This window comes from Arcobacter rhizosphaerae (assembly GCF_049472155.1).
GTDB lineage: Bacteria > Campylobacterota > Campylobacteria > Campylobacterales > Arcobacteraceae > Arcobacter_B.
Map to the genome: position 1 here is coordinate 57,672 of NZ_JBMOVW010000005.1, position 196,634 is coordinate 254,305.

General features: G+C 27.9%; 184 protein-coding genes and 1 pseudogene (1 of these 185 only partly in view). 122 read left to right on the forward strand and 63 right to left on the reverse strand.

Going from position 1 to position 196,634, the window contains the following annotated elements; all coding sequences use genetic code 11:
* The 5 genes from ACH5BH_RS09250 to tkt all read left to right on the forward strand — a co-directional run.
* Nucleotides 1-686, forward strand: the 3' portion of a protein-coding gene (locus tag ACH5BH_RS09250) for an HlyD family type I secretion periplasmic adaptor subunit (protein ID WP_404308072.1). Its footprint begins 865 nt before the window's first position; only the last 686 of its 1,551 coding nucleotides appear in the window; the start codon falls outside the window, past its left edge; it ends in the stop codon at nt 684-686.
* A gap of 105 nt (nt 687-791) precedes the next feature.
* Complete coding sequence (locus ACH5BH_RS09255) at nt 792-977, forward strand: hypothetical protein (protein ID WP_404308070.1); 186 nt, start codon at nt 792-794, stop codon at nt 975-977.
* Between the two features lie 29 nt (nt 978-1,006).
* The gene (locus ACH5BH_RS09260) at nt 1,007-11,761 is read left to right on the forward strand and encodes an Ig-like domain-containing protein (RefSeq protein ID WP_423298142.1); all 10,755 of its coding nucleotides are present in this window, start codon (nt 1,007-1,009) and stop codon (nt 11,759-11,761) included.
* Nucleotides 11,762-11,820: 59 nt separating this feature from the next.
* Nucleotides 11,821-12,621, forward strand: coding sequence for a sensor histidine kinase (locus ACH5BH_RS09265; RefSeq protein ID WP_423298143.1), 801 nt, complete (start codon nt 11,821-11,823; stop codon nt 12,619-12,621).
* An 84-nt stretch (nt 12,622-12,705) separates the two neighbouring features.
* Nucleotides 12,706-14,622 (forward strand): transketolase, encoded by a 1,917-nt coding sequence (gene tkt, locus ACH5BH_RS09270; RefSeq protein ID WP_423298144.1) that lies wholly within the window; start codon nt 12,706-12,708, stop codon nt 14,620-14,622.
* A gap of 32 nt (nt 14,623-14,654) precedes the next feature.
* On the opposite strand, the gene ACH5BH_RS09275 is transcribed toward tkt, so the two are convergent.
* Entirely contained in the window at nt 14,655-14,804 is a 150-nt protein-coding gene (locus ACH5BH_RS09275) for a hypothetical protein (protein WP_423298145.1), read from the reverse strand.
* 239 nt (nt 14,805-15,043) lie between these two features.
* Between ACH5BH_RS09275 and ACH5BH_RS09280 the strand changes: the two genes are divergently transcribed.
* Nucleotides 15,044-15,895 (forward strand): NAD(P)-dependent oxidoreductase, encoded by an 852-nt coding sequence (locus ACH5BH_RS09280; protein ID WP_423298146.1) that lies wholly within the window; start codon nt 15,044-15,046, stop codon nt 15,893-15,895.
* 19 nt (nt 15,896-15,914) lie between these two features.
* Here the strand turns inward: ACH5BH_RS09280 and ACH5BH_RS09285 are convergent, their stop codons facing one another.
* A complete protein-coding gene (locus ACH5BH_RS09285) occupies nt 15,915-16,523 on the reverse strand; it encodes a helix-turn-helix transcriptional regulator (protein WP_423298147.1) in 609 nt (202 codons plus the stop codon).
* Nucleotides 16,524-16,630: 107 nt separating this feature from the next.
* On the opposite strand from ACH5BH_RS09285, the gene ACH5BH_RS09290 reads away from it, so the two are divergent.
* From ACH5BH_RS09290 to ACH5BH_RS09300, 3 genes are read left to right on the forward strand one after another with little or no spacing between them, the layout of a single operon-like run.
* On the forward strand, nt 16,631-16,981 hold the full coding sequence (locus tag ACH5BH_RS09290) for a CidA/LrgA family protein (protein ID WP_423298149.1): 351 nt from the start codon (nt 16,631-16,633) through the stop codon (nt 16,979-16,981).
* On the forward strand, nt 16,978-17,694 hold the full coding sequence (locus ACH5BH_RS09295) for an LrgB family protein (protein ID WP_423298150.1): 717 nt from the start codon (nt 16,978-16,980) through the stop codon (nt 17,692-17,694). The genes ACH5BH_RS09290 and ACH5BH_RS09295 overlap by 4 nt, the downstream gene beginning before the upstream one ends.
* A 3-nt stretch (nt 17,695-17,697) precedes the next feature.
* A complete protein-coding gene (locus tag ACH5BH_RS09300) occupies nt 17,698-18,384 on the forward strand; it encodes an MOSC domain-containing protein (protein ID WP_423298151.1) in 687 nt (228 codons plus the stop codon).
* Nucleotide 18,385: 1 nt separating this feature from the next.
* Here ACH5BH_RS09300 and ACH5BH_RS09305 read toward each other — a convergent pair whose 3' ends face one another.
* Nucleotides 18,386-20,851 (reverse strand): transporter substrate-binding domain-containing diguanylate cyclase, encoded by a 2,466-nt coding sequence (locus ACH5BH_RS09305; RefSeq protein WP_423298152.1) that lies wholly within the window; start codon nt 20,849-20,851, stop codon nt 18,386-18,388.
* Nucleotides 20,852-20,964: 113 nt separating this feature from the next.
* On the opposite strand from ACH5BH_RS09305, the gene ACH5BH_RS09310 reads away from it, so the two are divergent.
* The 9 genes from ACH5BH_RS09310 (at nt 20,965) to ACH5BH_RS09350 (ending at nt 30,590) form a co-directional block, all read left to right on the forward strand.
* Nucleotides 20,965-21,270 carry an ArsR/SmtB family transcription factor gene (locus ACH5BH_RS09310; RefSeq protein ID WP_423298153.1) on the forward strand — a complete coding sequence of 102 codons (306 nt, stop codon included), beginning with the start codon at nt 20,965-20,967 and terminating at the stop codon, nt 21,268-21,270.
* Nucleotides 21,270-21,620, forward strand: a complete 351-nt coding sequence (locus tag ACH5BH_RS09315) for a gamma-glutamylcyclotransferase family protein (RefSeq protein WP_423298154.1) — start codon at nt 21,270-21,272, stop codon at nt 21,618-21,620. The genes ACH5BH_RS09310 and ACH5BH_RS09315 overlap by 1 nt, the downstream gene beginning before the upstream one ends.
* A gap of 78 nt (nt 21,621-21,698) precedes the next feature.
* Complete coding sequence (locus tag ACH5BH_RS09320; protein ID WP_423298155.1) at nt 21,699-22,967, forward strand: arsenic transporter; 1,269 nt, start codon at nt 21,699-21,701, stop codon at nt 22,965-22,967.
* A gap of 27 nt (nt 22,968-22,994) precedes the next feature.
* Nucleotides 22,995-23,396: an arsenate reductase ArsC gene (locus ACH5BH_RS09325; protein ID WP_423298156.1), complete on the forward strand. Its 402-nt coding sequence runs from the start codon at nt 22,995-22,997 to the stop codon at nt 23,394-23,396.
* Nucleotides 23,396-23,719 (forward strand): arsenite efflux transporter metallochaperone ArsD, encoded by a 324-nt coding sequence (gene arsD / locus ACH5BH_RS09330; protein WP_423298157.1) that lies wholly within the window; start codon nt 23,396-23,398, stop codon nt 23,717-23,719. Before ACH5BH_RS09325 ends, arsD begins: the two co-directional genes overlap by 1 nt.
* A gap of 11 nt (nt 23,720-23,730) precedes the next feature.
* A complete protein-coding gene (arsA, locus tag ACH5BH_RS09335) occupies nt 23,731-25,509 on the forward strand; it encodes an arsenical pump-driving ATPase (protein ID WP_423298158.1) in 1,779 nt (592 codons plus the stop codon).
* 94 nt (nt 25,510-25,603) lie between these two features.
* Nucleotides 25,604-26,242, forward strand: coding sequence for a MerR family transcriptional regulator (locus ACH5BH_RS09340; protein ID WP_423298159.1), 639 nt, complete (start codon nt 25,604-25,606; stop codon nt 26,240-26,242).
* Entirely contained in the window at nt 26,242-29,742 is a 3,501-nt protein-coding gene (locus tag ACH5BH_RS09345; protein ID WP_423298160.1) for an acyl-[ACP]--phospholipid O-acyltransferase, read from the forward strand. The genes ACH5BH_RS09340 and ACH5BH_RS09345 overlap by 1 nt, the downstream gene beginning before the upstream one ends.
* Nucleotides 29,743-29,909: 167 nt before the next feature.
* Entirely contained in the window at nt 29,910-30,590 is a 681-nt protein-coding gene (locus ACH5BH_RS09350; protein WP_423298161.1) for a hypothetical protein, read from the forward strand.
* Nucleotides 30,591-30,604: 14 nt separating this feature from the next.
* On the opposite strand, the gene ACH5BH_RS09355 is transcribed toward ACH5BH_RS09350, so the two are convergent.
* Together ACH5BH_RS09355 and ACH5BH_RS09360 are read right to left on the reverse strand one after the other, a co-directional pair.
* Entirely contained in the window at nt 30,605-33,139 is a 2,535-nt protein-coding gene (locus tag ACH5BH_RS09355; protein WP_423298162.1) for a [protein-PII] uridylyltransferase family protein, read from the reverse strand.
* Nucleotides 33,136-33,888 (reverse strand): Fis family transcriptional regulator, encoded by a 753-nt coding sequence (locus ACH5BH_RS09360; RefSeq protein WP_404306878.1) that lies wholly within the window; start codon nt 33,886-33,888, stop codon nt 33,136-33,138. The genes ACH5BH_RS09355 and ACH5BH_RS09360 overlap by 4 nt, the downstream gene beginning before the upstream one ends.
* A gap of 182 nt (nt 33,889-34,070) precedes the next feature.
* Here ACH5BH_RS09360 and ACH5BH_RS09365 point away from each other — a divergent pair, with 182 nt between their 5' ends.
* Nucleotides 34,071-35,864 (forward strand): sensor histidine kinase, encoded by a 1,794-nt coding sequence (locus ACH5BH_RS09365; protein WP_423298164.1) that lies wholly within the window; start codon nt 34,071-34,073, stop codon nt 35,862-35,864.
* Nucleotides 35,865-35,866: 2 nt separating this feature from the next.
* On the opposite strand, the gene ACH5BH_RS09370 is transcribed toward ACH5BH_RS09365, so the two are convergent.
* Nucleotides 35,867-36,730, reverse strand: coding sequence for a hypothetical protein (locus ACH5BH_RS09370; RefSeq protein ID WP_404306874.1), 864 nt, complete (start codon nt 36,728-36,730; stop codon nt 35,867-35,869).
* Between the two features lie 229 nt (nt 36,731-36,959).
* On the opposite strand from ACH5BH_RS09370, the gene ACH5BH_RS09375 reads away from it, so the two are divergent.
* The 6 genes from ACH5BH_RS09375 to pyrC all read left to right on the forward strand — a co-directional run bounded on the left by ACH5BH_RS09375 (nt 36,960) and on the right by pyrC (nt 42,771).
* A complete protein-coding gene (locus ACH5BH_RS09375; RefSeq protein ID WP_404306872.1) occupies nt 36,960-38,147 on the forward strand; it encodes an EAL domain-containing protein in 1,188 nt (395 codons plus the stop codon).
* A 117-nt stretch (nt 38,148-38,264) separates the two neighbouring features.
* The gene (locus ACH5BH_RS09380) at nt 38,265-39,479 is read left to right on the forward strand and encodes an ammonium transporter family protein (RefSeq protein ID WP_423298165.1); all 1,215 of its coding nucleotides are present in this window, start codon (nt 38,265-38,267) and stop codon (nt 39,477-39,479) included.
* A gap of 12 nt (nt 39,480-39,491) precedes the next feature.
* Nucleotides 39,492-39,830: a P-II family nitrogen regulator gene (locus tag ACH5BH_RS09385; RefSeq protein WP_404306868.1), complete on the forward strand. Its 339-nt coding sequence runs from the start codon at nt 39,492-39,494 to the stop codon at nt 39,828-39,830.
* Nucleotides 39,831-39,959: 129 nt separating this feature from the next.
* The gene (locus ACH5BH_RS09390; RefSeq protein WP_423298166.1) at nt 39,960-41,144 is read left to right on the forward strand and encodes an ammonium transporter family protein; all 1,185 of its coding nucleotides are present in this window, start codon (nt 39,960-39,962) and stop codon (nt 41,142-41,144) included.
* Nucleotides 41,145-41,407: 263 nt separating this feature from the next.
* Nucleotides 41,408-41,746, forward strand: coding sequence for a P-II family nitrogen regulator (locus tag ACH5BH_RS09395; protein WP_254576450.1), 339 nt, complete (start codon nt 41,408-41,410; stop codon nt 41,744-41,746).
* A complete protein-coding gene (gene pyrC / locus ACH5BH_RS09400; protein WP_423298167.1) occupies nt 41,746-42,771 on the forward strand; it encodes a dihydroorotase in 1,026 nt (341 codons plus the stop codon). Before ACH5BH_RS09395 ends, pyrC begins: the two co-directional genes overlap by 1 nt.
* 20 nt (nt 42,772-42,791) lie before the next feature.
* On the opposite strand, the gene fliM is transcribed toward pyrC, so the two are convergent.
* Nucleotides 42,792-43,910 (reverse strand): flagellar motor switch protein FliM, encoded by a 1,119-nt coding sequence (gene fliM / locus ACH5BH_RS09405; RefSeq protein ID WP_404306862.1) that lies wholly within the window; start codon nt 43,908-43,910, stop codon nt 42,792-42,794.
* 1 nt (nt 43,911) lies between these two features.
* A complete protein-coding gene (locus ACH5BH_RS09410; RefSeq protein ID WP_404306860.1) occupies nt 43,912-44,970 on the reverse strand; it encodes a flagellar basal body P-ring protein FlgI in 1,059 nt (352 codons plus the stop codon).
* Between the two features lie 90 nt (nt 44,971-45,060).
* On the opposite strand from ACH5BH_RS09410, the gene ACH5BH_RS09415 reads away from it, so the two are divergent.
* From ACH5BH_RS09415 to ACH5BH_RS09465, 11 genes are all read left to right on the forward strand, one after another.
* Entirely contained in the window at nt 45,061-46,188 is a 1,128-nt protein-coding gene (locus tag ACH5BH_RS09415; RefSeq protein ID WP_423298169.1) for a hypothetical protein, read from the forward strand.
* A gap of 2 nt (nt 46,189-46,190) precedes the next feature.
* Entirely contained in the window at nt 46,191-46,451 is a 261-nt protein-coding gene (locus tag ACH5BH_RS09420; RefSeq protein WP_404306856.1) for a flagellar biosynthetic protein FliQ, read from the forward strand.
* Nucleotides 46,452-46,454: 3 nt separating this feature from the next.
* Nucleotides 46,455-46,859, forward strand: coding sequence for a hypothetical protein (locus tag ACH5BH_RS09425; RefSeq protein ID WP_423298170.1), 405 nt, complete (start codon nt 46,455-46,457; stop codon nt 46,857-46,859).
* A gap of 10 nt (nt 46,860-46,869) precedes the next feature.
* Nucleotides 46,870-47,364 carry a MotE family protein gene (locus tag ACH5BH_RS09430; protein WP_404306852.1) on the forward strand — a complete coding sequence of 165 codons (495 nt, stop codon included), beginning with the start codon at nt 46,870-46,872 and terminating at the stop codon, nt 47,362-47,364.
* On the forward strand, nt 47,364-47,903 hold the full coding sequence (locus ACH5BH_RS09435; protein WP_404306850.1) for a flagellar basal body-associated FliL family protein: 540 nt from the start codon (nt 47,364-47,366) through the stop codon (nt 47,901-47,903). Before ACH5BH_RS09430 ends, ACH5BH_RS09435 begins: the two co-directional genes overlap by 1 nt.
* Before the next feature lie 9 nt (nt 47,904-47,912).
* Complete coding sequence (locus tag ACH5BH_RS09440; RefSeq protein ID WP_404306848.1) at nt 47,913-48,338, forward strand: hypothetical protein; 426 nt, start codon at nt 47,913-47,915, stop codon at nt 48,336-48,338.
* Entirely contained in the window at nt 48,331-49,035 is a 705-nt protein-coding gene (locus ACH5BH_RS09445) for a flagellar basal body L-ring protein FlgH (protein ID WP_423298171.1), read from the forward strand. Before ACH5BH_RS09440 ends, ACH5BH_RS09445 begins: the two co-directional genes overlap by 8 nt.
* A 56-nt stretch (nt 49,036-49,091) precedes the next feature.
* On the forward strand, nt 49,092-51,002 hold the full coding sequence (locus tag ACH5BH_RS09450; protein WP_423298172.1) for a flagellar hook-associated protein FlgK: 1,911 nt from the start codon (nt 49,092-49,094) through the stop codon (nt 51,000-51,002).
* Nucleotides 51,003-51,015: 13 nt separating this feature from the next.
* Nucleotides 51,016-52,377 (forward strand): flagellar filament capping protein FliD, encoded by a 1,362-nt coding sequence (gene fliD, locus ACH5BH_RS09455; protein WP_404306842.1) that lies wholly within the window; start codon nt 51,016-51,018, stop codon nt 52,375-52,377.
* A 90-nt stretch (nt 52,378-52,467) separates the two neighbouring features.
* Nucleotides 52,468-52,824, forward strand: a complete 357-nt coding sequence (fliS, locus tag ACH5BH_RS09460; RefSeq protein ID WP_404306840.1) for a flagellar export chaperone FliS — start codon at nt 52,468-52,470, stop codon at nt 52,822-52,824.
* On the forward strand, nt 52,800-53,069 hold the full coding sequence (locus ACH5BH_RS09465) for a hypothetical protein (RefSeq protein ID WP_404306838.1): 270 nt from the start codon (nt 52,800-52,802) through the stop codon (nt 53,067-53,069). The genes fliS and ACH5BH_RS09465 overlap by 25 nt, the downstream gene beginning before the upstream one ends.
* Here ACH5BH_RS09465 and tilS read toward each other — a convergent pair.
* From tilS to ACH5BH_RS09495, 6 genes are all read right to left on the reverse strand, one after another.
* Nucleotides 53,058-54,041 (reverse strand): tRNA lysidine(34) synthetase TilS, encoded by a 984-nt coding sequence (gene tilS, locus ACH5BH_RS09470; RefSeq protein WP_423298267.1) that lies wholly within the window; start codon nt 54,039-54,041, stop codon nt 53,058-53,060. The genes ACH5BH_RS09465 and tilS overlap by 12 nt on opposite strands.
* The gene (locus tag ACH5BH_RS09475; RefSeq protein ID WP_423298173.1) at nt 54,041-56,083 is read right to left on the reverse strand and encodes a bifunctional diguanylate cyclase/phosphodiesterase; all 2,043 of its coding nucleotides are present in this window, start codon (nt 56,081-56,083) and stop codon (nt 54,041-54,043) included. The genes tilS and ACH5BH_RS09475 overlap by 1 nt, the downstream gene beginning before the upstream one ends.
* Nucleotides 56,084-56,104: 21 nt before the next feature.
* On the reverse strand, nt 56,105-57,457 hold the full coding sequence (gene rimO, locus ACH5BH_RS09480) for a 30S ribosomal protein S12 methylthiotransferase RimO (protein WP_423298174.1): 1,353 nt from the start codon (nt 57,455-57,457) through the stop codon (nt 56,105-56,107).
* Between the two features lie 89 nt (nt 57,458-57,546).
* Nucleotides 57,547-58,119, reverse strand: coding sequence for a YceI family protein (locus tag ACH5BH_RS09485; RefSeq protein WP_423298175.1), 573 nt, complete (start codon nt 58,117-58,119; stop codon nt 57,547-57,549).
* A 73-nt stretch (nt 58,120-58,192) separates the two neighbouring features.
* Complete coding sequence (panC, locus tag ACH5BH_RS09490; protein ID WP_423298177.1) at nt 58,193-59,011, reverse strand: pantoate--beta-alanine ligase; 819 nt, start codon at nt 59,009-59,011, stop codon at nt 58,193-58,195.
* Nucleotides 59,012-59,034: 23 nt separating this feature from the next.
* Nucleotides 59,035-59,994, reverse strand: coding sequence for an ABC transporter permease (locus ACH5BH_RS09495; protein ID WP_423298268.1), 960 nt, complete (start codon nt 59,992-59,994; stop codon nt 59,035-59,037).
* 28 nt (nt 59,995-60,022) lie between these two features.
* Between ACH5BH_RS09495 and acpS the strand changes: the two genes are divergently transcribed.
* Nucleotides 60,023-60,373, forward strand: coding sequence for a holo-ACP synthase (gene acpS / locus ACH5BH_RS09500; protein WP_423274016.1), 351 nt, complete (start codon nt 60,023-60,025; stop codon nt 60,371-60,373).
* A gap of 35 nt (nt 60,374-60,408) precedes the next feature.
* On the opposite strand, the gene ruvX is transcribed toward acpS, so the two are convergent.
* Nucleotides 60,409-60,789 (reverse strand): Holliday junction resolvase RuvX, encoded by a 381-nt coding sequence (gene ruvX / locus ACH5BH_RS09505; protein WP_423274015.1) that lies wholly within the window; start codon nt 60,787-60,789, stop codon nt 60,409-60,411.
* 65 nt (nt 60,790-60,854) lie between these two features.
* Here ruvX and serB point away from each other — a divergent pair, with 65 nt between their 5' ends.
* The 3 genes from serB (at nt 60,855) to ACH5BH_RS09520 (ending at nt 63,990) form a co-directional block, all read left to right on the forward strand.
* Nucleotides 60,855-61,475, forward strand: coding sequence for a phosphoserine phosphatase SerB (gene serB, locus ACH5BH_RS09510; RefSeq protein ID WP_404306825.1), 621 nt, complete (start codon nt 60,855-60,857; stop codon nt 61,473-61,475).
* A gap of 11 nt (nt 61,476-61,486) precedes the next feature.
* The gene (locus ACH5BH_RS09515; protein WP_404306823.1) at nt 61,487-62,479 is read left to right on the forward strand and encodes a transaldolase; all 993 of its coding nucleotides are present in this window, start codon (nt 61,487-61,489) and stop codon (nt 62,477-62,479) included.
* A gap of 146 nt (nt 62,480-62,625) precedes the next feature.
* Nucleotides 62,626-63,990: a class II 3-deoxy-7-phosphoheptulonate synthase gene (locus ACH5BH_RS09520; protein WP_404306821.1), complete on the forward strand. Its 1,365-nt coding sequence runs from the start codon at nt 62,626-62,628 to the stop codon at nt 63,988-63,990.
* 59 nt (nt 63,991-64,049) lie between these two features.
* On the opposite strand, the pseudogene ACH5BH_RS09525 reads toward ACH5BH_RS09520, so the two are convergent.
* Both ACH5BH_RS09525 and gatC read right to left on the reverse strand, forming a co-directional pair.
* Nucleotides 64,050-64,346: pseudogene (locus ACH5BH_RS09525) on the reverse strand (arsenate reductase family protein); the annotation flags it as partial.
* Nucleotides 64,347-64,408: 62 nt separating this feature from the next.
* On the reverse strand, nt 64,409-64,699 hold the full coding sequence (gene gatC, locus ACH5BH_RS09530) for an Asp-tRNA(Asn)/Glu-tRNA(Gln) amidotransferase subunit GatC (RefSeq protein ID WP_404306819.1): 291 nt from the start codon (nt 64,697-64,699) through the stop codon (nt 64,409-64,411).
* 129 nt (nt 64,700-64,828) lie between these two features.
* Here gatC and ACH5BH_RS09535 point away from each other — a divergent pair, with 129 nt between their 5' ends.
* Together ACH5BH_RS09535 and ACH5BH_RS09540 are read left to right on the forward strand one after the other, a co-directional pair.
* A complete protein-coding gene (locus ACH5BH_RS09535; RefSeq protein WP_404306817.1) occupies nt 64,829-65,017 on the forward strand; it encodes a hypothetical protein in 189 nt (62 codons plus the stop codon).
* A gap of 12 nt (nt 65,018-65,029) precedes the next feature.
* The gene (locus ACH5BH_RS09540) at nt 65,030-65,440 is read left to right on the forward strand and encodes a prepilin peptidase (RefSeq protein ID WP_423298181.1); all 411 of its coding nucleotides are present in this window, start codon (nt 65,030-65,032) and stop codon (nt 65,438-65,440) included.
* A 9-nt stretch (nt 65,441-65,449) separates the two neighbouring features.
* Here the strand turns inward: ACH5BH_RS09540 and tgt are convergent, their stop codons facing one another.
* Together tgt and ACH5BH_RS09550 are read right to left on the reverse strand one after the other, a co-directional pair.
* The gene (tgt, locus tag ACH5BH_RS09545) at nt 65,450-66,568 is read right to left on the reverse strand and encodes a tRNA guanosine(34) transglycosylase Tgt (protein WP_404306813.1); all 1,119 of its coding nucleotides are present in this window, start codon (nt 66,566-66,568) and stop codon (nt 65,450-65,452) included.
* 43 nt (nt 66,569-66,611) lie between these two features.
* A complete protein-coding gene (locus ACH5BH_RS09550) occupies nt 66,612-67,094 on the reverse strand; it encodes a response regulator (RefSeq protein ID WP_404306811.1) in 483 nt (160 codons plus the stop codon).
* Between the two features lie 122 nt (nt 67,095-67,216).
* On the opposite strand from ACH5BH_RS09550, the gene ACH5BH_RS09555 reads away from it, so the two are divergent.
* The 7 genes from ACH5BH_RS09555 (at nt 67,217) to nhaA (ending at nt 75,971) form a co-directional block, all read left to right on the forward strand.
* Nucleotides 67,217-68,578: a TolC family protein gene (locus ACH5BH_RS09555; RefSeq protein WP_423298182.1), complete on the forward strand. Its 1,362-nt coding sequence runs from the start codon at nt 67,217-67,219 to the stop codon at nt 68,576-68,578.
* A gap of 1 nt (nt 68,579) precedes the next feature.
* Nucleotides 68,580-70,202, forward strand: coding sequence for an ATP-binding protein (locus ACH5BH_RS09560; protein ID WP_423298184.1), 1,623 nt, complete (start codon nt 68,580-68,582; stop codon nt 70,200-70,202).
* 36 nt (nt 70,203-70,238) lie between these two features.
* Nucleotides 70,239-71,672 (forward strand): COG3400 family protein, encoded by a 1,434-nt coding sequence (locus ACH5BH_RS09565; RefSeq protein ID WP_404306805.1) that lies wholly within the window; start codon nt 70,239-70,241, stop codon nt 71,670-71,672.
* 19 nt (nt 71,673-71,691) lie between these two features.
* Nucleotides 71,692-72,828 (forward strand): succinyldiaminopimelate transaminase, encoded by a 1,137-nt coding sequence (locus ACH5BH_RS09570; RefSeq protein ID WP_423298185.1) that lies wholly within the window; start codon nt 71,692-71,694, stop codon nt 72,826-72,828.
* Nucleotides 72,815-73,396 carry a hypothetical protein gene (locus tag ACH5BH_RS09575; RefSeq protein WP_423298187.1) on the forward strand — a complete coding sequence of 194 codons (582 nt, stop codon included), beginning with the start codon at nt 72,815-72,817 and terminating at the stop codon, nt 73,394-73,396. Before ACH5BH_RS09570 ends, ACH5BH_RS09575 begins: the two co-directional genes overlap by 14 nt.
* A complete protein-coding gene (gene murC / locus ACH5BH_RS09580) occupies nt 73,397-74,701 on the forward strand; it encodes a UDP-N-acetylmuramate--L-alanine ligase (protein WP_423298189.1) in 1,305 nt (434 codons plus the stop codon).
* 79 nt (nt 74,702-74,780) lie between these two features.
* The gene (nhaA, locus tag ACH5BH_RS09585) at nt 74,781-75,971 is read left to right on the forward strand and encodes a Na+/H+ antiporter NhaA (protein WP_404306798.1); all 1,191 of its coding nucleotides are present in this window, start codon (nt 74,781-74,783) and stop codon (nt 75,969-75,971) included.
* 22 nt (nt 75,972-75,993) lie between these two features.
* On the opposite strand, the gene ACH5BH_RS09590 is transcribed toward nhaA, so the two are convergent.
* Both ACH5BH_RS09590 and ACH5BH_RS09595 read right to left on the reverse strand, forming a co-directional pair.
* Nucleotides 75,994-76,560 carry a GNAT family N-acetyltransferase gene (locus tag ACH5BH_RS09590; RefSeq protein WP_423298191.1) on the reverse strand — a complete coding sequence of 189 codons (567 nt, stop codon included), beginning with the start codon at nt 76,558-76,560 and terminating at the stop codon, nt 75,994-75,996.
* Nucleotides 76,561-76,633: 73 nt separating this feature from the next.
* The gene (locus ACH5BH_RS09595; RefSeq protein WP_423298193.1) at nt 76,634-77,410 is read right to left on the reverse strand and encodes a DNA-processing protein DprA; all 777 of its coding nucleotides are present in this window, start codon (nt 77,408-77,410) and stop codon (nt 76,634-76,636) included.
* Nucleotides 77,411-77,550: 140 nt separating this feature from the next.
* Here ACH5BH_RS09595 and ACH5BH_RS09600 point away from each other — a divergent pair, with 140 nt between their 5' ends.
* The gene (locus tag ACH5BH_RS09600; protein WP_423298195.1) at nt 77,551-78,294 is read left to right on the forward strand and encodes a GNAT family N-acetyltransferase; all 744 of its coding nucleotides are present in this window, start codon (nt 77,551-77,553) and stop codon (nt 78,292-78,294) included.
* Nucleotides 78,291-78,917, forward strand: a complete 627-nt coding sequence (locus ACH5BH_RS09605; protein WP_423298197.1) for an NAD(P)H-dependent oxidoreductase — start codon at nt 78,291-78,293, stop codon at nt 78,915-78,917. Before ACH5BH_RS09600 ends, ACH5BH_RS09605 begins: the two co-directional genes overlap by 4 nt.
* A gap of 5 nt (nt 78,918-78,922) precedes the next feature.
* On the opposite strand, the gene ACH5BH_RS09610 is transcribed toward ACH5BH_RS09605, so the two are convergent.
* Together ACH5BH_RS09610 and ilvC are read right to left on the reverse strand one after the other, a co-directional pair.
* Nucleotides 78,923-80,017 carry a divergent polysaccharide deacetylase family protein gene (locus ACH5BH_RS09610; protein WP_423298198.1) on the reverse strand — a complete coding sequence of 365 codons (1,095 nt, stop codon included), beginning with the start codon at nt 80,015-80,017 and terminating at the stop codon, nt 78,923-78,925.
* A gap of 41 nt (nt 80,018-80,058) precedes the next feature.
* Nucleotides 80,059-81,081 (reverse strand): ketol-acid reductoisomerase, encoded by a 1,023-nt coding sequence (gene ilvC, locus ACH5BH_RS09615; protein WP_404306786.1) that lies wholly within the window; start codon nt 81,079-81,081, stop codon nt 80,059-80,061.
* Nucleotides 81,082-81,269: 188 nt separating this feature from the next.
* On the opposite strand from ilvC, the gene ACH5BH_RS09620 reads away from it, so the two are divergent.
* Complete coding sequence (locus ACH5BH_RS09620) at nt 81,270-83,120, forward strand: RNB domain-containing ribonuclease (protein ID WP_423298200.1); 1,851 nt, start codon at nt 81,270-81,272, stop codon at nt 83,118-83,120.
* Between the two features lie 4 nt (nt 83,121-83,124).
* On the opposite strand, the gene fliW is transcribed toward ACH5BH_RS09620, so the two are convergent.
* Nucleotides 83,125-83,490 carry a flagellar assembly protein FliW gene (fliW, locus tag ACH5BH_RS09625; protein ID WP_404306782.1) on the reverse strand — a complete coding sequence of 122 codons (366 nt, stop codon included), beginning with the start codon at nt 83,488-83,490 and terminating at the stop codon, nt 83,125-83,127.
* Nucleotides 83,491-83,552: 62 nt separating this feature from the next.
* Here fliW and holA point away from each other — a divergent pair, with 62 nt between their 5' ends.
* From holA to ACH5BH_RS09650, 5 genes are all read left to right on the forward strand, one after another.
* Nucleotides 83,553-84,533, forward strand: coding sequence for a DNA polymerase III subunit delta (holA, locus tag ACH5BH_RS09630; RefSeq protein ID WP_423298203.1), 981 nt, complete (start codon nt 83,553-83,555; stop codon nt 84,531-84,533).
* Between the two features lie 82 nt (nt 84,534-84,615).
* Nucleotides 84,616-84,969, forward strand: coding sequence for a 30S ribosomal protein S6 (gene rpsF, locus ACH5BH_RS09635; RefSeq protein ID WP_404306778.1), 354 nt, complete (start codon nt 84,616-84,618; stop codon nt 84,967-84,969).
* A 23-nt stretch (nt 84,970-84,992) separates the two neighbouring features.
* The gene (locus ACH5BH_RS09640) at nt 84,993-85,529 is read left to right on the forward strand and encodes a single-stranded DNA-binding protein (RefSeq protein ID WP_404306776.1); all 537 of its coding nucleotides are present in this window, start codon (nt 84,993-84,995) and stop codon (nt 85,527-85,529) included.
* Nucleotides 85,530-85,546: 17 nt separating this feature from the next.
* A complete protein-coding gene (gene rpsR, locus ACH5BH_RS09645) occupies nt 85,547-85,804 on the forward strand; it encodes a 30S ribosomal protein S18 (RefSeq protein ID WP_404306774.1) in 258 nt (85 codons plus the stop codon).
* Between the two features lie 65 nt (nt 85,805-85,869).
* Nucleotides 85,870-86,058, forward strand: a complete 189-nt coding sequence (locus tag ACH5BH_RS09650; protein WP_404306772.1) for a hypothetical protein — start codon at nt 85,870-85,872, stop codon at nt 86,056-86,058.
* Nucleotides 86,059-86,082: 24 nt separating this feature from the next.
* Here ACH5BH_RS09650 and ACH5BH_RS09655 read toward each other — a convergent pair whose 3' ends face one another.
* The 3 genes from ACH5BH_RS09655 to nusA all read right to left on the reverse strand — a co-directional run bounded on the left by ACH5BH_RS09655 (nt 86,083) and on the right by nusA (nt 90,753).
* The gene (locus ACH5BH_RS09655) at nt 86,083-88,062 is read right to left on the reverse strand and encodes a BCCT family transporter (RefSeq protein ID WP_423298204.1); all 1,980 of its coding nucleotides are present in this window, start codon (nt 88,060-88,062) and stop codon (nt 86,083-86,085) included.
* Nucleotides 88,063-88,175: 113 nt separating this feature from the next.
* Nucleotides 88,176-89,579 (reverse strand): cysteine--tRNA ligase, encoded by a 1,404-nt coding sequence (cysS, locus tag ACH5BH_RS09660; protein WP_423298205.1) that lies wholly within the window; start codon nt 89,577-89,579, stop codon nt 88,176-88,178.
* A 1-nt stretch (nt 89,580) separates the two neighbouring features.
* Complete coding sequence (gene nusA / locus ACH5BH_RS09665) at nt 89,581-90,753, reverse strand: transcription termination factor NusA (RefSeq protein WP_404306766.1); 1,173 nt, start codon at nt 90,751-90,753, stop codon at nt 89,581-89,583.
* 150 nt (nt 90,754-90,903) lie between these two features.
* Here nusA and ACH5BH_RS09670 point away from each other — a divergent pair, with 150 nt between their 5' ends.
* From ACH5BH_RS09670 to ACH5BH_RS09685, 4 genes are read left to right on the forward strand one after another with little or no spacing between them, the layout of a single operon-like run.
* Nucleotides 90,904-91,146 (forward strand): HP0268 family nuclease, encoded by a 243-nt coding sequence (locus ACH5BH_RS09670; protein WP_404306764.1) that lies wholly within the window; start codon nt 90,904-90,906, stop codon nt 91,144-91,146.
* A 19-nt stretch (nt 91,147-91,165) separates the two neighbouring features.
* Complete coding sequence (gene miaB, locus ACH5BH_RS09675; protein ID WP_404306762.1) at nt 91,166-92,476, forward strand: tRNA (N6-isopentenyl adenosine(37)-C2)-methylthiotransferase MiaB; 1,311 nt, start codon at nt 91,166-91,168, stop codon at nt 92,474-92,476.
* A 2-nt stretch (nt 92,477-92,478) separates the two neighbouring features.
* Nucleotides 92,479-93,105: a lysophospholipid acyltransferase family protein gene (locus ACH5BH_RS09680; RefSeq protein WP_423298206.1), complete on the forward strand. Its 627-nt coding sequence runs from the start codon at nt 92,479-92,481 to the stop codon at nt 93,103-93,105.
* A gap of 16 nt (nt 93,106-93,121) precedes the next feature.
* Nucleotides 93,122-94,687 (forward strand): DUF8569 domain-containing protein, encoded by a 1,566-nt coding sequence (locus ACH5BH_RS09685; RefSeq protein WP_423298207.1) that lies wholly within the window; start codon nt 93,122-93,124, stop codon nt 94,685-94,687.
* 27 nt (nt 94,688-94,714) lie between these two features.
* Here ACH5BH_RS09685 and mqnE read toward each other — a convergent pair whose 3' ends face one another.
* Genes mqnE through ACH5BH_RS09710 form a run of 5 tightly spaced genes read right to left on the reverse strand, consistent with a single transcriptional unit; the run spans nt 94,715 to nt 98,100 of the window.
* Nucleotides 94,715-95,779, reverse strand: coding sequence for an aminofutalosine synthase MqnE (mqnE, locus tag ACH5BH_RS09690; RefSeq protein ID WP_423298208.1), 1,065 nt, complete (start codon nt 95,777-95,779; stop codon nt 94,715-94,717).
* 7 nt (nt 95,780-95,786) lie between these two features.
* Complete coding sequence (locus ACH5BH_RS09695; RefSeq protein WP_423298209.1) at nt 95,787-96,107, reverse strand: hypothetical protein; 321 nt, start codon at nt 96,105-96,107, stop codon at nt 95,787-95,789.
* Between the two features lie 6 nt (nt 96,108-96,113).
* Nucleotides 96,114-96,770 carry a carbonic anhydrase gene (locus tag ACH5BH_RS09700; protein WP_404306752.1) on the reverse strand — a complete coding sequence of 219 codons (657 nt, stop codon included), beginning with the start codon at nt 96,768-96,770 and terminating at the stop codon, nt 96,114-96,116.
* Nucleotides 96,767-97,009: a hypothetical protein gene (locus ACH5BH_RS09705; RefSeq protein WP_404306750.1), complete on the reverse strand. Its 243-nt coding sequence runs from the start codon at nt 97,007-97,009 to the stop codon at nt 96,767-96,769. Before ACH5BH_RS09705 ends, ACH5BH_RS09700 begins: the two co-directional genes overlap by 4 nt.
* A complete protein-coding gene (locus ACH5BH_RS09710) occupies nt 97,006-98,100 on the reverse strand; it encodes an aminotransferase class I/II-fold pyridoxal phosphate-dependent enzyme (RefSeq protein ID WP_423298210.1) in 1,095 nt (364 codons plus the stop codon). Before ACH5BH_RS09710 ends, ACH5BH_RS09705 begins: the two co-directional genes overlap by 4 nt.
* A gap of 231 nt (nt 98,101-98,331) precedes the next feature.
* Between ACH5BH_RS09710 and ACH5BH_RS09715 the strand changes: the two genes are divergently transcribed.
* Together ACH5BH_RS09715 and ACH5BH_RS09720 are read left to right on the forward strand one after the other, a co-directional pair.
* Nucleotides 98,332-99,144 carry an AraC family transcriptional regulator gene (locus ACH5BH_RS09715; RefSeq protein WP_423298211.1) on the forward strand — a complete coding sequence of 271 codons (813 nt, stop codon included), beginning with the start codon at nt 98,332-98,334 and terminating at the stop codon, nt 99,142-99,144.
* Nucleotides 99,134-100,315, forward strand: a complete 1,182-nt coding sequence (locus ACH5BH_RS09720; protein WP_423298212.1) for a YbfB/YjiJ family MFS transporter — start codon at nt 99,134-99,136, stop codon at nt 100,313-100,315. Before ACH5BH_RS09715 ends, ACH5BH_RS09720 begins: the two co-directional genes overlap by 11 nt.
* A 20-nt stretch (nt 100,316-100,335) precedes the next feature.
* Here ACH5BH_RS09720 and ACH5BH_RS09725 read toward each other — a convergent pair whose 3' ends face one another.
* The 7 genes from ACH5BH_RS09725 to ACH5BH_RS09755 form a co-directional block, all read right to left on the reverse strand.
* Nucleotides 100,336-101,931: a cation:proton antiporter domain-containing protein gene (locus ACH5BH_RS09725; RefSeq protein ID WP_423298213.1), complete on the reverse strand. Its 1,596-nt coding sequence runs from the start codon at nt 101,929-101,931 to the stop codon at nt 100,336-100,338.
* A 55-nt stretch (nt 101,932-101,986) separates the two neighbouring features.
* A complete protein-coding gene (locus ACH5BH_RS09730) occupies nt 101,987-102,319 on the reverse strand; it encodes a YraN family protein (RefSeq protein ID WP_404306740.1) in 333 nt (110 codons plus the stop codon).
* A 6-nt stretch (nt 102,320-102,325) separates the two neighbouring features.
* A complete protein-coding gene (thiS, locus tag ACH5BH_RS09735) occupies nt 102,326-102,526 on the reverse strand; it encodes a sulfur carrier protein ThiS (RefSeq protein ID WP_404306737.1) in 201 nt (66 codons plus the stop codon).
* Between the two features lie 2 nt (nt 102,527-102,528).
* Nucleotides 102,529-103,194, reverse strand: coding sequence for a response regulator transcription factor (locus ACH5BH_RS09740; protein WP_423298214.1), 666 nt, complete (start codon nt 103,192-103,194; stop codon nt 102,529-102,531).
* Entirely contained in the window at nt 103,191-105,098 is a 1,908-nt protein-coding gene (locus ACH5BH_RS09745) for an FIST N-terminal domain-containing protein (protein WP_423298215.1), read from the reverse strand. The genes ACH5BH_RS09740 and ACH5BH_RS09745 overlap by 4 nt, the downstream gene beginning before the upstream one ends.
* A gap of 103 nt (nt 105,099-105,201) precedes the next feature.
* Complete coding sequence (locus ACH5BH_RS09750; protein ID WP_423298216.1) at nt 105,202-106,209, reverse strand: SAM-dependent methyltransferase; 1,008 nt, start codon at nt 106,207-106,209, stop codon at nt 105,202-105,204.
* A gap of 62 nt (nt 106,210-106,271) precedes the next feature.
* Nucleotides 106,272-107,000: an OmpA family protein gene (locus tag ACH5BH_RS09755; RefSeq protein ID WP_404306729.1), complete on the reverse strand. Its 729-nt coding sequence runs from the start codon at nt 106,998-107,000 to the stop codon at nt 106,272-106,274.
* 124 nt (nt 107,001-107,124) lie between these two features.
* Between ACH5BH_RS09755 and pyk the strand changes: the two genes are divergently transcribed.
* Nucleotides 107,125-108,567: a pyruvate kinase gene (pyk, locus tag ACH5BH_RS09760; protein WP_423298217.1), complete on the forward strand. Its 1,443-nt coding sequence runs from the start codon at nt 107,125-107,127 to the stop codon at nt 108,565-108,567.
* Between the two features lie 22 nt (nt 108,568-108,589).
* Here pyk and ACH5BH_RS09765 read toward each other — a convergent pair whose 3' ends face one another.
* From ACH5BH_RS09765 to ACH5BH_RS09775, 3 genes are read right to left on the reverse strand one after another with little or no spacing between them, the layout of a single operon-like run.
* Complete coding sequence (locus ACH5BH_RS09765; protein WP_423298218.1) at nt 108,590-110,548, reverse strand: sensor histidine kinase; 1,959 nt, start codon at nt 110,546-110,548, stop codon at nt 108,590-108,592.
* Between the two features lie 18 nt (nt 110,549-110,566).
* Nucleotides 110,567-111,757, reverse strand: coding sequence for a TolC family protein (locus ACH5BH_RS09770; protein ID WP_423298219.1), 1,191 nt, complete (start codon nt 111,755-111,757; stop codon nt 110,567-110,569).
* Entirely contained in the window at nt 111,735-112,919 is a 1,185-nt protein-coding gene (locus ACH5BH_RS09775) for an aspartate aminotransferase family protein (RefSeq protein ID WP_423298220.1), read from the reverse strand. Before ACH5BH_RS09775 ends, ACH5BH_RS09770 begins: the two co-directional genes overlap by 23 nt.
* 140 nt (nt 112,920-113,059) lie before the next feature.
* Here ACH5BH_RS09775 and ACH5BH_RS09780 point away from each other — a divergent pair, with 140 nt between their 5' ends.
* The 3 genes from ACH5BH_RS09780 (at nt 113,060) to ACH5BH_RS09790 (ending at nt 116,007) form a co-directional block, all read left to right on the forward strand.
* A complete protein-coding gene (locus tag ACH5BH_RS09780) occupies nt 113,060-113,938 on the forward strand; it encodes an aspartate carbamoyltransferase catalytic subunit (RefSeq protein ID WP_404306719.1) in 879 nt (292 codons plus the stop codon).
* An 11-nt stretch (nt 113,939-113,949) separates the two neighbouring features.
* On the forward strand, nt 113,950-114,915 hold the full coding sequence (locus tag ACH5BH_RS09785) for an aminodeoxychorismate synthase component I (RefSeq protein WP_423298221.1): 966 nt from the start codon (nt 113,950-113,952) through the stop codon (nt 114,913-114,915).
* A gap of 66 nt (nt 114,916-114,981) precedes the next feature.
* Nucleotides 114,982-116,007 carry a Cj0069 family protein gene (locus ACH5BH_RS09790; protein WP_404306715.1) on the forward strand — a complete coding sequence of 342 codons (1,026 nt, stop codon included), beginning with the start codon at nt 114,982-114,984 and terminating at the stop codon, nt 116,005-116,007.
* A gap of 9 nt (nt 116,008-116,016) precedes the next feature.
* On the opposite strand, the gene ACH5BH_RS09795 is transcribed toward ACH5BH_RS09790, so the two are convergent.
* The gene (locus tag ACH5BH_RS09795) at nt 116,017-116,793 is read right to left on the reverse strand and encodes a hypothetical protein (RefSeq protein ID WP_423298222.1); all 777 of its coding nucleotides are present in this window, start codon (nt 116,791-116,793) and stop codon (nt 116,017-116,019) included.
* Between the two features lie 68 nt (nt 116,794-116,861).
* Between ACH5BH_RS09795 and ACH5BH_RS09800 the strand changes: the two genes are divergently transcribed.
* On the forward strand, nt 116,862-117,422 hold the full coding sequence (locus tag ACH5BH_RS09800; RefSeq protein WP_423298223.1) for an aminotransferase class IV family protein: 561 nt from the start codon (nt 116,862-116,864) through the stop codon (nt 117,420-117,422).
* Here ACH5BH_RS09800 and ACH5BH_RS09805 read toward each other — a convergent pair.
* Complete coding sequence (locus tag ACH5BH_RS09805; protein WP_423298224.1) at nt 117,404-118,045, reverse strand: transglutaminase-like cysteine peptidase; 642 nt, start codon at nt 118,043-118,045, stop codon at nt 117,404-117,406. The two genes, ACH5BH_RS09800 and ACH5BH_RS09805, sit on opposite strands and share 19 nt — an antisense overlap.
* Before the next feature lie 42 nt (nt 118,046-118,087).
* Here ACH5BH_RS09805 and ACH5BH_RS09810 point away from each other — a divergent pair, with 42 nt between their 5' ends.
* Genes ACH5BH_RS09810 through ACH5BH_RS09820 form a run of 3 tightly spaced genes read left to right on the forward strand, consistent with a single transcriptional unit; the run spans nt 118,088 to nt 119,538 of the window.
* Nucleotides 118,088-118,525 (forward strand): hypothetical protein, encoded by a 438-nt coding sequence (locus ACH5BH_RS09810; protein WP_423298225.1) that lies wholly within the window; start codon nt 118,088-118,090, stop codon nt 118,523-118,525.
* 12 nt (nt 118,526-118,537) lie between these two features.
* Nucleotides 118,538-119,221, forward strand: a complete 684-nt coding sequence (locus tag ACH5BH_RS09815; protein ID WP_404306706.1) for an AzlC family ABC transporter permease — start codon at nt 118,538-118,540, stop codon at nt 119,219-119,221.
* Nucleotides 119,218-119,538, forward strand: a complete 321-nt coding sequence (locus ACH5BH_RS09820; protein ID WP_404306704.1) for a branched-chain amino acid transporter permease — start codon at nt 119,218-119,220, stop codon at nt 119,536-119,538. The genes ACH5BH_RS09815 and ACH5BH_RS09820 overlap by 4 nt, the downstream gene beginning before the upstream one ends.
* A gap of 72 nt (nt 119,539-119,610) precedes the next feature.
* Here the strand turns inward: ACH5BH_RS09820 and ACH5BH_RS09825 are convergent, their stop codons facing one another.
* From ACH5BH_RS09825 to ACH5BH_RS09850, 6 genes are all read right to left on the reverse strand, one after another.
* The gene (locus ACH5BH_RS09825; RefSeq protein WP_423298226.1) at nt 119,611-120,609 is read right to left on the reverse strand and encodes a beta-ketoacyl-ACP synthase III; all 999 of its coding nucleotides are present in this window, start codon (nt 120,607-120,609) and stop codon (nt 119,611-119,613) included.
* A gap of 39 nt (nt 120,610-120,648) precedes the next feature.
* Nucleotides 120,649-121,641 (reverse strand): phosphate acyltransferase PlsX, encoded by a 993-nt coding sequence (gene plsX / locus ACH5BH_RS09830; protein ID WP_404306700.1) that lies wholly within the window; start codon nt 121,639-121,641, stop codon nt 120,649-120,651.
* The gene (rpmF, locus tag ACH5BH_RS09835; RefSeq protein WP_404306698.1) at nt 121,641-121,793 is read right to left on the reverse strand and encodes a 50S ribosomal protein L32; all 153 of its coding nucleotides are present in this window, start codon (nt 121,791-121,793) and stop codon (nt 121,641-121,643) included. The genes plsX and rpmF overlap by 1 nt, the downstream gene beginning before the upstream one ends.
* Before the next feature lie 10 nt (nt 121,794-121,803).
* Entirely contained in the window at nt 121,804-122,184 is a 381-nt protein-coding gene (locus ACH5BH_RS09840) for a hypothetical protein (protein WP_404306696.1), read from the reverse strand.
* 26 nt (nt 122,185-122,210) lie between these two features.
* A complete protein-coding gene (gene ndk / locus ACH5BH_RS09845) occupies nt 122,211-122,624 on the reverse strand; it encodes a nucleoside-diphosphate kinase (RefSeq protein WP_404306694.1) in 414 nt (137 codons plus the stop codon).
* A 120-nt stretch (nt 122,625-122,744) separates the two neighbouring features.
* Nucleotides 122,745-123,020: an NADH-quinone oxidoreductase subunit I gene (locus tag ACH5BH_RS09850; RefSeq protein ID WP_404306692.1), complete on the reverse strand. Its 276-nt coding sequence runs from the start codon at nt 123,018-123,020 to the stop codon at nt 122,745-122,747.
* A 309-nt stretch (nt 123,021-123,329) separates the two neighbouring features.
* Here ACH5BH_RS09850 and ACH5BH_RS09855 point away from each other — a divergent pair, with 309 nt between their 5' ends.
* The 5 genes from ACH5BH_RS09855 (at nt 123,330) to ACH5BH_RS09875 (ending at nt 128,008) form a co-directional block, all read left to right on the forward strand.
* Nucleotides 123,330-123,926, forward strand: a complete 597-nt coding sequence (locus tag ACH5BH_RS09855) for a peroxiredoxin (protein ID WP_404306690.1) — start codon at nt 123,330-123,332, stop codon at nt 123,924-123,926.
* A gap of 176 nt (nt 123,927-124,102) precedes the next feature.
* Nucleotides 124,103-125,425 (forward strand): transcription termination factor Rho, encoded by a 1,323-nt coding sequence (gene rho, locus ACH5BH_RS09860; protein ID WP_254576334.1) that lies wholly within the window; start codon nt 124,103-124,105, stop codon nt 125,423-125,425.
* Nucleotides 125,426-125,589: 164 nt separating this feature from the next.
* Nucleotides 125,590-126,546 carry a methionine ABC transporter ATP-binding protein gene (locus ACH5BH_RS09865; RefSeq protein WP_404306688.1) on the forward strand — a complete coding sequence of 319 codons (957 nt, stop codon included), beginning with the start codon at nt 125,590-125,592 and terminating at the stop codon, nt 126,544-126,546.
* Nucleotides 126,546-127,184 carry a methionine ABC transporter permease gene (locus ACH5BH_RS09870; protein WP_404306686.1) on the forward strand — a complete coding sequence of 213 codons (639 nt, stop codon included), beginning with the start codon at nt 126,546-126,548 and terminating at the stop codon, nt 127,182-127,184. The genes ACH5BH_RS09865 and ACH5BH_RS09870 overlap by 1 nt, the downstream gene beginning before the upstream one ends.
* 14 nt (nt 127,185-127,198) lie before the next feature.
* Entirely contained in the window at nt 127,199-128,008 is an 810-nt protein-coding gene (locus ACH5BH_RS09875; RefSeq protein ID WP_404306684.1) for a MetQ/NlpA family ABC transporter substrate-binding protein, read from the forward strand.
* A gap of 50 nt (nt 128,009-128,058) precedes the next feature.
* Here the strand turns inward: ACH5BH_RS09875 and ACH5BH_RS09880 are convergent, their stop codons facing one another.
* Complete coding sequence (locus ACH5BH_RS09880) at nt 128,059-128,724, reverse strand: uracil-DNA glycosylase family protein (protein WP_423298227.1); 666 nt, start codon at nt 128,722-128,724, stop codon at nt 128,059-128,061.
* 137 nt (nt 128,725-128,861) lie between these two features.
* On the opposite strand from ACH5BH_RS09880, the gene murI reads away from it, so the two are divergent.
* From murI to ACH5BH_RS09920, 8 genes are all read left to right on the forward strand, one after another.
* Nucleotides 128,862-129,659 (forward strand): glutamate racemase, encoded by a 798-nt coding sequence (murI, locus tag ACH5BH_RS09885; protein WP_423298228.1) that lies wholly within the window; start codon nt 128,862-128,864, stop codon nt 129,657-129,659.
* Complete coding sequence (locus ACH5BH_RS09890; protein WP_423298229.1) at nt 129,656-131,980, forward strand: DNA polymerase III subunit gamma/tau; 2,325 nt, start codon at nt 129,656-129,658, stop codon at nt 131,978-131,980. The genes murI and ACH5BH_RS09890 overlap by 4 nt, the downstream gene beginning before the upstream one ends.
* 9 nt (nt 131,981-131,989) lie before the next feature.
* On the forward strand, nt 131,990-132,829 hold the full coding sequence (locus ACH5BH_RS09895; RefSeq protein WP_404306676.1) for a DsbA family protein: 840 nt from the start codon (nt 131,990-131,992) through the stop codon (nt 132,827-132,829).
* Between the two features lie 2 nt (nt 132,830-132,831).
* Nucleotides 132,832-133,773: a hydroxymethylbilane synthase gene (gene hemC / locus ACH5BH_RS09900; RefSeq protein WP_423298230.1), complete on the forward strand. Its 942-nt coding sequence runs from the start codon at nt 132,832-132,834 to the stop codon at nt 133,771-133,773.
* Nucleotides 133,774-133,802: 29 nt separating this feature from the next.
* Nucleotides 133,803-134,150 (forward strand): zinc ribbon domain-containing protein YjdM, encoded by a 348-nt coding sequence (locus ACH5BH_RS09905; RefSeq protein WP_404306672.1) that lies wholly within the window; start codon nt 133,803-133,805, stop codon nt 134,148-134,150.
* A gap of 132 nt (nt 134,151-134,282) precedes the next feature.
* On the forward strand, nt 134,283-134,825 hold the full coding sequence (locus ACH5BH_RS09910; protein ID WP_404306670.1) for a hydrolase: 543 nt from the start codon (nt 134,283-134,285) through the stop codon (nt 134,823-134,825).
* Nucleotides 134,826-134,903: 78 nt separating this feature from the next.
* Nucleotides 134,904-136,004: a substrate-binding domain-containing protein gene (locus ACH5BH_RS09915; protein WP_423298231.1), complete on the forward strand. Its 1,101-nt coding sequence runs from the start codon at nt 134,904-134,906 to the stop codon at nt 136,002-136,004.
* Entirely contained in the window at nt 135,994-138,126 is a 2,133-nt protein-coding gene (locus ACH5BH_RS09920; protein WP_423298232.1) for a LuxQ periplasmic sensor domain-containing protein, read from the forward strand. Before ACH5BH_RS09915 ends, ACH5BH_RS09920 begins: the two co-directional genes overlap by 11 nt.
* A 77-nt stretch (nt 138,127-138,203) precedes the next feature.
* Here the strand turns inward: ACH5BH_RS09920 and prpF are convergent, their stop codons facing one another.
* The 4 genes from prpF to prpB form a co-directional block, all read right to left on the reverse strand.
* On the reverse strand, nt 138,204-139,382 hold the full coding sequence (gene prpF, locus ACH5BH_RS09925; protein WP_423298233.1) for a 2-methylaconitate cis-trans isomerase PrpF: 1,179 nt from the start codon (nt 139,380-139,382) through the stop codon (nt 138,204-138,206).
* Between the two features lie 117 nt (nt 139,383-139,499).
* A complete protein-coding gene (gene acnD / locus ACH5BH_RS09930) occupies nt 139,500-142,097 on the reverse strand; it encodes a Fe/S-dependent 2-methylisocitrate dehydratase AcnD (RefSeq protein ID WP_423298234.1) in 2,598 nt (865 codons plus the stop codon).
* A gap of 191 nt (nt 142,098-142,288) precedes the next feature.
* Nucleotides 142,289-143,398: a citrate/2-methylcitrate synthase gene (locus ACH5BH_RS09935; RefSeq protein WP_423298235.1), complete on the reverse strand. Its 1,110-nt coding sequence runs from the start codon at nt 143,396-143,398 to the stop codon at nt 142,289-142,291.
* Nucleotides 143,399-143,463: 65 nt separating this feature from the next.
* Nucleotides 143,464-144,348 (reverse strand): methylisocitrate lyase, encoded by an 885-nt coding sequence (prpB, locus tag ACH5BH_RS09940; RefSeq protein WP_404306658.1) that lies wholly within the window; start codon nt 144,346-144,348, stop codon nt 143,464-143,466.
* Between the two features lie 175 nt (nt 144,349-144,523).
* On the opposite strand from prpB, the gene ACH5BH_RS09945 reads away from it, so the two are divergent.
* The 26 genes from ACH5BH_RS09945 to ACH5BH_RS10070 all read left to right on the forward strand — a co-directional run bounded on the left by ACH5BH_RS09945 (nt 144,524) and on the right by ACH5BH_RS10070 (nt 177,353).
* Entirely contained in the window at nt 144,524-145,501 is a 978-nt protein-coding gene (locus ACH5BH_RS09945; protein ID WP_404306656.1) for a hypothetical protein, read from the forward strand.
* Between the two features lie 12 nt (nt 145,502-145,513).
* Nucleotides 145,514-146,083, forward strand: coding sequence for a TetR/AcrR family transcriptional regulator (locus tag ACH5BH_RS09950; protein ID WP_404306654.1), 570 nt, complete (start codon nt 145,514-145,516; stop codon nt 146,081-146,083).
* A 123-nt stretch (nt 146,084-146,206) separates the two neighbouring features.
* Nucleotides 146,207-150,061 carry an RCC1 domain-containing protein gene (locus tag ACH5BH_RS09955; protein WP_423298236.1) on the forward strand — a complete coding sequence of 1,285 codons (3,855 nt, stop codon included), beginning with the start codon at nt 146,207-146,209 and terminating at the stop codon, nt 150,059-150,061.
* Nucleotides 150,062-150,137: 76 nt separating this feature from the next.
* Nucleotides 150,138-151,004: a DMT family transporter gene (locus ACH5BH_RS09960; RefSeq protein WP_423298237.1), complete on the forward strand. Its 867-nt coding sequence runs from the start codon at nt 150,138-150,140 to the stop codon at nt 151,002-151,004.
* 29 nt (nt 151,005-151,033) lie between these two features.
* The gene (gene recQ / locus ACH5BH_RS09965) at nt 151,034-153,142 is read left to right on the forward strand and encodes a DNA helicase RecQ (protein WP_423298238.1); all 2,109 of its coding nucleotides are present in this window, start codon (nt 151,034-151,036) and stop codon (nt 153,140-153,142) included.
* Nucleotides 153,139-154,002: a thymidylate synthase gene (locus tag ACH5BH_RS09970; RefSeq protein ID WP_404306648.1), complete on the forward strand. Its 864-nt coding sequence runs from the start codon at nt 153,139-153,141 to the stop codon at nt 154,000-154,002. Before recQ ends, ACH5BH_RS09970 begins: the two co-directional genes overlap by 4 nt.
* Before the next feature lie 14 nt (nt 154,003-154,016).
* Entirely contained in the window at nt 154,017-154,523 is a 507-nt protein-coding gene (locus ACH5BH_RS09975) for a dihydrofolate reductase (protein ID WP_423298239.1), read from the forward strand.
* Nucleotides 154,524-154,619: 96 nt separating this feature from the next.
* Complete coding sequence (locus ACH5BH_RS09980; protein ID WP_423298240.1) at nt 154,620-155,546, forward strand: D-2-hydroxyacid dehydrogenase; 927 nt, start codon at nt 154,620-154,622, stop codon at nt 155,544-155,546.
* Nucleotides 155,543-156,331, forward strand: a complete 789-nt coding sequence (locus ACH5BH_RS09985) for a class I SAM-dependent methyltransferase (protein WP_423298241.1) — start codon at nt 155,543-155,545, stop codon at nt 156,329-156,331. The genes ACH5BH_RS09980 and ACH5BH_RS09985 overlap by 4 nt, the downstream gene beginning before the upstream one ends.
* Nucleotides 156,332-156,536: 205 nt before the next feature.
* Entirely contained in the window at nt 156,537-158,318 is a 1,782-nt protein-coding gene (locus ACH5BH_RS09990) for a sensor histidine kinase (protein WP_423298269.1), read from the forward strand.
* Between the two features lie 17 nt (nt 158,319-158,335).
* Nucleotides 158,336-158,995, forward strand: a complete 660-nt coding sequence (locus tag ACH5BH_RS09995) for a response regulator transcription factor (RefSeq protein ID WP_423298242.1) — start codon at nt 158,336-158,338, stop codon at nt 158,993-158,995.
* 70 nt (nt 158,996-159,065) lie between these two features.
* Nucleotides 159,066-160,241 carry a linear amide C-N hydrolase gene (locus ACH5BH_RS10000; RefSeq protein ID WP_423298243.1) on the forward strand — a complete coding sequence of 392 codons (1,176 nt, stop codon included), beginning with the start codon at nt 159,066-159,068 and terminating at the stop codon, nt 160,239-160,241.
* 13 nt (nt 160,242-160,254) lie between these two features.
* Entirely contained in the window at nt 160,255-161,169 is a 915-nt protein-coding gene (locus tag ACH5BH_RS10005; RefSeq protein WP_404306634.1) for a phytanoyl-CoA dioxygenase family protein, read from the forward strand.
* Nucleotides 161,170-161,214: 45 nt separating this feature from the next.
* Nucleotides 161,215-161,832 carry a phytanoyl-CoA dioxygenase family protein gene (locus ACH5BH_RS10010; protein ID WP_423298244.1) on the forward strand — a complete coding sequence of 206 codons (618 nt, stop codon included), beginning with the start codon at nt 161,215-161,217 and terminating at the stop codon, nt 161,830-161,832.
* A gap of 104 nt (nt 161,833-161,936) precedes the next feature.
* Nucleotides 161,937-162,647 carry an aspartyl/asparaginyl beta-hydroxylase domain-containing protein gene (locus ACH5BH_RS10015; protein WP_423298245.1) on the forward strand — a complete coding sequence of 237 codons (711 nt, stop codon included), beginning with the start codon at nt 161,937-161,939 and terminating at the stop codon, nt 162,645-162,647.
* A gap of 39 nt (nt 162,648-162,686) precedes the next feature.
* A complete protein-coding gene (locus tag ACH5BH_RS10020) occupies nt 162,687-163,190 on the forward strand; it encodes a hypothetical protein (protein ID WP_423298246.1) in 504 nt (167 codons plus the stop codon).
* Nucleotides 163,187-163,708, forward strand: a complete 522-nt coding sequence (locus ACH5BH_RS10025) for a GNAT family N-acetyltransferase (RefSeq protein WP_423298247.1) — start codon at nt 163,187-163,189, stop codon at nt 163,706-163,708. The genes ACH5BH_RS10020 and ACH5BH_RS10025 overlap by 4 nt, the downstream gene beginning before the upstream one ends.
* A gap of 70 nt (nt 163,709-163,778) precedes the next feature.
* Nucleotides 163,779-164,090 (forward strand): H-type lectin domain-containing protein, encoded by a 312-nt coding sequence (locus ACH5BH_RS10030; protein WP_423298248.1) that lies wholly within the window; start codon nt 163,779-163,781, stop codon nt 164,088-164,090.
* A 3-nt stretch (nt 164,091-164,093) separates the two neighbouring features.
* Nucleotides 164,094-164,636: a phage tail protein gene (locus ACH5BH_RS10035; protein WP_423298249.1), complete on the forward strand. Its 543-nt coding sequence runs from the start codon at nt 164,094-164,096 to the stop codon at nt 164,634-164,636.
* A 12-nt stretch (nt 164,637-164,648) separates the two neighbouring features.
* The gene (locus ACH5BH_RS10040) at nt 164,649-165,194 is read left to right on the forward strand and encodes a phage tail protein (RefSeq protein ID WP_423298250.1); all 546 of its coding nucleotides are present in this window, start codon (nt 164,649-164,651) and stop codon (nt 165,192-165,194) included.
* 12 nt (nt 165,195-165,206) lie between these two features.
* Complete coding sequence (locus ACH5BH_RS10045) at nt 165,207-165,722, forward strand: phage tail protein (protein ID WP_423298251.1); 516 nt, start codon at nt 165,207-165,209, stop codon at nt 165,720-165,722.
* A 24-nt stretch (nt 165,723-165,746) separates the two neighbouring features.
* Nucleotides 165,747-167,237 (forward strand): tetratricopeptide repeat protein, encoded by a 1,491-nt coding sequence (locus ACH5BH_RS10050; RefSeq protein WP_423298270.1) that lies wholly within the window; start codon nt 165,747-165,749, stop codon nt 167,235-167,237.
* A 1-nt stretch (nt 167,238) separates the two neighbouring features.
* Nucleotides 167,239-168,312, forward strand: a complete 1,074-nt coding sequence (locus ACH5BH_RS10055; protein WP_423298252.1) for a S8 family peptidase — start codon at nt 167,239-167,241, stop codon at nt 168,310-168,312.
* 13 nt (nt 168,313-168,325) lie between these two features.
* Nucleotides 168,326-176,461, forward strand: coding sequence for an immunoglobulin-like domain-containing protein (locus tag ACH5BH_RS10060; protein WP_423298253.1), 8,136 nt, complete (start codon nt 168,326-168,328; stop codon nt 176,459-176,461).
* A 10-nt stretch (nt 176,462-176,471) separates the two neighbouring features.
* On the forward strand, nt 176,472-176,765 hold the full coding sequence (locus tag ACH5BH_RS10065; RefSeq protein WP_423298254.1) for a hypothetical protein: 294 nt from the start codon (nt 176,472-176,474) through the stop codon (nt 176,763-176,765).
* Between the two features lie 9 nt (nt 176,766-176,774).
* Nucleotides 176,775-177,353 (forward strand): outer membrane protein, encoded by a 579-nt coding sequence (locus tag ACH5BH_RS10070; protein ID WP_423298255.1) that lies wholly within the window; start codon nt 176,775-176,777, stop codon nt 177,351-177,353.
* A gap of 39 nt (nt 177,354-177,392) precedes the next feature.
* On the opposite strand, the gene ACH5BH_RS10075 is transcribed toward ACH5BH_RS10070, so the two are convergent.
* Complete coding sequence (locus ACH5BH_RS10075; RefSeq protein WP_404306617.1) at nt 177,393-178,505, reverse strand: glycosyltransferase; 1,113 nt, start codon at nt 178,503-178,505, stop codon at nt 177,393-177,395.
* A gap of 68 nt (nt 178,506-178,573) precedes the next feature.
* On the reverse strand, nt 178,574-179,455 hold the full coding sequence (locus ACH5BH_RS10080) for a DMT family transporter (protein WP_423298256.1): 882 nt from the start codon (nt 179,453-179,455) through the stop codon (nt 178,574-178,576).
* A 163-nt stretch (nt 179,456-179,618) separates the two neighbouring features.
* On the opposite strand from ACH5BH_RS10080, the gene ACH5BH_RS10085 reads away from it, so the two are divergent.
* The 9 genes from ACH5BH_RS10085 to ACH5BH_RS10125 all read left to right on the forward strand — a co-directional run bounded on the left by ACH5BH_RS10085 (nt 179,619) and on the right by ACH5BH_RS10125 (nt 186,254).
* Entirely contained in the window at nt 179,619-180,347 is a 729-nt protein-coding gene (locus tag ACH5BH_RS10085; protein ID WP_404306915.1) for an amino acid ABC transporter ATP-binding protein, read from the forward strand.
* A gap of 38 nt (nt 180,348-180,385) precedes the next feature.
* Entirely contained in the window at nt 180,386-181,204 is an 819-nt protein-coding gene (locus tag ACH5BH_RS10090) for a transporter substrate-binding domain-containing protein (protein WP_404306613.1), read from the forward strand.
* Between the two features lie 29 nt (nt 181,205-181,233).
* Complete coding sequence (locus ACH5BH_RS10095) at nt 181,234-182,067, forward strand: transporter substrate-binding domain-containing protein (protein ID WP_404306610.1); 834 nt, start codon at nt 181,234-181,236, stop codon at nt 182,065-182,067.
* A gap of 3 nt (nt 182,068-182,070) precedes the next feature.
* Nucleotides 182,071-183,036 (forward strand): amino acid ABC transporter permease, encoded by a 966-nt coding sequence (locus ACH5BH_RS10100; RefSeq protein ID WP_404306608.1) that lies wholly within the window; start codon nt 182,071-182,073, stop codon nt 183,034-183,036.
* The gene (locus ACH5BH_RS10105; protein WP_404306606.1) at nt 183,037-183,672 is read left to right on the forward strand and encodes a MarC family protein; all 636 of its coding nucleotides are present in this window, start codon (nt 183,037-183,039) and stop codon (nt 183,670-183,672) included.
* Nucleotides 183,665-184,279, forward strand: a complete 615-nt coding sequence (locus ACH5BH_RS10110) for a LysE/ArgO family amino acid transporter (RefSeq protein ID WP_423298257.1) — start codon at nt 183,665-183,667, stop codon at nt 184,277-184,279. The genes ACH5BH_RS10105 and ACH5BH_RS10110 overlap by 8 nt, the downstream gene beginning before the upstream one ends.
* Before the next feature lie 30 nt (nt 184,280-184,309).
* Nucleotides 184,310-185,083, forward strand: coding sequence for an NUDIX hydrolase (locus ACH5BH_RS10115; protein WP_404306602.1), 774 nt, complete (start codon nt 184,310-184,312; stop codon nt 185,081-185,083).
* 39 nt (nt 185,084-185,122) lie between these two features.
* On the forward strand, nt 185,123-185,506 hold the full coding sequence (locus ACH5BH_RS10120; RefSeq protein WP_404306600.1) for a RidA family protein: 384 nt from the start codon (nt 185,123-185,125) through the stop codon (nt 185,504-185,506).
* Between the two features lie 145 nt (nt 185,507-185,651).
* Nucleotides 185,652-186,254 carry a hypothetical protein gene (locus tag ACH5BH_RS10125; protein ID WP_423298258.1) on the forward strand — a complete coding sequence of 201 codons (603 nt, stop codon included), beginning with the start codon at nt 185,652-185,654 and terminating at the stop codon, nt 186,252-186,254.
* A 38-nt stretch (nt 186,255-186,292) separates the two neighbouring features.
* Here the strand turns inward: ACH5BH_RS10125 and ACH5BH_RS10130 are convergent, their stop codons facing one another.
* Both ACH5BH_RS10130 and ACH5BH_RS10135 read right to left on the reverse strand, forming a co-directional pair.
* The gene (locus tag ACH5BH_RS10130) at nt 186,293-188,404 is read right to left on the reverse strand and encodes a Tex-like N-terminal domain-containing protein (RefSeq protein WP_423298259.1); all 2,112 of its coding nucleotides are present in this window, start codon (nt 188,402-188,404) and stop codon (nt 186,293-186,295) included.
* The gene (locus ACH5BH_RS10135) at nt 188,397-189,131 is read right to left on the reverse strand and encodes a phytanoyl-CoA dioxygenase family protein (protein ID WP_423298260.1); all 735 of its coding nucleotides are present in this window, start codon (nt 189,129-189,131) and stop codon (nt 188,397-188,399) included. Before ACH5BH_RS10135 ends, ACH5BH_RS10130 begins: the two co-directional genes overlap by 8 nt.
* Before the next feature lie 186 nt (nt 189,132-189,317).
* Here ACH5BH_RS10135 and ACH5BH_RS10140 point away from each other — a divergent pair, with 186 nt between their 5' ends.
* Both ACH5BH_RS10140 and gshB read left to right on the forward strand, forming a co-directional pair.
* The gene (locus ACH5BH_RS10140) at nt 189,318-189,743 is read left to right on the forward strand and encodes a DsrE family protein (RefSeq protein ID WP_423298261.1); all 426 of its coding nucleotides are present in this window, start codon (nt 189,318-189,320) and stop codon (nt 189,741-189,743) included.
* Between the two features lie 104 nt (nt 189,744-189,847).
* Complete coding sequence (gshB, locus tag ACH5BH_RS10145; protein ID WP_404306590.1) at nt 189,848-190,879, forward strand: glutathione synthase; 1,032 nt, start codon at nt 189,848-189,850, stop codon at nt 190,877-190,879.
* Between the two features lie 7 nt (nt 190,880-190,886).
* Here gshB and ACH5BH_RS10150 read toward each other — a convergent pair whose 3' ends face one another.
* Genes ACH5BH_RS10150 through ACH5BH_RS10160 form a run of 3 tightly spaced genes read right to left on the reverse strand, consistent with a single transcriptional unit; the run spans nt 190,887 to nt 192,099 of the window.
* Nucleotides 190,887-191,093 (reverse strand): hypothetical protein, encoded by a 207-nt coding sequence (locus ACH5BH_RS10150; protein WP_423298262.1) that lies wholly within the window; start codon nt 191,091-191,093, stop codon nt 190,887-190,889.
* Nucleotides 191,094-191,103: 10 nt separating this feature from the next.
* Nucleotides 191,104-191,859, reverse strand: a complete 756-nt coding sequence (locus tag ACH5BH_RS10155) for a 2OG-Fe(II) oxygenase (protein WP_423298263.1) — start codon at nt 191,857-191,859, stop codon at nt 191,104-191,106.
* A 9-nt stretch (nt 191,860-191,868) separates the two neighbouring features.
* The gene (locus ACH5BH_RS10160; RefSeq protein ID WP_404306585.1) at nt 191,869-192,099 is read right to left on the reverse strand and encodes a hypothetical protein; all 231 of its coding nucleotides are present in this window, start codon (nt 192,097-192,099) and stop codon (nt 191,869-191,871) included.
* Between the two features lie 377 nt (nt 192,100-192,476).
* Here ACH5BH_RS10160 and ACH5BH_RS10165 point away from each other — a divergent pair, with 377 nt between their 5' ends.
* The gene (locus ACH5BH_RS10165; RefSeq protein WP_423298264.1) at nt 192,477-194,051 is read left to right on the forward strand and encodes a nitrite/sulfite reductase; all 1,575 of its coding nucleotides are present in this window, start codon (nt 192,477-192,479) and stop codon (nt 194,049-194,051) included.
* A gap of 73 nt (nt 194,052-194,124) precedes the next feature.
* Here ACH5BH_RS10165 and ACH5BH_RS10170 read toward each other — a convergent pair.
* The coding region (locus ACH5BH_RS10170) for a T6SS phospholipase effector Tle1-like catalytic domain-containing protein (RefSeq protein WP_423298265.1) at nt 194,125-196,634 on the reverse strand (2,510 nt) is incomplete at its 5' end.

Below are 196,634 nucleotides of genomic sequence, written 5' to 3' on the forward strand. Positions count from 1 at the left end.
TACTAGATATTGAAAAAGAATATAATCAAACAAAAGGTGATTTAGAAACAGCAAAATTATCAATTTCAAGATCAAGATATGCTATTTCTGAAGCAAGAAATAGAATTTTAGAAAAAATTGATACTTTTAAAGCTGCTTCTTCAAAAGGTTTACAAGAGGTTATAAGTAAAGTAAATAGATTTGAAGCAAAACTAGTTGGAGATAAAGATAAGGTTGAAAAAACAATAATATCTTCACCTGTAGATGGTATTATAAAACAATTAAATTTAAACACAATAGGTGGAGTAATTCAATCTGGTATGGATTTAGTTGAAATTGTACCTTTAAGTGATGCTTTAGTTGTTGAAGCAAAAATTGATCCTAAAGATATAGCATTTATAAACCCTAGTCAAAAGGCAATCATAAAGATTACAGCTTATGACTTTTCAATTTATGGTGGACTGGAAGGTAAAATTGTAGAAATATCAGCTGATACTATTCAAGATAAAGACTCAAAAGATGATAAAAGTTACTATAGAGTATTAGTAAAAACTGATAAAAACTATTTAGAAAGAAAAGGTAAGAAATTACCTATTATCCCCGGAATGGTAGCTTCTGTTGATATTATAACAGGAAAGAAAACTATTCTGGACTTTATTTTAAAACCTATTTTAAAAGTTAAACAAGACTCACTTCATGAGAGATAATTTTATCTCTCATTTATTAAAACATTAAAAAATAGCAAAAAAAACTTTTTAGAGACTTTTTTTATATAGTATATATAATATGAATATATTATAAAAGGGTCTAAGATGAATTATGACTTATATTTAGAAGACATTTTAATTTCTGATGAGAATACTGAAAACATTAATACTGAGTGGATTCAAGAGAATACTCAAACTGTAGATAGTAATACATATAATGTTTATCAAGGAACAGGACAAAACTCATTAGTTAAATTATATATTAATGAAGAAATAATAGTTGATTTATAAGATTTTGAAGAAATAAAGAAGGATTGAAAATGAAACTTACAATAAAAACTGGAACACAATTAAAAGAGATAGATTTAAATAAAGATTTATCTTTTAATGTCAATAAAGGCGAACAATACGTATTTTCTAATGGATTTACTAATTATGTATTAAACTTTAAAGATGATCAAGAATCAATTATTTTAGTATTTAATATTAGTGGTAAAAATATTCAAGTTGAACTAAATGGTATTGTTCCATTATTACAAAATAATACTAATACAGATAATCCTACATCTATTATTATTAATAAAAATGTTGATAATAATAAAATTGAAGAAGCATTAGAAGAATCAGCATTTAATGGAAGTGAAATCTTAGATAAATTAGAACAATTAGCTTCTTTAGGTGTAAATACTGAACCTTCTGATAATTTAGCATTAATTTCTGATTTTCAAACATTAATTGGAGCACTTGATGCAGCAGCTGCTGGTCCAGAAGCAGGGGAGCCTACATCAGACGGTTCTACATTTAATTCAATTCTTAATCCTACAGATGATTCTTTACCTGGAATTGCTGAAACTGATAGATGGGAAAACTTATCAGAATCTATTTCTTCTACAGCTGTTTCTACTGCTGAGGATGTTTTTATTCCTGAAGTTTCAGTTTCAGATGTTACAGTTAATGAAAATGATGGTGAAATAGTATTTAATATTACGTTAAGTGCCCCTACAACAGCATTAGTAAGTGTTGATTTCTCAACTTCTGATGGTACAGCAGAAGAAATTAAAGACTATCTTAATTCTATAGGGACTTTAAGATTTTTCCCTGGAGAAACAGTACAAGAAGTTAGAATCCCAATAATTAATGATAATATTTATGAAGCAAGTGAAAATTTCTTTTTAAATATTACGAATGCAATAAATGCAACAATTGCAGATGCACAAGGTGAAGGTACTATTTTAGATAATGGTATACCAACTTTAAGTATTACAGGTAGCGAAGTAGTTGAAGGTGAATATGCTAATTTTGATATAAGTTTAAGTGGCTCAAGCTATGAAGACATTACTTTTTCTTTACAAACTAAAGAAGATACAGCAACACAAAATGACTATAGCCAAAAAATAGAAGTTTTTGTAAATGGTCAATGGGTTGAATCAACAACAGCTACAATTCCAGCAGGTGAAGATTCAATAAAAATAAGAGTAAAAACTATTGATGATGTATATAAAGAACCTACAGAATCTTTTTCTTTAGAAGCTACAATAATTTCAGGAACAACTACAAATACAACTGCTTCAGGTAAATCTTTTATAACAGATGATACAACACCAACAAACCCACCAAGTGCAGAAGATACAGTATACGCGCAGATAAGTGTAGATAAATCAAGTGTAGAAGAAGGTGGAGAGTTAACATATACAGTTAAATTAGTAGATAAAGATGGAAATGAAGTAAATGTACCAGCAGGTGAGAGCGTAAATGTACAATTAACATGGAGCGGAGCAGCAGCAGGTGGAGCAGATACAAGTACATTACCATCAAACATTGATGTAACAGGTGGAAGTACAGCAACATTTAAAGTAGACGCAAAAGATGATTACTTAAATGAAGGAACAGAAGCCTTAGTAGTAACAGTAACAGGTGTAACAGATACAGATTCTAACTTTGAAAATGTAGAAGCATCATCAACAAACAATGTAGCAACAAGTGCAATAACAGATACAGATACTTTATCATTTAATATTGACAATGGTTTAGTAGATGAAGATGGATTACTAGGAACATCAGATCAAGACAATTATGATCCAGATGAAAAAGAAATAACAGGTTCTTTAGGTTTAAATGCACAAGATATAAATGATGCTATTTATGAATTTAATAGTTATGGTCAAACTACGTCTATTACATCTAAGGGTGAAAATATCAATTTAATTTTATCTAATGGTAATAAGATGATTAAAGGTATGGCTGGAACTAGAGAAGTTTTTGAAATAGAATTAAATAATGATGGAACATATAGATTTAAATTACTTGATGTTGTTGATCATCCAGACTTTACAAGTGAAGATTTAATTTCTAGTTTAAGTTTTAATGTTAAAGCTTTCCATGAGGGAGAGGTTGCTTATTCTCAAATCAAAATTGATATTGCAGATGATATTCCTACTGCAAATAATGTTATTATTGATGCAGATTCACAATATAAAGATACAACTACGAATATTGTAATAGCTATTGATAATTCAGGAAGTATGGGAAGTGGTCCTGGAAGTAAAATGGAGCTTGCAAAAGAAGCTGCAATAAAATTAATTGAAAGATATGAGCAAATGGGAGATGTTAATGTTAAGATTGTTTCTTTTAATGCTCAAGCGAATGCTTCTCAATGGTATACAAGTTCAACATCAGCTAAAAATGCTATTGCTGCACTAACAGCAGGTGGAGCAACTAATTATGAAGATACATTAAGAGATACAATGGATACTTATGATACTGCATCTGATCCTACACCATCTTCTGATCAAGATATATTCTATATGCTTTCAGATGGTAATGCAACAGCAGGTGATGCAAATGGTTCAGATAATGTATCTGGTTTAATTCCTGAATGGAAAACTTTTGCCGAAGCAAACTTTGATGATGTATACTCAATTGGTATTGGAACAAATGTTGATTTAGATGGAAATGATAGAGGAAGTTTAGATCAAATTGCAGATGTTAGTAATGGACATGATACTTTTGTTATTGAAAATGTTAATGATTTAACAGATGAAATGTTAGCAACTATTGTAAATATCAATGGTATATTAGTTATTAATAGTGGTGGAAATGAACTTGACTTTAGTTTTGGTGCAGATGGGCCAGCTGATGGAAGTGGTCCGAAACTTGATGGTGGGAAAATTTCATTTTCTTGGGGAGATGGTGATTTAAGTGATGGAGTTGGTATTATTGTCAATAATAATGATGGAACAGGTCCAAACTTACAATGGAATGTATATAATAATGGAAAAGTTCTTTTAGGAAAAGATGCAAATACAGGTGAGATTTTAGTTAAATTAGAGGCTAACAATGTAAATAGTGCTAATCCTACGTACGAAGTAACACAGTTTGTACCTAATAGTGGAATTACGAAACTTGAAGTTCCTTTCCATGTTGTTGATGGTGATGGAGATGGTGCTACAGGTGGATTAAGTATCGATATTGATTCAGATTTTAGTGCTTATGTAAAATTAACAGGTGATTCATCAGTTACAGAAGCAACAGGAGCTCAATTAGTACATAATTTAGAATTAGTAGATCAAAATGGAGATCCAATTGAGTTAAGAGCAGGTCAAAAAGTTACGGTTGAATTAGAATATACAAATGATTCTACTGAAGCAGAAGACTTCTCAAATACAAAACCAATATTTGTTGAAATTGTAGGAACAGTATCAGGAAATAATCAAGCTCAAATAGTAAATACTATTTTAGATGATTTAGATAAAGAGGGTAATGAAGGTTATACTTTATCTATTAAAAATATTACTACAAATGTAAATGGACTTGGAACAGTTAAAGCACATGAAACAAATGGAGTAAAAGATAGTGTTACTGGAACTATTCTTGATGATTCTGATGTTGTAACAGCTTCTATTTCAGGTAATTCATCAGTTATAGAAGGAAATAAATCTTCTTATACTATTGAGTTAAAAGATGAAAGTGATAATCCTGTAGTAGCTAAAGAGGACATGGTTGTAACTTTAGAATATACGTATGTTGATACTGCAACTAATCAAGATATTTCAGAAGTTGTAACTGTTACAATTCCTGCAAATTCAAATAAAGTAGACTTCGATATACAAACTATTTCAGATACATTATTTGAAGGTAATGAAACATTTAAAGTAAGTATTTTATCTATTACAAATACAGAAAGTTTTGAGCAATTTAATATTAATAATACACCTATTAGCACTGAAATTATTGATGATGATTCATTTACTATGTCAGTTGATAGAGCTTTAGTAGATGAAGATGCTTTAGTAGGTACAACTGATAATGATGCTTACAATACTGTAAAAGTATTTACAGGTTCATATAGTTTTAATACTAATTTAGATGTTGATGTATCATTTAAAGAGGGACAAACAACTTCTTTAACTTCAAAAGGTGAAAATATAGTACTTCAAGTTTCAGCTGATAAAAATACCTTAATTGGAATGGCAGGAACTAGAGAAATATTTGAAATTACTTTAGATGAAGTTAATAATGAATATACAGTTACTTTAAAAGATGTAATTGATCATAGTGATACAACAAGTGAAGATTTAGAAACATTGGCTATTCAACTTGAAGGTTCAACAGTAATTGGAAATGTTGAAACAACATTAAATGTTGATATTGCCGATGATATTGTAACAATTGACAATACGAATTCAGAAGAAGTTACTTTAGATAATTCTCAATTTACAAATATGATTATAAATGGAAGTTTTGAGAATGTTACTGGATTTAAAACTTCAGGAAGTGATGCTTTTGTAGAAAATAAAGATTTAGCTTCAAATGAATGGATTGGGCTTCAATCTATGGAAGGTTGGGAGTTAATGAGTAGTACTTCAATGAGAATGGAACCTCATGATCAAGACCATGCTTCTTTAGGTGCTGATGATGGTGAAAACTATATGGATCTTGGAGAAACTAATTATAGAGATTCTGATATTGAAAATACTCACATAGGACAAATTATAAGTGGTGCAAAAGATGGTGTAACTTATGATTTAAGTTTTGCATTTAAAGATAAAGCCTTTACTCAAGCAAATGAAGCAGAGTCAGGAAAAATGCAAGTTATTTGGAATGGTGAAGTAATTGCTACAATAGATGGAGATAATAGTTCTTGGGAAACTATGAATCTTCAAGTTGAAGGTGGTTCTGGAGATGGATCTAATAGATTAGAATTTAAAGAAATTGGTGAGGGTAATGATAATTGGGGTATGGCAATAGATGATATTCAAATGACTGCTTCTTCTATTACTCATACAGGTAGTTTATCTGATAATTCAGGTTTAGATATAAACTTTGGTGCAGATGGTAAAGGTTCGTATGAACTAGGTTCTAAATCAGGGTGGACATTAAATGCTACTAAAGATACTCTTATAAAAGATGATAGTTCGGTTAGTATTTCAATTGATAAATCAACTGGTGAATATACAATAACTCAAACAGGTTCACTACCTACTGGAGGTATCAATATACCAGTTGTTGTGACTGATGGAGATGGAGATAGTGCAACTACTGATATTACATTAAATGTTGAAACTCAAACACCTTCATTACCTGATTCAATTACAGTTAAAATAATTGATAGTGATACTGTATTAGAAGGTGAATATTTAGCTCATAGAGTAAAATTATATGATGATAATGGAAATGAAGTAGCAGTTCCTGAGGGTGAATATGTAGAAGTAACTTTACAATATACTCCAGCTACAACAAATGGTGCAATTGAAGGTACAGATTACTCTTCTCAAAATACTGTTAGAATTTATGGTGGAACAAGTGGTACTTACGTATTTAATAAAGCATTAGAAGACAATGTTTTTGAAGGTAGTGAGTCTTATACTGTTTCTGTATCTAATGTTACAGCATCTAATACAACTTTAGAAAATAAATTAACAGTAAGTAGTGATTCTGTTACAGGAACAATTCAAGAGTCAAACACACCACCAGAAGCTCAAGATAGACATATTGAGCTAGATTTTACTCCTAAAGTAGTTAGTGAAACTGAATTATTAAAAGAATCATTTGAAACACAAGCTGGACCAGGTGATAATAATCAATCTGGTTGGTTTGTTGATTATGGTACAAATGGAGATGGAATTTATATAGGTGATAATGGTACAGAGTGGACATTAGAAGATACAGGTTTAGAAATACATACAGATGATAGATATAATTCTAGTGCATCATCTGGACAACATTATGCAGAGTTAGATGCTTTTGAAAATGTTTCAATGAAAACAACGGTTGATTTAGGAGTAAATAATACTTTTGTATTAACATTTGATTATAAACCAAGACCAGGAGCAGAAGACTCAAGTGATGCAAAAATATCATTTGGAGGAATTGATTTATTAGTTGAAACTGATGAAAATGGTAATGTAACATTTACTGGTGATGATAATGTTTCTTATACTGTATCTAAGAACTCAGAAGATTGGTATGAAGTGGAAGCTACTTTTACTAATTTATCAGGAACAGAAGCAGAACTATCATTTGTTGGACAAGGTACTTCTGATGCAAGGGGAGCTTATTTAGATAATATTACGCTAGTAGGTCAAGAAGTAGAATCAAATTTAATAAGTGATGGTAAAGAGTTTACATTAAAAGATTTTGTAAGTGATATAGAAGATGATTCAACTTCAACAATAGTAAAAGTAAAAATAACTTCATTACCAGAGGATGGAGTATTAACAGTAAATGGAAATCCTGTACAAGTTGGTGATATATATGATGAAACAGCAGTAATTACTTATACTCCTGATGTTAGCAAAATAGATACATTATATGGTTCAAAAAATGACGTTGGTACATTATCTGAATGGGGAACTCTTAATAATGGTGTTCTTACTACAGAAGATGGAAAAGCGACAATAAAAGCTTTTGTATCTGATAGAGAGGTAGAGTTCTCATCTACAAATGGTTTAGGAGTTGATAGTGGAGAACAAAATGGACCACAAGATCCAAGTCAAATTGATAAGTTAAATAATGAAAGAATAGTAATTGATTTTGAAACAACAGTTTCAAGCGCTGAATTTGGTTTAGCTGATTTAGGTAATTATTTTAGTTCTTCATCAATTGATGCAAAAGCACAGTGGGTAGCAAAAGATGCAGATGGGAATATCGTAGATTCAGGTTTTGTACAACAAAGTACTGATGGTACAGACCCTTATAAAAATTCATTTACAGTTGAATCTGAATTTAAATTAATAGAATTTTTCTCAACAACATCAAATGATATAAATGCAAACTATTCAATTGAATATATGGATGTTAATTATAAAGTTGATGATTCATTTAATTATGTAGCAATTGATTCAAACAATGCTGAATCTAGTGAGGCAACGGTTACATTTGATATAAATACTATTGGTTTATCAAACACACCACCAGAATCACAAGATAGACATATTGAATTAGATTGTGAAGATAAAACTTATGTTGGTGGTTTAGAGTCAGAGTATTATGGAGTTGATACTCAAATCAATAGTTTAACACAGTTTAAATCTATAGTAGCAAGTAGTAATCCAGATGCAACATTTACAGCTACAAATATTGATTATGGTTACGGAAATGATAATGGTGTTAGTACAGGAAATAGTTTACAAGAATTCTTAAAAGGTGATGCTTCATCATTAAATACTGATCCAGCAGATACTTCTGATGGTGGAATTTTAATGAAAGGAAAAGTATATTTAGAAGCAGGAACTTACAACTTTAAAGTTTATGCAGATGATGGATATGAGGTTATAATTGATGGACAAAGTGTAGCTTCTTATGAATCTAATCAAGGACCAACATCAAGAGAACATAATGAATTTACGATTAGTGAATCGGGATATCATGATATTCAAATGCTTTGGTGGGATCAAGGTGGTGCTTATGTATTTAAACCTGAGATATCATCAGATTCAGGAGCAACATATAAAGTTCTTGATTCTACTATGTTGTTTACAGAGCAAGATACTACTCCTATTCATGAAATAGTAGAGTTTACATTAGAAGATTTTGTAAGTGATGTGGAGGATGACTCAAGCTCAACAATAGTAAAAGTAAAAATAACTTCATTACCAGAGGATGGAGTATTAACAGTAAATGGAAATCCTGTACAAGTTGGTGATATATATGATGAAACAACGACTATTAAATATACACCAAATGCAAATCAAGCAGATACACTATATGGAACAACTGCTGATACAGGTACAATAGATGAGTGGGGAACTATGGATAATGGAGTTCTTACAACAGATGATGGAAATGCAGTAATTAAAGCATATAGTAATGATGTTTTAGGTGAAGTAGGCTTTGCAAGTGAAAATAACAATAATCATCATGATGGATTAGGACTAGGTGTTGTAGGTTCAACAGATGATGATCAAATAGAATTAGATGGAAATGAAAAATTAGTAGTAGAGTTTAAAGAAGTAGTAACAAATGCAGAATTTGGATTAGCTTCTTTAGGTAGTCATTTTACACCAGGTGCATCACAAGATGCTTATGCTCATTGGGAAGCATATAAAGATGGAGTGTTAGTTGCACAAGGGGATGTAAAACAAAGTACAGATGATTCAAATGCTACAACAAACTCATTTGAAGTAAATGTTGAGTTTGATTCAATTGAATTTACAACAACAGCAAATGTAAATTCTAATTTCTCAGTTCAATATATGAATGTGGATTATAAAGTTGACGATTCATTTGATTATATAGCAATTGATTCAAATAATGCAGAATCTAATGAGTCAACAGTTTCATTTGATATGAATACAAAATCTTGTATTCATAAAAATGATAATCCTGATGCTGTAAATGATAATGTAACAACTAATGAAGACCAAGCAATTGTTATTGGTGTTTTAGCTAATGATACTGACTTAGATGGTGATACTTTAAGTATTAATTCTGTTACACAAGCAGCTCATGGTACAGTTGAAATTAATAGTGATGGTACAGTTACTTATACTCCAAATCAAGATTATAATGGAGCAGATAGCTTTACATATACTATTTCAGATGGAAAAGGTGGATTTGATACAGCAACTGTTACAGTTGATGTAAACTCACAAAATGATAAACCAATTGCAGTAAATGATATAAAAGTGCTAAATGAAGATCAAGAAGTTAACATAAATGTTTTATCAAATGATAGTGATATTGAAACAGCTAGAGCAGATTTAAGAGTTACTTCTGTTACTCAACCAGCACATGGAATGGTTTTAATTAATAATGATGGTACAGTAAAATATACTCCAGCAAAAGATTATACTGGTTCAGATAGTTTTACATATACTATTACAGATGAAGATGGTAGCACAGATACAGCAACGGTTTCATTAACAGTGAATCCTCAAAATGATGACCCTGTTGCAGTGAATGATATAAAAACAGTACAAGAAAATGGTTCAATTAAGATAAATGTATTAACAAATGATAGTGATGTTGATGGTGATGTATTAACGATTCATTCAATAGTTAACCAACCAGATCATGGAACAGTAGTTATTAATCCAGATAAGACTATTACTTATAATCCAACAAGTGGTTATGATGGTAATGATTATTTTGAATATAAAATTAGTGATGGTAATGGTGGTTTTGATACAGCAAGAGTTGATATAACAGTTAATCCAAATGATCCTATTAATGCTACTTTAACTGGTACAAGAGATATTGCAGAAGGTAACAGTGGTTGGTACAATGTACAATTAGATAATGCAGTTACACAAGATACATGGGTTACTGTTCAAGTATATGATGGCTCTGCAAAAAGAGTTGATGCTAATGGTTGGGAACAACAAAATCAAGATATTATGTGGGGTGGATATTATGATATAAGAAATGGATATGGACAAGTTATTGAAATTATCCATGATAAAGTTCCAAATGGAACTTCTGTATCATCAGGAAATAGACCACAAGTTGGACCTGATTATGCAACTTGGGATTATACAGTTGAAAAAGATGGAGTAGTTCAACATGGTGGAGTTGTTTCTGTTTTAATTAAAGCTGGAGAATCTAGTTCTAAGTATTTTGAAGTTCAGACATGGAATGAAAAAATAACAACAGATAATAATCTTCATTCAAGTACAGCAGGTAATGAATATGTTGAAAATTTAAGCATGAGAATTACAAATATTACAGGAAATAATGTAGATGATATAAACTATAATTCAAATTACAATAATGTAAATATTCATGATAGAACTTCTGTATTTAGAGTTTCTCCAATTACCTTAGATTTAACTGGGGATGGAGAAATTGGTGTTACAGGTGAAACTTCATCAATTGATAAAGGAATTAGTAACGAAATTGGAGCAACAGTAGAGTTTGATATTGATGGTGATGGTAAACTTGATAATATTGAATGGTTAGATGGTGCAGGAGATGGTTTATTAGTTGATAATAGAGATGGTAATGCTACAAATGATATGAATGGATCTAGACTATTTGGAGAAGAAGATGGAAAATATGCAAATGGATATGAAAAACTTGCTCTTCTTGATTCAAATAATGATGGTGTATTAACAGGTGAAGAGTTAGATGGTTTAAATGTTTGGGTTGATGATGGAGATGCAAAAGTTGAAGATGGTGAAATGAAAACTCTTAATGAGTTAGAAATTACTTCAATCTCTACACAAATGACTGAGACAACAGGAGCAGATGGTAAAATGCACATGGAATCAGTTGCTACTAAAGCAGATGGTTCTGAAATTATGACTGAGGATGTATGGTTTACAACAACTGATGTTGATTTATCAAAACTTATAAGAAGCGAAGATGGTTCTAATATTATTGATGCAACAAACAATATAGCAGATAAATTAGATATAGATTTAGATGAAGTAATTGATTTAGTTGATGAAGATAATCAATTAATTATTAAAGGTGATAACTCTGATAAAGTGGATTTAGATACAAGTAATGAGTGGACAAATTCAGGAAAAGAAGAGTTAGATGGAGCTAGCTATAATGTTTATACAGGAGTAGGAGCTAACTCTACGGTTAAAATATTAATTGATGATGAAATAGAAATAAATCCTGATATTTAATAAATAAAGATAAATAGGTCTCCTATTTATCTTTAAATCCTAATTGAAGATAGCAATATATGAGACAGACAAAACTTGAAGATTTTTTAGAACTTGAAGAACATAATAAAGAGCTTGAAAAAAGAATTAAAGTTGAACTTGAAAAAAATAGAAAAAAGGATGAATTATTATTTAGACAAGCTAAAATGGCTTCAATGGGAGAAATGTTAGCAAATATTTCTCATCAGTGGAGGCAACCTTTGATGGAGATTACATCTCTTTTTTTACCAATAGAGGCGAAGTTAAAAATGAATTTACCTATAGAAAATGAAGAATTACAAGAGTCAATAACAAAATTAAATGATATTACTAAATATATGTCATCAACTATTGATGACTTTAGAAATTTCTTCTCAAAAGATAAAGAAAAAATGAAGTTTAAAATACTTCAACAGATTAATTCAACAATTAATATTATAAATGGTGGATTAAAAGCACATAATATACACCTTGAAATAATTATCAAAAAAAATCCTACAATTTTAGCATATAAAAATGAATACTCACAAGCTTTAATAAATATAATAAATAATGCAAAAGATATATTAGTCCAAAGAAAAATTGTTGACCCTAAAATTGACATAATAATTGAAGAAAAAGATGGTTTAGTAATTACTTCTATTCTTGATAATGCAGGTGGAATAAAAGTAAAACCTATAGAAAAAGTTTTTGATCCATTTTTTACTTATGAGAAAGTAAATGGCTCAGGAATAGGACTTTTTATGTCAAAACTTATTATAGAAAATAACATGAATGGTAAGCTAGAGGTAAAAAATAAAGAAGATGGTGCATTATTTGTTATAAGTATTCCAAAACTATAAATACCTTGCTTCAAATTTTATTTAAATAAATTTAGATATAATCACGACTTACAAGAAAACTTCATTTTACAAATTAGGATAATTATGTCAAAACAACTATTGCAAAAACAAGCTGATACGATTAGATTTTTAGCTGCTGATATGGTTCAAAAAGCAAATTCAGGACACCCAGGTGCACCAATGGGTCTAGCTGATATTGCTACAGTTTTAAGTAATCATTTAAACTTAAACCCTGCGAATGATAAATGGCTTAACAGAGATAGATTAGTATTCTCAGGTGGTCATGCTACTGGATTAGTATATTCATTATTACATTTATGGGGATTTGATGTTTCTATAAATGATATGAAAAACTTTAGACAAACTCACTCTAAAACACCAGGACATCCAGAATATGGACATACTCATGGTATTGAAATTACAACTGGACCTTTAGGTCAAGGTATTGCCAATTCAGTTGGTTTTGCAATGGCTGCTAAATATGCACAAAATGTATTAGGAAAAGAAGTAATTAATCATAAAGTTTATTGTTTATGTGGAGATGGGGATTTACAAGAAGGTATTTCTTATGAAGCATGTTCAACAGCAGGACACTTAAATTTAGATAACTTAGTTATTATTTACGATTCTAACTCAATTACAATTGAAGGTGATACTTCTATTGCTTGGTCTGAAAATGTTAAAAAGAGATTCCAAGGTATTGATTTTGAAGTAATTGAAATTGATGGACATAATTTTGACCAAATTGATAAAGCTTTAGTAAGTGCAAAAGATGCTACTAAACCTGTGTTAGTTATTGCTAAAACTGCAATTGCTAAGGGATCTGCTACTTTAGAAGGAAGTCATCATTCTCATGGAGCACCATTAGGTGAAGATGATATTGCAGCTTCTAAGAAAAAAGCAGGTTTTAATCCTGATGAAACTTTCCATGTTCCAGCAGAAGTAAAAGGTGCATTTGATAAATTAATCAAAGGTTCTATTGCTGAAAATGAATGGAATGACTCTTTATCTGCTGAAGCAAAAGCTAAAATTGAAGAATTACAAAACCCTAATTTTGATGCAGTAGAATATCCAACATTTGAAGCTGATTCTGATGTTGCAACAAGAGATTCAAATGGTAAAATCTTAAATGCAATCGCAAAAGCTGTTCCAGGATTCTTAGGTGGTTCAGCTGACTTAGGGCCATCAAATAAAACTGAATTAAAAGATATGGGTGATTTCCCATCAGGAAGAAATATTCACTTTGGTATTAGAGAACACGCAATGGCAGCTATCTCAAATGCTATGAATTTATATGGATTATTTAGAGTTTATTCTGCTACATTCTTTGTATTCTCTGACTATTTAAAACCAAGTGCTAGAATTGCAGCATTAGCAGGAATTCCACAACATTTTATTTGGACACATGATTCTATTGGTGTAGGTGAAGATGGACCAACTCATCAACCAATTGAGCATTTATCACAGTTTAGAGCATTACCAAACTTCTATACATTTAGACCAGCTGATGCAACTGAAAATGTAGAAGCATGGAAAACAGCACTTAAAATGTCAGTACCAACTGCATTTGTTTGTTCGAGACAAAAATTAAGAGTATTAAAAGATGAAAAAGCCTTTGGTGAAGTTTCAAATGGTGCTTACTTACTTAAAAAAAGAGATAATGCAAATATTACAATTATGGCTTCTGGTTCTGAGCTTATGTTAGCATTACAAACAGCTTGTCAATTAGAAAAAGAAGGAATTTATGCAAATATTGTTTCTGTTCCTTGTTATGATTTATTTATTGAACAAGATAAAGAATATATTGATCAAGTAATTGATAAAAATACTAAAGTATATGCTGTTGAAGCTGCAAGAGGATTAGAGTACTATAGATTTGCTGATGTTGTATTTGGAATGGATACATTTGGTGCATCAGGACCTGCTGGTGATTTATTCGAAGAGTTTGGATTTACTATTGACAAACTAAAAGCTAATATCGTAGCTGATTTTAAAAACTAATTTTAAAAGATGGGCAGAATGCCCATCTTTACTTAATTTTCAAAAAGTTTAGTTTCTTTTCCATCAAAACTTATTTGATTCTTTTTCTTCATATAAGCTATATGATCTTCTTTTGATGAATTATCATAGAAATCTGTAAGTTCTTTTCTTTGATCTACATAATCATATAAAGGTACACCCATTCCGCATGAGTTATTTACAGCTTCAATAGTTACTTCAAAAACTTGTGTGGCTGCTCTTTGTATTGGAAAATTTGTTGATTTATAAAATCTATATCATATTTATTTAACTTATTTGTAATATTTGCCATGAGTATCCTTTGTAATTTACTATAACATAAAATAAACAGAATACAAAATGTCTATATATTGACAAAAAGTCTCTTGTTGTATATAATCATTGTAAAAAATAAAGGGTAAATATGTCAATAGGATTTATTGGGCTTGGTAATTTAGGAAGAGCAATTGCTACAAGATTAACTGATATGGGCGAAGAACTTGTAGTTTACAATAGAACAAAATCAAAAGTTGAGAACTTAGGTTATGAAGTAGTTGATACTCCAAAAGATTTATTAAAAAAATGTGATGTAGTTTTTTTATGTTTATTTGATTCTCCTGCTGTTGATAATATTTTAAATGGTGAAAATGGACTTTTATGTGATGAAGTAAAAGGTAAAACAATTATTGATTTATCTACAAATCATTATGAAGATGTTCTAAAGTTTCATGAAGATGTGCAAAATGCAGGTGGAAAATATCTTGAAAATCCAGTATTTGGAAGTGTAGCACCAGCACTTGTAGGAGCTTTAACTTTAGTAGCATCTGGAAAAGAAGAAGTGTTTAATGAAGTAAAACCACTTTTAGAAAAGTTTGGAAAAGAGATTTTCTTTTTAGGAAAACCAGCAGCTGCTACAAAAATGAAACTTATAAACAATCTTTGTTTAGGTTCGTTTATGGCAACAATTGCTGAGTGTACATCTTTAGCTCAAGATTGTGATATAGATAAATCAAAAGCTTTAGATATTTTAGGTGTAGGTGGTGGGACATCACTTGTTTTAAATGCCAAAAAACAAAAATTAATAGATGAAGATTTTTCAGCACATTTCTCAAATGATGCAATAAATAAAGATTTACACTTATTACAGGATTTAGCATACTCTATGCAAAAGCCACTTTATAGTGCAGCTATGCCAAAAGAGCTATTTTCAAAAATGAAAATGATGGGTAAAGGTGATGAAGATTTCTCTTCAATCTATCAACTTTTTAAATCATAATAGTAAAGCTTACGCTTTACTATTTATCCTCTTTTAGCCACTTATAAATAGTTGCTCTTGAAATATCTAAAACTTCACATAAATAGCTTACTACATTTCTAATAGAGAAAATACCTTCTTTATTTAGGTATAAAATCAACTCTTTTTTCTCTTTTATTTTTAGATCACTAAGCTCTAAGTTTTGCTGTTTTAAAAATTTGTTGATGGTATTGTGAGTATGTTCTTTCCAGTCTTGGGAGAAAATAGTTTGTGGTTGAGTTTTAGTTTCTTCAATATTTAAAAGCATTTTTAAAGAGTCGTACATTTTTTCAAAAACTTCTACTTTAAAGTTTATACAAATTATACCTATTGGTTTATTATTTGTATCTCTTAGAAGTGTTGAGACACTTTTTAGTTTTGCACCATCAATATTTGTTTTATTATAAGGACCAACTATATCTTCTTTTATAGATTCAAAATCTTTTACATCATTTAGCATCTCATCACCAATTTCTCTTTTTGAAAAAGGGTTTACTATATGCACTAATTTTTGAGTTTCTAAGTCATGAAGTACAACTTCCACATTTGGATAAAAAAGCTTTCCTATTGAGTCACATAAAGGGGTAAATGTTTCTAAAATTTTATTCATAAAATATAATACAATAAAGAGCTTTAAAATACAAAGTGTCTATATGTTAAATAAAATTGACAAAATGTCTATATTGGAGTATACTTTCATTTTTTTAAGGAATTATAATGTTAAAAGGAATTATTACACTTTTAGTTTTTCAGTTTTTAGGTGAATGTATAGTAAAGCTTTTTGATTTACTTATCCCAGGTCCTGTAATAGGAATGGTCTTACTACTTATATTTTTAATGATTAGAAAATCAAGTTTTAAAAGTTTAGATAATGCTGTTTTTATTCACTTAAGATATTTACCAATGCTTTTTATACCAGCTGCTATGGGTATTATAACTCAAATCGATATTATCTCAAAAGAGTTTTGGGCTATTGCTATTGCACTATTTCTAGGAACTATTATAGCACTAGCATTTTGTGCAAAATTAATGGATTATTTAACTATAAGACAAGAGAGTAAAAAATGAATATAGACGCATTAATACAATATATATCAGACTCAACACTTATATGGTTGATTTTAACTCTGGGTTCTTTTAAGATTGGAATAATAATATATGAAAGATTTAATAAGCATACTTTATTACAACCAATTATTATTTCATATTTTATAATCATAACTGTATTATTTATAACAGGAGTTTCTTATGAAGAGTATTTTAAAGGTGTTGAGATAATTCACTTTTTTTTAGGGCCAGCAACAGTTGCACTAGCATTGCCTTTATACAATAATCTTAAACATATAAAGTCTTTGTTTTTACCAATAATGATCACTTTAGTTGTTGCAGGAGTTTTTTCTATTTTAATAGCTGTTTTATTATTATGGGTTTTAGACGCAAATATGCCAACTATTTTATCAATGACAACAAAGTCTATTACTGCTCCTATTGCTATTATTACTAGCGAGCAAATAGGAGCTATTCCTTCGCTTGCAGTAGGTTTTGTACTTATTACAGGAGTAATAGGAGCTCTTTTAGGAACTTTTATTTTTAAAATAATAAAGATAAAACATGATACTTCAAAAGGCTTTGCCTTAGGTGTAGTTTCTCATGGAATAGGAACAGCAAGAGCAGTTGAAATAAGTGAAAAAGCAGCGGCTTTCTCAGCTTTGGCAATGGGTTTAAGTGGTATATTAACAGCAGTATTTTTACCATTAATTATTCAGTTTTTAAAAGGATAGTAATTGTTAAGTTATAAAATAAAAGATATTTATACTGGAAAAGAACAAGAGCATAAAAGAAAAGAAAAAGTATATAAAACTTCTTATCATAAAAAATCAATAAATAAAGCTCAATATGTAAATAAATTGGGTTTAGAAGAAGATAATCAAAGTGATAAAGAAAATCATGGAGGAGTTGATAAAGCTATTTGTATATATACACAAAGAGCATACGATTTTTTTAAAGAAGTGCACGGTATTGAGTTTCCAACTTGTGCCTTGGGAGAGAATATAACTCTACTTGGATGTGAAGATAAAGATTTTTGTATTGGAGATAGATTTTCTTGTGGAGAGGCTATTTTTGAAATAACTCAACCAAGAGAGCCTTGTTGGTTAATCTCAAGTATTTTAGGAATAAAAAAACTAACAGCTTTAATAGTAAAAGAGGGTAAAAGTGGTTTTTATTTACGAGTAATAAAAGAAGGTAAAATCTCAAAAGATGATGAGTTTATCTTGCTAAATAGAACAAATAAAGACATAAATATTGAGTATGTGAATAAGTGTTATTATAATGCAAAAGAACATCAAGAAGATATTAGAAAGATTTTAGAATGTAAGGAATTATCATCTTCTTATAAAGAAGCTTTACAAAGAAGATATAAAAATAAAGAGTTTGGTCTTGAAAGTTTTCAAAAGGATAAAGAAGAATAAATCACTCTTCTTTATAAACTTTTACACAGTTTCTATTAGCTTTTTTTGCTGAATATAAAGCTTTGTCTACATTAGATAAGGCTTTATTTATTGGGATATTTTTAACTTCATATACTCCAAAACTAGCAGTGATTTTTATATTAAGAGTAAAAAGATGATTTTGTATTTTATTTCTTAAATGTTCAGCTTGAATCATTGCTTCTTCTTCATTTGAAAAAGGTATGATTATTAGAAATTCTTCTCCTCCCCATCTTCCAAGAAAATCTGTTTCTCTTATATTTTTTTGTAATATTTGAGAAAATTCAATAAGTATTTTATCTCCAATTAAATGTCCATAAGTATCATTTATCTTTTTAAAATAATCAATATCTGCAAGAATCAAAGAAAGAGGTTTTTTATATCTTTTTTTATTTTTAAATTCCATATCAAGTAGCATATCAAGTTTTGCTCTATTGTAAATAGATGTTAATTTATCTGTTTGAGAAGCTTTTTCTAGCTTTTTGTTTAGAATACTTAGTTTTCTATTTGATCTATAAATAACTAAAATAATAATAATTAACGCAATAGCAGTAATGTAAGAAACAATTTTAATTAAAAGGTCTGTATTGAACTTTTCTTCTTTAATAATTGTCAGCCATCTATTTAATAAAGCTTCTTTTTCATTTGGACTAACAGAATTAATTGCTTTATTCAAAATACTTTGAAGAATCAATTCATCTTTTCTTATAGCAATTTTTGATTTACTTGAAAATTCAATTTTTCCTGATATTTTAATATCATTAATTCTTTCATTTTGAAGATTATATGTAATTGATGGAAAAGAGTCTATAAATGCGTAAATCTCATCGCTTTTAATTTTTTTTAATCCTTCTAAGGTATTATTCATTTCTACTAAATTTAAATTAGGATATCGAGACTTTAATAGCTCTGCTAAATAATGATTTCTAATTACTCCTATTTTTTTATCTTTTATATTTTCTATTGAATCAATAAATATTTCATTTTCTTTTGTGGCAATTACATTTGAAAACTCAAAGTAGCTTTGGGTAAATATAAAGTGTTCTTCTCTATTTTCTGTTTCAACTGTATTAGGAGTTATATCACATAATCCTTTTTGTAGATAATTTAAAGATTCACTCCAAGAAGATGTTTCAATTAAATTAAAATTGATACCACTATTTTTTGATAATTGATTTATAAAATTAGCTATGATACCTATAAAGTTACCTTTTTCATCAATATATTCGTATGGTAAATAATTTGGATCAACACACATATTTATATGTTTTTTTTGATTTAAATAAGAGATTTCTTTTTTAGAAAATAAAAAATTTTTACTTTTTATTTCATTTATTTTTGCTATTTTAAACCATTTTTTCTTTAACTCTTCTAGCTCTTTTTTTGTTATTTGTTTTTGTGCTTTTTCAATAATACTTTTTAAAACTCTATTTTCTTTATTTACAGTAATATAAAAGCTAAGTTTTTTATCATCAATATTTTTCATTGTTTTAAGGTTTGTGAAAAGATGTTTATTTATATTATATTCAAGTACTGTTTTTAGTCCATAAGAAGCATCTGCTTTTTTAGTAGCAACCGCTTCAATCATACTATATGTATTAGTAGTAGGATATATATTTATTTTAGGGTAATCTTTTTCTACTCTAGCATAACTGTGATAGCCTTTTACTAAAGCCATAGTTTCACCTTCAAGTTCTTTAAAAGAATGTACATCTTTATGTTCAATCCTTGTTAGCATAGCTAGTTCTGAACTTGCATAAGGTTTTTGAGTAAAAAGAAATTTTTCTTCTCTTTCTTTTGATTTTAAAACATTAAGCATTAAATCAAGTTCATTATTTTCTAGCATATTTAGAAAATTATCCCAATTTCCTTGAATATATTTAACTTCAATTGCTAGTTTATTTGCTATTAGATTCATGTAATCTATTGAAAAACCTTTAGGTAAACCATTTTCATTAAAATTATATGGTGGAAGATTTGAATCATTTTGGACAAGAAGAATTTTCTTATTTTGTAAGTATTTTAACTCTTCTTTAGTAAAGTGTATATTTTCTTTAAAATATACAATAAGTTCGTATTTTTCTTTGTTTTGTTCATTTTTGATATCTAGTTTGTAAAACTGTTTTGTTTTATTGAAAATATTATTTAAAGAAGTATTTTTTATAAGAATCATTCTTTCATTTTTTTTATATGAACTATATAAATAAGTTTTATCTTTTTTTATTTCAAAAGCAACAATATTTTTATAGTTTTCAAAATAAAGTTTCAATAAGTTTCTAATTTGATTTTCATTTTTTTGATAGTTTGGAGTAAGAAAACTTAATTGATACGCAAGAGTATCGATATTTTTTTTAATATTGTTTTTTAATAAAATGTGAGTTTGTGCATGGGCAATACTAAAAAATAGGCTAATCGCAGTAAATAAAGTTAATAAACTTTTTAGTTTCATTTTTATCCTTAATAATGTATTTTATTAAATACTCACTTAAAATCTTGATATATCAATATATCTTGATATATTAAAAATATTATGTTATACTTTCAAAAATCAAAGGAGAGTGTATGGATATTTTTTTAAAATCAGTTTCAGCTTTAAATGATGAAACAAGAGTAAAACTACTTAAATTTATAAATATTCATGGTTCTTGTTGTGTTTGTGATTTAGAGCACTCTTTTGATATGATTCAATCAAGATTATCTAGGCATTTAAAGATTTTGAAAGAAGCAGGCTTTTTAAGAGTTGATAGACAAGGAAGATGGGCTTATTATAGTGTAAGGACTCCCCTTGATGAATTTAGAAGCCATGCTATTAAAGAGATTATGACTTTAGATATTCAATTACCAAATTTAGTAAAGGCTTGTAGTTAATGAAAGAAACACTTTTTGTTTACGGAACACTTATGCCAAACTGTCCAAATGGACATGTTTTAGAAAATATTGTAGGTAAATTTGTTCCAGCAACTGTAAAAGGAAAACTAATAGATGCAGGTTGGTCAGCTTCTATGGGTTATCCAGGAATTAATTTAGAAGCTGGAAATGATACAGTTCATGGATACTTATTTTACTCTGATAATCTAATCGATAATTGGGATTATTTAGATGAGTTTGAAGGTGATGAGTTTTTAAGAAAAGAAGTTACGGTTGAAAGGTATGATGAGTTAGAAGTAGATACTTTTATCTATACTTTAAAACCAGAAGTTCAAGAAATGGAAGAGTAACCAAGGTGTTACTCTTTTTTTATAGAATTATACATCAATATATCTTGATATATAAAATTAAAATAGTTTAGGATTTATATGTTTTTAGCAAGTAGTATATTTATTATTACACTTATTTTTATAATATGGCAACCAAAAAATCTTCAAATTGGAACAACCGCTGTTATTGGTGCAATAGTTGCACTTTTATTAGGTGTTGTTTCCCTTTCTGATGTTTGGGTTGTAACTGATATAGTTTGGGATGCAACTTTATCTTTTATAGGTATTATTATTTTATCTATGGTTTTAGATGAGATTGGTTTCTTTGAATGGTGTGCATTAAAAATGGCAAAGTTCTCAAATGGTAGTGGAATAAAGATGTTTGTTTATTCTATTTTACTAGGAGCTTTTGTTTCAGCACTTTTTGCAAATGATGGGGCTGCACTTATTTTAACTCCTATTTTATTAGCTAAGATGAGAATTTTACAGTTAAATATGAAATCAATTATTGCATTTTTATTAGCAGGTGGATTTATTTCTGATAGTGCTTCTTTACCTCTTGTTTTCTCAAACCTTACAAATATCGTAACTGCTAACTATTTTGATATAGGTTTTGCTGATTATATAGCAAATATGATTATTCCTTATATTATAAGTGTTATTGCTTCAATTTTATTTTTATGGTTGATTTTAAGAAAAGATATTCCAAAGCAAGTTGATATTTCACTTTTAAAAGAACCTAGTTCTGCTATAAAAGATGAAAGAATGTTTAAACTTTCATGGGTATTTTTAGCACTTCTTTTAGTTGGGTACTTTGTAGGAGATGCTTATGATTTACCAGTAGCTGTTTTTGCTCTTGGTGGGGGAGTTATATTTTTACTTATAGCAACTGCTTTGAAATCAGTAGAGCCAAAACATATTATTAAAGAAGCGCCTTGGCAAGTTGTATGGTTTAGTATAGGTTTATATATTGTTGTTTATGGACTTAAAAATGAAGGTTTAACTGATTATTTAACAGTTCTTCTTCATGATTTTGCTTTAAGAGGAGATACTTTTGCAATTGTAGCAACAGGATTTTTATCAGCGTTTTTAAGTGCTATTATGAACAATATGCCAACAGTTATGATTATGGATATAGCTTTAGATAACATGGGTGAAAACGTTAATCATGCCTTAGCTTATGCAAATATTATTGGTTGTAACTTAGGGCCTAAAATGACACCTTTTGGTTCATTAGCAACTCTTCTTTGGCTTCATGTTTTAGCTAAAAAAGGTGTGAATATCTCGTTTGCTCAATATAGTAAGTTTGGTCTAATCATAACACCACCTGTGTTATTGATAGTATTATTAGCTTTGGCTATTTTTTAAATTTTAATATAAAGGAAGATAAATATTATGGAAAAAAAAGTTTTAATTTTATGTACAGGAAATTCGTGTAGAAGTATTATTGCAGAAGCATTAATAAACGCAAAATTAGATGGTATTAGTTCTGATTCAAGTGGTGTAAGAGCAAGTGGAAGAGTAAACCCAAATGCACAAGAGTTATTAACACAAAAAGGAATTTGGAGAGATGAATACCACTCAAAAACTATTGATAAAGTAATTGACAATGAGTATGATTTAGTAGTAACTGTATGTGACCATGCAAATGAGACTTGTCCAATGTTCCCAAAAGCTACTAAAGTTATTCATGTTGGATTTGAAGATCCAGATGGAAAAGGGTTTGATGCATTTGAAGATACATATGCTGAAATTGAAGAAGTGTTATTACCAAAAGTTGTTGAGGCTTTAAAATAATGAAAACATTAAAAATATACGACCCTGCAATGTGTTGTCCTACAGGAGTTTGTGGTACGGATGTGGATACAAAGTTAGTTCAACTAGCAAATTTTTTAAAATCACTTGATAAATCAAAATTTGATGTGAAAAGATATGGTTTAACAACTGAACCAGCAGAATATGTAAGCAATAAAGAAGTTGCTAGAATTCTAAATGAAGAGGGTGTTGATAAGTTGCCTTTATTTTTTATTGATGATGAATTAGTTTTCAAAGGTGAGTATCCACAAATTCCAGAACTAAGTTCAAAACTAGGCCTTGCTTCTTTTGTAGCAAAATTCTAAGATAGTCAAAAATGGAAAAATTAATAAATAAAATACCAAAATTCCTTTTCTTTACAGGAAAAGGAGGGGTTGGTAAAACTTCAATGTCTTGTACTATTAGTGTTAGTTTAGCTCTTAAGGGAAAAAAAGTACTTTTAATCTCAACTGACCCTGCATCAAATCTTGATGAGGTTTTAGAAACACCTTTAAGCTCAAGTGCTACAAAAGTAAAAAGTATTGAAAATCTTTATGCTATGAACATAAACCCAGTAATTGCTGCAAAAGAGTATAAAGAGAAAATCGTAGGACCTTACAGAGGAATTTTACCTAAAGAAGCAATACAACAAATGGAAGAGCAGTTAAGTGGTGCTTGTACTGTTGAGATTGCAGGTTTTAATGAGTTTTCTAAATATGTTGGAGATGAAAGTATTATAAATGAGTACGACCATATAGTTTTAGATACAGCACCAACAGGACATACTTTAAGACTTTTAGAACTTCCAAGTGCTTGGAATGATTTTATTGAGCATAATAGTAATGGTAGTTCTTGTTTAGGGCCTGTTTCTGGTCTTAGTGATTATAAAGATTTATATGATAGTGTGGTTGAAAATCTAAAAGATGAGAGTAAAACTCTACTTATTTTAGTTTCAAGAGCTGAAAGGTTATCTTTTATTGAAGCTTCAAATGCAAGTGTTGAACTTAAAAATCAAGGTTTAACAAATCAACATCTAATCATAAATGGAGTTTTTACTTCAAATGATAATGATGAGATTGCAAAGGCTTTTGAGGAAAAATCTAAAAAAGCTTTAGAGTTTTTACCAACTAATCTTAAAGATTTAGAAAAAACACAAATAGGTTTTTACCCAAATGGTGTAGTTGGAATACAAAGCTTAAAAGCAATAGGTCAAAATGAAGTAGCAAAAGAGTTTGAAAACTCATCTGAAGAGTTAAATGAACACTTAAAAACAACACTTGATAATACTTTAGAGTTTAATGAGCTTTTAGAAAATATTGAGGCTGATAAAAAAGGTTTAATTATGACCATGGGTAAAGGTGGAGTTGGAAAAACTACAATGGCTTCATTAATAGCTTCTCAACTAGCAAAAAGAGGGCATAAAGTAACTTTATCTACAACAGACCCAGCAGCTCATTTAGAGTATATAAATCAAGAAAATGAGAATCTTCAAATAGAGAGAATTGATCCAAAAGTTGAAATAAAAAGACATGTTGATAATGTAATAGCTAAAAATGAGGGTATTTTAAGCGATGATGATATGGATCTTTTAAAAGAAGAGCTAAGTTCACCTTGTATTGAAGAGATTGCAGTATTTGAAGCCTTTGCAAATACAGTTGATAGGGCAAAAGATAGATTTATTGTTTTAGATACAGCACCTACGGGACATACTTTACTTTTATTAGATGCTTCAAAAGCTTATCACCAAGAAGTACTAAAAAACACAAAAGATGATATGAGTGAAGCTCTTAAAAATCTTCTTCCTAGAATAAAAGACGAAAAGTTTACTAAGATTTTACTAACAAGTTTAGCAGAAGCTACACCAACACATGAAGCACAAGATTTACAAGAGGATTTACATAGAGCTGATATAAAGCCTTATGCTTGGCTTGTAAATAGATGTTTTAGTTTAACAAATAGTTCAAATAATCTTATTTGTCAAAAAGGTTTAAATGAATTAACTTATATAAATAAGATTAAAAATGAACTCTCAAGTAAAACAGTTCTAATTCCTTGGGTTAAAGAGGAAATTACAAGCACACAAGATTTAGAAAATCTTATAAAAATCAAAAAGTAAAGAGTTGTACTCTTGACTTTTTGATTTAATTTATCTATACTTTCAAAATAAAATTAAAAGTACAGAGTTTAACTCTTTACTTTAAGGAATAAAAATGAAAGTTATAGATGATAAAAACTACTATAAAATGAGTGAATTAGTAGAGCAAACAGGTTTGAGTAATCACACAATCTCTTTTTATCACAAAAAGGGTTTACTTCCAAATACTTTAAATACTTCTAAAAATATGAAGTATTATCCAGAAATCACAATTACAGTTTTAAATATGATTAAATATTTCAAAGATAATCTTAGTTTTTCAATAGATTATATAAAAGAGCTATTTGATTACTATAATATAAATTTTGATGATAGAGCAGATTTAATACTTCAATCTATTCAAATGATTTCAAGTGAGATAAAAAATCCAGTTTCACAAAAAGACTTAGAAGAGTTTAGCTTAGAAGAAGCGATAGCTTTAGATTTAGTAGATAAAAAAGATATTTATTTTAAAACAGAAGTTGAAGTAATCAAGACTTTTAATGAGTTAAGAAAATATGATATTTCATCTGAACTTATAAATGAATATGTAACTACAAGCAAAAAACTTGCACTGCTAGAAAGAGAACTTAGTTCTAAGGTTTTAGAGAAAACTGGGTTTTTACCAGAAATTTTGGTTTTGGATATTTTAAATTCATTTAAACCATATATTTTCAATAGATCAACTATTGAAGAGTTTAAAAAGGATATATAATGAGTAGTTTATCAAAAGGTATTAATAATTTGATATTAATAAAATTCGCTTTTTTATTTGTGGTTTTTGGCAATGTAATTGTTGATGTTTCTCACAAAATCTTATTACAAAATATTGCATTTAAGATATTTGATGGAAGTACTCAAGTTGTTTGGATTTCTATTATAAATGCTCTAATTTTAGTGCCATTTTTACTTTTATTTACAGTAAGTGGTTTTATATCTGATAAATATAATAAGAAAAATATTTTAATTTATGGGGCAATTTCTTCTTTTGTTTTATCTGTTCTTATGATATTTTCTTATTTAAGTGGTAATTTTTATTTGGCAATGATAAATTTAGTTTTATTAGCTGCCCAAAGTGCTATTTATTCTCCTGCAAAATTTGGAATTATTATAGATATTTGGGGTAAAAAGAATCTAGCACGTGGAAATTCAGCACTACAAGCTGTATCTATTATAGCTATTTTATTTGCTATTGCTAGTGGATCTTATATATTTGAAAGCTATTATGTAAGTAACTCTTTAGAGACTTTAAAGACAAAAGAAGAGCTTTTAATAGCAACTCAAACTCTGACTTATTTTATAGTTCCCGTAGCTTTTTTAGAAATGATTGTTTCTTTATTTATTTTAAGAAAGGTAAACACTTCCCATAAAAATAATGATTCTTTATCTTTAAATAAACAAGAACTATTTAAAGGTAAACTTTTATCAAAAAATATAAAAGCAATTAGTTCAAATAAAGTGATTTTTTTATCAGTAATTGGATTATCAGTTTTTTGGGGTATTTCTCAGGCTTTAATGGCAGTATTTCCATCTTATGCTAAACAGTATTTAGATGTTACAGATGTATTTGTAATAAATGCAGTTTTAGCAGCTTCAGGAATTGGTATTGCTATAGGTTCTATAATTTATTCAAGAATTTCTAAACACTATATTGAAGTTGGAACTATTCCTTTATCAGCTTTTGGTATGGCTTTTATGATTTATGTTTCAACTATTGTTGAGTCATCTTTTATGCTTAGTATGTCATTTTTAGTATTTGGTATTTTTGGTGGAATGTTTGTAGTTCCTTTAAATGCTTTAATACAATTTAATGCTAAGAAAAGGGTTTTAGGAACAATTCTTGCTGGTAATAATTGGTTTCATTCCCTAGCAATGTTTTTTATGCTTTGTTTAACTACAATTGTATCTTTATATAATTTAGATCCTTTAAATACTATATATCTGATTTTGTTAATTACTATAATAGGAACAGTTTATACAGTAGTTAAACTGCCTCAATCAATGTTACTTTTATTTGTAAAAAGTGTAGTTGGATTAAAATATAAACTTGAAGTAAATGGAGTTAAAAATATTCCTTCAAATGGTGGAGTTTTACTTTTAGGAAACCATGTTTCATGGATTGATTGGGCTGTGATTTTAATGTCTACACCAAGGGAAGTTAGATTTGTTATGCATAAACCAATATATGACAAATGGTATCTAAACTGGTTACTTAAAATATTTAATGCAATACCAATTTCAAATGCTTCTAGTAAATCCACAATGAAAGAAATAGCTAAACAATTAGATGAAGGTCATGTTGTTGTACTATTTCCAGAGGGTTCTATAACAAGAAATGGTCACCTAGGTGAATTTAAAAAAGGCTTTGAAAAAATATTAGAAATGACTCAAAATGATGTAAGTGTTGTATCTTTTTATATTAGAGGTCTTTGGGAATCTATGTTTAGTAGAGCAAGTAAAAAATATAAAAATTCATATAAAACAAATACTGTAACTGTTTCATTTTCAAAGCCTATTAAAAAGCACAAAGCAAATGTTGTAAGCGTAAAAAATGAAGTTATTGCTTTATCAACAAAAGCTTGGAATGAACATATCCAAAATCTTGATACTATTAGTGAAACTATTTTTGATAGATTAAAACAAGTAGGAAGTGATTTTATTTTTGCTGATTCAACTGGTTTAGAATTAAGTGGAAATAAGTTTTTAACTGTTTCTATTTTATTTAAAGATTTACTAAAACCAAGAATTAAGGGTCAAAATATTGGTTTATTATTACCTTCAACAGTAGCAGGTGCGTTTATAAATACATCTATTTTGATGATGGGAAAAACTGCTGTAAACTTAAATTATACAGCTCAAATTGAGTCTTTGAAAAAAGCTATTCAAAAAGCGGAAGTAAAAACTATAGTTGCTTCAAAGAAGTTTGTAGAAAAACTTGAAAGTAAAGGTATAGAAGTAAAAGAGGTTTTAGAATTAGTTGATGTGATTTATGTTGAAGATTTAAAGCCTAAGATTTCAAAATTAAAAGGTTTATTAACGCTTATAAGTGTTAAGTTTTTACCTAGTTTTATTTTAAAAGCTATTCATGTAAAAAAGATAAAAAAAGATGATACTGTAGTGATTTTATTTTCATCGGGAAGTGAAGGTGAACCTAAAGGGATTGAACTTTCAAGTGATAATATTGTAGGTAATTCACAACAAATAGCCTCAATTTTAAATGCAGATAAAGAAGATATTATAGTAGGATCTCTTCCAATTTTCCATGCTTTTGGTATAACAGTTACTACTTTTTTACCTTTAATTGAAGGAATTAAATGTGTAGCTCATCCAGATCCAACAGATGGTCTAGGCATAGGAAAACTTGTATCAAAATATAATGCAACAATTATGACAGGAACATCTACTTTCTTTAGACTATATACTAAAAACCCTAAAGTTCATCCTTTAATGTTTGATAGTTTAAGACTAGTAGTTGCAGGTGCTGAGAAGTTAAGAGCTGATGTTAGAGAGGATTTTAAAAAGAAATTTGGAAAAGATATATTAGAAGGGTATGGAGTTACTGAAACAACACCTGTTGCTGCTTGTAACTTACCAAATTTTTTAGCACCTGATTATAGTGTTCAAGTTGGACAGAAATTAGGAAGTGTAGGTATGCCAATTCCAGGTACTAGTGTTAAAATTGTTGATCCTGATACTTATACTGAGCTTGAAGTTGGAAGTGAAGGAATGATAGTAATCTCAGGTGTTCAAGTAATGAAAGGTTACTTAAAAGATGAACAAAAAACATCAGAAGTCTTAGTAAAAATAGGTAATAGAACATATTATATTACAGGAGATAAGGGAAAACTTGATGAACATGGTTTCTTAACTATTGTAGATAGATACTCAAGGTTTGCAAAGCTTGGTGGTGAGATGGTAAGTATGGGTGCAATAGAAGAGGGTATAGCTTCTATTATTGATTTACCTGAAGATAGTTTAGTTGATTATATTGCAACATCTATTGAAGATGAGAAAAAGGGTGAAAAGATTGTTTTGCTTATCTCAGATGTAGATGAAGAGTTTGTAAATGAACTAAAACAAAAAATAAACAGCTCTTTTGATAATAAACTAATGATTCCAAGTTCAATTTATATAGTAGATGAAATTCCAAAACTAGGAACAGGGAAAAAGGATTTTAAAACAGCAAAGAGTTTAGCAAAAGAAATTAGTATATAATAATTTAATAATTAAAATAAGTATGCATTAGTTATAATTATATTGTTGACTTATATATTCTAAAAGGATTTAAAATGCAAGTAACAAGTAATTCTTATTCTTATAATAGACAGTTATTAAGTTCTCAAAGTAAAACTCAAAAGAGTGAAGAAGTTTAATTTTCTTCAATGTTAGCAAAAGAAGTAAAAAAAAGTGAAGATGATAAAATGACTTTTTTAGAATTTGTGGATCAATATAATATTTTTGATTCACTTTCTTTTGAAGATAAAAAAATATTTAGAGAGATTTTAAAAGATGATAAAATAACTATGAGTGAAATAGATAGTTTATCTTATGAACAAGCTGAAAAGTTTGAAAAATATGCTTTCCCTCCAGCTTGGTTACCTAAAGATGAACTGCTTAAGTCTCCTATTGTATATATGCCAAACCAAGCTATAGCTATGCTGGATGTTACAAAAATGACTAATAACAGAACATTTAACGAATCTTTATATAGAACAGCAAGAGAAATCAATAATGATGATGAACGAATGCTTATTATAGGGGAAGTTCAAATGAATGTGGCACAAGCACACTTTGGTTATGAGTTAATGCCATCTTTTTATGTAGAAGCACAAACAAAAAATCAATGGAAATGGGACTATGATAATATGAATATAGATTTTAATAAATTCTTAAATGATATAATTTCTATGCATGAAAAAGCAATAGCAAATCCTAAAACACATCCCCAAGTGTTACATCAACATCAAGAAATACTTAATGGTTACAATATTATTCAAAAACACTATCATAATATAAAAAATGAAGATATTAATAAACTTAAAATAAATGAAATTTTAGAATAAAGCAGTTTACTGCTTTATTTATCTGTACACATAAGTTCTAAAATTTCATCTTGTTGTGAACAGAAATTTCCATTTTTTTCAATAAGTATTAAATCTCTAGCAAGATTTTTATGGGTGTGAATTTTTGCACTTTCAATATCTATACCAAAGTCATCGAAAATTCTAGCAATATATGCAAAGAGACCTTTTTGATCTTTTTCTTTGATTTGCATAGATGCTAAATAAGCTGTATGATTACAGTTTATTGTAATATTTTCTTTTTTAATAATAGGTGTTAAAAGTTTAGTTGTTCTGTTCATATCAAATGAATCATCGATGATTTTCTCAATATAAGGAATATCTTCATCATCTACTCTCTCACTAAAAGAAATATAAAAAGCTTTTTTATCATCAAATAGTTTAAAAATATTCATAGAAGCTATATTTAAAAACTCTAGTTTACCAAGTAAGTATCCTAAATTTAAAGGAACTTTTCTAATAATTCTAATAGTTAAATGCGTGGGTTTATTTACAATCTTATAAGTATACTTTTGCACATTTAAAGCATGAAGTGCAATATCTAAAATATCTTCTGCTTTTAACCTTAAGAACATTTGATTTGAAGCTATATAGTTTATTTTTTTCTTTTTTATATTTGGAAGATTTTTATATCTTTCAAGTTTTTTAATTGTATTTAGTTTTTCAACTCTTCTAGCCCCTTCATTTAAAAGGTTTTCATCTTCAAAAGCAGGCAAAGACTGTAGATATAACTGTTTTAATAAAGATGAAGTTGAGTTATTAAAAATATTTTTTCCTACAGCTGAAATATCACAGTATGTAACTACATACAACATTTTTAAGGCTACTTCTGTTTTTATCAAACCTGTAAAGTTTAAGATAGTTTTTTCTGAATAAATATCTTCATGGGTTGCGACAAAAGACATCATATTATGGTATCTAACTAATCTAGCTCCTAATTGAGTTAACTTTTCATCAAAACCAAAAACTTGTCCCATTTCTTTGAAGATTCTTTCCCCTAATATATGATGGTCTTGAGTTCTCCCTTTTCCTATATCATGGAAAAGTGCTACAAGTCTTACAATAACTTTTTGGGAAGAATTAAGTGAGTTAAAAATAGATTTTATATACTCATCTTCTATATTTTGAGCAAATTTTAGTGTTTTGAGTGAATGTACATCAGTTGGATGCTGATGATAGCCATCAAATTGGGGTTGATCGATAATAACCTTTGCCCAAGGAATAACTACTTCAAAAAGTCCTGCATTATATAAAAGTTTTATTACAGGATATAAACTAGGTTTAAATAAAACTGATTTGATACTTTTTTTTAACTCTTTTGATTGTGTTTTAGGAAGTTTTGTTTTACTTGCATAATATATATATGATCTATCAAATCTTGTAACTTCATCGGGTAAAGAAATCAACTCTTTTAATAAGCCATTTAAAGTTTTAGGTTTTGCATTAAAAGAAGTATATAAAGTATTTCCTACTATATATAAATTCTTTTTAAATCTTGACTCTTTTAGTTTTACAATATTTTCATTTTTAAAGATAATAGTTCTTGTAAACTTTTTTATCATAGTTGCAGAGAAGCTATGAATTGTATGTAAACTATTTAAAAGTTTTGCCATACATTGTCGCTCTTTTGTATATCTAGATTTATTTAAAAAACCTAATTTTGAACTTAAATCAGGAAGAATATCAAAAGTAACTTGATCTTGTTTTTTTCTTGCTATATTATGTAAAGCATTTCTTACTCTAAATACAAACTCTAAAGCTTGTCTATATTTTCTATACTCTTCTTCTGTATACTCTATTCCTATAAGTTGTTTTGTATTAGTTGCACCATATAAAACATTTGCCATCCAATACATCATATTTGATTCTCTAACTCCACCAAAACCATCTTTTATATTGGGTTGCATTTTTAGTGGATATTTTAAAAGTCTTTGTTTATGTTCTTCTAGTTTTTCTAAAACAAACTCTTTTTGTTTTGTTTTTCTGATTGTTGTTAATACTTTTTCATAAGAAAACCAAAGGTATTTTGAACCATAAATAAGTCTTGATTCAATAATTGAACTTTTAATAGTAATATCTTCTTTTACACTATCTTCAATCTCTGATAACTCATGTACTCTTGAACCTAGTTTTAGTCCACAATCCCATGCAAGAGTTATAAACTCTTCCATAATTTCTCTTAAGTTATAACCTTTTACATCTTCATATAAAATCATGATATCAATATCAGAATAAATACATAACTCTTCTCTACCATAAGAACCCAATGCAATAAGTGAAATAGGTACAGAAGTACTCATAGGTTGATATGAACCAAAGTTTTTTCTTAAGACATATTTATAAAGTTGGATCAAAAATTTATCAGTGTGTTTAGTGTGTTTTATAAAAAAGTCTTTACCACCAGTGCTTTCAAAAGTAGTATCAATTGAATTTACATAGTTTTTAAAATAAGTTTTAAAAACCTTGGAAATTTCAAAATCACTAGCTTCTTTTGATATCAGTTCTTCTATTTGTAAATTCAACTCACTCATAATAACTCTTTATGAATGTCTATTTTTTTTCTTAAAGTAATTCTATTTAAACCTAGATTTTTAGCTACTTGAACTTGTGATTTATATTTTTTTGTTGAAGCTTTTATTAATGGTACTTCAAATAGATATATCAGGTCTTTATAGACATTTTCACCATCTAAGTGCTCACTTAAATATCTTTCTAAAAACATTAAAATCTCTTCTTCTCCAATAGTTTCAAAAAGGTAAGAAAAATAAATAGATTTTCTTAGACTATGGGCATTATTTGAAATATTTATAATAAGTTTTGAGCTTGTTATTGTTTGCATATCTAAAGTTGAACTAGCTTCTTTTGAAAACTTTTGTACTAAAAGTTTTGTATCATTTTCTCTTTTTATAAGGTCAGGTATTTCAAGGTTAATAGAAAAAATATCTTTTAATTTCTGATTTAGTATTTCACTATTAGAAATAGCAATAACCCTAATTGAGTTTTCTTCAAGCCATTTTAAAAGTAAGTTAACATTTGTGATTTCTTGGATCTTATCTATAATAATAGCATCATTTTTTATTGTGATTACTTCATCTATAATATCTTGTTGTAAAGCTTTTGCTTCAAATATTTTAGACTTTGGAAGTATATATTTTGCTAGAGATTTTTTTCCAACACCACTAGAGCCTATAATAAGTGCATTTACATTAACTGCTTGTAGTAGCTTAGCTGAGTTTAGAATTTCTTTTGATATTTCATCTTGGGCGATATATTCTTGCATACAATTTAACCTTATTTTATATAAAGATATTATACATAATTTGTCTATAGAGTTTATTATACTGTATATTTTTACTATAAAACATAGGTGATTGTATATTTATTAATCAGTTTATTAATTAATTGAAATAAATTTACTTTTTTCTTGACAATAGAGTATTTAAAATGTAAAATAATAACTTAATGAGAAAAAATATATATAGAATAACTACAATAATCACATACTTAACTATCTCTGTATTAGCCTTAAGTATTACATCAAACTATATTATAAAAAAAGAAAATAAGCTTCTTGAAAAAAAGTATAATATTATTAGTAATAATTTAAAAGATAAGATTAATTCCTTAATTATTAAAAAGAAAAATGCAACATTAGCTCTTACAATTACTTTAGCAAACAATATTGTAGTAAATGAAATTTTACATACTCCCAATTACAATAAAGATAGTTTAAAAGATTTATCTCTTTTATTAAGAAAAGAGACTGCTTTTAAGAATGTGTGGTTTCAAGTTATAGATAAAAATGGCTATTCTCTTTATCGTTCATGGGATAATAAACGAAATGATAATGTGTCCTTACTAAGAAATGATTTAAAAAAAATGATTCAAAATCCGAAAATAAAAAGTACTATTAGTGTAGGAAAATATGATATTACTTTTAAAGCAATGGTACCTATATATATAAATGGTATTTTTGAAGGTGTCTTAGAATCAATTACTCACTTTAACTCTATTTCAAGAGGCTTAAGAAAAAGTGATTCAATTGAACCAATTATTATAGTTGAAAAAAAATATACACAACAATTAAGAGAAAATGCTTTTACAAAAATATTTATTGATGATTATTATGTAGCAAACTTATCAGTTAAAAAAGATATTTTAGAGTATTTAGAAGAGTCTAAGATAGAAGACTTTTTAAATATTGATAATTATTTAGTGAAAGATGAATATTTGATTATTAATACTCCAATTATTTTTGATGATATAAAATTGGGAAATTTTTTAAGCTTTAAACGACTTGATGAAATAGATACAAAATATATAAATGAATATAAACAAAAAGCTTTTTTATACCTAGGTTTTTTTGTTATTTTACTTGGTTTGGTTTTATATAGTATTAGTCATTATTTATATTCAAGAGAACTCAAGAAACTATATAATCGCCTAAGTGAAAATCAAGATAAATTACACACTTTAAATAGTTCTTTAAAGAAAACTGTCGAAGAAGAAGTATCTAAAAATTATGAAAAAAATAAGATTTTATTTCAACAAAGTAAAATGGCAGCAATGGGTGAAATGATAGGAAATATAGCTCATCAATGGAGACAACCATTATCTGTTATTACAACTGCTGCCACAGGTATAAAAATGAAAAAAGAAGTAGGAATTTTAAGTGATGAAGAGTATAAACAATCTCTTGATATGATTGTGAACTCTGCAAATTATTTATCTACTACTATTGATGATTTTAGAAACTTTTTTTCTCCTCATAAAGATAAAAATAGTGTTAAGGCAAAAGATTTTATTCAAAAAGTATTTAATTTAATAAGTAGTAATTATCAAAGTAAAGATATAGAGATAATCACAAATATTGAAGATATAGAAATATTTATTTATGAAAATGAACTTCTTCAAGTAATGATAAATCTTTTAAATAATGCAAGAGATGAGTTTGAAAAAATTAAAGATTTTGATTCTAAGTTTATTTTTATTGACTTATTTATGGAAGAGAATATGATAATCATAAGTATTAAAGATAGTGCAGGTGGGATAGATAATAATATCATTGATAGAATATTTGAACCATATTTTACTACAAAACATCAATCTCAAGGTACAGGAATAGGACTTTTTATGTGTGAAGAAATTATTTGTAAACACATGCACGGAAAAATAGAAGTTTTAAATGATGAATACACATATAAAAATATGCAATTAAAAGGTGCTAAATTTAAACTAAGTATTCCTATGGACTAGGATTACTTAATTTTTTTATTTGAATAGTTGATAAATACAGTAAGAGAAATAAGTATTAAAGAGATACCAGCTATTAGATAAAAGGCATTTATCATTTTGTCATAATTATTTAAAGCAATTTTAAATACAACAATTAAAGCTTCAATTGATAAAGCAATAATAATAGTACTTAAAAACTTAGTCAATATTTTTGTTTCAACTTTAGAGTTTTTAGAATAAGATTTAAAAAACACTTCTTGTTCCAGTATAGTTTTAGCTAAATCAAAAATAGCAATACCTAAAGTAAGTGCAATTATTGGTTTAAACATAACTTCCAAAGAAATATCTTTTTTTATAAACAAATAGTATAAAAAATCATAAAGAGAAAAAGCAATAGTTATAATGGCTAAAATAATCATAGAAAAACCTGCAAAAATATAAAAACCTTTAGTTAAAGAATGAAAAGGTTTATTTAATTCTAGTAAGTTTAATTTCTCTAAAAGAATATCAATTCTAAAATCTAAAAATATTATTTCATTTCCTTCTTTTACTGTTACCGTAATACAATTACTTCTTGTTGCACTACTTATATAAGGAGTTGAAAATGCCATATTATTATCTTTAAATTGTAACTTAGAAATAATAGATGATCTATCTTTATTTTTTGCACTTAAATCTATTTTATCTTTATATACATTTTCAGAGGTTTGTATTTTTGTTTCTTTATTTGTAATGTACACAAGCTCTAAAGAAGGAAAAAGATTAAATAGTTGTTTGAAATTGTCTTTTTTTAAACTACTTATATGCCCTAAATTGCGGATACTTTCTTGTATAAAGAATTCTATATCTTCTTTATGCTGTTTGTAGGTTTCTATAAACTCTTTCATACTTTTCCTTATATTTTTTATTATTATACATTTTTATAATTAATAATGAAAATATTACTGTATATTTTTTACTCATCTGTTTAGTTTTTGTGAGAAAAACTTTTACTATATGAATAAAAAATATTATAAATTAGAAAATATCTACAACTGTATATTTGCTATACAAAGAGTTTTTTTGATAATAATTTTATTGTGTTATAGTTTAGAACTTAAGTAAAGGAATAAAATTATGATTGATAAAATAATTGAAAATAGTTTAATAGATATTCATTTCCAACCTATAGTTTCAGTTAGTACAAAAACAATTTTTGCATTAGAAGCTCTTACACGATGTGAATACAATAATCAAAATATACCACCTGATTTACTTTTTAAAATGGCTAAACAAAATAATCTTCTTTTAGAACTAGATATTCTTGCTAGAAATAAAGCAATTAAAAAGTTTCTTAAATATTATAAAAAAAATAATGATCTAATTCTTTTTTTGAATTTTGAATCATCATTACTAAATGATTTAGAATCTTTTGAAAAGATAAATAGTTTTTTAGAAACAATTATAGAGTTGAAAATACCTTTTAAAAATTTTGTTTTAGAGATAAAAGAAGATGAGATATCAAATACAGAAGTATTAAATAAATTTTGTAAACAATATAAAAAATTAGGTTTTTATATAGCTTTAGATGACTTTGGTACAGGTAGCTCAACCTTTGATAGAATTAATCTTATTCGACCAGATATTATTAAAATTGATAAGTCTTTATTTACAGACTTTGAAAATCAAATTAATAAAGAAATAGTAAAAGCAATAGCAAAAATGAGTCATAATCTAGGTATAAGAGTTTTAGCAGAAGGTGTAGAGGAAGAACAAATAATATGTGCATCTTTAAAAAGCTTAATAAACTTATATCAAGGTTTTTATTTTTCGAAACCTAAAGCTTATATAGATAATAATGATATGGAAAAAATAGAAGAAAAAATAATATATATAGCTAATATTTTTAAGGAAAAAAATATTAAGACATTAAATGATAAAAGAAAATTTATAACTACTTATGATCAAATGATTACAAAAATAATATCTCAAATTAACTCTTTAGATTCATTTATTTTAAGTTTAAAAAAATCTATATTGATTTATGAAAATGTAGAAGCTATGTATCTAATCGATGCAAAAACATCTAAGCAAGTTTATGACACTTTTATAATAAAAAATATAAATGATAGATTTAAGCCAACGAAAGATGGTTTTGAACACTATTTAAAAGAATATTATTATATAACATTAGAATCAAAAAAAGGAATTTTTTTAAGTCAAAAGTATATTTCTTATGCAACAGGTTCTCTTTGTAAAACTTTTGCAAAAAAGTTTACTGTTTCCAATAAAGAGTATATTTTGTGCATAGATATAGTTTTATAGTTTTTTATACTGTTGAATATATATTTATATAATTGAGTAAAAAATATACAGATATTATGTTTACACTTTTGTTGGTTTGTTTTATAATGACTGTAGATAAATTGACAAAGGAGTCTTATGGAAAATTTTACTGATGTAAAATATATACTAGATGGTTTCCTGTTTGTATTTTCAGGAGTTTTAGTAATGTGGATGGCAGCTGGTTTTGCCATGTTGGAAGCTGGTTTAACAAGAACAAAAAACAATGTAACTGTTTTAACTAAAAATATTGGATTATTCTCAATATCTTGTATTATGTTCTACTTCGTAGGTTATAATGCAATGTATGGTGATGGAAATGCTTTCATTGGTTCTATCTCAATGTTTAGTGGTGAAAATGCATCAGATGCTGCATATCCAGCATTTGCTGACTTCTTCTTCCAAGTTATGTTCGTAGCAACTGCTGCATCTGTAATTTCAGGTACAGTTGCAGAGAGAATGAAATTATGGCCATTCTTAATCTTTGTTGTTGTGTTATCATCTTTAATCTACCCAATTCAAGGTCACTGGACATGGGGAGGAACTGAATTAGGTGGTTTAATTGCTGGTTTCTCTGACTTTGCTGGTTCAACTATTGTTCACTCTGTTGGTGGATGGGCTGCATTAGCTGGTGTATTAATCCTTGGTGCTAGAAAAGGTAAATATGGTAAAAATGGACAAGTAAGACCAATCCCAGGTTCAAACTTAACATTAGCAACATTAGGTACATTTATTTTATGGATGGGATGGTTTGGATTTAACGGTGGTTCTCAATTAGCATTAGGTTCAAAAGCTGATATTGATGGAATTGCTATGGTTGTAGCTGATACAAATATGGCTGCTGCTGCTGGTGCTATTGCAGCTGCACTTTTAACTCAACTGATTTATAAAAAAGTTGATTTAACAATGGTTTTAAATGGTGCTTTAGCTGGTCTTGTTTCTTGTACAGCAGGTCCTGATTTAGGTATGTTAGTTGCATTTGTTGAAGGTATTGTTGGTGGTGCTTTAGTAGTATTTGCTGTTCCTTTCTTTGACAAGTTAAGAATTGATGATCCAGTTGGTGCTTTATCAGTTCACTTAGTAGCAGGTATTTGGGGGACATTAGCTGTTGGTATCTTTAATCCAGATGTTACAATATTAGCACAACTTAAAGGTATTGTTGTGATTGGTATCTTTGTATTTATTTCTTCATTCCTTGTATGGAAAATATTAGATATTACAATGGGACTTAGAGTTGATGAAGAAACAGAAGTTAATGGTCTTGATATTCATGAAACAGGACTTGAAGCTTACCCAGAGTTCAAAAGAGCCTAAGGAGTATTATAAATGAAAAAGATAGATGTAATTATAAAACCGTTTAAATTAGAAGATGTAAAAGATGCTTTAGTAGAAGCTGGAATTACAGGTATGACCGTAACTGATGTGAAAGGTTACGGTAGACAACAAGGTCACTCTGAATTATATAGAGGGGCTGAATATGTGGTAGATTTTTTACCAAAAATCAAAATTGAGATGGTAGTAGCAGAAGATATGGTTGATACAGCTATTAAAGCTATAACGGAATCTGCAAAAACTGGAAAAATTGGTGATGGTAAGATTTTTGTTTCTTCTTTGGAAGATGTAGTAAGAATTAGAACTGATGAAAGAGGCGAAGAAGCCATTTAATTAGTTATTATTTATACAATACAATCCAAGTTATACACTTTTTCTTGGATTGTATAAAAAGTATACAGTAAACTTCTATACAAATATTTTTTATACCTATATAATAAAAGAAAAATTAAGGAATCTTTTATGGGTGTAGAAGTATCTTACGTGATTGACACGCTATATGCAATCTTTGCAATGACTCTTATTATTTTTATGGTACCAGGCTTTGCTATGCTTGAAGCAGGTATTGTTAGAACAAAAAACGTTACGGCAGTATTAACTATTAATACTTTAATTTATGCTATTGCTTCTTTAGCATTTTTACTTATAGGTTATTCAATAGCTTTTGGTGATTTTGGAGCTGATGGAATGAGTAAATGGGCGGCTTTCCTTTTCCAAATGGCATTTGTTGGTAAAGTTGTAAACATCATGTCTGGTGGTGTTAGTGAAAGAGCTAAAGTAATTCCCTTAGCATTATTTACTATTATCATGGCAGCTGTTATATATCCTTTAGTTGTAAATGTAACATGGGGGTCAAACTTTCTTGAAGGTACTACTTTAGCTTTATCTATGTATGACTTAGCTGGTTCAACAGTAATTCATAGTACAGGTGGTTGGGCATTGTTAGCTGCAATTTTGATTATAGGTGCAAGAAAAGGAAGATATACTCCAACAGGAGGAATTAGAGTAATACCAGCTTCTAATATTCCTTTACTTACTTTAGGTGCTTTTCTTTTATGGATTGGTTGGTTTGGATTTAATGGTGGTTCAGTAGGTTCAATTGCTTCAAAAGAAGGAGCAGATGCAGTAGCCTTAACTATTATGAATACAAATACAGCAGGTCTTGCAGGTGCTATTATGGTAGCAGTTATAATGTATATAAAGTATAAGAAACTTGATATTACAATGATTCTAAATGGTGCCTTAGGTGGTTTAGTAGCTATTACAGCAGGACCTGATCTTTATGATATTCACACTCCAATCTTAATTGGTGCAATTGGTGGAGCTTTAGTTGTATTTGGTGTATCTTTCTTTGATAAATTAAAACTAGATGATCCAGTTGGTGCCTTATCAGTTCACTTAGTAAATGGTATTTGGGGAACATTAGCAGTAGGTATCTTTGCTTCAAATGGAGAAGATATTACTTTTTTAGGTCAATTAAAAGGTGTTATAGTTATAGCAATCTTTGCATTTGTAGTTTCTTACGTAATTTTATATCTTATAAATAAAGTAATGCCATTAAGAGCACATAAAGATGAAGAAGTTCAAGGGCTTGATGTTGAAGAGTGTGGGGTTGAGGCGTATCCAGAGTTCAAAAGAGCCTTCTAAAAATTGTAGTTATTGAGCATTTTTTGCTTAATCTCTGCGTTGAAGTATAAGTTTTACTACTCACTTACTTAAAGTAAGCTCCTACGTAAAACTTATACTCCGCCTTGATATTGAACAAAATCTACCAACTCTTTGCCAATTCTTTTTTCAAAGTTTTGTAGAGATTTTGTTTGGTTTTATAATTAAATAGTTATAAAAATGACTAGATAATTTAAATTTAAAAAAATTTTGTTAAAATATACGAACTTAAAAAAGGATTAATAGTGAAAAAAATTGAAGCTGTGATTAAACCGTTTAAATTAGAAGATGTTAAAGATGCTTTAACAGAAGCAGGGATTACTGGTATGACTGTTTCTGATGTGAAAGGTTATGGTAGACAACAAGGTCACTCTGAACTTTATAGAGGTGCTGAGTATGTTGTTGATTTTTTACCAAAAATCAAATTAGAATTAATAGTTTCAGAAGAAGATGTTGATTCGACTATATCAGTTATTACAGAAGCTGCTAAAACTGGAAAAATTGGGGATGGTAAGATATTTGTTTCACCAATTGAAAAGATTGTGAGAATTAGAACTGGCGAAGAAGATGAGGAAGCAATCTAATGAGTAGTGTAACTACTTTTGAGATAAATGAACCTTTAGATATGCACCTTCACTTACGTGATGGTGATATGTTAAAACTAGTAGGTCCACTAACATCAAATACTTTTAGTGGAGCTTTAATTATGCCTAATTTAGTACCACCAGTTACAACTAAAGAAGCATTATTATCTTATAAACAAAGAATTAAAGAAGCATGTGTTGGTGATACTTTTGAGCCTTATTGTACGCTTTTCTTTCAAAATGATTATTCTTATGAATTTTTAGAAGATATTAAAGATGATATTATTGGAATTAAACTTTATCCAGCAGGAATTACTACAAACTCTGAAACAGGTGTTTCATCTATGGATGTTGAGGTATTAAGACCAACATTAGAATCAATGAGTAAACTTGGAATTCCTTTATGTGTTCATGGTGAAACTAATGGTTTTGTTATGGATAGAGAAAAAGAGTTTATGCCAATTTATGAATCAATTGCAAGTGCATTTCCTGATTTAACTATTATTATGGAACATATTACTACAAAAGATGCAGTTGAATTAATGGATAGGTATGATAATTTATATGCAACTGTTACTCTTCATCACTTACTTATAACTCTTGATGATGTTGCAGGTGGAATGTTACAACCACATCTATTCTGTAAGCCAATAGCAAAAAGATATGAAGATAAAAATGCATTATTAGATGCAGCCTTAAAAGCTCATCCAAAACTTATGTTTGGAAGTGATTCTGCACCACATCCAAAACATAAAAAAGAGTGTTGTGGTTGTGCAGCTGGTGTATTTACTTCACCAATTGCACTGCAAGTTTTAACTGAGTTATTTGAAAAGTACCAAGCTTTAGATAATTTAAATGCTTTTGTATCTTTAAATGCTCAAAAAATTTATAACTTCAAACCTTTAACTAAGAAAATTAAATTAGTTAAAAAAGATTTTGAAGTACCTGCAATTTATGAATATAAAAATGAAAATGTAGTACCTATGTATGCGGGGGAAACTTTATCTTGGAGTATAGAAGATTAAAGTTTAAAGATAAGGAGAAATTAGTATTTCCCTTTTCTTTTCTCTTCTTCTTTTTCTTTTAATAATCTTCTAATATTTTCAGAAGTTTCTTTTGCTTTTAAGATTCTTTCTTCTCTCATTTCTCTTAAAGTGTCTAATGTTTCTTGTTTTTCTTTGTCTAAATTAGTTTGAATTTGTACGGCTTTTCTATTGTTTGAAACTCCTGAAACGGTAAGAAACTTCTCTTTTTTATTGATATAAACTTTTGTAGAAGCAGAAGTTGCATTTTTATTAAATACTATTACGTCATTTTCTTTTAGATTTAGTATCTCTTCTGCTGTTAATTCTGTTTCAGCCATAATAGCTTCAATTTTCATTTTAGCACCAGAAATTAAAGTTGTAATATCTCTTTTTCTACTTGATTTTCTATTTTTACCCTCAGAGAAAACTTTTTCAACTACTTTTCCTAATAAAGGTTCAATATAAGAAATAGGGTAACAAATAGATAAGAAACCTGACTCTTCATCAATAGTTACTTCAAGTACTACAAGTAGTACAATTTCATGATCTGAAATAATTTGAATTGCATTTGCATTTGTGTCTTTTGATTCTACTTTAAAATTAAGAGTTGATACATCATCCCAAGTTTTATAAAGATTTTTTATTACTAACTCATAAAAATGATCAAGTATTTCAACTTCAATTTCTGTAAGTTCTCTATCTAAATTATCACTTGTATTTACAGCACCTGAACCTAAAAGTTCAGCAATAATTTTATGGGAAATTCCAGGGTTTGACTCAATTACAATTCTTCCTTCCATAGGTTTAATAGAAAGTGTATTAAGTGATGTAATTTGAGGAATTGATAAAATAAACTCCCCATAAGTCATTTGTTCAATTGAATAAAGTTTAATATCAACAATTTTTCGAAGCATTGCTGATAAATCAGTAATAAAATCTCTTAACATTTTATCATGCATTGTTGAAAAGGCTTTAAATTGTTCTGGAGATATTCTATTTGGTTTCTTAAAATCATAAATAGAGTAATTTTTTTCTTTAGATACTACTTTATCAGCAGGTGTAGCATTATCTATATCCTCACCTTGCTCTGCAATATCTAATAGTGCATCAATTTCATCTTGACTTAAAAATTCTGCCATTTTACCCTCTTATCTCAAATTCAACATCAATTGCACCAAGCTCTTTTATCATTTTTAAGGTATCAATTATTTCTGTCATAGGAAGTTTCATAACTTTCATAGCTCTAACCAAATCAGATACAGTTGGTTGATTTTTTGTATCAATTCTAGCATTATTGATATCTACTACTGGTTTATCAATTATTTTTACATCATCTCCAACATCTACACCTTTGTTTAATTTTTCATCTTTCCATTGGTTATCATTAAGAGGTGATTTTTTGATTCTTAAAGTAAAAGAATCTCTAGCTATTGTTACAGGATCTATAACTATTTCTCCTCCTGTAATAACAGATTGTCTATTCATATCAATAATAATTTTCTTTTTAAAACTTGAATCAAGTTGAATGCCTTCAACAATAGCAATAAATTTAACTATTGACATTTCAGGTGGTTTTATTACATCAATAGTTCTTGTATCAAGAGCTGTTGCTAATTTTCTTCCAAATTGTTTATTAATTTTTGTTTGTATTAAATCTGCATTTTTTGCTGAACTTTTAAGTAAACTTAATCTAATAGAGTCTTCATCTTTTAAATTAAAGTCAATTTCATTTTCAACTGTAGCCCCATCATAAATAAAACCTGTAGTTTCATTTCCTGCATCTGCAACAATAGTTCCTTGGGCAAGGGCATAAACTTTTCCATCTACACCTTTTAATTGTGTGATTAATAATTCACCTTTATCAACTGACTTTGCATCACCAATTGTAGATACTTTTACTTTTATTTTATCCCCTTGTCTGGCAAAAGGAGGCAACTTACCAGTAACCATTACAGCTGCTATATTTTTTGAATTAATTGAACCTGCTGGGATTTTAATATATGAATTTCTAAGAAGGTTTTGTAAACTTTGCATTGTAAATTTTGATTTATCACCAGTTCCTGCAAGTCCTACTACTAAACCATATCCAATAAGTTGGTTTTCTCTAATTCCAATTATGTTTGATATATCTTTTATAGTTTGCGAATATAGCGATGAAATAAATAATAATACTAAAAAAAAATACTTCAAAATAAACACCCTCTAGTTAAGTACAATTATTTTATCAAAAATTTAATAAAAAAAGGTATAATCTATACAATAAAAATGATTGTATTATAGGGTTTTGGTTTGAATGTATATATTTATGGCAATAGCGGATTTAAAAAAGAAATTCATGAGACTTTAGAACACGCTAATATTAAATTTAAACTTGATGATGATAGTGTTATAAAAGACATCAATAGTTTAGATGAATTAAAAAATATAATTAAAAATAACCCTAATGATATATATTTAATTGATGATGAAAAAATCATCAAGAAAAATGGAATTTCAAAGAAAATAAAATTTTTAACTCCTAAAGATGGAATTGAAGAAGAATTTTTATTAGACAATGGAATAGCCGATTTATCAGTAAATTCTTTAAAAGAAATCCCTAAATATATTATTCAAAAACACGAACAACAAAAAAAGATTGAAACAGAAGATATCCAAAATTCTATTGCAAATATAGTTGATGATGCTTATAATAAAGAAGAAGAAAATAATAAAATCAAAGAAGATGAAAACTCAATGGATGATGAGTTTAGCGATGATTTTGAACTAGATCCAGAACTTGCAGCATTACTAGAAAAAGATGAAGATGCACCTATTGAAATTATTGAAGAAGAGACTATTAACAAAGACAATTTTGAATTGAAAACTGATGATGAAAATTTAATGTCTGAAAAAGAATTAGAAAATTTAATGAAATTTGATGAAGATGTTGGTTTAAATAACACATCTTTTGATTATGATGACGAAAAAAGTAAAGAAGATGAAAATGAAAATGATTTAGAAATAGATTCACTCATGAATGATTTAGAAAATGATGATATAATAAATCAATTAGATAACGAAATAGACTTTGAACCCATTGAAAAGAATATTGAAGAAGATCATGAGAACTTAGATGATTTACTTGATGAAGATATGAATACAAATAGTTTTGAAGAATCTATAAAAGGAGAAAAAATGAGTGATGAATTTTCAGAATTAGACTCATTAAATGAAAGTGACATCTTAAGTGCAATTGAAAACTTAGATGATATTAAACCTTTGAATACAAAAAATGAAGAAAGTAAAATATCAAATAATTCTTCTAAAAGTGAGCAAAGTGTTGAAGTTAGTAGCTCAAGTGCACAAGATATTACAGAATTAATAACAAAATTATTGAATAATAAAACATTAGAGATTACAATTAAGATAAAAGATTAATCATGGATTTAATGTCTATTGCTGAAAACACTGTAAAAATTATTCTTATTTTAGGAATGCCATCTTTAATAGTAAGTATGATAATAGGTTTAATAATCTCTGTCTTTCAAGCAGTAACTCAAGTAAGTGATGCTTCTTTAGCTTTTGTACCTAAGATGATTTTTGTATCAGCATTTATTTTAGTTACTTTACCTTGGGTTGGAGACCATATAGCAACATATACTAAGGATTTATGGGATTTAATGTTGATTTTTGGGAATTAAATTATGATAGAAAAACTTTATAATCTAAAACAAACTCAAACAGACCAAAAAATGATGGAAAAAGGTCAATTACAAGCCCAAATTGATACTATAAGTGCTGAAATAATGTTTACTCAAAATAAAATAGACACAGCAACATTACATAAATTTGGGTCAATTTCAGATTTTGCAGTACTAGCAATGCATAAAAACACTATGAGACAACATATTCAAGAACTTGAATTAAAAAAAATAGAACTTGAAAAAGTAATGGAAGTTATTGTTGAAGAAGTAGTAGAATTACAAAAAGAAACAGAACAATATGCTTATATTCTTGAAGAAGAAAAAAGAGAAGCTTTAAAAAAGTTACTTTTAGCAGAACAAGAAGCCTCAGAAGAGTATATACAAAGTAAATATATAAGTGGATAAGGAGAGTTTTTTGTTAAAAAATTTAGTTGTATTATTTTTATTATTTTCTATTTTAAATGCACAACAGACAAATAGTAGTAGTTCTTTAGTTAAACAAAAATTAGAGATTAAAGAGCTAAAAAAAGAGTTAAATATATTTTATGAGCAAAAAGAAAAAGAGTATCAAGAAAGAAAAAAAGAGTTAGAAACAATTTTAGAAAAAATTGCATCAGAAAAAAAACAAATTGAAACTTTATATAATAAAAATACTCAAATTTTAAGTGACATAAATCAGACTGTTGAAAGTAAAACTACTAAAATATTTAATAAAATGAAACCTAAAATTGCTGCAGCAATTTTTGATGAAATGATTGCTGAGGGAAAACTTGAAGATGTTTTTGATATAATCATTAGATTAAAAGAAAAAAATATTACATTATTATTTAAATCATTAAGTGTTCAAAATGCAGCACAATTAACGGAAATGTTAGAAAAATTTAATATAGAAGAAAAAAAGGGAGAATAATGGCAGAAGAAACAGCAGAACAGGCAAAAAGTTCAGGTGGTGGAAAAGGTTTAATGATTGTGCTAATAGCACTAGTTGTTGTCTTACTTTTAGCTGTTGTAGGAGGAGCTTATTTCTTATATTCTCAAGGTGTTCTTTCTCCAAAACCAGAAGGTGAGCAACAAGAGAAAATGGTACAAAAAGAAGAAGCAGGTGATTCAAAAGATACTTATAAAGCAGAAATTAATGACTTAGTTTTAAATATCACAAATTCAAAAGGTAGAGAGAAATTAATGAAACTATCTTTTGCGATTAAAAGTGTAGAACCAAGTATTGCTGCTTTAACAGAAGAGTATAAAGCTGAAATTATAGATGTTGTAATTAGACAAATAAGTGCTAGAAGCTCTGAAGAGTTATTAACTGTTGGTGGAAAAGCTTTGTTAAAAGAAGAATTAATTGAAGAAATAAATTCTGTTTTAAATGATGTAACATCTTCAAATGAAGAAATTAAATCGAATCATATTAAACAAATATTATTTACAACTTTTGTAATTAAGTAAGAAGATAAAATGATAGTTGCTGTAAAAAGAAATAGAAAGCAAAAACTTATTAAGTTTTTGTCTTTATTTGTAGTTACACTTATGTTTGCAGGATATTATTTTCATACAAGTAGTGAATTACAAAAGCAACAAGAAGAACAAATGAAAGCTAAACAAGCAGCTCTTCAAGAAGAAAAAGCAAAGGCTAAAGAAAAGAAAAAAGTTGAAGGTATAATTGTAGATGAAGTTCAAAAAGCAGTGAGCCTAGTTGGACAAGAAAATGTTAGACATGTTAAAATTATCGAAGATAAATTAATTTTAATTTGTGAGTTAGATACTAACCTTGAACCATTAATGGTTAGATATGGCACAATGGCATTAGTTAAAAATACATTAAATGAAATAATTGTTGCTATAGATGTTCAATATATATTAAAAAGTAGATTAAATGCATAAGTTAATAATTCCATTTCTAGTAATCATATTTTTTTCTGCTTGCGCTACAAGTGAACCTGAAATAAAATTTGAAGAACCCAAAGTTCAGATACCAAAACCCCAGCCTAAACCTAAAAAAAATAAAGGTTCTCTTTACTCTATGGAAGGAACATCTCTTTTTGCTGATAAAAAAGATCTTCAAGTTGGAGATATTATACAAATCAATATTAATGAGAATTTATCATCTAATTCTAATAATAAAAGAGAATTGTCAAATGATAGAAGTAGTAGTTTGGGTGGAGGAATTTTAGCAGGTACTGGAACAAATACTCTTGGTGGTACAGCAGCTGGAATAGCAAATAAATTTAATAGAAATTTAGGGATAGATTTTTCTACTAAAAGTTCAAATGCTGATACAGGTGAAGTAAAAACTAAATTTGATGAAAGTTTTTCAACTTCGATTTCTGCAATAATTCAACAAACTTATCAAAATGGTAACTATTATATAAAAGGTTCAAAAGAGTTATTATTAGATGGGCAAAAACAAGTTATAATAATTACAGGAGTAATTAGACCTTATGATATTAGTTCTGAGAATTCTATTAATTCTAATCAAATAGCTAATTTAAAACTAATGTATGATAAAGAAGGAACTGAGGCAGATATAATGGAAACACCATGGGGGATTAAGCTCTTAAGAACTATATGGCCATTTTAATCTAATTTTAAGAAATGTAATGCAATAATTAGACAGTATACTACAAAGGAGTCTCTATGCTTAATACATTAAATGTTTCGCAAACAGGTTTATCAACTGCAAAAATAGCAGTTGAGAATGTTTCTAATAATATAGCAAATCAAAATACTCCTGGGTATAAAAAAAGAGTTGTTGATATGAAGGAACTCGAACAAACTGATACTCGATTTACAGGTCGAGGTGTTGGTTCTGATAATGCTTATAGAATTACTAATCAATATATGTTTGACAGACTCATGACAGAAAATACTAGGCAAGAAGGTTATACAAAGCTTTCAAGTATTTTAGGAAGTGTAGAGACAGCTTTTAAAGAGACAGATACAAGTGGTTTTTCTTCTGATTTAAATAGATATTTTCAAGCAGTGGAAAACTTAAGATCCAATCCAAATTCAGAAGTATACAAAAATGGATTGATAAATGAGGGAAAACTATTAGTAGAATCTTTACAAAATTTATATACAGGAATTGAAAGAGCCCAAGAATTAGAAGAACAAGAATTAAGATCAAATGTTGATAAAGTAAATGATATTCTTCAAGAAATAGGTTCTATAAATGAAAAATTAGGAAAACAATCAGACGCAACAAATGATTTATTAGATAGAAGGGATTATCTTGAAGAAGAGTTATCTGCTTATGTAGATGTTAAAGTAGATAGATCATTTAATGAGTATGAGCTTAGAATCGCAGGTAATGTTGCTGTAAGATATAATACTAATGTTAGAGATATTAGTGTAGAAGAAGAACATAAAGCTCAAATTGATAGATTTGCTAATGAAGATGGTACAGCAAGTAGTATTAAGTTTAAAGATAATACTACAGGTGCTGTAACTAGTATCCCTGAAACAGGTGATAAAATCACCTATAAACTTAATAATGAACAAGAAGTAAGTATTACTATTGGTAGTTCTCAATATACTGATCAAAATGGTAATACTGTAGATATTGATATTGACCAAGATGGTACACCTGATACAGTAGATGCTTCTAATTATGTTAGAGCTTTAGCTTATGCTATCAATGATAATCCTAGTACTAAGGGTTTAATTACTGCATATAATGGTAATTATAGAGTTGATGATGATGGTAATAAAATTGATATCACTGGTGAAGATAAGTTTTTATTAATTGAATCTGATAGTGCAGGTGTTAATGGAAAATTTGAAGGTAGAATTACAGTAACAGAAAGTCATGATGTTGATGGTGATGGAAATGCTGATGAAGTAAGAAATAGTTTTTATAAAGATGAATTACAAAGTTCAGACGCTGTTAGTAGGACTTTTGTAACTATTTATGATAAAGAAGTAGAATTAAAATCAGGTGTATTAAAAGTTCAAACTGATAATTTAAGTTCTGATTCTCCAAATAATAAACTTGAAGTCTATAAAGAAAAACTTGATAAATTTGCTAAAGTTTTAGCTGATGTTACTGATAAATATATAAGAACAGGTGTTGATTCATATAAGTTTGGAGAAAAAGCTTTAGATGAATTAGATAGTACAGTTGGAGAAACTGTAAAAATTGGTTTGTTTTCAGGAAGTAGTGTAAGCACATTAAAATTTAATGAGTCTGCAATTAATGATTTAGATCAAAAAGATTTAGATTATCTTGCTGAACTTCAATGGAAAAAAGACTTGTCTTTTACAGATGGGGCACAAGATCCTACTAATAATGATAGAACTTCTTTCAAAGAGTTTTTTCAAGAGATTAGAGCAATTGTATCAGGAGATAAAGAAAGTACGGATTTTGTTTTAGATACACAAAAAGATATAAAAGCAGCTTTAACATCTTCCTATGATAAACTTGTAAAAGTTGATAAAGATGAGGAAATGCTTAATCTAATTAAGTTTCAAGCAGCCTATACAGCAAATGCAAAACTTGTAACTGTGATTGATGAAATGTTAGAAACTTTATTGGGTCTTAAAAGATAGTAAGGAGTAAACTATGGCTGAAGGAATTTTAGGATTAGGTACAGGGCAATCTGCTTCTTTAAATCAAGAATTAATTGATAAATTAAAAGGTGCAGAAAGAAAAGCAAGAGTTGAGCCTTTAGAAACAAGAATTGAAGATATCACTAAAGAAAGAGAAACATATACTCAAATTGATACAAAAGTAAGTGAATTGTTAGCTGCAATTAAACCTTTTGATCTTTTTGTAAGTGGTGGTACAAATGCTTTTGAAGAAAAATCAGCTACTACATCAGGTGATTCTGTTGTATTTAATGCAACAGATTCATCAAAATTAAATAATGGTATTACAACAGTTGATGTAAAATCATTAGCACAAAAAGATGTATATCAATCAAATACAATAGATGCAGCTTCAAAAGATGCTTTAGGTGATATTGGTACATTAAGTATTGGTGTTGGAAGTGAAACTTTTACTTTTAATACAGCTGATTATTCAACTTATGATGAATTAGCAACAGCTATAAATGATAAAACAGGAATTAATGCATCTTTAGATCAAGTAGGTACAGACTCTTATAGATTGATTTTAAAAAGTGAAGAATCAGGTATTTCAAATGCTTTATCCATTTCAGGAACAGCTAGCCAAGCATTAGGTTATACAACAGATGGAACAACAGTTAATGCTACAAATCATACTTTAACAGCTCAAGATATGAGTGTTGAAATTGATGGGGTTTCTTATAATAGTGCAGAAAATAGTATTACAGTAGATGGTTTAGATATAACTGCAACTAAAACAGGTATATCATCTATTAATATAAAAGATGATACTTCTGTTATAACAAGTCAAGTACAAGAGTTTATTACAAAATATAATGAACTTGTAGAATTAATTGGAACAGAAATTGATAATGCTGATAGTGCAATATCTGATAAATCTTCATTAAGAAGTATTTTATCTGAAATTAAAAATGAGGTATTTGGATCTTATGGTGCATCTGATGATAAATCTTTATTTAATTATGGTTTTGAATTAGATAAGTCTGGTAAATTATCTTTAGATACAACAAAGTTTAATGATGTTCTTACAAATAACCCTGATGAACTAAAAGAATTATTTGTTGGTACTGCTGCAAAAGAAGGTTTTGGAACACAATTAAAAGCAACATTAGATGAAATGAATTTTTCAGGTGGATTACTTGATGCCTATGAAAAGGGTATTGATTCAAGAAATCAAACATTAGAAAAAGAGAAAGAAAAAGCAGTAAAAGACTTAGATGATAAATATAGTCAATTAGCAAATCAATTTGCTGCTTATACTTCTATTATAAGTCAATTTGAGAGTACATTCTCAGGTCTTAAAATGATGATACAACAATCTACATCATCAAACTAATAAAAAGAGAAAATTATTTTTTCTCTTTTTTGTTTAAAATTAAGCTAAGATATAATATACTTATTGCTACAAGAATAACGGAGATACTTTATGGGATTAGATGTATATAATCAACAAAATGCAGTTTCAGACGACCCTTATGTACTGATACTTAAATTATACGAAGGTATAATTAAATATCTTTCATTTGTTAAAAATGCAATGGAAGAGGGTGATGTTGAAGCAAAGTTTACTTATATAAATAAAACTATCGCTATTTTTGATGAACTAAGAAATGTTTTAGATTTTGATGGTGGAGATGTAGCTTATTATCTTGATGGATTATATCTTTATCAAATTGAGACACTTTTTTCTGCTGGTATTGATGATAATGTAAATGCTGTTAATCAAGTAATGAAAGTAGCACAAGGGCTAATCGAAGCATGGAAAGAAGAGACAGGTCTGTAAAGGCCTTAAACGAACTAATAAGAATTGATTCTTTAGATTCTTATGATAAAGCTGATGCTTTAGTTGCATGGTATGAAGAATATATAGGTCAAGATAGTATAGAAAATTTTGACTTAGAACTTCAAGAATTAAAGCAACTTGAAGAACTTTTTTTTAAAAGTATAAACTTTCTAAATAAACAAAAATTAGAAGCTAAAAATGATTTAGAAGAAGCACGAAAGATGAAGAAATTTCTAAATAACTAGATCTTCTATTTCTACTTTTTTTTCATATAAATATGCTCTTATATTTTTAGGTATTTTTTTTACTCTACATTTTTCTTTAAATTTTTTATCCATAGATGTTTTTGAAACAGGACATATAAATATATATTCCGAATTTATACTTACGGCAATCTTATGAGATATTATAATTTCTTTTTGTTTTATAATTTCATCTCTTGAAGCTTTTGATAAAACAAAGCCTCTTTTTTTGATACTTTTATCTATAATTCTAATGTTTAGATTATTATCATTTAGATTTTTATAAATCTCAAGCTCTTCGATTTTTTGTAAAGCAGATATACTTATATTTAAAGAGTTAATATCTTCTTGTAAATATTTAAAAGAATTAATAACTCCGTTTTTAAACTCACTTAAAAACTTATCACTAAAATTATGTCTAAAATAATTTCTTTTATATTTTATATCATTATTTGTTTCATCAATAAAATACTTTAAGCCATTTGTTTTTAAATATTCTTCTAATTCATCTTTTGTAATATTTAAAAGAGGTTTATATATCTTATAATAATCTTTATCTTCCCATGTATTAAAGCCTATAAGCTCACTTAATCCTGCGCCTTTAGATAATTGCATCATAAACCATTCTAATTTATCATTTAATTGGTGAGCAGTAATTAAAGTATTATATTTTTCTTCTTTAATGATCTCTTCAAAAAAGCAATATCTTATATCTCTTGCTTTTTTTTCAAAGTTTGAACCACTTAAAGAGACTTCTTTTAGAAATATTTTTTTATTGTATTTTTTAGCTAGTTCTTTAGCGAATAAAACTTCTTCTTTTGACTGGGCTCTTTCATTATAGTCTACAATTGCTATATCAAAAGAAACATTTTTATCAAGAAGTAGAAAAAATAGTGCACTTGAATCTATTCCTGCTGAAAAGGCTAAAAGATTTTTTGTATTTTTTAATATTTCTAAATTTAGTTTTAATATAATTAATCCTTTTCTTTAAAACTTTTTACAGATTTTGGTTCACCTAGATGATATCCTTGAGAATAATCGATATTAAGTTCTTTTACTTTTTGATGTACAACTTCATTATGTACATATTCAGCAATTGTTTTTATTCCAAGTTTTTTGGCAAAATCAACAACAATTTCAGCAACTGTTTGTGCATTTTTATCGTTGTTTATATTTTTGATTAAAGAACCATCAATTTTAATAAAATCAACATTTAATCTCATTAGATATTCAAAGTTTGAATATCCTGTACCAAAATCATCAATTGCTATTTTACAACCATGTCTTTTCATATTTTCAATAAACGAACTTACTTCATCAAAGTTTTCTATTCCTTCTGATTCAACTATTTCAAGTACAATTCTATTTGCTACTTTGTACTTTAAAATTTTATCAATAAAGTAGTGCATTGTCTCAGGATTTAGTATATCTTCAATAGTTAAATTAATAGAAAATTCATCACTTCTATTTTCAAAAAATTTACAAGCTTTATCTATTACTACTTTTGTAATATTTGAATAAAGTCTTGATTTCTTTGCTACTTCTAAAAAATGATAAGGAGAAACTATTTCCCCATTTGGTTCAATATATCTAATAAGACATTCATATTTTGATGTTTCTTTTGTATTATTTGAAATAATAGGTTGTAAAAAAATATCAAATCTTTCTTCAAAAAAACCTTCTCTTAGTTTTTTAGTCCATAATAAATTAGAATAATGTCTTTCTTTTAGATTTTGACATCTATCATAGTAAACATATTCTATATCATTAGTTTTAGCATATTCAAGTGCTGTTTCAGAGTGTAAATATACATTTGTTGAGTTTGATATGGCACAAGTAAGAGAGATATTAAAACTATACTCTTCTACTTTAAAAGTTTGTTTTTTTATTTTTTTATTAAATTCTTTAATTTTTTCGATAAAAATATCATCACTAAAATGATTTATTTTTAAAATAGCAAATTTATCTGCATTTATTCTAAAAATTTTTGATATATTTTTAAATTCATTTTTAATTATAGTTGATACTTCTATTAATAGTTTATCACCAATACTATAGTCATAACATTCATTTATCTCTTTAAATCTATTTATATCAAATAAACAAAGAGCAGGATTATTTTCATTTTTTAGCTCTTCAAAAAGTTTAAGTCTATTAGGTAGCTTTGTAAGTGGGTCTGTTGTTTGTTGTTGTATTTTTTTCTCTTTATTTATCAAATCAGTTACATTACTTCTAATAGACATAAATTCATTAATCTCATTATTTTCATTTAACATGGGAATAATTGTAGTTGCTACATAATACTCTTCTTTTTCTTTATTTTGATTTTTGATAACGCCTTTCCAAATCTTTTTCTTAAGAATTGTTTTCCACATATCTTTAAAAATTTCTTTAGAATTGTCAGGATGTCTTATTATACTATGAGGACTACCAATAAGTTCATCTTTTGAATATTTTGAGATCTTTATAAACTCATCATTTACATAAGTTATAATACCTTCTTTAGATGTTTTTGAAACAATTGAGCTTTTATCTACGGCTTTTTTATATTCATTTAATAAAGTAACATTTATTAAAAGTTCTTTATTTCTTTGACTAAGAGTTTTATTTAATTTTATTTCTTTTTGTTTATTTTTTGTAATATCTGTTACAAAACCTTCAAGGGCAATTACTTTACCATTTTCTTTTATAGCAAGGCCTTGTTCCCATACCCATTTTATATTTCCATTTTTTGCTGTTATTCTATATTCAACTTTCCATGGAATATTTTCTTGAATAGCTTCATCAACTATCATATCTACTTTTTTTCTATCTTCTAAAACAATTAAGTCCATATAAGATAAAGTAGCATTATTGACTAGGTCTTTCTTTGAAAATCCTGTTAAATCTTCACATCCATCACTAATTACTTCCATGGTCCAAAAATTATCATTTTTACATCTGTATAACATTCCAGGTAAATGATGTATCAATGATAGTAGATATTCTTTTTTTAAAAAATCGAATTCTTGGGCCATGGTAGCACTCCCTTAGGTATTCTAAGCTATTACAGTTGCAAGTAGTTTATCTCCCACAAGTTCTGTTATTTTTACTTTATATATCTTACCAAATTCTAACTTTTTTTGTTCACCTTTTTCATCAAAAAGTTCATTATCATTGATATAAATTTCTCCATCAATATCAGGAGCCCAAATAGTTTTTCTAGCACTTAATAAATATTCATGCTCATCACTTTCTCCATCAACATAAACTTCAAAAGTTTTACCTACTTCTTTTTCAAGTGATTCTTGAGTTGTTTTAGCAATAATTTCACCTAAAATATCTGCTCTTTCATCTATTATTTCTTGTGCAACTTTAGCATCTGATTTTGAAGCAGTTGTTCCCTCTTCATCAGAGTAAGAGAATACATTTGCTCTATCAAATTTATATTCTTCAATATATTTTGCTAAAGCTTCAAAATCTTCTTGTGTTTCACCTGGGTGACCAGCTATAAATGTAGTTCTTACAAAAGAGTTTGGTTTTGATTTCATCTGATTCATAAGCTCGATTAGCTTTTCAACACCTTTTCCTCTTTTCATTATTTTTAACATTGAAGGTGTGATATGTTGAAGTGGCATATCAAAATAGTTTACAAATACTTTAGAGTCAGCTATCTTATCAATAAGTGATAATGTAGTTGTTGATGGGTAAAGATATAAAATTCTAGCAGTTTTAATACCTTCAACTTTCTCAACAGCTTCTACTAATTGTTCTAAACCATCTTTATGTCCTAAGTCTCTTAAAAATGAAGAAGAGTCTTGAGAAACAAAAGAAAAATCTACAAAGCCTTGAGATACTAGTGATTTAACTTCTTTTATAAGTGATTCAAGTGTTCTTGAATGAAGCTTTCCTTTAAAACTAGGAATAGCACAGAATGAACAGGCCTGATTACAACCTTCACTTAATTTTACGTAAGCATGATAGTTTGAACCTGTGATTACTCTATCATTAGTTTCACTTGCTAAAAATACATCATTTGTGAAGTTTGATCTTTTAGCATTTACAAGTTCATCAATTCTATCGTAGTCACCAACCCCTGTAAATACATCAATTTCAGGTAGTTCTTTTTGTAATTCTTCTTTATATCTTTCACTTAAACAACCAGCCATTACCAATACTGATTCTTCTTTTCTTTCATCATGTAAATTTAAAATTGTATTGATACTTTCTTCTTTTGCAGAGTCAATAAAACCACATGTATTAACAATAATAACATCTGCATTTGAAGAGTCATTTGTAAGTGTATAATCTTTTAATTTTCCAAGCATTACTTCTGAATCTACAAGGTTTTTTGTACAGCCAAGTGAAACAAGATGTAATGATTTATCGGGATTTTGAGTTGTAAATTTCATTTATTACCTATTACTTTTTTCGCAATTTTATCATAAATTTAGTAAAAGTTTAAATTTAAATAAAATATAGAAAAAAGTAAAAGATATTTTTAGTTAACTTTTTCTTTTATACCTTGAACATCAATTAGAAGTTTTACATTATTGCTTACTGCAACACCACCCATTTCTAAAGCTTTGTTCCATTTAATACCATAATCTTGTCTATTAATTTTTCCTTCAAGCGAAAAACCTGCTCTTTCATTTCCCCAAGGATCTTTTACTGTAGAAATTTCATTTATATCTAAAGCAATATTTTTTGTGATACCTCTTAATGTGAAATCACCATAAGCTTTACCATTTTCAACTTTAGTAAGTTTAAATTTAATTTCTGGGAACTTTTTAGCTGCAAATAATTCTTCTTCTTTTAAGTGTTCGTCTCTTTCTTTATCTGCTGTGTTAATTGAAGCAACCTTTATTGTTGCATTTAAATTTTTTAGTTTTTTAGTTTTCTCATCATAAATAAATGAACCATCAAAATTATCAAATGAACCTTTTACATTTGAAATCATCATGTGTTTTACTTGAAATCCTACGTTAGTATGGCTTTTATCTACTTTATATGTTCCTGCAAATAAAGACCCTACTAATAAAGCACTTGATAATAATAGTCTATCTAATTTCATATATAATCCTTTTTGATTTTAATTATCAGAATTATAAGTATGATAAGCTTAAATTATCTTGAATGGTATTTTATTATAACCAAATATTATCAAGAAGTCTTGTATTCCCAAATCTAGCAACTACTAGAATTACTGTATTTTTAAGCTCAATAGTTTCTATTTCATTAAACTGCTTATCAACTATTGCTACATACTCTACATCAAGACTTGACATAACCTCATAGATTTTCTTTTCTACTTTTTTTACATCGAGTTCACCTTTTGCTATAAGTGAAGCAGCACTGTAAAGTGACTTTGAAATAAGTAATGCATCTTTTCTTTGAGTTTTATCTAAATATACATTTCTTGAACTCATAGCAAGTCCATCTTTTTCTCTTACGATATCACAAGGTACTATGTTTATTGGTAAGAAAAGGTTTTTAACCATTTGTTCTATAAGCGATAGTTGCTGTGCATCTTTTTTACCAAAGTATGCATTTGTTGGTTGAGTTAACCCAAATAGTTTTAAAACTACTTGTAAAACACCATCAAAATGACCTGGTCTTGTTTTGCCTTCTAACATATAGCTTTTATTTGGAGCTTTTATTAAAATCTCTTCACTTCCATATATAGTAGAAATCTCAGGCATGAAAAGATAGTCAACTTTGCACATCTCACAGATTTTTTTATCTGCTTCATCACGTCTAGGGTATGCGTCTAAATCTTCTCCTGGAAGAAATTGTGTAGGGTTAACAAAGATAGATACTATAACTATTTCATTTTCTTCTCTTGCTTTTTTGATTAAAGAGATATGTCCATCATGTAAAGCCCCCATTGTTGGTACAAAACCAACTGTTGAGTTAATATTTTTTCTAACTTCTTGTAACTGCTCAATAGTTTTTAAAACTTTCAATTATGTTTCCTTAATTAAATTTCTTATTTTCCATCATAGTTTGGGTTTAGTTTTAGTAGAACTAAGTCCGCTAAGATATTTCCAAGAAGTGTTAAAAATGCTCCAATGATTAATATTCCCATAATTACAGGATAGTCATGGGCTAAAGCACTTTGGAAAAATAAAAGTCCCATTCCATCAATAGAAAAAATTGTTTCAAGTATTACTGAACCACCAATAATTCCTGGAAGTGATAATCCAAGTAATGTAATAACTGGTGGATATAGATTTGGTAAGATATAGTATCTTAGAATTTGTTTGTTATTTAAACCTCTTGCTTTTGCAAAGAAAATATAATCAGACTTTAAAATCTCAATAGTCAGGGATCTAATATATAAAGTCAAACTTCCAATTCCACTAAATATTATGATAGAAATAGGAAGTATTAAGTGCCATGCAAAATCTAAATAGTAAGTTAAACTTCCATCATCTGGTACGGAGTGTAAACCTGCTATTGGTAAAACTTCAAAGTTTATAGCAAAAATTAAAACTAAAAGCAAGGCTAAATAAAAAGATGGCATAGAAAAACTAAGAAGTGATAACTGTCCTGTGAATCTATCAAAAAAACTATTTTTATTTAGAGCTGCTTTTATTCCAAGATAAAGTGAAATAAAAAAGATAAAAACCATTGAGATTATATTTATAGTAAGTGTGATTGGAATTCTACTTAATATCTCTTCTTTTACTTGTGAACCACTAGCAAAGGAAATACCAAAATCAAGTTGAACCATAGCTATAAGCCATGAAAAATACTGTACATATAAAGGCTTATCTAGTCCATAAATAGCTTTTAGTTGAGCAATTGACTCTTCTGTAATGTTAGGGTTTAACTGCCCACTTGCAAAAAAAGAGTTTGGCGCTGCATTTATAGCTATAAATGAAATCAAACTAATTATAAAAAGCATGATGATAAGGTATAATAGTTTTTTAGCAAATATTTTCATATTTGAATTATACACAATTAGGACTAAAATGATAGGTATAGATGTAGCTTCTGTTGATAGAATAAAAAGAATGTATGAGAAGTTTGGACGAAAAGCTTATGAGAGATTTTTAGATGATGAAGAGATTGAACTTATAAAAAGACCTGAGAGTGCTGCTGGTTTTTGGGCTGCTAAAGAGGCTGCTTCAAAAGCTTTGGGTACTGGTATTGGTAAAGAGTGTGGATTTCATGATATTAAAATCAAAAAATCAAAGCTTGGTGCTCCAAAAATAAAATACAAAAAAGAAATAAGAAAAAAGTATAAAATCAAAAAGTCTTATTTATCAATAACTCATGACCAAGGTTTAGCAATTGCCGTGGTTCAAAATACTAAAAAATAGATTTATAAGTAAAGAAAAGACAGAGATATTTAGTATTAGTTTTTTGCTAAATATCTCTCTAGTATAATTTTTGCAGCAAGAGAGTCAACTCTTCCATCTCTTTTGTATTTGATTTCACCTTTCATCATATCTTCGGCTTCAATTGAGCTCATATTCTCTTCTTGGAATTCATAAGGTATATCAAGTTCTAGTAGTTTAACAAAGTGATTAATTCTTTTTTGCATATCTTCACTTGCACTAGGAAATCCAACTATTAATTTTTCAATTTCCCACTCTTTTAAAAAAGCATTTACATCGTTTGAGGCTTGATTTCTATTTTTTCGCAGAATTGCTTCTTGTGGTGTTACTATATTTGAACTAAGACAGATTGCAACTCCTATTCTTTTAAGTCCTATATCAATACAAGCTAGTTTCAATCAGTTTCCTTTAGTTAATTTTAGGTATTATTATAACCTTTAAAGAATAAAACTAGGGAAAATTAATGAAATTAGCTGTATTTGATTTTGATTCAACACTTATGGATGGAGAGACTATTGACTTTCTAGCAAAGCCTTTAGGATTAGAGGAAAAAGTTGCAGGAATTACAGAAAAAGCAATGGCTGGAGAGTTAGACTTTTTTGAATCTTTAATTGAAAGAGTATCTTTACTTAAGGGTTTAGAGTATGCAAAAGCTGTAGAGATTTGTAAAGATTTACCTTTAATGCCAGGTGCTTATGAGATTATTCCTGAACTTAAAAAGATGGGCTATAAAGTTGTATGTTTTTCAGGTGGATTTAGAATAGGAACATCACCTGCTAAAGATAAACTTGGACTTGATGCAGACTTTTCAAATGTACTTCATGAAAGAGATGGTATTTTAACTGGACTTGTTGGTGGAGATATGATGTTTGGATATTCAAAAGGTGATATGATTCAAAGATTACAAAATATTTTAGGTGTTTCAAAAGCTGATACTTTAGTTTGTGGTGATGGTGCAAATGACTTATCAATGTTCGCTCATGCTGATACTAGAGTTGCTTTTTGTGCTAAAGAAGTATTAAAGAAAGAAGCTAATATTATAGTTGATACAAAAGATTTAACAAAAATCTTAGATAATTTATAAGGGAAACAAACATGAGTTTAAAAGAAGAAATTAACTACTCTTTATGGTGTGATTTTATTGAAAGAGATTTCTTAGAAAACAGATTTCAAGAGATTATAAAAGATGAAATAATCCAAGGTGCTACTTCAAACCCTGCGATTTTTGCATCTTCTATTACTAATTCTGTTGCATATAAACAACAACTTGATATGTTACAAGCAAATAATGCAAAAACAATCTATGAAGAATTAGCTCTAACAGATATCAAAAGAGCTGCTTGTTTACTTGATGAATTACATAAAAACGATGCTGATGATGGGTTTATCTCTATTGAAGTTGACCCTACACTTTGTGATGATGCCCAAGGGACTATTGAAGAGGGAATTAGATTGCATAATTCAATCGGACTTGATAATGTAATGATTAAAGTTCCTGCAACACAAGCTGGATACATTGCTATGAGAGAATTAACATCAAGAGGTATTCATGTAAATGCAACACTTATTTTTTCAGTTGACCAAGCTATCAAATGTGCGCAGGCTTTAGATGAAGGAATTAAAGAATCAAATAAAGATATTAAAGCTGTAATTTCTGTATTTGTTTCAAGATTTGATAGATTGTGTGATAGTGATTTTGCTTCAAAAGGTTTAGAAACTTCAAAACTTGGAATTGTAAATGCAACAAAATGTTACCATGAAGTGAATAAATTTGAAAATAAAAATATCAGAACATTATTTGCTAGTACAGGTGTAAAAGGTGATGAATTAGCTCCTTCTTATTATGTTGATAACTTAATTTATCCAAATTCTGTAAATACTGCACCTTTAGCAACTATTGAAGATTGGGTACAAGTAGGTTCAAAAGAACAGTCAGAAGTAATGACTGATAAGCAATGTGATGAATATTTTGAATTAATAGCTTCAAAAGGTGTAAAAATGGATGAAATCTATGAAACACTTTTAAGCGATGGATTAGATGCCTTTAAGGTATCTTTTAAAGAGTTACTTTCTAAATTAGTAGCATAATCTTACAGACATATTAGGCTTTCTAATATGTCTTTTTTCTTATAAAAGCCCACTACTGTTACAATTTAGTAACAAAATTAATTTTTCATATTAAGTATAGTTTAGATAAAATCATCCATTATTAAATAAAAGATAAAGGCAATAAAATGAAAAATTGGAATCCAAGTAGCTGGAGAGATTTTCCAATCAAGCAACAACCAACATATAATGACTTAGATAAATTAAAGAAAGTAGAAAATGAACTAGCTTCATATCCACCTTTAATTTTTGCAGGTGAAGCACTAAGTTTAAAAAGTAAGTTAGCTGATGTAGTAAATGGAAAAGCTTTTCTTTTACAAGGAGGAGATTGTGCTGAGTCATTTGCTGCATTTGATGCAAATAATATAAAAGATTTATTTAAAGCAATGATGCAAATGGCTGTAGTCTTAACTTTCTCTGGTGGATGTCCTGTTGTAAAAGTTGGACGAGTAGCAGGTCAATTTGCAAAGCCAAGAAGTGCAGACTTTGAAGAAATAAATGGTATTTCTTTACCTTCATATAGAGGTGATATTGTAAATGATATGGCATTTACTGAAAAAGCTAGAAATCCAAAAGCTAAAAAATTATTAAAAGCTTATAATCAAAGTGCTGCAACTATGAACCTTTTAAGAGCATTTTCAAGAGGTGGAATGGCTGATTTAAATCAGGTTCATTTATGGAATTTAGGATTTTTAAAAGATCATGAATTAGATGAAAGATATCAAGATGTTTCAAATAGAATTTCTGAGGCATTAAACTTTATGAAATCATGTGGAATTACAAGTGAAAATACTGCACAATTAAGTGAAACATCACTTTATACTTCACATGAAGCACTTTTACTTAACTATGAAGAAGCTTTAACTAGAAAAGATTCAATTACAGGTGATTGGTTTAACTGTGCTGCTCACATGTTATGGATTGGAGATAGAACAAGAGACTTAAAAGATGCTCATATTGAATACTTTAGAGGTATTAAGAATCCAGTTGGGTGTAAAGTAGGCCCTTCTATGAAAGAAGATGAATTAATTCAATTAATTGATAAATTAAATCCAGAAAATGAAGCAGGAAGATTAAATCTTATTGTTAGAATGGGTGCAAATAAAATTGAAGATCATTTCCCTAAACTATTAGCAAGAGTTAAAAAAGAGGGTAAAAATGTATTATGGTCATCAGATCCAATGCATGGAAATACTATTAAAACTGATAATGGTTATAAAACAAGAGATTTTGAAGCTATTTTAAGTGAAGTTCGAAAATTCTTCCAAATTCATAGAGCAGAGGGTACTTATGCAGGTGGTATTCATTTAGAAATGACTGGTCAAGATGTAACAGAGTGTACAGGAAGTGCAAGTTCAGCTATTACAAAAGAAGGATTAGCAAGTAGATATCATACTCAATGTGATCCAAGATTAAATGCTGATCAAGCTTTAGAATTAGCATTTATGATTGCAGATACTCTAAAAGAAGCTAGAAAAGATATCATTGTTTAGTTTATATCTTTGATGGCATAAAAAAAGGGAAGAAGTTTTACTTCTTCCCTTTTTTAGTTTTATAAAAATTTTTCTTTATATTCCTCTTCATTGAAACCAACAACAACATCATTGCTCATTTCAACTATTGGTCTTTTTAAAAGCATAGGCTCTTTACATAACCACTCAAACTTACCTTGTTCATCAAGATTAAGCTCTTTTAACTTTAAACTTCTGTACTTAGTTCCTCTACTATTGAAAACTAAATCAATTCCTGCTTTTTCAATCCAAAACTCGATAGAAGTTGAAGTAGGTATTTCTTTTTTTGTATCAAAAAATTCTACTTCTATATTGTTGTCCTTAAAAAACCTTAAGGCTTTTCTAACAGAGTTTCAGGTTTTTATTCCATAAACCTTAAACATTGTTTTCCTTTTATTTATTACTCAATAATCTTTGGAACTATAAAGTATCCATCTTCGCTCTTTGGCGCATTTTCTAAAATATGATTTGATAATTCTAAATCTTGTTTCGCAACATCATCTCTTAAAGGTGTACCACCTTCTACTGTATTAAATGTAGCTTCAATTTTTGATACATCAATTTCATTTAAATTCTCAACGAAGTTGATAATATCAGCTAGCTCAGATTTTAAGTTCTCTTTTCTTGACTCATCAATCTCTAAACTAGAAAGTCTTGATAATTTTTCAATTAGTTTATCATCTACAGTCATAGTTTTCCTTGTTGTTGTATATAAATATGATTATATCTAAAAAGAGTTTGTTATGGCTTTAAAAGATTTAGAATAAATTTATAGTATACTTTTGTATTAATAAATCTAAAAAATTTTAAAGGAAAAAAAATGTTAAATTTTTTAATAAAGAAATTTAAAGATGAAAAAGGAGCTGTTGATAAAATCTTAGTTGCCTTACTTTTGATTATTTTTGCTCTATCAGCAATCGTTATATATAATACTTGGATTATGGATGAAAGTGAAAAATTACAAAAAAAAGCTTTTTCTGAGAGTGTAATTAGTAAAAAGCATACTTAATATAAATTTTAAATGTTTTATATAGTTTTTTATGTTTTTTCTCTTTTTTTAAGTTACCTAGACCTAAAAAAATATATAGTACCAAATATTATGCTTATAACGATGTTTATAATGTTAGTAGTTTTTGGTTTATTAGAAGATAGAATTTTTATAAATTCTATTTACTTGGCTTTTTTAATGTTTGTTTTTTTTATAGTAATATTTTTATTAAATAGGGATTTACTACTAGGAGGAGGTGATATAAAGTATATGCTTTTAGTTACATTACTTTTTGAACCTATAGCTTTTTTTCTATTTGTTCTAATCACTGGAATTATACAAATAATATTTTTAATATATTTTCAAAATATTAGAAAAAAACCTATGACTCCTATGATTCCTAGTATGTTTATGTCTGTTGTTTTGGTACAACTTTTTTATTAAAAGAAGTTTTTAGGCTCTTTTTTCATAAAATTCTGTTCTAAATTCATCCCATCTATTTTCTAAAATCGCTGTTCTTGCTTGTGTCATAAGATTTAAATAGTAGTGAATATTGTGCATAGAAGCTAATCTAAAATATGTCATTTCACCTGCTTTATATAAATGATTTAGATATGCTCTTGTAAAATTTTGACAAGTATAACAAGTACACTCTTCATCAATAGGTTTTGCATCTTCTTTAAATTGGGCTTTTCTGATATTTAATCTCCCAAAAGAAGTAAATAAAGTACCATTTCTTGCATTTCTTGTTGGCATAACACAATCAAACATATCAACACCTCTGTGAATGTTTTCTATTAAATCTTCTGGTAATCCAACACCCATTAGATATCTTGGTTTATCTTCTGGCATAAATTGCGTTGTCCACTCAACTGTATCATACATATCAGCATTTGGTTCACCAACACTTAATCCACCAATAGCATAGCCATCAAAATCAGTTAGAGAACATAATTGTTCAGCACTTAGTTTTCTAAACTCTTTATCTGTACCACCTTGAATAATAGCAAAAATATTTTGATTTACTCCTATTCCTTTTTCTTGTTGGCTTTTATGATATGTAATAGCTTCTTTTGCCCATTTTGTAGTTCTTTGAATAGATTCTTTAATTCTTTCTCTTGTATTTGGTAATGCAACTAAATCATCTAAAATCATCATAATATCACTACCTAAATCATATTGTGTATCAAGTACACTTTGAGGAGTGAAGTAATGTTTACTTCCATCAATATGTGATTTGAACATAATACCATTATCATCAGGTTTAGAGTTATCACTTAGTGAAAAAGCTTGAAAACCTCCACTATCAGTTAGAAAAGAGTTTGGAAATTTAGAAAAGCCATGAAGTCCACCAAATTTTTTTATTATTTCACTTCCTGGTCTAAGATATAAGTGATAAGTATTTCCAAGAATAATTTTTGCACCCATGCTTAGAAGTTCATTTGCATCTAGTGCTTTTACAGTAGCTTGGGTACCTACTGGCATAAATACAGGTGTTTGTATTGTACTATGAGCTGTTTTTATTGTACATGCTCTAGCTTTATTTACAGTTGCGTCTATTTTAAATTGCATATATTTTATTAACCTTGATTAAAATTTCGCAATTATATCTAAATTAAGTTGATACTTTTTCTTCTAGTTGTTCTTTTAAAGCTTGATTTTCTTGTTTTAATGTTTCTATTTCTTTAAGTAATTCTTTTTTTTCATTTACAATCTCAAGTGCTTTAGAAATTGATTTAATAATATTTCTAATATCTATAGGTTTTATAATATATGAAGTAATTCCAAGCTCAATTGCTTTTTTTAAATAACTTATGTCTTGATGTGCTGTAGTTATTAATACTGGGATATCTTTGTTGATTTTTTTAATTTCTTCAATCATTTTTAATCCATCCATATTTGGCATGGATAAATCAGTTAAAACAACATCAATTTCTTCTTGATTTTGTTTATATTTTTCTAAACCTTCTTGCCCATCATTTGCAGAAATAATAGTGGCATTAACTAGTTTTAGAGTAATAATTGTGTTTTGTTGAATAGCTTGATCATCTTCTACATATAAAATAGTAGTATTTTTTAGCATTTGTTCATTTATCATGGGATTTAACCTTATTTGTTGAATTATATTAGCGATTCTTCAATAAAAAAGTTATTAAATTAAACTAAAATAAAAATTATTTATTTTTAGATATAATGAGATAATTTTATATAAGGGTATAAATGAATTACTTTTTCTTACTTGTTTTTAGTGTAAGCTTTCTATTTTCTAAAGAATTAAAATCAATATCCTTAGAAGAAGCAATACAAATAGCTTTAGAAAATAATAAAAGAAATAAAGTATCAAAATTAGCTTTAGAACTAGCAAATGCCCAATACAATAAAGCCCTTAGTGCAAATTATCCAACTATAAATGCAATGCTAATTGGGACAAGAAAAGATGAAAGTCCTATTTATCAGCAAAAAGGGGAGTTTCAACTTCCAAATGATTTATCACTTATGTTAGGAAGAAATTCAATTCCTTCAAATATTAATACAACTAGCTATGGTAGAGACACAGTAAAAGGTTCAATAAACTTACAATATCCAGTTTATACAGGTGGAAAAATCTCAGCTATTATAGAACAGGCAAAGTTAAATAAACATATTGCTTTTAACGCTATGAAAAGAGAAGAACAAAATGTTGTTTTTGATACAAAAAAGTATTTTTATGGCTATGTTTTAACAAATGAACTCTATAAGATTGCTAAAGATTCTTATGAACGAATGCAGTTTATTTCTGATTTAACTAAAAACTTTTATGAAAGTGCAGATTCTTTAATGGTTAAAAAAACTGATTATTTATCAGTTCAAGTAACAGTTACACTAATTGAGTCAATTGTATCTAAACTAGAAGCAAATAGAAATCTTGTAAAATCAGCTCTTATAAACTCTATGGGCTTACCTTGGGATAGTGACATAAAAATCTCATACACAAGTAGATTGGTACCACCTAATTATACTCTTGCTAAGTTAGTAGAAAAAGCTTATTCCTCAAATCAAGATATAAAAGAAATGGATATAGCTTTAAGAATTACAAAAGAGCAAATAAAAGAAAAAAAAGCAGGACATTATCCAACACTAGCTTTTATGGGAGAAGTATCAAAAACATACAACTCTTATAAATATGGGTTTTTAAATGAAGATCAAAGAAACAGATGGAATATTGGTTTTGCAGCAAATTTACCACTTTTTGATGGCTTTAAAACAACAAATGAGATTGAAGAAAAAATGCTGCAAAATAAAAAAATATATTTATTAAGAGATATGTTAAAAGACGCAATTGCCATGCAAATTAAAAATGAGTTAAATAATGCACTTATTGGTTTTAAACAAATAAAAACATTAAAAAAAGCGAAAAAACTTGCTAAAGAGAATAGAGAGTTAAACATAAGAGCTTATCAAATAGAAGCTGTAAAAACAGAAGAGGTAGTTCAAGCTCAGTATATAGAAGCTTATGTGAAAGCTGACTATTTAAAATATGTTCATGATTATTTAGTAGCTTTAGCAAAAATAGATAAATTAATAGGAAAAGAAATAAAATAAAATGTCAGTATATAGCAAAAATAAATTATTTAAAAAAGTATATAGTTTACTATTCTTAGGAATTACTTTTATAACCATTATTTTTGCAGTTATTGGGGTTTCTTTACACAAAAAAGCTGTATTAGAACTTATGCAATCAGAAGCAAAAGGTTTAACTCAATCTATAACTTTTGTAATATCAAAAGCTTTGCTAAAAGGTGATAATTCATCAATTATTGATTTTAATAAACAGTACATAAAAAAGACAGATAAAGTTAAAAGTGTTATTATTTCAAAAGTAAATAAAAATGAATATTTTTTGATAAAAAAAGATTCTTGGAGTCATAAAAAAACTATAGATGAAGTTTTTTTAAATATGCAAAAAGATAAACCTTTTAGTTCTATTTTATACTCAAGTTTTTTAAAAGAAGAAGTTTTTCATTATGTTTATCCTATGAATATATCTGGCAGTACGTGGGGTTGGTTACATATAAGTTTAGATTTAGAAAAATATCATGAGAAACTTGATAGTTTATATACTCAATATTTAGTATTATTTATTTTGTTTACAATTTTATCTTTTATTATTTCTTTTTATATAGCAAAAACTTTTGTAAGACCAATTGTTGAACTTAATAAAATTGTATCAAAAGTTAGTTCTGATAATTTAGATGTTAAAGCCCATAATATAAGTAATGATGAGGTGGGAGAATTAACTAAAGCCTTTAATTCTATGATATCACAATTAAGTACTTCTCAAAAAAATCTTAAAAAATATCAAGCAGATTTAGAAAAAAGAGTACATGAAAGAACAGCTGATTTGGAAAAAGCAAATAAAAGTCTAAATGAAAAATCAGAACAGTTAGAAGAGTTAAACAAAAATCTTGATACAAAAGTAAAAAGAGAAATAGAAAGAAGAAAAGAACAAGAACAAATGCTTTTACAGCAGTCAAGACTTGCTGCAATGGGTGAAATGGTAGGAAATATTGCTCATCAATGGAGACAGCCTTTAAATGCTTTAGGTATTATTATTCAAAATATAGATTTATCATATAGAATTGGAAAACTAAATGAAGAGTTTATGAAAAAATCCATTGATGAATCTTTGGATTTAACTACTATGATGTCTAAAACTATTGATGATTTTAGAAACTTTTTTATTCCAAATAAGAAAAAAGAAAACTTTTTATTACATGAAAGTTTAAATAGTTCTTTAGAATTAATTGGTTCTACTTTTAAAAATTATAATATTAAAGTTGAAAAAAATATTGATAAAGGTTTAGAAGTTTATGGCTTTCCAAATGAATTTGCGCAAGCTTTATTAAATGTATTATCAAATGCAAAAGATGCTTTGATAGAAAAAAAGATATCAAAGCCTATAGTTTTAGTTGCTTTAAAAAAAGAAAATAATATTGGAAAAATTTCTATTAGTGATAATGCTGGGGGAATTGATAACAAGGTAATAATGAAAGTGTTTGAACCTTATTTTACTACAAAAGAACAAGGTAAAGGAACAGGTATTGGTTTATATATGTCAAAGATGATTATCGAACAAAATATGAAGGGAAAAATTTACGCTAAAAATATAGAAAATGGTGTAAGTTTTGTTATTGAAATACCTTTAAAAGAGCAAAAAGAAGATTAAAATCTACTATTAATTTAATTAAGATATAATATCAAAATGAAAAAGATATTAATAATTTTAGATGGTATTGTTGCTAAAAAGCTAATGCATAGAATTGTTGAGGCAAATACTAATGATAACGCTTATGATGTTATATATATGAGTGATTTGATTCTACCTGTACAAAAGCCTTCTAATTTTACTTTTTATAAGTTTGATCCAACTTCAAAATCTAAACTAGCTATGGTTTTAGATAAAAATATTCATACAGAAGTTTTAATAGCACTTAATTCAAAAGATGAAATGATAAGTGTGATTAAAAATATCAGAGAACATAAACAAAATCTTCAAATGAATGTACTTGATTATTGGGGTTTAGAAGTTGATGATCCTTATGTAAATGTTTATAAAGGTATAGAAGTTTTAGCAAATGGTATGGTTGAAAGACTTCCAAATATTCCTGTTGTGGCACAAAATATTGGGCTTAAACAAGGGGAAATTATGGAAATTAGAATTCCTTTTGGTAGCTCTTATGCTTATAGATATATAGGTTCAATTGAACAAAAAAAATGGAAAATCTTTGCTTTATATAGAAATCAACAACTTCTTACTATAAAACCCTCATTAGTTTTAAAACCCAATGATGTGATATTAGTAGTTGGAAAACCTTATGTTTTAATGCAAGTATTTAATGCAATTGGCAAAAATCAAGGGCAATTTCCTATGCCTTTTGGACACAATATATATTTATATTTAGATTTATATTTACAAAGTGAACAGAGTGCTAGAAAAGCTATTATTGAAGCAAAATTTTTGAATCAAAGATTAAAAAATAAGAAATTAATAGTAAGAGTTACTAGACCAACAAGTGTTGGGATAATGAATTTTATAAAAGATGAATTAAGACATTTCCCATCTATTAAACTTTGTATTGATTATGCAAATTCAGGTTTATTTAAAATACTAAGAGAAGATTTTAGAAAATTTGATATTGGAATGATTGTATTAACTCAAGAGATGTTTAAAGACAAGGAAGCTGTATCAAGATTAATTGAGTTTAAAGTTCCTATTTTTAAACTAGGAAATGAAAAGTTAAAATCTGTAAAAAGTACAGTTGTTGTTTTAAATGATACTCCATCTTATGAGCAAATATCTCCTATGGTATTTGATGTAGCAAGTCAAGTTAAAACAAAAACAAGAATATTTGATTTAGATCCAATTGGGGAAGAAGAAGATAAGTCAAACCTTTTAGATCATTTTGAGAATTTAGCAAAAATTTTTAATGAAAAAGTTGAAATTATTTCAAGTACTGAAAATCCAATAAGAAAACTAAAAAAACAAAAAAATATGGTTCAAATTTTGCCACTTAAAAAAGAGATGTTCAAAAAAAGATTTTCATTTAAGTTTTTTTACACAAATACAGACTATATATCTTTTGATATGAATGAATATAATCAACTGCTAATTCCCGTAGTTGAAGAACAAAATTAAATTAAGGATAAATTTTATAATGAATTTTGAAAAATACCCTTTTGAAAGGTTAAATGAGCTATTAGCTGATGTAGTTCCAAATGAAAAGTATGAATTATCAGCATTAACTATAGGTGAGCCAAAATTTGAAACTCCTGGTTTTATTCAAAAAACTTTAAAAGAAACAACTTCTTCTTTGAAAAAATATCCAGCTAGTGCTGGTTTACCAGAACTTAAACAAGCTATGGTTAATTTTGTAAAAGAGAGATTTGATGTAGAAATCAAACAAAGTGAAGTAATACCTACATTTGGTACGAGAGAAGCACTTTTTAATTTTCCTCAGTTTGCATTATTTGATAAGAAAAATCCAGTTATGGCTTTTACAAATCCTTTTTATCAAATCTATGAAGGTGCTGCTATTGCTAGTAGAGCAGAAGTTATTCATATAGATTTAACAAAAGAAAATGACTTCAAAGCAAACTTAAGTGATGAAGAACTTAAAAGATGTGATTTAGTAATTTTGAATTTTCCAAATAATCCAACATCTGCTGAAATGACAAAAGAAGAACTAGGTGTATGGGTTAAAAAGGCTTTAGAGTTTGATTTTATTTTAATCAATGATGAGTGTTATTCAGAGATTTATTTTGATGAAGATGATAAACCAGCATCACTTTTAGAAGCAAGTATTGCTGTTGGAAATACAAGCTTTAAAAATGTACTTGTGATGAACTCAATTTCAAAAAGAAGTTCAGCTCCAGGACTTAGATCTGGTTTTGTGGCAGGAGATGAAGAGATTTTAAAAGCATATATGAAATATAGAACTTATGTAGGATGTGCTTCACCTGTACCTTTACAAATAACAGCAGCAGTTGCTTGGAATAATAAAGAACATGTTGATGAATTTAGAGCTGTATATAAAGAAAATTTCGAATTAGCAAAAGAGATTTTAGGAATAAATCCTCCAAAAGCAACTTTTTATATTTGGCTTGAAGTAAAAGATGAATTAGAGTTTACAAAAGAGCTTTATAGACAAAAACATATAAAAGTTTTACCAGGAAGTTTCTTGGGAAGAAATGGTATTGGTAAAGGTTATGTAAGAATTGCATTAGTTGAAAATGCTCAAAAAACTAAAGAAGTATTAACAAGATTAAAGGATTTTATTGATGGACAAAAATGAGTTAAATGAAGCAAGAACAAACCCCGATTTTCTTAAGTATTTAGAAGAAACTAGGGTTTCATCTATGGAGAATAAAGATATTTCAGCTATGTATGAAACACTTGATTCTATGCTGGTTCTTGGTTTAGATGAAGAAAAAATAAACTCTTTATATGAAGTTATCTTAAAAACTGCATTTGAAAATGTAGAAAAAATAGTAAATGAAAATAAAAAACTTGATCTAGTTGATAAAAATTTACTTTATGTGAGAGCTTTTTATGAGCATGCAATTGAGAAATGGTCTTATGATAATTTTGATGGGGCAAAAGAGTTAGTTTTTGTTTTAGCAAATATCATTAAAGATGAGATCTTAGAACAAGCCTTAAATGTATTACTTATAGTTTTAAGTAAAAAAACACCTCTTGATGACTTTTATGAAACACAAGTTAATTTAGATACAAATAGTTCAAATGAAAAATATGGATATTTCTTAGTTGATTTTAAATTTGATGCAAGTAAATTTTTAGAAGAGAATAAAGAGCTTTTACAAGCAGAATATAAAAATTTACAACCTTTACTGGACGCTTAGATGAAAGTACATTTTATTGGAATAGGTGGAATTGGACTTTCTGCTTTAGCTAGATTTTTAAAACATGATGGTCATGAAGTTTGTGGTTCTGATATGAAAAGTACACCTATTACAAAAGAGTTAGTAAATGAAGGAATAAAAGTTTCATGTCCACAAGATGCTTCAAATATTACTGATGGTTTAGATTTAGTAATTTATTCAGCTGCTGTTACAGATGAAAACCCTGAACTTATTGAATCAAGACTTAAACAAATTAGAACACTTTCAAGAAAAGAAGCTTTACCTATTATTTTAGGAGATAAGAAAAACTATTGTGTTGCAGGAGCTCATGGTAAATCAACTACAACAGCTATCTTAGCTTCAATTTTAGATAGTTCAGCATTAATTGGGGCAATTTCAAAAGATTTTGGTTCAAACTTTAGATATGTAAATGATTTAGTTGCTTTTGAAGCAGATGAGTCTGATGCTTCTTTTTTATTATCAAATCCTCATTGTGCAATTGTAACAAATGCAGAACCTGAACACATGGAATATTATCATTATGATTATGAAAAGTTTTTTCAAGCTTATGAAAAGTTTATTAATTTAGGACAAAAAAATGTACTAAATGGTGAAGATGAATATATCAAAAAACTAAATATTAAAAATCCAAACTTCTTATATCCAAGCTCTGATATTAAAAATTTATGTTTTTTACTAAAAGATGGAGAGCCTTTTACAAAGTTTGATTTAAAAGACTTAGGTTCATTTGAAGTTTGGGGCTTTGGGTATCATATTGCTTTAGATGCTTCCCTTGCTATTCTAGCAGCACTAGAAGAGTTAGATATTGAAATTATTAGAAAAAATCTTTTAAATTACAAAGGTATTAAAAAGAGATTTGATATTGTTCAGAAAAATGATAAGATGGTAATAATTGATGATTATGCTCATCATCCAACTGAGATTGAAGCTACAATGAAATCAGTTGAAGTTTATGATAATCTTACAAATTTAGATAAAAGAATTGTAATCTGGCAACCGCATAAATACTCAAGAACTCATGATAATTTAGAAGGCTTTAAAAAATGCTTTAGAAGATGTGATCAATTAGTTATTTTACCTATTTGGACTATTCCAGGAGAAGTGGTACTTGATATAGACTTCGAAAAAGAGTTTGCTTCTTATAATCCTATTTTTGCAGATAGATTAAAAACAAGCGATGGAAAAATTGAACTTATTAAAGATGATAAAATTATTTCTGTTTTAGATGAAGGAATTATTTTAGGTGTAGGAGCAGGAGATATTACATATCAATTAAGACATTAATTAGTTCTTTTTAATAAATAATAAAGATTTTTGTAATAGAATGATAACTAAATATCAATAATTATAAAAGGTTAATTAAATGAAGGTTTTAGTTAGAAAATTTTTAAAAAAAGAATCAACTTCAGGTATTATCTTAATGTTTGTAACCTGTGTTGCTTTGATATTTAGTAATACATTTTTATCAGACTTTTATAATACCTTTTTACATACCCCAATAGTTTTTAAAATTGGAGATTTTCTTAATATTTCAAAACCCTTAATACTTTGGGTAAATGATGGTTTAATGGCAATTTTCTTTCTTCTAATAGGCTTAGAAATAAAAAGAGAATTGCTTTTAGGTCATTTATCTTCCTTTTCTAAAATAGCATTACCTGCAATAGCTGCAGTTGGTGGGATGTTAGTTCCAGCTTTAGTTTTTTTATTTTTTAATCAAGGAGATGATTTTGCTCTTAGGGGATGGGCTATTCCAACTGCTACAGATATTGCATTTGCTTTAGGAATTTTAGCTTTATTAGGTAAAAGAGTACCAACTTCTTTGAAAATATTTTTGATGGCTTTAGCTATTTTTGATGATTTAGGAGCTATTTTAATTATTGCATTTTTTTATACATCATCATTATCTTTTGAGGCACTATCTTTGGCCTTATTTTCAATAGTTATTTTGTATTTAATGAATAGAATGAGAATACAACTTTTAGGTGCATATATAATAGTGGGACTTTTCCTTTGGGTGTTTATTTTAAAATCAGGTATTCATGCTACTTTAGCTGGTATTATTTTGGCATTTTTTATTCCTTTACGTATGAAAGATGAGTTAAAACAAAAAACAGTCTCACCTATGAAAAACTTGGAGAATCAGATACATTTTTGGGTTGCATTCTTTGTATTACCTATTTTTGCTTTTGTAAATGCCGGAGTAGATTTAAGAGAAATGTCACTGGAAAAAATAACAAATCCTGTATCTTTAGGAATTATATTAGGTTTATTTTTTGGAAAGCAAATAGGGGTGTTTTTATTTACCTTTTTAGCTGTAAAACTTAAACTTGCTAAGTTACCTAAATGTACATCATGGGCTCAAATATATGGAATTTCTATACTTACTGGTATTGGGTTTACAATGAGTTTATTTATTGACTCACTAGCATATAATGATTCAGATGCTTTCTTTTATACTGATAAGTTAGCAATTCTAATAGGATCTGTTTTATCAGGAGTATTTGGGTATTTAGTTTTAAGAGTTGTAAAAGGAAAGAAAAACTGTAGTATCTAAACTACAGTTTTTACTAGTATTTTTATCTTAGAACTCTTTTCCTAGTGTCATATACAAATTCATAATATTCATTATTGTTATATTGAAATTCTTGAATAACTTCAAGTCCAAGTTTTCTTTTATGAGCTTCGTATGATCTAGGGTTTACTTTATTTACAAATGTAACTAAAATATCATATCTTTTTGACATATAATCAAGTGCAAAATCAAAAAGTTTTTCAAGTACACCAGAACCTCTTACACTTTTATCTACACAAACAGGTCCATATTGATATGAGTTATCTACAGTAATTCTTTCACCCTTATAACTAAGATTTGGTAAGTCTTCTATCATAAAAGCAAACATTGGCCATTTTGACCAATATTGCCATGAAGCAGACATTACATAGGCTATAACTTCATTATTATCATTTGTGGCAATAAAAATCCCTTTTTCTTTATTTATTATATCTTCTAATTGCTCTTTACTAAAAGCAGTAGTTACAAATCCATCTTTTTTATCTTTTTCATCAATAGAATCAATTTGATATTTGTTATGTAGTTTTAATATCGAAGCCACATCTTCTTTTTGAGCTACTTTTAAATTCATAGTTTATCCCTAAAACTTTTTATTTATGATAGTGAATTAGAAGTTATGTATATAATAAATTGCTATGAATATTTTATATTAAGAATATTTTTCCATTTTTTATTTCGATTTTTCCCATTAATTCATATTCAAAAACTTTATCACTATATTTATAAACAGCTTCATCATAAAGTGGAGACGTTTCGCAAAAAAGTAAAAACTCATCTTTTTGAATTTCTTTAACTTGTTTAGGAACTAATAAATTTATAAATTCATCAATATCATAAATAGGCTCAATTAACTTTTTTTCTACTAGTTTTTGCGTTCCTAAACTTTCATTTAATCTATGAGGTAAGGTATAGACTTTTTTACCCATTTTAAGTGCGTAATCCACTGAAGTTAAGCTACCAGAGTTTAAGTCTGCTTGTGTGACAATTAACACTTTACCTAAGGCTACAACTATTTCATTTCTTAGTACAAAAGTATAATTTCTAGCTTTTTGTTTTTCTTTATAAGCAGATAAAACAAGACCTTGTTTTTCAATCTCACAAATCATATTTTTATTTACGCTTGGATATCTAATATCTAAACCATTAGCAACAACAGCAATAGTTTGATAATCCTGACAAGCTTTATGTGCTATAGCATCAACACCCATTGCAGCACCACTTACAATGGTAATACCTGCAAGGGAGAGTTTAGAAGAGAGTTTATGTGTAAACTCTTTTGTATATGAATTGGGTTTTCGTGTACCTACTATTGAGACCATAGGTGTTTGTAGAAGCTTATCATTTCCAATATAAAAAAGATTTTTAGGATAACTCTTCATACTTTGAAGTTCAGGAATTTGATAGTTAAAGTTTTTAATCATATTTAGTCTTTATAATAAAATAAATTATTATACTTTAAATATACATATTTTTAGATTAGTTATAAAAATCAACATATGTAAATGACATAAGATTAAATAGAAAGCTATACTACTTTATAAATTTAATTTGAGGTTTAATAATGAATGATGATGAATTAAGAGAAAAAAATATAAATAATTTAAGAAATTTATTTAAACTTATGGGTGCACAAAAGCAAGTATCTAAGAAGAACACAAATTTATATTTTTCAAAGACTTGGCCCAATAGATTTTGGATGCCTTATGATTATGGAATTTCAGATTTAAAGGATTTGATAAAAATAAATAATCATAAGAATAAAATTATTTCTTTATGGGAAACTAATAAAGATATTTTTACAGAGGCAAATAATGAGTTAATATCAAAAGAATACACTGTACTTTTTGAACAAATAGGAATGTATTTAAATATGAGTGAATTAGATATTAATTTAAATAACGATTTAGAAATTAAACAAGTTCATAGTAAGGAAGATATAGAACTTTGGACAAAAATAGCTTCTTTATCTTTTTCTTACAAGATTGATTCTGAGATAATTTATAAAGTCTCAAAAGATTCTAATATAAATTTACTTTTAGCATATAAAGAAAATATACCAGTTGGTACAGCATTGCTTTATAAAAACTCTTCTGTAATGGGAATACATTTAGTTGGAGTTTTACAAAAGTATAGAAAACAAGGAATCGCAGATAATATTATGAAGAGAGCTATTTCTATTAGTAAAGAGAAAAGAATTGATTTTATGGTGCTTCAAGCATCTATGTTAGGTTTAGGAATATATGAAAAATTAGGTTTCAAAAAAAGTTTTGTATTGAAAAATTATCAAAAAAAGGAAATAAAATGAATAAAACATTTGAAGAAGCGATTAACTTCAGGCATGCTTGTAAGAGCTTTGATCCAAATAAAAAAATATCAAAAGAGGATATGTCTTTTATCTTAAACGCAGGGATTAAATCCCCTACATCTTTTGGTTTAGAGTTAACAAAGTTTATAGTTATCGAAAATCAAGAGTTAAAAGATAAAATAAAAAAAGAAAGTATGAATCAAGAACAAGTATCAGAATGTTCACATTTATTGCTTGTTCTTGTTAGAATTAATGATTCTAAAATAGAATCTGGTACTCCTAAAAAAAGATTTGAAAGACTTGGTTTGTCTTCTGATATTTTAGACATTTTTTTAAATATGTATACTGAATTTACAAAAACTCATTTAATTTCATTAAAGGATATTTATAACTGGACATCTAAGCAGGCATATCTTGCTGTAGGAAATATTATGACAGCTGCAGCAGTTAAAGGTATTGATTCTTGTCCTTTAGAAGGATTTGAAAAAGAAAAAATTGAAAAACTTTTAAATTTAGATAAAACAGAGCTTCAACTCGCTTTAGTTTTACCTTTAGGATATAGGACAAAAAGTCCTAGAAAGTCTGTACGATTAAGTTTTGATCAAATGGTTGATTTTATATGAAAATACTATAAATAAGGCAATTCATTTACAAAAATAGGTTCTATTCCTTTAAGTAAATGTTTTGACTCTTTTAAGACTTTAATAGTCATAGAATGAGGGTGTCCAATAGCTATAGCATAACCTCTTTTCTTGGCTATTTTAATTGCTTTTTTTAATTGGTTTTGAATATAAGTATACTCTTTTTTATTATCCATAAAAGTGTTTCTTACTATATACGGCATATTGTATTTTTCAGCCATTTTTTTAGCAACTGATTTAGCTGTTGTTCTACTATCTACAAAGATAAAATTATATTTTTTTAAAGCTCTAAATAATTTATCCATAGCCTCTTCATTTTGAGTAAATACTGAACCTGTATGATTATTTGTAAAAACTGCATTTGGATACCATTTTCTTAAATCTTTAACTCTTTGTTCTATTTGTTCATAAGTATGAGTAATTTTTAGAGTATTTTTTTCAGGACCTTTAAATTTACTAGATGCTTGCATAGGAAAATGAATCATGTGAAAAGGTAAATCCTGAGCAATTTTTGCTGAATTTGGATGACCTTTTGTTGGAGGTAAAAAGGCCATATTTACTTTATATCCAATATCTAAAATAGCTTTTTTTTGTCTACTTGAACTTACATCGTCAATCATAATAACTATTTTTGGTTTACTTTTCCCATCATATTTATATAAGGATTTCTTTAAAAATAGTGAAATATCATTTGTTGTTTTACTAGGAGCTTCTTTTTTTTCTATTTTCTTTTTTTCAAGTTCTTCTTTTTTCTTTTGAATTTCTTGTTTTATTTCTTCAAGAGGTTTATCTATATGATCTTTATTGAACTCTTGAGTATATTCTTCAAAAGCATCTTTTGGATCTTCTTCTAATTTAAAAAACTCATCTAATTTCTTTTCTTGGAATTTTTTTACTTCTTTTTTTTCAATAATAGTCTTATTAGTATTTTCTTTTTCATTTTTCATAATAAAATAGCTTAGTGCAGAAGCTATGAAGGCAAATAAAAATACTAATAAAAATATATTTATTAGTTTTACTTTTGATATAGAACTATTTTTTTTAGTTTTTTTTGATGATTTTTTTCTTGTTTTTTTAGTCATAGAAGAAAGAAATTTAAGGAAGAGAACTTCCTTAAATTATATTAGTTTTTGTCTTGTTGAACGATTTTTTTCTCAGCAATCCATGGCATCATAGATCTTAATTGAGAACCAGTTTGCTCAATTAAAGAAGCTCTGTTGTTCTTTCTTTCAGCATTCATTCTTGGGTATCCAGCTTGACCTTCTAAGATAAAGTCTTTAGCAAATCTACCATCTTGAATCTCAGCTAATAATTCTTTCATAGCAGCTTTAGACTCATCATTGATGATTCTCTTACCAGCAATGTAATCTCCGTACTCAGCAGTATTAGAAATAGAATATCTCATATCTGCAATTCCACCTTCGTACATTAAGTCAACGATTAATTTTAACTCATGTAAACACTCGAAGTATGCCATCATTGGATCATAACCAGCTTCTGTTAATGTTTCAAAACCAGCTTGAACTAATGCAGTTGCTCCACCACAAAGTACAGCTTGCTCACCGAATAAATCAGTTTCAGTTTCGTCTTTGAAAGTAGTTTCAATAATACCAGTTCTTCCTCCACCTACAGCAGAAGCGTAAGACTTAGCTAATTCTAAAGCAGAACCAGATGCATCTTGGTGAATAGCGATAAGATCAGGAATTCCCCCACCCTTAACAAATTCAGATCTTACAGTGTGACCTGGAGCTTTAGGAGCAACCATGATTACATCATTAGTAGCTTCTGGTGCAATTCTTCCATAGTGAATGTTAAACCCGTGTCCAAATGCTAAAGTAGCATCAGCTTTTAAGTTAGGCTTAATTTCGTTAGCGTAAATATCAGCTTGATTTTCATCTGGTAATAAAATCATTACAACATCAGCTTTTGCAGTAGCTTCTGCAACTGTTAATGTTTCAAACCCTTTAGCTTCAGCTTTAGCCCAAGAAGAACCACCTTTTCTTAAACCAACAACAACTTCAACTCCAGAATCTCTTAAGTTTTCTGCGTGTGCGTGTCCTTGTGAACCAAATCCAATCATTGCAACTTTCTTAGATTTGATTAATTCAATATTACAATCTTTGTCGTAGTATACATTTAATGCCATTACTTAACCCTCAGTAAAAAATTTTTTTGAGAGTATAACTAAAAAAAACTAAAAGTTTGAGAAAAACATCAAAAATTGACTAATTAGTCTAAAAAATAACATTTCAATAATACTAAATAACAATAATTCAAATAAATTTAGATAAAATATATATTAAAATTAAATAAAATATATAAGGAAGCTATAAATTGTATAGTTCAATATTTAAAAAAATATTACAAAATGAAAATGATTTTAACACCGATGAAAAAACTATTTTAGACAAGCTTTTAAATGAAGGTATCATTGAAAAAGATGAGAATAAATACTTATTAAATTCAAAATATAAAGTAGGTTTTATAAAGCTTCAAAGTAAAAGAGCTGTTTTAAAAGATTTATTTAATGAATATAAAGATATTACTTTGGACTTTGAGCATTTATATGGGGCTTATGATGGAGATTTTATTTTAGCAAAAAGAGTATTTAATCCAAGAAGTAAAGTAAAAGCAAAAGTTATTAGAGTTTTAGATGGGAAAGATGGAGAAGTACTTCTTTATGTAAACGATAAGAAGTTTTATACAATAAAAGAGAATATAGAACTAGAAAACAAAGGTGCTTCTAAATATGAAGATGGAGATGTTTTACTTGTTGATAATAAGACATTGGATTTAATAAAAAATATTGGAAATATAAAAGATCCAAAAGTAGATGAATTTATTTCTTTACATCTTTATAATGAAACTATTAGACTTGAGAAGCCTTTGGAAGTAAATGCAGTTATGGATGATGAAAAACAAAGAGTTGATTTAAGAGATTTACCATTTTGTACAATAGATCCAAATAGTGCAAAAGACCATGATGATGCAATTTATTATGATGAAAAAAATGAAGTTTTATATGTGGCAATTGCTGATGTTTCCTATTTTGTTAAACAAGGAAGTGCTCTTGATAAACTAGCTTATAAAAAATCAACATCTGTATATCTTCCTGGAAAAGTTTTACCAATGCTTCCAAATGAACTAAGTGAAGATATGTGTTCATTAAAAGAAGGAGTTGATAGATACTCTTATGTTTTTAAAATGTATTTAGATTTAGAAAATAAAGATGTAAAAAAAGCTGAACTTTTTGAAGCGATTATAAACTCTCATAAGAAGTTTTCTTATGGAAGAATTGATAGGGTTTTAGAAGGGCATTTAGATCAGTATAGTAGTGTAGAAAAAGAAATTTTTGATTACTTACTTCCTTTATATGAGGTTACAAAAAGTTTTAGAGCAAAAAGACTTGAAAAGGGTTATGATTTTAGAACAAGTGAATTTAGACTAAAACTTAAAAATGGTGAACTTTTTGGAATAGATGAAGAAGAATCAACAGCCTCTCATCAGTTAATAGAAGAGTGTATGCTTTTAGCAAATATACAAGCTAGTAAAAAAGTAAATAGTGTAGGGATTTTTAGAATCCATGAAGAACCACCTTTTAAAGCAATTTCTCAATTAGTAGATGATGTAAATATTTTAGGTGTTAAAGTTAAACTTAAAAGTGATGTTCATGATACAATTACTCATATTCAAGAAAAAGCCTCTCATAGTGTTTTAAGTGAAGAAATAGATGAACTTATTATTCATGCTCAAACTCAAGCAAAATATAGCTCAAAAAATCTTGGGCACTTTGGTTTAGGATTTAAATCATATTCACATTTCACAAGTCCTATTAGAAGATATTCTGATTTAGTTTTACATAGAATGTTAAAAACAAAAAATACACCTGAAAATATAGATGAAATTTGTGAATATATTTCAACAAGAGAGCGAGAAGTTGATAAACTTGTTTGGGACTTTGAAGATAGAAAATATGCAAGGTGGGCAGCTAAAAATATTGGTGTTGAAATAAAAGTAAAAATTATAGATATTGAAAGAAGTAAAGCTGTTTGTTATGATAAGGCTAAGGGAATGAAAGTAACTTTAGAAAACTATAAAGGACAAAATTTATATACTAAGTTAAGAGTAAAAATTAAAGAAGCTAATATTGTTACAAAGCAGATTATTGCTTCAATAAAATACTAATTTATTATTTTAAATTTGTAAATAAACTAGGAATATTCTCTTTTATAACATATTGTCCTAATAATTTATGCTTTTTATTTATTAAAATAGGTGCTACAAGATTTACTATTGATTTTTCAATAGGGTCTTGAAGTACTACAGAAAAATAAATATCAAAATCTTCTCTTCTTCTAATATGCATTTTTTCTATTATTTCATCTTCAATTTTAAAATCAAAAGCAGCATGCTGTAGGTATTTGATATTGACTACTGTAAAATTAATTAGATTTTTTTCATCAAGCACTAATGTTGAAAAATAATTATCTATTTTTTCAATTTTAATCTTCTTAATATCATCAAAGCCAAGTAAAGGGATTGTAATTTCATACATTTAAAGCCTTTTTTATAGTGACTCAATTTTATTGAAAGTATACTTAGGATATGATATATTTTATGTATAGAAACGAATTTGACAATCATTTAAAACAGAATAAAAAATTTAATGCTTATATGTTTTTTGGCCAATCAACTTTTTTAGTTGAGTATTATGCCTCAAAAGTTGCTAAATTACATGGCAGTAAAGATGATGTTGAAAAACTATATTTTGATGATTATGACTTCAAATATGCAAAAGATAAGCTTTTACAATCCTCACTATTTTCTAACAATAATATACTTTTAATAAAATTAGATAAAAAAAGACCTAAAAAAGAAGTAATAGAATTAATTGAAGCTTGTAATACAAATGAAAATAGTACAGTTATTTTCTCTTGTTTAGGTGATAGTGAATTTAAAACTATGGGAACTTATTTTAGTGATAAAACAAATTCTGTTAGTATTAGAATGTTCTCTCCTGCAAATCATGAGGCTATAAAAATTTTAGAAAATGAAGCTAAAAATTTAGCTATAAAATATGAAATCCCCGCTCTTAACCACTTATACTTTATGCATAAAAATGATTTAGCTTTATGTATGAATGATTTAAAAAAGCTTGCTGTATTAAATGAAACAATAACTTCAAATATTGTAAATAGTCATTGTTTTGGGATTGGTGATGTATCCTTTGAAGATTTTTTAAATGATTTGATTCAAGGAAAAGATATAAGTGAAGATTTACAACTTTTATTAGATGAGGGAGTAAATGAAGTATATCTTTTAACTCAAGTTACATCTTATGTTCAACAATTATTTATGATAAGTGCTTATGCCAGAACTATTGGTGCTCCCAATCCTAAAGAAATATTAGGTTTTATTCCTCCTAAAAATATTTGGGAAAAGAAATCAAAACTTGCTATCAATATTAAACCTGAAGTTTTTGCTGATATGATGGAATATTTGCTTGATATAGAGCTAGATTTTAAAACTTCAAAAATTACTAATCAAAACTTGTATTTACAAGCAACTCTAAGAAAGTTTACAGTTTTATTTAGATAAAATCACGGACTTTACAAAAATTCATCCTTGCTGATATTAGGAAATGTAAAGATACCGGCACACACTATAAGGAGAAAAATAGATGTCAAAATTAAAACATTACGAAACAATGTTTATTGTTAAACCTACTTTAACTGAAGAAGAGACTCAAGCTCAAATTGAAACTGTAAAAGCAAACATTGCTAAAAATGGTGGAGAAGTTGTATCTTGTGATGATATGGGAGCTAAGCAATTAGCTTATGAGATTGAAGGAAACAAAAGAGGTTATTACTATGTAATTTACTTCAAAGGTGAACCATCAAGTATCAAAGAACTTGAAAGAAATTACAAATTTAACGAAAATATCATTAGATTCATTTTCATTAAATATGAAAACAAAAAAGAAATCGCTGCATGGACTAAAATGAGCGATGAGGCAGCTAAAAAAGCTAACTAATAAAATAAAGACAGGAACCACTTATGTATAACAAAGTAATTATGGTTGGAAACCTTACAAGAGATATTGAACTAAGATATTTACCATCAGGTGCAGCTATTGCTAAATCTGCTATTGCAACTTCATATAAATATAAAACATCTACGGGTGAGCAAAAAGATGAAGTTTGTTTTTTAGATTTTAATATCTTTGGTAGATCAGCTGAAGTTGCTAATCAGTACCTAAGAAAAGGTTCTAAAGTTTTATTAGAGGGAAGACTTGTATTTGAACAATGGACTGCTCAGGATGGAACTAATAGAAATAGACACTCTTTAAGAGTTGATACTATGAAAATGTTAGATTCTAAGAGTGATTCAATGAATAATACAGCTGGGGATAACCAAGGTTATAATCCACAAGGTGGATCGTATAATCAACCAGCTTCAAATCAATACAATAATATGAATTCTCAAAATAGTAATATGCAAAACAACTATGGTGGTATGAATAATCAAGCACAACAAATGCCTGAGCAAAAAATACCTGAAATAGATATAGATGAAGACGAAATACCGTTCTAGAAAAAAAGGATTATAAAATGGCTGAAAGAAGAAAATACGGAAAAAAATATTGTAAATATACTGAAATGAAAGTTGATTTCATTGATTACAAAAACACAGATTTATTAAAGATTTCAATGTCTGAAAGAGGTAAAATTATGCCTAGAAGACTTACTGGAAACTCTAAAAACTCTCAAGAAATGGTAGAAAAAGCAATTAAAAGAGCTAGACACATGGCTTTAGTTCCTTACATTGTTGATACTAAAAACGTTACTGACGCAGCTTATGCTAAGTAAGTAGAGATTTTATAAATCAAAAAGGGAAGAGGCTTTTGTCTCTTCCCTTTTTTTATACTTGGAATATGGATAAATTACTAAAAGAAGCTTTACGTCTTAGATTTGAATATTATAATATCTATGAAAGTAAAGAAGAAAAGTGGCATAAAAAATATAAAGATCATAAATTATATGATGTTGTAGTTGAGAGTTTTAAATATGATTTTAAACAAATAGCACAAAAAATGCCAGAGCTATTAAAAAAGAGTTTATAAAAGAGGTGAAACCTCTTTTATATTTTAGTTAATTAAGTGCATAAAATGCATGTGTTTTTCGTATTGATCTACTACATCATTTCTAATTGTGTCTTTACCCCAACCCATGATATCATAGTCTTGACCACCTTCAATTAAGTGAACAATAGCACAAAAGTATAATTCATCTTCTTGTCTATCTTCTTCTTTTTTATCATCATGAACAAAAGCAGGTTTAATTCTTGAAATATTTTTTACTTGATATAAGAAGTTTTTATTTTCACCAAAGTTTGTCTCTTCTCCAAGATTTACAACTAAGGTTACTTTATCTTTTGTTTCACTCATTTTTACTTCTACATCAAACTCATTTTCTCTTAAAACTTTAGCAACATCTTCAAATGCAGGCATAACTACTTTTTCAAGGAATCTTCTAACATTCTTTTTAGTTGGATAATTTACAATATTGTTAAGCCTTTTATCCCAATCATCTGCATTTGTTGTTGATGTTGCAATTGCTGTTGAGTATTGTAAACTCTCTTTTTTTGCTATATCTAATCTAAGAGCTTTTATAAGTCCATAGGTTGCTACAAGTAAAACAATACTAAAAGGTAGGGCACTAGCTATAGTCATAGTTTGAAGTGCTGCTAAACCTCCTGCAAGTATTAAAATTGAAGCAATAACACCTTCTCCTGCTGCCCAATAAACTCTTTGCCAAATTGGAGTGTCATCATTACCATTTGAACAAAGCATATCAATTACCATTGAACCTGAATCCGATGAAGTAACAAAAAATACAATTACCATTACAGTTGCTACAACTGAAGTAAATGAAGCAAATGGAAAGTTTTCTAAGAATGCAAAAAGTGCAACTGTAACATCATTTGATACTGTAGTTCCTAGTTGTGTAATCCCTTCAGCTAAAATTAGATTAATAGCAGAATTTCCGAAAAATGTCATCCACATTAAAGTGAATCCAGTTGGTACTAATAAAACACCAAGTGTAAATTCTCTAATTGTTCTACCTCTTGAAATTCTAGCAATAAATAGACCTACAAATGGTGACCATGAAATCCACCATGCCCAGTATAAAATAGTCCATCCACCAATCCAATCAGTTTTTTCATAAGCAAATAAGTTAAATGTACTACTTAATAGATTTGAAGCATAAGAACCAATATTTTGAACGTAAGCTTGAAGTAAAAATACAGTTGGTCCTACTATTAAAATAAATAATAATAAACCTACAGCTAATAAAAGATTTATTTCTGATAATCTTTTGATACCTTTGTCAAGACCTGTAGTAACAGAAAGTGTAGCTAATGCAGTAACACCTAAGATTAGTATTACTTGCGTTGTTGTACCAACTGGTATGTCCCATAAATAATTTAAACCTGTATTTACTTGAAGAACTCCATACCCAAGTGATGTTGCAACACCAAATAAAGTACCAATTACTGCAAAAATATCAACAGCATGTCCTATTGGACCATAAATTTTATCTCCAATAATTGGATAAAGTGCTGATCTTAATGTAAGAGGAAGATTATGTCTATAACTAAAGAAGGCTAAAATAATAGCAACTATAGCATAAATAGCCCATGCGTGTAATCCCCAGTGAAAGAAGGTAATTCTCATTGCCTGTCTAGCTGCTTCTACGTTACTTCCATCTCCTACTGGAGGATTTAAGAAGTGCATTACAGGTTCTGCAACACCAAAAAACATTAAACCAATACCCATTCCAGCAGAAAATAGCATCGCAAACCACGATAGATTTGTGTAATCAGATGTAGAGTGATCAGGTCCTAGTTTAATGTCTCCATATTTTGAAAAGGCTAAAAAAGCGACTGTAATTAAAATAATAGCTACTGTTAATACATAAAACCAACTACCATTTTCAACTATAACTGCTTGTAAACTTTTAAAAAAACTATCAGCTACTTTTGGAAAAGCAGAAGCAAAAAGTGCTAAAGCTATAATCAAAGCAGAAGATATAAAAAATACTGTTTTATTTAATTTACTGGTCATTTATATTTCCTTTATAAAATTTTAGATTTACATTATATAAAAAAAATATAATAGTAAGGTAATAGATTAATTATTTAGATAAAATATAAAGTAAAGCCTCTTTAATTTAGGCTTTACTGTTTTTCCCAAACAACACCATTTGGTGTGTCCATTAAGTTGATATTCATTGAAGATAGCTTATCTCTTACTTTATCAGCTGTTTCAAAGTCTTTAGCTTTTTTAGCTTCAGTTCTTCGAGAAATTAGCTCTTCAATTTTATTTTTAGTTTGCTCATCAATCCCAAATTGGAAATATTCATAAGCATCATTTCCTCCAATACCTAAAGCATTTTCAATAAATTCTAAAGATGCTACTAGCTCTTTTTTGAAAGCTTTATCTTTTGGATTGTCATTTAGTTTTTCATTTGCATTATTTATAAACTCATCAATAACTGCAAGTGCTTTTGAAGTATTCATATCATCATTTAAAGCCTCAATAATTGCTTCTTTAAATTCTTTATTTACAGTAGATTTTCCACCACCATAAACTCTTTTTTTTACTCTATAAAATTTATCTAGTCTTTTTTTAGAAGCTATTAAATCTTCTTCATTAAAGTTAAAGTTTGCTCTATAGTGAGCTGTAATAAGATAAAATCTTACAACTTCGCCAGAATAAGATTTTAAAATATCTTTTAAGAAAAATGAGTTACCAAGTGATTTACTCATTTTTTCACCATTGATATTTACAAATCCATTGTGCATCCAGTATTTAGCTAAATGTTGTTTTGAATCACATCTAGTTTGTGCAGCTTCATTTTCATGATGAGGGAAAAGTAAGTCAGCTCCACCTCCATGAATATCAATCTGATATTCACTATCTTTATAAGCTAAATGTTCTTTAATCATAGCTGAACATTCAATATGCCATCCTGGACGACCAAGACCAAATGGTGCTTCAAAACTTACATCGTTTTCTTTCGCAAATTTCCATAAAGCAAAGTCTGATGAATTTCTTTTTTCAGTGTTTGTTTCTACTCTTGATTGAGAATTTTCATCACTTGCCATTGATGAAATAGAACCATAAGTTTCATCTTTTGAAGTATCAAAATAAACACCATCACTAGTTTTATAAGCAATATCTTTAGACATTAGGTTATTAATCATATCTTTCATAATTTCTAGATTTTGAGTTGCTTTTGGTTCTAGTGTATTTTCTAATACATTTAAAGCATGCATATCATTTTTATAAGCATTTATATATTCAGTTGTGATATCTTCTAAACTTTTTGATGTTTCATACATTTTTTTTATGATTTTATCATCAATATCAGTGAAGTTTTTTGTCATAGTTACTTCATAGTTATTTAGTTTAAACATTCTATGAAGTAAATCAAAGGCAATAGCGCTTCTTGCATGACCTAAGTGTGAGTCATCATATACTGTTGGCCCACACACATAGATTTTTACTTGATTTTTCTTGATAGCTTCAAATTGAACTTTTTTCTTCTTTACTGAATCAAATATATTTATAGTGTTCATGTTATTTAAATAGTGCCTCTAATGAAGACGTATCTGTAGTCTTCTCTTCACTTTGATTAGTATCCATAGTTGAAGTTGAAGTTCTACCTTCAATTTCAATTAATTCAATATCATATTTTGTAAGCATTGAAGCTAATCTAATATTTAAACCTGATTTACCAATTGCTTTAGATTTTTGATCACTTGGAATAGTAACAGTTGCTTTTCCTTTTTCATTTCCCTCAGGTGCTTTATCTATTTTTACAGATGAAATAATTGCAGGAGATAAAGCTCTTGCTAAAAACATTTCAGGAACTGTTGAGAACTCAACACAATCAATGTTTTCACCATTTAATTGTTGAGAAACTGCACCAATTCTAACACCTTTTACACCTACTACTGAACCAATTGGATCAATTTGTGGATCTGTTGATACTAAAGCAATTTTTGCTCTTGAACCTGGGATTCTAGCACTTGCTTCAATAGAAATTTTTTCATCTTTTAATTCAGGAACTTCAAGTTTTAATAATGACTCTAAGAATTTAGGACTTGTTCTTGAAATTTCAATTATTAAACCATTTGATTTATCTATATTTACAGATTTAACAACTGCTTTAATAGTATCACCAATTCTAAATGATTCGCCTTTAATTCTACTTTTTCTAGGAAGCATACCTTTTACTTCACCGATTTCAATAAAAGTATTTTCACTTCTATCTACTCTTGTAACAGTTCCAGAAATAATTTTTCCAACTTTGCTTTTGTATTTACTAACTAAGTTTTCTTCAATAAATCTTTGAATTTTATATTCAAAATTATTATGAAGAATTGTAGCTGCATTTCTTCCCATATTTTCAAATTCAAGATCGTAATCTACTGTATCTCCAATTTCTAAATCTTGGTCAATTTCTTTTGCTTCACTTAATTCAATGAAGTTTTCAGGATTTAATTTATTTCCCCATTCATCTTCACCTAAACCTAAAGTTCTATTATCTCCATCAGGAACAACTTCAATTTTTTGTGAAAGTTCTAATTTCTTATTTTCTCTATCGATGTTTGCATCAAATACTAATGTCTCATCTACCATTTTTTGGGCAGTTTTGATTAATGCTTCTTTTAAAGCATTTTCAACATCTTCAATTTTTAAGCCTTTTTCATAGGCAATTGAATCTAAAATATCTATTATTTTGTCCATTAATAACCTTTTTTGTGTTGACATTGAAATGATTGTTTTGATTTCCAATGTAATGTAGGCAGTTATTATATCTAAAAGTTCTTTTATACAAATTAAAGCAATTTTAAGATAAAATGTATAGTTACATTAAAAAAGAAAAGGGCTTAATAAATGGAATTATTATTTGCTAGAAATGAGTTAAATGAAAAACCCAAAAAAGTACAATTAGATAAGATAAAAGAAGAATTACAAAAAGAGGGTGAAAAAATTTTCTATTTTGATAGAGATAATTCTCACAAAGATATGATGGCATTAGTTGATGCTTTAGAAGATGAAGGCTTAAATGTATATTTCAGAGAAGTTAAATATGGTTTAGCTGACGATGAATATATGTATGAGGTTCATGCACTTTAATAGAAAGTAGTTTAGCAAAATGAGTTCAAACAAAAAATTATTTATTCAAACATTAGGTTGTCAGATGAATGACACTGATAGCCAACATATTGCAGCTGAATTAGAAAAGCATAAAGATTATACTCAAACTGAAAAAATTGAAGACGCTGATTTAATTATCATTAATACATGTTCTGTAAGAGAAAAGCCTGTACAAAAGCTTTTTTCTGAAATTGGACAGTTTAATGTTAAGAAAAAAGAAGGTGCAAAAATTGGAGTATGTGGTTGTACAGCATCACACCTTGGAAAAGACATCATTAAAAGAGCACCTTACGTTGATTTTGTAGTAGGTGCAAGAAATATCTCTAAAATTAAAGATGTTGTTGATGTTAAAGGTGCAGTTGAAATTTCAATTGATAATGATGAATCTATGTATGAATTTGCTGCTGCAAAAACAAACAAATATAGAGCAAGTGTTAATATCTCAGTAGGTTGTGATAAGAAATGTACTTACTGTATCGTGCCAAATACAAGAGGTGAAGAAATTTCTATTCCTCCTGAAATGATTGTAACACAGGTTCAAAATGCAGTTAATGAGGGTGCAGTTGAAGTAATGCTTTTAGGTCAGAATGTAAATTCTTATGGTAGAAGATTTTCAGATAAAAGACCTAAGTATTCTTTCACAAAACTTTTACAAGATGTTTCTAAGATTGAAGGCTTAAAAAGAATTAGATTTACTTCTCCTCATCCTTTACACATGGATGATGAATTTATTGAGGAATTCGCAAAAAATGAGAAGATTTCAAGATGTATTCACATGCCATTACAAAGTGGTTCAACTTCGATTTTAAGAGCAATGAAAAGAGGTTATACTAAAGAGTGGTTCTTAAATAGAGCAGCTAAAATGAGAGAGCTTGTTCCTAATCTTAGAATTACAACTGATATTATTGTTGCTTTCCCTGGAGAAACTGATGAAGATTATCAAGATACTTTAGATGTAGTAAGAAAAGTTGGATTTGATCAAATCTTTAACTTTAAATATTCACCTAGACCAGAAACACCAGCACTAGAGCTAAAAGATAAAGAAATTCCTGATGAAATAGGAAGTGCTAGATTAACACAGTTAATTGAATTGCATAAAAGACATCTTGAAGAATCTATGCCAAAACTTATTGGTTCAACTGTAAATATTTTAGTTGAGTCATTAAAGCCAAATGGCGAAATTTCTGGATATACAGATAATTATCTTCAAGTATTTGCAAAAGGTAGTGATGAATTACTTGGAAAATTTGTAGATGTAAAAGTTACAGATGTATCAAGAACAGCATTAAAAGGTGAAGTAGTACAATAATTATGAAAAAAAGAATTAAAAACTTTTTATCAACAAAACTTGCACCTTTTATTTTACAATTAATTGTTAGATTTATTTATCTTACAAATAAAAAAGTTTTTCATCATGCTAAAATAGAAGAAAATGAACCTATTTTAATCTCTTTTTGGCATGGTGAACTTCTAATGCAACCTTTTAATTATCAAAAGTTAAGACCAAAATCTTTTGCTAAAGCTATTATTAGTGAGCATAAAGATGGGGAAGCTATTACAAAAACTGTTGAATATTTAGGTATTGGTTCTATTAGAGGTTCATCTTCCAAAGGTGGGGCTAAAGTTTTAATTAGTACAATTAAAGAACTTAAAAATGGAAAAGATATAGCAATTACTCCTGATGGTCCAAGAGGACCTAGATTTTCCGTAGCGGATGGTATTGTAGCTATATCTAAGAAAAGTAAAGCAAGGATATGTGTTTTTAATTGTAAACCAAGTAAATATTGGCAATTAAACTCATGGGATAAATTTATTATTCCTAAACCTTTTGGTACAATAGAGTTTTTTATACAAGAACCTTTTGATATTAGTCACTTGGATATGGAAGAGGCAAAAGCGTTAATTCATGAGAAAATGATGATTAACGCAATTAATTAAATTTAGTAGGAAGCAAATGTTTAGTAAAGAGTCTTTATATATTAATGCTATTAAATATGATACTCAATTAAAACTAGATTATAAAAAACTAGATGATGAACAAATTATTGAGGCTAATAATTCTGTCTTCTTGGTTAAAGATGAAATTTTGTCTCATGAAATTGCTCATAAAATAAATGCATCTCAAAAGCAAACACCTATTACTTACATTTCTACTTTATTAATTAGTGATACAACAAAATTAATACCTAAAAATAATACAAAAAAACCTAATGATTGTGAAATAGCACATTTTAATAGTGATTATGATATTGCTGTTTTAAAAACAACTTTATTTGAAACACAACACTATTTTGAGAAAACAGGAATAGATTATATTTATTCAGCATTTCACATTTTAAATTTACATATAGAACAAAAAGTTTGTAAAAATCAGCTATTGATTTTTTTATTCAATAATAAAGCATTTATTTTAATACTTGATGAAAACTCTAAAATTGTATATAGCAAAACTGTTGAATTACCTACTTTTGAAAGTGTTAAAAAAACACACTTTTACGATGATGATGTAGTAGGACAAAAACTTTTTGATGAAATTTATTATTTAGAATTAAGTGAAATAATTCATAATAATCTAAATGAATTTTATGAAAAAGAATCCCAAACATTTATTGATAAAATTACAATTCTTTATACCTTAAAACAATTAAGTCAAGAACAAATAGATAATTTAAGCAATGAACTTTTATTAACTATAGATTATCAACCTATAAACATTGATGAAGAAATTTTTGAGTTATCAAAAGATAAACATCAAAAGCAAAGTTTTATTAGACCTAGAAAAAAAGAGAAGAAGAATAACTATTTCACTATATTTATAATTTTATTTTTTCTTATATCTTTCTATGGGGTATATTTACTTTTTGATGAAGTAAAAGATAGTAAAGAAACACAAGTAAAAGTAGAAAAAAACGTAAGAAGCCAAGTTAAATTACCTGATCATGTTAATAAGAATGATAAAATAACAAAAAGAATAGAAGCAATATTTGATTCTATTCCTTATGATGTAGTTTTAAATGAAATGGTAGTAGATGGTGATGCCTTACTTTTAAAAGCAAAGTTTTTAAAAGATGATACTTTTATAAAATCATTACAACCTGAATTAGGCTCTTTATATGAAACGATAGAAGTTCAATTGGAATCAAAAGATAAAAAATATTTTGTTGATGGAATTGTAATGGCAAAAGACTTATTAGATTTAGAGGACATAAAATACAAAACATATACTAATAAATATATAGTAGATGAGTTTTTCCCTATATCAAGAGTAACAGAGCAGTTAAAAATTTTGATGCCTGAAAATGCCATTGTCAAATTCCAATCTAGTCAAAACAATAAAATTACTAAGTTTAATTATTTAGTTAATATAGAAGTTTTTTCTCCTAAAGAGTTTTTTGCTTTAATTGATTTAATAAATAATGAATTATATTCTATTAGTATATCATATCCAATAAGCATGATAAAAAATAAAGATGGCAAGATAGAAATAGAGTTTAATGTACAGTTTAGTCAGCCACAATAATATTTAAATAATTATGAGAATTAAAGGTTAATTCCAAACCTTTAATTCATTATAAATAGAATCTCTTTCAACTGGAATAAAACCAGTATTTTGAATAAGTTCAACAAACTCTTTTAACGCAACTCCTCCTGCACTAGAAGCACCTGCTGCACTTTGAATTGATTCTTTCTCAATTGTTCCATCTACGTCATTTGCACCAAATTCTTGAGCAATTAATGCAAGTTTTACTGTTGATGTTGCCCAATATGCTTTGATATTTGAAATATTATCAAGCATAATTCTAGCAATGGCATAAGTTTTTAAAATCTCTTGACCTGTTAAAGGTTCTTTCACTTTTAAATAGTTATTTTCAGTTTGATATACAAGAGGAATAAAAGCATTAAAACCACCTGTTTCATCTTGTAAATCTCTTAATCTAATTATATGATCAATTCTATGTGCTCTTGATTCTACATGTCCAAATAGCATAGTTGCATTACTTTGCATTCCTGCTTTATGCCAAAGTCTATGAATTTGTAACCATTCATCAGATTTTACTTTTCCACCACAGATTTTTTTTCGTACTTTTTCATCAAAAATTTCTGCTCCACCACCAGGCATAGAATCAACACCATGGGCTTTCATCATTTCAATTAAGTTTTCATAAGATACATTATACTCTTTACTTAAAAAGTGTATTTCTGCTGCTGTTAAAGCTTTTACATGAATTGAGGGATAGTTTTCTTTAATTTTTTTAAAAACATCCATATACCATTGTAAACCAGTATTTGGATTATGTGCTGATACAATATGAACTTCTTTTATGTCATTTTTTGAAGAGTTTTTAACAATATCTAAAATCTCTTCATGTGTCATAGTCCATTGATTAGGATTCTTTCTACTAGCACTATAAGCACAGAATTGACAAACATCTTTACAAACATTCGTTGGGTTTATATGTCTATTAATATTAAAGTATGTTTTCTTACCATGCTTTTCTTCTCTAATTTTATTTGCATAATGAGCTAAGGTAAATAAATCTAAATCGAAAAGTTCCACACCATCTTCATAACTTAATCTTTGCCCATTTTCTAATTTTTCAATAATACTCATAATTTTCCTATTTACAGTCTAAATCTTCACTATATTTTTTATCTTTTCCAATATGAATAAAACCAATACAAGTTTTATTTGAATTACCATCAAGAAATCTTACTTTATATACAGTACTTTTATATCTTGTTTTAGTATCTTCTACTCTTAGTTTATTGATAACTTCCATACTACTTACATTTTTATGTCCTAAAGTAGTAAGTATTTCTACCATTTTTTTCTCTTTTAAATCTTTTAGAACTAAAAATACTATTAAAGCAGCTACTATAACTATAGTTATCATAACAATAGTTTTTTTAGGTAATTTTCTTACTTGGGGTTCATTCATATTTTCTTAATCCTCTATTTTCATTTCTTTTAGTGGTTTAAACTTTTTTTCTTCATTATCTAAATAATCTATTTGTCCATTTTGTACATCATAATGCCATCCATGAATTTGTAGTTCACCAGATTCTAATTTTCTTTTTACATCAGGATATGTTAAAAGATTTTTCAGTTGTTGTTTTACTGAATTTCTTTCTGTAACTCTATACATCTCTTCTTCTGTGTTAAATCTTTTATCCGCTAAGGTTTTTTCTTTTGCAGCCATACCAAGTTTTAACCATGTTTTTACATGAACTAAAGAGTCTGTATCTGGAATTTGATCATATTCATATAAGCTTCTACACGCACCACAATGTGTATGTCCACATACAATAATATGTTTTACTCCAAGAACAGCAACAGCATATTCAATAGCTGCAGCACTTCCGTGAAAGTCTTCATCATGTTTAAATGGAGGAATAAAATTACCCACATTTCTTAAAATAAACATATCACCTGGTTTTGTATTTAGCATTAAATCAGGAGTTAATCTACTATCTGAACATCCTACAAATAATACCTCAGGTTTTTGTCCATTTACAACTAATTCATTTAATTCATCTTGCCATTTAGGAACTTTGTTTTCTTGGAACTTTTTATGTCCTTTTATTAATTGTTTTAAAATCATTTTATTTTACTCTTATTTATTATTATTTTTTTGTCATTTACAGTTAAAGCTGTAATTTTTTTAATATTGTCTTTTTCTTCATCATCTTCTAATTTATATTCAATAATATAATCTATTTGATGGCAAGACACTAAAACTGTATACCTAGATAATTGAACCTTTTCACAATTTTTCATCTTTTCAAACTCTGCTGAAAAAGAAAATGTAAAAATCATAAAAAGAAAAAGTACTATTTTCATGATAGTTCCTTTATTAAATCACATACATTTCTTAAATCTTTTTCTTCTATATCAATTTTAGCTATTAGTCTAATAATTGCTATTTTTACGGTTGGTTGTCTAATAGCTCCAACTATAAAACCTTTTTCTTGAACTTGCTTTTGTATTTGTTTAACTTTTTTATTATCAGCAATTTCAATAGGAATTATCAGACTTTTTGAATTAATATTTAAAATCTCTTTTACTATATTTAAATTTTTATTTATGTTTTCTTTTAGTGTTTTTTTATTGTTTACTATAAAATGTAAAGACTCTAAACCCATGGCTATATCAAACAAAGAAGGCGCAGTTGAATAAATAATAGGTTTTGCTCTGTTTTGTAAAAATTCGATTATTTCTTTTGAAGCTAAAATATAAGCTCCATAAGAGCCATAAGCTTTACCTAGTGTTCCCATTTTAATATGAGATTTATCAGGGGCTATTTTATAGTAGTCAAATATTCCTAGTAAGTTTTCACCTAAAACACCAGAACTATGTGCTTCATCTACAATTAGTAAAGCATTATAATTCTTTGAGATATGAAAAATTTCTTCTTTTGCTACATCTCCACCCATTGAATAAACACCTTCAATAGCTACAATTTTTCTTCCCTTTCTTTGGCAAGATTTTAATTTTTCTTCTAAATCTTTTTCATCATTGTGTTTAAATACAATAACTTGTTCATCTTTTAGAAGTTTTGTAGCTAAGATACCACTTGCGTGATAATCTTCATCTATAAATAAAGTGTCATTTTTTCTACATAGAGCTTCAATCATTGAGACATTAGCTAAGAATCCAGAACCTACACAAACAGCAGCTTCAAATTTATTAACTTCACAAAGCTTTTCTTCAAACTCTTTATGAATTGAATTATAACCATTTACAAGCATTGAGGCTTTGGGTGAGTAGTATTTTTGTTTTAATACTCTTTCATAAGCATTTTGAAAAATATTTATATTAGAAGCTAGACCTAAATAGTCATTTGAAGCTAAATCAATCAAACCTTCATCAAATATATCTCTAGTTCTAAATCGATTTGATTTTTTAATTGAAAGTAGTTCTTTTGAATACAAAAAATTCTCCATAAGTGTTTGTTTATATTAACTAATAAATCATAAAAATTAGTTGAATAACTTTACAATAACAATGATGCTAGTTTAATGCTATTTTGTATAGTTATACTTATCTTACTAATTTTATATACGTCCTAAAAAAGATGAATGTACCGCTCATTACATTCATCTTTCTTATATTTAGCAATATTTTCCAAGATTTTTAACAAATAATTTTGTATTATCTTTAATATGAATAATAAAATATTAAAAATAAAAGATTTAGATTATTTAGAATTAAAATATAGTAAACAATTTCATGAGTGTTCACAGAAGCATTATCATAATTTAATTTGCTTTTTAGCTTTAAAAAAAGGTAGTGCAAAAATTGTAATTGAAGATAAAGAAGTTATATTAAATAAAGAGTGTTTGGTAGTTATTAATCCAAATGAAGTACATTTTTCAATATCTAATGAAAAAAGTGAAGACTATTTTGTAATTTATATTGATAGAACATGGTATAAAGATTTACAAAATTTAATTTATAAAAATAACGATATTTTTCTTTTACCAAATAAAATTGATGATAAAAAATTGTTAAAAGAGTTTTTTAGTTTGTTTTCTGTTTTAAATAAAGAAAATGAGAGTATAAAAAAAGAACTTCTTTTATTAGAGTTTTTAAAAGAATTGTTTGTAAATTATACTAAAAAAGATGAATTTATAAAGTTAGATAAGACAACTCAAATAGCAAAAGATTTTAAAGAGTATATTGAAAAGAATATAGCTTCAAAATTAACTCTTTCAAAAATAGCTAAAGAGTTAGGATATAGTCCTTATCATATTATTAGAGTTTGTAATCATGATTTTGGTTTATCTGCAAATGCTTATATTGTAAATAAAAGAGTACATAGAGCAAAAAAACTTATATCACAGGGAGTTGAAATAAGTAAAGTTGCCCTTGAAGTTGGTTTTTATGATCAAAGTCATTTAACAAATGTATTTAAAAAGGTATTTGCCATAACTCCTAAAGCATATCAAAAGGAAATAAGAAATAATGAAAATTAATTTACTTGATAAAAATAGTAATTTCAATATATTACTTGCAGGGATTATAGGATTGTTTATAGGTGTTGGAGTAGCAAGATTTTCATATACTTCATTACTTCCTTCAATGCTTGAAGATGAAGCTTTATCTTTAACTTTTTCAGGAATTTTAGCTTCGGTTAATTATGTAGGTTATTTAAGTGGTGCAATATTTGCCATATTTATAAAAGATATAGATACTAAAGTTAAATATTTTCGTTTAGGTATTGTTTTATGTATTTTAACAACACTTATTTTAGGAATAAGTTCAAATGAAATTTTATGGTTTATCTCAAGAATAATTGCTGGGTTTGCAGCTGCTATGGCTCTGATTGTTGGTGCTGCTATTGTTATGGTAAAACTAGATTTTGAAGATAAAACAAAAGCCATGGGAATATATTTTTCAGGTATTGGTATAGCTTTAGCTAGTTCGGATATTATAAGTAGATATGTTCTTTCTTATTCTACTTGGGAAAACTCATGGGTTGTTTTAGCTCTAATTGCTACTCTTGTTTGTTTTTATCCTTTGTATATTTTATCATTTGATAAAAAAGTTGCTAGTAATAATGAAAAACATCCCTTTAATAAAGCTATTTTTTCACCTTTTGTAGTTGTTTTAATTGCTGCTTATTTTACAGAAGGTGTTGGTTTTGTTGTTCAAGGAACTTTTTTGCCAACTATTTTAAAATCAATTGAAGGTTTAGAAAATATTGCTGCTTTATCTTGGCTTTTAGTTGGACTTGCTGGAATTCCATCTTCTATAATTTGGATGAGACTGGCATATAAATATGGAAGTGTAAATATAATTATTTTGGCTATGAGTTTACAAGTTATTGGTATTTTAATTCCCACACTTACAACTAATATGTATTTAAATCTTTTATGTGGTGTCTTATATGGAGGTACATTTGTAGGGTTAGTTGCTTTATTTATGAATTTAGGTGGTCAGTTAGCTAAGAAAAACCCTGTTATGTTAATGGGTGCTTTAACAACTGCTTATGGAATAGGGCAGGTTGCTGCTCCTTTATATGCCGTAAGTCTTACAAAACTTACAGGAAATTATGATTATACATTATATTTAACAGCTGCAATAGTATCTTTTGGAGTTTTGTTATTGCTTTTTTCTAAAAGAGCAATTGCTTCTAGTAATTAATCTATAAGAGATTTTTTCTCTTATAGACTTTTTTTCACAAGTAGTGAAGCTATTTTATTATGAGCGTGTACAAAATTTACAATGTTTAAATCCTCAAACTCTTTTTTCTCATGAAAATTATTGATTTTTAAAACAATATTTATATCTGGTCTATATTTTAAAATAGAATCACAAATTAGTCTTTTTTTATTTACATTATCTAAGGTAATTATAATACTTGAAGCTTCATCAGCTTTAAGAGATTCTAGTACCTGAACCTTTTCTAAGTGACCAAAATAAGCTTTATGTCCACTTTTTCTTGCATTTAAAACATGTCTTAGGTTATCTGAAATAATTACAAAAGGTATATTATTTGCTTTTAATTTACTAGCTACTCTTTTCCCAAGATTTGAATAACCACAAACTATTGTATGGTTTTTTTCATTAATAGGTGTAATTTTATCAGACTCAAAATATTCTTGTGCAAAAACAGAAGCTATTTTATAAATATTATTCACTATAAAAGGTGTGATTATCATAGATAATACTGTAACTAAAATCAAAAATTTACTTAAATTTTCATCTAAAAGATTATTAGCAGAAGCTAAGGCAAAAACAGCAAAAGAGAACTCACCTATTTGACATAAAGCAAGTGCTGCTTTTACTGAGTCATTTTTATTTGATTTTCTTTTTATTAAAAAATAAATAACTATTGCTTTTAAAAGTAATATTCCTAAAAAAATTAAAATTATATATATAATATTTTCAAAAAGATATATTAAATCAATTTTTGTACCAACAGTAAAAAAGAATGTCCCTAATAATAAATCTTTATATGAAGCAATATCTGATTCAACTTTTATATGGTATTTTGTTTCAGCAATAATCATTCCAGCAATAAAAGCTCCAAGTGAATAAGTAAATCCTAACTCATGTGCTAAGATAGAAGCACCAAAAACAATAGATAAAACAGAACCTATAAAAAGTTCTTCAAGTCTTGCTTTAGTTGAAAATTGTAATAGCCAATTAACTATCTTTTTACCTATTGTAAACATAAAAGTAATAATAACAATAGCTGCAAATGTTGTTTTTATAATTATTTCGTTAATAGCTAAGGTATCATTTGATAAAAAGCTAATTAGCAATAAAATAGGAATAACTGCTAAATCTTGAAAGATTAAAATGGCTGTTGTTTTTTCCCCATAAGGTGTATAAATATCTTTTGATTGTTTAAGATAAGTTAATACAATAGCTGTTGATGATAATGAAAATGCCAAAGAAATTATAACAGCAGAAATAGTTTCAATATTAAATAGAAATTTTGATATTATAAATATTAATAATGCGCTTCCTGCAACTTGAAAAAAGCCATTTACAAAAAGAAGTTCTTTTATTTGTTTAAGCCTATTTATAGACATTTCAAGTCCAATAGTAAACATTAAAAATACAATACCAAATTCAGCTATTAAATTTAAAGCATCTAAATTATGATTTTTAGTTAAATTAAAAATAGAGCTTATTATAATACCTGTAGCAATATATCCAATGATATGTGAAATTTCAAATTTTTTTAAAATAATATTTAATATTGATGATATAGCTAATGATAAAAATAGTATAAATAGTATAGATTCCATGGTTATATTTTATCCAAAAGTATATTTTTTAACAAGAAATAATTGCTTATTTTTTTTACAATGTAATATTTTCTAAATGTTCAAGTTCATCTTCACATACTATTATTGCATCAATACAAAAAATTGGATTAATTTTTTTTGTTTGAATATAATAATCTATACTTCTTTTTAATTTTGATAATTTATTTTTGTGAATATTATTTATAGCAGTTTCATAATCAGGGGCAGATTTTACTTCACAGAAATGATAGACATTATTTTTTTTACAAATAATATCTATCTCTCCTAGTTTCTTAGCATAGAAATTTTGCTCTATTATTTTATAACCCTTATCTTCAAGAAAGCTAAGAGCTTTTTTTTCTGCAAAATCTCCTTTTTGCTTACTCATAAAAAATCATCCACCACCAACAAACTGTAATAGTTCAATTTTATCATCTTCTTTTGGAGTAAATGTATCCCAGTTGTCTTTTTTTACAATTTCCATATTCACAGCAGCAGCCATAACTTTATCTTCAATTTTTAATGATGTGATTATATCTTGTAGTGTTGAATTAGTAGCAAAATTTTTTGTTTCACCATTCACAATTAAATTCATATTTAAACCTTCTCTTTTTTGTATTCAATCATATATCCAAGACCTCTAACATTTGTAATAAAATCTTCTTTTAAAGATTTTTTTACTCTATTAACTTCTGCTCTAATAGTGGCATTATCAATTTCGTCATTCCAAACAAATTCTCTAAACATGTCATAATTTACAACAGAGTTTTTAAATTTTGTTAAAAGTTGAATAATTTGTATTTGTCTCTTTGTTAAACTTTGAACTTCGTTATTATACAAAAGAGTTAAGGTATTTGGGTTAAATGTATAAGAATTTGATAATTTTTTGTCTTTTTGTGGTAACATTTTTGCTTGAGCTATCTTATCAATTCTTAGTGATAACTCTTTTAAATGAAAAGGTTTTTTTAAATAATCATAACAACCAAGTTCAAAAGCTCTTGAAATATCTTCAATATCTATAAGTGCAGATATATAAATAGTAGGAGTTACCTTATTCCTTTCATGCAAAAATTCTAAAACTTCAAAGCCATTTATATCTGGAACATTTATATCTAAAATAAGTAAATCAAAGCTTTCTTCTTCAAGAATTCTAAGGCAATTATTTCCATCTCTTGCTGTTCTAACCTCATATTTTCTACTTTGTAAAAATTCAGTTATTGCTCTGTTTAGCATTACATCATCTTCTAATAGTAAGATTCTCATATTATTTCTCTTTCCTTAAAAAGATATCTAAATGAAGTAAAGTATTCATTAGAATCTATTTTAATATCAATATTTTCTTCGTCACATATTCTTTTGACTAAACTTAGTCCTAATCCAAAACCTTTTTTAGTTGATGTCTCTCTATAATATTCTTTAAATATTTTTTCTGGATATTGAATGTATTGAGAACAACTTGAGATAACTAGGGCATAGTTTTCTTTTTCCTTTTTTAATGAGATATAAATATTTGAATTTTCTTCTGTATATTTAATAGCATTTGTCAAATTATTATCAATAATTCTTTGAAGTTTCGTTTCATTAAATTCAAAATTTAAAGAGTTTTTTTCACTAAAAAATTTAATCTCTGAGCCAATTTGTTTTGCAGATTGGTAGAAAAAATCAATTCTAGAACGAATAAAATCCACTAAATCTATTTTTTTTCTAGGATATAAAACTTGATCTTTTTTTACTAAATAACTTAAATCATCATAAATATTAAAAATATTTTTTAAGGCAACTTCAATTGTTGATAGGTAATTATTTTTACCATATTGCATTTCAAAAAGCTCAATATTACTCATAATTACAGATAAGGGTGTATTTGTTTCATGTACAGCATGTCTTAAAAATATTTTTTGAGATGTTAAAAGCATCTGTGAGTTTATTTTTTCAAGTTCTAATTTTCTTGATTGCTCATCGTGATCTTTTGATGAAGCTTCTATTAAATGAGTTAAAGTTTTAATATTTCTTGTATAAAAATCATCTTGTTTATTTGTATCTTTTAGAGTATTAATCGAAAAATTATTTCGATGAGGGTTTTCACTTAATGAAATAACTGTAAAAGTTTGATTTAAAAGTTTTGCCTTTTCATCTTCATAAAAGAATTCACCATTTGCAAAAAAACCACAAGTATTAGTTATATTTGCGTAAGCTTTGCTTTCTTGAGAGATTAAATGAGGCATATATCTTCTTCTTGCTAAACATGAATATATAAAAAAGCTTTCAGTATTTGTAAAATTTTTTAGATCTTTAATAATTGGTTTTTTTAAAATTACCTCAGCATTCCCAAATCCAAATTTAACTTTGTCTTTATTTTTTATATTTCCAGTGTATTGAAAGCTTCCATCTTTATTTATTTTCATTAAAGCTCTTGCTTTAAATTTTTTATTATCTTTTATTAAAAGAGGAAAAGTAGTTGCACTCTCAGGAAGAGTTTTATGTATATTTGAACCTAAATATTTTCTATAAAAGTCACTTACGTTTAAATTATTTATCTCATATACTTTATTATTAGTTGATTTTGTAACTTCATGCTCAATTCCAATTGAAGACCAATTAAATCTAAAATCATTTTTTACTTCTAAGATATCTGAATTTAAAGATACTCCAACTGCTGAGCTTTTGTATATTTTATCTTCACAAGATACATAAGTGTTTTTATACTTTCCATTATCTGCTGCCATAGCTCCACAAATTATAATATCTTTACTTACACTATTTATACCATTTAAAAAATCTTCAGCATTTATATTTAAAGAGTTTGTAAAAAGTATTAAAAGTTTTGTATTATCAACTATTAGTTTTTTTGCTAATTCTACGCCTTTATTATAAGAGTTCTTATTTGTACTAATAGCAGCTTTAATAAAAGTATTTTCAAAAACAGAAATAGAAACAATAGTTGATTTTGTAAATACTTCTTTTTCATAGATTTCTCCATCAGAAGAACTTCCTATACAAATTGCATTTGGTAATTGTTTTTTTATATAATTAAGAGTTTTTTGAAAGTGTTCTTTATTGTTTCCACAAAAAACTTGTATTAAAACATTTTTATAGTCTTGAAAAAATTTAAAATCAATTTCTTCTTTAGAACATTTATTATCTATTTTGAAGTTATAGGTTCTCATACGAAATTATAACAAATTAAGATTTACAAGATTTAAAATATAATAAAAAAAAACTCAATGAATAAAATTTGTAACTAATTGACATAATAAAGTATAATATAATCTACTTTATTATGTTTAAAACTTTAAATCTATCACCCATTCCTGTTGGTTCAAGTAAAACTTTAACTTTTTGAGTTTCTCTTAAATAGGTATTTTCATCAACATTTACTTTTAATATTTCTAATAAATCTAAAATACCAAATTCTACAAGGAATTTTAATTGAGTATTAAAACTAGCCTTCTTTATATTTTGCTCTTCAAATAAATCTTGCAGGTAATTAAAATGAACATCATAAGTAATATCACTTTTTTTAAAAAGTTGCTTTAAATTTATTTCTTCTTCAAAAATAGGGTAAACATTATGTTTTTCATAAACTCTTGTAGAAAAATCATTTCTTGGATATTTATCTCCGTAGTCAAAAGTTATAAATTCAAAAGATTGTATATTTTTACATAATATTTCAACAAAGTTTTTATAATCTAAACAAACCTCACCTTTTTCAATATTATATTTTTCACAGTGTTCAAGTAGTTTTAAATCTGAACAGTCTTCAAATTTTATTTTGTGATTATCTACTATGGCATTTTGTAAAATACCATCTTTATTTGTATATACTAAATCACAAGCAAAGGCATCAAAAATTTCATTTGCTACTATAAAAGCAGTTTCAAGTTTTACTTCACTTATATCATTATAGTGTTTTAGTTTTATTATATCTCCAAAAGATTCTTGAATATATTTTTTTTGTTGAGTTTGTAAATTTTCAAACCTTTCAACTATCGCAAAGTTTAAAGTATTTAATAATTCAGGCTTTAAGGTATAAATAAATTGAATTATATCAGCAAATAAATATCCATGATGTGCACCAATTTCAACTAAAGTAGTATTCTTGGGAATAATATTTTTTTCAATAGAATCAATTAGTTTTTTTGCTATTGTTCCACCAAAAAAAGAACTTGTAGAAACAGATGTGAAAAAGTCACCTTCTTTTCCTATTTGTTTATAGTTTGAATAATATCCATTTTCCCCATATAGCCAGTCATTAAAGTAGTCATTAAATCTAATCATAAAAGTATTGTATCTAAAAGTTTATTTGAAGATGAAATGATAAATAGAAGTAAAACTTCTATTTATTTACAAGTATCAATTACAGCACTTGCATTAGAATATAAAAATACCTCAACTCTTCTATTTAAAGCCATATTTGTAGAGTTTGTGTTAGGTGCTACAGGTTTTGAAAAAGAACAACCTTTTGAGAAGATTTGGTTTTTAACTCCTGAGTTATAGATAGTATTACCTACATTTGTAGCTCTTTTTTCAGATAATGTTTTATTATATTGATATGTTCCTCTACTATCTGTATGTCCTACAACTTGAACTATTGTATTTGGATATTTTTGTAAAACACTATTTACTTTCGCTATTTTATTTTTAGCACTTTGTGTTGGTATTGAAGAGTTTGTAGCAAACATCATATCATCTCTAAACATGATTTTTACGTAGTTATCTGTATGGGATACTATTAAGTCTTGGCTTGGATCAAGTACTGCATTTGGATTATTATTTACAGTTGTATTTAAACTATCTGCAACTTCTTTTGCTTGTTGATCCATTCTATATCCAATATATCCACCAATAGCAGCCCCTGCAAGAGCACCAACAGTTTTATTTCTACTTTTGCTTCCTCCTCCAATATTGTTACCAAGTGCAATACCAGCTAAGGCACCAATTGTTGTACCTATTATTGCTCTTTGATTGTTGTCTATCGTTTGATTTCCTGTTGAACCTGATGTACATCCACTAAGTAATGCTATAGCTGCAAGAGATGATACAAAAGTTTTTAAATTAAAATATTTCATTTTGAAACCTTTATTTTTGATATTAATATTTTAACATATCAAGTGTGAAATAATTGTGTTATAAAACGTAATTAATATGTAATTAAATTTTGATATAATATTCTTACGAAAAAAAGGAGAAACTGTGGAAAAAAGAACGAGAATTTTGGCAACATTAGGGCCATCAAGCCATAGTATTGAAGTAATTGAAGGTTTAATAAAAGCAGGTGCTAATATGTTTAGATTAAACTTTTCTCATGGAAGTCATGAATACCATAAAGAAACTATTGATAATATTAGAGCAGCAATGAAAAACCTAGATAGAACAGTAGGTATTTTACAAGATATTTCAGGTCCAAAAGTTAGAATCGGAGATTTAAAAGAACCTTTTGAATTACATAGAGGAGATATCATAACTTTTTTAAAAGAAGAGATAGTTGGATATAAAGAAGCTGATAAAAAATATATAGTATCAATAAACTATCCAGATATTTTAGCCAAGGTTAAAGTAGATGAGTATATTTACTTATATGATGGAACTATTAGAGCAAAAGTAATTAGTACAGGTGATGAGGTAAAAGCAAAAATTGAAAATCACGGTATTTTATCTTCAAGAAAAGGGGTTAATTTCCCAAATACTGTAATAGATATTGATGTTATTACTCAAAAAGATGAAAAAGATATTGCTTGGGGTGTTGAGAATCAAGTTGATTATTTTGCTATTTCTTTTGTTCAAAATGCAAAAGATATGAAAAAAGCTAGAAAACTTCTAAAAGGTTATAAAGGTAAATTAATAGCAAAAATTGAAAAATTTGATGCTGTTGAAAATATAGATGAAATTATTGAAGCATCTGATGGATTGATGGTAGCAAGAGGTGATTTAGGAATTGAAGTACCTTATTATGATGTTCCAACTATTCAAAAAATGTTAATCAAAAAAGCAAATAGCGTAGGAATGCCTGTAATTACTGCAACGCAAATGCTTTTATCTATGACTCATAATGAAAGAGCAACAAGAGCAGAAATTTCAGATGTAGCAAATGCAGTATTAGATGGAACAGATGTTGTTATGCTTAGTGAAGAAAGTGCTGTAGGAGAAGATCCTATAAATGTTGTTGATACAATGAGTAATATTATCGCAAGAACAGAAGATATTTATAATTTTGACAAACAATCTAAATTTGATTATTTAGATCATTTTGATGTAATTCAAGCAACTGTTACTAGACTTGCTGATGATTTAGGTGCAAAAGGAATTTTAGCCTTAACAAGTTCTGGTAAATCAGCTATTAAGATGTCAAGATACAGACCTAGAACACCAATTTATGCATTTACACATAAAAGAAAGGTTTTATCATCATTAACAGCAATTTGGGGTGTAAGACCTGTAGATACAATAAAAGAAGGGCAGGCTTCTAAAATGTTCCAAAAAATGTTAAAGGCTTTAGATTCAAAAGGTTTACTTGATAAAAGTGAAACTTATGTAGCAACTGTTGGTTATCCAGTTGGAATGCCAGGAAGTACAAATACTATTAAAATTTTAACTCCATCAGAAATTGAATATTATTTAAATTTTAAAAGTAAGTAAGGTAAAAAGAGTTTATCTCTTTTTACTTATTATCTATTATTATTCTCATTAATGTACCTTTATAGGTCTTATCTTTATATTTAAAATTAATATTTTTAACATCTATTTGTCCTTGTATATGATTTACTATTATAGTTCTTGTCATATATAAGCCTATACCTGTACCTTGTGCTTGAAATTTTGTCGTAAAGTAAGGTTCAAAAATTTTATCAATAATATCTTTTTTTATTCCCCCACCATTATCTAATATTTCAATATAAACCTTTTCATTCTTTATATATGATTTTATTTTTATAATTTTTATATCTAAGTTTTTTTCTACTAAAGCATCTTTTGAATTATTTAGTATATTTAATATAGCTTGGGTTAATTCATTTTCTAAGGCACAAATTTTAATATTTTCTTTTATATCTACTTCAATAATAATCTCTTTATTTTTAAAACTTGCAGACATTAAGTTTATTACTTTTTTTATAATATCTTTTACAAAAAAGCTTTTTTTTACTTTGTCTTTTTTAAAAAAACTTCTAAAGTCTTCTATTGTTTGAGATAAATGCTTAGTATTTGAAACTATGGAGTCTAAATTTTTATAAAGTTTTTCTTTATTTAAAGTGTTTAATTCATCTTCAAATTTTGTTCCAGATGCGATAGTACAAATTGTTGATAAAGGCTGTCTCCATTGATGTGCAATGTTTCCTATCATTTCCCCCATAGAAGCTAGTTTTGATTGTTGATTTAAAATATCATCAGCTCTTCTTATTTCTAATACTTGTTTTTTTACTTTAGATTCTAAAGATTCATTTAGTTTCTTTAACTTTAAATTATTTTTAAGAAGTTCTTTTTCATAAATATTAAATTGTGTATCAATTTTTCTTGAAATAAAAATAAGTATAAGAATAAGGAATAAACTAATAATTGTAGATATAATTATAATCTTATTTTTTGTAACTCTAACTTCTTTTTCTAATTCACTTTTTTTTCTTTCTAACTCTTCTTGAATGGTAAGTGTATATTGACCTGTTCCAAGAATTAAATCAAAATTTGGTACTTTTTTTACAAAAGAAATTTTTTCAGATAAGTTTTTAGAAATATTATGGCTAGTTGGTGTGTAGTTTAAAAATGAACCATTTTTATTAATAGCTTTTTTTAGTACAATATCTACAACTTTTTTTTCTATTTGTGAAAGTTCTTCATATTTTTTCCCTACAAAAGCTTTATTTATATGTGAAAGTGTTGTTCCTTTTGAATTTATGGCAAAAATATATTCATTTTTTTTAAATCTAATGCTATCAATAATACTAAGTATTTGTTTTTTGATTTTTTTATTAATATCTTCTTTATATCTTGCTGTACCTATATATACCCCTAAAGGTTTAAATAGTTTTATATACCCAAGTTTTTCTCCAACTTTATTTGTTTGCGGTTTATGCCAATGCCAAGTAATAAAACCAGATTCTTTTGTTAGGGCAATATTTCTAAACTCTTGTATAAAATATTTACCCTCTACATCTTGAAGTTTAGTAAGAATTTTACCTTCATGTGAAGGTGTTTGAGGTTGCATAATTACTTTATCTTTTAAATCAATTAAAAAATAATAACCACTTAAATTAGCATAAAATCTTTGTTCTCTTAAATTTTTTTTTATTTTTTCTAGGATGAATTCTTTGGGTTTATCTTGATATTGTTTGTATATTTGACTCATTGTTTCATAAGCTATATTTACAATGTTTTTAATATCTTTTTTTTCTTCAATTTTATTTAGTTCAACTTGTGTTTGAATTAAAGTAATAGTTCTATTAATTCGGTTTTTAATTCGGTTTTTAATTTCTTTTATATGCTTTTTTTTAGTATCTTCAATCTCTTCAACTAGTTTTTTATTTTCATAAGAAATAAATTCATAAGTTAAAATAGAAGAAGTTAAAATTACAGCTACAATGGGAAGTATTATAATCCAATAAGTAATATAGTTTAGTTTTTTCATAAACTTCCCTTCTTTTGTTTAGAAAATTTTAGCGTACATATCCAAAAGAATAATTTGTTTATCTATTTTATAAATTTTTTCATCTAAAAATTTAATATCTCTGGAGTTTTTAAGTGTATCATAATCACTTTGTGTTTTAATCTGAGCTTCTTTTTCTTCTTTAATAATCTTTAAAATAGAATTATAAAGATCTAAATCTTCTTTAGTAATTTTTAATCTTTCGTTTAACATATTAAGTTTATCTATTTTTGTTTTAAAAAAACTTTTTTCATCATCAATCTTATTTTTTAGATTTAATTTAGATTTTAAATATTCAATTCTTTTACTTTCTATATCATTGAAAGCTCTTGAGTCAAGTGGCATACTAATTGATAAACCATAAGTTTGTTCATTTGTTTGACCTACTTTTGGCTTTCCATCTGTATAATGTGTTTTAGAATAGTTATAAAAGACATTTACACTTGGTAAATATCTAGCCATAGTCATATATGAATAGTTTTTATTTTTTTCAATAGAGGCTTTTGCTTTATCAAGTTCTATATTCTTTTCTAAGAACTCTTTTTTTGAAATTAGTTCAAAGTTAGGAAGTTTAAATTGTTTATAATCTCCTGCGGCAATATTATTAAAACTATTTATAAGCTCTTGTTTTTGATATTTTAAATCAACTAAAGTGTGTTTTGAACTATTTAAAGTAAGTAGGGCATTATCTAAAAATGAACTATCTAAAAAGCCATTTAAAACCTGTTCTTTTTTTCTAGTTACATCTATTTTTGCATTTGCTAAAGTTAATTTTGTTTTTTGAATATTCAAATCTAGCTTCTTTATTTGGAAAAGTAAATTTAAAGCATCTTTTATTAAAAGCTTTCTTTGTTGTTGTATTTGAAGATTAGAATATTTATATGTTGAGTTAGCATATTTAATTGCTTGATAAATCCCACCACTTTGAAAAATAGGCTGATTGATAGATATTAAAGATGTTTCACCTTTATAATCATCACCTAAATTTTTTTTGTACTGCAAAGTTATGGGATTTATCCAATCTTTTTTTAATTTTGCACTATCTTCTTTTGCTTGTTTTTCATCTAATGTAAAAGTCTTTTTTCTACTGTCTGATAAAATCTCTTCATCAAAACTACTATTTGCTAATAAATTTACACCAATTAAACTACATAAAAGTAGTTTAATTTTATTTGATTTTAGAAAGTGCATTTTCAAGCCTTTTAAATCCTTCATTAATTTCTTCTTTTGAAATAGTTAAAACAGGTAACATTCTTAAAGTATTTTTACCAGCTCTTAAAACTAATAAACCTTCATTAAATGCTTCTTTTATAATAGAAGCTAGAGTATTGGCATCTTTTACTCTAAGTCCTCTCATAAGTCCTAATCCAACACTATGTGTGAAGATATCTTTATTTGCTTCATAAATTTCATTTAATTTATCTTGAAAATAAATGATTGTTTCATCTAATTTACCTGAATCTTTGTAGTTATCTAAAATTTCTAATACTTTCAATGAAGCAGCACAACTTAAATAGTTACCTCCAAAAGTAGAACCATGATCCCCATAAGTAAATAAATCTTTATGTTTTGTTACAACTGCCCCAATTGGAACACCTCCACCTAAACCTTTTGCCATTGTAATAATATCAGGCTCAATTTCATAAAGATTTGTTGCTAAGAATTCTCCTGTTCTATAAGCTCCTGTTTGAACTTCATCAATAATAAGTAAAATTCCTTGCTCTTTTAAAAACTTTGCTAATTCTTGTATCTCTTTTTTATCAAAAGGTTGAACTCCACCTTCCCCTTGAACAAGTTCTATCATAACAGCTACTGTTTCATTATCAATAGAGTTATAAATATCTTCAATCTTATTATTATATAAAAAACCATCTGGATATGGAGAAAAGCTTGGTGTGTGCATAGAGCTTTGACCTGTAGCTTTTACTGTTGTTATTGTTCTTCCATGAAAAGAGTGTTCTAATGTGATAACTTTATATCTTTTGTTATCAAAATTTGTTTCACCATATTTTCTTGCTAATTTAATAGCTCCTTCATTTGCTTCAGCTCCACTGTTTGCAAAAAAAGTTGCTACATCCATCCCTGATAATTTAGCAATTTTTTCACCTAATTTTGCTTGTGGTTCAATAGCAAAAAGGTTTGAAATATGAGTAATATTACTTACTTGTTCATAAATAGCATTTGCTACTTCTTTGTTTCCATGACCTACTGAAACAACACCTATACCTGATGTGAAATCTATATAGTCTTTATCATTTTCATCAAATAAAGTTGCATTTATACCTTTTTTAAAGTTTACATAGTTTCTTGCATAAGTTTGAAGTACATAATCTTTATCTAATTGTTCTATCATTTTTTTTCCTAAATACTTTATAAATTAGAAAAGATTATATCAAAATAATTTAAACGATATGTTAACAATTGCTTTTGAAAAGACTATTTTTTCTTTAAACTCAATTTGGGTAAAATAAAAACTAAAATTAAAGGGAAAAAATGCAGCATTTAATCAGGACTTCTGATTTTTCTAAAGAAGAGATTTTAAGTTTATTTAACGACGCAAGAGAGTTTTTAAAGTTTGAATATAATGAAACTTTAAAAGGAAAACTTATAGTTACTTTGTTTTTTGAGAATTCAACTAGAACTAGGAGTTCTTTTGAAATAGCGGCTAAAAGACTTGGTGCTGAGGTTGTATCTTTAGATGTTGGAACTTCTTCAACTTCAAAAGGTGAAACAATCTTTGATACAGTTGCTAATATTAATGCGATGAAACCAGATGCTTTAATCATAAGACATTCTGAGTGTGGACTTCCTGATAAACTAATTGATTTTGTAGATTGTCCTATTTTAAATGCAGGAGATGGAAAACACGCTCATCCTACACAAGCACTATTAGATATGTTTACAATACATGAACACTTTGAAGGTCAAACTGATGGTAAAAAAATTGCTATCGTTGGTGATGTAAGAACTTCAAGAGTTGCAGGTTCAAATAAAAGATTATTACCAAAATTTGGTATTGATGTTTGTTTTGTATCTCCTGAATGTTTTAGATATGAAGGTAATGATTTTGAAACATATACAAGTTTAGATGATGTAATTGATGATGTAGATATTATTATGAGTTTAAGAACTCAGTTAGAAAGACACAACCAAGTATATTTTGAGTCTTTAAATGAATATGCAAAAGATTTCTGTATTACAAGTGAAGTAATGGGAAATAGAGATATTTTATTATTACATCCAGGTCCTGTAAATAGAAATGTAGATATTTCAGATGAAATGCTAAAAGACCCTAGAAATAAAGTATTAGAACAAGTTACAAATGGTGTTGCTATTAGAATGGCTGCACTTAAAAAACTAGTTTTACAATAAAAAAGTAGAAATTGAATAAAAAACTAATTGAAGAAGAAATAAATAAATATGGCTCATTAAATGAGCCATTTTTTTTTACAATATCTTATGACTTTACAAAATTCTACATAAATAAGATTTCTACCTTACCTAATAGAATAAAGTTTGAAATTAATTCAAAAAGTAAGAATAAAAATAAACATCAAACAAAAGTAGAAAAATATCCAATATCTTTTAAAGAGTATAAAGAAAAATTTGATTTTTTACAAAATCAAATAAGAGAAGGAAATACATATCTTTTAAATCTTACTGCTAAAACAAAAATAAAAACTAATTTTTCTCTTGATGAAATATATGAGAAAGTAGATGCAAAATTTAAGTTAAGATATAAAAATAAAGATGATAACTTTGTTTGTTTTTCTCCTGAAAGATTTGTAAAAATAAAAAAAAATAAAATCTATACCTATCCGATGAAAGGAACTATTGATTCAAGTATATCTAATGCAAAAGCCAAAATCTTAGGTGATGTAAAAGAAATGGCTGAACATACTATGGTAGTTGACTTATTAAGAAATGACTTAGGAGTTGTGGCTTCAAAAGTTAGAGTAGATGAGTTTAGATATATTGATAAGATAAATGCTGGGAATAAAAAACTTTTACAAGTTAGTTCTAAGATATCTGCAAATTTAGAAGAAAATTGGCAAAAAAAACTAGGAACAATAATAACCTCGATGCTTCCTGCTGGATCAATAACAGGAACTCCAAAGAAAAAGACAATTGAACTTTTAAAAGAAATAGAAGGTTATGAAAGAGATTTCTATACAGGTATTTTTGGAGTGTATGATGGTGAAAACTTTGATAGTTCTGTAATGATAAGATTTATACAAGAAGATAAAAATAATAATCAATACTATAAAAGTGGTGGTGGAATAACTTGTGATTCTAATGCCAATTTAGAGTATGAAGAGCTACTTGACAAAATATATTTACCTTTTTAAATTGTAACTTTAATGTAATCAAATAATTTTATAATCTTATTTATATTTTAAATAGGATAGTAATAAATGAAAAAAGCAGATACAGTTTTTATTATTGAGTATCAAAAGGGTAGTGATAAAGGTTTTGATGGTTTTAGACCGGATACTAAACCAATTTTAAGAGCAATAGAAGAAGTTACTTCTTTTAAAACTGAAATTGTATTTTTTAAGCCAAATAAAAAATATCAATTATTAGAGTATTTAAAACAAAATGCTTTTGCTGTAATTTCAAGGATTAATCCTGGTAATTTAAAACAAGTTGATGAATATTTCCAATTTTTAAAAGCTTTAGGGGATAGTGGTGTTGAAATTCATACTCACCCTGATGTTATGATTAATTTAGATTTTAAAGATATCTTAGCAAAATTAAAAGGTAGTGTTTTAGGCGATGATGAATCATATTTTTACCATAACTTTCCTGACTTCGCATCAAAATTTCCAGCTGATTTAAAAAAACATGGAATAAGAGTTTTAAAAACAAATTATGGTTCAACAGGTGAAGGTGTTTATCTTGTACGACAACAAGAAGATGGTTCGATTATTTCCACAGAAGCTGTAAATAATGAAAAATTCTTTTTTGATGATATTCATGAGTTTATCTCAAAATTTGAGAAGAACTTTGAAGATGATAGTGAGTATGCTGAATATTTCCAAGGAAAAGTAGGGTTTGTTGGTTGTAGATATTTAGAAAGAATTAAGGAAGGTGAAATAAGAGTTTTATTAGTAAATGATAAACCAATTTCTGTAGTACATAAGAAACCTCAAGAAGGTCAATTCTCTGCAACACTTTTTTCTGGGGCTAAATATAAATACGAATCGCCAGATGAACCTAAATGGAAAGATGTAATTGATTTAACTAAAGAAGGTTTAGAAGTTTTAAAACCATATCTAAGAGGTCAAAACTATCCATTATTATGGACTATGGATTATATTTTAGATTATAATAAAGATGGGTCTGATAAATATGTATTATCAGAGATTAATTGCTCTTGTGTTGGAATTACTAGTGAACTTCAATACTCAAAAGATGTAGCACAAGTGTTTGTAAAGTAAAAGAAGTCTTTAAGCTTCTTTACTCCAAAGCTTTAAAAAGCTTATAATATCATCTTTTACATAGATATTAGAAATGATATCATGTTTAGTTTGAGGCAGTATTATAACCTTTGCATTTTTATATTTTCTTAGAGCTTTTGTACAGTGCCCTTCCACATCATAATTTTTTGTAGGATTTGCACTATTTGAAAAATATTCATCATGTGTTCCAATAATATTTAAAATAGGTTCATTTTTATTTGCACCTATTTCAAAATTTTTTGAATAGTATGAGTTTTCACAAGAGTATGCAGTTATAATTCTACCTTTAAACTCTCTTCCTTTAAATGAAGCTACGGCTAAACCACCTTCTGAATTACCCATTAAGAATATATTTTTTATATCTATAAAGCTTATATTTTGAAGTTTTTGTAAGTTGTGGTGTATTTCTGCTTGTCTAAACTTATGAACTTTTTCGTAATTTTTAAGTTTTGTAGGTGTTTCATACGTTGGTCTATTTTTTACTTTAAACGAATTAGGACAAAAGAAAATAAAATTTGCTTTTTCAACAATCCATTTTCTATAAATAACACCCTTATTTAATCCAGCAGATCCATGTAAAAATAAAACTGTAGGAATTTTATTTTTTGCTTTAAAGTTTGGATATAGTTTTTTAAAATTTTGAAGTGTACCAAAATAGTGTTCTTTTAAGCCACCAAAACCTTTTGGAATTCCTATAAAAGCATATTTATATGTATTATCAAAATCTTTAAAACTATTAATAATCTTCTGATATTTCTTTTGCATGAGAAGCCTTAAAATAAAGTTTAGCTATTATATCTTTTAAATTTAAATTGATTATAAAAGAAGAAAAAGTGTATTTTGAAACTATTAAGTGTGATGATTTTGAAGTTTTTAACTTAGAGTATCATCAAGAAAGAATTGCTAAAACAGTTGGTTTAAATATAAATTTAAATGAATATATATATCCTTTATCAAATAAACTTTTAAGATGTAAATTAATATATGATGAGTCAGGTGTTTTAGATGTAAACTATTTTGAGTATAAGAAAAAAGATATAAAAACTTTTAAATTAGTTTATGATGAAAATATAGACTACTCAAAAAAATATCTAAATAGAGAAAAACTAGATGAATTATATGCTAAAAAAGATAATTGTGATGAAATAATCATTGTTAAAGATGGATTTATAACAGATACTTCCATTGCTAATATAGCAATTTTTTATGATAATAGATGGATAAGTCCAAAAAAACCTTTACTAAAAGGTACAACAAGAGCAAGACTTATATCACAAGGAAAACTATATGAAAAAGATATAAGTATCCAGATGCTTCAAAAGTGTGAAAAGTTTGCTTTAATGAATGCAATGATAGATTTTGACGAACTTGAGATTTATTCATTTTTTTCATAAACTCTTATAAGGAGTTTTTGCCATTTATTTTCATTTCCCCAATTTATTTTTACTTTTTTAGTAAAACCATCTTTTGTAAATTTATAAGCATCTATTTCATTAAATGCAAATTGGGGAATTAGTTTTTTCCTTTTGTTAAAAGGAATTACTTTAAAACTAAGATTATCTAAAACAAGAGGGCTTTTCTTTTTATCTTCTACATAAAGTAATACCATGTGATAATCTCGTTCACCTTTTACTTTTACAACTGCAAAATAAAGATTTTTCTTTTTAATACCAAGTTCTAGTAGTGTGAAATATTTACTTATAACATAATCTTCACAATCCCCATGACCTTGTATTAGAAACTCTTTAGGAGTTGCCCAATGATCAATTGATGAATTTGCTTTAATATCATGTTTTGGTAGAATTTTATTAAAGAAAGCATTTATATGTGAAAGTTTTCTAATTAAAGTATAATCAACAACTTCCTCTTTTAGAGTCTTGTACTTTTTCAATCTATTCACTATAAAAGATTGTTTTTTTGATTCTTGAATATATTTAATATCATCTTTATTTAGTTTAAACTCATAAGCAAAAGTAATATTATAAAGTATTAAAATAAGCAAAAATATTCGTTTCATAGGTTATAATACCACTAAAATTTTAAAATGGATATTAATAGAATGATAAATAATATAATAGAAGATGTAAATTATAAAAACTTAGTACAAAAACAAGTGTTTGAAACAATAAAGTTTCTTTTAGAAAAAAATCAAGAGTTTTCAATAACAGCAAATATTGAACCAATTGAGTTTAACCCAACTTTACCAAACTCTATAAAAGAACAACTTCAAAAATTTTCACTTTTTATTTTAAGTAATTATACATATACAACAATAGAGTTAACAAATGATTCTATAAGTTTTGAAGCAGGTTTTGGAAGTGAAAATTTTGGTTCAGTTGTTAAGATACCACTTCATAGTGTATTTCAAATAGTTGTTGATGAATCAATTTTATATATTAATTCAGTGGCAACTGTTGATAAGTTTAACAAGGATCCTAAAGAAAAATCAATGAATATTTTTAAAAATAATCCAAATAATAAAAAGTTTGATAAATAGGTGGTATAAGTATTGAAGTATGAAAGAGAGATAAAAACTGCATTTAAAGTATCAATTCCTGTTATGATGGGATATGCAGTTTTAGGCTTTGCATTTGGTTTGCTTCTTGTATCCTTTGATTATCCTTGGTATTTAGCTCCTATAATGTCACTTTTCATTTATGCAGGTGCATTACAATTTGTAGCTATAAACTTTTTTAATTTAAAAGCTGGATATGTAGATATAGCAATAGCAACATGGTTTATAAATATAAGACAATCTTTTTATGGATTATCTTTGCTTAAAAGATTTAAAAAAACAGGAAAATTAAAGCCTTATTTGATTTTTGGTCTAACTGATGAAACCTATGCGCTTTTAACAACAATTAAAGATGATGAACAGTTAAAAAAAAGATGGTATTACTTTTTTTTAACAGCTTTTAATCAATCTTATTGGTTCTTAGGATGTACTTTTGGAGCCATAATTGGTTCAAATATAGAGTTTAATACAGCAGGATTAGAGTTTTCTTTAACAGCACTTTTTGTAGTTTTATGTATTGAACAGTATAAAAGTTTACAAAATATAACTCCTTTTATCGTAGGAGGTATAGCTTCTGTATTTTCACTTATTTTTATACCAAGTGATAAGATGTTAATTGTCTCAATTGTTGTTGCACTTATTTTGATGTTTACTTTTAGAAGAAAGATTGAACAATGAGTGGAATTGAAATATATATAGCAATTGCTATAATGGCAGTAGTAAACTTTTTTACTAGAGTTTTTCCATTTTTATTTTTTAGAAAAAATGAACTTCCTTCTTATGTAGTATTTATTGAGAAGTTTTTCCCTGCTGTAATTATGACAATTTTAATAGTTTATTCCGTGAAAGATGTAGATTTTTCCCTTGCACCTTATGGTTTAAAAGAAATAGGTGGTATTTTATTTACTGCAATTTTGCATATAATTTTTAAGAATTATTTGATTTCTATTTTTGCTGGTACAATTTTTTATATGACTTTAGTCCAGTATTTATAGTATCAAAGTTAGTATTTTTTTGAAATAAATAAGAAAGTATTATAAAATAAATAAAAGGCTTTAGCCTTCTATTTAGTTCTTAGGTGAGAATGGGAAATAAGCACTTCCCCAAGTAAGTCCTGCACCGAAGGCATCAAATAAGATATTATCACCTTTTTTGATTTTTCCTTGCTCATAAGCATAATTCATTGCCATTGGAATTGAAGCTGCTGATGTATTACCATATTTATCTACAGTAACTACAGTTTGTTCATCACTTAATCCTAAAGCTTTTCCTACTGCATTTATAATTCTAAAATTTGCTTGATGCGGAATAAAGTGGTCAATATCATTGTTTTTAATATTGTGTTTTTCCATCATTTTTTCAACATCAGCTGTTAGAGTTTTAACTGCAAGTTTGAAAGTTTCATTTCCTTTCATTCTTATACAAGCCATTTTTTGTTCAACTACTTCTTGTGAACATGGATGTTTACTTCCTCCACCAGGAGTTTTGATTAAATCATCATAGTTCCCATCACTTGAACAATTAACATCTACGATTGCTTCACTTTTGTCATCAGTTGCTGATATTATAGCTGCTCCTGCTCCATCTCCAAAGATAAAACAAGTTCCTCTATCTGTGTAATCTAAAATTGATGTGTAAGTTTCTGCACCGATTATTAGAACATTTTTTTTCATTCCTGATTCAATAAATGCTTTTGCTACAGATACAGCATATACAAAACCTGTACACGCGGCACTAATATCATAAGCTTGAACAGGAGGTAAATCTAATTTTGATGCAATTAAACAAGCCGTTGAAGGCATACATAAATAATCAGGAGTTACAGTTGCACAGATAACCATATCAATGTCTTCTTTTGCAATTCCTGCTCTATCAATAGCAACTTGTGCTGCTTTTGCTCCTAAATCAGATGAAGCTTCGTTTTCTTCAGAAATTCTTCTTTCTTTAATACCAGTTCTTTTAGTAATCCACTCATCACTAGTATCAATAATTTTTTCAAAATCTGCATTTGTCATAATCTTTGGAGGAATATAAGCTCCAATAGATCTAAAAGCTGCATATGTCATTTACATATCCTTAAATAAAAGTATAGTTATTATATCTAATTAATTACTATACTGTGATAATCTCTCTTCAATATGACTATTTAAGTTAGAGCTAGCTGCATTTATAGCTTGGAATATTGCATTTTGTATTGCTTTAGGATTTGATTTCCCATGGGCAATAATAACAGGTGCTTTTACTCCAAGTAATGGAGCTCCACCATATTCTGCATAATCAACTCTTACTTTTAAGTTTTTGAATACCTTTCTCATAAGAACTGCACCAGCAATTGAAATTAGAGATCTTTTTAAATTCTTTTTGATGATTTGTCCGATTGTATCTGCAACACCTTCGGCTGTTTTAAGTAAAATATTACCTACAAAACCATCACAAACAACAACATCAACTGTTCCTTTGAAGATATCACTACCTTCTACATTACCTGCAAAATTTGGAACTTTTGATATAAGTTTATAAGCTTCTTTTGTTACTTCATTTCCTTTGCTTTCTTCTTCCCCATTTGAAAGTAATCCAACAATTGGTTCGTCAAGTTGTAGTACATCTTGTGCATAAACTTGTCCCATTACAGCAAATTCAAATAAATTTTTAGCGTCACTATCAACATTGGCTCCAACATCTAATACTAAAGTATTTTGGTTTTCACTTGTTGGCATAAGTGTTGCTATAGCAGGTCTTGATACACCTTTTATTCTTCCAATTCTAAGTGTTGCTAAAGACATTGAGGCACCTGAGTGTCCAGCAGAAACAACAGCATCAGCTTCTTGGTTTCTTACTAATTCAATAGCTTTATAAATTGTAGAATCTTTTCTTTTAAGTGCATCTGTAGCTGAGTCATGCATACTAATTACATCATCTGTATCTAGTATATCAACTCTTGATAAAAATTGTTTTGGTAATAAAGCTTCAATTTCATCTTTTTTACCAACTGCAATTGCAGTGAAGTTATTATTTTGTTTTAAAGCTGCAACAAGGCCTTGAATAATAGGCTCAGGACCGAAGTCCCCACCCATTGCATCTATTGCGATTTTTAACATTAGCTTTTGTATTCACCAGTGTTTGGGTTAACCGTATGAGGCATTTTCCAAGAACCATCACTATCTTTAACTGGTTTTTTTAAAGTTATTTTATAGTGAGTTCTTCTTTTCGCTGCTCTAGTATGAGATACTCTTCTCTTTGGTACTGCCATTTTTTTCTCCTTAAAATTCTTTTTGAAATTCACTATCGTCATGTGAACAGTTTTCACATAGATAGTAATCACTTTTAATTGATTCTAATTCACTTTGAATTATTTCATCAAAGTCAATTGTATTATTGTCTATTTCGATTACTAAATCTTCTGATTCAGAATCATCTTTATAAATACCATCACTTAATAAAAAATTTGCTTCTTCATTTAAAGTAATAGTATCTGTAATACCACATCTGCAACAATCGATTTGTGTATTACCTTTTAATACAGCATCAATTTTTACTAACGATTGCGATATTTTACAAAAAGTACCTTCAATTTCTACTGAAGCAAGTGAAGCACTGAATTCTTTAGGGCTTTGTGGTACTTTTTTAAATTCTATTTTCATGTTAAATTATAAAAACTTTTAATTTATTAACAAATTTCTCTGTCAGAGAAGAAGAATTTAATTTCATTTGCTGCATTTTCTAATGAATCTGAACCGTGAACTGCATTAGCATCAATTGATTCTGCAAAATCTGCTCTAATTGTTCCAGCTGCTGCTTCTTTAGGATTTGTAGCACCCATTAAGTCTCTATTTTTAGCCATTGCATCTTCACCTTCTAAAACAGTTACAACAACTGGTCCAGAAATCATGAATTCTACTAATTCACCAAAAAATGGTCTTTCAGCGTGTACTGCATAAAATGCTTCTGCATCAGCTTTGCTTAATTGAACTTTTTTAGTTGCTGCAATTCTTAATCCATTTGATTCAAATCTGTCTAAGATTTTACCTACAACATTTTTAGCTACCGCGTCAGGTTTGATGATTGATAGTGTTTGTTCCATATTTGTATATCCCTCAATATTTTTTTAAGTCGCGGATTATACCTAAAAAAATAAAAAAAGGCAAGTAGTTAAAAAAACTACTTACCTTTTATAGTGTTTGGATATAGTTAAAACTAAAAATTAGTCTTCTACTACAGGAGTTCCAGCTTCACCTCTGTCTTCTTTTTCAACAGAACCTGAACCAGCTTCATCCCATACAATACATCCCTCAGTTGGACATGCGTCAGCACATGCTGGCTCATCATTGTGACCTACACACTCAACACATTTGTCAGAGTATACATAATATACATCTTCACCAGTTGGGTTATCATCGTTATCAACAATTGCTTCTACTGGACACTCATCTAAACATGCGTCACAGCTAATACAAATATCAGTAATTTTTACTGCCATAGTAAATCTCCTATAATAAATTTAGTAAAACTTTATCACAGTAAATATAAAATTTACTTTAAAAAATAAAAATTATCAATTGATACTAAAAATGTAGCATTTATGGTAACACTGGCCATTTATTAAACTTAAAATGATAATGATTATTGAGATAAATAAAGCTATATAAATATACTTATATATCAAGGATAAAAATTATCTTAGGATAAATTTTCACAAATTTCAAAATTTAAGGAAAGTTGTAGCTTAATTTGAAAGTTTTTGGTGTATAATTACATCACAAATAAAATATTAATAAAGGAATTAAATATGTTAGTAACTAAAAAAGCTCCAGATTTTACAGCTACAGCTGTACTTGCAGACGGACAAATTGTTGAAGATTTTAATTTATATGAAAACATTGGTGAAAATGGTGCGGTATTATTTTTCTACCCATTAGACTTTACTTTTGTGTGTCCTTCTGAAATTATTGCATTCTCAAAAAGAATTGAAGAATTTTCTTCAAGAGGTATCAATGTAATTGGTGTTTCTGTTGATTCACAATTCTCACACTTTGCATGGAGAGAAACTCCTGTTGAAAATGGTGGAATTGGAAGAATTCAATACCCATTAGTTGCAGACTTATCTAAACAAATTTCTAGAGATTATGATGTATTATTCGGAGATTCAGTTGCTTTAAGAGGTTCTTTCTTAATTGATAAAGATGGAACAGTAAGACATGCTGTAATTAATGACTTACCATTAGGTAGAAACATTGATGAAATGATCAGAATGGTTGATACAATGTTATTTACAAATGAGCATGGTGAAGTTTGTCCTGCTGGATGGAATAAAGGTGATGAAGGTATGAAAGCTTCAACAGAAGGTGTAGCTGAATATTTAGGTAAGCACGAAGGTGACTTATAATATATAATTAAATGTATTTTAAATAAAGGTGCTTTTGCACCTTTATTATCTAGTACAAATCAATTTAATTGACTTTTTTTTAAATTAACACTACAATTACACTATTACTTTATAAACTACAAAAACTACAAAAAAACTACATACTTAATATGTAAAATCAAAGGTTAAGATTACTCATGGAAGAGTCTAAAACTCAAAGTAAAACAAAAAACACTAGGAAAACTAGAACTCATATACCTGTTGAAGGGTATAAAATTGAACAATTAAGAGAACTTCCTTTAGAAGAACTTTTAAATATCGCAAAAGAATTAGATGTAGAAAATCCCCAAGAATTAAAAAGACAAGATTTAATGTTCTCGATTTTAAAAAATCAAATTGATGCAGGTGGATTTATTTTATTCACAGGTATTTTAGAGATTAAAGAGGGTGGATTTGGATTTTTAAGAGCAATTGATGGGAATTTTTCTGACACATCAAATGATTCTTATGTAAGTGCAACTCAAATTAGAAAATTTGCATTAAGAACTGGAGATATTGTAACTGGACAAGTTAGACCTCCAAATAAAGAAAGTGAAAAATATAATGCTTTATTAAAAATTGAAGCAATTAATTATTTACCTATAAAAGCATCAAAAAACAGACCATTATTTGATAACTTAACACCTTTATATTCAACTGATAAGTTTAAGTTTGAATATGAATCTACAAGAATGACAGGAAGAATGCTTGATTTATTTGCTCCAATGGGTAAAGGTCAAAGAGGTCTTATTGTTGCACCTCCAAAAACTGGTAAAACGGAGTTATTAAAAGAGTTAGCTCATGGTATTACAAAAAATCATCCAGAAGTATCTTTAATGGTTCTTTTAATTGATGAAAGACCAGAAGAAGTTACAGATATGCAAAGAAGTGTAAAAGGTGAAGTTTATAGTTCAACTTTTGATTTACCTGCACATAATCATGTAAGAGTTGCTGAAATTGTTATTGAAAAAGCAAAAAGACTTGTAGAGATGAAAAAAGATGTAGTTATTTTACTTGATTCTATTACAAGATTAGCTAGAGCTTATAATACAGTAACACCAAGTTCTGGAAAGGTACTTTCAGGTGGGGTTGATGCAAATGCTTTACATAAACCAAAAAGATTCTTTGGTGCTGCTAGAAATATTGAAGAAGGTGGTTCTTTAACAATTATTTCAACTGCATTAATTGAAACTGGTTCAAAAATGGATGAAGTTATTTTTGAAGAGTTCAAAGGAACAGGTAATAGTGAAGTTGTATTAAGTAGAGACGCAGCTAATAAAAGAGTTTATCCTGCTCTTGATATTACAAAATCTGGTACTAGAAAAGAAGAGTTACTTCTTACTCCTGAAATTTTACAAAAAACATGGATTTTAAGAAATGCAATTGCATCTATGGATGAAGTTGAAGCACTTAAATTCTTATATTCTAAAATGAAAAAAACTAAAGATAATGAAGAGTTTTTTGCAGGAATGAATGAATAAAAGAGATTTTCTCTTTTATTCAAAATATAAACAATACTAAACTAGTCAAATTTAAACTACACAAAATTACAATTAATTTCAAAAAAATGCTACTTTTCTTTTTCATTTAACACATATTTTATTCAAATTTTAATACTATTCCATCACTTAATGAAGGATTTATCATGATAACTATAGAAAACTTAAATAAATACTATGGTGATGTAAAAGTTTTAAATGATATTTCTATAGATATTAAAAAAGGTGAGATGTTTGCCATTGTAGGGCATAGTGGTGCTGGAAAATCTACACTTCTTAGATGTATTAATGGACTTGAAGATTATAGTGAAGGTTCATTAAAGGTCAATAATAAAGAAATAAAATCTTTAAATAAGCAGCAGTTAAGAGAATTTAGAAAGAATATTGGGATGATATTTCAACATTTTTCATTAATTCAAAGAAAAACTGTATTTGAAAATGTAGCACTTCCAATGCAACTTTGGGGTTATAAAAAAGAAGACATTTCAAAAAAAGTTAAAGATTTATTGTCTTTAGTTGGTTTAGAGCAAAAAATGAATGCTTACCCTAGCCAATTAAGTGGAGGGCAAAAGCAAAGAGTTGCCATTGCAAGAGCTTTGACTTTAGATCCAGAAGTATTATTAAGTGATGAAGCAACATCAGCACTTGATCCAAATACAACTACATCTATTTTAAATCTATTAAAAGAGATAAATGAAAAACTAAATATTACTATTGTTTTAGTAACTCACGAAATGGAAGTTGTAAAACAAATAGCTCAAAAAGCTTTACTTTTAGAGCATGGAAATATAATAGGTTTTGATGACACAGAAGAGTTGTTTTTAAAACCTGATGAAAAAATGAAAGACTTTTTAGGAGAAACAGAAGTTGTTCCTAATGATGGTGTAAATATAAAATTATATTTTCCAAAAGATAATGCATATCAGTCATTTATTACAAAAATGGCAAGAGAGTTGGATATGGATTTCAATATCGTATGGGGAAAACTTGAAGAGATTAACTCTCATATTGTTGGAAATATGGTTATAAATATAGACAGTAAAAATAAAGAAATAGTTACAAACTATATTAAAGAACATGATATTGTATGGGAGGTTTTATAATGGTTGATATTTTATTACCTGCACTTGGTGAAACTGTATATATGTCATTTGTATCTACTTTTTTAGCTGTAGTTATTGGATTTCTTTTAGCAATTGTTTTAATTCTAACTTCAAAAGGTGGGTTAAGAGAAAATTTAAAAGTGTATGCTATTTTAGATGTTGTTATAAACACTTTAAGATCATTCCCTTTTATTATTTTAATGATTGTTCTTTTCCCTTTAACAAAATTTTTAATTGGGAAGAGTATTGGAACGACAGCTGCGATTATTCCACTTACAATTGGTGCAGCTCCATTTATTGCAAGATTGATTGAAAGTGCATTTAAAGAAGTTGATAAGGGTGTAATTGAAGCAGCAAAATCCTTTGGTGCAAGTGATTCACAAATTATTTTTAAAGTAATGCTTGTTGAAGCTTTACCAAGTATTATTTCAGCAATTACTTTAACACTAATTACAGTTATTGGTTTTTCTGCTATGGCAGGAGCTGTTGGTGGTGGAGGTTTAGGTGATGTAGCTATTAAGTATGGTTACTATAGATTCCAAACTGATACTATGATTTATACAGTTATTATTCTTATTGCACTTGTTCAAGCTTGTCAGAGTGCAGGGGATTATTTATACAAAATTACAAAAAAATAAAGAAAGGAAAATATATGTTAAAAAATTTATTAAAATTATTACTTACTGTTGCAGTTGCTTTAGGATTAGTAGCTTGTACTGATTCAAAAGAAGAAGAGAAGAAAGTTGAAACTAAAGTTATCAAAGTTGGAGCTACACCAGTTCCTCATTCTGAAATTTTAGAAATAGCTCAGCCTTTATTAAAAGCAAAAGGTTATGATTTACAAATTGTTGAGTTTACAGATTATGTAACTCCAAATATTGCAGTTGATGAGGGTGAGTTAGATGCTAACTTCTTCCAACATGAGCCATACTTAATTGAGTTTAATAAAAGTAAAAACACAAAATTAGTTAAAACTGTAAATGTTCACTTAGAGCCAATGGGATTATATTCAAATAAATTAAAAAACTTAAGTGAATTAGAAGATGGTGCTACTATTGCTGTACCAAATGATCCTACAAATGAGAGTAGAGCCTTAGATATTTTAGAAAAAAAAGGTTTATTAACATTTAATGATGTTCAATTTAAAACAGCTTTAGATATTAAAGATAACCCTAAAAACTTAAAAATCAAAGAGTTAGATGCTCCTCAATTACCAAGAGTTTTAGATGAAGTTGATGGTGCTATTATTAATACTAATTATGCTTTAGCAGCTAACTTAAATCCTTTAAAAGATGCATTAATTATTGAACCAAAAGATTCACCTTATGCAAATATTTTAGTTGTAAAAGAAGGAAATGAAAATAGTGAAGCTATTAAAGCTTTAAATGAGGTATTAAACTCAACTGAGATTAAAAACTTTATTGCTGAAAAATATGAAGGTTCTATTGTAGAAGCTTTCTAATAAAATCTTTATATTGAATAGAAAAGTTTTCTTTTCTATTCAATACTTTCTTAAATTTTATCTTTAAAAACTTTTTTATACTGTTCTACTCTAAAATCAAAAGTAGTGTAACTTTTATTTTCTAATTTTCTTTTTTTATATAAAGCATTTGAACCTATATATCTATTTGCTGCATTTGAAGGAGATGTTAAACTTATAGTATTTATGATTCTATTGTCATAAGTGAAACTATGAACTTTAGGTATGTCTTTACAAACTAAGTTTAATTTTATTTTTTCCTCTTTTAAAATTTGTCTTAAAAAATATTCAGGACCATTTTTACTATTCCCACCTGTAAATATTAGAGTTTCTATATTTTTGTACTTTTTTATATATCTTAGAATATCACGAAGTTTAACATCACTCATTCCTAAATCACTTGCATCAATTTTTTCTCGTTGACAGGACTGGACAATATCACAAATACCTATTTGATTTTTTATTAAAAATTCTTTTCTTTGAGTAATTGCTTCTTTTTTATTTTCATAAAGTAAATTTAAATCAAATATTTTATCAATACATTTCCATAAAAGACCATCTTGGGAACCATAACAAAAATCTACATCTTTACTTTTAAACTCTTTTTTACAAAATCTTGGAGGAGGTAACGTTCCTACTATTACTTTTTTAGTATGCTCATTTAAAAATGGTTCATAAGGATGAAAGTGAAAAAACAAAGTTAGCCTTTATTAAAATATTTTATTTACAAAGATTTATTAGTTTTAACATTTTTATTATAAAAATACCCTAATTGTTTTCATCTACTTTTTTGACCTTTTTAGATATAATCTCATAAATTTATAAAAGGCAAAAGTTGAAAGTAGGTGTATTTGATTCTGGGCTTGGTGGTCTTACTGTTGTAAATGCTATCAAAGATGTTTTTAATGGTGCTGATATTTTTTATATTGCTGATACAGCCTATGCTCCTTATGGAGTAAAAACCCATGAACAAATTCTTCAAAGATGTATTGAACTTACAAACTATTTTATTAAAAAACATGATATAGAAGTTTTAATTGTAGCTTGTAATACTGCAACTTCTGCTGCTATAAAGCATTTAAGAGAAAACTTTCCTTTTTTAATGGTAATAGGAACAGAACCTGGGATTAAACCAGCTATACAAAATAGTAAAAGTTTAAGTGTAGGAGTTTTAGCAACTCCTGCTACATTAAAAGGTGCTAAGTATCAAACTTTAGTTGATTCTCTTGCACGTAATAAAAAAGTAAAACTTTTTGAGCAAGAGTGTCCTGGTTTGGTAGAACAGATTGAAAAAGGAAGAGTTTTAGATAAAGATACAAATGAGATGTTAAAAAAATGGCTTCAACCTATGAAAGAAAATGGTGTTGATACTATTGTTTTAGGATGTACTCATTACCCTTTAGTATCTCAAGCAATTAAAACTATTATGGGTGAGAGTATAAACTTAGTTCAAACAGGTGAAGCAATTGCAAATAGATTATTAAGTCTTAGTAGCCAAAAAGGGCATAATAATCTTGGCGATTTAAAAATATCAATTTGTTATACAGGTGAAATAAATAAAAATATGGTAGATATGATTTTTAGAGAATATAAAAAACAAGATGAAATAATGGTAAGGAAATGTGAAGTATGAGTGAATCAATAGAAAAAAGAGTTTTAGCTTTAAAGTATAGACCGCATAGATTTGAAGATTTAGTAGGGCAAAGTACTGTTTCTCAAACTTTATCATTAGCATTAGACTCAAATAGATTATCTCATGCTTATTTATTCAGTGGGCTTAGAGGAAGTGGAAAAACAAGTACAGCTAGAATTATGGCAAAAGCTCTTTTATGTAGCCAAGGGCCTACTTCAAAACCATGTGAAGTATGTGATAACTGTAAAAGTGCAAATGCTTCAAGACACTTAGATATTATAGAAATGGATGCTGCTTCAAATAGAGGTATTGATGATATTAAAGATTTAATTGAACATACAAAATATAAACCAAGTAGTGCAAGATTTAAAGTATTTATAATCGATGAAGTTCACATGCTTACAACTCAAGCTTTTAATGCTTTACTTAAAACTTTAGAAGAACCTCCTGGTTTTGTAAAGTTTATTTTAGCAACAACTGATCCTTTAAAACTACCTGCAACTATACTTTCAAGAACACAGCATTTTAGATTTAATAAAATATCTAATTCTGATGTTATTCATCATTTATCTCATATTTTAAATGAAGAGGGAATAGATTTTGAAAGTGATGCTTTAGAGATTTTAGCAAGAAGTGGACAAGGTAGTTTAAGGGACACTTTAACTATGCTTGACCAAGCTATTATTTTCTCTAAAGGAAGAGTTTCAACTACAGCAGTTGTTGATATGTTAGGTCTTATTGATCCAGAAGTAATGGATACAATTTTCCAAGTTGTATTAAATAAAGGAGATATTACAGCTATTGTTAAAGAGCTTGAAAACTATGAAGTATCACAAGTTTGTGATGAAATGACTATTTATTTAAAACATAGAATGCTAGAAAAAGATTCAAGATTTGATTTACTTTTATATGATAGATTCTTTAGAATATTAAGTGATGCAAAACATCTTTTAGCTATGAATTCTGATGGAGGATTTGTACTTATTCTAACTTTAATGAAAATGATTGAAGCTGTTGATATTAAAACTATAGATGAAATAATTGATCAAGTTCAAAAAATAAAAGAAAAAGTAGAACCAGTTCAAACAACTCCTAGTGTTCAAAATCCTGAATCTAAACCAAATAAAGTTCAAGAGATAAAACCTCAAACAACTCCTGAAATACAACAACAAGTTACTCAAGAAATGCCAACACCTTCAAAGATACAAGAAGTTCCAACTCAAAATGTTGAAGATGTTGTGCAAAAAGTTGAACAAACAATTCAAGCTCAAATGCAAGAAAATAATACAATAAACAAAAACCCATTTGAATCTGAATCTGAAACAAAAATAGAAGAAGCTACTCCTGAAGATTTAGCTTATGCTAATAGTGTGGGTGATATTGTTGATTTAGGAGTAACAGATGCAATTGAGAGCGTGTCTTATCCAACGCCATTTGATGATTTACCAACAAGTGCACCAATTTCAAATACACAAGAGCAAAAGAAAAATGAAGAGTTTGTAACTAATACTCAAGAACCACAAGTAAATCAAAATATTCAAACTAATATGCCTCAAAACAATGAATTAGTTGTAAATAATATAGATTCTAATCCTTTTGAACAAACAGTACAAGAGAGTATTCAACCATCTCAGTCTAAGCCTTTAACTCAAGAAATAAATAGTTCAAATGAAATTCAAGTAGAAGCAGTAGAACAACAAGTAGCTGTAAATCCAAATATGGAAGTAGAAGCTGTACCTTTTGAAGAACCAATACAAGAACAGCCTAAAACAAATGACTTATATGATAAATTGACTCAAAAAGTATATGATAGGGATTATTCTCTAGGTGAATGTTTTGAACAAAATTTTATCTATAATGGATATGAAGACAATAAGTTATATATTATTTCAAAAGCACAAGGTGATGATAGGAAGTTTTTATATAAACATTTTGGATTGATAAGAACATTTGCTCAAGATGTTTTTGGAAATGAAGTTGAGCTAGATTTTACAAAGGAGCAGGCCCGGGAAGTCTTAGCTAAAACTAAGAGTGAAAAGAAAGCTATAACTGAAGAATCTATAGCTACTACATCTATGGTAAATGATATATCAATAGATGAAGCAAAGAGATTTTTAGAACAAAATAATTCAAATGATACAAGTTCTATGCTTGAAGATGTTGAAGTAGGTTCTGGCTGTGTAGCAGATATGCAAAAAGTAGCAGATCCTAAACCTTCACAAAGGGAATTACAACTAAATGATATTTTAAATTCACCTATGTTAAATAAAGCTAAAGAGCTTTTAGATGTGAAGAAAATTACAGTAAAATCAAGAAGTTAAAGGAGAAATATGAAACAAGCATTAAAATTTTTAAGTTTAACAAGTTTATGTACAACATTACTTTTTGCTAATATTAATGATGAAAATATTATAGAGTTTGAGAAAAAAAGAGTTTCTCAAAATCCTAATGTAGAAGTTTTAGATGTGAGCGTAAGTTTTAAAAAAGAAATGCCTTTAAAAAATTGGTATGGATATATTTTAGATGTTCAAGCGGAAGTAAAAGCTTCAAAAGACTCTACTAAAGTTATAAGCGTAAAAGATATTGTTTTTTCAAATGGTAAGTATGTTTCACTTGATTTACAAGATATTAAAACTGGAAAATCTCTTAAAAGTTTAGTTACTCCAACTCTATCTGATAATTATTATAAAAAAGAGAAATTAATTGCAGGGAATCATAATGCAAAAAATAAAGTTGTAATTTTTTCTGACCCTTTATGTCCTTTTTGTATGGATTATGTACCAGATGTGATTAATTATGTAAATAAAAATAATAGTAATATTGCTTTATATTATTATCATTTTCCTTTACTTAGAATACATCCAGCAGCAGGACCTTTATCTAAAATTATGGAAGTGGCTAAACATAAAAATATTAAAGATTTAGAGTTAAAAGTTTATTCAATTGATTGGGATAAATATTTTGATTCAAAGTCTACTAATATAAATAAAATCTTGGAGGCATTTAATAAAGAACTTAAGACAAATATCACATTAGAACAGCTAAGAAAAGCTAATATTCAAAAAGATATTAATATGGGTGAAAATGTGATGGTTCAAGGTACACCAACTATTTTTGTAAATGGAATAAAAGATACAACAAGAGAAAAATATAAAACATTAGGGAAATAAATATGGAAAAATTAGTAATAGCAACAAGACAAAGTAAATTAGCATTATGGCAAAGTGAATATATAAAAGCAGAACTAAACAAACACTATCCAGATATGAAGATTGAATTAAAAACATTTTCAACAAAAGCAGACAAAATCTTAGATGTACCCTTAGCAAAAATTGGTGGAAAAGGTTTATTTACAAAAGAGTTAGAAATTGCACTTTTAAATAAAGAAGCTGATATTGCAGTACATAGTTTAAAAGATGTACCTGTTGAGTTTGAAGAAGGGTTTGTATTAGCTGCACTTACAAAAAGATTCGACCCAAGAGATGCATTTTTAAGCCAAAAGTATGAAAGCATTGAAGCTTTACCACAAGGTGCTGTAATAGGAACTACAAGTCTTAGAAGAAGAATGGAAATTAAAATGCTAAGACCTGATGTTGAGTTAAAAGACTTAAGAGGAAATATTAATACAAGAATTGCTAAATTAAAAGCAGGTGAATATGATGCAATTATTTTAGCAGCAACTGGTGTACAAAAGCTTCAAATTGAAGATGAAGTAAATTACTTTAATCCAATTTCTACAGATGATATGATTCCATCAATGGGACAAGCAACTTTAGGAATTGAAACACTTGATAATAAAGAACTAATTGAACTTTTATCAGTTTTAAATGATGAAAATGCCCATATTGAAGCAACAATTGAGAGAAGTTTTGTAAGAACATTAGAGGGTGGTTGTCAAGTTCCTATTGGAGCAAAAGCAACAATTTTAGAAGATGGAAAAAATGTAAAGTTCCAAGCAATTGTTGGAATGCCAGATGCAAGTGAAATGATTGAAGAAGAAGTAATTGAGCCAATTGAAAATTATGAAACAATAGGTATTAAAATAGCAAATAAGTTTATTGAAAAAGGTGCTAAAGAACTTCTTAAAAAAGCAGAAGAAATAGCTTTTAAATAAAAAATTAAATCTAATAAGAAAAGGAAAACATGGAAAATTTACCAAATTGCCCAAAATGTGACAGCGAATATACTTATGAGGATATGGATTTATATGTATGTCCTGAATGTGCCCATGAGTGGTCAAAAGATGCTTCTTTAGAAGAAGATGAAGATAAGTTGATTGTAAAAGATGCAAATGGAGCTATTTTAGAAGATGGTGATGATGTTACAGTTATTAAAGATTTAAAAGTAAAGGGTAGCTCATCAGGTATTAAAGTTGGTACTAAAGTAAAAGGTATTAGATTAGTTGATGGTAATGATGGTCATAATATTGACTGTAAAGTTCCAGGTGTTGGAGCTATAAAATTAAAACAAGAGTTTGTTAAAAAAGCTTAAAAAACTACATAAATTGACAAAAGAGTTTCTCTTTTGTCAAGACTTCAGAAAATTTCAAAAAAGCAATATTTTCCAAGAAAATTAAATAATAATTTTAGTATCATATTTCTATAATATATTAAGGAGTGATATATGAGAATAAATGTTGAAGATTCATTATTTTGTTTAGTAGATGTTCAAGAGAGATTATTTCCTCATGTAACAAATAATGAAGAGATTGAAAAAAAATTAATTACATTAATACAAGGTTTAAAAGTTTTAGAAGTTCCTTTTATAGTAAATGAACAATATAAAAAAGGAATAGGTGAGACTATACCTTCTTTAAAAGAACTTGTAAGTGAGTATCCTCATTTTGAAAAAACAACATTTTCTTGTTGTAAAAATGAACCAACGATGGAAGCTATAAAAAGTACTGGTAAAAAAAACGTAATTGTTGCAGGTATTGAAACTCATGTATGTGTATTACAAACTTGTATTGATTTATTAGAAGCAGGACTACAACCAATATTAGTTACTGATTGTGTGACTTCAAGAAAACAAAATGATACTGATGTTGCAATTCAAAGATTAATACAAGCAGGTGTTATTCCTACTACTTATGAATCTATTTTATTTGAGTTAACTTTAAATGCTAAAAATCCAGTATTTAAAGAAATATCAAAACTAGTTAAATAAGTAAAAATATCATCATTAAAAGAATTGGTTTGTTATGGTATAATAATTGTAATTCAACTTTATTACTAGGCTAAAACAATGAAAAAGTACCTTTTCAAATTAATTATTTTAATGTTGGCATTTAGTGTTTGTAATGCCCAAAACTCAAAATATTTTGATATTGACGAATACATTGCATTTACAAATCAAGGAAAAATTAGTAAAGACTTTTTTTCTATAATTCAAAAAGATGCAGTAAAAATAAAACAAAAGAATGAAAAAGTAAAAATTGTTTTAGTTTATCCAGGAAAGCAATTGACTGATTATTGGATGAAAAGTAAAGTTTCATTTGAAAAAAGACTTAATGAGTTAGGAATAAACTACGAACTTGTTCTACACTTTACTAGACCTCATGTTGAGACAAGAGTTCAATCAAAACTACTTTTAAAAGCTATAAAAGATAATACAGATTATTTAGTATTTGTATTAGATGCAAGTAAACATGCTAAATTTATAGAAAGAATAATAAGTAGAGAAAAACCAAAATTAATTTTACAAAATATTACTACACCTCTTAGAAAATGGCAAAAAAGACAACCTTTTTTATATGTAGGGTTTGATCACATGATAGGAAGCCAAATGCTTGCTGATTATTATATAAAGCAAACAAAAGGTGAAGGTAAATATGCTGTGCTTTATACAGCAAATGGTTATGTAAGTTATATGAGGGGTACTAAATTTATTGATTATCTTTCATCAAATTCTAATTTAAAAGTTGTCCATGAATACTTTACTAATACTAGCAAAGAAAAAGCAAAGTTAGCTACACTTGATCTATTAAAAAGAGATAAAGATATAAAGTTTATTTATGCTTGTTCTACTGATATTTCTTTAGGTGTTATAGAAGCACTTAAAGAAAAAAACTTAATAGGAAAAATTTTAGTAAATGGTTGGGGTGGAGGAACTAGTGAACTTGAAGCTATTCAAAAGGGACTAATGGATGTTACTGTTATGAGAATGAATGATGATAATGGTGTAGCAATGGCAGAAGCAATAAAACTTGATTTAGAAGGTAGTATCCATAAAGTACCTACAATTTTTTCTGGAGATTTTGCATTAGTTAAAAAAGGTATTGATAAAAAAGACTTAGAAAAGCTTAAACAAAGAGCATTTAGGTATACAGCGGATAATGAAAAATAAAAAATTATCACTATCAATACTTAATAGTTTATTACTCTTAGTTTTTTTTATAGTATTAAGTACTGCTTTACTTCTTTCTTCATATATTAATACACAAAAAGTTGTTGATAAAAACATTAATGACTATTTTAATCAAACATATAATATTACAAAACTAATTATTAAAAATGAACAGGAAAATTTAAAAGATATTGCTGTTGAAGTATCAAAAGAATTTAAAAGTATAGATAATTTAGATATTCCAAGGAATGTAACTTATAAGTTGGAAACAATGCCTTCTGTAGATACAATTGACTTATTATTTCTAAAAAAAGATGATTATTTTTATGATTATAGCAACTCTTTATTTGATTCAAAATCAATTATAAATAGTATTAAAAAATTACAGCCTTCAATCAATAATGAAATTATTAGAATTAATATAAATAATGAAAATTTAATTTTAATGTTTAGTAAAGAAAAAATAATTGATAGTACTACAGGAAGAGTTCAAGGTACAGTCTATGTTGGTAAAATATTTAATGATAATTTTAGTTTACTAAATCATATCAAATCAAAATCAAAACTATTGGATATTCACTTATATTTTGAAAATAATTTAATTGCTTCTACTAAAAATAAAGAAGCTATTGATTTATCTATTTTCAAAAAATCAAATGTTTTTGTAAAAGATAGAATAGTGTATTCAAAAATGAAATATGAAATTATGAATGTAAATAGTCTTGATATAGTATTTGTAACAAAAAATAACTCTTTTGAGGTCTTAAAAGAGTCTTTTATTCATCAGACTCTATTTTTAATATTATTAGTTGTGTTATGTTTTATAGTTTTATATTATTTATCAAATCGATTTATTATTAAACCTTTTTCAAAATTAGTTAATTATGCTTATAAAGTAAAAGATGATAAAAATATAAGCTATGAAAATACAAATGTTTTAGAGTTTGATACTTTTGCTAATGAATTAAATGAAATTATATCAGAGCTTAGAGATGTAAAAGAACAATACTCAAGAGCTATTGATGGAGTACAAGATGGATTATGGGATATAGATTTAAAAAATAAAAAAATATTTTACTCACCTAGATTTTTATCAATGATAGGTTATGATTTTGATGATAAAATTGCTTATAAAAGTTTTTGGCAAAGAAGTATCCATAAAAAAGATTATGACAAGACTATGGAAGAATTAAGAAAGCATTTAAAAGGAGAATCAGAAATATTTGAGATAGGATATCGATTTAAATGTAAAGATTTTTCATATAAATGGATAAAAATTAGAGGAAAAGTTTTTTATGATTTAAATAACAAGCCTTCTCGTATAACAGGTTTTCATACTGATATAAATGATTTAGTTCTTTTAGAAAAACAAAATCAAGAAAAAGAAAGAATGTTATACCAGCAATCAAAACTTGCATCTATGGGGGAAATGATTGGTAATATTGCCCATCAATGGAGACAACCTTTAACTATAATAAGTGTACTTGCTTCTTCTATGAATATGCAGTTACAATTGGGTAAATTTGATAAAAATAAAGCTCAAGAAAACTTAGTAAAACTTCAAAGAAATATTGAATACTTATCTTCAATAATCGATAAGTTTAGGAACTTTTTTAATCCTAATAATAAGATTGAAGAGTTTTATGTTGATGAGGTAATAAAAGAGAATCTTGTTATTTTTGAATCTTCATATAAGTCAAGTAACATAAAGTTATTTTTAGATGTAGAAAATATAAAATTTAAAGGCTATAAATTTGAGCTAATGCAAGTTGTAATAAATATTATAAATAATGCAAAAGATGCTTTGGTTTCTAAAATGTCTATTAGAGATATGGATAAGTTTATTTTTATAAAATCAAATATAATTGAAGATAAATTAGAATTAATAATTTATGATAATGCAGGTGGTATTGAAGATAAAATTTCAGAAAAAATCTATGAACCTTATTTTACAACAAAACATAAATCACAAGGAACAGGACTTGGTCTTTATATGTCCAATGAGATTATAAAAAAGCACTTTAAAGGTAGTTTATCAAATAAAACTATAGAATATGAATATGATGGAAGAAAGTGTAAAGGTGAAGAGTTTAAAATAGAAATACCATTTTTGTGTGATTAAAGTTTTACTAATAAAAAAGGGGATTTATAGAGTTTGACTCTATAAATCCCCTTTTTATTTTATAAATATAGTTTATACTATATGTCCATAGTTCCAGCAGGAACGTGAACATTACCATCCATAATTACTCTTGCACTTCTACTCATTGAAGCTTTTTCTACAATATATTTATCGCCATCTTTTGTAATTGTTGCACCAACTTTAATAGCACCACTTGGATGACCAAATGTTACCGTATCTCTTTCTCCTCCACCAGCAGCTAAGTTTACAAGCGTACCTGGAATTGAACCTGCAACACCAATAGCAACAGAAGCTGTTCCCATCATAGCATGGTGTAATTGTTGCATAGATAATGCTCTTACATGTAAGTCCATCTCATTTGCTTTTACTTCTTTACCTGAAGAAGTTATAAAGTCTTGTGCAGGAGAAACAAATGCTATCTTTGGAGTGTGTTGTTGAGTTTTTGCATCTTCTGCACTTTTCATAACACCCATTTTTAAAGCACCTGCAATTCTAATTTTTTCAAATTTTTCTAAAGCTTCTGTGTCAGAGTTTATGTCACCTTGAAGTTCAGTTCCTTTGTATCCAATTTCATCAGCATTTACAAATACAGTTGGAATACCAGCTGTAATCATAGTAGCTTTAAGAGTTCCAACTCCTTCAACTTCTAAATCATCTACAAGGTTTCCAGTTGGGAATAACTCTTCACTTGGATCTACTGGCTCAACGAATTCTAAAACGATTTCTTCTGCTGGGAAAGCAACACCATCAATTTCATAATCACCCATTTCTTTAACCATTCCATTTTCCATTTTCACATAACAAAGAATAGTTTTTTTGATATTTGCTTGCCATATTCTTACACAACAAACACCATTTTCAGGTACATTATCAACTAATCCTTCATGAATAGCAAAAGGTCCAACAGCAGATGATAAGTTTCCACAGTTTCCACTCATATCTACAAAGTCTTTATCAATAGCAACTTGGCAGAAGTAATAATCTACATCGTGATTTGGAACATCAGATTTTCCAACTAAAATAGCTTTAGATGTTGATGAAGAAGCTCCACCCATTCCATCCATTTGTTTTTTATATACATCAGGAGAACCAACGATTCTTTGAAGTAATTTATCTCTTTTGGCTGGATTTTCTTGTGCTTCTTTAGGAAGATCAGCTATATTAAAAAATGTACCTTTTGAAGTACCACCTCTCATATATGTAGCTTTTACTTTAAATTGTGGTTGATAAGACATTATATATTTCCTTGTTTTTTGTTGTAAGTTCTTAATAAAAGGACTTAAAAAAAATCTATTGATTTCTTTTAAATCCTTTTAGGGCATAGCCCTAAAAGTTTTGATGTATAAAGATAATTATTTACCCTCAGCAACAACATCTTTAGCGAATTTTTGTAAAATACCACCATTTTTGTAAACTTCAACTTCAGCAGAAGTATCTAATCTACATAATACAGAGAATTTAACAACTTCACCATTTGCTCTTGTCATAACAACAGTTAAGTCACATCTTGGAGTGATTTCACCTTCAATATCGAAAGTCTCAGAACCATCAATATTGTAAGTAAATCTTGTATCACCTTCTTTAAATTGTAATGGTAATACACCCATTCCAACTAAGTTAGTTCTGTGAATTCTTTCAATACTTTCTGCAATAAGAACTTCAACACCTGCAAGTCTTACACCTTTTGCAGCCCAGTCTCTAGAACTACCTTGACCGTAGTTAGTACCAGCGATGATAATAAGTGGTTGTTTTCTATTGTTATACTCTTCAATAGCTTCCCACATTCTTGACTCAGTACCTTCTGGCATAATCTTAGTTAATGAACCTTGCTTAACATTTCCATTTTCATCTTTAACCATTTCGTTAAATAGTTTTGGATTTGCTAAAGTTGCTCTTGAAGCAGTATTGTGATCTCCTCTATGTGTTGCATAAGAGTTAAGGTCAGGAATTGGAAGACCTTTAGAGATACAATACTCACCAGAAGCTGAATCTGGTAAAATAGCATTTGATGGAGATAAGTGGTCAGTTGTGATATTATCAGGGAATACACCTAATGGTCTCATACCTTTTAATGCTGGCATTTGCATATATTCATCTTCCCAGTATGGTGGCTTTTGAATATAAGTTGAGTTTGGATTCCATTTATAGAATGGATCAACTTTTATATCTCCTAATGCATCTCTTGCGAACATTGGTTCATAAATATTATTGTACATTTCAGGTCTTACAAACTCTTTTTCAACAGCATCAATTTCTTCATCAGATGGCCATAAATCAGCTAACTTAATGTCATTACCATTTGCATCTTTACCTAAAGAGTCATTTTCAATATCAAATCTAACAGTTCCTGCTAATGCATAAGCAATAACTAATGCAGGAGAAGCTAAAAATGCCTCTTTTACATAAGGGTGGATTCTACCATCAAAGTTTCTGTTTCCAGATAATACAGCAGTAGAGTAAATATCTCTATCAATTACTTCTTGTTGGATTTTTGGATCTAAAGCACCTGACATACCATTACAAGTAGTACAAGCAAAACCAACTACACCAAATCCTAATTTTTCCATTTCAGGTAATAATCCAGCTTCTTTTAAATAAACTTCAATAACTTTTGAACCTGGTGCTAATGAAGACTTAACCCAAGGTTTTCTCTCTAATCCAAGCTCATTTGCTTTCTTAGCTAGTAATCCAGCAGCAATAACGTTTCTTGGGTTAGAAGTGTTTGTACATGAAGTAATAGCAGCAATTAAAATACCACCATCTGGAATTAAATCACCTTCTTGAGTCCACTCTTTTACAATACCTTCATCTTTTAAAGTAGAAGTAGGAACTAATTTATGTGGTTTAGATGGACCTGCTAATGATCTTTCAACTTTTGATAAATCAAATGTTAATGTTCTTGCATAAGTAGCATTTTCAAATTGGTCAGCCCATAATCCATTTGCTTTAGCATAAGCTTCAACTAATTCAACTTGTTTTTGCTCTCTACCTGTTACTTTTAAGTAAGAAATTGTTTGCTCATCAATAGCGAACATACCAGCAGATGCACCATATTCAGGAGTCATATTTGCAATAGTAGCTCTATCACCTAAGTTAAGGTATTTAATACCAGAACCAAAGAACTCTAAATAAGCAGAGATAACATTGTTTTCTCTTAAAAATGAAGTCATTGAAAGTGCAATATCAGTTGCAGTAATTCCAGGTGCTCTTTCACCAACAATCTCAACACCGATAATTTCAGGAACTCTCATATAAGAAGGGTTACCTAACATTACGTTTTCAGCTTCTAATCCACCAACACCAACAGCAATAACACCAAGTGCATCAACATGAGGAGTGTGTGAGTCAGTACCAACTAATGTATCTGGGCTAGCAATTCCATCATTTAAGTGAACAACTGGAGACATTTTTTCTAAGTTGATTTGGTGCATAATACCATTTCCTGGAGGAATAACATCAACATTGTTAAATGCTTCTTTAGTCCAGTTAATGAAGTGGAATCTATCTGCATTTCTTCTATCTTCAATATCTCTATTTTTTTGGAATGCATCTGGATCAAATCCACCACACTCTACTGCTAATGAGTGGTCAACGATTAATTGTGTTGGAACAACAGGGTTAACTTTATCAGGGTTTCCACCTTTAGAAGCAACAGCTTCTCTAAGACCAGCAAGGTCAACAAATGCAGTTAATCCCAAAATATCGTGACAGATTACTCTTGATGGGAACCAAGGGAAGTCTTTATCTGTTCTTTTTTCAATTAATTGTACTAATGAATCTTCTAAATCTTCACTAGGACACTTTCTAATTAAGTTTTCAGCTAAAACTCTTGAAGTATAGTTTAGTTTTTCAAATGAACCTGGAGTGATGTCTTCTACAGCTGATTTAACATCGTAGTATTTAACACCATCTACACCATCAAGGTTTTTAAGATATTTTTCGTTTGTCATTATTTATATCCATTTTTAAATTTTGTTAAGAACCTTAGTTCTATTTATGTTTCCAAACAGTGCTAAATTTTTTATTGTAATTTATCCACTGTATGTGGCACTTGTGTTGCAATAGCCTCTAAAAAGAGGCTATTTTATTTTTTTATGTAAGTTTTTAATGTTTCTTGTGCTTTTTATAAAAGAAGAAAGAATTAAGATCTATCTTCTAATGCTACGAAATCTCTTGGCTCAGGTCCAGTGTATTCTGAACTTGGTCTGATAATTCTGTTGTTTGCTCTTTGTTCAAATGCGTGTGCAGCCCATCCAGCAGCTCTTGACATAATGAATAATGGAGTATAATATAATCTTTCGATTTCCATATAGTGATAAATTAATCCACCGAAGAAGTCGATATTATCTGGTAAACCTTTTTCAGCTTTAACTTTATCTCTAACTGCTTTAGCAATATCAAATAATTTAGGATCAGAAGTTTCTAACTCTTTTAATTCTTTTGCTAATTCAAATCCAATAGGAGATCTAGGATCTACTTCTCTATATACTCTGTGACCGAATCCCATGATTTTTTCTTTTTTAGCAAATAATTCATCAACTGAAGTTAATGCGTGTTCAACATTGTCAAACCCAAGTACAAATTTAATTGCAACTTCATTTGCTCCACCATGTAAGTGACCTTTTAATGTACCAATACCAGTAGTCATACAAGAGTAGATATCTGATAATGTAGAAGCTGTAATTCTGTTAGCAAATGTAGAAGCATTAAATTCATGCTCTGCATATAATGTTAACATTGCATTCATAGCTTTAACTTCAACATCTAAAGGTTTAGTCTCTTTTAATCTTTCTACAATGTATCCAGCAATTGTGTCTTCATCAGAAGCTAATTCAATTTCTTTACCATTTACATGCCAGTGATGCCAGTAAACTAAGAATGATGGGAAAGCTCCTAATAATCTTGTAATTTTATCCATTTGATCAGAGAAATCTTCTGCTTCTGGTTCAATACAACCTAAAGCTGAAGTAGCAGTCTTCATAACATCCATTGGGTGAGATGAAGCTGGAATAGCTTTTAATACTTCTTTTACAGAAGCTGGTAATTGTCTACCTGCAATAACTTTTCTTCTGAACATTTTAAGTTCATGTTTATTTGGTAGCTCACCATTTAAAAGTAAAAATGCAACTTCTTCAAAGTCAGCTTTTAAAGCTAAATCTGCAATATCATAACCTCTATAGTTAAGACCATTACCTAAACCACATGTACAAATAGCTGATTGACCTGCTGTAACACCTGCTAAACCACTCATATTCTCTCCTTATAATTGTGTTGTTTTTTTATTTTGTGCTTTTTTTGTTTTAAAGGTGAAGCTAATTACTTAGCTTTACCTTTTGAAAATAATTCATCCATTTTTTGCTCATAATCATGGTAACCTAACATATCGTATAGTTCCATTCTTGTTTGCATAGTGTCAAGAACTCCTTCTTGAGTACCTTTTTCTTTTAATTCTTGATATACATTTAATGCAGCTTTATTCATTGCTCTGAATGCTGATAATGGGTAAAGAACCATATCAATACCAACTTCTGCTAATTCTTCAGTTGTGAACATTGGAGTTGCACCAAATTCTGTAATATTTGCTAATACAGGCACAGACATTTTGTCTGTAAATTCTTTATATTCTTTTAATGTGTGAATTGCTTCAGCAAAAATTGCATCTGCTCCAGCTTCAACATAAGCTAATGCTCTATCAATTGCAGCTTGTTGTCCTTCACTTGCGTGTGCATCAGTTCTTGCGATGATATAGAAGTCTGGGTCTAATTGCATTTTTGCATCAACAGCAGCTCTAATTCTGTCACACATCTCTTCTGTTGATACTAATTCTTTATTTGGTCTGTGTCCACATCTTTTAGCAGCAACTTGATCTTCAATATGTAATCCAGCAGCACCAGATCTAATAAATTCTTTTACTGTTCTAGCAACATTAAATGCATGTCCCCAACCAGTGTCAGCATCTACGATAACAGGAGTATCACAAATAGAAGTAATTCTTCTAATATCAATACATACATCTTCAATCATAGTCATACCTAAATCTGGTAAACCGTAAGATGCATTAGCAATTCCTCCACCTGAAAGGTAAATAGCTTTATGTCCTACTTTTGTAGCTTGTAATGCTTGGTATGCGTTAATAGTTCCTACAATTTGTAAAGGAGATTCTTCCTTAAGTGCTTCTCTAAATTTTTTTCCTGCGCTCATACACATCCTTTAATTTGAAATTACTATTATTATACATGATTTAGACATTTGGCTAGTGTATAACTTTTGTATGAGAAAACACAATTTTTTTTAATAAAGCGATTTAATGTACAATATTTGTTCTTATGTTTTAAAATGGTACAATATAAGATAAAGTTAATTCTAAGGAATATAAATGGATTATAAAAATTCAATAGATAAGTTTATAGAGATTTTCAAAAGATCAAATTTAAGTATATCAAAGTTCGCATCATTAATCAATAAAGACAGAAGAACTGTGACATCATGGATAGATAACGTAACAGAAGTAGAACCAAGTAGTGATGTAAAAGATAAAATCTGTCAAATATTTAGATATCCAGATTATATTTGGGAAGATGGATGTGTAGATGAAGAGTTCTTAAAATCAATCACTCAAATTCCACAAAAAGAAGTTAGAATTATAGATGAAGACTATCATGGTAGATTAAAATACATCATGGATGTTGAGAAAAATAGAAGATTTGTTATTCAAGCACAGTTTCCTGGACCTATGTATAGAGATACAGCAGTACAAAAAGTGTACAGAACAAAAACATCTAAAGATATAGAAGATTTAAAACAAAAAAGAATTGAGCAGATGTTAAGATATGATTATGATACAACTGAATGGTACTCAATTAAGTCTGTTTTATCATTTTGTTTTGCATCTATTGGAAACTTTTATAGCAAAGAAGAGAAGATTAAAATTTTAGAGCTTATATATGAACTGTTTAATAATAACTATAATAAAAAGCTTTTTTTATTTGATAGTTTTTCAAGAAAAATATATGGAATGGAAACAACATATATATCTATAAATGTAAAACAAAAAATACTTTTCTTTAAGTCACCAATTGAATCAGTATTTATAGAAATTAGAAATAAGAATTTAGTTGAGAGAATGCACAAGTATTATAGTTCACCAATTGAAGCACCATCTCATGTAAACTTTTTAGAATCAGTTAAAATTATCAAAATTTTACAAGATGCCCTAAAATATAACAATGATATAAAACAAGCTTATGAAACAATAAATAGAACAACTGATTATGGAGAACTTTTCTATCATAATTTGAGTTTAGATTTACAAAAAGAAGTAAGTGAACCAAAATCAGGACAAAGAAGAAACTAATCAAGGAAAATTATGAATAGTAGAGATAAATTATTAAAAGTAGCCTTTGAAGAAATATTTCAAAATGGTTATCATGCAACATCAGTGGATAAAATACTCAAAAAAGCTTCTATGAATAAAGGAAGTATGTATCATTTTTTTAAATCAAAAAAAGAGTTGATTTTAGCAATTATTGAAGTTCATGTTGATGAATATATTCAAAATAAATATGGAGTTATCTTAGAAAGTGAAGAGAATATGATAGAAGCTATTATGAGTGTTTTAACTAATAAACCTTCTTATAATTTTTATTTTGGATGTAGGCTAAATAACCTTGTACATGAACTTTCAAACAAAGATGAGGATTTTAAAAAAGCACTTGAACAATCTTATTTTAAATTTGAAGCAATTTTCCAAAAAGCACTTGATAGAGCAGTGAAAATTGGAGAAATTAAAGAAGATACAGATACTAAGGCTGTAGGAATGTTCATCTTAGCAACTATCCAAGGTGGTTTAACAACTGCCAAAAAATCATCTGATTCAAAATACTATGATATATGTATAAAGCAACTTCATAACTATCTTAATCTTTTAAAAAAATAAAAATAAAGCAAGTCAATAAATAAGATTTGTTTTATTTATGATATTGATAATAGTTTTCAATATTAAGAATAGTTTAAATATAACTTCATTAGAATTCCTTTTTAATATAAGAAAAGGAAATAAATGAATAATAAATTTAGAGAATTATTAGTATTGTCAATATTGATTCTTTTTTTTGCAGGTTGTGGAAACAGCAGTTCACAAGCTACTAATAAAAATGGAATATTTATTGATGATGTGGTATCAGGAATAAAATATGTAAATGGTAATAACACTGGTTTAACAAATGATAATGGAGAATTTCCTTATACTGGTGGAGTTGTAGAATTTTATTTAGGAAGCATAAAAATTGGAGAAGTGGAATCTTTAAAATCTGATGGAAAAGTATTTATTCAAGATATAGTTGGAATAGAAAGAAATAATATCGAGAATGAAAAAGTTTTAAAAATTGCTACTTTATTACAATCTTTAGACTCTAATAGTAAAACAGATAAAATTGAAATTAATGGTTCAGATTTTGAGAAATTTAATGAACAATCAAATAAAGATATAGATGATGTTGATATTGATGCTTTATTAAGTGAGAAAGGTATTTCAAAAGTTTCTCAAACTGATGTAAAAAGACACTTAAATAATGTTTTAAAACATCATAAAGTAGTTAATGATGAGACAATCTTAAAAATAAAAAACACATCAGTAAAAAATGGAGACTATGAAGTTGAGTATGACTCATCTTTTGATATAGAATTTACTAAAGATATAAAAAAAGACGATATAAAAAAAGATATTTTTATATTAAAAGATTCTAAAGGAAATATTTTAGAATATGATTTAGAGTATAATTATGATATTGTTAAGATAATACCAGCACAAAACTTAACAGAATCTGAACAGTATATTATCACTATAAAAGTATCACAAATAGAAAACTATGATAGTAATAATAATGATGATATAACTATCTCTTTTAGTGCTAAATCTGTAAAACCTATACTACAAACAAATATGGATCAATCAAAAAATATTAGTATTTCAACTACAAATTGGACATTCTCTGGTATGGCTAGAGATGATAGTGGAATTTCTAGTATTAATTTGACTTTAAATGGTCTTTCTTCAAATATTGAGTTGAAAAATAATTTTTTTGATATTGATGGTCAATTAAATATAGGTGAAAACAATTATAAAATTAGTGTTTTAGATATTGAAGGAAATGAGACTTTTCTTGAGGGTAAAATAACAGTTGATTTAGATAGTTCAAATAGTGAATATTTAGTAAAAACAAATGTTGAAAATTCAGATATTGTAAGTTTATCTTCAATTTGGAAGTTTCAAGGAGAATTAAATACAAACATAACTCTATCAAAATTAATTCTTGAGTTTAATGATACAGTTGAAGATATTAATCTTATTGATAGAAAATTTTCAGTTTCAAAAAGTTTAAACTTAGGAAAAAATAGCTTTAAAATTTTTGCTCAAGATAACACAGGAAAAAAAGAGATTAAACAAGGAACAATCTATTTAGGTAGTGTTACAACAGCAGGGGGTTCTCACTCTGGTGCATTAAAAGAAGATAAACTTTATACTTGGGGTAGAAATAACTATGGACAAGCAGGCTTGGGTTATACTTCTAAATTAAGTGATGAAACAAATGGAATACATCCAAAAAAACCTATAGAAGTTACAACTCCTACTAAATTTGTATCTATTTCATTCATGCAAAACTTTTCAGTTGCTATTGATGAAAAAGGTGATGTATATACTTGGGGATATGATAAAAATGGTGAATTAGGTCGTGGTAAAGAAAATAGAGATAATTGTTCAAAAATAGCAGATTGTAGATTAAGTATTGGAAAAGTTGAAGGCTTATCTAATATTGTTGCAATTGATGCAGGATTAAGTCATACTCTTGCTTTAGATAAAAATGGTGATGTTTATGCTTTTGGTACAAATAATGATGGTGAACTAGGAAATGGTACAACTATATCAGATGCAACTGCTGTAAAAGTACTTTTCCCACAAGATAATATAAAAATAGTACAAGTAACAGCTGGTTCTGATTTCTCTATGGCTATAGATGAAAATGGTGACGTATGGGCGTGGGGAAAAAACAACTATGGTCAAATGGCACAAGGGACTAAAGGTGATAATCAGTTAATACCTTTAAAAATAAAGATTGGTGATAATGAAAAAATAGCCTCAATTGCTGCTGGTACTGGGCATATTTTAGCTTTAACTCAAAGTGGTGATGTTTATGCTTGGGGAAATAATTTTGCAAGTCAAGTTGGATATAGAGGTTATCAATTTAGAAATACTAATTATGCTTGGGATTTAGGTATTTATACACCAACTAAGATTTTAACTAATTATAAAGATAATCCTGTATTACAAATATATGCTGGTGGACATTCAAGTTATATTTTAAGAGCCAATAGAAAAGTATATCCATGGGGAATGTATGGAGAAACAACACCTGATGGAAAACAAGAATATAATGACCTTGATTTTCCAGAAGATAAGTTAACTGCTATTACTTCTGTAAAGGATATGGCAGCAGGTGCTTTACATGTAACTGCAATTAAAGATAATAATACAGTATTTACATGGAGATGGAGTTTTGAAGGAAATTTAGGTGGTGGAGATTCTACTACTAATATTTGGTTCTATAATTATCCAATTATTCCAAAATTTCCAAATGAAGATAATAACTCAGGTGGAGATAATAGTAATAACCCAACAGATCAGTCAAAATTGACTGCCCCTGGGGGTAATGCTACTGTTGAATATACACAAAATAATCCTTTTTTAAAAATTTCAAATAATATTAGTGAAAATGAAATATCAGGAGTCTCTCAAGGAAGGGAGCTTTTTATTGCTCAATGGAATAAGGCTCCTGGAAATAGACCAGTACTTGATGGTTTAGGTCCCTTGTTTAATGCAAATGCCTGTACTTCATGTCATATATCTGATGGTAGAGTATCTCCTTATAATAATGATGGAACTACTGATAAATCTTTTTTATTTAGAGTAGGAAATGAAAATGGTGATGTTCATCCAATCTTTGGAGGACAGTTACAAACACAAGCCACAAGTGGTTTAGCTGAAACTTCAATGACATGGGTTAAAAATAGTTCAAATGAAATTGAGTTTATATCTTCAAGTGACGTAAAAACAGGTGGTTTTAATATCGGTGGAAGAATATCTCCTCATTTAATTGGAATGGGATTATTAGATTTAGTAAGTGAAAAAACAATCTTAGAGTATGAAGATATTCATGATTCAAATAATGATGGTATATCAGGACGAGCGCATTGGGTTATGGAAGAAGGTAAGAGAAGAGTTGGAAGATTTGGTTGGAAAGCTATAAATTCAAGTTTAAGAACTCAAAATGCAGGTGCAATGCATCAAGATATGGGACTTACTACCCCTGTAAATCCAAAAGAGAATTGTACAGACACACAAACTATATGTAAAGATGAACCAAATGGAGGAGAACCTGAAGTAAGTGAAGTAGCATTACAACAAGTTGTTGATTTTATGACAGCATTAAGTGTACCTAGTAGAAGAATAAATAATCAAGAAAACTTTAATGAAGGATCAAAAATATTTGAAACAATTGGTTGTGCTTCTTGTCATAGACCTACAATGACAACAGGAATAAGCAATAAATTTTCTAGCTTAAGTAATCAAAAAATATACCCTTATACAGATTTACTTTTACATGACATGGGTGAAAAATTATCTGATGGTGTAAAAGAAAAAGATGCTAGAGGAAGTGAGTTTAGAACAGCACCTTTATGGGGAATAGGAATTGTTGAACAAAAAGAAGGAGCTAGATTCTTCCATGATGGTAGGGCAAGTTCTATTAAAGAAGCAATTGAAATGCATGGTGGAGAAGCTCAAAATGCAAGAGATAAATTTATGGAACTTGAAGTATCTGATTTAGAAAAACTAATGGAGTTTATTAAAGCAATATAGATAAAAAACAAAAAAACTTGACTAATTAGTCAAGTTTGTGATATAGTTTACTTGACTATATAGTCAAGGAGAAGCAATGAATACTATTATTAGACAATTAAGCCTTCCTATATTATTTATATTTTTATATGGAAGTGGCTTTGTATTTACAGCATTTGGTTTAGAAAACTCAAGTCCTATGGCTTTTTTGGCTTTGAGGTTTTTTATAGCATTTTTTATACTTTTACTTATTGCATATATTTTTAAAGTATCTTGGCCAGAATCTTTAAAAGAGTTTTTTCATGTGAGTTTTGCAGGGATGCTTACTGTTGGAGTCTTTTCAATTGGTGTATTTTTGTCTCTTGATTTTGGAATAAGTGCTTCATTATCTGCTTTAATTATTGCACTACAACCTATTTTAGTGACTTTTTTAGCTTCATATTTTTTAGGTGAAAAACTAAATAAAAGAATTATTATAGGTTTAGTTATAGGCATTATAGGTGTTACATTTGTTGTCTCATCAAAAACATCAAATAATGACACACAGTTATTGGGGGTTGTTTTTTCCATAATAGCTTTACTTGGTCTTAGTTTTGGAAATATTTATCAAAAAAAATATTGTTCACAAATGAATCTTTTTTCAGGTGGTGCAATACAGACTTTAGCTTCAACTATATTAGCTCTACCCTTACTTTTATTCTATGAAGATATATATCTTAATATTAATCGTGAATTTATAATTGCTCTTTTATATATGAGTGTTGCTGTAAGTATTGGAGCTTTATCCATATTATATATAATGATTAGAAATGGTGATGTTTCAAAAGTATCATCCATGTTTTACTTAGTACCTATTAGTGCTGCTGTTGTTGGATATTTTGTATTAAAAAATAGTTTTGATATTAATATAATTATAGGTGTTGTTTTTGTATTGGTTTCTATTATTTTAATAAATAGAAAATAGATTTAAATAAACTATGATAGTATTCTATCATGAATAAAAAACAAGAAATACTAAAAGATATATTCGGACATGAGAAGTTTAGGTCTTTTCAAGAAGATGTTGTTGATACTATTATAGGTGGGCAAGATGTTTTAACTATCCTTCCCACAGGTGGTGGAAAATCACTTTGTTATCAACTTCCAACTTTACTTATGTCTGGTGTTACAGTTGTAATCTCTCCACTTATTGCACTTATGCAAGACCAAGTTAAAGCACTAAATGATTTAAATATAAGTGCTGAGATGATTAGTTCACTTCAAAGTAGTGATGAAAACAGTTTTACTCTTCAAAAGCTTTTGCAAGGGGAGCTAAAGTTTTTATATGTAGCTCCTGAGAGATTTACTTCAAATGAGTTTGTAGGGGTTCTTCAAAGAATAAATATAAACTATTTCGTAATAGATGAGGCTCACTGTGTTTCTGCTTGGGGACATGAGTTTAGAGCTGAATATAGAAATCTTGATAGATTAAAACAGTTTTTTCCAAATACTTCTATATGTGCATTTACAGCAACTGCTACAAAAAAAGTAGAAGCTGATATAGCAAATAGTTTAAGACTAAATAATCCAAAACACTTTAGAGCAAAAACAAAAAGAGATAATCTTGATATAAAAGTTGAACCAAGAGTTTCAAATGGAAAAAGACAAATACTGAACTTTCTAAAAACTCATAGGGGAATGTGTGGAATAATCTATACTTTTACTAGAAAAGAGGCTGAAAGTATTGCTAAATTTTTATGTGATGAAAACTATAAAGCAGCAGCTTATCATGCAGGACTTAGTGTAGATGTAAAAAATAGAGTTTTTGAAGATTTTGTATATGAAAGGGTTGATATAGTTGTTGCTACTATTGCTTTTGGTATGGGAATTGATAAATCAAACATCAGATTTGTAGTTCATACTTCTATTCCAAAAACTTTAGAAAATTACTATCAAGAAATAGGGCGAGCAGGAAGAGATGGCGAGATGTCTTATGTGTATTTACTTTATTCAAAAGCTGATGAGGTAAAAAGAAAAATACAAATAGAAGAAGCAATTGATGATGGCTATAAATCTACATCTTTAGAAAAGCTTGAGTTTATGTATAGATATTGTGTTTCAAATAATTGTAGACATAAAATCATAGCTTCATATTTTGAAGATGAGATACCTAAGTGTGAAACTTTATGTGATAACTGTACAAAAGGCGAGGTTGAGCAAGTAGATGTAAGTGTAGATGCTCAAAAACTTCTTTCAGCTATTTTTAGATGTGAACAAAGATTTGGTATCAATCATATAGTTGATGTTTTAAGAGGTTCGAAAAATCAAAAGCTTTTAGAATTTGGTCATGATAAGTTAAGTGTTTATAATATAGGCGCTCAAAAAAGTAAAAATGAATGGATAGCAATTTGTGATAAGCTTATAGACATACAAGCTTTAGATTTGGGCGAATTTAGAGCTTTAAAAATCACTGATTTAGGAATGAACATACTAAAAGGAAAAGAGAAACTTTTCATAGATAGTGATAAACTTGGACTTTTAGTAAAACAAGAAGAGGAAGAATTAGAGTTAAGCTTTGATGATAAGGTTTTTGAAGAGTTTAAAACTCTGCGAAGAGAAATAGCAAATGAAAATGAAGTTCCTGCTTATGTGATTTTTGGAGATAAAACCCTAAAAGAGTTAAGTCAAAAACTTCCTATTACAAAAGAAGAGTTTCTTGAAATAAATGGAGTTGGAAAAGTAAGGTTTGAAAAGTATGGAAATGCTTTTTTACAAGCTTGTCAGAAAATAAAAGAAGAAAACAAAGAAGAGCTTGAAAATAAAGTTCCTTCAAAGAAATTAACAAAGACTTATTTGGAAACTTTAGAGTTAATTGAAAATGAAAAAACACTAGAAGAAATAGCACAAATTCGAGATTTAGGGATTAGTTCGATATTAAGCCATATATCACTATTATACGAACATAAAAAGCTTTCGCAAAATAAAAAACAAGAGTTATTAGAGCCTATTAAAATTCCAAGTGAAATAACACAATGGATAGAGCAAGGCTTAGAGTATGAAAGTTTAAAAGAACTAAGACAATACTTATATTTGTATGAGTATTTTAAGAAGGAAAATAATTGAAACAATATTTAGATTTATTACAACATATTTTAGACAATGGAGTAACTAAAGAGGATAGAACAGGTACGGGAACTACTTCTGTATTTGGTTATCAAATGAGATTTGATTTAAGTGAGGGTTTTCCACTTGTAACTACTAAAAAAACATTTTTAAAAGCAATTATTTCTGAGCTTTTATGGTTTATAGAAGGAAGTACAGATGAGAGAAGGCTTGCTGAAATTCACTATGGGGATAAAGCTTCTAATCTAATAGGTAAAAAAACAGTATGGACAGCAAATGCTGATGCACAAGGTAAAGATTTAGGATATGTAAATACTGATACTATTAAAGAATTAGGCCCTGTATATGGAGCTCAATGGAGATCATGGAAAGCAGCTGATGGAAAAGCTGTTGATCAGTTAAGTGAACTTATAAATCAAATCAAAACAAACCCTGATTCAAGAAGAATGATTTTATCAGCTTGGAATGTAGGTGAGTTAGAAAAGATGGCTTTACCACCATGTCATACTTTTTTCCAGTTTTATGTAGCAGAGGGAAAATTATCTTGTCAACTTTACCAAAGAAGTGCAGATGTATTTTTAGGAGTACCTTTTAATATTGCTTCTTATGCTTTACTTACTATGATGATTGCACAAGTTTGTGATTTAGAAGTAGGGGATTTTGTACATACTTTTGGGGATGCTCATATATACTCTAATCACTATGAACAAGTAAATTTACAGTTAAGTAGAGAACCTTATGAAAAGCCTATTATGAAAATCAATCCAGCTGTAAAAAATATAGAAGATTTTAAAATGGAAGACTTTGAGTTAGTTGGATATAAATCTCATGAATCAATAAAAGCTGCTATGGCAGTATAATCAAAGGCAAGTAAATGAAAATATCAATGATTGTAGCTTATGGTAAAAACTGGGAAATTGGTCTTGATAATCAAATGTTATGGCATATAAGTGAAGACTTTAAAAATTTTAAAGCTATCACATCAGGTCATCATATATTAATGGGAAGAAAAACTTTTGAAAGTATCGGAAGACCACTACCAAATAGAACTTCACTTGTTTTATCAAGGGGAGATTTTTCCTATGAAGGTGTAGAGACTTTTAGTAATGCACAAGAAGCTTTTGATTTTGCAAGAGCAAATGGGGAAGAGGAACTATTTGTAATTGGTGGAGCAAATATTTATGAAACTTTATTTGACTATGTTGATAAGATGTATTTATCAGAGGTTGATTATGAAGGAAAAGCAGATGCTTATCTTAAAGAAATAGACTTTTCAACTTGGGATTTACAAGAACAAAGAGAGTATGAAGCTATAAAAGATGAAGAAGGAAATATAACTTCTCCTGCTTGGAACTTCAAGGTATGGGTAAAAAAAGACTAATCTAAAGCTTGGCATTATGTCAAGCTTTTTTTATATAAATTTACTTGACTAGATAGTCAAAAGAAGATAAGATTAAAAAAATAGCAAAGGAAAAAAATGAAAATAGCAATATTAGATAGAGCAACACTTGGAAATGATGTAGATGTATCTATTTTTGAACAGTTTGGTGAACTAATAGTTTATGATATGACAAGTGAAGAACAAACACAAGATAGAGTAAAAGATGTTGATATTGTTCTTACTAATAAAGTAGTTATAAATAGCTCACAGATGGATAACTCATCTATGAAACTTATTTGTATAACTGCAACTGGTATGAATAATGTAGACTTACAATATGCAAAACAAAAAAATATAGCTGTTAAAAATGTAGCAGGATATTCAAGCTCTTCTGTTGCACAAGTTACTTTTTCTATGATTTTTCATTTTGTTACAAAACTTGATTATTATAAGTCTTATGTTGATAATGGCAACTGGCAAAAGTCACCAATCTTTACTCATATAGATAAACCTTTTTATGAACTTGATAATAAAAGAGTAGGTGTTATAGGTCTTGGGGATATTGGAAGAAACTTTGCTAAAAAAGCAAAGGCCTTTGATTGTGAAGTGGTATATTATTCTACTTCTGGAAAAAACTCAAATAGTGAGTATAAAAGAGTTGAGTTAGATGAGCTTTTAAGTACAAGTGATATTATCTCTATTCATTGTCCTTTAAATGAAAACACGCAAGATTTATTAAATTATGAAAATATGTCAAAGATGAAAGATAAAGCTATTTTATTAAACCTTGGAAGAGGTGGTATCATAAATGAAGAAGATTTAGCAAAAATCTTAGATGAAAAAGAGATTTATGCTGGAATAGATGTAGTTTCAAAAGAGCCAATACTTGAAGATAATCCACTTTTAAAAGTAGAAAATAAACAAAGATTATTACTTACTCCTCATATTGGTTGGGCAAGTATTGAAGCTAGAACAAGACTTCTTGAAATGGTGGCTGATAATATAAGGGAGTTTTTAAAATGAACTATGAAGATATAAATTTTAATGAGCTTTATATAAAACAAAAAGAGCTTACATCTTTTAAAGCTAAAGGAAAAGAAGCGTGGGATGAAAAGGCACCTTCTATGAACAAAAAAGTACATAAGTCTATCTATAATGAACAGTTTTTAGAAAAACTTGATTTAGATGGAATAAATAGCTTACTTGATGTAGGATGTGGAGTTGGAAATCTATCTTTAAGGCTTGCATCAAAACTTGATGAGGTTTATTGTTTGGATTATTCATCAAAAATGCTTGAAATTTTAAATCAAAATGCAAAAGAACAAAATATATCAAATATAAAAACTATAAATAAATCTTGGTATGACTCTTGGGATGATGTACCAAATACAGATTTAGTAATAGCCTCAAGATCAATGGAAGTAAAAGACATGAAAGAGGCTTTAAAAAAACTAAATAATAAAGCAAATAAAAAAGTAATAATTTCATATAAAAAAGGTGGCTCATTTGTATCAGATGAAATACTAGATGTAATGCAGCGAAAAATAATCAAAAAACCAGATTATATTTATGTGTTAAATATTTTATACCAAATGGGGATAAATGCTTCTGTTAACTTCATACAAAGTGAAGGAAGAAACACTATATACACATCAAAAGAAAAGTTTATACAATCAGTTTCATGGAGTATAGATGGACTAAGTGAAGATGAAATAAAAAGACTTGAAAACTATTATGATACTTTAGATTTAGAAAAGAAACAAAAAGAAGAGTTTGTACAGTGGGCTTTGATTTCTTGGGAGAAGTAAAAAAACTGACTAAATAATAAATTATTTATGCTTTTTATAGTGATAATATAATTATTGTAGTATTATATTAAAACTTTTATATTAAGGATAAATAATTTATAAATTAGTATTAATTTTTATTTTACATATTTCTTTATTTGCACAAGGTTTTGTTGAAGTCCATGATAATAAAATTGAAATAAAAGATTTTAAAGTTGACTATTTTATTGATAATTCTAAAAAAATAAAATTTCCAGAAATAAAATCTCAAATTTTTAAACAAGGATTAAATAAAGACTCTTTAGGAGTTGATGTTACAAATACTTGGATAAGAATAAAGGTTAAAAATACTTCAAAGAATAAAAGAATTTTATTTTTACATCAATCAACAGCATATTTAAATACAAAGATTAGATACTTTGAGTTAGATAGTAATGACAATCTTTTAAGAAAAACTTCCTTATCACTTATTGATAATAAATCAAAAGATGAAATGGATGGGGCTAATAGTATTTATAAGTTTACTTTAGAATCAAATGAATTAAAAACAATATATATAAATCAAGAGACTTTAGCATATCATTTTTATAATTTTACAATCTTTAGTGAAAAAGAGTCTAGACAATATCTAATTTCTGAAAAAATCGATGCAGTATTATTTGTAGGCTTGTTGTTATCTTTAGGAGTCTATAATTTATTTATATATCTCTCTTCCAGATATAAAGAGTATTTGTACTACTCTTTGTATTTGTTTTCTGCAACTATTTGGATTTTTTATATTTATGGAGCATTGGCTCACTATTTTAATATCTATGGGAATATTTCATATAAGTTTAACTTTGGATTGATTTTTATACCTGTATTTCTTGCATTGTTTGTGCAAACTATTTTTAATACAAAAGAAAAATATCCTATAGAAAATAAATTTCTAAATAGCATTATTGTTGTTTTATCTATCAACTTTATATATGCTTTATTTGATTTTACTAATGCCTTAGCTTTTATCGCATTAACTTTAAATTATGCACTTTTAGTTTTTATGGGAATTAGTATTAGCATTTATAAAAAGGGTAATAAAATCATCAAAATCTTTTTATATGCACATACTTTTTATCTGATTTTTAATAGCTATTCTTTACTTTTTTATATGGGATTAGTAGAGTACTCTTATTTTGCTTCACATGGAATAGGTATAGGTATTATTATTGAAGCTTTAATGCTTTCATATTTAGTATCATATAAATTTAAAATAATTGAAGCTCAAAAAGAAGAAGAAAGACTATCAAAAGTTGAAGCTGAAAAAGAACAAGCTAAATCAGAAGTTTTACTATTACAAAAATCAAAAATGGCAGATATGGGGGAAATGATAGGAAATATTGCCCATCAATGGAGACAGCCTCTTGCAATAATTGGAATTTCAGTAGGTATTCTAAAAGAAAAAAAACTACTTAATCGTTTAAGCAATAAAGAGTTTGACGAAGAATTATCCCATATAGAATTGAACCTATCTCACATGTCGCAAACAATCGAGGATTTTTTAAGTTACTTTTCTCCAAGTAAGAAAAAAGAAGAGTTTTTTATTGAAGAGAGTGTAAATAAAGCTTTAAAGATTATAGATAATTCAATCAAAAAAGAAGCTATAGCTGTTTTATTAGATTATGAAAATAGACATAGTGTTTATGGCTTTAAAGAAGAGTATATCCAAGTTTTAATAGCCATTCTTTCAAATGCTGTTTATGCCCTAAAAAATCAAAAAAGTTCTAAAGAAATTGTGATAAAAACATACACTAAAAACAATAAAGCAATTTTAGAAATAATTGATAACGCAGGAGGAATACCCATAGATATAATAACAAAGATTTTTGATCCATATTTTACAACAAAAAATCAATCAATAGGTACAGGCTTAGGTTTGTATATATCAAAAATAATAATCGAAAAAAGTATGCAAGGAACTTTAAGTGCATCCAATACAAAAAATGGAGCAAAATTTACTATAAGTATATAATTTCACATAGGATAAATATGAATAAGATAACAGTTTTAGTAGTTGAAGATGAAGTAGAGTTATTAGATAGGTTAGTTAAATACATATCAATTTTTTGTGATGATGTATATCAAGCACAAGATGGAAATGAAGCACTAAATGTATATGAAAAAGTCAAACCAGATATTATTATCTCAGATATAAATATGCCAAATCTTTCAGGCTTAGAGTTCATAGAAAAAATAAGACAAACAGATAAAACAACTCAGATAATAATCTTATCAGCATATACTAATACAGAAGATTTTTTAAGAGCAATTCCTTTAGGATTAGTTAGTTATTTAGTTAAGCCTATAAAAATGGATGAGTTAAAAGAGACTATTTTAACAGCAATTTCAAAACTTATGAACAAAAATCATGTTCTTTTAAACAATGGATACTCATGGAATAAAGAGAATAAATCCTTGCTTTACAAGGATGAAGTAGTATCTCTTACTTCTTATGAAATAGCCTTTGTAGACTGCTTGGTATCAAAGGTCAATCAAAGAGTTTCTTATGAAGAAATACATAATCATATCTATGATTATAATGACTACTCACAAGATGCAATTTTTACACTAGTAAAAAGACTAAGAAAGAAAACCCAAAAAGATTTTGTTAAGTCGTGTTTTAAGTTTGGGTATAAGGTTGAAGTATAAATATAAATTTTGACAGAGTTTGACAGAAGTAAAATATATAATCTTTTAATAGTTTAACTAAAGGGAAAAAATGAAAAAAATAATTGCTAACTTAAGTTTATCTGCGTTTTTATTTACAACGGTTTTATCTACTAGTTCACAAGCTTGTACAAGAGTTATGTGTACTGAGGGTGATAGAGTTATTACTTCTAGGAGTATGGATTGGAAAAGAAATATTCCTACTTCTTTATGGGTATTTCCAAGAGGTATGAGTAAGGAAGGAGGAGTTGGTAAAAACTTTTTAAACTGGACTTCAAAATATGGAAGTGTTGTAGCTGTAGGATACAATGCAGTTACAGCTGATGGAATGAATGAAAAAGGTTTAGTAGCAAATTTACTTTGGTTAAGTGAAGCAAAATATGGAAAATCAAATAAGCCAAGCCTTTCTATTGGTGCATTTGCTCAATATGTTTTAGATAGTTATGCAACTGTAGAAGAAGCGGTAAAAGGTTTGAAAGAGACTAGTTTTCAAATAAAATCAGCGTCATTACCAGGAAATGAAATAACACTTCCAAAAGGTACTCCTATTCCTACAGGTAAAGGAAATATTGTAAAGTTACCAAAGGCTTTAACTATTCATCTTCCAACAACAATGCACCTAGCAATATCAGATGCAAAGGGTGATTCAGCGATTGTTGAGTTTATAAAAGGTGAGATGGTGATAAATCACTCTAAAAAATACAAAGTTCTTACAAATTCACCAACTTTTGAAAAACAATTAGCAATAGATTCTTATTGGAAAGAAGTTGGAGGGAATGCTATGCTTCCAGGAACTCACAGACCAGCTGATCGTTTTGTAAGAGCTGATTTTTATACAAATCATCCAGTAGTAGGAAAACAATCAAAACTATATACAACAGATGAAAAAATGGCAGTGGCAAAAGCCTTTAGTATTATAAGGGAAGCTAGTGTACCTTTAGGTGTTAGTATTCCTTTGGTTTCTCTTCCAAATGGAATAAATAAACCTTTTAGAATTCTTCCTGCTTCTTCAACTATTTGGAGAAGTGTTTCTGATCAAAAAGCTTTAAAGTATTATTTTGATGGTGCTATTTCACCTTCTACATTTTGGGTTGATATAAATAAACTAAACTTAAACAAAGGTGCAGATGTTAAAAAACTTGATTTATCAGACTATCCAAATTATGGAGGGGAAGTTTCTGATAAGTTTGTAAAATCTAAACCTTTTGAATTTTTAACATCAAAATAAAAAAAGGCTAAAAATGTCAACATTTAAGATTTCTCAAGAACAAAAAGATGAGTATTTTGGTAGAGGGTACACAGGTATAAAAAATGCCATATCTTCTGATTTATTAAGTCGTTTACAGCAGATGGCGAAAAAGTTTGAAGATAATATTATGGCATCCCATAAAAACAATATTCAAACGCATGGTGCGTGTATTGTAAATGATCCTGTAGGTGATAGACTTATGAGATATGATGATATTTTTTCAATTGATTGGGATACAACACTTGATCTTTTGGCTTCACCTCCTATGATGGCAATATTTAGAGATATTTGTGGAAGAGGTTCTGTACCTCTTCAAGTTGATATTCTTTATAAACATCAACATCCTCATCCTGTAGTTATTTGGCATCAAGGTGCACAACACTCAAGAGTTCATCCTTATTTAAATGTAGGAGTTTTTTTAGATGATTCTAAAGAAGGAGATGGATGTTTAAAATATGTTCCTAATACTCAACATGAAAAACAAGATATTCAAAATTTATCACAAGAACATGGCTGGGAAATACCAGGTGTTATTGAATACCCAGCAAATGCAGGAGATATAAATATTCAAGATATGATGATTTTACATGGTTCTGAACCAAAAAGAACCCCTGGAGTAAGACGAACTATTTACATAGAAATTCGTCCTTATGAAGGAATTATTGAAAATAATGAACAGTCTAAAAAATGGGCTGATTTAAGAAAAAGATTTATGGGCTTAGTTCTTCGACGTGCCAATCCTGATGACTGGCCAGAAGAATGGAAAGCTGATTATCCAAGTGATCTTAAAAGTGATAAAGAAGAGATTGAGAATATCATGAACTTAAGAGAACCTCCTACACCTGCTTATTATGCTACATTTCCAGTAAGTCATGAAAATTATCCAGTACCTAAAGATCTTCGTTGACTAAATACAATAAAGTAAATGAATATAGTAATAAGGAGCGTAAAGGTGAACATAGAAGAAAAATCAAAATTTTTTAATGAAAATCTATATATAAAAATAGATAATCTAATCTCTTCAAGTACCTGTGAAGAATTGATAAAAAAGTATGAACAATTTTCATTTGATAATCCTATAGAAGTAACAAGTGAGAAGATTATTGAAGAGTGTTCAAGTATGATTTTCACTAAAGAAATGCATAAAGTTTTATCAAAATATTTTGAGAGTGAATATAAAGTATTTTGGTCTTCTTTTGATGTTGTAGAGTCAAATGCACTTGAAAGTAACTATAGTACTCTTTGGCATCTTGATGGTGGAATATCTAAAACCTTAAAACTTTTTATTTATCTAAATCCTGTATCAGTTCATGGTGGAAATACTTTGATGATAGATAAAGATAGAACAATATTACTAAGACAAGCAGGTTTTTTACCAATAGAAAATGAAAAAAGAAAATTTGATTTATCTTCTAGTTTAAAAAAATTAGACCTTGATACTAGTATTATATCTTATAGTTATGAAGTAGGAGATGCTCTGCTATTTAGTCCACTTTTATTGGCACATAAATGTTTGCCACCAAAAAATAATCAAAAAAGATATACTATTTGCTTTACTATAACAAAATAGTGATACCTTAAATAGTATTATTAGAAAATAATATTTGTACTTTTGACAGAAAATGACAGAACTTTATTGTAAAGTATGATAATAATTTTTTGTAGGGATAAATAATGAGCTTGAAACAAGACTTTTTAAAATTACCTTTTGAGTTTTCAATAGATAAATTAGTAAAAGATTTATGTCTTGTTGGTTTAGATGAATGGACAGCACATCCAAATAAACAAGCTTATAATGGAATCTGGGAAATAACTTCTTTAAGCTCTCCTAGTGGAGATGTAAAAGACATAGTAGCTATAGAAAATCAAGATTATATACCTACAAAACTTTTAGAAAGAACTTCATATATACAAACAGTTTTAAATACTTTTAAAACAAAAATTGAAGCAGTACGATTTATGAAACTTGGTGCTAACTCAATAATAAAAGAGCATTGTGATAAAGGTTCATGTTTTGAACAAGGTTATGCACGACTACATATTCCTATTAAATCAAATGACAATGTTGAGTTTTTATTGTCAGGTAAAAACGCAAAAATGAATTTAGGCTCTTGTTATTATATCAATGCAAACAATCCTCATAGTGTTATAAATAACGGGGATAAAGATAGAGTTCATCTTCTCATAGATTGTCATGTCAATACTTGGTTGGAAGAAGTGTTTATAAAAGCAGGATTTGAAAAGAGTGTTTATAAGTACAAAGACAAAAGTATCACAGATGATAATGTAGATGATGTTATTGCTTCTTTTAAGGCTATGGGTACAGATATAGCTTTAAAAATGGCAAAAGAACTTGAAGAAAAAAAGAATGAATCGATAAATTAAAAAATAGTTTTATCTCACTTGAGAATATAAAGGTTTGTTATGAAAGCAAATAGTTTAGTTTTTGAAAATCAACTTACTCAAAAGATAGTAGATTTTATACAAAGTATTGGTATTGAAGTGAGAAAAGAAACTATAAGTGAAAAAACTTTTTTACCAGGTATTCTGATAAATAAAGGTGCAATGATAATAGATGAAGAAAGACTTTTATATGAAGGTGATCTTTTACATGAAGCAGGACATATAGCTACTTTAACTCCTGAAAAAAGAGTAGAGGTTTACAATGATGTAAGTAAAAATCCAGGTGATGAAATGGCGACTTTAGCTTGGTCTTATGCTGCTGGTAAATTTTTAGATATAGACCCTAGGATTATTTTTCATGATAAAGGTTATAAAGGTGAGTCTAAATGGTTAGCAGAACATTTTAGTACAGGTGGAGATATAGGAGTTTCTCTTTTGGATTGGATGGAACTTACAATCTCAAAAAATATGGCAAAAGAAGAAGATGAAATCTTCCCTATTATGAAAAAATGGATAAGAGAATGAAAATAAATGAACTTTTTTCAAATTTTGGAAATAATATATTTTTTAAAAAGGAATCTTTAAAAGATAAAGAGTTTTTATTATCTTTGTATAGTAGTACACGAGAAAATGAACTATTAATTAGTAGTATGAACCAAATAGAAAAAAAGAATTTTATACAAGAACAGTTCCAGTTAAGACAAGTTGATTATAAAAAAAGGTTTCATAATGCTCATTTTCTTCTGATTTGCAGGAAGAAAAAAAATATAGGAAGAGTAGTTTTTGATGTAAGTAACAACATACATCTCATAGATATTGCATTTGTTAAAAAATCAAGGTCTTGTGGTTTTGGTACAAAAATAATAAATAAACTAATATCTTATGCTAAGAATCAAAAACAAACTTTTAGATTAAGTGTTTGTATGGATAATCCTAAGGCTTTAAAATTGTATGAGAGACTAGGTCTTAAGATAGTGGGCACTAAAGGATATTATTATTCTATGGAGATTAGTTTTCAGGAGGTGGAAAATAAAAGTCTATAAGGTTTTCAAGGTTTTGAGATTTTGTTAATGGATTCTATCCATTTAAATATAATAGCTAAGGAGTATTAAGATGAATATAAATACAAATATTGGAAGTAGTAAAACAGCTTATAAGGATGTTGAGATTAAATTTCCTCAACCCTTTGGTGAAATACCAGAAGAATTAGATCAGACAATTGTTGTTGTTGCAACTATTGTACTTGATAGTAAATTTGATTTATCAAATACTGCAGATAGATATAGTGTAGATGTTGCAAATATTACTAAAGATGGTTTTATAGCGAGAGTTACTAGATTAGATGGTGATAGTTGGGATATGGATTTATCTTTAAATTATATGGCAAATAGATGTACTATTTTTGCATCTAATAAAGAAGGATAAATAATGCCTCAAGTTGTAGAAGATGCCTATATAGGCGAGATTAGGATGTTTGCGGGAAGTTTTGCTCCCCTTGGTTGGGCTTTTTGTAATGGACAAATACTTGCTATTAGCCAGAATGAAGCTCTTTTTTCTTTAATAGGTAACTCTTATGGTGGTGATGGAAGAACAAGTTTTGCTTTACCTGATCTAAGAGGAAGAGTCCCTGTGCATCAAGGAGAAGGATCAGGATTAAGTATATATCCTATCGGTGCAAAGGCAGGGATGGAAAGTGTTACTTTAAGGTTAAGTGAGATGCCTGTTCATAATCATCCAATGCAAGGAAGTACTAATACTGGAAATTCAGGTTCCCCAATAGGACACCTTGTTGCAGAACCTTCAGAGGGTAATAATATATATTCATCATTATTAAATCCTAGTAATTTAAAAGCTATGGATGCTCGTGGAATAGAGTCTAATGGTGGAAATAGAGCTCATAATAATATGCAACCTTTTCAAGTAGTATCGTTTATTATAGCAATGTATGGGATATATCCCTCAAGAAATTAAAAGGAGTTTAATATGGCAGAACCAATTTTAGGAGAGATAAAAATAGTACCTTATAGCTTTGCACCTAGAGGATTTACTAATTGTGAAGGGCAAGTATTACCTATATCTGAAAATACTGCATTATTTAGTTTAGTAGGAACAACTTATGGTGGAGATGGAAGAACAAACTTTGCTGTACCAAATTTTAAAGGAAAAACACCTATGCATTGGGGAACAGGACCTGGGCTTACACCTAGATTTCTTGGAGAGTTTGGAGGATATGACCTTGTTACTCTTGCACCTGCTCATTTACCTGAACATACCCATGAAATTCATTTTGCTTTTGATTCAAGTGATGAAACTAACCCTATCGATAAATATTTAGGGTTTGCAAATGCTGTGGCTGGTAATATACCGGTAAATATATATAGTACAACAGCTACTGAGAATAATATAGAACCAATGAGTAGTGCTGCTTTAGCTTTAAGAGGAGGAGGTCAGAGTCATGAAAACAGACAACCTTTTCAAGTACTTAGGTATGTGATTGCTCTAATAGGGATCTATCCCTCAAGAAATTAAAAGGAGAATAAAATGGCAGAACCATTATTAGGAGAGGTTAAAATGTTTGCATTTAATTGGGCTCCAAAAGATTATGCTAAATGTGATGGACAAACATTAGGTATTGATATTAATACTCAAACATTATATAGTTTATTAGGAACAAATTTTGGTGGTAATGGAAGATCGACATTTGCCCTTCCTGATCTAAGAGGAAGAGTAACTATAGGTTATTCACCTTCTTATGGATATTATATAGGAACAAGAGGAGGAGTTGAGGAGGTTACTTTAAATACCAATACATTACCAACTCATAGTCACGCATTATATGGAAATAAAGAAGAAGGTACTATAAGTGTGCCTTTGGGAAATGATATACTTAGTTTTACTAGTGCAACTAATATTTATGGGGATGAAGCTAGTCTAGTTAATATGAACAGTGGAACTTGTTCTAGTGTAGGTGGTGGACAACCCCATTATAACTTAATGCCTTTTAGTGTAATAAACTATTGTATTGCTTTAAAAGGTCTTTATCCATCAAGAAACTAAAGATAGGAGTAGAGTTTGCAAGAAATGTATCAAAATGCTGTTGAGTTATATAAAAAAGGAAATTATTCCCAATCAATTAATATATTCTTAGATTTGATAAAACAAAATAAAGATGATCATACCATTTTAAATCTTATTGGTATGGGATATTATGCCCTTAGTGACTTCTCAAAAGCTGAGGATTATTTATTACAAGCTTATGATTTTGAACAAAGTATTATAGAGTATCCTAGTAATCTAGGAATACTCTATTTTGCTATGAGAGATTATGACAAAGCTTATGAGTATTTGAATTTAGCACTACAAATAAAAGAAGAGCATATGGGGTCTTTACTTACATTGATAGATGTTCAGATTTATCAGGGGAAATTGGATGATGCTCAAGCTACTACATTAAAAGCTTTATCTTATGATGAGAATAATGTAATAGTAAATAAAAAAGCAGCATATTTAAATATAGTCTTAGGTAATAAGAGTCAAGCTATAGGCCACTACAATAAAATATTAGAATCTTTTCCAGATGAGGTAGATTCTATTTTAAAGTTAGCAGAACTATACGGTGAAATGGGCATATATAATGAAGCTTTAAAATATTTTAAGAGGCTTTTTGAGGTGGAACCATCTTATAAAAATAATCTATTTTTAAAAGGTACTATCCATCAAATATATAATAAGCTTTTTCCAATTAATAGGTTTGAGTTTTACAATAATAAAAGTGTGATAAAAAATCTAAAAGAATTACTAAAGTCTATAAATCTAAAAGATAAAAAAGTTGTAGAATTAGGTGGTGTTGAAGGGCTACTTTCAATGATCTGTGCAAAAGAGGGTGCAAAGGTAAAAATGATCCATGGGGAGAAGTTTTTTGTAGAAAAGGCAAAACTTATTGCAAAAGATAATAACTTAAGTGATAATATATCTTTTATTGAAAAAAGTTTTTCTTATATGAAAGAAAATGAAATGCAAAAAGATATAGATTTAATTATCACTGATTTATATGGGACATTTATACCTCAGTATGAGTATCTTTTGAATTTATATAATTTCAAAAATAAATTTTTATCAGAAAAAGGAAAAATATTTCCTGAGAGGTTAAGATTTGAAGCTTGTTTGATTGAAAGTGAAAAATTATATGACAATGGCACTATTAATCATATTGAAGGTATTGATATGAGTATATTAAACCATTATCGTCCTATGTATAAACATGATAATATATTTACTGATGATACTACAATACTTACAGATATAATAGAATTACATGATTTTGATTTATCGTCCGTACCTGAACGAACTATTCAAGGAAAGATAGAAATAAAAATCAAAAAAAGTGCTACTGTACATGGCATTGCTTTTTGGCTTTCAAATGAGTTTAATAATCAGATATTTGAAAATACCACAGGTAAACAATTTATTTATCTATTTGATGAGTCTATTAAAGTACAAGAAAATGAAAATATTGATTTAGGATTTATTTGTTCACGTGTTGCTATGTTTTATTTAGAGAAAAAAAATTAATATGAAAATATTTTTAGTTTATTTTTTATTTATTCCTTTTTTATTTGCTAAAGAGTTTTGTATCATAAACTTTAATAAAAAGGTTTGTGATGACTTTAAAATTTCAAATGGACTTATAATTAAGTCAAAGCTTTTAAAAAATGAGTTGAAAAATAAACTAAAGTTAAATGAGCTAAAACAAATAGCTTTTCTAAAAAATTCAAATGTTTATCTTGTAGATACACCTAGTCCTTTAGAAGATTATGAGAGATTTAAGCACTATGATTTTATAGAGTATATTATTCCAGATATTATACAAAGTAAAAAAAGAGCAGGTTTTGATATAAAAAAATATCAAAAAGATTTGAACCTTCGGAATTATTGGGCTAAGAATAAGGGGGAAGGAATAAATATAGCTATCATTGATGATGGCTTTGATTTAAGCAGTGAAGAGTTTAGTGATACAAATGTAATATTCTCTTATGATGTGGATAATAAAACTTTGGATGCCTCCCCAAAATTAAAGTATGATACTCATGGTACAAAAGTAGCAGGAATAATTTTTGCTAAGCATAATGGCAATAATGTAGAGGGAATAGCTCCAAAAGCTAATTTTATAGCAATAAGACAAACTACAAATAAAATCTCAGATATAATTTTAGCTTTTAGTGTTGCTCAAAAAGCAGGTGCAAAGATTATCAATTGTTCTTGGAATTCACCTTTTTTAGTTGAAATTGTTAGGGATGTTATAAAAGATATTATTACTAAAGATGTAGCTATAGTTTTTGCTGCAGGAAATGATTCTTTAGAACTTAAATCTTTAAGTATAGAAGCTTCTATTCCAGAAGTTGTTACAGTAGGTGCAAGACAAAAATTTAGTAATTATGGAAAATATGTAGATTTTATTCTTGATTCAAGCGTGATGAGTATAGATAAAAATAAAAATTTAGTTATGTTTGGAGGTACATCCGCTAGTGCACCAATAATAAGCGGACTAATTGCTTTAAACTTAGCATTTGAACCAGAAAAGTCTATAGATAAAGTAATAAGTGAATTAAAAAAAAATTTAAAAATAAATCAAAGTAAATTAGATTAATAAAGGAGAAAATATGAAGAATAATAATTTGATAAAAATGATATTTTTATTATTCTTACTAGTAGGAGTTGTTCAAGGAAAAGGTTTCAGTTTATCAACTTTAGATTCTGGAGGGAAAAAACAAGAAAGCCAAAATAATGAAGAGGTTTTAAATTTTTTAAGACAAAATAATCTAATACACCTAGAGGTGAATAATCTTTCTAGTGAGATAAACATAAGGAAAGATTTTGCGGCTTCTTGTAAATTGAATGCTACTACTTGTTATTCATCAGCGCCTTTTAATGATCAGACTACATGTGAAAATCAAGTTGGTCCTTCTGGGTGGTTTCCTGATACAAATGATTGTACTTCTGCAGCTGATACAACAGCTCCAACTCTTTCAAGTGTATCTAGTGCAAATGTAGCAGAAACAACGGCAGACATAAAAGCTACATCAAATGAAGCTGGTACTATGTATTATGTTATAGCTACTAGTTCTTCTAGTCCAACTTATTCTCAGGTTGCTAATAATACGGTAACAAATAGCGTGAAGAGTGGAAATAGTCCTGTTAGTGATTCAAGTGCTAAGACTTTTTTTGTAACAGGGCTAACAGCTGGAACGCAATACTACTATTATGTTGTTGCAAAAGATACCTCAAATAATGAAAGTAGCATTTCTAGTGGTAATTTTACAACATCTGTTACAACTCCATCTCTAACAAGCACTTCATACAACGCAAGTGCTGGTACTTTAGTAGTAACAGGTACAAATTTTGAAGCAAAATCAGGTGCTTCAAATGACGTAACAGCAAATAAGTTTACATTTACAGGTGAGGGTGGTAGTACTTATACTCTTACAGATACACCTGATGTAGAGATTACTTCTGCTACAGAATTTACTTTAGTTTTAAGTGCTACTGATAAAGCAGCTGTTAATCAAATACTAAATAAAAATGGTACATCATCAACATCAGGTACTACTTATAATATATCAGCAGCAGATGATTATATGGCAAATGTGACAAGTGATGATACTTCTTCTGCTACAAATGCCTTGACAGTTAGTAGTATACCAACTCCCACAATTACGTCAGCAACTTATGATGCAACTACAGGAAGTTTAATCCTAACAGGTACAAATTTTGTAAAAAAATCAGGTGCTACAAATGATATAGATGTTACAAAACTTACTTTATTGGGACAAGACAACAATAGCTATACATTGACAAGTTCAAGTGTTGAGATTACAAATAGTACAAGTGCTACTATTTCATTAAATGCAACAGATAAACTAAATGTAAATGGTATTTTAAATAAAAATGGAACAACAGCTGTAAGTGGAACTACATATAATCTATCAGGAGCAGAAGATTGGATGGCAGGATATACAGGGACAGATGCTGATACCTCAAACAATTCAGTTACTGTAAGCAATGTATCAACTCCTACTATTACATCAGCAACTTATGATGCAACAACAGGTGTATTAAGCGTAACAGGGACAAATCTTGTAAAAAAATCAGGAGCTACAAATGATATTGCAGTTTCATCTTTAACTCTTACAGGTGAGGGATCAACTACAAGAACTTTAACAACTTTAGATGTAGAAATCACATCAGCAACAAATTTTTCTATTACTTTAAATTCATCAGATAAATCAGCTGTAAATCTTATCTTAAATAACAATGGTACTTCATCTACAGATGGTACTACGTACAACTTATCAGCTAGTGATGACTGGAATACTGTTATAGGAAATACTAATATTTCAGATCTTTCAAATGGCATAACTGTAAGCAATGTATCAAATCCAACTATAACATCTTCAACTTATTATGCAAAAACGGGAACTTTATTAGTTAAGGGTACAAATTTTGTAAGCAATGCAGGAGCTACAAATGATATTGATATTACAAAATTAACAATCCTGGGAGAGGGCTCTAATACTTATACTTTAACTAGTTCAAATGTAGAAGTGACAAATGATACATCATTTAGTGTTATTTTAAATGAAACAGATCACTTAAATATAAATGGGATTTTAAATAAAGACGGTACAAGTTCAGGAGATGGTATAACTTACAATTTATCAGTAGCTGATGATTGGATGCAAGGTTCATTAGCTTCAAATGATATATCTGATACAACAGGAAATGGTATAATTGTAAATGATGTATCAGCTCCAAAAATTATATCAGCTACTTATGATGTAAGTAGTGGTGTTTTAGATGTAACAGGTATAAATTTTGTAAAAAAATCAGGCGCTTTAAATGATGTTGATATTTCAAAACTTACTTTAACAGGAGAGGGGTCTGCTACAGAAACCTTAACTACAACAAATGTTGAGATTTCTTCAACTACACGTTTTACAGTTACTTTAAATCAAACAGATAAAACAGCTGTTAATAGTATCTTAAACAGAAATGGCTTAGCTTCAAAAGATAATGTAACTTATAATTTAGCTGTTGCAGATGATTGGATGCCTGCTTTTGATTCAAGTGTAAATATTGAAGATTTAACATATAATAAAATAGCAGTTTCAAGTGCTACAAATAATGCTCCTACTATTTCTAGTACAGCAGTTACTAGTATTGATGAGGATACAGCTTATAGTTATACTTTATCTGGAAATGATATAGATGGGGATGAATTAACTTGGAAATTAAAAGATGGTACTAGTTTACCAAGTTGGCTAAGTTTATCTTATTCTCCTGGAGGAAATGTTTCTACTTTTGCAGGAAATGGGTTAGCAGGTACAAAAGATGGTACAGGAACAAAAGCTTCTTTTAACGGACCACAAGCCCTAATAATAGATAGTAACGATACTTTATATTCAACAGGTTTTGATTCTCACAAAATAAGAAAGATAACATCTTTTGGAGTTGTAACAACTTATGGAGGAACAGGTCAATCAGGTAGTTTAGATGGTTCTTTATTAAATGCTACTTTCAATCGACCTCAAGGAATAGCTGTTGATAGTAAAAATAACATCTTTATTGCTGATCAAGGAGGACATATTATAAGAAAAATCACTCCAAGTGGAGATGTAACTACTTTTGTTGGAAAAGGAGTTATTGGAGATTCAGATGGTACTGGTACAACAATTGCTTTTAATAATCCTTCATCTATAGCTATAGATAGTAATGACAATTTATTTGTTGCGGATACTAAGAATCATAAAATAAGAAAAATCACTCCAGATGGAAGATCATCTACTTTTGCTGGACTAGGAGTAATTGGTTCTTCTGATGATATTGGAATAGCATCAACTTTTAACACACCTTATGGAATTGATATTGATTCAAATGACAATTTATATGTAGCTGATACAAATAATCATAAAATACGAAAAATTACCCCATCAGGAAATGTGACAACACTTGCTGGAAGTGGTTCAGCAGGTTTTGCTGATGGTACAGGTTCTTTGGCAACATTTAGATATCCTGACAAGTTAGTAGTTGATAGTGACAATAATATTTATGTTGGAGATTATAATAATCATAGTATACGAAAAATTACTCCAGCAGGTGTTGTGACAACTATAGCAGGAAATGGTTCTGCTGGTTTGACTGATGCTTTTGGTAAATTAGCACAATTTAATGGACCTACAGATATAGCAATAGATAGTAAAAACAATATATATATAGCAGATCAAAAGAACCATAAAATTAGAAAAATCAAACCAAAAATAACATTAGTTGGGACACCAACAAATAGTGATGTAGGATCTCATAATATAAGTTTTGTTTTAACTGATGGAACAAATGAAATAGAACATAATTTTACAATAACAGTTAACCCTGTAAATGATGCACCAACTAATATATCTTTATCAGGTTCTAGTGTAGCACATAGTTCAGGAGCAAATGCTGTAGTAGGGACATTGAGTTCAGTTGATATTGATGATAATAGTTTTACTTATGCTTTAGTTTCTAAAGGAACATCAGCTAATGGTTCTTGTTCTTCTGATACAGCAAATTCTAGTTTTGAAATAAGTTCAAATTCTCTAAAAGCTAAAAATCCTACACTATTGAGTGAAGGAAATCATAATATATGTATTCAAACAAATGATGGGGATATTACTTTTGAAAAAATGTTTACAGTTGCAGTTGATGATGATGTCTCTCCTACAGCAAACCTAAGTTCATTGGCTGATAATATAGGAAGTATAATAGGAAGCTTACTTTCTGGTAGTACTACAGATGACTCATCTCTTGTTTTAAGTGGAACAAATGAAGCAGGATCTACTGTAAAAGTTTACAATGGAAGTTCTTTAATTGGTAATGCTACTGTTACAGGTACAACTTGGACTTACACAGCAACAATTGCAGATGGCACTACATATCAGTTTAATATCAAAGAAACAGATACAGCTGGTAATGAAAGTACAAATTCAACAACTACTACAATTACAGGAGATATGACAGCTCCAACAGTTCAAATCGCTATTGATAAAACAGCATTAAAAGCAAATGAAACAGCAACTGTGACATTTACTTTAAGTGAAGCTAGTTCAAATTTTGTTGAAGCTGATATTAGTGTAAGTGGGGGTACTTTATCTAACTTTACAAATACAAGTTCAAAAGTTTATACTGCAAAATATACTCCAAATTTAAATAGTACAAGCTCAGGAGCAATTACAGTAAATGCTTCTAAATTTACTGATAGTGCAGGAAATAATAATACAGCTGCATTACAAAAAACAGTTACAGTTGATACTATTATTCCAACACTTTCTGTTTCAAGTTCAAAAAATACAGCGATAAATGGCGAAGTAATAGACTTAACATTTACACTATCAGAAGAGAGTAGTGATTTTACAGTTGATGATATAAGTGTAGTTGGTGGTAGTTTAAGTGAGTTTACTCAAAGTACATCAAATGCAAAAGCATATACAGCAAAATTTACTATAGATAATACAACAACTACACAAGCAACAGTTGATGTAAACCAAGATGTATTAACAGATAGTGCAGGAAATACAAATAGTGCAGCAGCTCAAAAAGTTATCACTATTTTCCCAAGTGTAGTAAAACTAACACCTCCAAAAGATAGTACGCAAGCAGCATTAAATTCTGATTTAAAAATAGAGTTTAGTGAAGAAGTAGTAAAAGGAACAACAGGTTCAATAAATATATATAAAACTTCAGATGATGGCTTAGTTGAAACTATAGATATTAATGATAGTAAAATCACTATAGAAAATCCTAATTCAACAAATGGATTAACAAATACAACAGTAACAATAGCTAAAGCAACACAACTTGATTTAGTTACAGGATATTATGTAACTATCTCAAATACAGCCTTTAAAGATGTAAATGGTAACTTATTTGAAGGAATTTCAAATAAAACAACATGGGCATTTACAACTATAGATAACCAAGCACCAACTATTTCAAACAATAGCTCAAATGCAACAGCAACTATAAGTGTAGATGAAAATCAAACAGCAGTTGTTGATGTAGATGCAACTGATCCAGATTCAGGTCAAACTTTAACTTACTCTATTAGTGGAACTGATGCAAGCTTCTTTGATATTGACTCAACTACAGGTGTTATTACTTTTAAAACAGCACCAGATTATGAAACAAAATCTTCATATAGTGTTACAGTAAAAGCTTCAGATGATTCAACAGTAAGTCTAAGTGATACACAAGCACTTACAGTTAATATAAATGATGTAAATGAAGCACCAACTTCATCAAATAATAGCTTTACAATAAATGAAGATACAACAAAAACATTTGCTTCAACAGACTTTGCATTTAGTGATGTAGATAATGCAAATACTTTAAACTCTATAAAGATAGTGACTTTACCAAGTAAAGGAAGCTTACAATTAAACTCAAGTGATGTAGTAGTAAATCAAAGTATTTTAAAAGCTGATATTTCAAAGCTAACATACACACCAGTAGCAAATGAAAATGGAAGCTTTTACTCTTCATTTACATTTAAAGTAAATGATGGAAACTTAGACTCTACAAGTGCATATACAATGACTGTAAATGTAACAGCAGTTGATGATGCACCTGAAATAACAACAACTTTAGATAATCAAACACAAGTAGAAGATGGTGAAGGATTAGTTATTTCTTTAGCTACTTCTGATATAGATTCAGATGCAAGTACTGCAACATACACTGTAACTTCGTCAGATGAAAATATAGCAAAGGCATATATAAGAGATGGAAAACTAATAGTAGTACCTCAAAAAAATGCAACAGGAACTGTAACTATTACTTTAACATCAAAAGTTGCTGGAAAAAGTACAACAAAAACATTTACTTATTCACTTACAGGTGTAAATGATGCACCAATTATTTCAAGTATTGGAGATATTTCACATAAAAGTAAACCAACTATAATAGATGAGACGATTACTTTTGACATTTGGGATGATGTGGAAATTACAAGTTTAACAGCAGCTAGTTCAAATGAAAATTTATTAAGTAATTTTACTATTCCTACTGCACCTTATGGTAATCAGTCAACATTTAACTATAAAATAGATGCAAATAATGCAGGAATTACGACTGTAACTATTACTGCAAAAGATGTTGAAGGTTTAGAATATAAAGAATCATTTAAAATAACAGTAGAACAAGAAGATACAGCACTTTGTGTAGAAAATGTAAAAACTGCACTTACATTTGATACTATAAAATTAAATAATAGTTTCCAAAATGCTATAGATTCTAATCTAAATCTAATTACAAATATGAATTCTATTTGTTCTGCAATTATTTCTTGGGAAAGTACAGATAGTACTGTTATAGATGCAAGTGGTGCAGTTACAAAAGGAAGTGATGATAAAACTATTATGCTTACAGCAAATATCTCAAAAGATGAATTTAGTAGTAAAAAAGAGTTTTTATTAACGGTTATTTCAAGTAGTGTTTCAAATACAGTGGCTTTAGATAAACTTACATTTGAAACTATAAAAGAAGAAAATAGTTATAGATCAGCTATTGCTTCTAAATTAAATCTTCCTACTAGTATTCTAGGTGAAGATATTATCTGGACAAGTAGTGATGATAGTGTTATATCTCCATACTCTGGATATGTAACTAGAAATACAACAGAGGATAAAGAAGTTACACTAACAGCAACAATAGGAAATGAAACTAAAATATTTGCCCTTACGGTTTTAAAAGAAGAAGCAAGTGATGCTAATTCAGTTAATAAAGATAAAGAGTTATTAACTCTTAGTTCAATACTTGGAGATAATACAGATAAAAACTCTATTATTTATAACTTATTTAAGCCTCTTCCAAGTAGTGGAGCAAATGGTTCAACTATTTCATGGTCTTCTTCAAATGAATCATACCTTACAAATGAAGGGGATGTATTAAGAGATGCAAATGCTAATAAAACAGTAGTATTAACAGCAACTATCACAAAAGGAAATGAAACAGTTACAAAAGAATTTACTTTCCAAGTAATGCAAAATAAAATAGAGACTGAAACTTCAAATGAATTTAAAAATGCAGGGGAAACAACTGATGGAACACAAGTAACTACAACTTCAAGTGGAGTAGATACTCAAACAAAATCAAGTTTTGATTCTAGTATTTTAAATACAGTTGAAAGTATAGTATCTCAAGGAAGTATTAAAAGTATTGTTGAAGTTGCACAAAAAATTGTAAATGTATATCTAAATACAGATGGTACAACTAAATCAACACTTCAAACAAGTACAGGTTTAGCCTCTCTTGAAAATAAAAATGTAGGTTCAACTACAAATGTAGAAGATGATGGAGATATTGTATCTTCAAATAGTGATGATACTATTAGATTAAAGTTAAATAATGATGGTTCAGTTACTCATGAAGTAGTAAACAATACAGTAAGTAAAACATCAACAGCAACATCATCAGTAGAAGGATCAAGTGTAAAATCTGATAAAGATGGAAATGTAGAAACAACATCAGAAGTTAAAAAAGATGGATTTATATATAAAGCAGTTGTCACAACAAATAAAGAAGGACAAACAATGACTAAGTTTGTTAGAGTAGATTTATCATCAGGTGAACAAAATAATATAGATAATACAGTATCACCAAACACTCCATTCCAAGCAGGAAATGAAGTAGAAATAAGTGAGATTGATGGAAGTTTATATATAAAAACAACAACACCATTAGATGGTAGTTTAGAGATTGAGTAAGGAATAAAAAATGAAAAAGATATATTCAATAGTTTTACTAATAGCAGTAGCCTTAGGGTTTACTGCTTGTGGAGGAGGTGGAGGAAGCTCTTCATCCTTTAAAAACGCAATAGTAGATATAAATGTAACTTGTGTAGCAAGTCCAAGCTCAAATGATTTTGATACTTATATTACTCTTTATAGTGGAGATAAAATAGTAAATGATGAACCAGGAACACAAGTAACTACTTATCATAATATAAATGGTGAAAAAAAAGTTTGTTTAGTTGCTAATACTGGTAAAGCTCATATCGTAAGAAAATAGGATGATTTTATGAAAAAAATTTTAATAAGTACAGTAGCTTCGACACTTTTAGTTACAAGCCTAAATGCAAATATGTTCACCTCAATCCAATATGGATTTACTCATATAAATAATGATAAAAAAGATACATCAGGAACAGTAACTTTAGCAGAAGAACAAGATAGTAGTTCTGAAAGTATAAATTTAGAATTTGGATATGAGTATAGTAAAAATATAGATTTATCAGTAAATTATCAACTCATTTCAAGTGATGATGTAGATTTAAATAACATCTATTTACAGTCAAAATATAAGTTTGAAAACAAAAACTTCACACCTTATGTTGGAGCGATACTAGGATATTCACAACTTGATTGGAATAAAACACCAATAAATACAGCTAACAATGATACAAAATCAAGCTCTTATATAGTAGGAGCAAATGCAGGTATATTATATCCTATGTCAACTAGTACAGATTTAGTTTTAAATTATACAATAGCATATATGGGACATAAAGCAGAACTTTCTACTAGTTCTTCAAATAGTGCAGATTTAAGACATGATTTATTAAATACTGTATCATTTGGTATAAGATTTAATTTTTAAGATTAAGAAGATAAGAAGTAAGAGTTAATCTCTTTCTTCTTATAAAATATTTAATTGATGAGCAAAATCAGCTGCGATTCTTTCGTAGTTTCTTACATCAAGTAATCTTTTTTGACCATTTACTCCAACTTGTGCTACTTCATCTTTATTTAAACCTAAAATATAATCAAGTTTTTCTTTTATATCTTTTTTAGTAAAGTTACTAAACCAAGCACTTTTATCATCTTCAAAAATAGAGCTGTTATTTTCATTTTTTGACATGATACAAGGTACTGCTGATGAATAGTAATCAAGTACTTTCATAGGTGTTGATGAATTAAATAGTGAAATATCAGGAAGTAGTCCTATTCCTATATCAGCTTTTGCGATTAACTCTAAAAGTTCACCTTTTGTTTTAGCATTGTATATTTCAATATGATCTTCAATATTTTTATACTTTGAAACTAAATCTTTTGCATATTCTGGGTCTTTTGTAGAAATCATAAGTTTATATGTCCCATCATTTAACTCACTAAAGGCATCTAGTATAGTCTCAAACTCTCTTAATTTATCAAGAGTTCCAGCGTAGAAAAATCTTTTCTCAATTCCTTCATGTTGGATATTCTCTCTTAAAACATCAGGATCAATTGCTGATGGAATTACAAAGGTTCTTGTTTTTACATCTTTGAAATAGTCATTTTTCATTTGAATTGATGTTGGTAGGAAGATGTCACATTCGTTTATTAAAGCTGTTTCTGTAAATGTTTTGATTTTATTATTTATAACATCTAGGAAACTTACTTTTTTATTTGCTTCATCAGTTTGAATTTTAGCAATTCTTTTTGGGAAGGATAATCTAAACGCTAATTTAAAATTGCCAGTTTTTCTATACTTTAGAGCATCTTTTAGTATATCTGTATCATTTCTTACAGCTACTACTTCATATTGTTCTAATTTATAACCATTTTTTTCTAACTCTTCTATAGGATTTTTTTTATATTTATCAGGAAGAATCAATTTATTGTCATTTTTCACTTCAAATTCTTGAGAAAATTTTGAAAAGTAAACAATATCAATCTCAAAATGTTTATTTAAATATTTTTCAAATAAAGGGCCTATGAAACTATGTTCATGATACTCTTCTTGGTCAGTAATATATAAAAATTTACTCACTTGCTACTCCTTAATTTTTTTATTTAAGAATAGTAGCAAAGTAGTATCGCATTAAAAGAGCATAAATATTATTTGTTTATTTTTTCAAATCGTAACTCTGCAACTAAAGTTGCTACGATAATTAACACTGCTCCAAAAATTTGAATTTGACTTAGTATCTCTCCTCCTACAAAATAACCATAAATAGCAGCACTTACAGGTTCCATAGTAAAAATAACAGCTGTTTTAGTAGCAGTTGTGAATTGTTGCATATATGTTTGAATTAAAAAAGCATAAACAGTAGCAAATACAGCTGTTACTATTACTGCTTTAAAAAAATTATAATCATAAGGTAAATCAAATGTTTTATCATCTAAATAAAGTGAAAATAAAAGTGAAAGAATTGCAACTGTTGTAAATTGTACCAATACTAAAATAAATACATTTACTTTCACAGAAAATTTTCCTGTAAAGATAATATGTAATGCAAATAATACAGCACAAATTAAAGCTAAAAATTCTCCATTTCCTAAACTTAAAGTTCCACTCATAGAGAGAAAATATAGTCCTATTACAGCTATTAAAGAAGCTATAAATACATTTTTCCTTACATGGTCTTTGAATATAAAATAAGCTAAAAAAGGAACACAAACTACGTTAAGTCCTGTGATAAAAGCTACAATTGATGTTTTTGTAAATATAAGTCCAAAAGTTTGAGTAGCAAAAGCTGAAAAAAGAATTATACCCAATGTAATACCAAAAATAATTGTTTGCATATTTGTTTGTTTTAAAAATTTATAAGCAATTATAAACATTAAAAAAGCTGCAAGGGCAAATCTATAAAATAAAAATGCATAAACAGGTGTAGTATTTATAGCTTCTTGAACCATAAGAAAACTTATTCCCCAAACTATAGCAACTGTTAAAAGTAATAAATCTGCTCTATATTCATAAAGTTTTGATTTAGTCATAAACTCTCCTACAAAATAAAAACGGAATTATATCATTTTATATACAATTTATTTATATAAATGGTATAAAATATACATATAATAAACAGTTAATGTAACTTTAAAACTATTTTCAGTAATATTTAAGCTTCAATTAAAAAAGAGAGAGTATATGAGTGATAATATAATTTCAATGACAAATATCGATAAATACTATGACGATTTCCATGTTTTAAAAAATATAAACTTTAGTGTAAAGCAAGGTGAAATAGTTGTAGTTTGTGGTCCTTCGGGATCTGGAAAATCAACATTAATTAGATGTATAAATGGCCTTGAAGAAATAGATTCAGGTGAAATTATTGTTGATGAAATCGATATTCATGCTAGTAAAAAAAATCTAAAAGAGATTAGAAGTGAAGTAGGAATGGTATTTCAACACTTCAATTTATTTCCACATTTAACTATTTTAGAAAATATTACTATTGCACCTACTTTGGTTAAAAATATGTCAAATGCCGAAGCTTCAAAAATAGCTATGGGTTTACTTGAAAAAGTAAAACTTGATCATAAAGCAAACTCTTATCCTGCTGATTTATCAGGTGGTCAAAAACAAAGAGTAGCAATTGCTAGAAGTTTAGCAATGAAACCAAAAGTAATACTATTTGATGAACCAACATCAGCTTTAGACCCTGAAACAATTGGTGATGTTTTATCTGTTATGAAAGATTTAGCAAAAGAAAACTTTACACTTGTTTGTGTTACTCATGAAATGGGATTTGCAAAAGAAGTTGGCGATAGAATTGTGTTTATGGATGAAGGAATTATTGTTGAAGAAAATACTCCAAGTGAGTTTTTTAATAATCCAGAATCTCCAAGAGCCAAAAAATTCTTAAATGAAATTTTAGTTCACTAATTCAAATTAAAAAATACCAAATTATAGGAAAAAATAGAATGATAAAAAAGATTGTAGCTTTATTTTTATTAGTTGTATCAACAAGCGTATTTGCGGATGATATTAACCTTTGGAAAAAATCAACATTAAACAAGATAATTCAAAAAGGTGAATTAACTGTAGCTTTAGAACCTGGATATATGCCTTTTGAGATGAAAGATAAAAGAGGAAGAATTATAGGTTATGATGTTGATATTGCAAAAGCAATGGCAAAAGCAATGGGAGTAAAACTTAAAATAGAAGAGACAGCATTTGATGGGATTATTGCAGGTTTACTTACAAATAAATATGACATTATTATTTCAGGTATGACTATTACTCAGCAAAGAAATTTAAAAATAAACTTCTCTGATCCATATATTGTAGTTGGACAAACAGTTTTATTAAATAAAAACTATAAAAATGAAATAAAAACATCTAAAGATTTAGATAATTCAAAATATACAATCACAGCTGTTTTAGGTCAAACAGGAGAAATTGCAGCTAGAAAGTTTTTTAAAAATGCAAAAGTTGTTACTTTTGAAACAGAAAGTGAAGCTGTATCAGAAGTATTAAGTGGAAGAGCAGCAGCTTTTGTAAATGACCAACCATATAATACTGTATTTATGGATGGAAAAGGTAAAGACTCTTTAATTCATCTGGATAAACCTTTAACTTTTGAACCTTTAGCTTTTGCTATTAGAAAAGGTGATCCTGATTTTTTAAATTGGTTAAATAATTTTTTAAGACAAATAAAAGAAGATAAGGTAATCAATCTACATGACAGACTATATCAAAAATGGTTTGTAGATACAAAATGGCTTAAAAGAGTGCAGTAAGTCAATCTTAAATTAAGGAGAGAGATAAGATGAAAAGTATAAAAAAACTGTTTGTTGCATTCTTTGTAATAAGTGTCTTTGCTAGTGTTAATTCACTTGCAGATGATATTAACCTATGGAAAAAATCTACATTGAATCAGATTTTACAAAGAGGGGAATTACAAGTTTGTTTAGAGCCTGGATATATGCCTTTTGAGATGAAAGACAAAAGAGGAAGAATCATAGGTTATGATGTGGATATGGCTAAGAGAATGGCTAAAGAGATGGGTGTTAAACTAAGTCTTAAAGCTACTGCATGGGATGGGATTATTGCAGCTCTTGTAACTGGAAAATGTGATATTATTATGTCAGGTATGACTATTACTCAACAAAGAAACTTAAAAGTTAACTTTGCTAACCCTTATGTGGTTGTAGGTCAAACTGTTATGATGAAAAAAGAGTTACAAGGAAAAATAAAATCTGCAAAAGATTTAGATAAACCAGAATATACAGTAGTTACAAAACTTGGAGTAACAGGTGAAGTTGCGACTAGAAAATTCTTTAAAAATGCAAAGATTATTACATTTGAAACAGAAGCAGACGCTGCTAGTGAAGTTTTAAATGGTAAAGCTGATGCAATTGTTTATGACCAGCCTTATAATATTTTATTTATGAGTGATAAAGGTAAAGGGAAATTAGTACACCTTGATACGCCTTTAACTTATGAACCATTAGGATGGGCTATTAGAAAAGGTGATCCAGATTTCTTAAACTGGTTAAACAATTTCTTAAGACAAGTAAAAGAAGATAAAGTAGTAGATTTCTATAATAAATTAAACCAAAAGTGGCTAAAAGACACTGACTGGTTAAAAAGAGTTCAATAATAAATGGCAAGAAAAGAATCGTGGACACAAAATAAAAATCTAGGGCATTTTATTGCCCTAGCATTTTATCTAGCAATTGGGTATTTTTTCTATTTAGCTGCGGCTAATATGAATTATGTATGGAAGTGGAACTCTGTTCCAAAGTATTTTGTTTATGAACAAACAATAAGTGTTGAAGCACCAATAGATGGAAAACTAGTATTAGAAAATGGAAAGTACTATATCAAAGGTAATGATAAAGTAGAACTTAAAAATTTAGATAGTAGTTTTTTATTTGATTATGAAGTGGGAAGTGATGTATATCAATATGATTATATTGCTTCAAAAACTGAAACAAAAGCAGGACCTATTTTAAATGGACTTTGGGTAACTCTAAAAATATCATTTTTTGCTGCAATACTTACGTTTGTAATAGGTATAGTTGTTGCGATGATGAAACTATCATCATTAGTATTTTTAAGGGATATTGCATCCGTATATATCACTATAGTTAGAGGAACACCTCTTCTTGTTCAAATATTTTTATTCTATTTTATAGTTGCGAATATTTTTGAACTTGATAGATTTATTGCAGGTGTATTATCTCTGGGTATCTTCTTTGGTGCTTATATGGCTGAGATTTTAAGAGGTGCAATACAGTCTATTGATAAAGGACAGTTAGAAGCTGCAAATTCACTAGGTATTTCGAAATATCAAGCTATGAGATATATTATTTTACCTCAAGCTTTCAAAAGAGCATTACCAACACTTGTTGGTGAGATGATAGCACTTATTAAAGACTCATCTTTAGTTTCTGTTATTTCTATTACAGATTTAACAAAAGTAGGAAAAGAGATTGTTGCTAATACTTTTTCTCCCTTTGAAACATGGATAGTTGTTGCAGTTCTTTATTTATGTATAACATCAACACTGAGTTATATAGGACATAGACTAGAGAAAAAAATGAAAGCAAAAGGTGGGATGAGTTAATTGGAACTTGTCTCAACTTTCTTACAACAATCTATAACGTTTTTTGCGATTATGGATCCAATAGGGATAAGTGCTATTGCACTATCTTTATTGAGTACAAATATCACTAAAACACAAGTTTCTAAAGTAGCTTATAAATCAACACTTACAATCGTAATTGCATTTTTTGTAGTGATAATAACTGGTGAAGCTATCTTAAAACTTTTTGGAATTGATGAAAATTCATTAAAAGTTATGGGTGGATTAGTTCTTATTCTTATGGCTATTTCTATGGTAAATGGACCATCAAAACCTAAAAGTAATGGTAATACAGAAGAGCAAAAAGATGATGAGGAATTAGCAATTATTCCTATTGGAATACCAATTGCATTTGGTACAGGTCTTTTTACTACTATTATTATTTTTAAACATCAAGCTAATACTTTTGTAGATTTAGTATCAATTACTTTAGCTTTCTTAGTAAATGCAGCATTGTTTTATATAATTTTAAAAAACTCAATATATATTAAAAAATATTTAGGTCTTACAGGACAAAATATTATTACAAAACTTATGGGATTAATAGTGGGTGCTATTGCTGTACAGTTTATAATAAGTGGTATAGTAAATCTTGCAAAAGGTTACTGGGGTGCTTGATATATATCTTAAAGGTTTTATTGTAACTATTTCTTTAATAGTAGCAATTGGAGCTCAAAATGCTTATGTTTTGAAGCTTGGACTTTTAAGACAATATGTTTGGGTTGCTGTATTAATCTGTGTTGTAGCTGATTTTTTACTTATATCAGCTGGAGTTTTAGGACTTGGGTTTTTTATAAAAGGAAACCAACTTTTAATCAACTGCATTGCTATAATTGGAATAGTTTTTTTAAGTGTTTATGCTCTTTTATCTTTTAAATCTGCTTTAAAAAATGAAAGCATGAAAATAGATGATGAAGTAAAAACTAATCCTTTAAAAAAAGTAATTACTATGCTTTTAGTTTTCACTTTTTTAAACCCTCATACTTATCTTGATACAGTACTTTTGATAGGTGGAATAGGTGCAAATGTAGAAGATAGTATGAAGCTTTACTTTTTACTTGGTGCTGTGAGTGCTTCTGCTTTTTGGTTTACACTTTTAGGTTTTGGAGCAAGGGCTTTAATACCACTTTTTAAAAAACCAATAACTTGGAAAATACTTGATATTCTTATTGGTATTTTAATGCTTGTAATAGCATACTCTTTAATAGATTTAATTTCATTTTAGTTATCATATTATCATTGAAGAGGTGATAATATGAATAATTCTAGTGTTGAAAAAATAGCTTGTTTTTCTACTGTTCTTGATCCATACAATGGGATTACAATAGACTCAAAGGATTTGCCAAAATCTAAAGAAGAGTTTGAATTAAATCTTGACTTTTTAATAGAAGAAACAATAAATAGAAGAAATTTAATTTGGATATATATAGATATAAAAAAATCAGATTTTATACCTATTGCAACTAAAAGAGGTTTTTTCTTTCACTCTTGTGATGAGGATTATATTTTAGTTGTAAAAAGACTAAAAGAAAATGCTATTGTTCCAACATCTGCTAATCATACTTTAGGAGTAGGAGCAGTTGTAATAAATGATAATAATGAACTCTTAGTAATAAAAGAAAAAATATCAACTATAGGCTTTAAACTTCCAGGTGGTCATATAGATAATGGTGAGATGATTTCAACTGCTTGTGTAAGAGAGGTTTTAGAAGAAACGGGAATAGATGTAGAGTTTGAGTCTATAATCTCACTAGGTCACTTCTATCCACATCAGTTTCATAAGTCAAACTTGTATGTACTTTGTCTAGCAAAACCACTATCTTTTGAAATAAATATACAAGATACTCAAGAAATATTAGATGCAAAATGGGTAAAAATTAATGAATATCTTGAAGATGAAACAGTTTTAGCTTATTCAAAAGCAGTAGTAATAGCTGCCTTAGAGTATAAAGGTTTTAGGTTAGCAAATCAAGAAACACTTTGTCATATAAAAAGAGATTTTGAATTATTCTTTCCTTTAGAGAAATAAAAGTATAATCATATTTTAAAAATATAAAGGATTATAATAATGAAGAAAATCATATCTACAAATAAAGCACCAGATGCAATAGGACCATACAATCAAGGAACATCTTTTGGTGATTTAGTTTTTACATCAGGACAAATTGCATTAGTTCCTGAAACTATGGAATTAGTTGAAGGTGGAATAAAAGAACAATCTATTCAAGTAATGGAAAATTTAAAAGCTGTATTAGAAGAAGCAAATTCTTCTTATGATAATGTTTTAAAAACAACTTGTTATTTATCAGATATGGATAATTTTGTAGCTTTTAATGAAGTATATGCACAATATTTTAAAGCAGAAGATGCACCAGCAAGAGCTACTGTAGCAGTAAAAACTTTACCTAAAAATGTTTTAGTTGAAGTAGATGCAATTGCATTTAAGAACTAGAGAATTTTTTCTCTAGTTTATAAAAATAATTTTTTAATTGTAAATTTCAATAATTGTAATCAATATCTTTAAATTACTAATAAATTAAAAATTCTTTTAAGTATCCCTTGCTAAAATTCTAAGGAATTTATATTAAAGGAAAATCTTGAAAAAATTTTTATCTGTAATGATAATTTTATCATTTAGTATTTCAGCAGTTATTGCTAACCCTGTAGATGAAATAAAAAAAGACATTTTATCTATGATAACAAAAACTCATAAATCCTCACTTGATAGTACAAAAAAAGGTATTTTTTTAAAAACAAATCATTGTGAAATGTCAAATGAACAAATCAATGAATTAGAATCAGAGCTTTTAAAAAAAGAAATAAATGAACCTAAAAAACTAATTAATAAATTAAGTAAAATAATTTGTTCTAAAGAAAGTACGCATATAGTTATTCCAAAAGATTCAAAAGATTATATTCAACCTTTAGCTATAGGAAATGATATGTATAGTGGAAGTAAAACATTAGGTGATTGGACTTGTACTACAAAAGCTAAAAATAATAACACTGAAAAAATTTCAATGATTGGTATTTTTATGACAAAAACACAAGTTTCTTTATGGCAAACAAATGCAAAAGATTCTCTTACAGTTTGGTTAGCACCTTTTAAAGTAGCTCCTAGTGATGCTGTAAATTTTGAAGTTAAATATCAAGATAATGATTGGAAAATATCAGGTCTTTGCTATTCTATGAGACTATAAAGTAAACAAAAAATAGAAGTGAGTTTTAATACTCACTTTTATTTCAAACTCAATCCAACTCTTTGTTTCTCTAAATCAACACTTATAACTTTTACTTTGTCTAAGTTTTGATTTATACTTAGAACTTCGCTTGGGTGATTTATTCTTTTATTGCTTATTTGTGAGATATGAAGTAGGGCATCGTTTTTTAGTCCTATATCTACAAAAGCTCCAAAATCTGTAATGTTTCTTACTATTCCACTTAGGATAAAGCCTTCTTTTAACTCTTCTATTGAAGTTAGATCGCTTGCAAACTGTACTTGATTGAAGCTTTCTCTTATGTCAAAACCTGGTTTTTTAAGTTCTTGGATTATGTCTTTTAGTTTTAGTGGTGTTGTTTTTAGTTCTTTTGATATTTGCTCTATTTGTGAATCAACGATACTATTTATATCATAAGATGTTTGTAGTTTTTTAGTTAGCTCATAATCTTCTGGGTGAATTGCTGTATTATCTAAGATTGATCTTCCATCTTTTATTCTTAGAAATCCTACTGCTTGGATATATGCTTTTTCACCTATACCTTTTACTTTTAAAAGCTCTTTTTTACTCGTAAACTTTTTGATTTTTTCTCTATGTTCTACTATGTTTATTGCAAGTTTTTCACTAATCCCTGAGATAAAAGATAATAGTTTATATGAAGCTGAGTTTAAATCAACTCCTACTTTATTTACTAAGTCAACTGTTGTATTTTCAAGTTTTTGGCTTAACTCTTTTTGATTTACATCATGTTGGTATTGACCAATACCTAGTGATTTAGGGTCGATTTTTACAAGTGCAGCCATTGGGTCTCTTAATCTTTGTGCAATAGAAATAGCACCTCTTATTGTCACATCTAGGTTTGGATACTCTTGTATTGCTATTTTTGAAGCTGAGTATACACTAGCACCTATTTCACTAACTATGGCATAGTTTATATCTAAGCTTTTTTCTTTTATTAGATTTGCTATAAAAGAGGCAGTTTCTCTTGAAGCTGTTCCATTTCCTATGGCTATTACTGTGATATTATGTTTTTTTATTAGCTGACATACTACTTTTGAAGAGTTTGTTATATCCTCTTTTGGTTTTGTGGGATAGATTACATTGGAGTCTAAATATTGTCCATTTTCATCTATTACTGCTAGTTTACATCCTGTTTTATATCCAGGATCTATTCCTAAAATCACTTGATTTATAAGTGGTGCTGTTTGAAGTAACTCTTTTAGATTTTTTCCAAAAAGCTCTATTGCTTCTTTGTTTGCTTTTTCTTTCAGATTTGCTATTGCTTCTCTTTTTAGACTTGGAAGAAGAAGTCTTTTAAGACCATCTTTGTAGGCTTCAAAAACTATATCTTTTGAACTGTTTGCCCATGATGGAATTTTGTATTTTTTGATATTTTCTAATATATGTTTTTCATCAATATCAACTTTTATACTAAGTTGCTTTTCATTTACAGCTCTTAAAATAGCAAGAGTTCTATGGGCTTTGATATATTTTATTTTTTCATTTTGACCTGCAAAACTTGAATAAACACCATTTTTATCAAACTCTTTTGCTTCTTTTATTTCTAAGCTTCCCCAGTTTAAAATGATATTTCTAATAATCTCTTTTGATTTAAAATCATCTGCATATCTTTGAGCTATTATGTCTTTTGCACCTTGTATTGCATCATCAGTTGATTTTATATTTTTATTTAAAAACTGTTTTGCTTTTTGATTTATTTCGTCATTTGTATATTTTAAACACTGGATTATATTTGCTAAGGGTTCTAATCCATTTTCTATTGCAGTGCTTGTTCTTGATGATTTTTTATCTTTAAATGGAGTGTATATATCTTCTAAAGCTTGAAGTGTTGTAGCTTCTTCTAGTTGTTTTTGAACCTTTTCATTTAAAAAGTTTTTCTCTTTTAAAAGGTTTATTATCTCTTCTTTTCTTGATAAAAGCTTTTGTGAGTATTGAAAAACTTCTTCAAAAACTCTAAGCTCCTCATCTGTAGCTCCACCTGTAAAATCTTTTCTATATCTTGCAATAAATGGAATAGTACAACCTTCTTCAAGAAGGTTGATTATATTTGTGATTGATTTTGAACTAAGGTTTGTTTTTTGGGCAATTAATGTTGTGATTTTACTAGTCAAGTATAACTTCCTTAAAATCACTTCTTGTATCTTTTAAAGGTTTGTTACTTTGAGCTCTTACTGTATATACAAAAGAGATTTTTGCTTCATCTGTTTTATTTTTACTTGCATGGTGAAGTGTTTTACAGTGAAAAAGTACTACATCTCCTTTTTTTAGATTTTTGTGGGTTTTTTTAGCAATGATTTTTTTGTTTTCTTCATGGTCATCTAAAAAGTTTGAGTCTTCATCAAAACACTCTTTACAGAAGTTGATTTTATGACTTCTGGGAATAAACTCTAATAAACCATTTTCTATAAACTCATCCCCTAAACTTAACCACACAGACACTAGATTGTCACTTTCAAAATGCCAGTATCTTCTATCTTGATGCCAGTAAGTTCTTGTACTTTCGTGTGGAAGTTTTGTCATGATTGAGTTATGATGAGCTAGTGTTAAAACAGGAGTATCATTTAGTACTTGTTTTAAAATAGGTCTTATATCTTTATTTGTCATCCACTCTTTAAAAATATCTTCTCTATCATAAACTTGTCTTAGTCTTCTAACCGTAATATTTTCATCACTTAGTTGCATATACTCTTGTTCTGTTTCAATAGGTGCTTGCTTTTTGTTCAAGTGTTCTTTTGCTTTTTCTAAAATCTCATCACAAAGTTTTTCATCTACAAAGTTTTCAATGATTAAAAAACCATTTTCATTAAACTCTTCTAGTTGTTGTTGTGTTAGTTCCATTTATACTCTTAGTTGCTAATTTTTTTGTATTATAGTCAAAAAAGTATTTTTATTTGTTTATTTTAAAATATATGGGGTCTTTTAAATTTAATTATTATAAATTTTACTTATATATATTAAATTAATTTTAATTATAATATAAGCTTTAAATTATATAATTAAATCACAAATTTTTAAGGAGTATATATGAAGAAATTATTAGTTGCTTTTTTAGCAGGGATATTTTTAATAGGTGCAAATTTATTTGCAAATGATACTAAAGGATTAAACGTTATTTTAACATCAAAAGATGCACAAACACAGCAAATGGCTATGGTTTTATCTATGATGATATTAAAACAAGGCAAAGAAGTAAAAATGACTCTTTGTTCAAGTGCTGGAGATTTAGCTGTAAAGGGTAAAAAAAGTGTTGTTTTAAAGCCTATGGATAAGTCACCAAAAATGATGTTAAAAGCTATTATGAAAAAAGGAGCACAAGTTCAAGTTTGCCCTTTATATTTACCAAATGCAAATTTAAAAGAAGATGTATTATTAGATGGAATTACAGTTGCAAAACCACCAAAGGTTGCAGCTTCATTACTTGATTCAAATTACTCTACTTTAAGCTACTAAATAAAAGTATAAATGGGTTTTATAACTCATTTATACAAAAAAATATGTCTAAATTTTTTTATTTATTGTATAATATCTTTTTAATTTAAAATAAGGATATTCAAGTGCATATTGCATTTATTATTGAAAATTGGGCTAATATAGAGCCTTTAAAAAGTTCAACTCTTGCAGTTATAAAAGAGTGTATGCAAAGAGGTCATAAGGTTTCTGTTTTATATACTTATGATTTAACTGTAAGAAATAATATTGTTCATGGTTTTGCTAAGAATCTAAAAATTGAGGGAAAACTTCCAGAATCAGCAACTGCTTTTTATAAAAAAGTTACTTATGATATAAAACTAACAGCTCTTCATGCTTTTGACTGTATTATGATTAGGAAAGATCCTCCAATCTCGCCTTTGGTTTTTAATTTTTTAGATTCAGTAAAAAATGAAACATTAATAATAAATGATATAGATGGTATTAGAAAAGCAAACAATAAACTTTATACAACAACATTTCATGATCCATCAAATACATATCTTCCTAAAACTCATGTTTCAGGGAGTAAAAAATATATAAAGAAAATTATTGAAGAATCAGAAGAAGAAAAGATGATTTTAAAACCTCTTGATGGTTCAGGAGGAAGAGGTGTAATTGTATTAGAAAAAAATGCAACGTCAAATATTAACTCTTTACTTGATTTTTATATTGATGATTCAGGTGAAAACTATGTTATTTTACAAGAGTATATTCATGGAGCTGAAAATGGTGATGTGAGAGTTATTATGCTTGATGGTAAAGCTATTGGTGCTTATCATAGAAAACCTGCTGATGGAGAACATAGAGCAAATATCCAAACAGGTGGAACTGCTCATAAATATATTTTAACTGAATCACAGAAAAAGATTTGTGCAAAAGTAGGAAAAAAACTGGCTTCTGATGGTATCTTCTTTGCCGGACTTGATATGATTGGAGATAAAATCTTAGAAGTTAATGTTTTAAATCCAGGAGGAATAACAAATATCAATAAACTTTCTAAATTAAAGCTTCATAAAAATGTAGTTGATTTTATTGAAGAAAAAGTTCATGAAAAAATAGAAAAAAGAGCTGAACTTGAATATCTATTAAAAAGACTTAGTGAGTTAAGAGAGTAAGTAGTTTCTACTTACTCATGATAATTTTATCTGCAAGAATCGCTATATCTTTTTCTTTTAATTTATATGTGTGATTTACTAAAGTACTTAATTCTAAATTGTTTTCTATCATTATTTTTGCGGCATTTTCATAATCTTCTTTTGAAGTGATTAAAAATACAATTTGTTCAATAATGCTTTTAACTTGTTTATTTATATTTGGATTAATACTCATTACTATTCCTTTAATTTAAAATTGCATCATGCCATTGAACTAAAGATATTCTTCTTCCATCATTTACTTTTTTTACTTCATGACAAAATATAGGATTACTTGGAAATATAAGCATTTGACCAGCTTTTGGTTTTATACTTATATTTTTACCCTTTTTATCATATAGAAAGTTAAATAGTAACTCTCCACCATTAAAGCTTTCATCATTTTTTATCTTTTTATCATAAGTTGTGGTAAAAAGAACAGTTGAAAGTTTTCTATTTTTTGCAACGGCTTTAAATCCTATAAGTTGATCTTCATTGAAAATCATACTTGAATCATCACTATGTATGCTATAAAAAGAGCCTTGTAAATACTCTAAAGCTTGAACTTTAGATGCCATTGTTAAACACAAGTTAAAATAGTTTTCAATTTTAGCTTGATTTTCTTTAAATCTTTGATTATAGATATTCAAATAACTCTTTTTGATTTTATAGATATTTGTTTTTCTAATTTCTTCATCTAATTGACTATCGGGGTAATTTTCTAAAGTCTTTAATTTAGCCTTTTCATAATCAGAACTATCTTTTAAATCTTTATTAATTAAGGAACACTCTTCTTTTGTTAAAAAGTTATCAATAATTAAAAAAGGATAGTCATAATATGTATTTGGAATTAGTTTAGTTTCAATATTTAAATCAAATAAAAACTTTGAACAAAATACATTATTACTTATTTGAATACTATTTATATCTAAAATATTAGATAATGTTTTTTCAATTTTCATTTTTTTTCTTTATTTAAGATATTTTATAACATAGTCTGCAAATTCTGTAAGGTCTTGTAGTTTTAATTTTTGTGTTCGTGATACTATGTTTTCAAAAGATAATTGGTGTTCTTGCATAAGTTTATATGCATTATCATAGTTTTTTCTTTTTATATTAAAAACTATTTCATATATAGTTTCAATGATAGGATCTTCTATCTTGTAACCATCAATATATTTATCTAAAAATAAAATTGACAATTTAATCTCCATATTAATATAAAATAAGAAGTCTATTTAATGAAATTATAAACTATAAATCAATATAAAAAGCTAAAAATAAACTTAAAGTGATTTTAAGACTCAAAAAGACCTATTTATAGAGCTTTCTTTTTATAAAAAGCTAAATCTACAAAACTATTTTTTTATAAAATATTATGAAAATATCTTAAAAATTGTTATACTTAATAATATTAATCAAGTATAAATAAAATCTATAAATACTATAAAAATGGGTTTTGATAAATAATATACTAAATTAATCAAGATTAATTTTAATGACATTTTTAGAAAAAGTAGCTATAATGATATTAAAATTTGATATATTAAGTTAAAATTTAACTAATCAGGAGAGTATTATGGCAGAAAAAGAGTTATCAGCTTTAGAGCAGTTAAAGGCTTCAAGAAACCCTTTAAAAGTTGTTGAAGATATGTATAAAGAAGCACAAGAAGGAATACCCTTAAAAGATGAATATATAGGACTTTTAAAATGGTATGGAATGTATCCACATATAAATGCAGAGGGTACAGAAGATAAAGCATATTTTATGAAAAGAATCAAATTAACAGATGCAAAAATGACTACAGAGCAATTAGAAGTAATGGCAAAAATTGGTCAAGATTATGCACAAGGTTTAGTTGATTTTACTGATAGACAAAATGTACAGTTTCATTTTATAGAAATCAAAGATATTCCAGCAATTTTCAAACTATTAGACTCTGTTGGTTTAACTTCAAGAATGGCATCAGGTGATGGCCCAAGACCTATTATGACTTCACCTCTTGGTGGAATTGACCCTGATGAAATTATAGATGCAAGTATTATTGCTAAAGAAGTTGATACTTATTTTGATGAAAATGAAGATAGATTCTGTAATTTCCCAAGAAAGTATAAAATAGGAGTTTCTGGTTGTTCTACTCATGCAGCTGCTCATGAAATACAAGATGTTGCATTTACTGCATTTAAAGATGAAAAGGGTGAAGTATTATTTGACTTAACACTTGCTGGTGGACTTTCAAAATCAAAACAAATTGCATATAGAGCAAATAGATATGTAAAACCAGAACAAGTAAAAGATGTAGCAGTTGTATGTGCTGAAATTTTTAGAGATAATGGAAATAGACATAATAGAAATAAAGCTAGAGTTAGACATCTTGTAAATGAGTGGGGCTTAGAAAAATTTGTTGCTGAAATTGAATCAAAACTTGGATATTCTTTACAAGAAGGTTTAGTTGAACCAAAAATAACTCCAATAGAAAATAGACATCAATTTGGAATTCATAAAGCTAAACAAGAGGGTGAATCTTTTATAGGTTTTGCTACTAATTCAGGAAGAGTTGCTGGTGTTGATTTTCAAGTGATGAGTGACATTTGTAAAAAATATAATGCAGGTGGAATTGCTTTAACTTCTACTCAAAACTTTATTGTATATGGTGTAAAAGATGAAGTAGCAAAAGCATTAGCTGATGAATTTGATGCACTTGGTTATCCTTATGAACCATCAGTATTTAGAGCAAGACTTCAATCATGTACAGGAAGAGAGTTCTGTAAATTTGGTATTACAGAAACAAAAGAGTATGCAAAAAAAGTTGTAGTTGAACTTGAAGAAAAAAATCCTGATTTTAAAGAGCCAGTTATGATTGCTATTTCAGGATGTGGAAATGGATGTTCTCAACCTCAAATTTCTGATATTGGGCTTGTTGGTACTAAAGTTAGAGATGATGATGGAAATAGAGTAGAAGGTTATGATGTACTTCTTGGTGGTCACTTACAAGGTGAAAAAGGAAGTAGAATAGCTCATAAGGCAGGTGTAAAAGTAGAAGCTACAAAAGTAGTTGATTTTATTTCTGATTTAATAGCTTCTTATAAAGCTAATAATTTAGGTCAAGATAATTTTAAAGACTATTTAAATGTAGTTGAATTAGATAAATAGAAGGTATTTCTTCTATTTATTTATCTATTAAAATAAGCCTATAAAACTTATAATAATAGTTGTATAAAAAAACTCAACCCCTAGTAAACTTAACACCACTAGCAGAATAAATAACCCTTTTCCCATAAAAATCATTAGTTTCTTTATCTTCATAAGAAGGCTTATTTACAAAACTTAATTTAGATGAATGATGTAGATAAGTATGTTTTAACTTTCTATATAAATCTTGGTTTTCAGTTTTTAACTCTTTTCTTTCTTTTAAAATATCATAAACCTTATCTAATGTATCATCCCTATAAAAACAATAATTATCTAATCTTCCTAAAGGAACCCTTTCAAAATCATCTTTTAAATTCTCATTGTCTAATGATCTAGAAATATCTTTATATAAAGCTCTATCATGCATAAGTCTTAAAGCTATGTGTTCATATTTATTTGAAACTTGTTTCTTATACATATAAACAAATAAAGTATTAACACTATAGTTTGTTCTGTATTCTTGTTTTATATAATAATAAAATCCATCTTCATTATTTAAAATATCTTTTTTTGAATTTACTTGATTAATAGTTGTTTTCTCTAACCAATTATATTTTCTATTCCAAGCCTCAAGTTTAGCTTTTATAAATGAAATATCAAAACCACTAACTCTTCTTTGTGTTAAAAGAATTAATTCATCTTCTATATTATATCCACCACCAACATCTGCATGAGCTCCAGGAATATAATACTCTTCAAACTTCTTTCCTTTACTTGGGCTTTCTTCTTTAGTTTTATAAAACTCTTTATTTATATCTGTAAAAATAGAAGAAGTATCAAAGTTATATCTATACTCATCATCAGCCATAAGATGAACTACTTGTCCTATTTTTTCCTTATTCTCAAAAAAATCAATATTTAAATCTTTAAAATCATTTGATTGTATGACACCATGATGAGTTACAGTATCATAGATACCTATAAACCTAAAAGATAAAGAGTCTATTTTAATCTCTTTTTGTCCATAGTATGGATTAGCAATTATATCTCTTCCCTGGTTATAAGTTTTATTTTTAGTATTAAAGGGATTAAATATTTTATTTCCATTATATATTACATAACCATTTTTAAAAAAAGAAGAAAAGATATTTTTATCTTTTTTTGTTTTAACACTATATTTCTTATTTCCATTTTCTACTAATTCACAATCTTTTAATATACTATTTACAAAATGTCTAGCAGCAGAAGCACCTCTACTAAATCCAAAAACATCTAAAACTAACTCATCAATATGATTTATATCAGAAGCTCTTAATTGTTCTGCTATTTTTAAACAACTATAGATGATATGAGCTTTAACACCTGTATAACCAAAATCAAGTCCTAAACCAAAAATTCCATCTTTTCCATAATCTTCATTTATAAAAGGATTACTTGTTCCAGCTCCACTTTCATAAAGTTTAAATCTAGTAGGAACTAAAGCTTTTTTATTTCTTTTTATATCATTGCCATTGTAAATATTGTATAACCTACTTATATTTGTTTCACCATTTGTGTAACTGCTATCTTCATCTTTATCTACTAAGATTTCTTCTCTTACAAACTTTTCTCTATCTTCTTTTTTTATATTTTTTTTACCATTTTTAACATCAAGAAGATACTCAAATACTTTTGAAGAATGCTTAGCTTTAGAACTATCTAGGATTTCTTTCTCTTCTAAGCTTAGATTAGATTCTTTATCAAAATATATTATTTCTTTTTTTGTATTATTTGTTTCTTCTTTTATATTATTTATTTGGTTTATTATTATTTTAAGTACATCATCATTTAGTTTTGGATTTGGTTCTGATACTATATAATCTTGGATTTTTGAATGTTGATCTATAGGTTTTGGCCTAAATTCTTTACCTCTATTTTCTTTAATATACTCAGCAGGTTCTTTTAAAAACTCAGTAAAGTTTTTATAAAAGTCTATATTGTGTATATTATTGTTTGTACCATCAAAAAATACTCCATACTCTACTATTTGTTCTGGCATAAAGGATACTGTAGGTAAATCTTCATATAAGACTAGTTCTAATTCATCATTTTTTGAATCTTTTTTTATATGATATACATAAGCTAGTGATATTATACTATGGGCTTGTGGCTCTTTTCTTTGTTCACTATTTAGTGTATCTTGACATTTGTTTCTATCAAAGCTTAAAACAGAAGTACTTTTTTCTTCATCTTTTATCTTATCTTTTTCTTCTAATTTTTCATTATAAGCATGGTTATAATTTTTAATTTGCAGAATTACTCCACAAGATTTAGCATTATAAAGTAAGGCTCTATCTAGTTTTACTATTTTTTTATTTATATTTATTTCTTGTGATACTTGTAATTCATCAAAGGTAATATCTCTATCATTTATTTTACTTTCTTGTTTTATAGCTTTTACTAAGTATGGAGTATATTTATCTTTTATATTTTTTAAGATTTTTTCTTTATTAGTTTCATCTTTATTTAGTTTATCATTTTCTTCATCACTAATTATTAAGTAGGCTATTCTTGCTAGTTTGGTATATCCTTTTACAGACTTTCCATCTTCAACATTGTAAAACT

What these genes read in the sequence shown, in the direction of transcription:
- ACH5BH_RS09790 (WP_404306715.1), top strand. Translation starts at nt 114,982, where the DNA reads ATGAAAAAAGCAGATACAGTTTTTATTATTGAGTATCAAAAGGGTAGT.
- ACH5BH_RS09955 (WP_423298236.1), top strand. Translation starts at nt 146,207, where the DNA reads ATGAATAATAAATTTAGAGAATTATTAGTATTGTCAATATTGATTCTT.
- arsD (WP_423298157.1), top strand. Translation starts at nt 23,396, where the DNA reads ATGAAAACATTAAAAATATACGACCCTGCAATGTGTTGTCCTACAGGA.
- acpS (WP_423274016.1), top strand. Translation starts at nt 60,023, where the DNA reads ATGATAGGTATAGATGTAGCTTCTGTTGATAGAATAAAAAGAATGTAT.
- ACH5BH_RS10045 (WP_423298251.1), top strand. Translation starts at nt 165,207, where the DNA reads ATGGCAGAACCATTATTAGGAGAGGTTAAAATGTTTGCATTTAATTGG.
- ACH5BH_RS10055 (WP_423298252.1), top strand. Translation starts at nt 167,239, where the DNA reads ATGAAAATATTTTTAGTTTATTTTTTATTTATTCCTTTTTTATTTGCT.
- ACH5BH_RS09550 (WP_404306811.1), bottom strand. Translation starts at nt 67,094, where the DNA reads ATGATAAATGAACAAATGCTAAAAAATACTACTATTTTATATGTAGAA.
- ACH5BH_RS09295 (WP_423298150.1), top strand. Translation starts at nt 16,978, where the DNA reads ATGAATATAGACGCATTAATACAATATATATCAGACTCAACACTTATA.
- ACH5BH_RS09350 (WP_423298161.1), top strand. Translation starts at nt 29,910, where the DNA reads ATGTTAGCAAAAGAAGTAAAAAAAAGTGAAGATGATAAAATGACTTTT.
- ACH5BH_RS09680 (WP_423298206.1), top strand. Translation starts at nt 92,479, where the DNA reads ATGAAAAAAAGAATTAAAAACTTTTTATCAACAAAACTTGCACCTTTT.
- ACH5BH_RS09655 (WP_423298204.1), bottom strand. Translation starts at nt 88,062, where the DNA reads ATGACCAGTAAATTAAATAAAACAGTATTTTTTATATCTTCTGCTTTG.
- ACH5BH_RS09280 (WP_423298146.1), top strand. Translation starts at nt 15,044, where the DNA reads ATGTCAATAGGATTTATTGGGCTTGGTAATTTAGGAAGAGCAATTGCT.
- tgt (WP_404306813.1), bottom strand. Translation starts at nt 66,568, where the DNA reads ATGCAATTTAAAATAGACGCAACTGTAAATAAAGCTAGAGCATGTACA.
- ACH5BH_RS09855 (WP_404306690.1), top strand. Translation starts at nt 123,330, where the DNA reads ATGTTAGTAACTAAAAAAGCTCCAGATTTTACAGCTACAGCTGTACTT.
- ACH5BH_RS10165 (WP_423298264.1), top strand. Translation starts at nt 192,477, where the DNA reads ATGGCAGAAAAAGAGTTATCAGCTTTAGAGCAGTTAAAGGCTTCAAGA.
- fliM (WP_404306862.1), bottom strand. Translation starts at nt 43,910, where the DNA reads ATGGCAGAATTTTTAAGTCAAGATGAAATTGATGCACTATTAGATATT.
- ACH5BH_RS09975 (WP_423298239.1), top strand. Translation starts at nt 154,017, where the DNA reads ATGAAAATATCAATGATTGTAGCTTATGGTAAAAACTGGGAAATTGGT.
- ACH5BH_RS09810 (WP_423298225.1), top strand. Translation starts at nt 118,088, where the DNA reads ATGATAAATAATATAATAGAAGATGTAAATTATAAAAACTTAGTACAA.
- ACH5BH_RS09870 (WP_404306686.1), top strand. Translation starts at nt 126,546, where the DNA reads ATGGTTGATATTTTATTACCTGCACTTGGTGAAACTGTATATATGTCA.
- ACH5BH_RS09310 (WP_423298153.1), top strand. Translation starts at nt 20,965, where the DNA reads ATGGATATTTTTTTAAAATCAGTTTCAGCTTTAAATGATGAAACAAGA.
- hemC (WP_423298230.1), top strand. Translation starts at nt 132,832, where the DNA reads ATGGAAAAATTAGTAATAGCAACAAGACAAAGTAAATTAGCATTATGG.
- rpsR (WP_404306774.1), top strand. Translation starts at nt 85,547, where the DNA reads ATGGCTGAAAGAAGAAAATACGGAAAAAAATATTGTAAATATACTGAA.
- fliD (WP_404306842.1), top strand. Translation starts at nt 51,016, where the DNA reads ATGGCTGAAGGAATTTTAGGATTAGGTACAGGGCAATCTGCTTCTTTA.
- ACH5BH_RS09905 (WP_404306672.1), top strand. Translation starts at nt 133,803, where the DNA reads ATGGAAAATTTACCAAATTGCCCAAAATGTGACAGCGAATATACTTAT.
- ACH5BH_RS09565 (WP_404306805.1), top strand. Translation starts at nt 70,239, where the DNA reads ATGAAAAAGATATTAATAATTTTAGATGGTATTGTTGCTAAAAAGCTA.
- ACH5BH_RS09980 (WP_423298240.1), top strand. Translation starts at nt 154,620, where the DNA reads ATGAAAATAGCAATATTAGATAGAGCAACACTTGGAAATGATGTAGAT.
- ACH5BH_RS09375 (WP_404306872.1), top strand. Translation starts at nt 36,960, where the DNA reads ATGATTGATAAAATAATTGAAAATAGTTTAATAGATATTCATTTCCAA.
- ACH5BH_RS10015 (WP_423298245.1), top strand. Translation starts at nt 161,937, where the DNA reads ATGAGCTTGAAACAAGACTTTTTAAAATTACCTTTTGAGTTTTCAATA.
- thiS (WP_404306737.1), bottom strand. Translation starts at nt 102,526, where the DNA reads ATGAATTTAATTGTGAATGGTGAAACAAAAAATTTTGCTACTAATTCA.
- ndk (WP_404306694.1), bottom strand. Translation starts at nt 122,624, where the DNA reads ATGGAACAAACACTATCAATCATCAAACCTGACGCGGTAGCTAAAAAT.
- ACH5BH_RS09575 (WP_423298187.1), top strand. Translation starts at nt 72,815, where the DNA reads ATGGACAAAAATGAGTTAAATGAAGCAAGAACAAACCCCGATTTTCTT.
- ACH5BH_RS09540 (WP_423298181.1), top strand. Translation starts at nt 65,030, where the DNA reads ATGTTTTATATAGTTTTTTATGTTTTTTCTCTTTTTTTAAGTTACCTA.
- holA (WP_423298203.1), top strand. Translation starts at nt 83,553, where the DNA reads ATGTATAGAAACGAATTTGACAATCATTTAAAACAGAATAAAAAATTT.
- ACH5BH_RS09715 (WP_423298211.1), top strand. Translation starts at nt 98,332, where the DNA reads ATGAATAATAAAATATTAAAAATAAAAGATTTAGATTATTTAGAATTA.
- ACH5BH_RS09325 (WP_423298156.1), top strand. Translation starts at nt 22,995, where the DNA reads ATGGAAAAAAAAGTTTTAATTTTATGTACAGGAAATTCGTGTAGAAGT.
- ACH5BH_RS10090 (WP_404306613.1), top strand. Translation starts at nt 180,386, where the DNA reads ATGATAAAAAAGATTGTAGCTTTATTTTTATTAGTTGTATCAACAAGC.
- ACH5BH_RS09385 (WP_404306868.1), top strand. Translation starts at nt 39,492, where the DNA reads ATGAAAAAGATAGATGTAATTATAAAACCGTTTAAATTAGAAGATGTA.
- ACH5BH_RS10025 (WP_423298247.1), top strand. Translation starts at nt 163,187, where the DNA reads ATGAAAATAAATGAACTTTTTTCAAATTTTGGAAATAATATATTTTTT.
- serB (WP_404306825.1), top strand. Translation starts at nt 60,855, where the DNA reads ATGAAATTAGCTGTATTTGATTTTGATTCAACACTTATGGATGGAGAG.
- ACH5BH_RS10040 (WP_423298250.1), top strand. Translation starts at nt 164,649, where the DNA reads ATGGCAGAACCAATTTTAGGAGAGATAAAAATAGTACCTTATAGCTTT.
- ACH5BH_RS09750 (WP_423298216.1), bottom strand. Translation starts at nt 106,209, where the DNA reads ATGATTAGATTTAATGACTACTTTAATGACTGGCTATATGGGGAAAAT.
- ACH5BH_RS09285 (WP_423298147.1), bottom strand. Translation starts at nt 16,523, where the DNA reads ATGAATAAAATTTTAGAAACATTTACCCCTTTATGTGACTCAATAGGA.
- ACH5BH_RS10095 (WP_404306610.1), top strand. Translation starts at nt 181,234, where the DNA reads ATGAAAAGTATAAAAAAACTGTTTGTTGCATTCTTTGTAATAAGTGTC.
- ACH5BH_RS09685 (WP_423298207.1), top strand. Translation starts at nt 93,122, where the DNA reads ATGTTTAGTAAAGAGTCTTTATATATTAATGCTATTAAATATGATACT.
- ACH5BH_RS09485 (WP_423298175.1), bottom strand. Translation starts at nt 58,119, where the DNA reads ATGAAATTAGATAGACTATTATTATCAAGTGCTTTATTAGTAGGGTCT.
- ACH5BH_RS10120 (WP_404306600.1), top strand. Translation starts at nt 185,123, where the DNA reads ATGAAGAAAATCATATCTACAAATAAAGCACCAGATGCAATAGGACCA.
- ilvC (WP_404306786.1), bottom strand. Translation starts at nt 81,081, where the DNA reads ATGGCATTAAATGTATACTACGACAAAGATTGTAATATTGAATTAATC.
- ACH5BH_RS10155 (WP_423298263.1), bottom strand. Translation starts at nt 191,859, where the DNA reads ATGAAAATTGAAAAAACATTATCTAATATTTTAGATATAAATAGTATT.
- ACH5BH_RS09360 (WP_404306878.1), bottom strand. Translation starts at nt 33,888, where the DNA reads ATGCAAGAATATATCGCCCAAGATGAAATATCAAAAGAAATTCTAAAC.
- fliW (WP_404306782.1), bottom strand. Translation starts at nt 83,490, where the DNA reads ATGTATGAAATTACAATCCCTTTACTTGGCTTTGATGATATTAAGAAG.
- ACH5BH_RS09720 (WP_423298212.1), top strand. Translation starts at nt 99,134, where the DNA reads ATGAAAATTAATTTACTTGATAAAAATAGTAATTTCAATATATTACTT.
- ACH5BH_RS09850 (WP_404306692.1), bottom strand. Translation starts at nt 123,020, where the DNA reads ATGGCAGTAAAAATTACTGATATTTGTATTAGCTGTGACGCATGTTTA.
- ACH5BH_RS09255 (WP_404308070.1), top strand. Translation starts at nt 792, where the DNA reads ATGAATTATGACTTATATTTAGAAGACATTTTAATTTCTGATGAGAAT.
- ACH5BH_RS10050 (WP_423298270.1), top strand. Translation starts at nt 165,747, where the DNA reads ATGTATCAAAATGCTGTTGAGTTATATAAAAAAGGAAATTATTCCCAA.
- ACH5BH_RS09365 (WP_423298164.1), top strand. Translation starts at nt 34,071, where the DNA reads ATGAGAAAAAATATATATAGAATAACTACAATAATCACATACTTAACT.
- ACH5BH_RS09985 (WP_423298241.1), top strand. Translation starts at nt 155,543, where the DNA reads ATGAACTATGAAGATATAAATTTTAATGAGCTTTATATAAAACAAAAA.
- ACH5BH_RS09390 (WP_423298166.1), top strand. Translation starts at nt 39,960, where the DNA reads ATGGGTGTAGAAGTATCTTACGTGATTGACACGCTATATGCAATCTTT.
- rpmF (WP_404306698.1), bottom strand. Translation starts at nt 121,793, where the DNA reads ATGGCAGTACCAAAGAGAAGAGTATCTCATACTAGAGCAGCGAAAAGA.
- ACH5BH_RS09275 (WP_423298145.1), bottom strand. Translation starts at nt 14,804, where the DNA reads ATGGGTGTACCTTTATATGATTATGTAGATCAAAGAAAAGAACTTACA.
- ACH5BH_RS09605 (WP_423298197.1), top strand. Translation starts at nt 78,291, where the DNA reads ATGAATAAAACATTTGAAGAAGCGATTAACTTCAGGCATGCTTGTAAG.
- ACH5BH_RS10135 (WP_423298260.1), bottom strand. Translation starts at nt 189,131, where the DNA reads ATGGAACTAACACAACAACAACTAGAAGAGTTTAATGAAAATGGTTTT.
- mqnE (WP_423298208.1), bottom strand. Translation starts at nt 95,779, where the DNA reads ATGAGTATTATTGAAAAATTAGAAAATGGGCAAAGATTAAGTTATGAA.
- ACH5BH_RS09875 (WP_404306684.1), top strand. Translation starts at nt 127,199, where the DNA reads ATGTTAAAAAATTTATTAAAATTATTACTTACTGTTGCAGTTGCTTTA.
- ACH5BH_RS09910 (WP_404306670.1), top strand. Translation starts at nt 134,283, where the DNA reads ATGAGAATAAATGTTGAAGATTCATTATTTTGTTTAGTAGATGTTCAA.
- ACH5BH_RS09890 (WP_423298229.1), top strand. Translation starts at nt 129,656, where the DNA reads ATGAGTGAATCAATAGAAAAAAGAGTTTTAGCTTTAAAGTATAGACCG.
- ACH5BH_RS10065 (WP_423298254.1), top strand. Translation starts at nt 176,472, where the DNA reads ATGAAAAAGATATATTCAATAGTTTTACTAATAGCAGTAGCCTTAGGG.
- ACH5BH_RS09420 (WP_404306856.1), top strand. Translation starts at nt 46,191, where the DNA reads ATGGATTTAATGTCTATTGCTGAAAACACTGTAAAAATTATTCTTATT.
- arsA (WP_423298158.1), top strand. Translation starts at nt 23,731, where the DNA reads ATGGAAAAATTAATAAATAAAATACCAAAATTCCTTTTCTTTACAGGA.
- ACH5BH_RS10115 (WP_404306602.1), top strand. Translation starts at nt 184,310, where the DNA reads ATGAATAATTCTAGTGTTGAAAAAATAGCTTGTTTTTCTACTGTTCTT.
- ACH5BH_RS09865 (WP_404306688.1), top strand. Translation starts at nt 125,590, where the DNA reads ATGATAACTATAGAAAACTTAAATAAATACTATGGTGATGTAAAAGTT.
- tkt (WP_423298144.1), top strand. Translation starts at nt 12,706, where the DNA reads ATGTCAAAACAACTATTGCAAAAACAAGCTGATACGATTAGATTTTTA.
- ACH5BH_RS10005 (WP_404306634.1), top strand. Translation starts at nt 160,255, where the DNA reads ATGTCAACATTTAAGATTTCTCAAGAACAAAAAGATGAGTATTTTGGT.
- ACH5BH_RS09780 (WP_404306719.1), top strand. Translation starts at nt 113,060, where the DNA reads ATGCAGCATTTAATCAGGACTTCTGATTTTTCTAAAGAAGAGATTTTA.
- gatC (WP_404306819.1), bottom strand. Translation starts at nt 64,699, where the DNA reads ATGACTGTAGATGATAAACTAATTGAAAAATTATCAAGACTTTCTAGT.
- ACH5BH_RS09425 (WP_423298170.1), top strand. Translation starts at nt 46,455, where the DNA reads ATGATAGAAAAACTTTATAATCTAAAACAAACTCAAACAGACCAAAAA.
- ACH5BH_RS10060 (WP_423298253.1), top strand. Translation starts at nt 168,326, where the DNA reads ATGAAGAATAATAATTTGATAAAAATGATATTTTTATTATTCTTACTA.
- ACH5BH_RS09560 (WP_423298184.1), top strand. Translation starts at nt 68,580, where the DNA reads ATGTCAGTATATAGCAAAAATAAATTATTTAAAAAAGTATATAGTTTA.
- rho (WP_254576334.1), top strand. Translation starts at nt 124,103, where the DNA reads ATGGAAGAGTCTAAAACTCAAAGTAAAACAAAAAACACTAGGAAAACT.
- ACH5BH_RS10140 (WP_423298261.1), top strand. Translation starts at nt 189,318, where the DNA reads ATGAAGAAATTATTAGTTGCTTTTTTAGCAGGGATATTTTTAATAGGT.
- ACH5BH_RS09920 (WP_423298232.1), top strand. Translation starts at nt 135,994, where the DNA reads ATGAAAAATAAAAAATTATCACTATCAATACTTAATAGTTTATTACTC.
- ACH5BH_RS09315 (WP_423298154.1), top strand. Translation starts at nt 21,270, where the DNA reads ATGAAAGAAACACTTTTTGTTTACGGAACACTTATGCCAAACTGTCCA.
- ACH5BH_RS09290 (WP_423298149.1), top strand. Translation starts at nt 16,631, where the DNA reads ATGTTAAAAGGAATTATTACACTTTTAGTTTTTCAGTTTTTAGGTGAA.
- ACH5BH_RS09495 (WP_423298268.1), bottom strand. Translation starts at nt 59,994, where the DNA reads ATGAAAATATTTGCTAAAAAACTATTATACCTTATCATCATGCTTTTT.
- ACH5BH_RS09340 (WP_423298159.1), top strand. Translation starts at nt 25,604, where the DNA reads ATGAAAGTTATAGATGATAAAAACTACTATAAAATGAGTGAATTAGTA.
- murC (WP_423298189.1), top strand. Translation starts at nt 73,397, where the DNA reads ATGAAAGTACATTTTATTGGAATAGGTGGAATTGGACTTTCTGCTTTA.
- ACH5BH_RS09305 (WP_423298152.1), bottom strand. Translation starts at nt 20,851, where the DNA reads ATGAAACTAAAAAGTTTATTAACTTTATTTACTGCGATTAGCCTATTT.
- pyrC (WP_423298167.1), top strand. Translation starts at nt 41,746, where the DNA reads ATGAGTAGTGTAACTACTTTTGAGATAAATGAACCTTTAGATATGCAC.
- ACH5BH_RS10150 (WP_423298262.1), bottom strand. Translation starts at nt 191,093, where the DNA reads ATGAGTATTAATCCAAATATAAATAAACAAGTTAAAAGCATTATTGAA.
- ACH5BH_RS09650 (WP_404306772.1), top strand. Translation starts at nt 85,870, where the DNA reads ATGGATAAATTACTAAAAGAAGCTTTACGTCTTAGATTTGAATATTAT.
- ACH5BH_RS09995 (WP_423298242.1), top strand. Translation starts at nt 158,336, where the DNA reads ATGAATAAGATAACAGTTTTAGTAGTTGAAGATGAAGTAGAGTTATTA.
- acnD (WP_423298234.1), bottom strand. Translation starts at nt 142,097, where the DNA reads ATGACAAACGAAAAATATCTTAAAAACCTTGATGGTGTAGATGGTGTT.
- ACH5BH_RS10100 (WP_404306608.1), top strand. Translation starts at nt 182,071, where the DNA reads ATGGCAAGAAAAGAATCGTGGACACAAAATAAAAATCTAGGGCATTTT.
- ACH5BH_RS09695 (WP_423298209.1), bottom strand. Translation starts at nt 96,107, where the DNA reads ATGAATGAACCCCAAGTAAGAAAATTACCTAAAAAAACTATTGTTATG.
- prpF (WP_423298233.1), bottom strand. Translation starts at nt 139,382, where the DNA reads ATGTCTTATCAACCACAATTTAAAGTAAAAGCTACATATATGAGAGGT.
- ACH5BH_RS09950 (WP_404306654.1), top strand. Translation starts at nt 145,514, where the DNA reads ATGAATAGTAGAGATAAATTATTAAAAGTAGCCTTTGAAGAAATATTT.
- ACH5BH_RS09555 (WP_423298182.1), top strand. Translation starts at nt 67,217, where the DNA reads ATGAATTACTTTTTCTTACTTGTTTTTAGTGTAAGCTTTCTATTTTCT.
- recQ (WP_423298238.1), top strand. Translation starts at nt 151,034, where the DNA reads ATGAATAAAAAACAAGAAATACTAAAAGATATATTCGGACATGAGAAG.
- ACH5BH_RS09700 (WP_404306752.1), bottom strand. Translation starts at nt 96,770, where the DNA reads ATGATTTTAAAACAATTAATAAAAGGACATAAAAAGTTCCAAGAAAAC.
- ACH5BH_RS09600 (WP_423298195.1), top strand. Translation starts at nt 77,551, where the DNA reads ATGAATGATGATGAATTAAGAGAAAAAAATATAAATAATTTAAGAAAT.
- nhaA (WP_404306798.1), top strand. Translation starts at nt 74,781, where the DNA reads ATGAAGGTTTTAGTTAGAAAATTTTTAAAAAAAGAATCAACTTCAGGT.
- plsX (WP_404306700.1), bottom strand. Translation starts at nt 121,641, where the DNA reads ATGTTAAAAATCGCAATAGATGCAATGGGTGGGGACTTCGGTCCTGAG.
- ACH5BH_RS09740 (WP_423298214.1), bottom strand. Translation starts at nt 103,194, where the DNA reads ATGAGAATCTTACTATTAGAAGATGATGTAATGCTAAACAGAGCAATA.
- nusA (WP_404306766.1), bottom strand. Translation starts at nt 90,753, where the DNA reads ATGGACAAAATAATAGATATTTTAGATTCAATTGCCTATGAAAAAGGC.
- ACH5BH_RS09380 (WP_423298165.1), top strand. Translation starts at nt 38,265, where the DNA reads ATGGAAAATTTTACTGATGTAAAATATATACTAGATGGTTTCCTGTTT.
- fliS (WP_404306840.1), top strand. Translation starts at nt 52,468, where the DNA reads ATGGGATTAGATGTATATAATCAACAAAATGCAGTTTCAGACGACCCT.
- ACH5BH_RS09445 (WP_423298171.1), top strand. Translation starts at nt 48,331, where the DNA reads ATGCATAAGTTAATAATTCCATTTCTAGTAATCATATTTTTTTCTGCT.
- ACH5BH_RS09640 (WP_404306776.1), top strand. Translation starts at nt 84,993, where the DNA reads ATGTATAACAAAGTAATTATGGTTGGAAACCTTACAAGAGATATTGAA.
- ACH5BH_RS09515 (WP_404306823.1), top strand. Translation starts at nt 61,487, where the DNA reads ATGAGTTTAAAAGAAGAAATTAACTACTCTTTATGGTGTGATTTTATT.
- ACH5BH_RS09590 (WP_423298191.1), bottom strand. Translation starts at nt 76,560, where the DNA reads ATGAATTTAAAAGTAGCTCAAAAAGAAGATGTGGCTTCGATATTAAAA.
- miaB (WP_404306762.1), top strand. Translation starts at nt 91,166, where the DNA reads ATGAGTTCAAACAAAAAATTATTTATTCAAACATTAGGTTGTCAGATG.
- ACH5BH_RS09465 (WP_404306838.1), top strand. Translation starts at nt 52,800, where the DNA reads ATGGAAAGAAGAGACAGGTCTGTAAAGGCCTTAAACGAACTAATAAGA.
- cysS (WP_423298205.1), bottom strand. Translation starts at nt 89,579, where the DNA reads ATGAACACTATAAATATATTTGATTCAGTAAAGAAGAAAAAAGTTCAA.
- ACH5BH_RS10035 (WP_423298249.1), top strand. Translation starts at nt 164,094, where the DNA reads ATGCCTCAAGTTGTAGAAGATGCCTATATAGGCGAGATTAGGATGTTT.
- ACH5BH_RS09795 (WP_423298222.1), bottom strand. Translation starts at nt 116,793, where the DNA reads ATGCAAAAGAAATATCAGAAGATTATTAATAGTTTTAAAGATTTTGAT.
- ACH5BH_RS09960 (WP_423298237.1), top strand. Translation starts at nt 150,138, where the DNA reads ATGAATACTATTATTAGACAATTAAGCCTTCCTATATTATTTATATTT.
- ACH5BH_RS09440 (WP_404306848.1), top strand. Translation starts at nt 47,913, where the DNA reads ATGATAGTTGCTGTAAAAAGAAATAGAAAGCAAAAACTTATTAAGTTT.
- ACH5BH_RS09535 (WP_404306817.1), top strand. Translation starts at nt 64,829, where the DNA reads ATGTTAAATTTTTTAATAAAGAAATTTAAAGATGAAAAAGGAGCTGTT.
- ACH5BH_RS10000 (WP_423298243.1), top strand. Translation starts at nt 159,066, where the DNA reads ATGAAAAAAATAATTGCTAACTTAAGTTTATCTGCGTTTTTATTTACA.
- ACH5BH_RS09775 (WP_423298220.1), bottom strand. Translation starts at nt 112,919, where the DNA reads ATGATAGAACAATTAGATAAAGATTATGTACTTCAAACTTATGCAAGA.
- ACH5BH_RS09345 (WP_423298160.1), top strand. Translation starts at nt 26,242, where the DNA reads ATGAGTAGTTTATCAAAAGGTATTAATAATTTGATATTAATAAAATTC.
- ACH5BH_RS09825 (WP_423298226.1), bottom strand. Translation starts at nt 120,609, where the DNA reads ATGACATATGCAGCTTTTAGATCTATTGGAGCTTATATTCCTCCAAAG.
- ACH5BH_RS09520 (WP_404306821.1), top strand. Translation starts at nt 62,626, where the DNA reads ATGAAAAATTGGAATCCAAGTAGCTGGAGAGATTTTCCAATCAAGCAA.
- ACH5BH_RS09475 (WP_423298173.1), bottom strand. Translation starts at nt 56,083, where the DNA reads ATGGCCCAAGAATTCGATTTTTTAAAAAAAGAATATCTACTATCATTG.
- ACH5BH_RS09725 (WP_423298213.1), bottom strand. Translation starts at nt 101,931, where the DNA reads ATGGAATCTATACTATTTATACTATTTTTATCATTAGCTATATCATCA.
- ACH5BH_RS09730 (WP_404306740.1), bottom strand. Translation starts at nt 102,319, where the DNA reads ATGAGTAAGCAAAAAGGAGATTTTGCAGAAAAAAAAGCTCTTAGCTTT.
- ACH5BH_RS09755 (WP_404306729.1), bottom strand. Translation starts at nt 107,000, where the DNA reads ATGAAATATTTTAATTTAAAAACTTTTGTATCATCTCTTGCAGCTATA.
- ACH5BH_RS09820 (WP_404306704.1), top strand. Translation starts at nt 119,218, where the DNA reads ATGAGTGGAATTGAAATATATATAGCAATTGCTATAATGGCAGTAGTA.
- ACH5BH_RS09370 (WP_404306874.1), bottom strand. Translation starts at nt 36,730, where the DNA reads ATGAAAGAGTTTATAGAAACCTACAAACAGCATAAAGAAGATATAGAA.
- prpB (WP_404306658.1), bottom strand. Translation starts at nt 144,348, where the DNA reads ATGAGCGCAGGAAAAAAATTTAGAGAAGCACTTAAGGAAGAATCTCCT.
- ACH5BH_RS09895 (WP_404306676.1), top strand. Translation starts at nt 131,990, where the DNA reads ATGAAACAAGCATTAAAATTTTTAAGTTTAACAAGTTTATGTACAACA.
- ACH5BH_RS09840 (WP_404306696.1), bottom strand. Translation starts at nt 122,184, where the DNA reads ATGAAAATAGAATTTAAAAAAGTACCACAAAGCCCTAAAGAATTCAGT.
- ACH5BH_RS09260 (WP_423298142.1), top strand. Translation starts at nt 1,007, where the DNA reads ATGAAACTTACAATAAAAACTGGAACACAATTAAAAGAGATAGATTTA.
- ACH5BH_RS09945 (WP_404306656.1), top strand. Translation starts at nt 144,524, where the DNA reads ATGGATTATAAAAATTCAATAGATAAGTTTATAGAGATTTTCAAAAGA.
- ACH5BH_RS09670 (WP_404306764.1), top strand. Translation starts at nt 90,904, where the DNA reads ATGGAATTATTATTTGCTAGAAATGAGTTAAATGAAAAACCCAAAAAA.
- ACH5BH_RS09595 (WP_423298193.1), bottom strand. Translation starts at nt 77,410, where the DNA reads ATGATTAAAAACTTTAACTATCAAATTCCTGAACTTCAAAGTATGAAG.
- ACH5BH_RS09805 (WP_423298224.1), bottom strand. Translation starts at nt 118,045, where the DNA reads ATGAAACGAATATTTTTGCTTATTTTAATACTTTATAATATTACTTTT.
- rpsF (WP_404306778.1), top strand. Translation starts at nt 84,616, where the DNA reads ATGTCAAAATTAAAACATTACGAAACAATGTTTATTGTTAAACCTACT.
- rimO (WP_423298174.1), bottom strand. Translation starts at nt 57,457, where the DNA reads ATGAAATTTACAACTCAAAATCCCGATAAATCATTACATCTTGTTTCA.
- ACH5BH_RS09935 (WP_423298235.1), bottom strand. Translation starts at nt 143,398, where the DNA reads ATGAGTGGTTTAGCAGGTGTTACAGCAGGTCAATCAGCTATTTGTACA.
- ACH5BH_RS09355 (WP_423298162.1), bottom strand. Translation starts at nt 33,139, where the DNA reads ATGAGTGAGTTGAATTTACAAATAGAAGAACTGATATCAAAAGAAGCT.
- ACH5BH_RS09915 (WP_423298231.1), top strand. Translation starts at nt 134,904, where the DNA reads ATGAAAAAGTACCTTTTCAAATTAATTATTTTAATGTTGGCATTTAGT.
- ACH5BH_RS09435 (WP_404306850.1), top strand. Translation starts at nt 47,364, where the DNA reads ATGGCAGAAGAAACAGCAGAACAGGCAAAAAGTTCAGGTGGTGGAAAA.
- ACH5BH_RS10030 (WP_423298248.1), top strand. Translation starts at nt 163,779, where the DNA reads ATGAATATAAATACAAATATTGGAAGTAGTAAAACAGCTTATAAGGAT.
- ACH5BH_RS09265 (WP_423298143.1), top strand. Translation starts at nt 11,821, where the DNA reads ATGAGACAGACAAAACTTGAAGATTTTTTAGAACTTGAAGAACATAAT.
- ACH5BH_RS10080 (WP_423298256.1), bottom strand. Translation starts at nt 179,455, where the DNA reads ATGACTAAATCAAAACTTTATGAATATAGAGCAGATTTATTACTTTTA.
- ACH5BH_RS09610 (WP_423298198.1), bottom strand. Translation starts at nt 80,017, where the DNA reads ATGACTAAAAAAACAAGAAAAAAATCATCAAAAAAAACTAAAAAAAAT.
- ACH5BH_RS10070 (WP_423298255.1), top strand. Translation starts at nt 176,775, where the DNA reads ATGAAAAAAATTTTAATAAGTACAGTAGCTTCGACACTTTTAGTTACA.
- ACH5BH_RS10020 (WP_423298246.1), top strand. Translation starts at nt 162,687, where the DNA reads ATGAAAGCAAATAGTTTAGTTTTTGAAAATCAACTTACTCAAAAGATA.
- ACH5BH_RS09320 (WP_423298155.1), top strand. Translation starts at nt 21,699, where the DNA reads ATGTTTTTAGCAAGTAGTATATTTATTATTACACTTATTTTTATAATA.
- ACH5BH_RS09765 (WP_423298218.1), bottom strand. Translation starts at nt 110,548, where the DNA reads ATGAAAAAACTAAACTATATTACTTATTGGATTATAATACTTCCCATT.
- ACH5BH_RS09450 (WP_423298172.1), top strand. Translation starts at nt 49,092, where the DNA reads ATGCTTAATACATTAAATGTTTCGCAAACAGGTTTATCAACTGCAAAA.
- ACH5BH_RS09570 (WP_423298185.1), top strand. Translation starts at nt 71,692, where the DNA reads ATGAATTTTGAAAAATACCCTTTTGAAAGGTTAAATGAGCTATTAGCT.
- ACH5BH_RS09745 (WP_423298215.1), bottom strand. Translation starts at nt 105,098, where the DNA reads ATGAGAACCTATAACTTCAAAATAGATAATAAATGTTCTAAAGAAGAA.
- ACH5BH_RS09770 (WP_423298219.1), bottom strand. Translation starts at nt 111,757, where the DNA reads ATGCACTTTCTAAAATCAAATAAAATTAAACTACTTTTATGTAGTTTA.
- ACH5BH_RS09705 (WP_404306750.1), bottom strand. Translation starts at nt 97,009, where the DNA reads ATGAAAATAGTACTTTTTCTTTTTATGATTTTTACATTTTCTTTTTCA.